194 protein-coding genes, 1 tRNA gene and 2 riboswitches (2 of these 197 running past the window's edge) are annotated in these 230686 nt (G+C 70.3%); of the genes, 115 read left to right on the forward strand and 80 right to left on the reverse strand.

The annotated features are described in order from the left end of the window. Positions 1-152 carry the 3' portion of a TetR/AcrR family transcriptional regulator gene (locus OWR29_RS06020; protein WP_267561495.1) on the forward strand. 421 nt of this gene lie to the left of the window's left edge, so the window shows 152 of its 573 coding nt (coding positions 422-573); the start codon falls outside the window, past its left edge; its stop codon occupies positions 150-152. A gap of 60 nt (positions 153-212) precedes the next feature. Here the strand turns inward: OWR29_RS06020 and OWR29_RS06025 are convergent, their stop codons facing one another. After that, positions 213-797 carry a TetR/AcrR family transcriptional regulator gene (locus tag OWR29_RS06025; RefSeq protein WP_267561496.1) on the reverse strand — a complete coding sequence of 195 codons (585 nt, stop codon included), beginning with the start codon at positions 795-797 and terminating at the stop codon, positions 213-215. An 89-nt stretch (positions 798-886) separates the two neighbouring features. Here OWR29_RS06025 and OWR29_RS06030 point away from each other — a divergent pair, with 89 nt between their 5' ends. The 5 genes from OWR29_RS06030 to OWR29_RS06050 all read left to right on the forward strand — a co-directional run bounded on the left by OWR29_RS06030 (position 887) and on the right by OWR29_RS06050 (position 6298). Then, positions 887-2101: an MFS transporter gene (locus OWR29_RS06030; RefSeq protein ID WP_267561497.1), complete on the forward strand. Its 1215-nt coding sequence runs from the start codon at positions 887-889 to the stop codon at positions 2099-2101. 87 nt (positions 2102-2188) lie between these two features. Beyond that, positions 2189-3787, forward strand: a complete 1599-nt coding sequence (locus tag OWR29_RS06035; RefSeq protein ID WP_267561498.1) for an alpha/beta hydrolase — start codon at positions 2189-2191, stop codon at positions 3785-3787. A 238-nt stretch (positions 3788-4025) separates the two neighbouring features. Then, positions 4026-4613 (forward strand): TMEM165/GDT1 family protein, encoded by a 588-nt coding sequence (locus OWR29_RS06040; protein ID WP_267561499.1) that lies wholly within the window; start codon positions 4026-4028, stop codon positions 4611-4613. A 10-nt stretch (positions 4614-4623) separates the two neighbouring features. Then, positions 4624-5565, forward strand: a complete 942-nt coding sequence (locus OWR29_RS06045) for a cyclase family protein (RefSeq protein WP_267561500.1) — start codon at positions 4624-4626, stop codon at positions 5563-5565. A 37-nt stretch (positions 5566-5602) separates the two neighbouring features. After that, on the forward strand, positions 5603-6298 hold the full coding sequence (locus OWR29_RS06050) for a tetratricopeptide repeat protein (RefSeq protein ID WP_267561501.1): 696 nt from the start codon (positions 5603-5605) through the stop codon (positions 6296-6298). Here OWR29_RS06050 and OWR29_RS06055 read toward each other — a convergent pair. The 3 genes from OWR29_RS06055 to OWR29_RS06065 are packed head-to-tail and all read right to left on the reverse strand — an operon-like array spanning position 6288 to position 9101. Then, positions 6288-7325 carry a lysylphosphatidylglycerol synthase transmembrane domain-containing protein gene (locus tag OWR29_RS06055; protein WP_267561502.1) on the reverse strand — a complete coding sequence of 346 codons (1038 nt, stop codon included), beginning with the start codon at positions 7323-7325 and terminating at the stop codon, positions 6288-6290. The genes OWR29_RS06050 and OWR29_RS06055 overlap by 11 nt on opposite strands. A gap of 40 nt (positions 7326-7365) precedes the next feature. Next, positions 7366-8577, reverse strand: a complete 1212-nt coding sequence (locus tag OWR29_RS06060) for a TolB family protein (RefSeq protein ID WP_267561503.1) — start codon at positions 8575-8577, stop codon at positions 7366-7368. After that, complete coding sequence (locus OWR29_RS06065; protein ID WP_267561504.1) at positions 8574-9101, reverse strand: SigE family RNA polymerase sigma factor; 528 nt, start codon at positions 9099-9101, stop codon at positions 8574-8576. Before OWR29_RS06065 ends, OWR29_RS06060 begins: the two co-directional genes overlap by 4 nt. A 376-nt stretch (positions 9102-9477) precedes the next feature. Between OWR29_RS06065 and OWR29_RS06070 the strand changes: the two genes are divergently transcribed. Then, positions 9478-10764 carry an NAD(P)/FAD-dependent oxidoreductase gene (locus OWR29_RS06070; protein WP_267561505.1) on the forward strand — a complete coding sequence of 429 codons (1287 nt, stop codon included), beginning with the start codon at positions 9478-9480 and terminating at the stop codon, positions 10762-10764. Positions 10765-10833: 69 nt separating this feature from the next. Beyond that, entirely contained in the window at positions 10834-11580 is a 747-nt protein-coding gene (locus tag OWR29_RS06075; protein ID WP_267561506.1) for a LamG-like jellyroll fold domain-containing protein, read from the forward strand. Here the strand turns inward: OWR29_RS06075 and OWR29_RS06080 are convergent. Then, the gene (locus OWR29_RS06080) at positions 11543-12751 is read right to left on the reverse strand and encodes a glycoside hydrolase family 18 protein (RefSeq protein ID WP_267561507.1); all 1209 of its coding nucleotides are present in this window, start codon (positions 12749-12751) and stop codon (positions 11543-11545) included. The genes OWR29_RS06075 and OWR29_RS06080 overlap by 38 nt on opposite strands. Positions 12752-12877: 126 nt before the next feature. Between OWR29_RS06080 and OWR29_RS06085 the strand changes: the two genes are divergently transcribed. The 3 genes from OWR29_RS06085 to OWR29_RS06095 are packed head-to-tail and all read left to right on the forward strand — an operon-like array spanning position 12878 to position 17168. Continuing rightward, a complete protein-coding gene (locus OWR29_RS06085; protein WP_267561508.1) occupies positions 12878-14986 on the forward strand; it encodes an alkaline phosphatase family protein in 2109 nt (702 codons plus the stop codon). A 7-nt stretch (positions 14987-14993) separates the two neighbouring features. After that, positions 14994-16115, forward strand: a complete 1122-nt coding sequence (locus tag OWR29_RS06090; protein ID WP_267561509.1) for a PQQ-binding-like beta-propeller repeat protein — start codon at positions 14994-14996, stop codon at positions 16113-16115. 54 nt (positions 16116-16169) lie between these two features. After that, positions 16170-17168 (forward strand): Dyp-type peroxidase, encoded by a 999-nt coding sequence (locus OWR29_RS06095; protein WP_267561510.1) that lies wholly within the window; start codon positions 16170-16172, stop codon positions 17166-17168. On the opposite strand, the gene OWR29_RS06100 is transcribed toward OWR29_RS06095, so the two are convergent. From OWR29_RS06100 to OWR29_RS06115, 4 genes are all read right to left on the reverse strand, one after another. Further along, entirely contained in the window at positions 17124-17753 is a 630-nt protein-coding gene (locus OWR29_RS06100; protein WP_267561512.1) for an HAD-IA family hydrolase, read from the reverse strand. The genes OWR29_RS06095 and OWR29_RS06100 overlap by 45 nt on opposite strands. Positions 17754-17825: 72 nt before the next feature. Beyond that, a complete protein-coding gene (locus tag OWR29_RS06105; protein WP_267561513.1) occupies positions 17826-18485 on the reverse strand; it encodes a hypothetical protein in 660 nt (219 codons plus the stop codon). A gap of 53 nt (positions 18486-18538) precedes the next feature. Further along, on the reverse strand, positions 18539-19207 hold the full coding sequence (locus OWR29_RS06110; protein ID WP_267561514.1) for a DedA family protein: 669 nt from the start codon (positions 19205-19207) through the stop codon (positions 18539-18541). Positions 19208-19230: 23 nt separating this feature from the next. Beyond that, a complete protein-coding gene (locus tag OWR29_RS06115) occupies positions 19231-19578 on the reverse strand; it encodes a DNA polymerase ligase N-terminal domain-containing protein (protein ID WP_267561516.1) in 348 nt (115 codons plus the stop codon). 66 nt (positions 19579-19644) lie between these two features. On the opposite strand from OWR29_RS06115, the gene OWR29_RS06120 reads away from it, so the two are divergent. Both OWR29_RS06120 and OWR29_RS06125 read left to right on the forward strand, forming a co-directional pair. Then, positions 19645-20835, forward strand: coding sequence for an MFS transporter (locus OWR29_RS06120; RefSeq protein ID WP_267561517.1), 1191 nt, complete (start codon positions 19645-19647; stop codon positions 20833-20835). Positions 20836-20861: 26 nt separating this feature from the next. Continuing rightward, entirely contained in the window at positions 20862-22451 is a 1590-nt protein-coding gene (locus OWR29_RS06125; RefSeq protein WP_267561518.1) for a glycoside hydrolase domain-containing protein, read from the forward strand. Between the two features lie 345 nt (positions 22452-22796). On the opposite strand, the gene OWR29_RS06130 is transcribed toward OWR29_RS06125, so the two are convergent. Next, a complete protein-coding gene (locus OWR29_RS06130) occupies positions 22797-23612 on the reverse strand; it encodes an RNA polymerase sigma factor SigF (RefSeq protein WP_267561519.1) in 816 nt (271 codons plus the stop codon). Positions 23613-23959: 347 nt separating this feature from the next. Between OWR29_RS06130 and OWR29_RS06135 the strand changes: the two genes are divergently transcribed. From OWR29_RS06135 to OWR29_RS06145, 3 genes are read left to right on the forward strand one after another with little or no spacing between them, the layout of a single operon-like run. Beyond that, positions 23960-24373 (forward strand): ATP-binding protein, encoded by a 414-nt coding sequence (locus OWR29_RS06135; RefSeq protein WP_267561520.1) that lies wholly within the window; start codon positions 23960-23962, stop codon positions 24371-24373. A gap of 29 nt (positions 24374-24402) precedes the next feature. Beyond that, entirely contained in the window at positions 24403-24717 is a 315-nt protein-coding gene (locus tag OWR29_RS06140; RefSeq protein WP_267561522.1) for an STAS domain-containing protein, read from the forward strand. Between the two features lie 9 nt (positions 24718-24726). Continuing rightward, complete coding sequence (locus OWR29_RS06145; RefSeq protein WP_267561523.1) at positions 24727-25953, forward strand: SLC13 family permease; 1227 nt, start codon at positions 24727-24729, stop codon at positions 25951-25953. Positions 25954-26096: 143 nt separating this feature from the next. Here the strand turns inward: OWR29_RS06145 and OWR29_RS06150 are convergent, their stop codons facing one another. Further along, complete coding sequence (locus OWR29_RS06150; RefSeq protein WP_267561524.1) at positions 26097-27050, reverse strand: intradiol ring-cleavage dioxygenase; 954 nt, start codon at positions 27048-27050, stop codon at positions 26097-26099. Between the two features lie 176 nt (positions 27051-27226). On the opposite strand from OWR29_RS06150, the gene OWR29_RS06155 reads away from it, so the two are divergent. The 8 genes from OWR29_RS06155 to OWR29_RS06190 all read left to right on the forward strand — a co-directional run bounded on the left by OWR29_RS06155 (position 27227) and on the right by OWR29_RS06190 (position 37198). Then, positions 27227-28369: an ROK family transcriptional regulator gene (locus OWR29_RS06155; RefSeq protein ID WP_267561525.1), complete on the forward strand. Its 1143-nt coding sequence runs from the start codon at positions 27227-27229 to the stop codon at positions 28367-28369. Then, complete coding sequence (locus OWR29_RS06160; RefSeq protein ID WP_267561526.1) at positions 28366-29175, forward strand: ABC transporter permease; 810 nt, start codon at positions 28366-28368, stop codon at positions 29173-29175. Before OWR29_RS06155 ends, OWR29_RS06160 begins: the two co-directional genes overlap by 4 nt. Beyond that, positions 29172-29933: an ABC transporter ATP-binding protein gene (locus OWR29_RS06165; protein ID WP_267561528.1), complete on the forward strand. Its 762-nt coding sequence runs from the start codon at positions 29172-29174 to the stop codon at positions 29931-29933. The genes OWR29_RS06160 and OWR29_RS06165 overlap by 4 nt, the downstream gene beginning before the upstream one ends. Next, positions 29930-30919, forward strand: coding sequence for an aliphatic sulfonate ABC transporter substrate-binding protein (locus OWR29_RS06170; protein ID WP_267561529.1), 990 nt, complete (start codon positions 29930-29932; stop codon positions 30917-30919). Before OWR29_RS06165 ends, OWR29_RS06170 begins: the two co-directional genes overlap by 4 nt. Further along, positions 30916-32382 carry a sulfatase family protein gene (locus OWR29_RS06175; protein WP_267561530.1) on the forward strand — a complete coding sequence of 489 codons (1467 nt, stop codon included), beginning with the start codon at positions 30916-30918 and terminating at the stop codon, positions 32380-32382. Before OWR29_RS06170 ends, OWR29_RS06175 begins: the two co-directional genes overlap by 4 nt. Beyond that, positions 32379-33794, forward strand: a complete 1416-nt coding sequence (locus tag OWR29_RS06180; RefSeq protein ID WP_267561531.1) for a sulfatase family protein — start codon at positions 32379-32381, stop codon at positions 33792-33794. The genes OWR29_RS06175 and OWR29_RS06180 overlap by 4 nt, the downstream gene beginning before the upstream one ends. 44 nt (positions 33795-33838) lie before the next feature. Then, on the forward strand, positions 33839-34699 hold the full coding sequence (locus tag OWR29_RS06185; RefSeq protein WP_267561532.1) for a formylglycine-generating enzyme family protein: 861 nt from the start codon (positions 33839-33841) through the stop codon (positions 34697-34699). 327 nt (positions 34700-35026) lie between these two features. Beyond that, the gene (locus OWR29_RS06190) at positions 35027-37198 is read left to right on the forward strand and encodes a glycoside hydrolase family 43 protein (protein ID WP_267561533.1); all 2172 of its coding nucleotides are present in this window, start codon (positions 35027-35029) and stop codon (positions 37196-37198) included. A 47-nt stretch (positions 37199-37245) separates the two neighbouring features. Here the strand turns inward: OWR29_RS06190 and OWR29_RS06195 are convergent, their stop codons facing one another. Further along, positions 37246-38802, reverse strand: a complete 1557-nt coding sequence (locus OWR29_RS06195) for a cation:proton antiporter (RefSeq protein ID WP_267561534.1) — start codon at positions 38800-38802, stop codon at positions 37246-37248. A 56-nt stretch (positions 38803-38858) separates the two neighbouring features. Further along, positions 38859-38950, forward strand: a riboswitch (ZMP/ZTP riboswitch). Positions 38951-38969: 19 nt separating this feature from the next. On the opposite strand from OWR29_RS06195, the gene OWR29_RS06200 reads away from it, so the two are divergent. From OWR29_RS06200 to OWR29_RS06210, 3 genes are all read left to right on the forward strand, one after another. Next, positions 38970-40394, forward strand: a complete 1425-nt coding sequence (locus OWR29_RS06200) for a glycine hydroxymethyltransferase (protein WP_267561535.1) — start codon at positions 38970-38972, stop codon at positions 40392-40394. Between the two features lie 43 nt (positions 40395-40437). Then, on the forward strand, positions 40438-41529 hold the full coding sequence (locus tag OWR29_RS06205) for an L-dopachrome tautomerase-related protein (RefSeq protein WP_267561536.1): 1092 nt from the start codon (positions 40438-40440) through the stop codon (positions 41527-41529). Between the two features lie 179 nt (positions 41530-41708). Next, a complete protein-coding gene (locus tag OWR29_RS06210; protein ID WP_267561537.1) occupies positions 41709-44432 on the forward strand; it encodes an AAA domain-containing protein in 2724 nt (907 codons plus the stop codon). Here the strand turns inward: OWR29_RS06210 and OWR29_RS06215 are convergent. Next, positions 44423-44920, reverse strand: coding sequence for a metallophosphoesterase family protein (locus OWR29_RS06215; protein ID WP_267561538.1), 498 nt, complete (start codon positions 44918-44920; stop codon positions 44423-44425). The genes OWR29_RS06210 and OWR29_RS06215 overlap by 10 nt on opposite strands. Before the next feature lie 380 nt (positions 44921-45300). Here OWR29_RS06215 and OWR29_RS06220 point away from each other — a divergent pair, with 380 nt between their 5' ends. Then, positions 45301-47532 (forward strand): discoidin domain-containing protein, encoded by a 2232-nt coding sequence (locus OWR29_RS06220; RefSeq protein ID WP_267561539.1) that lies wholly within the window; start codon positions 45301-45303, stop codon positions 47530-47532. Between the two features lie 111 nt (positions 47533-47643). Further along, entirely contained in the window at positions 47644-49227 is a 1584-nt protein-coding gene (locus tag OWR29_RS06225) for a hypothetical protein (RefSeq protein WP_267561540.1), read from the forward strand. On the opposite strand, the gene OWR29_RS06230 is transcribed toward OWR29_RS06225, so the two are convergent. Beyond that, complete coding sequence (locus tag OWR29_RS06230; protein ID WP_267561541.1) at positions 49224-50216, reverse strand: LacI family DNA-binding transcriptional regulator; 993 nt, start codon at positions 50214-50216, stop codon at positions 49224-49226. The genes OWR29_RS06225 and OWR29_RS06230 overlap by 4 nt on opposite strands. A gap of 131 nt (positions 50217-50347) precedes the next feature. On the opposite strand from OWR29_RS06230, the gene OWR29_RS06235 reads away from it, so the two are divergent. From OWR29_RS06235 to OWR29_RS06245, 3 genes are read left to right on the forward strand one after another with little or no spacing between them, the layout of a single operon-like run. Further along, complete coding sequence (locus OWR29_RS06235; protein WP_267561542.1) at positions 50348-51373, forward strand: sugar ABC transporter substrate-binding protein; 1026 nt, start codon at positions 50348-50350, stop codon at positions 51371-51373. Position 51374: 1 nt separating this feature from the next. Next, on the forward strand, positions 51375-52397 hold the full coding sequence (locus OWR29_RS06240; protein WP_267561543.1) for an ABC transporter permease: 1023 nt from the start codon (positions 51375-51377) through the stop codon (positions 52395-52397). Further along, positions 52394-53227 carry an ATP-binding cassette domain-containing protein gene (locus OWR29_RS06245; RefSeq protein ID WP_267561544.1) on the forward strand — a complete coding sequence of 278 codons (834 nt, stop codon included), beginning with the start codon at positions 52394-52396 and terminating at the stop codon, positions 53225-53227. The genes OWR29_RS06240 and OWR29_RS06245 overlap by 4 nt, the downstream gene beginning before the upstream one ends. 7 nt (positions 53228-53234) lie before the next feature. Here OWR29_RS06245 and OWR29_RS06250 read toward each other — a convergent pair whose 3' ends face one another. Beyond that, positions 53235-53450, reverse strand: a complete 216-nt coding sequence (locus OWR29_RS06250) for a hypothetical protein (protein WP_267561545.1) — start codon at positions 53448-53450, stop codon at positions 53235-53237. 257 nt (positions 53451-53707) lie between these two features. Between OWR29_RS06250 and OWR29_RS06255 the strand changes: the two genes are divergently transcribed. Continuing rightward, positions 53708-54031 carry an immunity protein CdiI family protein gene (locus tag OWR29_RS06255; protein ID WP_267561546.1) on the forward strand — a complete coding sequence of 108 codons (324 nt, stop codon included), beginning with the start codon at positions 53708-53710 and terminating at the stop codon, positions 54029-54031. 55 nt (positions 54032-54086) lie between these two features. Here the strand turns inward: OWR29_RS06255 and rhaI are convergent, their stop codons facing one another. The 6 genes from rhaI to OWR29_RS06285 form a co-directional block, all read right to left on the reverse strand. Continuing rightward, entirely contained in the window at positions 54087-55253 is a 1167-nt protein-coding gene (rhaI, locus tag OWR29_RS06260; RefSeq protein WP_267561547.1) for an L-rhamnose isomerase, read from the reverse strand. Further along, positions 55250-55585, reverse strand: coding sequence for an L-rhamnose mutarotase (locus tag OWR29_RS06265; RefSeq protein ID WP_267561548.1), 336 nt, complete (start codon positions 55583-55585; stop codon positions 55250-55252). The genes rhaI and OWR29_RS06265 overlap by 4 nt, the downstream gene beginning before the upstream one ends. A 56-nt stretch (positions 55586-55641) precedes the next feature. Further along, positions 55642-56715: a rhamnose ABC transporter substrate-binding protein gene (gene rhaS / locus OWR29_RS06270; protein WP_267561549.1), complete on the reverse strand. Its 1074-nt coding sequence runs from the start codon at positions 56713-56715 to the stop codon at positions 55642-55644. Positions 56716-56737: 22 nt separating this feature from the next. Then, positions 56738-57778 carry an ABC transporter permease gene (locus OWR29_RS06275; RefSeq protein WP_267561550.1) on the reverse strand — a complete coding sequence of 347 codons (1041 nt, stop codon included), beginning with the start codon at positions 57776-57778 and terminating at the stop codon, positions 56738-56740. Then, the gene (locus OWR29_RS06280; protein WP_267561551.1) at positions 57771-58793 is read right to left on the reverse strand and encodes an ABC transporter permease; all 1023 of its coding nucleotides are present in this window, start codon (positions 58791-58793) and stop codon (positions 57771-57773) included. The genes OWR29_RS06275 and OWR29_RS06280 overlap by 8 nt, the downstream gene beginning before the upstream one ends. Positions 58794-58857: 64 nt before the next feature. After that, a complete protein-coding gene (locus OWR29_RS06285) occupies positions 58858-60369 on the reverse strand; it encodes a sugar ABC transporter ATP-binding protein (protein WP_267561552.1) in 1512 nt (503 codons plus the stop codon). A gap of 178 nt (positions 60370-60547) precedes the next feature. On the opposite strand from OWR29_RS06285, the gene OWR29_RS06290 reads away from it, so the two are divergent. Beyond that, a complete protein-coding gene (locus OWR29_RS06290; protein ID WP_267561553.1) occupies positions 60548-61582 on the forward strand; it encodes a LacI family DNA-binding transcriptional regulator in 1035 nt (344 codons plus the stop codon). Positions 61583-61648: 66 nt separating this feature from the next. Here the strand turns inward: OWR29_RS06290 and OWR29_RS06295 are convergent, their stop codons facing one another. From OWR29_RS06295 to OWR29_RS06310, 4 genes are read right to left on the reverse strand one after another with little or no spacing between them, the layout of a single operon-like run. Beyond that, positions 61649-62059, reverse strand: coding sequence for a roadblock/LC7 domain-containing protein (locus OWR29_RS06295; RefSeq protein ID WP_267561554.1), 411 nt, complete (start codon positions 62057-62059; stop codon positions 61649-61651). A 17-nt stretch (positions 62060-62076) separates the two neighbouring features. Beyond that, positions 62077-62748: a hypothetical protein gene (locus OWR29_RS06300; RefSeq protein ID WP_267561555.1), complete on the reverse strand. Its 672-nt coding sequence runs from the start codon at positions 62746-62748 to the stop codon at positions 62077-62079. A gap of 5 nt (positions 62749-62753) precedes the next feature. Beyond that, a complete protein-coding gene (locus tag OWR29_RS06305; protein ID WP_267561556.1) occupies positions 62754-63200 on the reverse strand; it encodes a hypothetical protein in 447 nt (148 codons plus the stop codon). Further along, positions 63197-63568 (reverse strand): hypothetical protein, encoded by a 372-nt coding sequence (locus OWR29_RS06310; protein WP_250002441.1) that lies wholly within the window; start codon positions 63566-63568, stop codon positions 63197-63199. Before OWR29_RS06310 ends, OWR29_RS06305 begins: the two co-directional genes overlap by 4 nt. Positions 63569-63974: 406 nt before the next feature. On the opposite strand from OWR29_RS06310, the gene OWR29_RS06315 reads away from it, so the two are divergent. Genes OWR29_RS06315 through OWR29_RS06355 form a run of 9 tightly spaced genes read left to right on the forward strand, consistent with a single transcriptional unit; the run spans position 63975 to position 73847 of the window. Next, positions 63975-66005 carry a bifunctional aldolase/short-chain dehydrogenase gene (locus OWR29_RS06315; protein WP_267561557.1) on the forward strand — a complete coding sequence of 677 codons (2031 nt, stop codon included), beginning with the start codon at positions 63975-63977 and terminating at the stop codon, positions 66003-66005. Beyond that, positions 66002-67339 (forward strand): rhamnulokinase, encoded by a 1338-nt coding sequence (locus tag OWR29_RS06320; RefSeq protein ID WP_267561558.1) that lies wholly within the window; start codon positions 66002-66004, stop codon positions 67337-67339. Before OWR29_RS06315 ends, OWR29_RS06320 begins: the two co-directional genes overlap by 4 nt. A gap of 3 nt (positions 67340-67342) precedes the next feature. Next, positions 67343-68080, forward strand: a complete 738-nt coding sequence (locus tag OWR29_RS06325) for a (Fe-S)-binding protein (RefSeq protein ID WP_267561559.1) — start codon at positions 67343-67345, stop codon at positions 68078-68080. After that, positions 68077-69504 carry a LutB/LldF family L-lactate oxidation iron-sulfur protein gene (locus OWR29_RS06330; protein ID WP_267561560.1) on the forward strand — a complete coding sequence of 476 codons (1428 nt, stop codon included), beginning with the start codon at positions 68077-68079 and terminating at the stop codon, positions 69502-69504. Before OWR29_RS06325 ends, OWR29_RS06330 begins: the two co-directional genes overlap by 4 nt. Then, entirely contained in the window at positions 69501-70154 is a 654-nt protein-coding gene (locus tag OWR29_RS06335) for a LutC/YkgG family protein (RefSeq protein ID WP_267561561.1), read from the forward strand. Before OWR29_RS06330 ends, OWR29_RS06335 begins: the two co-directional genes overlap by 4 nt. After that, positions 70151-71566: an L-fucose/L-arabinose isomerase family protein gene (locus OWR29_RS06340; protein WP_267561562.1), complete on the forward strand. Its 1416-nt coding sequence runs from the start codon at positions 70151-70153 to the stop codon at positions 71564-71566. Before OWR29_RS06335 ends, OWR29_RS06340 begins: the two co-directional genes overlap by 4 nt. A gap of 21 nt (positions 71567-71587) precedes the next feature. Continuing rightward, entirely contained in the window at positions 71588-72475 is an 888-nt protein-coding gene (locus OWR29_RS06345) for an NmrA family NAD(P)-binding protein (RefSeq protein ID WP_267561563.1), read from the forward strand. Positions 72476-72484: 9 nt separating this feature from the next. Then, positions 72485-73276, forward strand: coding sequence for an SAM-dependent methyltransferase (locus tag OWR29_RS06350; protein ID WP_267561564.1), 792 nt, complete (start codon positions 72485-72487; stop codon positions 73274-73276). Positions 73277-73286: 10 nt separating this feature from the next. Continuing rightward, a complete protein-coding gene (locus tag OWR29_RS06355) occupies positions 73287-73847 on the forward strand; it encodes a DUF1707 SHOCT-like domain-containing protein (protein WP_267561565.1) in 561 nt (186 codons plus the stop codon). Here the strand turns inward: OWR29_RS06355 and OWR29_RS06360 are convergent. From OWR29_RS06360 to OWR29_RS06370, 3 genes are all read right to left on the reverse strand, one after another. Continuing rightward, positions 73844-74524 (reverse strand): LamG-like jellyroll fold domain-containing protein, encoded by a 681-nt coding sequence (locus tag OWR29_RS06360; RefSeq protein ID WP_267561566.1) that lies wholly within the window; start codon positions 74522-74524, stop codon positions 73844-73846. The two genes, OWR29_RS06355 and OWR29_RS06360, sit on opposite strands and share 4 nt — an antisense overlap. After that, on the reverse strand, positions 74521-75636 hold the full coding sequence (locus OWR29_RS06365; protein WP_267561567.1) for a hypothetical protein: 1116 nt from the start codon (positions 75634-75636) through the stop codon (positions 74521-74523). Before OWR29_RS06365 ends, OWR29_RS06360 begins: the two co-directional genes overlap by 4 nt. Before the next feature lie 113 nt (positions 75637-75749). Further along, the gene (locus tag OWR29_RS06370) at positions 75750-76643 is read right to left on the reverse strand and encodes a LysR family transcriptional regulator (protein ID WP_267561568.1); all 894 of its coding nucleotides are present in this window, start codon (positions 76641-76643) and stop codon (positions 75750-75752) included. A 147-nt stretch (positions 76644-76790) separates the two neighbouring features. On the opposite strand from OWR29_RS06370, the gene OWR29_RS06375 reads away from it, so the two are divergent. Beyond that, positions 76791-77411 (forward strand): NADPH-dependent F420 reductase, encoded by a 621-nt coding sequence (locus OWR29_RS06375; protein WP_267561570.1) that lies wholly within the window; start codon positions 76791-76793, stop codon positions 77409-77411. On the opposite strand, the gene OWR29_RS06380 is transcribed toward OWR29_RS06375, so the two are convergent. From OWR29_RS06380 to ahcY, 6 genes are all read right to left on the reverse strand, one after another. After that, a complete protein-coding gene (locus OWR29_RS06380; protein ID WP_267561571.1) occupies positions 77404-77886 on the reverse strand; it encodes an NUDIX hydrolase in 483 nt (160 codons plus the stop codon). The two genes, OWR29_RS06375 and OWR29_RS06380, sit on opposite strands and share 8 nt — an antisense overlap. Positions 77887-77920: 34 nt before the next feature. Next, the gene (locus OWR29_RS06385; protein WP_267561572.1) at positions 77921-79492 is read right to left on the reverse strand and encodes an ABC transporter permease; all 1572 of its coding nucleotides are present in this window, start codon (positions 79490-79492) and stop codon (positions 77921-77923) included. Next, on the reverse strand, positions 79489-80382 hold the full coding sequence (locus tag OWR29_RS06390; RefSeq protein ID WP_267561573.1) for an ABC transporter ATP-binding protein: 894 nt from the start codon (positions 80380-80382) through the stop codon (positions 79489-79491). The genes OWR29_RS06385 and OWR29_RS06390 overlap by 4 nt, the downstream gene beginning before the upstream one ends. Continuing rightward, positions 80379-80984 (reverse strand): TetR/AcrR family transcriptional regulator, encoded by a 606-nt coding sequence (locus OWR29_RS48000; RefSeq protein ID WP_324291221.1) that lies wholly within the window; start codon positions 80982-80984, stop codon positions 80379-80381. Before OWR29_RS48000 ends, OWR29_RS06390 begins: the two co-directional genes overlap by 4 nt. Before the next feature lie 224 nt (positions 80985-81208). Continuing rightward, positions 81209-82858: a Na+/H+ antiporter gene (locus OWR29_RS06400; RefSeq protein WP_267561574.1), complete on the reverse strand. Its 1650-nt coding sequence runs from the start codon at positions 82856-82858 to the stop codon at positions 81209-81211. Between the two features lie 58 nt (positions 82859-82916). Next, positions 82917-84392 carry an adenosylhomocysteinase gene (ahcY, locus tag OWR29_RS06405; RefSeq protein WP_267561575.1) on the reverse strand — a complete coding sequence of 492 codons (1476 nt, stop codon included), beginning with the start codon at positions 84390-84392 and terminating at the stop codon, positions 82917-82919. A 174-nt stretch (positions 84393-84566) separates the two neighbouring features. Between ahcY and OWR29_RS06410 the strand changes: the two genes are divergently transcribed. Both OWR29_RS06410 and OWR29_RS06415 read left to right on the forward strand, forming a co-directional pair. Then, the gene (locus OWR29_RS06410) at positions 84567-85601 is read left to right on the forward strand and encodes a HAMP domain-containing protein (RefSeq protein ID WP_267561576.1); all 1035 of its coding nucleotides are present in this window, start codon (positions 84567-84569) and stop codon (positions 85599-85601) included. A gap of 88 nt (positions 85602-85689) precedes the next feature. Then, positions 85690-86784 carry a LacI family DNA-binding transcriptional regulator gene (locus OWR29_RS06415; RefSeq protein ID WP_267561577.1) on the forward strand — a complete coding sequence of 365 codons (1095 nt, stop codon included), beginning with the start codon at positions 85690-85692 and terminating at the stop codon, positions 86782-86784. Here OWR29_RS06415 and OWR29_RS06420 read toward each other — a convergent pair. Continuing rightward, a complete protein-coding gene (locus OWR29_RS06420; RefSeq protein WP_267561578.1) occupies positions 86765-87601 on the reverse strand; it encodes a CPBP family intramembrane glutamic endopeptidase in 837 nt (278 codons plus the stop codon). The genes OWR29_RS06415 and OWR29_RS06420 overlap by 20 nt on opposite strands. A 169-nt stretch (positions 87602-87770) precedes the next feature. On the opposite strand from OWR29_RS06420, the gene OWR29_RS06425 reads away from it, so the two are divergent. Both OWR29_RS06425 and OWR29_RS06430 read left to right on the forward strand, forming a co-directional pair. Further along, complete coding sequence (locus OWR29_RS06425; protein WP_267561580.1) at positions 87771-88100, forward strand: YciI family protein; 330 nt, start codon at positions 87771-87773, stop codon at positions 88098-88100. A 3-nt stretch (positions 88101-88103) separates the two neighbouring features. After that, on the forward strand, positions 88104-89264 hold the full coding sequence (locus OWR29_RS06430) for an RNA polymerase sigma factor (protein WP_267561581.1): 1161 nt from the start codon (positions 88104-88106) through the stop codon (positions 89262-89264). A 423-nt stretch (positions 89265-89687) separates the two neighbouring features. Here the strand turns inward: OWR29_RS06430 and OWR29_RS06435 are convergent, their stop codons facing one another. The 5 genes from OWR29_RS06435 to OWR29_RS06455 all read right to left on the reverse strand — a co-directional run bounded on the left by OWR29_RS06435 (position 89688) and on the right by OWR29_RS06455 (position 95619). Further along, positions 89688-90371 (reverse strand): SDR family NAD(P)-dependent oxidoreductase, encoded by a 684-nt coding sequence (locus OWR29_RS06435; RefSeq protein WP_267561582.1) that lies wholly within the window; start codon positions 90369-90371, stop codon positions 89688-89690. Positions 90372-90846: 475 nt separating this feature from the next. Continuing rightward, positions 90847-92067, reverse strand: a complete 1221-nt coding sequence (locus OWR29_RS06440; protein WP_267561583.1) for an EAL and HDOD domain-containing protein — start codon at positions 92065-92067, stop codon at positions 90847-90849. 7 nt (positions 92068-92074) lie between these two features. Then, entirely contained in the window at positions 92075-93289 is a 1215-nt protein-coding gene (locus OWR29_RS06445; protein ID WP_267561584.1) for a CehA/McbA family metallohydrolase, read from the reverse strand. Between the two features lie 84 nt (positions 93290-93373). Beyond that, the gene (locus OWR29_RS06450) at positions 93374-94600 is read right to left on the reverse strand and encodes a CehA/McbA family metallohydrolase (RefSeq protein ID WP_267561585.1); all 1227 of its coding nucleotides are present in this window, start codon (positions 94598-94600) and stop codon (positions 93374-93376) included. Between the two features lie 38 nt (positions 94601-94638). Beyond that, the gene (locus OWR29_RS06455) at positions 94639-95619 is read right to left on the reverse strand and encodes a hypothetical protein (protein WP_267561586.1); all 981 of its coding nucleotides are present in this window, start codon (positions 95617-95619) and stop codon (positions 94639-94641) included. Positions 95620-95731: 112 nt separating this feature from the next. On the opposite strand from OWR29_RS06455, the gene OWR29_RS06460 reads away from it, so the two are divergent. Both OWR29_RS06460 and OWR29_RS06465 read left to right on the forward strand, forming a co-directional pair. Then, positions 95732-97723 carry a glycosyl hydrolase family 28-related protein gene (locus OWR29_RS06460; protein WP_267561587.1) on the forward strand — a complete coding sequence of 664 codons (1992 nt, stop codon included), beginning with the start codon at positions 95732-95734 and terminating at the stop codon, positions 97721-97723. 104 nt (positions 97724-97827) lie between these two features. Continuing rightward, a complete protein-coding gene (locus tag OWR29_RS06465) occupies positions 97828-98715 on the forward strand; it encodes an NAD-dependent epimerase/dehydratase family protein (RefSeq protein WP_267561588.1) in 888 nt (295 codons plus the stop codon). Here OWR29_RS06465 and OWR29_RS06470 read toward each other — a convergent pair. Continuing rightward, entirely contained in the window at positions 98679-98882 is a 204-nt protein-coding gene (locus tag OWR29_RS06470) for a hypothetical protein (protein WP_267561589.1), read from the reverse strand. The two genes, OWR29_RS06465 and OWR29_RS06470, sit on opposite strands and share 37 nt — an antisense overlap. A gap of 55 nt (positions 98883-98937) precedes the next feature. Further along, positions 98938-99588, reverse strand: coding sequence for a sensor histidine kinase (locus OWR29_RS06475; RefSeq protein WP_267561590.1), 651 nt, complete (start codon positions 99586-99588; stop codon positions 98938-98940). 30 nt (positions 99589-99618) lie between these two features. Here OWR29_RS06475 and OWR29_RS06480 point away from each other — a divergent pair, with 30 nt between their 5' ends. Further along, a complete protein-coding gene (locus tag OWR29_RS06480) occupies positions 99619-100257 on the forward strand; it encodes a response regulator (protein ID WP_267561591.1) in 639 nt (212 codons plus the stop codon). A 37-nt stretch (positions 100258-100294) separates the two neighbouring features. On the opposite strand, the gene OWR29_RS06485 is transcribed toward OWR29_RS06480, so the two are convergent. Continuing rightward, on the reverse strand, positions 100295-101539 hold the full coding sequence (locus OWR29_RS06485; RefSeq protein WP_267561592.1) for an Nramp family divalent metal transporter: 1245 nt from the start codon (positions 101537-101539) through the stop codon (positions 100295-100297). Positions 101540-101709: 170 nt separating this feature from the next. Here OWR29_RS06485 and OWR29_RS06490 point away from each other — a divergent pair, with 170 nt between their 5' ends. Continuing rightward, entirely contained in the window at positions 101710-102624 is a 915-nt protein-coding gene (locus tag OWR29_RS06490; RefSeq protein ID WP_267561593.1) for a manganese catalase, read from the forward strand. Positions 102625-103479: 855 nt separating this feature from the next. On the opposite strand, the gene OWR29_RS06495 is transcribed toward OWR29_RS06490, so the two are convergent. After that, positions 103480-103659, reverse strand: coding sequence for a hypothetical protein (locus tag OWR29_RS06495; protein WP_267561594.1), 180 nt, complete (start codon positions 103657-103659; stop codon positions 103480-103482). Between the two features lie 381 nt (positions 103660-104040). Between OWR29_RS06495 and OWR29_RS06500 the strand changes: the two genes are divergently transcribed. The 3 genes from OWR29_RS06500 to OWR29_RS06510 are packed head-to-tail and all read left to right on the forward strand — an operon-like array spanning position 104041 to position 110019. After that, a complete protein-coding gene (locus OWR29_RS06500; protein WP_267561595.1) occupies positions 104041-105654 on the forward strand; it encodes a class I SAM-dependent DNA methyltransferase in 1614 nt (537 codons plus the stop codon). A gap of 10 nt (positions 105655-105664) precedes the next feature. Beyond that, on the forward strand, positions 105665-106834 hold the full coding sequence (locus tag OWR29_RS06505) for a restriction endonuclease subunit S (protein WP_267561596.1): 1170 nt from the start codon (positions 105665-105667) through the stop codon (positions 106832-106834). Further along, positions 106834-110019: a type I restriction endonuclease subunit R gene (locus OWR29_RS06510; protein WP_267561597.1), complete on the forward strand. Its 3186-nt coding sequence runs from the start codon at positions 106834-106836 to the stop codon at positions 110017-110019. Before OWR29_RS06505 ends, OWR29_RS06510 begins: the two co-directional genes overlap by 1 nt. A 1593-nt stretch (positions 110020-111612) precedes the next feature. On the opposite strand, the gene OWR29_RS06515 is transcribed toward OWR29_RS06510, so the two are convergent. Beyond that, the gene (locus tag OWR29_RS06515; RefSeq protein WP_267561598.1) at positions 111613-112887 is read right to left on the reverse strand and encodes an ATP-binding protein; all 1275 of its coding nucleotides are present in this window, start codon (positions 112885-112887) and stop codon (positions 111613-111615) included. 273 nt (positions 112888-113160) lie between these two features. On the opposite strand from OWR29_RS06515, the gene OWR29_RS06520 reads away from it, so the two are divergent. Continuing rightward, positions 113161-113233, forward strand: a tRNA-Arg gene (locus OWR29_RS06520). 78 nt (positions 113234-113311) lie between these two features. Here the strand turns inward: OWR29_RS06520 and OWR29_RS06525 are convergent. Both OWR29_RS06525 and OWR29_RS06530 read right to left on the reverse strand, forming a co-directional pair. Continuing rightward, positions 113312-114277 (reverse strand): restriction endonuclease subunit S domain-containing protein, encoded by a 966-nt coding sequence (locus tag OWR29_RS06525; protein ID WP_267561599.1) that lies wholly within the window; start codon positions 114275-114277, stop codon positions 113312-113314. Positions 114278-114284: 7 nt separating this feature from the next. Then, positions 114285-115889: an HsdM family class I SAM-dependent methyltransferase gene (locus tag OWR29_RS06530; RefSeq protein ID WP_267561600.1), complete on the reverse strand. Its 1605-nt coding sequence runs from the start codon at positions 115887-115889 to the stop codon at positions 114285-114287. Positions 115890-116351: 462 nt separating this feature from the next. Here OWR29_RS06530 and OWR29_RS06535 point away from each other — a divergent pair, with 462 nt between their 5' ends. Genes OWR29_RS06535 through OWR29_RS06595 form a run of 12 tightly spaced genes read left to right on the forward strand, consistent with a single transcriptional unit; the run spans position 116352 to position 144594 of the window. Further along, complete coding sequence (locus OWR29_RS06535; protein WP_267561601.1) at positions 116352-117380, forward strand: potassium transporter TrkA; 1029 nt, start codon at positions 116352-116354, stop codon at positions 117378-117380. A 2-nt stretch (positions 117381-117382) separates the two neighbouring features. Continuing rightward, positions 117383-118741, forward strand: coding sequence for a DUF6002 family protein (locus tag OWR29_RS06540; protein ID WP_267561602.1), 1359 nt, complete (start codon positions 117383-117385; stop codon positions 118739-118741). After that, positions 118741-120528 carry a non-ribosomal peptide synthetase gene (locus OWR29_RS06545; RefSeq protein ID WP_324291222.1) on the forward strand — a complete coding sequence of 596 codons (1788 nt, stop codon included), beginning with the start codon at positions 118741-118743 and terminating at the stop codon, positions 120526-120528. The genes OWR29_RS06540 and OWR29_RS06545 overlap by 1 nt, the downstream gene beginning before the upstream one ends. Further along, positions 120528-122171: a beta-ketoacyl synthase N-terminal-like domain-containing protein gene (locus OWR29_RS06555; RefSeq protein WP_267561901.1), complete on the forward strand. Its 1644-nt coding sequence runs from the start codon at positions 120528-120530 to the stop codon at positions 122169-122171. The genes OWR29_RS06545 and OWR29_RS06555 overlap by 1 nt, the downstream gene beginning before the upstream one ends. Further along, positions 122168-125329 carry a lantibiotic dehydratase gene (locus OWR29_RS06560; protein WP_267561603.1) on the forward strand — a complete coding sequence of 1054 codons (3162 nt, stop codon included), beginning with the start codon at positions 122168-122170 and terminating at the stop codon, positions 125327-125329. The genes OWR29_RS06555 and OWR29_RS06560 overlap by 4 nt, the downstream gene beginning before the upstream one ends. Continuing rightward, complete coding sequence (locus tag OWR29_RS06565) at positions 125326-128721, forward strand: non-ribosomal peptide synthetase (protein ID WP_267561604.1); 3396 nt, start codon at positions 125326-125328, stop codon at positions 128719-128721. The genes OWR29_RS06560 and OWR29_RS06565 overlap by 4 nt, the downstream gene beginning before the upstream one ends. Before the next feature lie 26 nt (positions 128722-128747). Next, complete coding sequence (locus tag OWR29_RS06570) at positions 128748-134105, forward strand: type I polyketide synthase (RefSeq protein ID WP_267561605.1); 5358 nt, start codon at positions 128748-128750, stop codon at positions 134103-134105. A 12-nt stretch (positions 134106-134117) separates the two neighbouring features. Continuing rightward, positions 134118-135044, forward strand: a complete 927-nt coding sequence (locus OWR29_RS06575) for a TauD/TfdA family dioxygenase (protein WP_267561606.1) — start codon at positions 134118-134120, stop codon at positions 135042-135044. 8 nt (positions 135045-135052) lie between these two features. Then, on the forward strand, positions 135053-135229 hold the full coding sequence (locus OWR29_RS06580) for an MbtH family protein (RefSeq protein ID WP_267561607.1): 177 nt from the start codon (positions 135053-135055) through the stop codon (positions 135227-135229). Further along, a complete protein-coding gene (locus OWR29_RS06585) occupies positions 135226-138240 on the forward strand; it encodes a non-ribosomal peptide synthetase (RefSeq protein ID WP_267561608.1) in 3015 nt (1004 codons plus the stop codon). Before OWR29_RS06580 ends, OWR29_RS06585 begins: the two co-directional genes overlap by 4 nt. Continuing rightward, entirely contained in the window at positions 138237-143618 is a 5382-nt protein-coding gene (locus OWR29_RS06590; RefSeq protein ID WP_267561609.1) for a non-ribosomal peptide synthetase/MFS transporter, read from the forward strand. The genes OWR29_RS06585 and OWR29_RS06590 overlap by 4 nt, the downstream gene beginning before the upstream one ends. A 4-nt stretch (positions 143619-143622) precedes the next feature. Further along, the gene (locus tag OWR29_RS06595) at positions 143623-144594 is read left to right on the forward strand and encodes an asparaginase (RefSeq protein WP_438872555.1); all 972 of its coding nucleotides are present in this window, start codon (positions 143623-143625) and stop codon (positions 144592-144594) included. Positions 144595-144676: 82 nt separating this feature from the next. Here OWR29_RS06595 and OWR29_RS06600 read toward each other — a convergent pair whose 3' ends face one another. Continuing rightward, a complete protein-coding gene (locus OWR29_RS06600) occupies positions 144677-145420 on the reverse strand; it encodes a DUF6928 family protein (RefSeq protein WP_267561611.1) in 744 nt (247 codons plus the stop codon). Positions 145421-145453: 33 nt separating this feature from the next. Here OWR29_RS06600 and OWR29_RS06605 point away from each other — a divergent pair, with 33 nt between their 5' ends. Continuing rightward, entirely contained in the window at positions 145454-146161 is a 708-nt protein-coding gene (locus OWR29_RS06605; RefSeq protein WP_267561612.1) for a hypothetical protein, read from the forward strand. Here OWR29_RS06605 and OWR29_RS06610 read toward each other — a convergent pair. The 3 genes from OWR29_RS06610 to OWR29_RS06620 form a co-directional block, all read right to left on the reverse strand. Next, positions 146153-146992, reverse strand: coding sequence for a hypothetical protein (locus OWR29_RS06610; RefSeq protein ID WP_267561613.1), 840 nt, complete (start codon positions 146990-146992; stop codon positions 146153-146155). The two genes, OWR29_RS06605 and OWR29_RS06610, sit on opposite strands and share 9 nt — an antisense overlap. Positions 146993-147057: 65 nt before the next feature. Then, a complete protein-coding gene (locus tag OWR29_RS06615) occupies positions 147058-147774 on the reverse strand; it encodes a hypothetical protein (protein WP_267561614.1) in 717 nt (238 codons plus the stop codon). Beyond that, positions 147771-148292 (reverse strand): SigE family RNA polymerase sigma factor, encoded by a 522-nt coding sequence (locus tag OWR29_RS06620; RefSeq protein WP_267561615.1) that lies wholly within the window; start codon positions 148290-148292, stop codon positions 147771-147773. Before OWR29_RS06620 ends, OWR29_RS06615 begins: the two co-directional genes overlap by 4 nt. Positions 148293-148496: 204 nt before the next feature. Between OWR29_RS06620 and OWR29_RS06625 the strand changes: the two genes are divergently transcribed. Next, on the forward strand, positions 148497-151019 hold the full coding sequence (locus OWR29_RS06625; RefSeq protein ID WP_267561616.1) for an SNIPE associated domain-containing protein: 2523 nt from the start codon (positions 148497-148499) through the stop codon (positions 151017-151019). Here OWR29_RS06625 and OWR29_RS06630 read toward each other — a convergent pair. After that, entirely contained in the window at positions 150996-153983 is a 2988-nt protein-coding gene (locus OWR29_RS06630) for an EAL domain-containing protein (protein ID WP_267561617.1), read from the reverse strand. The two genes, OWR29_RS06625 and OWR29_RS06630, sit on opposite strands and share 24 nt — an antisense overlap. A 209-nt stretch (positions 153984-154192) precedes the next feature. Here OWR29_RS06630 and OWR29_RS06635 point away from each other — a divergent pair, with 209 nt between their 5' ends. Beyond that, complete coding sequence (locus tag OWR29_RS06635) at positions 154193-155791, forward strand: chitinase (RefSeq protein ID WP_267561618.1); 1599 nt, start codon at positions 154193-154195, stop codon at positions 155789-155791. Here OWR29_RS06635 and OWR29_RS06640 read toward each other — a convergent pair whose 3' ends face one another. After that, positions 155792-157648, reverse strand: coding sequence for a hypothetical protein (locus OWR29_RS06640; RefSeq protein ID WP_267561619.1), 1857 nt, complete (start codon positions 157646-157648; stop codon positions 155792-155794). A 44-nt stretch (positions 157649-157692) separates the two neighbouring features. After that, positions 157693-158115 (reverse strand): DUF4352 domain-containing protein, encoded by a 423-nt coding sequence (locus tag OWR29_RS06645; RefSeq protein ID WP_267561620.1) that lies wholly within the window; start codon positions 158113-158115, stop codon positions 157693-157695. A gap of 130 nt (positions 158116-158245) precedes the next feature. Between OWR29_RS06645 and OWR29_RS06650 the strand changes: the two genes are divergently transcribed. Continuing rightward, complete coding sequence (locus tag OWR29_RS06650; RefSeq protein WP_267561621.1) at positions 158246-159259, forward strand: glycosyltransferase family 2 protein; 1014 nt, start codon at positions 158246-158248, stop codon at positions 159257-159259. Here OWR29_RS06650 and OWR29_RS06655 read toward each other — a convergent pair. Genes OWR29_RS06655 through OWR29_RS06665 form a run of 3 tightly spaced genes read right to left on the reverse strand, consistent with a single transcriptional unit; the run spans position 159256 to position 164579 of the window. Beyond that, the gene (locus OWR29_RS06655; protein WP_267561622.1) at positions 159256-160077 is read right to left on the reverse strand and encodes an ABC transporter ATP-binding protein; all 822 of its coding nucleotides are present in this window, start codon (positions 160075-160077) and stop codon (positions 159256-159258) included. The two genes, OWR29_RS06650 and OWR29_RS06655, sit on opposite strands and share 4 nt — an antisense overlap. Continuing rightward, complete coding sequence (locus OWR29_RS06660; protein ID WP_267561623.1) at positions 160067-162838, reverse strand: hypothetical protein; 2772 nt, start codon at positions 162836-162838, stop codon at positions 160067-160069. The genes OWR29_RS06655 and OWR29_RS06660 overlap by 11 nt, the downstream gene beginning before the upstream one ends. A 25-nt stretch (positions 162839-162863) precedes the next feature. After that, the gene (locus tag OWR29_RS06665; RefSeq protein WP_267561624.1) at positions 162864-164579 is read right to left on the reverse strand and encodes an ABC transporter ATP-binding protein; all 1716 of its coding nucleotides are present in this window, start codon (positions 164577-164579) and stop codon (positions 162864-162866) included. A gap of 61 nt (positions 164580-164640) precedes the next feature. Between OWR29_RS06665 and OWR29_RS06670 the strand changes: the two genes are divergently transcribed. Then, the gene (locus OWR29_RS06670; protein ID WP_267561625.1) at positions 164641-165189 is read left to right on the forward strand and encodes a TetR/AcrR family transcriptional regulator; all 549 of its coding nucleotides are present in this window, start codon (positions 164641-164643) and stop codon (positions 165187-165189) included. A 31-nt stretch (positions 165190-165220) separates the two neighbouring features. Then, positions 165221-166243, forward strand: coding sequence for a GGDEF domain-containing protein (locus OWR29_RS06675; protein WP_267561626.1), 1023 nt, complete (start codon positions 165221-165223; stop codon positions 166241-166243). Here OWR29_RS06675 and OWR29_RS06680 read toward each other — a convergent pair. Further along, the gene (locus OWR29_RS06680; RefSeq protein ID WP_267561628.1) at positions 166240-167022 is read right to left on the reverse strand and encodes a polysaccharide lyase family 7 protein; all 783 of its coding nucleotides are present in this window, start codon (positions 167020-167022) and stop codon (positions 166240-166242) included. The genes OWR29_RS06675 and OWR29_RS06680 overlap by 4 nt on opposite strands. A 124-nt stretch (positions 167023-167146) precedes the next feature. On the opposite strand from OWR29_RS06680, the gene OWR29_RS06685 reads away from it, so the two are divergent. From OWR29_RS06685 to OWR29_RS06695, 3 genes are read left to right on the forward strand one after another with little or no spacing between them, the layout of a single operon-like run. After that, complete coding sequence (locus OWR29_RS06685; protein WP_267561629.1) at positions 167147-167584, forward strand: SRPBCC family protein; 438 nt, start codon at positions 167147-167149, stop codon at positions 167582-167584. Positions 167585-167587: 3 nt separating this feature from the next. Further along, positions 167588-167776: a hypothetical protein gene (locus OWR29_RS06690; RefSeq protein ID WP_267561630.1), complete on the forward strand. Its 189-nt coding sequence runs from the start codon at positions 167588-167590 to the stop codon at positions 167774-167776. Beyond that, positions 167725-168405, forward strand: a complete 681-nt coding sequence (locus OWR29_RS06695; protein ID WP_267561631.1) for an alpha/beta hydrolase family protein — start codon at positions 167725-167727, stop codon at positions 168403-168405. Before OWR29_RS06690 ends, OWR29_RS06695 begins: the two co-directional genes overlap by 52 nt. Here the strand turns inward: OWR29_RS06695 and OWR29_RS06700 are convergent. Then, positions 168378-168884, reverse strand: a complete 507-nt coding sequence (locus OWR29_RS06700) for a winged helix-turn-helix transcriptional regulator (protein ID WP_267561632.1) — start codon at positions 168882-168884, stop codon at positions 168378-168380. The two genes, OWR29_RS06695 and OWR29_RS06700, sit on opposite strands and share 28 nt — an antisense overlap. Before the next feature lie 83 nt (positions 168885-168967). Here OWR29_RS06700 and OWR29_RS06705 point away from each other — a divergent pair, with 83 nt between their 5' ends. Further along, entirely contained in the window at positions 168968-169642 is a 675-nt protein-coding gene (locus OWR29_RS06705) for a Type 1 glutamine amidotransferase-like domain-containing protein (protein ID WP_267561633.1), read from the forward strand. On the opposite strand, the gene OWR29_RS06710 is transcribed toward OWR29_RS06705, so the two are convergent. From OWR29_RS06710 to OWR29_RS06720, 3 genes are all read right to left on the reverse strand, one after another. Then, positions 169629-170759: a Gfo/Idh/MocA family protein gene (locus OWR29_RS06710; protein WP_267561634.1), complete on the reverse strand. Its 1131-nt coding sequence runs from the start codon at positions 170757-170759 to the stop codon at positions 169629-169631. The genes OWR29_RS06705 and OWR29_RS06710 overlap by 14 nt on opposite strands. A 1-nt stretch (position 170760) precedes the next feature. Then, on the reverse strand, positions 170761-171357 hold the full coding sequence (locus tag OWR29_RS06715; protein ID WP_267561635.1) for a copper resistance CopC family protein: 597 nt from the start codon (positions 171355-171357) through the stop codon (positions 170761-170763). A 234-nt stretch (positions 171358-171591) separates the two neighbouring features. Next, positions 171592-171969 carry a hypothetical protein gene (locus tag OWR29_RS06720; protein ID WP_267561636.1) on the reverse strand — a complete coding sequence of 126 codons (378 nt, stop codon included), beginning with the start codon at positions 171967-171969 and terminating at the stop codon, positions 171592-171594. A 259-nt stretch (positions 171970-172228) separates the two neighbouring features. On the opposite strand from OWR29_RS06720, the gene OWR29_RS06725 reads away from it, so the two are divergent. From OWR29_RS06725 to OWR29_RS06775, 11 genes are all read left to right on the forward strand, one after another. Next, positions 172229-173758: a DedA family protein gene (locus OWR29_RS06725; RefSeq protein WP_267561902.1), complete on the forward strand. Its 1530-nt coding sequence runs from the start codon at positions 172229-172231 to the stop codon at positions 173756-173758. Positions 173759-173769: 11 nt separating this feature from the next. After that, positions 173770-174996 (forward strand): sensor histidine kinase, encoded by a 1227-nt coding sequence (locus OWR29_RS06730; RefSeq protein WP_267561637.1) that lies wholly within the window; start codon positions 173770-173772, stop codon positions 174994-174996. Continuing rightward, on the forward strand, positions 174984-175628 hold the full coding sequence (locus OWR29_RS06735; RefSeq protein WP_267561638.1) for a response regulator transcription factor: 645 nt from the start codon (positions 174984-174986) through the stop codon (positions 175626-175628). The genes OWR29_RS06730 and OWR29_RS06735 overlap by 13 nt, the downstream gene beginning before the upstream one ends. 120 nt (positions 175629-175748) lie before the next feature. Continuing rightward, complete coding sequence (locus OWR29_RS06740; RefSeq protein WP_267561903.1) at positions 175749-176474, forward strand: ABC transporter ATP-binding protein; 726 nt, start codon at positions 175749-175751, stop codon at positions 176472-176474. 4 nt (positions 176475-176478) lie between these two features. After that, on the forward strand, positions 176479-178647 hold the full coding sequence (locus OWR29_RS06745; RefSeq protein WP_267561639.1) for an FtsX-like permease family protein: 2169 nt from the start codon (positions 176479-176481) through the stop codon (positions 178645-178647). Positions 178648-178701: 54 nt separating this feature from the next. Further along, the gene (locus tag OWR29_RS06750; protein WP_267561640.1) at positions 178702-180081 is read left to right on the forward strand and encodes a M14 family zinc carboxypeptidase; all 1380 of its coding nucleotides are present in this window, start codon (positions 178702-178704) and stop codon (positions 180079-180081) included. Positions 180082-180156: 75 nt separating this feature from the next. Then, on the forward strand, positions 180157-181164 hold the full coding sequence (locus OWR29_RS06755; RefSeq protein WP_267561641.1) for an iron-siderophore ABC transporter substrate-binding protein: 1008 nt from the start codon (positions 180157-180159) through the stop codon (positions 181162-181164). A gap of 6 nt (positions 181165-181170) precedes the next feature. Then, positions 181171-182196 (forward strand): FecCD family ABC transporter permease, encoded by a 1026-nt coding sequence (locus tag OWR29_RS06760; RefSeq protein ID WP_267561642.1) that lies wholly within the window; start codon positions 181171-181173, stop codon positions 182194-182196. After that, complete coding sequence (locus tag OWR29_RS06765) at positions 182193-183224, forward strand: FecCD family ABC transporter permease (protein ID WP_267561643.1); 1032 nt, start codon at positions 182193-182195, stop codon at positions 183222-183224. Before OWR29_RS06760 ends, OWR29_RS06765 begins: the two co-directional genes overlap by 4 nt. Beyond that, positions 183221-184051 (forward strand): ABC transporter ATP-binding protein, encoded by an 831-nt coding sequence (locus tag OWR29_RS06770; protein ID WP_438872560.1) that lies wholly within the window; start codon positions 183221-183223, stop codon positions 184049-184051. The genes OWR29_RS06765 and OWR29_RS06770 overlap by 4 nt, the downstream gene beginning before the upstream one ends. 16 nt (positions 184052-184067) lie before the next feature. Then, positions 184068-184808, forward strand: a complete 741-nt coding sequence (locus OWR29_RS06775; RefSeq protein WP_267561644.1) for a DinB family protein — start codon at positions 184068-184070, stop codon at positions 184806-184808. Here OWR29_RS06775 and OWR29_RS06780 read toward each other — a convergent pair. The 3 genes from OWR29_RS06780 to OWR29_RS06790 are packed head-to-tail and all read right to left on the reverse strand — an operon-like array spanning position 184769 to position 187385. Next, positions 184769-185665 carry a class I SAM-dependent methyltransferase gene (locus OWR29_RS06780; RefSeq protein WP_267561645.1) on the reverse strand — a complete coding sequence of 299 codons (897 nt, stop codon included), beginning with the start codon at positions 185663-185665 and terminating at the stop codon, positions 184769-184771. The two genes, OWR29_RS06775 and OWR29_RS06780, sit on opposite strands and share 40 nt — an antisense overlap. After that, positions 185662-185961 carry an Rdx family protein gene (locus tag OWR29_RS06785; protein WP_267561646.1) on the reverse strand — a complete coding sequence of 100 codons (300 nt, stop codon included), beginning with the start codon at positions 185959-185961 and terminating at the stop codon, positions 185662-185664. Before OWR29_RS06785 ends, OWR29_RS06780 begins: the two co-directional genes overlap by 4 nt. An 11-nt stretch (positions 185962-185972) precedes the next feature. Next, entirely contained in the window at positions 185973-187385 is a 1413-nt protein-coding gene (locus tag OWR29_RS06790; protein ID WP_267561647.1) for an MFS transporter, read from the reverse strand. A gap of 77 nt (positions 187386-187462) precedes the next feature. On the opposite strand from OWR29_RS06790, the gene OWR29_RS06795 reads away from it, so the two are divergent. Then, a complete protein-coding gene (locus tag OWR29_RS06795) occupies positions 187463-188125 on the forward strand; it encodes a TetR/AcrR family transcriptional regulator (RefSeq protein ID WP_324291223.1) in 663 nt (220 codons plus the stop codon). Here the strand turns inward: OWR29_RS06795 and OWR29_RS06800 are convergent. Both OWR29_RS06800 and OWR29_RS06805 read right to left on the reverse strand, forming a co-directional pair. Beyond that, on the reverse strand, positions 188115-190028 hold the full coding sequence (locus tag OWR29_RS06800; protein WP_267561648.1) for a hypothetical protein: 1914 nt from the start codon (positions 190026-190028) through the stop codon (positions 188115-188117). The two genes, OWR29_RS06795 and OWR29_RS06800, sit on opposite strands and share 11 nt — an antisense overlap. 103 nt (positions 190029-190131) lie before the next feature. Next, positions 190132-190584, reverse strand: coding sequence for an Hsp20/alpha crystallin family protein (locus OWR29_RS06805; RefSeq protein WP_267561649.1), 453 nt, complete (start codon positions 190582-190584; stop codon positions 190132-190134). 214 nt (positions 190585-190798) lie between these two features. On the opposite strand from OWR29_RS06805, the gene OWR29_RS06810 reads away from it, so the two are divergent. The 3 genes from OWR29_RS06810 to OWR29_RS06820 are packed head-to-tail and all read left to right on the forward strand — an operon-like array spanning position 190799 to position 194210. Next, on the forward strand, positions 190799-191983 hold the full coding sequence (locus tag OWR29_RS06810; RefSeq protein WP_267561650.1) for an MFS transporter: 1185 nt from the start codon (positions 190799-190801) through the stop codon (positions 191981-191983). Between the two features lie 27 nt (positions 191984-192010). After that, entirely contained in the window at positions 192011-193015 is a 1005-nt protein-coding gene (locus OWR29_RS06815; RefSeq protein WP_267561651.1) for a zinc-dependent alcohol dehydrogenase, read from the forward strand. 4 nt (positions 193016-193019) lie between these two features. Continuing rightward, positions 193020-194210, forward strand: coding sequence for an NAD(P)/FAD-dependent oxidoreductase (locus OWR29_RS06820; protein WP_267561652.1), 1191 nt, complete (start codon positions 193020-193022; stop codon positions 194208-194210). A gap of 28 nt (positions 194211-194238) precedes the next feature. On the opposite strand, the gene OWR29_RS06825 is transcribed toward OWR29_RS06820, so the two are convergent. Continuing rightward, on the reverse strand, positions 194239-195132 hold the full coding sequence (locus OWR29_RS06825) for a LysR family transcriptional regulator (protein WP_267561653.1): 894 nt from the start codon (positions 195130-195132) through the stop codon (positions 194239-194241). A 70-nt stretch (positions 195133-195202) separates the two neighbouring features. On the opposite strand from OWR29_RS06825, the gene OWR29_RS06830 reads away from it, so the two are divergent. Continuing rightward, positions 195203-195565, forward strand: coding sequence for a YybH family protein (locus OWR29_RS06830; protein WP_267561654.1), 363 nt, complete (start codon positions 195203-195205; stop codon positions 195563-195565). Positions 195566-195585: 20 nt separating this feature from the next. Here OWR29_RS06830 and OWR29_RS06835 read toward each other — a convergent pair whose 3' ends face one another. Beyond that, on the reverse strand, positions 195586-195918 hold the full coding sequence (locus tag OWR29_RS06835; RefSeq protein WP_267561655.1) for a transglycosylase family protein: 333 nt from the start codon (positions 195916-195918) through the stop codon (positions 195586-195588). Between the two features lie 5 nt (positions 195919-195923). Then, positions 195924-196081, reverse strand: a riboswitch (cyclic di-AMP (ydaO/yuaA leader). Between the two features lie 127 nt (positions 196082-196208). Here OWR29_RS06835 and OWR29_RS06840 point away from each other — a divergent pair. Continuing rightward, on the forward strand, positions 196209-197447 hold the full coding sequence (locus tag OWR29_RS06840; RefSeq protein ID WP_267561656.1) for a saccharopine dehydrogenase family protein: 1239 nt from the start codon (positions 196209-196211) through the stop codon (positions 197445-197447). On the opposite strand, the gene OWR29_RS06845 is transcribed toward OWR29_RS06840, so the two are convergent. Further along, positions 197428-198075 carry a TetR/AcrR family transcriptional regulator gene (locus tag OWR29_RS06845; protein WP_267561657.1) on the reverse strand — a complete coding sequence of 216 codons (648 nt, stop codon included), beginning with the start codon at positions 198073-198075 and terminating at the stop codon, positions 197428-197430. The genes OWR29_RS06840 and OWR29_RS06845 overlap by 20 nt on opposite strands. Positions 198076-198286: 211 nt before the next feature. Here OWR29_RS06845 and OWR29_RS06850 point away from each other — a divergent pair, with 211 nt between their 5' ends. From OWR29_RS06850 to OWR29_RS06860, 3 genes are all read left to right on the forward strand, one after another. Continuing rightward, entirely contained in the window at positions 198287-198895 is a 609-nt protein-coding gene (locus tag OWR29_RS06850) for a GNAT family N-acetyltransferase (RefSeq protein WP_267561658.1), read from the forward strand. Positions 198896-198913: 18 nt separating this feature from the next. Continuing rightward, complete coding sequence (locus tag OWR29_RS06855) at positions 198914-200011, forward strand: DNA glycosylase AlkZ-like family protein (protein WP_267561659.1); 1098 nt, start codon at positions 198914-198916, stop codon at positions 200009-200011. 352 nt (positions 200012-200363) lie between these two features. Next, positions 200364-200675, forward strand: a complete 312-nt coding sequence (locus OWR29_RS06860; protein ID WP_267561660.1) for a DUF3040 domain-containing protein — start codon at positions 200364-200366, stop codon at positions 200673-200675. Positions 200676-200994: 319 nt separating this feature from the next. On the opposite strand, the gene OWR29_RS06865 is transcribed toward OWR29_RS06860, so the two are convergent. From OWR29_RS06865 to OWR29_RS06885, 5 genes are all read right to left on the reverse strand, one after another. Then, positions 200995-202239, reverse strand: a complete 1245-nt coding sequence (locus OWR29_RS06865; RefSeq protein ID WP_267561661.1) for a bifunctional glycosyltransferase family 2/GtrA family protein — start codon at positions 202237-202239, stop codon at positions 200995-200997. A 134-nt stretch (positions 202240-202373) separates the two neighbouring features. Continuing rightward, positions 202374-204515 (reverse strand): ArnT family glycosyltransferase, encoded by a 2142-nt coding sequence (locus OWR29_RS06870; RefSeq protein WP_267561662.1) that lies wholly within the window; start codon positions 204513-204515, stop codon positions 202374-202376. 52 nt (positions 204516-204567) lie between these two features. Then, positions 204568-205635, reverse strand: coding sequence for a 3-deoxy-7-phosphoheptulonate synthase (locus OWR29_RS06875; protein ID WP_267561663.1), 1068 nt, complete (start codon positions 205633-205635; stop codon positions 204568-204570). Positions 205636-205819: 184 nt separating this feature from the next. Beyond that, a complete protein-coding gene (locus OWR29_RS06880) occupies positions 205820-207358 on the reverse strand; it encodes a sensor histidine kinase (protein WP_267561664.1) in 1539 nt (512 codons plus the stop codon). Continuing rightward, positions 207336-208073, reverse strand: coding sequence for a response regulator transcription factor (locus OWR29_RS06885; RefSeq protein WP_267561665.1), 738 nt, complete (start codon positions 208071-208073; stop codon positions 207336-207338). The genes OWR29_RS06880 and OWR29_RS06885 overlap by 23 nt, the downstream gene beginning before the upstream one ends. Before the next feature lie 130 nt (positions 208074-208203). On the opposite strand from OWR29_RS06885, the gene OWR29_RS06890 reads away from it, so the two are divergent. Continuing rightward, on the forward strand, positions 208204-208419 hold the full coding sequence (locus OWR29_RS06890) for a hypothetical protein (RefSeq protein WP_267561666.1): 216 nt from the start codon (positions 208204-208206) through the stop codon (positions 208417-208419). Here OWR29_RS06890 and OWR29_RS06895 read toward each other — a convergent pair. Further along, positions 208416-210590, reverse strand: coding sequence for a hypothetical protein (locus OWR29_RS06895; RefSeq protein WP_267561667.1), 2175 nt, complete (start codon positions 210588-210590; stop codon positions 208416-208418). The genes OWR29_RS06890 and OWR29_RS06895 overlap by 4 nt on opposite strands. A 129-nt stretch (positions 210591-210719) precedes the next feature. On the opposite strand from OWR29_RS06895, the gene OWR29_RS06900 reads away from it, so the two are divergent. Both OWR29_RS06900 and OWR29_RS06905 read left to right on the forward strand, forming a co-directional pair. Continuing rightward, complete coding sequence (locus OWR29_RS06900; protein ID WP_267561668.1) at positions 210720-211091, forward strand: tetratricopeptide repeat protein; 372 nt, start codon at positions 210720-210722, stop codon at positions 211089-211091. A gap of 10 nt (positions 211092-211101) precedes the next feature. After that, positions 211102-211386 carry a Smr/MutS family protein gene (locus OWR29_RS06905; protein WP_267561669.1) on the forward strand — a complete coding sequence of 95 codons (285 nt, stop codon included), beginning with the start codon at positions 211102-211104 and terminating at the stop codon, positions 211384-211386. On the opposite strand, the gene OWR29_RS06910 is transcribed toward OWR29_RS06905, so the two are convergent. Beyond that, positions 211383-213725: a M28 family peptidase gene (locus OWR29_RS06910; protein ID WP_267561670.1), complete on the reverse strand. Its 2343-nt coding sequence runs from the start codon at positions 213723-213725 to the stop codon at positions 211383-211385. The genes OWR29_RS06905 and OWR29_RS06910 overlap by 4 nt on opposite strands. A 74-nt stretch (positions 213726-213799) precedes the next feature. Here OWR29_RS06910 and OWR29_RS06915 point away from each other — a divergent pair, with 74 nt between their 5' ends. The 8 genes from OWR29_RS06915 (at position 213800) to OWR29_RS06950 (ending at position 221656) form a co-directional block, all read left to right on the forward strand. Next, complete coding sequence (locus OWR29_RS06915) at positions 213800-214135, forward strand: hypothetical protein (RefSeq protein WP_267561671.1); 336 nt, start codon at positions 213800-213802, stop codon at positions 214133-214135. A gap of 85 nt (positions 214136-214220) precedes the next feature. Continuing rightward, positions 214221-215423, forward strand: a complete 1203-nt coding sequence (locus OWR29_RS06920) for a PP2C family protein-serine/threonine phosphatase (RefSeq protein ID WP_267561673.1) — start codon at positions 214221-214223, stop codon at positions 215421-215423. Next, positions 215420-217027: a sensor histidine kinase gene (locus OWR29_RS06925; protein WP_267561674.1), complete on the forward strand. Its 1608-nt coding sequence runs from the start codon at positions 215420-215422 to the stop codon at positions 217025-217027. The genes OWR29_RS06920 and OWR29_RS06925 overlap by 4 nt, the downstream gene beginning before the upstream one ends. After that, the gene (locus OWR29_RS06930; RefSeq protein WP_267561675.1) at positions 217024-217479 is read left to right on the forward strand and encodes a response regulator; all 456 of its coding nucleotides are present in this window, start codon (positions 217024-217026) and stop codon (positions 217477-217479) included. Before OWR29_RS06925 ends, OWR29_RS06930 begins: the two co-directional genes overlap by 4 nt. Then, positions 217472-218281 (forward strand): inositol monophosphatase family protein, encoded by an 810-nt coding sequence (locus OWR29_RS06935; RefSeq protein ID WP_267561676.1) that lies wholly within the window; start codon positions 217472-217474, stop codon positions 218279-218281. The genes OWR29_RS06930 and OWR29_RS06935 overlap by 8 nt, the downstream gene beginning before the upstream one ends. Positions 218282-218286: 5 nt before the next feature. After that, on the forward strand, positions 218287-219048 hold the full coding sequence (locus tag OWR29_RS06940; RefSeq protein ID WP_324291224.1) for an SDR family NAD(P)-dependent oxidoreductase: 762 nt from the start codon (positions 218287-218289) through the stop codon (positions 219046-219048). Positions 219049-219155: 107 nt separating this feature from the next. Next, the gene (locus OWR29_RS06945; protein WP_498371629.1) at positions 219156-220115 is read left to right on the forward strand and encodes a coiled-coil domain-containing protein; all 960 of its coding nucleotides are present in this window, start codon (positions 219156-219158) and stop codon (positions 220113-220115) included. A 41-nt stretch (positions 220116-220156) separates the two neighbouring features. Further along, a complete protein-coding gene (locus OWR29_RS06950; protein WP_267561678.1) occupies positions 220157-221656 on the forward strand; it encodes a fused MFS/spermidine synthase in 1500 nt (499 codons plus the stop codon). Here OWR29_RS06950 and OWR29_RS06955 read toward each other — a convergent pair. Continuing rightward, positions 221623-223320, reverse strand: a complete 1698-nt coding sequence (locus OWR29_RS06955; RefSeq protein WP_267561679.1) for a serine/threonine-protein kinase — start codon at positions 223318-223320, stop codon at positions 221623-221625. The two genes, OWR29_RS06950 and OWR29_RS06955, sit on opposite strands and share 34 nt — an antisense overlap. Before the next feature lie 261 nt (positions 223321-223581). Here OWR29_RS06955 and OWR29_RS06960 point away from each other — a divergent pair, with 261 nt between their 5' ends. After that, positions 223582-224829: an MFS transporter gene (locus OWR29_RS06960; protein WP_267561680.1), complete on the forward strand. Its 1248-nt coding sequence runs from the start codon at positions 223582-223584 to the stop codon at positions 224827-224829. Between the two features lie 131 nt (positions 224830-224960). Here the strand turns inward: OWR29_RS06960 and OWR29_RS06965 are convergent, their stop codons facing one another. Beyond that, entirely contained in the window at positions 224961-225359 is a 399-nt protein-coding gene (locus tag OWR29_RS06965; RefSeq protein WP_267561681.1) for a hypothetical protein, read from the reverse strand. A gap of 106 nt (positions 225360-225465) precedes the next feature. Between OWR29_RS06965 and OWR29_RS06970 the strand changes: the two genes are divergently transcribed. The 4 genes from OWR29_RS06970 to OWR29_RS06985 are packed head-to-tail and all read left to right on the forward strand — an operon-like array spanning position 225466 to position 229214. Then, on the forward strand, positions 225466-227616 hold the full coding sequence (locus OWR29_RS06970) for a RecQ family ATP-dependent DNA helicase (protein ID WP_267561682.1): 2151 nt from the start codon (positions 225466-225468) through the stop codon (positions 227614-227616). Between the two features lie 42 nt (positions 227617-227658). Next, positions 227659-227964, forward strand: a complete 306-nt coding sequence (locus OWR29_RS06975) for a metal-sensitive transcriptional regulator (protein ID WP_184953800.1) — start codon at positions 227659-227661, stop codon at positions 227962-227964. A gap of 28 nt (positions 227965-227992) precedes the next feature. Continuing rightward, positions 227993-228205 carry a heavy-metal-associated domain-containing protein gene (locus tag OWR29_RS06980; protein ID WP_267561683.1) on the forward strand — a complete coding sequence of 71 codons (213 nt, stop codon included), beginning with the start codon at positions 227993-227995 and terminating at the stop codon, positions 228203-228205. After that, positions 228198-229214, forward strand: coding sequence for a DUF8832 domain-containing protein (locus OWR29_RS06985; RefSeq protein WP_267561684.1), 1017 nt, complete (start codon positions 228198-228200; stop codon positions 229212-229214). Before OWR29_RS06980 ends, OWR29_RS06985 begins: the two co-directional genes overlap by 8 nt. On the opposite strand, the gene OWR29_RS06990 is transcribed toward OWR29_RS06985, so the two are convergent. After that, entirely contained in the window at positions 229211-230350 is a 1140-nt protein-coding gene (locus tag OWR29_RS06990; RefSeq protein WP_267561685.1) for a class I SAM-dependent methyltransferase, read from the reverse strand. The two genes, OWR29_RS06985 and OWR29_RS06990, sit on opposite strands and share 4 nt — an antisense overlap. A gap of 133 nt (positions 230351-230483) precedes the next feature. Between OWR29_RS06990 and OWR29_RS06995 the strand changes: the two genes are divergently transcribed. Continuing rightward, on the forward strand, positions 230484-230686 hold the 5' end (the start) of the coding sequence (locus tag OWR29_RS06995; protein ID WP_267561686.1) for a biliverdin-producing heme oxygenase. It continues 457 nt past the right edge of the window; only the first 203 of its 660 coding nucleotides appear in the window; it begins with the start codon at positions 230484-230486; its stop codon lies beyond the right edge, outside the window.

The raw sequence follows: 230686 nt of genomic DNA on the forward strand, positions 1-230686 counted from the left end.
ACGCCGGAACCGTGCGCCCGGAAGTGTCGATCATCGACCTGCTCACGCTCATCAACGCCATCTCGCTGGCCACCGAGGGTGGCGCCGACGCGGCCGCCGAGGCCACCCGCCTGACCGACCTGGCGCTGGAAGGCGTGCGGCCGCGAGGCTGAGACGCGCCGCTCTCGCCGTTCCGCGCCCTTCGGGGCGCCGCGGCGCGGAATCCCCGATGGTCAGAGGGTGGCGGCGGCCAGCAGCATGGTGGCGATCTCGCGGGCGGTCAGGGCCGCCGTCGAGTTCTGGTCCATGCGGCCACCGACCGAGGCGCCGTCGTACAGGACCACCAGCTGGTCGGCCAGGCCGGCCGGGTCTTTGGCGCCGGCGTCGCGGGCCAGCTCGAAGAACAGGCCGCGGGTCCACGCGCGGTTGGCGTTCGAGACCTCTTCGATCGGGCCGCCGCGCGTCGACTCGGCGCTGGCGTTGTAGAAGGGGCAGCCCCGGAAGCCGGGCGTGCCGGTCAGTTCGGCCAGCACCTCGAACACGCCGAGCAGGCGGTCGCGCGGGTCGTCGTAGCGTTCGAGGCCGGCCAGCAGGCGGGTGCGGCGCAGCGCGTGCCGGCCTTCCAGATAGGCCCGGACCAGCTCGTCCTTGCTGCCGAAGGTGCTGTAGAGCGAGGCCTTGGCGACGCCGGCCCGTTCGATGACGCGGTCGATGCCGACGGTGTGGATGCCCTCGGCGTAGAACAGTTCGTCGGCGGCGGCCAGGAGGCGGTCGCGGGCCGAGGGCTTACGGGTGGTTGAGGGTGACGCGGCGGACATGCGGTTGACGATAGCAGACAGACCTGTCTAGTCTCGAGCGTTCAGACAGACCTGTCTGTATTTTCACCGTCCAGAGCGAGGAACGCTCCATGACCACCCTTGCTGACGCTCCGCCGTCCGTTCGCGGCCGGCGGCTGTCCCGCCCGGTCGCCTTCGCCGCCATCGCGGCGATCTTCGTGACGTTCTCGGCCGCCTCGGCCGCCCCCTCCCCGCTCTACGTCGTCTATCAGCACCTCTGGAACTTCTCGGCCACCACGCTGACCGCGGTCTTCGCCGTGTACGTGGTCGGGCTGATCGGTTCGCTGCTGATCCTGGGGGCGCTGTCCGACCACATCGGCCGCCGTCCCGTGCTGGCCGCCGCGATCGCGCTCGAGGCTGTCTCGCTCGTGCTCTTCCTGACCGCCGGTGACGTCGGCATTCTGCTGACCGCGCGGTTGCTGCAGGGCATCGCGACCGGCGCCGCCATGACCACGCTGGGCGCGGCCCTGGTCGACCTGAACCCGCCGCACGCGCCCGGCCGGGCCGGCCTCATCAACGGCCTCGCCCCGGTGGCCGGCCTCGCGATCGGCGCGCTCGGCACCGGCGTTCTGGTGCAGTACGCACCCTCGCCCACCCACTTCGTCTGGGCGCTCTTGCTGGCGGGCATGGTGCTGGCCGGCGTCGTCGTGGCCCGCATCCCCGAGACCTCGGCCCGCCGGCCCGGCGCCGCCGCCTCCCTCGCGCCCAGGCTCGGCGTGCCGGCCCGGCTGCGCGGCGACCTGCTGGCGCTGGTGCCGATCATCGTGGCCAGCTGGGCCATCGGCGGCCTCTACCTTTCGCTCGGCCCGTCGGTCGCGGCGGGCGTCTTCGGCATCAGCAGCCATCTCGTCGGCGGCCTGGTGGTGACGTTGCTCTGCGGCACCGGCGCGCTGAGCTCGTTCCTGCTGCGCAACGTGCCCACCAAGCGGGTGCTCCTGCTCGCGGGCAGCCTGCTCACGATCGGCGCGGCGATCAGCGTCACCGGCCTCGAACTGAGCAGCGCCCTGCTGGCCGCGGTCGGCACGGTGGTCTCGGGTGTCGGCTTCGGCGCCTCGTCGCTGGCCTCGTTCGGCACGCTGGCCGTGCTGGCCGCCCCGCACGAGCGGGGTGAGCTGTTCGCGGTGGCGCTGGTCATCGCGTACGTGGCCTTCAGTGTTCCCGCCGTGGTGGCCGGTTTCGCCGCCACCTCGGCCGGCCTGCACGACACGGCGCTGGTCTATGGCCTGGTCGTGGCCGTGCTCGGCGCGGCCGCCCTGATCGCCCAGCGGACCCGCAAGACCGCCTGAACCTTTCGTGGCGCCTCGGCGTGGGCGGCAGCTATTGGGCCGTCCACGCCCCACCATAGTGGGGCGAATTGGACACGAGAGGCTGGCATGAGACGACTTCTGGCGGCGGCCACCACGATCGCCCTGACGGTGATCGCGGCCCCGGCGAGCGATGCACAGGCGGCCGGGCCGCACACCGAACCGGCGAGCAGGATCGCGCCGACCATCAAGTGGAGCGCCTGCACCGAGCCGGCCCTGCGCCTGCGCAAGGCCGAGTGCGGTCTGCTCGCCGTGCCGCTCGACCACGCCGCCCCGGAGGGCGAGAAGATCCAGATCGCGGTGTCTCGGATCAAGCACACCGTGCCCGAGGCCAAGTACCAGGGCGTCATGCTGGTCAACCCGGGCGGGCCGGGTGGCAAGGGCCGGGCGCTGTCGGTGATGGGCACCCTGGTTCCCGGCGGCGCCGGGGCCGCGTACGACTGGATCGGTTTCGACCCCCGCGGGGTCGGCGCCAGCAAGCCCTCGCTGAGCTGCGACGCCGATTACGCGGGTTACAACCGGCCGCCGTACGTGCCGAAGTCGCCCCAGATCGAGCGCAAGTGGCTGCAGCGAGCCGAGGGATACGCCCAGGCCTGCGGCAAGGCCGGCGGCAAGCTGCTCGAGCACCTGAAGACGCTCGACACCGTACGGGACATGGACTATCTGCGGCAGGCGCTCAACGCCCGGCAGATCAACTACTACGGCTTCTCGTACGGCACCTATCTGGGTCAGGTCTACGCCACCCGGTTCCCCGAGCGGGTGCGGCGCATGGTGCTCGACGGCAACGTGAACCCGGCCCGCGTCTGGTACGACTCGAACCTCGACCAGGACATCGCGTTCGACCGCAACATCAAGCTGTACTTCCGCTGGCTGGCCAAGAACAACCGGGTCTACCACCTGGGCCGCACGGCCCGCGAGGTCGAGCGCGGCTTCTACGCCGAGCAGAAGAAGCTGACCCGCAAGCCGGCCGGCGGCAAGATCGGCCCGTCCGAGCTGACCGACATCTTCCTGCAGGCCGGCTACTACAACTTCGGCTGGGCCGACATCGGCCGCGCCTACAGCGACTGGGTACGCGACCACGACGCGTCCGGGCTGCGGCGGCTGTACGACACCAACAACCCGCCGGGGCCGGACGCCGACAACAACTACGCGGTGTACCTGGGCGTGCAGTGCACCGACGCCGGGTGGCCGCAGAGCTGGGCCAAGTGGACCGCCGACAACTGGGAGGTGCACCGCAAGGCGCCCTTCGAGACCTGGGCCAACGCCTGGTACAACGCGCCCTGCCGCACCTGGCCGGCCCGCAGCGGCATCCCGGTGACCGTCTCCGGCGAGACCGTGCCGCCGGTGCTGCTGATCAGCGAGACGCTGGACGCGGCCACCCCGTTCAGCGGCAGCCTCGAGGTGCGCAAGCGGTTCCCGCGTTCGGTGCTGCTCGAGGGGGTCAACGGCACCACCCACTCGGGCTCGCTGAGCGGCAACCGGTGCGTCGACAACACGGTGGCCGACTACCTGGCCACCGGCAAGCTCCCGAAGCGGCTGCCCGGTGAGCGCTCGGACAAGCGCTGCCGCCCGCTCGAGCCGCCGGTCGCGATCGCGGCGACCAAGGCCAAGCGGGCGCCGGCGCCCGCCGAGCGCCTGGAAGTGCGGAAACTGATCACCGGCCGGTGAAAGAGATCACGGCCCCCGCCCTCGGGCGGGGGCCGTTGGCTATGCTCGTTTCCGCGAAGGGGAGTAGCTCCCAATGTCGCGGTCGACATACTGACCCTTGATTCACTTCTCGGGTCCGGCCGCGCGGCCTTTCCACAAGGCGAGCGAGACCTTCGGCTTGGCTGTTGACGTCTGACGGCCGGGTCGAGGTCGCCCATGCGCACCTTCTGCCCGGTCCTGGTAACCGGGAGAGTTATCTGTGGAAGGCTTCCTCGTCGCGACCGCGGTCAGTTTCGCGGTGATCTTCGTGGCCGAGCTGGGCGACAAATCGCAGCTCATGGCCCTGACGTTCGCGACCCGCTTCAAGACCGTCCCGGTGCTCATCGGCATCACCGTGGCCACCGCGATCGTGCACCTGGTCTCGGTCGGCATCGGCTACGGCCTGGGCGCCACGCTGCCGACCGGCTGGATCAACCTGATCGCGGCGGTGGCCTTCCTCGCCTTCGGCGCCTGGACGCTGCGCGGCGACAAGCTGACCGACGACGAGAAGACCAAGGCCGAGCGCAGCACCGGCTCGGCCATCCTGGCCGTCGGCGGCGCGTTCTTCCTGGCCGAGCTGGGCGACAAGACCATGCTGGCCACGATCACCCTGGCCACCCAGTACGGCTGGTTCGGCACCTGGCTGGGTTCGACGGTAGGCATGGTGGCGGCCGACGCGCTCGCCATCCTCGTCGGCCGCCTGCTGGGCCGGCACCTGCCCGAGAAGGCCATCAAGTACGGCGCGGCCGCGCTCTTCGCTATCTTCGGCATCTGGTTGCTGATCGAGGCGATCATCGAGCTGCGTTAGGGGATTCAAGGTGCAGCAGTACCGGGCGGAGCTGACCGCCGACGTCACCTTCACCACCGGCGGCCGCCTGCAGGCGCAGGGACTGCGGGTCGATGTGCCGCAGGCCGAGGTCACCGAGGCCGATCTGGCCCGGATCCTGGTCGGCTCGCTGGGGCTGCGCGACGTCGAGCGGGTCGAGCTGACCGGCGTACGCACGTTCGCCGAGCCGGTGCCGGCCGGTCCGCCCGGTCCGCCGCGCCTGCGGTTCGTCGAGCTCAGCCACGTCATCTCGGACGGCCTGACGACCTATCCGGGCCTGGCCGCGCCGGTGATCTCGGTGCACCAGAGCTGGGAGCAGACGAGCGCCCACTACGCCGAGGGCACCGCGTTCAGCTTCGACCGCGTCGAGATGCTGGGGCAGACGGGCACCTACCTGGACACGCCCCGGCACCGCTACGAGGGCGGCACCGACCTGGCCGGGATGCCGCTGGAACGGCTGGCCGACCTGCCCGCCGTCGTGGTGCGCACGGCCGGCAGCGGGCGGCGCGCGGTCACCGAGGCCGACCTCGAGCCGCTGACCGTGGCCGGGCACGCCGTGCTGCTGCACACCGGGGGCGACCGCGGCTGGGGCACGCCCGAATACACGGTCGACGCGCCCTACCTGACCGGCGAGGCGGCGGCGCTACTCGTCGAGCGGGGCGCGGCGCTGGTCGGCATCGACTCGGTCAACATCGACGACGCGGTGCCCGGCGGCGAGCGCCCGGCCCACACCGTGCTGCTGGCCGCGGGCATCCCGATCGTCGAGCACCTGACCGGGCTGGAGGACCTGCCGCCGCACGGCGCCCGCTTCACCGCCGCGCCGCCGCGGATCACCGCCGTCGGCACGTTCCCGGTGCGGGCGTACGCCCAGGTCCCGTACTACGAGCCGCATGATCACACGAGGTCGGCGGGCTGGCAGCCTTCGGGCCGATAAGGCTCATCCTCGGCCCGAATCGGCCGAATAGGTCCACGTGACCGCTAACCCCCTGCGGGCCGACCCCGATCAGCAGCTTCACGCCGACGGGCCGGCGGCCCCCGGCCCGCGCGCCTTCAGCGGCCGCACCGAGATCGCCGTGGCCCAGGCGGCCACCCTCTTCGAACAGCTCGAGCTGGAGCAGGCCGTGGCCACGCTCCAGCCCGTGCTGGCCGCCGACCCCGCGGCCCGCGAAGCCTGGATCCTGCTCGCCCGCCTGAAGCTGGCGCTGGACCAGGCCACCGACGGGCTCGACGCGGCCGAGCAGGCCGTCCGGCTCGACCCGGCCGACCCGCGGGCGCTCGCCCTGGCCAGCCGCGCCCTGACCGTGCTGGGCCGGCACGAGGAAGCGGTCACCATGGCATACCGGGCCGTCATCGCCGACCCGCGCAACGCGCTGTGGCACGACCGGGTGGCCTGGGCGCTGCTCTCGGCCGACCGGCAGATCGCCGACGCCGAGCAGGCGGCCCGGACGGCGATCGGGCTCGACCCGACCGAGGCGCACTACTACTACACGCACGGCGTGACGCTGGACGCCCTCGGCCACCTCGACCAGGCCCGGCAGGCGCTGCTGACGTCGCTGCGGATGGAGCCGGAGAACCCGGTCGCCCAGCACCGGCTGGCCGTGCTCAACGGCGAGGCCGAGCGGCCGGCCGAGAGCAAGAAACGCGGCTGGCGGCTGTTCAGGCGCTGACCGTGTGCCGGTACTTGTAGCGGATGGCCAGCCACACCAGCCAGCCCAGGCCGATGATGAAGCCGAAGCTGATCAGGCGGTAGAGCACCACCGCGGCCACCGCGAACCCGCTGGCCAGGCCGCCCGCGACCAGGCCCAGCACCAGCGCCGCGTCGACCACGCCGAGGCCGCCGGGCACGATGGGCACGCTGGCCGCGGCCATCCCGGCGCAGTAGGCGATCACCAGCGCCACCGGATTGATGCCGCCGGCGCCCACCGCGACGCAGCACAGCCACAGGCAGAGCGCGTCGAACAGCCAGTTGAGCAGGGCCAGCACGACCGCCAGCGCGAAATTGGCCGGGTGTACGCGTACCTCGCGCAGTTGACCCACGAAGCCGAGCAGCCGGTCGTGACCGTGCCCGGGCGGGCGCCGGCGCACCCGGTTCACCCCGCCCAGCAGGGCCCGCACCGGGCGGTCCAGCAGCTGCGGGTGCTCGGCCAGTTGCCGTACGCCGAAAGCGACCACCACCGCCCCGACCGCGTAGAAGACCAGTGTGTGCCAGCTGCCGGTGTGGCGGGCGAGCAGGCCGCCGACCGCGCCGATCACCACCAGGGCGCCCGCCGACAGCACCCCGCTCAGCGCGATGCACCAGGACGCCACGGCCGGGGAGACCCCGTACCGGCGCAGTTGCTGGAAGTTGAAGGTGGTCGAGAAGACCGGGCCGCCCGGCAGCGTGGCGCTCAGCGAATGGGCCGCGTACGCCGTGGCCACGTGCTTCTTCATGCTGACCTTGGTGCCGGCCCCGCGCAGCAGGGCGCGCTGCATCCGGGCGTACGTGCCCATCGAGGCCAGTTCGGCCGCGAGCGCGGCGGCCACCCAGTTCCACTGCGGTGCACGCAGCTGGGCCAGCGCCCCGGCCAGCGACGACCATCCCAGCATCAGTTCGACGCCGAGCACGACCACGACGATGACGGCCACGGCGGGTCCCCGCCGCCACCACGGCGGCACTCCGGTCGTGGGCCGGGCGGTCTGCTGCTGCACGGCCATCTGACTGATCGTCGCACTCCGGCGCGGAGCGCGCAGATGATCAGCGGGTGTAGGCGATCAGGTCGAGGTCGCGCATCGCGGCCGGCTCCTTGGCCTGCACCTTCAGCGTGTTGTCGGGGCCGAAGAGTGAGAGCACCCGCTTGCCGTCGTCGTCGGTGCGCACCAGCAGGTTGCCCTCGGCGTCGAAGACCGCGCCGACCACCGTGCCGCCGACCGGCAGATCCTCCAGCTGGCCGGTGGACGTGTCGACGATCGTGTCGGCCGTGTCGGTGCCGGTCGTGCTCTCGCCAGTGGTCTGCAGCGGCACGGTCACCCGGCGGCCGGTGGCGTCGACGCTGGTCGGCTTGCAGGCGGCCAGGCCGTCCGGGTTGTCGCGGGTCTGCGTCGCCCCCAGCACGGGCACGCTGGTGCTGGTGTCGGCGTTGTCGGCGGTCAGCTTGAGCCCGCAGTACGAGGTCGCGTAGACCAGCGTGCTGCCGTCGCCCGACCAGCGGAAGTGCTGCCCGGCGGACAGGCCGGCCGGGAGCGGGGTGACCGTGCCGGTCTCGACGTCGAGGATGCCCGGCGCGGAGTCGAGCTCGGTCGCGTCGATCAGCAGCCGGTCGCCCTCGGGGGACCACACCGGCGCCTGGTCGGCCGCGACCACCCCGGTCAGCACCTGTTCCGGCTCGCCGCCGGACTCGCTGACCAGCAGCGTCCCGTCGGCCACGTAGGCGACCCGGTTGCCGTCGGGCGAGATGCCGACCGAGGACGGCGCGTCGCGCAGCACGACCTCGTGGGCGCCGTCGGTGGGCGACATGCGGACGACGTCGGGCGCGGTGTCGCGTTCGGCGTAGAAGACGTGACCCGTCATGTCGGAGAGCACGCGGGACTGCGGCTTGGCCGGGCGGGGCTTCTTGGTGGGCCGTCCGGCAGTGTCGCGTGTGCGCGCCGGTGGCGTCGCGGTCGGGGGCTTGCGGGTCGGCTTGGCGCCCGCGTGCGCGGGCGGGACCGTCACCGTGGGCGGTTCGCTCGCGGCCGACGACTGCGGGCGCGCGGCCACCGGCACCTCGGCCGGCTTGTGCTGCGGGATCTTCCACAGCCCGCTGGCCAGCACGCCCAGCACGAGCAGGGCGGCGCCGGTGCCGACGGCGGCCTCGCGACGGCCGATCCGGCGCGAGCGGTGCAGGGCCCGCTCGTACATGTCGGTGGGCTCGGCGACGTCGGCCAGGTCGCGCAGCGAGGACCGGAGCTGATCGTGTTCGGGGCTCATCGGCCGGCCTCCGGCACCTCGGTGAGCACCCGCAGGTCGGGCAGCATCGAGCGGAGCCGGTCGAGGGCGCGACCGGTCTGGGTCTTGACCGTGCTGACCGAGACGCCGAGCATCTGGGCCGCCTCGGCCTCGGTGTGGTCCTCGAAGAAGCGCAGGACGATCACGGCCCGCTGCTTCGCGCTGAGGGTCAGCAGGGCGCGCCGCAGCACCAGGCGTTCGACGGCGGCGTCGGCCGGGTCGTCGGCGCCGCGGCGGCGGTCGGGCTCGAAGTCGGGCGGCAGCACCTCGGCCACCTTGGGCCGGCGCCAGATCGACACCTGCGCGTGATACATGACCTTGCGGGCGTACGCCTCCGCGTTCTCGACCCGGTCGAGCCGCGACCACGCCCGGTGGGTGCGGGCCAGAGCCTCTTGCACCAGGTCTTCGGCCAGGTGCTGATCCCCGGTCAGAAGGTACGCCGAGCGCAACAATGCGTGCGTCCGGGTGCGGACGAACTGCGCATAGTCGGCCTCACGGGCGTCCATTCGTAGGTGTCCGTTCGAGGTGTCGAGGGAGACGTGAGCGTACCCAGGCGGCTCAAGCACCGCGCTGCCGGTCACGTCCGCCCCCTCCACCTTCGAACTGGCCGGGCGATGCCACCCCGTGTGGGCACCGACCAGCGGATACACCGTGCAATGCCTCCCCGTGTGGGCACTGTCCGGCGTCCGTTACAGACGCTGGGGGGTCGCTTGCCGGACGACAACCGTTCGGCCGATTTCGAGAATCGGCCGAACGGTCAATCCGTGGGCGTGCCGGATTGTCACCCCGCTCACATCCCGGGTGGAGCGGTTTTCGCCTAGCGTCGGTCGGGCATCGGTTCGCTCGGCGGGCGTGGTGGCGCCCAGGAGGGAAGGATCTCCCATGGCACGCCCTCGCATCGTTGTCGTCGGGGCCGGCTTCGCCGGGTTCACGGCGGCCCGCAGTCTGGCCAAGCTCTCCCGTGGCGGCGCCGAGATCGTCGTGATCAACCCGACCGACTACTTCCTCTATCTGCCGCTGCTGCCCGAGGTGTCGGCCGGCATCCTCGAGCCGCGGCGGGTCACCGTCTCGCTGCAGGCCGCCCTGCCCGGCGTCCGGCTGATCCTGGGCGAGGTCGACGGCTTCGACCTCGACCAGCGCACGGTCTCGTTCACCGACCCCGACGGCCGGGCCGGCTCGATCGGCTACCACCGTCTGGTCATCGCGGCCGGCACCGTCAACAAGCTGCTGCCGGTGCCCGGGGTCACGATGTACGCCCACGGCTACCGCGGCATCCCCGAGGCGCTCTATCTGCGCGACCACATCACCCGCCAGATCGAGCTGGCGGTCAACGCGCCCACCGACGAGGAGCGTCGCGCCCGGTGCACGTTCGTGGTGGCCGGCGCGGGCTACACGGGCACCGAGGTGGCGGCCCAGGGCGTCCTGTTCACCAAGGCGCTCACGGCCGAACGTCCCGAGCTGCGCGACAAGGTGCGCTGGATCCTGCTCGACACAGCCGATCGTGTACTCCCGAGCCTCGACGAGCGCCTGGCCGGCGCGTCCGATGAGGTGTTGCGCTCGCGCGGGGTCGAGGTCCTTCTGCGTACGAGTGTGAAAGAGGCCACCGAGGACGGTGTCCACCTGTCCACGGGCGACTTCGTACCCACCCGCTCGCTCATCTGGTGCGTCGGCGTGCGGCCCGACCCGCTGGTGGCCGACCTGGGCCTCCCGCTGAAGAACGGCCGCCTGGTGGTCGACGAGTTCCTCAACGTGCCCGGCCACCCCGATGTCTACGCCGTCGGTGACGCGGCCGCCGTGCCCGACCTCACGCGCCCGGGCGAGCTCACCGGCATGACCGCGCAGCACGCGACCCGGCAGGGCACGGCGGTGGCCAAGAACATCGCGGCCTCCTACGGCCAGGGCCGCCGCCGTGCCTACAAGCACTACGACCTGGGCTTCGTGGTCGACCTCGGCGGTCTTGACGCGGCGGCCAACCCGGTCGGCGTGCCGCTCCAGGGGCTGCCGGCCAAGGTGGTCACCCGGGGCTACCACCTGCTGTCGATGCCGGGCAACCGGGTGCGGGTGAGCGCCGACTGGCTGCTCGACGCGATCCTGCCGCGCCAAGGGGTGCAGCTGGGTCTGGTGCGGGGCACGGCGGTTCCGCTGGAAAGCACCTCGGTGTCGAGTTGACGCCTGTTCGAGGGATAAGGCGGGGGGCTTCCCGAGGCCGACAAACCGTACACAAGCCATAATTAACGCATGGCATCCAGATGGGCCGCCGGACCGGCCGCGCTGATCTTGGTCGCCCTCCTGACGGGCGCCGGCGTCCCGGCGCGCGCGACCGCCGACACCCCGGCCGTGCTGATGGCCCAGTACGCGTTCAACGAGCGCCCGATACTCGACGGCTCCGGCCGCGGGCACAACCTGCGGGTCATCTCGGGCCACGGCGGCGCCGTGCGGCAGGTCGCCCACGGGCAGGGTTCGGCGCTGCTGTTCCCGTCCCGATGCCTGCTGCGCGTCTGCCCGCACGTGGCCCTGCAGACGCCGTCCACGCCCGACCTCAACCCGGGCACACGGGACATCTCGTTCGGCGCCGACGTCTACTTGAGCCCGACCCAGACCAGCAAGGGCCAGAACGTCATCCAGAAGGGCTTCTCGAAGACCAGCAGCCAGTGGAAGCTGCAGATCGACGGCGTGGCCGGCCGGCCCAGCTGCGTGCTCGTGGGCGACCGGCTGCGCCGGATCCGGATGGTCACCAGCTCGGTGTCGGTGGCCGACGGCCGCTGGCACCGGGTGCGGTGCTCGCGCTCGGGCAGCGTCCTGGCCGTCTTCGTCGACGACCTGCTGCGCGGCCGCATCACCGTGCCGGCCAGTCTCTCGGTCACCAACAACCGCCCGATGAGCATCGGCGGCAAGGGCGCCTTCGCCGACAACGACCAGTTCAACGGGGCCCTGGACAACGTGTGGGTCAGGGTCGGCCAGACAGCCCGTCGGTCACCGCGGTGAGCAGCTCGGCGCCCGGGGTGTCGCCCGACAGCTCCCAGGCGAAGGCGCCGCCGAGGGCCTTGCCGCGGGCGTACGCCATCTTGCCCCTGATCGTCTCGGGAGTGTCGTACGACCACCATTGGGAGCCGCAGCGGGCGTAGGCCGTGCCCGCGATCGTTCCGGTGGGCGGGCACCGCTTGACCAGGGCCTCGTAGTCCTCCAGGCCCTTCTCGTAGCGGCCGGCGGCCGGGCCGGTGGCGTCGCCGCCCGGCTCGGTGGCCGTGACCCCCGTCCAGCCGCGACCGTAGAAGCCGATGCCGAGCAGCACCTTCGACGCCGGCACGCCCAGTTTCAGCAGCTCGTCGATGGTGGTCGAGGTGGTCGCCGTGTCGCGCGGGATGCCGGGGTACGCGGTCAGTGGCGAGTGCGGCGCGGTCTTCTGCAACTTGCGCGTGTCCCCGCCGGCCCCGAAGTAGTCGTACGTCATGGCGCTCAGCCAGTTCGCCGTGCCCGCCGCCGTCCGGTAGTCGGTGGCGGTCAGCTTCGACACGTCGGCCGGCACCGCCGCCGTGATCACCGAGTCGGGGCCGAACCGCTCACGCAACGAGGAGAGAAGGCGAGACAGTGCCTGCGGCCCGCTCTTGTCGCAGCTCAGGCCGCAGGCGTTCGGATACTCCCAGTCGACGTCGATGCCGTCGAAGAGGCCCGCCCAGCGCTGGTCGGTGAGCAACTTGTGGCACGACTCGGCGAAAGCGTCCGGGTCTCGGGCCGCCTCGGTGAACCCGGCCGAGCCGGTCCAGCCGCCGAACGACCACAGCACCCGCAGGCCGGGATGCTTCTGCTTGAGCTTGCGCAACTGCCCGAGGTTGCCGCGCAGGGTCGCGCCGGGACCGTCGGCCACGCCGTCCACGCTGTGCTCGGCCGCGATCGGCTTCTCGTAGTCGGCCCACTTGTCGGCGGTGGTGCACCGGCCCCCGGCGACCTTGCCGAACGCGTACAGCAGATGAGTGAGCCGCCCGGCCGCGCCGCTCTCGTCCAGATCGCGCACCTGGAAGTCGCGGGCGTAGACGCCCCAGCCGGTGAAATAGCCGACCACCTTGGGTGCGGGCGCCGGAGCGGGCTTCTTCTCGGGAGCGCCGCAGGCGGCCAGGCCGAGCAGGATAAGGATGATCAAGACGAATCGGGCGCGCACCGCTCCGAAGCTATCCGGACGGGACAACCCGGCCACAAGTGATCACTCGTCCGGGTGTACCGCCGGAGCGGGGTGATTCCCGGCACGGCCGGTCACCACCGCCGCCGGTTGTGCGATCGTTTCCCGGTGGCCATCAGCCCTCGCGAACCCGCCGACGTCCCGGTCACCCGCAGCTGGCGGGCCGAGTTGCGCGTCCTGCTGAGCTGGCGGCGGATCCTCAACCGGCTCCGGGCCGTGCTGCGCAGCGCGCTCGTGACCTTCGTCGTGCTCACCGTCACGCTCTGGCTGATGCCGGGCGTCGAGAGCAACGACATCGTCGACACGCTGGGCCTGGTGGCGATCGTGGCCGGAGTGGGCGCCGTGCTGCGCCCGCTGCTGCTGGTCGGCATCACCGCGCTCGGCGGCTGGGGCGCCATGCTGCTCGGGGTCATCGCCCAGGTCGTCGTGATCGTGGTGGCGCTCGAGCTCGACCCGGCCAACCGAATCAGCGGCCTGCCGTCGCTGGTGGTGACCGCGGTCCTGGCCGTGGTGTTCGCCGCGATCGTCGACTGGATGGCCGACAGCGGCACCGAGGACACGTTCGTCCGCGAGGCCCGGCGACTCATGCGCGGCGTCCGCCGGCGGCAGTCCCGGCTGGCCGGCGGCCCGCTGCTGACGTTCCGCCGGCCGCGCCCGGGCACCGAACCCGGTCTGCTCATGGTGCAGCTGGACGGCCTGTCCGAGCCGGTGCTGCGCTGGGCCGTGCGGGCCGGCAACCTGCCCACCCTGGGGCACTGGCTGCGCTCGGGCAGCCACACCATGCGTGGCTGGCACACCGGCCTGCCCTCGACCACGCCCGCCTCGCAGGCCGGCATCCTGCACGGCGCGACCCGCCAGATCCCGGCCTTCCGGTGGTTCGAGAAGGACACCGGCAAGCTCATGGTGACCAACCGGCCGCGCGACGCGGCGGTGCTCGAGCCGCGGCTCAGCGACGGCCGGGGCCTGCTGCGCGACGGCGGGGTGAGCATCGGCAACGCGTTCAGCGGCGACGCGGCGGTCAGCCTGCTCACGGTGAGCCACGCGGCGTTGCCCGGGCGGTCGGCCCGCGGCTGGGCGGCGTTCATGGCTTCGCCGTACGGCTTCACCCGCGCCCTCGTCCTCGGTGTGGGCGACGTCTTCACCGAATTGCACCAGGCCCGCCTGCAGCGCCGGCGCAACCTGCAGCCCCGGGTCAGCCGTTCCGGCGCCTTCCTGGCCCTGCGCCCGGCCTCGATGCTGCTGCGCGACGTGAACGTGTCGCTGATCGCCGAGCAGATGGCCCGGGGCGCCCCGGCCATCTACTGCGACCTGGTCGACTACGACGAGGTGGCGCACCACGCCGGCCCGGCCCGGCCCGAGTCGATGCGCCAGCTGGAAAGCCTCGACCGCATGCTCGGCGTGCTCGAACGGCTGGCCCCCGAGGCGGCCCGGCGCTACCACCTGGTGGTGCTCAGCGACCACGGGCAGAGCCAGGGCGCCACGTTCAAGCAGCGCTACGGCGAGACCCTGGACGAGGTGGTCGAGCGCTTCTCGGCGCCCGACCAGGCCGACGCGCCCGCGACGCCGGCCGAGAGCGAGGCCACGCAGGAACCCGACTTCCCCGAGCCGCCGCTGGCCCCGCTGCTGGTCGTGTCGTCCGGCAATCTGGCCCTGGTCTACCTCACCCGCTTCCCCGAACGGCTCGACCGGGCCGCCATCGACCGGGCCTACCCCCGGCTCATCCACGGCCTGGTCGCCCATCCGGGCATCGGCCTGGTCATCGTCAAGACTGACGACGGGCCGGTCGCGCTGGGCGGCTCCGGCCGCCACCGGCTGGCCGACGGCGTCGTCGAGGGCGTCGACCCGCTTCTGCCGTACGGGCCGCGGGCCCGCCACGACCTGCTGCGTCACCAGTCGGCCGAGCACATGGGCGACCTGGTGCTGATCAGCTGCGTCGACCCGGTGACCGAGGAGGTCGCGGCGTTCGAGGAACTGGTCGGCTCACACGGCGGCCTGGGCGGCTGGCAGACCGACGCGATGCTCGTGCACCCGGCCCGCTGGCCGGTCACCGAGGACGAACTCGACGGGCCGGACGCCGTGCACCGCCAGCTGATCGAGTGGCTGGCCATGCTCGGGCTGCGCACCCAGCCGCCGGCGGCCGACACCCAGCCCGCGCTGGAGCACGAGCCGATCGAAGATCAGGACGTCGCGAGACTTTCGAGGACGCACGACGGTTAGGCACTTTGTGCCTCGACTTCTCGTCCCCCTGGTCGTCCTGATCGGCCTGCTCGTCCCGTCGTCCGCCGCGCTCGCGGCCGTCCCGCAGGCCCGCTCGGCCGCGCCCACGTTCAACGGCGGTGTCTACGCGATCGCCCACCGCGGCGCGACCGTCTACGTCGGGGGCGCGTTCACCACGGCCACGGCGGGCGGGCGCACCTATCCGCGCGACCGGATGGCCGCCTTCGACTCGCGCACCGGCAAGCTGCTCGACTGGGCGCCCGGGGCCGACGGCGTGGTGCGCGCCCTGGCCGCCACCCCGGACAGCGTGTACGCGGCGGGCGACTTCCACCGGATCGACGGCGAGCCCCGCGACTCCCTGGCCCGCCTGCACCCCACGAGCGGCGAGCTCCGGTCGTGGCGGCACACGCTGGCCGGCACGGCGTACACGCTGGCCGTCGGCAACGGCCGCCTCTACCTGGGCGGCAGCTTCGCCGATGTGTCCGGCCAGAAGCGCAGCAACCTGGCCGCCTTCTCGCTGGCCACCGGCAAGCTGGACGCCGGGTGGCGCCCGGCCGCCGACGACACCGTGCACGCGCTGGCCGTCACCGGCCCGCGGGTCTATCTGGGCGGCGGCTTCCACACGGTCAACGCGGTCAAGGGCACGCTCCGGCTGGCCGGGGTCAACGGCGTCAGTGGGGAGGTCGTGCCGGTGTTCCGGCCCCGGGTGCCGGCCGAGGTGCGGGCGATCTCGCTCGACCCGCTCGGCGTGCACGTGGCCACGGCCGGAGTGGGCGGGCGGGCCATCGCCTACGGCTGGACCGGGATGATGCGCTGGCAGCGGGTCTTCGACGGGGACGCGTCGGCCATCGTCACCACCGGCGGCATCACCTATGTGGGCGGCCACTTCGACAACGCCTGCCTGACCGAGCGCAACGGCGTCAAGGGCGGCTGCGTGGACGGGGCGCGGGCCCGGTTCAAGCTGGCCGCGGTGACGTCCAAGGGCCAGCTCACCGGCTGGGCCCCGACCGCCAACGGGGTCATTGGCGTACGGGTGCTGAGCGTCAACCACGTGGCCGGCGCGATCGAGGCCGGCGGCGACTTCACGACGATCAACGGCCAGGACCGCCGCCGGTTCGCCGCGTTCTAGTCAGCCCGATCACTAGTCGGCTCTTTTACCTGGGCGGGCCCATAAAATTCGGCCATGACAGCGCCTCGCTCCGTCGCCCCGGCCGTGGCCTCGCAGGCCGTGCTGGCCCCGCTCACCGACGCCGCGATCTTCCTGGTCGCCACCGTCCGCCCCGGCGGCGAGCAGACGGTGCGCGACCTGCTCGAAGACCTGAGCGGGCTGCAGCGCACGGTCGGCTTCCGGCTGCCCGCGGCCCAGCTCTCCTGCGTCACCGGCATCGGCTCCGAGGTGTGGGACAGGCTGTTCGCCGGCCCGCGCCCGGCCGAGCTGCACCGCTTCCGTGCCTGGAAGGGCCCGAAGCACAGCGCGCCGTCGACGCCGGGCGACCTGCTGTTCCACATCCGGGCCGGGCAGATGGACGTCTGCTTCGAGCTGGCCGCCAAGATCGGCGAGCGGCTGCGCGGGGCGGGCGACATCGTGGACGAGACGCACGGCTTCAAGTACTTCGACGAGCGCGACCTGCTCGGCTTCGTCGACGGCACCGAGAACCCGACCGGCGCCAAGGCGATGGACGCGGTCGTGATCGGCGAGGAGGACGAGGTCTTCGCGGGCGGCAGCTACGTGATGGTGCAGAAGTACATTCACGACCTCGAGGCCTGGAACGCCCTCAAGGTCGAGGACCAGGAGGCCGCGATCGGCCGGCGCAAGCTCGACAACGTGGAGATCCCCGACGACGACAAGGCGCCCAACTCGCACGTCAAGCTCAACGTCATCGAGGACGCGGACGGCAACGAGCTCAAGATCCTGCGCGACAACATGCCGTTCGGCTCGGTCAAGGAGGGCGAGTTCGGCACGTACTACATCGCCTACGCGGCCACGCCTGATGTGCCCGAGCTGATGCTGCGTCGCATGTTCCTGGGTGAGCCCTACGGCACGTACGACCGGATCCTCGACTTCTCGACGGCTCTCACCGGGTCGCTGTTCTACGTGCCGACCGCGGACTTCCTCGACGACCTGCCGGAGGCCCCGTCAGCCGATGAGCCGGGTGAGGTCGGCCAGAGTGTCCAGCCGTAGGTCGCCCTCGAGGCCGCGCAGGGCGGCGGTGTGCGCGCCCGCGGCCCGTCCGGCGGCCAGGCCCACCTCGGCGTCCTCGACCACCAGGCAGTCCTTCGGGTCGACGCCGAGCAGCTCGGCCGCGCGCAGGTAACCCTCCGGATCGGGTTTGCCGGCCGCGATGTCGTCGGTGGTCACCAGCACCGGCGCGGTGATGCCGGCCGCGGCCAGGCGAGCCTTGGCCAGGCGGCTGTCGGCGCTGGTGACCACGGCCCAGGGCAAGCCGCGCAGGGTGAGGTGGATGAGCAGTTCGTGGGCGCCCGGCGTCGCGGTGACGTCGGAGAGGTCGTCGTACTGCAGCTCGAGCTGGCGGGCCGAGGCCACGACCATGGCCGCCTCGTCGAGGTGGGGCAGGAGCTTGCGTACGGTGGACGCGCTCGGGCTGCCGTGGGCCATCTCGTAGGCCTGCTGCCCGTCGACGCCGTACTCGGCCGCCCATGACAGCCAGGAGCGCAGGACGGCTCCGTCCGAGTCGACCAGGGTGCCGTCCATGTCGAAGAGCACGGCCCGCACCGTGCTGACGTCGAACTGCTCCGAATCGGGCACGGGAACCTCTGTCTGGTCGTCGGACGCGGCGAAGGACGACCCCGGGTGGGGGCCGTCCTTCGTACGAGTAAATCAGGGAGTGCGCTTGCGAGGTGCGCGTCGGGCCGGGGTGGGCGCCTCGGCCACCGCGGCGGTCTTGCGCGGGGCCCGCGTGCGCGGGGTGGGCGCGGCGGCCGACGACGCGGCGTTCGCGGCCGTCCGCCGGGCGGCGGTGGCCCGGGCGGTGTTCGACGTCGCCGGGGGAGCGGTCTCGACCGGCGCCGGGGAAGAGGTCTCGACCGGCGCCGGCGGCACGACGGCCGGAAGGGCGGGGCTCACGGGAGCCGCTGCCTCGACCGCCTTCGTCTCGGGCGCCTTGCCCTCGGGCGCCTTGCTCTCGGAGGCGGAAGCGCGGTCGCGCTCCTTCTCGCGGCGGATCAGGTCGGCGAGCAGGCTCTTGTCGTACTTCTCCTCGAGCGAGGAGGCCTTGCTCTGCGCCTTCTCGGCCCGGGCGGAGGCCTTGCGGTGCGCCTTCTCCAGCCGGTCTTTGTCGCGGGCCTGGGTCTTGAGCGCGCGCTTGAGCCGCTTGGCCTCGGCCTCGGCGTTGCGCAGCGCCTGCGTCTGCTGCCGGGTCAGGTCGGCGTTGGTGCGCAGCCTGTTCTCCAGCTCGGTGACGGTCGTCTTCGTCCGCTCGGCGGCGGTGTTCGCGGCCGCCGATTGCTCACGGCGGCGGTCGAGCTGCTTGCTGGTCACGGCTTCTCCTTCCGTTAACCCATAGCCGTACCCGCGCTTCATCGATGCAATCGTCAGGACGACGTGTCCTGCACCGCGGCGGGGTCGGCCTTACGGGCGCGACGGCGGCGGATGTGCCGCACGTGCAAAGTCACGTAACCCGCCACGGCGAGCACGACAGCCGTGATGGCCCACCACTTGTAGCGGTGCGCGTGCTCGATGATCTCGACGAGATGGGTGCCGAACAGGTACGCGATGGTCGTCCAGAAGCCTACCCACAGCGCTGCGCCGATGGCGTTGTAGAGCAGGAACGTGCGCCACGGCATAGCGGTTATGCCCGCGATCACACCGTTCAGCTGGCGCAGCCCGTCGATGAACCGGGCCACCACGACGACCCGGCCGCCCCGGCGCGCGAAGAAACCCTCGGCCCGGTTGAGCCTTTCCGGGGTGAGGAACACGTACTTCCCCCACCGCAGCGCCAGCTTGCGGCCGCCGCGCGCCCCGATCCAGTAGCCGATGTTGTCGCCCACCACGGCGGCGACGAACGAAATGGCGGCGACGGCGACGACGTTCATCCGGCCCGCACCGGCGTAGACGGCCGCGGCCACCATGATCGTCTGGCCCGGCGCGGGCACCCCGAAGCTTTCGACGCCGATCACACCCGCGATGGCGTAATAGCCCCAACGGTCGAGGATCGGGGCCACGCCGTGCAGGAATCCGGGAAGGTCGGCTGGAGGTGGCATCGGGTCAACGGTAACCGGGTCCGCTACCGAGGTTGCTCCTTAGTGCGGTGCAGGAGCCAATTGACCCCATCCGTGTGGATCAGCGCGTACCGATGTGACCCGTCCCGCCCGTGCAGGGTGAAGACGATCCGCTTGTCGTTGCGGTCCTCTTCCTGCCACCAGCCGATGTCCGCGATCGACTTGTCCGCGTCGGTGTAGGTGAGGTGGTCGAGGTCGTGGTCGGGCACCGCGACGGCCAGCCGGTTGCGCGCCGGGTCGGTCGGCAGTCCCCTCGGTACGGCCCACGAGCGCAGCACGCCGTCCTCCTCCAGCCGCAGGTCGAAATGCGGCCGCGGCTTGCGGTGGTCATGCAGCACAAAGGCGGGCTCCACCCGGCCGACGCTACCGCCTGGCCGGCGCTGCTTTCTGGCCGGCGCTCCTTCTGTCATTGTGTGCCGGTGTCTACGCGCCCGGCCCTCGCGCTCACCGCCCTCGCCGTCGGCACGTTCGCGCTCGGCATGACCGAATTCGTCATCACCGGCCTGCTGCCGCAGATCGCCACCGATCTGTCCGTCTCGATCCCCACCGCGGGTCTGCTCATTTCCGGGTACGCGTTGAGCGTGGTGATCGGCGGGCCGCTGCTGACCGCCTCGGTCGCCCGCCGGGCCCGCAAGCCGGTGCTGATCGCTCTCATCGGGTTCTTCGTGGCCGGCAACCTGATCTCGGCCCTCGCCCCCGGCTTCGCGGCGATGATGACCGGCCGGGTCGTGGCCGCGCTCTGTCACGGCGCGTTCATCGGCATCGCCACGATCACCGCGGCCGACCTCGTCCGCCCCGAGCGCCGCAGCAGCGCGATCGCCGCGATGCTGAGCGGCATCACCGTCGCCAACGTGGCCGGCGTGCCGCTGGGCACCCTGCTCGGCCAGCAGTTGGGCTGGCGGGCCACGTTCTGGGCGATGGCTCTGCTGGGCGTGGTGGCCGCCCTGTCCACGGCCGCGTTCGTGCCCGCCGCTGGGGCCGGCGACCAGCCCGGCGCCACCTGGAGTGCCTTCCGCCGCCCGGCGGTCTGGCTCGCGCTGGGCATGACCGCGCTCGCGTTCGGAGCCGTCTACGCGCCCTTCACCTATGTGGCTCCGCTGATGACCGAGGTGGCCGGGTTCGGGGCGGGCGCGTTGCCCTGGCTGCTCGTGCTGTTCGGCCTCGGGCTGGTGCTGGGCAACGTGATCGGGGCGCGGGCGGCCGACCGGCATCTCATGTCGACGATCGTCGCGGCGTCCGCGGCCATGCTGATCGTGCTGGTCGCCTTCGCGTGGAGCTCGCACTCGAAGACGCCGGCCGCCGTGACGCTGTTCGCGCTGGGCGTGGCCGCGTACGCCACCGTGCCCGGCCTGACTACCCGGGTGATCGCCGCGGCCGACGGCGACAACCTGGTCGTCTCGGCGGCGGCCGTCTCCGCCTTCAACCTGGGCAACGCGGCCGGCGCCTACCTGGGCGGCCGGGCCATCGCCGCCGGTTGGGGGTACGACTCGACGCCGCTGGTCGGGGCGGCCATGGAGGTCGGCGCGCTGGCGCTGGCGGGAGCCCTGCTCCTGGTGGGTCGGATGTCTACCCGTACGGGTGACAGAGGCCGTTCGGCCGAGGTGTTCTAGCCCGCGGCTTGCTTTGCTCGGCAGTCATGTCTGTCGTGACACCCGCCCGGCGCAAGATCGCCATCGGGACGTTGATCGCCGCCGTGGTGGTCGGAGCGTCCTCGATCGCGCTGCAACGAGCCGATGCCGCCACCTGGTCGACCGTGCAGCCCGGCGCCTTCACCGGCCCTGCCTTCGACGCCTGCACCGCTCCCACCAGCGCGGCCATGAAGGCGTGGCGGGCCGACTCGGAGTACCGGGCGATCGGCATCTACATCGGCGGGGTCAACCGCGGGTGCGCGCAGCCCCAGCTCACCCCGGACTGGGTGAAACAGCAGGTGCAGGCGGGCTGGAAGCTGCTGCCGCTCTACGTCGGACCGCAGGCGACGTGCACGACGATCGGCGGCGGCCGCAAGCTGATCGACAACGCGCACGCCGAGACCCAGGGCCGCCTCACCGCCTCGGACGCCGTCGCCCAGGCCACCCGGCTCGGGCTGGCCCGCGAGAGCGTCCTCATCTACGACATGGAGGCGTACCGCACCGACGACGACGCGTGCCGCAAGGGCGTACTGGCTTTCATGAACGGCTGGACGGCCCGGCTGCACGACAACGGCTACTTCTCGGGCTTCTACTCCAGCGTCTCGTCGGGCATCACCCACCAGGTCGCGAACTACGCGACCCCCGGCTACACCCGGCCCGACTACATCGACTTCGCCCGCTGGGACCTCAACCCCGTGACCACCGACAAGGCCATCCCGGCCACGGCCTGGCCAGGCAAACGCCGCATGAAACAGTGGCGCGGCGGCCACAAAGAGACGCATGGCGGCGTCACGATCAACATCGACAGCGACTACGTCGACTTCGCGCCCCTCCCGAAGACGAAGACGGCCGACATCTCCGGCAACGGCTGGTCCGACGTGCTGGGCCGCTCCCCGAGCGGTGCCCTGACGGCCTTCATGGGCAACGGCTCCCTCGTCGACAACAACCAGCGCCGCACCCTCGCCCCCAACTTCCGCGCGATGAACGCCATCATCCGCATCGGCGATCTCAACCGCGACGGCCGCGAGGACGTGGTGACCCGCCAGACCAACGGCGACCTGTGGTTCTATCCCGGCACAAGCACCGGCCTGGGCGCCCGCAAACGCCTGACCCGCGGCTGGCAGAAGATGCGGGAATTAACGCCGATCGGCGACCTCACCGGCGACGGCCTGCCCGACCTGCTGGCCCTCTCACCGGGCAACAACCTTTTCCTGTACGCCGGTCAGAGCGGCACGAAGCTGTCGGGCCAGAAGCTGGTAGGAACCGGCTGGACCGGCCGCACCGAGCTGGCCAACGCAGGCGACTTCAACCGCGACGGCTTCCCCGACCTGGCCGCCCGCCTCACCACCGACGGCCGCCTCTACCTGTGGCCCGGCCGAAAGGGCGGCTTCACCGGCGCCCGAGTACCCCTCAACACGGCCGCCACCGACCTACGAGACCTGACCGGAGTAGGCGACTTCAACCGCGACGGCTACCCCGACCTAACCGCAGTCCAGAAGTCCACCGGCAACCTGGTTTTCCTGGCCGGCGCCGGCACCACCCTCCGCCCACCCTTCCGCCTAGCCACCGGCTACGCGACCATCACACCGCTGGCGTAGCGGCGTCGCTGTCGCATGATCTTGGCGGAGCGGACCGGTTATGCGCTTCGGCGCGTGAGTTCCTGCGGCGCACGCTGGGACGGCCGCGAGGGCTACATCGGAATGTCGGCCGGCGTTGCCAGTAGCGCGTCGGGTCGCATGCGCTGTGCGCCGCAGAGGGCGGAGGCGGCGGGCGGGAGTTGCCGGGGGCTGTCAACGCTTCGCGCGGCGCGGAGCGTGCCGGGCAGGGAGTCGGCCATTGCGGTGAGGGCCGGCCCGGGCATCGAGCGCAGCAGGCAGGCAGGAGAAACCGCTGGAGACACTCGTGGCCGGCCCGAACCGGGCCGGCCACGAACGACTGGGGTCTTACAGGGTGTCGGCGGAGAGCTGGCCGCGCAGCTTGGTGAGGGCCTTGGTCAGCAGGCGCGAGACGTGCATCTGGCTGATGCCGATCTGGTCGGCGATCTGCGACTGGGTCAGGTTGCCGTAGAAGCGCAGCGTCAGGATCTTCTGCTCGCGCTCGTCGAGGGTCGCCAGGGCGGGGCCTAGGGCGACGCGGGTCTCGGCCAGTTCGTACTCGTAGTCCTCGCCGCCGAGGGTGTCGCCGAGCTCGGTGGTGCCGTCGGCGCTGATCGGGGTCGACAGCGACGTGGCGTTGTAGGCGCGGGCGCCCTCCAGGCCTTCCAGCACGTCTTCCTCGGTGACACCGAGGTGGGTGGCCACGTCGGCGACTGTCGGGGAGCGGCCCAGGCTGTGGGTCAGGGTGGCGTTGGCCTCGGTGATGGCCAGGCGCAGCTCTTGCAGGCGGCGCGGCACCCGGACCGACCAGGTGCGGTCGCGGAAGTGGCGCTTGATCTCGCCGATGATGGTGGGGATCGCGTAGCCCGCGAAGTCGACGCCGCGCTCGGGGTCGAACTTGTCGACGGCCTTGATGAGGCCGACGGTCGCGGTCTGGACGAGGTCGTCGGTGGGCTCGCCGCGGCCGGAGTAGCGGTGGGCGAGGTGGCGGGCCAGCGGCAGCCACGCTTCGATCGCGCGGTCGCGCAGCGAGGCGCGCGACGGGTGACCGGCGGGCATCGCGGCCATCGCGTTCAGCAGTTCGGCGGCGCTGTCGACCGGGGCGCTCGCGGCGGCCGGGACGGCGCTGACTTCAACGCTCGTGGTGGTCTCGGTGACGGTCATGTCGGTGGTCCTCCCTGGCACCTGTCCGGAGAGCCGGCTCCGCTGAAAAAGCGGGGCCCGGGTCGGTCGGGTGTCCCTATCTACTGGTCGACAGCTTTCGATGTGGAAACTGCCGTCCGCGCACACTAGGCCGTTCGGATATGACCAACCTAGCCGACAAGACCAGAGAAGACTAGCCGAAAGTATGAGTTACTTTGCGTGATAGCAAATATACGCAGCGGATCATGGGTGCTGCCTCGGAAGATCGAGAACCCTGGATCCTCCGTTCGAGGGATTAGTCCGTACGGTGTTAGTGGTGACCCGCACGGGCCAGTGTCAAACACATCCGACCGGGAAAGATGAGGACCATGTCTGCTCTGCGCTCCTCGGCTCCCCACCCGGCGGCCGTCGAGCTGCGCTGCTGGACGCTCGACAGCTTCGGTGAGCTGCGCACTTTGCGGGCCGCCCTGCGCGAGGCGATCGAGACGCACACCGACGAGGTCGACGATCTCTTCGACAAGATGGCCGTGGTCGCCACCGAGCTGGCCACCAACGCCCTGCGGCACGGGCTGCCGCCGACCGAGGTGCGGCTGCTCCGCGAGGACGACCATCTGATCCTCGACGTGGCGGATCACGATATGGGCACGCTCCCAGAGCTTGACCAGGGGCGACCGCTGGGCGCCGGCGGGCTGGGACTGCAGCTCACGAAGACTTTCGCGATCGACGTCGGCTGGTACCGCACGAGCTCGACCAAGAATGTCTGGGCCAGCTTCCCGGGCTGAATCCCCGTCGTGCTGGTAGAAATGCCCCCGTGGCGGACTCCTACCAGATCGGCCAGGATCACACGGCCGACCCGGCCGCGACGGTTCTGCGGCCCCACGGCGAGCTGGACATCAACTCCCGTGACGACCTGCACGCGATGATCGTCGACGCGCTCGGCACGGCCGGGCGGATCGTCGTCGACCTCGCCGACGTCACCTTTCTCGACTCCGAGGCGCTCGGCGCGCTGATCGACGGTTACAACGCGACTCTGGCCGTCGGCGTCGGCTTCCGCGTGGTCAACGCGCAGGCCGGGGTGGCCCGCGTGCTGAACGTCTCAGGTGCGCAGGAGCTGTTCGACTCGTAACCTGCCGCGGTGTCCTTGATCCTTTCGGCGGTGCTGCTGGCTGTCGTGCTGGCCTTCGCCGTCGTCCGGCCGCGCGGTCTGCCCGAGGCGGTGGCCGCCGTGCCCGCGGCTGCCGTCGTGATCGGGGCCGGCTTCGTGTCGTGGGACGACGCTGTGGCCGAGGTCCGTGAGCTCGGGCCGACCGTGGGCTTTCTGGCCGCCGTGCTCGTGCTGGCTCATCTCGCGGGTGAGCATGGCGTTTTCCGGTACGCGGGAACTGTCGCGGCTCGTCGAGGCGGAGATCAGCCCACCCGCCTGCTCGGGGCGGTCTTCGTGGCGGCCGCCCTGACCACCGCTTTCCTGAGCCTGGACGCGACCGTCGTGCTGCTGACCCCGGTCGTGCTGGCCGCCGCCGCCCGGGTCGGCGCTCGCTCGCGGCCGCCCGCCTTCGCCGCCGCGCACCTGGCCAACTCAGCGTCGCTGCTGTTGCCCGTCTCGAACCTGACCAACCTGCTCGCCTTCGCGGCCAGCGGGCTCACCTTCCTCGGCTTCACCGGCCTGATGACGCTGCCCTGGATCGCCGTGATCGCCGTCGAGTACCTGGTCTTCCGGGTCTACTTCGCCGGTGACCTGCGGGTCCGGGAGCAGCCACGCCCCGAGCCCGGCAACGGCCCGGCGCCGCGTTACGCGCTGATCGTCCTGGCCGTGACGCTGGTCGGCTTCGCCGTCTCGCACTCGTTCGGCGTCCACCCGGCCTGGGTCGCCGTGGCCGGCGCGATCCTGCTCGCCGTGCCCCGCCGGGTGCCGGTTGGCACGCTGATCCGCGAGGCCAACCCGGCGTTCTGCGCGTTCGTGCTCGCCCTGGGGATCGTCGTGCTCGCCGTGCAGCAGCACGGCCTCGAGAACCTGATCCACGCGATCACCCCCGACCATGCCGACCTGCTCGGCCTGCTGGCGGTCGCCTTCCTGGCCGCCGCGCTGGCCAACCTGCTCAACAACTTGCCGGCGACGCTGGTGATGCTGCCGGTCGTGGAGTCGAGCCCGGCGCTGCTGCTGGCCATGCTGATCGGGGTGAACGTGGGCCCGAACCTGACCTACGTGGGCTCGCTGGCCACGCTGCTGTGGCGACAAGTTCTGCACACGCACGACGCGGCGCCGGATCCGCGCGACTTTCTACGGCTGGGGCTGCTGACCGTGCCGCCGGCGCTGATCGCGGGCGTGCTCGCGCTCTGGCTGAGCTTGAAGATCGCGAGTTAGGGGCGCACCCTCGCCGCCGCGCCGGTATCGGTCCGGGGAACGGCCGAGGTGATCCGGTGGGGGATCGGCGGCGGGGTGCGTCCGACGCAGTCAGTCTTGTCGATGTAACTGTTACAGGCAAGTAAAACCGGTTACGGAACCGTTTACGCGGGCGGGGCGCCGCTCGGGGCGCCGTCAGCGCCGCTCGGAGGTCCGCCCGGGCCACCGGGGCCGCCGCCTCCGGGCGCCTGCTCACCGCTGGGGGTGGTCGTGGTGTCCACTTTGACCGTCAGCGACACGGCGTACCCACTCGAGACGTCGCCGGTCACGCTGCCGAGCTGAAGCGCCGCCGAGTCGTCGCCGAAGACGTTGTCGCTGTCCAGGCTGATCTGGCCGAGGTTGGTCACCGAGGCCTCGTATCCGGTGGTGGCGTACACCTTGTCGCAGGCGTCCTCGGGCAGGGCGACCTGGGAGGTGGCGATGGCCTTGGTGGCGTCGGTGATGTCGGCCTGGCTGGGGTAGACCTCGAAGTGGATGTGCGGCCAGCGCCCGGAGTAGCAGGCCGGGAAGATGCTGGTGAACTTCACCTGGCCCGAGTCGTCGGCGATCTGGACGCCGCGCAGGTAGTTCTCGTTCTGGACGGCCTCGGAGTACATCGAGTACTGCCCGGCGCGGTCGCAGTGCCACACATAGACGGCCGTGCCGGTGAACGGTTTGTTGTCATTGGCCATGTCGAGAACGGTCAGCTCGAGAGTCATGGGTACGCCCTCGGCGGTGCCACTGGCCGTGCCGAAGCTCGACCGGATGTCGCTGCGGACCACGCCGCTCTGCTCTAGGACGTCCGGCCCGTTCGACCCGTCGCCGGGGTAGGGGCCGGCCGTCTCGTCCGGGATCTCGCCGGAGGCGGTCGAGGCGGTCGGCGTCGCCGTGCCGGACGACGAATTGTTGCTGCTGCACGCGGCCAGGCCGATCGCGGCCGCCCCGAGGCCGAACCCCCGCAGAAGGCGGCGGCGGCTCATCAACGTACCCAGATCGAACCCGAGGCCCTGGTCGACGACCTCCTCGTCGGGCCGGGGCAGGCGCCGTCCCTGGTACGTCGGTCTCGGGTCCTTGGACATCGGTTTCTCCCATCGTGCGGCTCGCGGTGTTTCGGTCACAGTAAGTCCGTTTCTTGTGGAATTCCTTTGACCGGGCTGTGACAGGCGCGTTACCCAGGAAGTTTTCCTACCGGTTTAGAAGAGATAATTCTGCCGGACTGTTGACGGAAAAATTCGGCCCCGCCTACGGTGGCCTCGTGTCCGGATCCGGAGGCGTTCATGCGCTGGTCAGACGCGCTCATGAGGAGCGTGTGCTGGCGATTCTGCGTGAACGTGGCGGGCTCAGCCGGGCTCAGATCGCGGCCCGGTCCGGGCTTTCCCGCACCACTCTGTCCGAGATAACGGGCGACCTGCTGGCCCGCGGCGCGATCGTCGTGGTGAACACCGACGCACGTGACCGGGCGGGTAGCGGGCGCCCGGCCGAACTGCTGGCGCTCGACCCGCGGTCGGGCCAGTTCCTCGGCGTCGACCTCGGGCACACCCGGGCGCGCGTGGCGGTCGCCGACGCGACCCACGAGATCATCGCGAGCGGCGTCGACGAATATCCGCCCGGCAGCTCGTGGCCGCGGCGGCTGACTGCCGGTGTCGATCTGGTCGACCGGATCGCCAGCGAGCAAGGCATCAACCTCGCCGCGCTGCAGGGCATCGGCGTGGGGGTCGCCGGGCCCTACCCGGCCGGCGGCTCCCGGCAGGACGTGCTGGCCGCGTTCGCCGAGCGGTTCGCGGCGCCCGTCCTCGTCGACAACAACACCCGGTTCGCCGCCCTGGCCGAGGCGAGCGGCGAGACCGAGGCCGGCGACGTCCTGTACGTGCGGCTGGCCGACGGCATCGGCGGGGGTCTGGTGGTCGGCGGCCGGTTGGTTTCCGGCGCGGGCGGCGCGGCCGGGGAGTTCGGGCACGTCAAGGTCGACCCGTCCGGTGGCATCTGCCGCTGCGGGAAGCGCGGCTGCCTCGAGACGGTGGCCGCGGTGCGTCCCGTGCTGGCCGCGGCCGGCGTCGACGACCTCGGTGAACTGGCCGTCCGGCGGGACGAGCCGAGGGTTCGGGCCGCTACCGACCGGGCCGCCGACGCGCTCGGCCGGGTGCTCGCCGACGCGGCCCTCATCCTCAACCCGGAGCTGATCGTCATCGGCGGCCCGTTGCCGTTCGCCGTACCCGAGATCGTGGCCGGCGCCGCCGCCGTCATCGCGACCGAAATGATCCCGGTCGGCTCGGGGCCGCTGATCCGGGCCGCCCGGTTGGGCGACGACGACGGCGCCCGGGGCGCCATCACCGCCTGCTTCCTGCAGTCGCCGCTGCTCGCCGACTATCCGTCCGCCGTCCCTGGGAGCCGTTCATGACCGTCGTCCAGGTGGGCGCCGAGACGACCACCGGCAGTCCGCCGACCGAGGAGCGCCGTCGTCGCGGCGTACCGAAATGGGGTTGGAACGGTCTTTCCGTCGTTCTCGGCATCGGGATCTGGTGGGGCTTCTCGCTGGCCGGCTACGACATTCCGGCGCCGCCCGAGGTGCTGAAACGCGGCGGCGAGCTGATCGCCGACGGCACCCTGGCCGACGACGTGCTGGCCAGCCTGGGCCGGGTGCTGGCCGGGTTCGTCCTCGGCGTCGCGCTGGCGATCCCGGTCGGCTTCCTGATGGGCTGGTACGGCATCGTGCGCGGCCTGATCGAGCCGTGGGTGCAGTTCTTCCGCACCATCCCGCCGCTCGCGATCATCCCGCTGGCCGTCGTGCTGATGGGCATCGGCGAGACCCCGAAGATCTTCGTCATCTTCCTGGCCTCGTTCCTGGCCTGCGTGATCGCCACCTTCCAGGGCGTCGTCGGGGTCGACAAGACACTGATCAACGCGGCCCGGGTGCTCGGGGCCAAGGACGGCACGATCTTCGCGCGGGTCGTGGTGCCGGCGTCCATGCCGTTCATCCTGGTCGGCATGCGGGTCGGCCTCGGCTCGTCGTGGGCCACATTGGTCGCGGCCGAGCTGATCGCCGCCCAGCAGGGCCTCGGCTACCGCATGCAGAGCGCGCAGCTCTACTACGACCTGCCCACGATCTTCGTGGGGCTGATCAGCATCGGCGTGCTCGGCCTGCTGATGGACCGGGTCCTGTTGTTCGCCGAGCGCCGCCTGACGAACTGGCAGGAGCGCCGATGATTGCCATTGACCGGGTCGGCAAGGCCTTCCCGCTGAAGAACGACCGATTTGTCGCGCTGGACGATGTGTCCCTCAGCGTGGCCGAGAACGAGTTCGTCACCATCGTCGGGCCGAGTGGCTGCGGCAAGACCACGCTGATGAACATCCTGGCCGGCCTGGAAACGCCGGACGCCGGGCAGGCGCTGGTCCGTGGATCCAAGATCACCGGCCCCGGGCCCGACCGCGGCGTGATCTTCCAGCAGTACGCGCTCTTCCCCTGGCTGACGGTCCGCAAGAACGTCGAATTCGGATTGCGTACGGCCGGAGTGCCCAGCCGGGAGCGGCGCGACCGCGCCCAGCACTTCATCGACCTGGTCGGCCTGCACGACTTCGCCGACGCGCTGCCCCGCACGCTCTCCGGCGGCATGAAGCAGCGCTGCGCCATCGCCCGCGCCTACGCGGTCAACCCGTCGATCCTGCTCATGGACGAGCCGTTCGGCGCGGTCGACGCGCTGACCCGGGTCCGCCTGCAGGAACAGCTGCTCCAGACCTGGAGCCAGGAGAAACGCACCGTCGTCTTCATCACCCATGACGTCGACGAGGCGGTCTTCCTGGCCAGCCGGGTCGTCGTCATGGCCGCCCGCCCGGGCCGGATCGTCGAGGTCATCGACGTCGACCTGCCCTATCCCCGCACCGAAGAGCTCCGGCTCAGCCCCGCCTTCACGGCCCTGCGCAACCGCGTCTGGAGCGCCGTCTATCACCAGGAGCCAGTTGCATGAAACGCCTTGTTGCCGCCCTCGCGGCGGCCTCGCTCTTGAGCTTGGCCGCGTGCGGATCATCCGATGACAACGCCTCGTCCGAAGGTGGCACCACGAAGGTCAACTTCGGGTACATCGCCGACTACAACGGCACCAGCCTGCTGGCCGTGGCCGACGACCAGAAGCTGTGGGCCAAGCACGGCCTCGAGGTGAGCACCAAGGTCTTCACCAACGGCCCGCTGCAGATCACCGCCATCAACGCGGGCGACCTCGACTTCGGCTACATCGGGCCGGGCGCGGTGTGGCTGCCCGCCTCGGGCAAGGCCAAGATCGTGGCGCTGAACTCGCTGGGCAACGCCGACCGGGTGATCGCCCAGCCCGGCATCACTGATCTCGCACAGCTCAAGGGCAAGAAGGTCGGCGTACCGGAAGGAACCTCGGGCGACATGATCCTCACCCTGGCCCTGCAGAAGGCGGGGCTGTCGGCGAGCGACGTCCAGCGCGTCCCGATGGACCCGGCCACCATCGTCTCGGCCTTCGCCGCGGGCCAGATCGACGCCGCCGGCATCTGGTACCCGCTGCTCAACAACATCAAGCAGAAGAAGCCGGACCTGGTCGAGCTGGCCAAGAACGAGGACTTCTCGTCCACCGTCTCGTTCCCGACCGCCTTCGTGGCCGGCAACGAGGTGGCCCAGCAGGACGACAAGGTGACCAAGGTCGTGCAGGTGCTGCGCGAGGCCATGGACTACCGGGCGGCCAACGGCGACAAGACCGTCGAGCTCACCGCGGCCCTGCTCAAGCAGCCGGTGGACGCGGTCAAGGCCGACGCCGGCAACAGCAAGATGCTCGACTCGAAGACCCTCGACGGCTACACGGCCGACGGCACGATCGACAAGTGGCTCAAGGGCATGGGCGACTATTTCGTCGGCGCCAAGAAGCTGACCGAGAACCCCGACCCGAAGTCGTACTACCTGGGCGAGACCTTCACCGGGGCAGCTTCGAAGTGAACTTCCTCTTCCTGATGACCGACCAGCACCGGGTCGACACGCTCGGGGCGTACGGAAATCCGCATGTGCGTACGCCGAACCTGGACCGCTTCGCCGCGACCGGCACGCGTTTCGACCGCTGGTACACGCCGACCGCGATCTGTACGCCGGCCCGGGCCAGCCTGCTCACCGGGCAGGCCCCCTTCCGGCACAAGGTGCTGGCCAACCACGAGCGCAACGTCGGCTATCAGGAGGATCTGCCGGACGGCACGTTCACCTTTCCGGTCGCGCTGCGCGAGCAGGGCTACAACGTGGGCCTGATCGGCAAATGGCATGCGGGCACGCTCAAGGCGCCGGCCGACTACGGGTTCGACGGGCCGCACCTGCCGGGCTGGCACAATCCGGTCGAGCACGAGGACTATCAGGCCTATCTGAAAGAGAACGACCTTCCGCCGTACGCGATAACGGACCACATTCGCGGGACGTTGCCCAATGGCGGGCCGGGCAATCTGCTCGCCGCCCGACTGCAGCAACCGGTCGAGGCGACGTTCGAGTACTACATGGCGACGCGAACGATCGAGATGCTGCGCGCCTACGCCTCCGAGGGGAAGCCGTTCTATCTGGCGACCCACTTCTTCGGGCCGCACCTGCCGTACATCGTTCCCGACGAATACTTCGACCTGATCGACCCGGCCGTGGTCGACCTGCCGAAGTCGATCGCCGAGACGTTCGAGGGCAAGCCGCCGGTGCAGCGCAACTACAGCGAGCACTGGACGTTCGACACCATGCCGATCGAGGTCACCCGCAAGCTGATCGCGGTCTACTGGGGGTACGTCACGCTGATCGACGAGCAGGTCGGGCGCATTCTCGACGAACTCGACCGGCTCAACTTGGCCGACGCGACGACGGTTTTCTTCACGTGTGACCACGGCGAGTTCACCGGCTCGCATCGCCTGCACGACAAGGGCCCGGCCATGTATGAGGACATCTACCGTACGCCGGGAATCGTGCGCATCCCGGGGGCTTCGCCGCAGGCCAGGGACGAGTTCGTCAGCCTGCTCGACTGCACGGCGACGATCCTCGACCTGGCCGGCGTGCCCGCTGACCAGGCGGTCGACTCGCGCAGCCTGGCGCCGATCGTGCGCGGCGAGCACCCCTCGTGGCAGCAGGACATCGTGGCCGAATTCCACGGGCACCATTTCCCGTACCCGCAGCGGATGCTTCGCGAGGACCGCTACAAGCTGGTGGTCAACCCGGATTCGACCAACGAGTTGTACGACCTCGAACGCGACCCAGACGAGCTGATCAACATCTACCGGCATCCGGAAATGGCTCCGGTCGTCGGCCGCATGATGCGGCGGCTCTACGCTCTGCTGGTGGAGCGGGACGACCGGTTCTACCACTGGATGACCTCGATGTACGACGTCGGCGTGGTCGACCACGACCCGACGCTCAGCGGGCTCGACGAGGCGTCCTACCGATGAGCGGGCGCCGGCCGAACTTCGTCATGATCCTGACCGACGACCACGCCGCGCACGCCATTTCGGCGTACGGCTCGAAGGTCAACACGACACCGCGGATCGACGAGATCGCGCGGCTCGGCCGGCGTTTCGACAACTGCTTCGCCACCAATTCGCTGTGCTCGCCGTCGCGGGCCAGCATCCTGACCGGCACCTACAGCCACGTCAACGGCGTCACCACGCTGGTCACGCCGATCGACGCCGCACAGCCGAGTTTCGTGAGCGCGTTGCGCGAAGCCGGCTATCGCACCGCCATGGTCGGCAAATGGCACATGGGCGACGGGCCGGGACACGACCCGCAGCATTTCGACTACTGGGACGTGGTGATCGGCCAGGGGGAGTACGTCGACCCGGTCTTCCTGAGCGAATCGGGCCGGCGGGTCGTGACCGGCTACGCCACCGACATCATCACCGACCTGGCCCTCGAATGGATCGCGTCCCTTCCCTCGGACGAGCCCTACTGCGCGCTGATCTATCACAAGGCGCCGCACCGGCCGTGGGTTCCGCCGGCCGGTTCCGAGGAAAACTTCACCGATCCCATTCCGCTCCCGCCGACATTCGACGACGACTATGCGACCCGTACGTCGTCGGCCCGCCGGGCGGCCATGCGGATCGCTGAGCACCTCACGCACGAAGACCTCAAAAGCCCACCCCCGGCCGGACTCTCGTACGACAAAGAAGCGCTGTGGAAATACCAGCGGTTCATGGAGGACTACCTGCGCTGTGTCGCATCCGTCGACGACAACGTCGGGCGGGTCACCGATTTCCTGCGCGCCCGCGGCGACTTCGACGACACCATGCTGATGTACGCCTCCGACCAAGGCTTCTTCCTCGGCGACCACGGGTGGTTCGACAAGCGTTTCATGTACGAGGAATCGCTCCGCATGCCGCTCGTGCTGTCGTACCCCAGGCGGGTCGGGCCCGGAGTCGTTGACGAGATGGTGACCAATGTGGATTGGGCCCAGACGATTCTGGAGGCGGCCGGCGTCCCGGCTCATCCGCGCATGCAGGGCCGCAGCTTCTGGCCGTTGCTGGTCGATTCCGCCTACATCGCGGCCGAGGGCGTCTATTACCGCTACTGGGAGCACGACGACGTCTTTCACAAGGCGCCGGCCCATTACGGCTACCGGACGGCGCGCTACAAGCTGATCTACTTCTACAACGACGGGCTCGGCCTGCCCGGCACCGGCTGGGGAACCTACCCGCCCGAGTGGGAGCTCTACGACCTCGCCGCCGACCCCTCCGAGACCCGCAACGTGTACGAGGACCCGGCGTACGCGGCCGTACGGCACGACCTGACCGTGGCCATGTGGAACGAGCAGGCCCGCCTCGGCGACAAGCCGCACCCGAGCCAGCCCCGGCCGGTGACGTCGTGAGCCACTGCTGCAGCCCGTCCGGCGGGCACTCGTCTCTCCCGTCGGTGCAGATCACGGCGCGCGGCCGTCATCGGGTGCCGCAGGCGTCGGTGCCCGGCCAGACGTTCGCCATGGGTGATGTGTTCAGTGACGGCGTCCGGCCGGACGGCGAGCAGCCGGTTCACCCGGTGCGACTGCCCGCGTACGAAATCGATGCGACCACCGTGACCGTCAGCGACTACCGCGAGTTCGTCGCGGCGACCGGCTACCGAACGGAAGCCGAAACCTACGGCTGGTCGGCGGTGTTCCACCTGGCCGTCGCCGAGGGATCCGAGATCGCGGGCCGCATGGCCGGCACACCGTGGTGGCTGGGCGTCTCCGGAGCCGACTGGGCCCACCCCGCCGGCCCCACCTCGACCGCCGCCGACGACCACCCGGTCGTCCACGTCAGCTGGAACGACGCCCAGGCCTACTGCACCTGGGCCGGCCGCCGCCTGCCGACCGAAGCGGAGTGGGAGTGCGCCGCCCGCGGAGGAAAGCCGTCCCAGCGCTACCCCTGGGGCGACACCCTGCCCGCCGAGTGGCCCTGCAACATCTGGCAAGGCACGTTCCCCACCGTCAACACGGCCGACGACGGCTGGGTCACGACGGCCCCGGCCCGCTCCTACGAACCCAACGACTACGGCCTGTACCAACCAATCGGCAACGTATGGGAGTGGTGCGCCGACTGGTTCTCGCCGAGTTACTACGCAGTGTCCCCACTGGACGATCCTCGGGGCCCCAAAACGGGCGCCGCCCGCGTGATCCGCGGCGGCTCCTACCTGTGCCACGACTCGTACTGCAACCGCTACCGCAACGCCGCCCGCTCCGCCAACACCCCGGACTCCTCCACCGGTAACACGGGCTTCCGGACCGTCGCCCTCTGACCGTTTTCCCTCCCCAACCCGCCTACTCCCGCAATCTGCCTACCACCGCAATCTGCCACCCCCGGCAACCTGCCTACCCCGCCCACCAGGGGGCGGGCCCACGCTACGCGCTGTCAAGCCGACCGGCCGAGTTATCCACAGGCGCGTACGACCGAAAGCCCAGCCCGCACCCCTCGGGCCGGCAAGTTATCCCCAACCCCCACTCGCCCCCGGGAGCCACGGATGGCCCACGCGCGTACCCCACTCTGGGTTTCTGTCCTGACCGTCGTCGCTTTCGCCGCCGCCCCCAGTCCGGCCCAAGCCCGAGCCGCGTCCGCTTCGGCCGCCGTGCCAACTTCGACCCAAGCCGCGCCCGCGCCCGCCATGCTCGCGAACGCCGCGCCCGCGAACGACGCGCCCGGGAACGCCGCGTCCGCGAGCGCCGCGGCGGCGTACACGAATCCGGTCAGTGCCGGCGCCGTCGACACCTTCCCCGATCCGGCGGTCATCAAGGGCAAGGACGGCCGTTGGTGGGCGTACGGAACGACGAACCCGATCTTCAACAGCCGCGGCGAGACCGGTGAGCACATCCTCCCCACTCTGACCTCGCCCGACCTGGTGCACTGGACCTACGCCGGCGACGTCTTCCCTCTCACCGCGAAACCGGCCTGGTGGCCCGCCGGCACCCGGCCGTGGGCGCCGGACATCCGCTACTACAACAACGCCTATCGTCTGACCTACTCGCTGTCGGTCGGTGGCATCGGGCTCGCCACCAGTTCCGGCCCCAACGGCCCGTGGACTGACCGCGGCCAGATCCTGCCGGCGGCCAGCGGCTGTCCGAGCGGCACTATCGACCAGGCCCTGATCACCGACACGGACGGCTCGTACTACCTGTACTGGGGGAGCTACGACACCATCTGCGTGGCCCGGATGAACTCGGACGGCACCGCCATCGCCGGTCCGGTCACGCAAATCGGCCACGGCCGGCGCATGGAGGGCGGCTTCGTCGTTCACCGCGGCGCCTACTACTACCTGTTCTATTCGGACGGCGGCTGCTGCGACGGCGCGTTCAGCGGCTACACGGTCAAGGTGGGCCGCGCGACGTCGCCGCTGGGTCCGTTCACCACGCCGACCGGCGTCGCGCTCACGGATCTGACCAGCAAGGACGGCGACGTGCTGGCCGCCTCCGGGAACGGCTGGGTCGGGCCCGGGCACAACGCCATCGCCACCGACCTGGCCGGGCAGGACTGGCTGGTCTATCACGCGATCCCGCAGAACGATCCCGTCTTTCCGCCGGTCACCGGGGCCAACGGCGCCACGCTCAACCTGAGCAAGCGGCCCCTGATGATCGACCGGCTGGACTGGATCAACGGCTGGCCGGTGGTCCGCGCGGGCGCCGGGCCGTCGCGTGGGGCGGAGAAGGCACCGGTCACCACCTGGACCGTCGGCAGCACCTTTGACGGGAACGCGGCCGGCTTCACGGGCGGTTTCTCCTGGTCGGGTGGGCTGCTCACCACCTCGGCGGCGGCCACCTCGCTCAGCGCCGGATCGGTCACCGGCAACGTCCGGGTCGAGGGGGACGTGCGGGGAACGGCGGCCGGCATCTCGTACGGCTCGGTGACCGCCTGGCTCGACAGCTCCGCACGCCGGCTGGTGGTCGACGGCGCGGTCGTGGGCTCGGTGGCACTGCCGGCCAACTTCAACTACCAGTCGTGGCACACGATCGTGCTGACTCGGCGCGGAACCTCGCTGACCGTCTCGGTTTCGGCCGACCGGCTGCTGCAGGACACGGCCACGGTCTCGCTGACCCTGCCGTCGTCCTTCACGGGCGGGCGGATCGGCGCGGTCTCCCGGTCCGGGGCGGCCGATGTGGACAACCTGGGTGCGGCCCCGCTGTATGTGCCGGTCACCACCCGCGTGGCCGATCCGGTTGTCGGGGCTCTCCTTCCGGCGTACTCGGACGAATTTGATTCCACCGCGCCGAATGCCGGTTGGAGTTGGGTGCGGCCGGATGCGACGGTCACGGTGAGCGGCGGGTCGCTCGTGCGCCCGACGCAGGCCGGCGACCTCGCCCTGGGCGCCAACAACGCCGGGGTCCTGCTGCGCGACGCCCCGGCCGGTCCGTTCGTGGTCGAGACGAAAGTGCAGTTCGACGGCGTACGCGGAAATCAGCAAGCCGGTCTCGTGCTCTACGACACCGATGACCGATTCGTGAAACTGGCCCACTCGGTGCTGCCGCTCAACGGCGTCGCGAACACGTTCCTGCAGCAGACCGAGTTCACCAAGGAGGACGGCGGCCGGTCCGGCCCGTCGTTCGGCGGTCCCGCCCCCGGCACGATGTGGCTGCGCCTGCTGCACCGCGACGGCGTGGCCCGCATGGCCACCAGCCGCGACGGCGTGACCTGGACGTGGGGCGCGGCCTGGACCATGCCGCGCCCCTTCCGCATTGGTGTGGTGGCCATGGGCGGAACGGGCGCCACCGCGCGCTTTGACTACGTCCGCACGTACGCCGCCGGCTGACTCACAGCACGGCGGTGGCCCGCTTCGTGCGGCACGCCGCCGCGTCGTTATGAGGACGCGGTGTGGCGGGCGGCCTGGCGCAGGTCGATGTCCTCGATGAGCTCGCGGGCGATCTCCTCGCTCAGTTCGCGGTCGCGGACGGCCTTGCCCAGCGCCAGGCGCTGCGCCTCGAAGCCGGCGTCGACGTCGGGCTCCGGTTGGGCGGCGGCCTCGGCGACGATCTCGCGGCCCCGCGCGCGTTCGGCGTCGGTGGCGGCCCGCTCGGCGGTCAGGTCGAACTTCAGCTTGCGGGCCAGCCAGCCCACCGTCGTGCCCTGCAGCAGCAGGGTGCCCAGGGTGACGAACAGCGCGATGGCCTGGATGGCAGCCCGGCCCGGGAACTCTTCACCCGACGAGGTGTGCTCGGGGATCGAGGCCGCCGCGGCCAGGGTGAGGATGCCGCGCATGCCGGTCCAGCCGACCAGCAGGCGCTCGTTGCGGGTCGGGGCGGGCAGCGGGTCCTCGCCGCGTCGCTGCCGGCGGCGATCGCGCATGGCCTGCAGCCGGGTGCGGTAGCGGACGTCCTGCTTGGCCCGCTCCTCGGACCGCTTCTCGCGGGCCGTCCACCGGCCGAACAGCACCTCGACCCCGATCAGCCGGATCACGATCGCCGCCACCAGCAGCACCGCGCCGGCGACCAGCGTGCGGCCCAGCCCGGGGTCGTCAGAGTCGGCCAGCTCCTCCAAGACCCATTTCAACTGCAGACCGATGTACGCGAAGACGAACGTCTCCAGCAGGAAGTCGATGACCGGCCAGACTTCGCCCTCCTGCAGCCGGGCCCGGTAGGCGCCCGGGTACTGGTGCTTCGGGTCGAGGGTGAGGTTGACGCTCAGTGAGAAGGCGGCCACGACCACGGCCAGGATGCCCGAGGCGTGCACCTCCTCGGCCGTCAGGAAGGCGGTGAACGGCACCAGCAGCACCAGCGCGGTCTCCAGCGTCGGATTGCCCAGCCGCTTGCGGATCCACAGGGCGATCACCGCGTACGCCGCGCCGATGCCGACCCCGATCGACGCGGTGCGGAAGAACTCGCCGACCCCGCCCTGCCAGGTGGTGTGCTCACCGTTCACGGCGGCCACGGCGATGCTGAACAGGGTGAGCGCGGTCGCGTCGTTGACCAGGCTTTCGCCGGTGAGGATCGAGGTGGCCCGCTTGGGCAGGCCGATCTCCTCGCCGTGCGAGACGGTGGTGATCGTGTCCGGCGGCGCGAGCACCGCGCCCAGCACGAAAGCCACCGTCAGCCCGAGCGTGGGCAGCAGCCACGACGTCAGCAGGCCGAGGGCGCCGGTGGAGAGCACCACCAGCACCACGCCGAGCGTCCAGATGGCCCGCAGGTTGGCCCCGAAGCTCGCGAACGACGCCCCGCGGGTGGCCGAATAGAGCAGCGGCGGGATGACGATGGCCAGGATCAGCTCGCTCTCGAGCTCCAGCCGCGGCACCCCCGGGATGAAGGACGCGCCCGCGGCCAGCACCACGATGATCATGCCGGGCTCGACGCCCCGCTTGCGCGCGAGCGCCGACACCGCGATGCCCAGCCCGATGATGAGCAGGATCTGAACGCCGTTCACTCCGCTTACCCTAGTGATCAACGGTTTCGGCCGGGAGAACAAGACCGGTATGCTCGTCGGCGGGCCGTGACTGGCGCGTCAAGGTGGTCAACCATCGGGGAGCGGCCTCGTCTGATGACGACACCTGCCGTGCGCCTGGGCCTCTTCACCGTGATAGGGAGGTCCTTATGCCCGAGCTGAATCCCGAGTCCGCCGCCTTCCGCTCCGCCCTCGAGGTCGTGCGGTCCGTCGAGCCGCGCATCGCCGACGCGATCGCCAAGGAGCTGACCGACCAGCGCGAGTCGCTGAAGCTGATCGCCAGTGAGAACTACGCCTCGCCGGCCGTGCTGCTGGCCATGGGCAACTGGCTCTCCGACAAGTACGCCGAGGGCACGATCGGCCGCCGCTTCTACGCCGGCTGCCAGAACGTCGACACCGTCGAGTCGGTCGCCGTCGAGCACGCCAAGGCCCTGTTCGGCGCACCGTACGCCTACGTGCAGCCGCACTCCGGCATCGACGCCAACCTGGTCGCGTACTGGGCGATCCTGGCCGACCGGGTCGAGGTGCCCTACCTCAAGAAGTTCGAGAAGCGCCAGATCAACAACCTGAGCGACGCCGAGTGGGCCGAGCTGCGGCAGGCGTTCGGCAACCAGCGCATGCTCGGCATGAGCCTCGACGCGGGTGGCCACCTCACCCACGGCTTCCGGCCCAACATCAGCGGCAAGATGTTCGACCAGCGGTCGTACGGCGTCGACCCGGCCACCGGGCAGATCGACTACGCCGCCCTGCGCGAGACCGCGCGCGAATTCAAGCCCCTGATCATCGTGGGTGGCTACTCGGCGTACCCCCGCAAGGTGAACTTCGCGACGCTGCGCGAGATCGCCGACGAGGTGGGCGCGACCTTCATGGTCGACATGGCGCACTTCGCCGGCCTGGTCGCGGGCAAGGTCTTCACCGGCGACTTCAACCCGATCGAGCACGCGCACATCGTCACCACGACGACCCACAAGAGCCTGCGGGGCCCGCGCGGTGGCGCCGTCTTCGCCCAGCCCGAACTGGCCGACCAGGTCGACCGCGGCTGCCCGATGGTGCTCGGCGGCCCGCTGGGTCACGTCATGGCGGCCAAGGCGATCGCGTTCGCCGAGGCCCGGCGGCCGGAATTCCAGACGTACGCGCAGCAGATCGTGACCAACAGCCAGGCCCTCGCCGAGGGTCTGAGCAAGCGCGGCGTGCAGCTGGTCAGCGGCGGCACCGACAACCACCTGGTGCTGATCGACGTGCACCCGTTCGGTCTGACCGGTCGCCAGGCCGAGCAGGCGCTGCTCGACAGCGGCGTCGTCACCAACCGCAACGCCATCCCGAACGACCCGAACGGCGCCTGGTACACCTCGGGCATCCGGATCGGCACGCCCGCGCTCACGTCGCGGGGCCTCGGCGTGGCCGAGATGGACCAGATCGCCGAGCTCATCCACACCGTGCTCAGCGGAACCACGCCCGACGCCACGTCGAAGGCCAAGTTCCACCTCGACCCGGCCGTGTCGGACAGGGTGCACAAGCAGGCCCACGAGCTGCTGGCCGGCTTCCCGCTCTACCCCAGCGTCGATCTGGGCTGACGACTGTCGTTACGTCGCCTCACCCCGGGGTACGCACCCCGGGGTGAGCGAACAACCGACTGATCAAGCGGCCGGCACCCTGGAAACGGTGCACACCTTCGACGACGGGCCGATGCCCACGGGGGTCAGCGTCTCGCGTACGGGAAGGGTCTTCGTCAATTTCCCCAAGTGGGGCGACGATGTGCGCTTCACGGTGGCCGAGATCCGCGACGGCGAGGTGGTGCCGTATCCGGACATCGACTGGAACTCGCCGCGGGACGACGCCGACCTCGAGGCGTTCGTGTCGGTGCAGAGCATCGTGGTCGACCCGGCCGACCGGCTGTGGATCCTCGACACCGGCAGCCCGATGTTCCAGCCCACCCAGCACGGCGGCCCGAAGCTGGTCTGCGTCGACCTGGCGACAAATCAGGTCGTACGCACCATCGTCTTCGACCAGGACGTCGCGCTCCCCACGACGTACCTGAACGACGTCCGCTTCGACCTGCGCCGCAATGCCGCCTTCATCACCGACTCGTCCGACCAGGGCCCCAACGCCCTCATCGTCGTCGACCTGCACACCGGTGAGGCCTGGCGTCGCCTGCACGAGCACCCCACCACCAAGGCCGTCCAGCCGGCCGACATGCTGCCCATGGTTGAGGGCAAGCCGTTCTTCGAACGCCCCAAGGACGGCCCGCCCGAGCCGGTGAAAATGGGCGCCGACGGCATCGCGATCGCCGCCGACGGTTCGCGCGTCTACTACTGCCCGCTGATCTCCCGCCGCTGGCACAGCGTCTCGGCCGAGGCCCTGTTCGACCGCGGCCTGAGCGACGCCGACGTGTCCGCCACGGTCGTCGACGAGGGCGACAAGGGCGGAGCATCGGACGGCCTCGAAACCGACGACCAGGGCCGCCTCTACATGACCGACTGGGAGCACAACGCCGTCCTGCGCCGCCTCCCCGACGGCACCGTCGAAACCCTGGTCCACGACCCCCGCCTGCTCTGGCCCGACACGATGTCCGTGGCCGACGGCTACCTCTACGTCACGTCCAACCAGCTGCACCGCCAGGCCAAGTACCAGAACGACGAAGACCGTCGCCAATACCCGTACTCCCTGTTCCGGGTGCCCATCGACGCCGGCCCGATCAACCTGCGGTAGGTGTATCCGTCGCGGATCGAACGTGTCGCCGCCGCAAATCGAAAGTCCGGGCGTCGCAAATCGAAAGCCGGCGGCAAGATCGAGGTCGACGCCGTATTGCAGAACAGGCGGAGTCGGGTCATCGCCTGGGACGTGACGCCGCCACGAACCTGCGTGCCGGGGCGGTAGCCTCGGCCGCGATGGTGCCGTCGACTGTTCTTGCTGTGCTGGCTGAGCTTGCGCCGGCCAAGGGCGACCGCGTGCTCGATGTCGGGCGCTTCCTGTGGCTGGAGGATGCGGAGCGGGCGCCTCGGCAGAAGGACGCTGATCGGCTCGCGGCGATCGGGGCGTTGCATCGCGATGAGCGGCCGCTGCGGCGTGGGTGGGGCTTCCTGGTCGGGCGGACCGAGATCGAGGGCAAGCAGCGCAAGATCCGGCTGCCGTTGCTCAGCCAGCCGGTGCAGCTCGAGCGGGGGCTGCTGGGGTATCGGGTGGTGCCGGCCGGGGACGTGGAGATCACGCCGCTGATCGAGGATCGGAAGCTGGCCGCGGCGTTGGAGGCGGCGCCGGGGGTGGCCGGGCCGGGCTGGCTGGAGGCGACCGGCAGCAAGGCCTGGCTGTGGTCGGCGGCCGAAGCTACGGGACTGCCGGTGGACGCGGTGGCCGGCGATCGGAAGGCGCCCAACGACCGGATCGTGCTGGTGCCCGAGGCGGCGCTGTTCGTGGTGCGGGACGTTTTCGGGGCCGGGTTGGCCGACAGTTTGCGCAGCTGGGCGTCGCGGGATCTGGCCGGCACCGCACTGGCCGCGCTCTACGCCAACGAGGACGAAAGCCGGGCGGCCAAACGCGGCGGAGACGAGGGCCGAGCGGCCAAACGCGGCGAAGACGGCAGCGGCGCGGCCGAACGCGGCGGAAGCAAAGGCGGCGGCGACCAAGCGACCGTTTTGTCGCCAATGCCGCTGAGCGAGGCTCAGGCTGAGGTTGTGAGCCGGGTACGGGACGACACGATCACCGTGGTCTCGGGGCCGCCGGGTAACGGCAAGAGCCACACCGTCGTGGCGGCGGCGCTCGAGGTCGTGCATCGGGGTGGGTCGGTGCTGGTGGCGACGCAGTCGCCGCATGCGGCTGAGGTGTTGAGCCGGCTGCTCGAACGGTATCCGGGGCCGGTTCCGGTGCTGTTCGGGGACGCGGCCCGCCGCGAGAGCCTGGCCGCCGAGCTGACCGCGGGGCTCGAGCACGGCGCGTCCGACGACGAACTCAAGGCGGACGCCGAGCAAGTTCGAAAAGCCCATGACGCCGTACGGGATATTCGCGCCGGTCTGACCGCGGCCCTCAGCCTCGAAACCACAGCGGCCGAGCTGCCCGAATGGCAACCGCGCCTGACCGCGCTGGCCGTGGACGTGCCCGGCGCCTTCGACGGCGACGCCGATCTGGCGAAGCTGGAGCACCGGCTCGACGGCGGCGCGCTCGCGAAGTGGTGGGCCCGGCGGCGGCTGCGCGTGCGGAAAGACGTACCGAGGGAAAGGGTGACCGACGCCTTCGCCGCGGCCGCCGCGCAGCGAGCCGCCGCCCAGCTGGCCGCGACCGGCGGCACCAGCCTCGAGCCGCAGTGGCAGGCCCTGCACGACGCCGAGGAAAGGCTGGCCGCGACCGTCGGTGATGCCATGCGCCGGGCCGCCCGCAGCCGCAAACGGTGGGACCGCGCCGCGCGCCGAGGGGCCGCGGACCTGGCTGCCGCGTTGCGGGCCGGGCGCAACCGCCGTCGTGAGCTGCTGGCCGCATTGCCGGCCGAGCCGTTGGTACGCGCTCTCCCGCTCTGGATCGGCACGGTGGCCGACGTCGAGGATCTGCTGCCCGCCGCGCCCGGGATGTTCGACCTGGTGGTGTTGGACGAGGCGTCCCATGTGGACCAGGTGCGGGCCGCGCCGGTGTTGGCTAGGGCGAAGCGAGCGATGGTCGTCGGCGACCCGCGGCAGTTGCGGTTCGTCTCGTTCGTCAGCGATGTCGACGTGGCTGAAGTGCTGCAGCGGCACGGCGCGGACGAGCGGCTCGACGTCCGCCGGGTCAGCGCCTACGACCTCGCGGCCGGCGCCGCCCCGGCCACCTGGCTGGCCGAGCATCACCGCAGCGTGCCGCACCTGATCGGCTTCGCGGCGCGGCGCTTCTACGGCGACCGGCTCGACGTGCTCACCCGCACCCCGGCCACCGAGGGCGCCGACGCGATCGACATCGTGCGCGCGCCCGACGAACTGGCCGCGGTGCTGAAGCTGGTCGAGGAAGAGGCCGCGGCCGGCACGCGCGGCATCGGGGTGATCTCGCCGTTCCGTCCGCAGGCCGACGCGCTCGAGGCGGCACTCGTCGAGGCGTACCCGGTAGAGAAGATCGAGGAATTGGGCCTGCGCACCGGCACGGTGCACGCTTTCCAGGGCAGCGAGGCCGACGTCGTGATCGTCTCGCTGGGCCTGCCGCCGGACGATCCGCCCGCCCGCCGTCGCTTCGTGGCCGACCCCAACCTGTTCAACGTCATGGTCACCCGGGCCCGGCGGCGGCTCGTCGTGGTCACCGCCCTCGGGGACGCCGACGGCTTGGTCGGCGACTTTTTCGCGTACGCGGGAAAGCCGCAACCCATCGCCGACCGCAACCAACCAACTGGTTGGATTGCCGAGCTGGCGGCCGAGCTGAGCCGCCTCGGAGTCGAGACCCGGCCCGCGTACGCCGTCGGCCGCTGGACGATCGACCTGTGCATCGGCCCGCCCGGCAACCCGGTCGGCGTCTTCTGTGGACCCCACCCGGACGGGCCGCCCGCGCATCTCGCCCGGCAACGCGCCTTGGCTCGCAAGGGCTGGCGCCTGCGCGACGCCTTCGCCAGCCGGTGGGCGGATGACCCCCGGCGAGCCGCCCTCGAGCTGGCCAGCTACCTCTGAATCGGGTGCAGTGTCACGTCGGTCAGTTTGCCGCCTTCGATCACCGCGGTCTGGTACGTGGCGAACGGCTGCCGTCGCCGGTCGGTCGGTGAGCCGGGGTTGAGCAACCGCAGCCCGGACGCGGCGGTCGTGTCCCACGGGATGTGTGAGTGCCCGAAGACCAGCAGGTCGACGTCGGGGAAGCGGGCCGCGCAGCGTTCGGTGCGGCCGGTCGACTGCCCGGTCTCGTGGATCACCGCCAGCCGCAGCCCGTCCAGGTCGGCGTACGCGATCTCGGGCAGTCTCGCCCGCAGGCCCGGGCCGTCGTTGTTGCCGTAGCAGGCGATCAGGCGGGCCGAGCGCGCCTCGAAGGCGTTCAGCGCGGCCTCGTCGACCCAGTCCCCGGCGTGCACCACGACGTCGGCGGCGTCGATCGCGGCCCACAACGGCGCCGGCAGGTCGCGGGCGCGCTTGGGCAGATGGGTGTCGCTCGTGAGGACCAGACGCATCGTTCCAGAGTAGGAAACAAAGCTTCGGGAAGCGCTCTCCGGGTCAAGATCGGCCGAATTGGCGGGCATGCCGTTTTTTCCGATCCGCGCCGGAACCGGTTCCGAAGTCTGTGTTATCGAGCCCTGCCTCGACGGCCGAGCTGACCGTCGTACGGCATTGACCTGGGTTTATGACCTTGGAGGGCGGCCGCCGAGCCGGGTCTTTGTGACAACCGCAAGACCGGCTGAGTTCCGGAACCGTGTTCATCTATGGACAGCCGATGAACGCGTTCCTTAGCGTCGGTCGCGGGGGAGCGCTTTCCCTCGTACGGACGAAGGAGAGTTCTGCCTTCCCTAGGGCGCAAGAGTCCCCCTTGCGCATCCCCGCCCAAGGAGAAGCAATGACCATCCCCATCTCCTCCGCACCCGAGCGGAGGCGCTCCCCCTGGCGCCTCGCGGCGATCGGCGGCCTGGTCGCCACCGTCGTCGCGGGCTACGCCGCCGTCACCGCGGTCGGCGCGAGTGCCGCCGAAACCCTGCTCTCACAGGGCAAGCCGGCCACCGCGTCGTCCACCCAGGCGGCCGGCGCCTACCTGGCGTCCGAGGCTGTCGACGGCAACGCCGGCACCCGCTGGTCGTCGGCCGCCAGTGACCCGCAGTGGCTACAGGTCGACCTGGGCAGCTCGCAGCAGATCACCCGCGTCGAGCTCAACTGGGAGACCGCCGCGGCCAAGGCGTTCCAGCTCCAGGTCTCGGACAACGCGAGCACCTGGACCAACATCTATTCGACCACCACGTCGACCGGCGGCAACCAGAACCTGACGGTCAACGGCACCGGCCGGTACGTGCGCATGTACGGCACTCAGCGCACCACCGGCTACGGCTACTCACTCTGGGAGTTCAAGGTCTACGGCGGCACCACCACCACACCCCCGACCACCCCGCCCCCGACGACGCCGCCTCCGACGGGCGACCCGATCCCGGGCGGCGGCAGTCTCGGCGCCAACGTGGTCGTCTTCGACCCGTCGATGTCCAGCGCCAGCATCCAGGCCCGGGCCGATCAGATCTTCGCCCAGCAAGAGAGGGCGCAGTTCGGCACCGGGCGCTACGTGCTCGCGTTCAAGCCGGGCACGTACAACAACCTCAACATCCAGGTCGGCTTCTACACCTCGGTCGTCGGCCTCGGGCAGAACCCGCAGGACGTACGGATCAACGGCGACATCACCGTCGACGCCGGCTGGTTCCAGGGCAACGCGACCCAGAACTTCTGGCGCAGCACCGAGAACGTGTCGGTCTACCCGGTCAACGGCACCAACCGCTGGGCCGTCTCGCAGGCCGCCCCGTTCCGCCGCATGGACATCCACGGCAACCTGAACCTGGCCCCCAACGGGTACGGCTGGGCGTCCGGCGGCTACATCGCGGACTCGCGCATCAGCGGCAGCGAGGGGCAGTACTCGCAGCAGCAGTGGTTCACCCGGGACAGCCAGATCGGCTCGAACACCAACGCGGTGTGGAACCAGACTTTCGTCGGCGTGCAGGGTGCCCCGGCCGCCAGCTACCCGACACCGCCGTACACGGTCATTCCGCAGACCCCGGTGATCCGCGAGAAGCCGTACCTGTACCAGAGCGGCAGCGACTACGCGGTCTTCGTGCCCAACCTGCGCACCAACACCTCGGGCGCGACCTGGGTCAACGGCAACAGCCCGGGTACGTCGATCCCGCTCAGCCAGTTCTACGTGGCCAAGCCGGGTGACACCGCCGCCCGGATCAACCAGGCGCTGGCCCAGGGCCTGAACCTGATCTTCCAGCCCGGCATCTACCACATCAACCAGACGATCAACGTGAACCGGGCCAACACCGTGGTCCTCGGCCTCGGCTACGCCACGATCATCCCGGACAACGGCGTCACCGCGATGCAGGTGGCCGATGTGGACGGCGTGAAGGTGGCCGGCGTGCTGTTCGACGCGGGCACCACCAACTCGCCCAACCTGCTGGTCATGGGTCAGTCGGGCTCGTCGGCCAACCACGCCGCCAACCCCAGCACCGTGCAGGACGTGTTCTTCCGGATCGGTGGCTACATCGCCGGCAAGGCCACCAACAGCCTGCTGGTCAACAGCAACAACGTGATCATCGACCACATCTGGGCCTGGCGGGCCGACCACGGCAACGCCGGCACGTACGGCTGGACGGTCAACACGGCCGACAGCGGCCTGATCGTCAACGGCAACAACGTGACAGCGTACGGGTTGTTCGTCGAGCACTACCAGAAGACTGAAGTCCTCTGGAACGGCAACGGCGGCCGTACGTACTTCCTGCAGAACGAGCAGCCGTACGACCCGCCGTCCAACGCCGCCTGGCGCACCGACGGGGTGCTCGGCTACCCGGCCTACAAGGTGGCCGACAGTGTCCAGACCCACGAGGCGTGGGCGATGGGCAGCTACGCGGTCTTCCTGGACAACCCGGCCATCCACTCGGCCAACGGCTTCCAGGCCCCGACCCACGGCGGCGTGAAGTTCCACAACATCTTCACGATCTCGCTGGCCGCGGGCACGATCGACCACGTGGTCAACAACATCGGCGCGCCGGCTCAGGCCAGCAACGTCGTCCCCTCCACGATCACCAACTTCCCCTGATCGTTCTGACCATGACGGTGCGGTGTCGTCTCCTGGAGAAGGGGACGACACCGTACCGTCGTCTATGGCATGATCGCGGCCTCGCCCCTCTCCTTCGCCGCAGGGAACCCCATGCTCTCTTTCGTCAAGCGGGCCCGCCTCGGCCGCTGGCTCGCTCTCGCCGTGGTCCCGGTCTCGCTGCTGAGCGTCGGCGGCGCCGCCGTGGCCGCCACCCACACCCTCACCGTCACCGTGATCAACCGCAGCGGCGCCAAGGTCAACGCCGGCCTGAAGCTGGTCGACGTGACGACCAGCTCGACCATCCTGGCCCGCTCGGGCACGGCCAAGAAGCTGACCAAGGGCACGTACGCCGTACTGACCTCGGTGACCTCCAACGGCACGATCACGTTGGCCGGCCAGACCGTGAAGGTGTCCGGTTCGACCAGGCTGACGATCGACACCCGCCGGGGCAAGCCGGTCGGGCTCGGTTTGAGCCCCGTCCCCAAGGGCCGGCAGTACACCCTCAACATGCGCATCTGCACCCGGACAAGCGCGAGCGAGGATGTCGAGGCCACCAACTTCGTCGCCTCGAAGCTGTACGTCCTGCCCAACTCCTCGAAGTACGTCGGCTTCGCCGCGATGGGCACCTGGAGCGACCTGTCCGGCACCACCGACAGCTACGCGGTGCTGCACCAGACCACCGGCATTCCGGCCGGGCTGGGCAAGACCTTCAACGCGACCAAGCTGGCCAAGATGCGGATCGTCCAGAAGCGTGGTCCGTCCGGCTCGGTCTACTCCGACCTGGCCGTGCAGCCGCAGACGAGCGGGTGCGGCAACGACCTGTACGCCGGAATGGGCAACACCGACAAGCCGACGATCAGCACCCTGCACGTCACGCCGGGCACGTGGGACTTCCGGGTCAGCTCGTCGGCGATCACGAAGACCAACGAGAACTGGAACATCGGCAGCTACTTCGCGAAGCGCACTGTTGCCGCCGGCAAGTCGTACAACCTGAGCTTCTTCAACTCGGCCTGGGGTCCCAGCTCGCACCTGCCGGCCACGATCCGGGGCTACCTCTCGTTCGGCCTGAACGACATGTTCGCCGACCCGGCCTTCCCCGGCGCCGGCTCGGTCGAGGGCGGCGACAAGGCCTCGGCGGCCCTGTACTTCAACGGCAAGGCGGTCGCCGTGAAGCAGGACAAGGGCTGGGAGCCCGAGATGACGTACATGTACTACACGGTCAAGAAGGCCGGCTGGTACACGCTCACCAACACCGCCACCCGCTACTACCCGGAGATCACCTTCCCGTCCGGGATGCTCTCCACGACCAGCCGGGTGACGTACCGGTTCCAGACCAAGCCGAACGCCAGCGCGCTGCCCGGGGTCTACTCCGTGCACATGTTGCCGGCCGGCCTGAGCATGACCAACAAGGCCAAGCCGGGAACCAAGACCAAGGTCACGATCAAATTGCTTCGTACGGTGGTCGACCCCGACGCCAAGCGGGGCACCGACCCCAAGGTGAGCAAGCTGACCGCCCAGATGTCGCCGGACAGCGGCAAGACGTGGCGCACCGTCCCGGTCTCGAAGGTCGGCGGCACCTGGTACGCGACAGTCACCAACCCGACGACCAGCGCGGTGGCCCTCAAGGTGCGGGCCACGGTCGCCGGCGGCGCCTACACCGAAGCCACCGTCTTCCGCGCCTACGGAATCGGCTAGATCGGTAACTCTCCCGAGCCCCGGGGGATCAGGGTCGTCGGGATCCTGATCTCCCGGGGTGGGCCGTCGTAGCCCTCGATCCGCTCGAAGAGGGCCGCGGCGGCCGTGCGGCCCATGCGGGCTGGATCCTGGGCGACCACGGTGACCGGGGGCTCGAGCAGGTCGGCCAGCGGGAAGTCGTCGAAGCCGACCAGGGCCACCGAGCGCTCGCGGGAAAGGCGCCGCAAAGCCCGTACGACGCCCAGGGTGACCATGCTCTGGGTGGTGAACAGGGCCGTCGGTGGGTGCGGGCCGCGCAGCATCGCGACGGCGGCTCGTTCGGCGTCGGTCGGATCGTGCAGATCGTGCACCGCGGGGCCGGCCCGGCTGCCCAGCGCGCGCAGATAGCCGCGGTGGCGGTCGCGGGTCGTGGACAGGTGCTGGTGGCCGCCGAGGAAGCCGATGCTGCGGTGGCCCTGCGCGATCAGATGGCGTACGGCGCCGGCCGCCCCGGAGACGTTGGTGGAGACGACCGTGTCGCCCGCGGCGCCGGTGGGGGTGCGGTCGACGAAGACGACGGGCAGGCCGGTGTGCGCTCCTAAGTGGCCGGAGTCGGCGCCGGTCGGAGCCAGGATCAGGCCGTCCGTCTGGCGCTCGGCGAACGCTTCGGCCAGCGTCTGTTCCCGTACGGGATCCTGGTCGAGACTCCCGGTGAGCACCTGGATGCCCCGCGCCCGGGCCTGGTCCTCGACCGCCCGGTGCAGCGCGGCCGAGAACGGGTGGGACACGTCGTCGAGCAGCAGGCCGATCGTGCGGGTGCGGCGGTCGTTGCGGCGCAGCATGCTGGCGCCCACGTGCGGGCGGTAGTCGAGCGACTCGACCGCCGCGTGCACGCGTGCGGCCAGGTCGGGGGCCACCGTTGTCTCGCCGTTGACCACCCGGGACACCGTCTTGAGGCTCACTCCGGCGGTGCGGGCGACGTCGTTCATGGTTGGCCGATGCGATGTCATCCATCTACCTCCGTCGATGTTGATCACTGTCGGCAACATCGTGGAAACTCATTGTTGACATGAAGTGAAGGCGGGCGTCTACTGCGAGACAACGTTGTCCCTCGATTTCGCTAAATCGATTGGGAGGGAGCATGCGCAGGAAAATGCTGGCCGCGGGCTGCGCGGTGACATTGGTCCTCGGCACCGCGGCCTGCAACCGTGGAACAGGCGAGGACGTCGTCGGTCTCATCACCAAGACCGACACCAACCCCTTCTTCGTCCAGATGAGAAAGGGCGCCCAGAGCGAGGCCAAGACCCAAGGCGTCGAACTGCAGAGCTTCGCCGGCAAGCAGGACGGCGACAACGAGGCCCAGGTGCAGGCGATCGAGAACCTGATGTCGTTCGGCGCCAAGGGCTTCCTGATCACGCCGAACGACTCGAAGGCGATCGTGCCCTCGATCGACAAGGCCCACGAGCAGGACATGCTCGTGATCGCGCTGGACACGCCGGTCGACCCGCCCAACGCGGCCGACGCCACCTTCGCCACCGACAACTACCAGGCCGGCAAGCTGATCGGGCAGTGGGCCAAGGCCAAGTTCGCCAAGGACGGCAAGCAGGCCAGGATCGCCATGCTCGACCTCAACGCCAACCAGGTCTCCGTCGACGTCAAGCGCGACCAGGGCTTCCTCGACGGTTTCGGTATCGACGTGGGCGACCCGAACAAGATCGGCGACGAGAACGACCCGCAGATCGCCGGCCACGACGTCACCGACGGCGCCGAGGACGGCGGCCGCACCGCGATGGAGAACCTGCTGCAGAAGGACTCCACGATCAACCTGGTCTACACGATCAACGAGCCCGCCGCGGCCGGCGCCTATCTGGCTCTGCAGGCGGCCGGCAAGGAGAAGGACACCGTCATCGTCTCGATCGACGGCGGCTGCCCCGGGGTCGACAACGTGTCCAAGGGGATCATCGGGGCCACCTCGATGCAGTTCCCGCTCAAGATGGCCCAGCTGGGCATCAACGCCATCGCCGCGTACGCCAAGGACGGCACCCGGCCCCAGGCGACACCGGGCAAGGACTTCTACGACACCGGAACCCAACTGATCACCGACGACCCGCAGGCCGGCGTGGAGGCGAAGGACTCCACGTGGGGCAAGCAGAACTGCTGGGGCTGACATGACCGCGACCACCTCCGCTCCCGCCGACTTCGACGTGCGCAAGAACGACTCGCTCGGCCTGCGCGTGCAGCACTTGTTGCACGCCAACCCCGTACTGGGACCGCTGGCCGTTCTGATCGTGGCGATCATCGCGTTCTCGATCGTCAACGCGCGCTTCCTGACCGCCACCAACCTGTCGCTCGTGCTGCAGCAGGTGACGGTGATCGCCACGCTGGCCCTCGGGCAGACCCTGATCATCCTGACCGCCGGCATCGACCTGTCGGCCGGCGCCATCGCGGTGTTCTCGTCGATCCTGATGGCCGAGTTCGCCACCAAGGCCGGAATGCCCGGCCTGATCGCGCTGCTGCTGGGCTTCGCCTGCGGCACCGCGATGGGCGCGATCAACGGCTTCCTGGTGACCCGGATAAAACTGCCACCGTTCATCGTCACGCTCGGCACGCTGACGATCTTCTTCTCGCTCAACTCGGTCGTGAGCAACAGCGAGACCGTCCGCGGCACCGACATGCCCGGCCTGATGACGTGGACCGGCAACTCGATCCCGATCGGCAACTTCCGGCTGACGTACGGGTCGATCATCATGCTGCTGCTGTTCGCGTTCTTCTTCTACGCGCTCGGCCGCACGGCGTGGGGCAAACACGTCTATGCCACCGGTGACGACACCGAATCGGCCCGGCTGGCCGGCATCCAGACCGGGCGGGTGCTGTTCTCGGTCTACACCGTGGCCGGCCTGCTCTACGCGATCGGCGGCTGGATCCTCATCGGCCGGCTCGCCTCGGCCAGCCCCAACGTGGGCGTCGAGTACAACCTCGACTCGATCACCGCCGTCGTGCTCGGCGGCACCAGCCTCTTCGGCGGCCGCGGCAGCGTGATCGGCACCCTGATCGGCGCGCTCATCGTCGGCGTGTTCCGCAACGGGTTGCAACTGGGTGGCGTCGAGGTGGTCTGGCAGGGCTTCGCGATCGGCCTGCTGGTACTGGTCGCGGTCTCCCTCGACCAGTGGATCAGGAAGGTGAAGACATGACCACCGCTGAGGGAAGGCACGCGGCTCCCCAGACCGTCCCCGAGCCCCGCGCCGCCGACCGGACCCCGGTTCTGCAGGCCAAAGGGCTCACCAAGCGGTACGGCCGGGTCGTCGCGATCAACGGCAGCGACCTCGAGCTGTACCCCGGCGAGATCCTGGCGGTCATCGGCGACAACGGCGCCGGCAAGTCGAGCCTGATCAAGGCCCTGTCCGGCGCCCTGGTGCCGGACGAGGGTGAGATCTTCCTCGACGGGCGGCAGGTCCGATTCCGTACGCCCATGGACGCGCGCGCCGCGGGCATCGAAACCGTGTATCAGACCCTCGCGGTCGCCCCCGGCCTCGACATCGCCGACAACCTGTTCCTCGGCCGCGAACAGCGCAAGCCCGGCCCGCTCGGCTCGGTCTTCCGGATGCTCGACAAGTCCCACATGCGCTCGGAAGCCAAGCGGCACATGAGCGAACTGGGCGTGGCCACCCTGCAGAACATCGGCCAGGCCGTCGAGTCCCTGTCCGGCGGTCAGCGGCAGGCGGTGGCGGTGGCCCGGTCGGCCGCGTTCGGCAGCAAGGTGGTGATCCTCGACGAGCCGACCGCGGCCCTCGGCGTCAAGGAGGGCAACCGCGTGCTTCAGCTGATCCGCGACGTCCGCGACCGCGGCCTGCCGGTGATCCTGATCAGCCACAACATGCCGCACGTGTTCGAGATCGCCGACCGCATCCACATCCAGCGGCTGGGCCGGCGAGCCACCGTAGTCACGCCCAAGAGCCATTCGATGAGCGAGGCGGTGGCCATCATGACCGGCGCCGCCGAGCCCCCACCGCACACCGCCTGAGCGGAGCCTACTTCTTCTTCTTACCGGAATCGTCGTTGAACATCTGCGCCAGCATGAGGTCGTCGCGCTCCGCGGCGGCCTCACGGCCGTTCTTCGGCTCCTTGACGGCAACCTTCCAGAACAGGGCCACGATCACAGCCATCCAGGCCCACCAGGGAACGCCCGACTCCGGCCCGAACAGGCCACTAGTCACGTCGTACGCGGTCTGCAGGTACTGGTCCATCCGTGGCCCCCCGTCGCTGAATGTCGGCCCCTTGGATCGGCGGCCCAAGCCGCCTCCTTAGCTTTCGCCGCACTCTTCGATGGATGCGGATTGTTACCGTCGGGGCCGTGAAGACGGCGGCTGAGCGGCCTGTTCCATGACCGGCCGACCTCGCACGCCCGGCAGCGGCGGTTCGGGCCCCGGCGACGACCCGCCGCCACCGTCCGGCCGCGACCGGCCGCCCCCGCCACCTCGGCCCGGCGACGCGGACAGCACCGTTGGACACTGAGCGAAGCGCCATCCGGGTGATGGCGGACTACGAGAGCTTCCCGTTGTGGCGGGGCGGGGTGAACGTCGACCCGGCCGGGTTGCCGCTCAGTGCGGGGCTGGTGGATGGGCTGCTGCAGTGGGCCGACGACTACGACCGGACGTTGAATCGGGACGACCCGGTGGCCTCCGGGTTCGCGGATCCGCAGGCGGAAGCCGCGTTCTCCGCTCGCGGTGAGGAGCTCGCTCGGGGTCTGGCCCGGGAACTCGGGGACGGCTGGAGTGTCGCCTACTTCGACCCGCGGGTCGGGTGGGACGTGGCGATCGGAGCGTGACGGCACGAATCCCCGCGCCCGCTGGTGCCGGGTGCGGGGATTCAGTGGCGTGGGGCTAAGCGCCCCAGCCGGCCTGGGTTCCGCCTACTCGGTCGGCGATGATTTTTTCGTCGTAGCCGCTTCGGCGGTAGGCGGCGACCGGGTCGGGGTCGAGGCCGGCGTCGGTGCGCACTTCGGCCAGCAGGGGGCGGACGTCGGTGTTGTAGGCGTCCATGAAGACGGCGTTGGCCTCGAGGACGTCGCCGGACTGCTGGGCCTTCGTGAGGGCCTCGCGGTCGACCAGCAGGGCCTTGGCCGTGGCCTCCTGGACGTTCATCACCGAGCGGATGATGGCCGGGATCTTGCGCTCGATGTTGTGGCACTGGTCGAGCATGAAGGCGATGCCGTAGGCCGGGTCGAGGGCGCCGCCGCGGACGATCTCGTACATGATGCGGAACAGCTGGAACGGGTCGGCCGCGCCGACCATCAGGTCGTCGTCGGCGTAGAAGCGGCTGTTGAAGTCGAACGCGCCGAGCTTCTTCTGGCGCAGCAGGAACGCCACGATGAACTCGATGTTCGTGCTGGGCGCGTGGTGGCCGGTGTCGATGCAGACCGTGGCCCGCTCGCCCAGCTCGAGGCAATGCGCGTACGACGTGCCCCAGTCCGGCACGTCGGTGGCGTAGAAGGCCGGCTCGAACAGCTTGTACTCGAGCAGGATCCGCTGGTCGCCGGTCAGCCGGTCGTACGCCTCGCGCAGCGCCGCGGCCAGCCTGTCCTGCCGGTCGCGCAGGTCGTCCTGTCCGGGGTAGTTGATGCCGTCGGAGAACCACAGCTTGAGGTCGCGGGAGCCGGTCTGGCCCATGATGTCGATCGCCTCGAGCAGGTGGTCGGTGGCCTTGCGGCGGATCCCGGCGTCGGGGTTGGTGACCGAGCCCAGCTTGTAGTCGTCGTCCTGGAAGACGTTCGTGTTGATCGCGCCGATCTCGACCCCCAGGTCCCTCGCGTACGCGGTGAGGGCCCGGTAGTCGTCGACCTTGTCCCAGGGGATGTGCAGGGCCACTGCCGGGGCCACCCCGGTGAACCGGTGCACCGTGGCGGCGTCGGCGATCTTCTCCTCCGGGTTGCGCGGCACCCCGGGCTGGGTGAAGACCTTGAACCGGGTTCCGGAGTTGGCGTAGGCCCACGACGGGGTCTCGATGCGCTGGGCCGTCAGGGCGCGCTTGACGGCGGCGAGGTCGGTCATGGGGTCTCCTGTGCATCCTCAGAAAGGTGGAACACCTCGGTGAGCAGCGGGAACCCTTCGTCGTTGGGTCCGCCGCGGGCGAAGAACCCCGCCATTTCCGCTTGCCACCTGGTGTTGACGTCCAGCGCCGCCATTGCCGCCTGGGACGCCTCGAGATCGTCCGCTTCGACGTAGCCGATCAGCAGCCCGTCGTCGCGGAGGAAGAGGGAGTAGTTGCGCCAGCCGGTGGCCCGGAGTGCGTCCTGCATCTCGGGCCACACGGCTTGGTGCCGCTCCACGTACTCCGCCATCCGCTCGGGGCGGACCTGGAGCTGGAAGCAATAGCGAGGCATTAATCTGATCTTTTCTGGGGTTTTCCGCCGCGGGTAGGCTCAGCCGATCAGATCGATCAGAAGTTGAACTGGTCGATGTTTTCTTTGGTGAACTCGGTCGGCGGGCCGAGCACGATCTCGCCGTCGGCGCCGATCGTGTACTCGCCGAGCTTGCCGGCCGTGAACTTCTCGCCCTGAGCGCCGGTGATCTTGCCGGACGCCATGTTGGCGCCCGCGAAGGCGGCCAGGTAGCCGATGTCGGCCGGGTTCCACAGCGCGAACTTCTTCACGGTGTCGTCCTTGACGTACTCGCGCATCTGGTTCGGCAGGCCGAGACCGGTCACCGCGACCTTGCCCTTGTAGCTGGAGGACGAGATGTAACGCGCGGCGGCCGCGATGCCCACGGTGGTCGGGGCGACGATCGCCTTGAGGTTCGGGTACGACTGCAGCAGACCTTGGGCCTCTTGGAACGACTTCTGGTCGTCGTCGTTGCCGTAGGCCACCTTGACCAGCTTCAGCTTCGAGTACTCGGGCTTCTTGAGCTCTTCCTTCATCACCTCGATCCAGGAGTTCTGGTTCGTGGCGTTGGGCGTGGCCGAGAGGACGGCGATCTCACCCTCGCCGCCGGCCTGCTCGAGGGCCATCTTGGCCAGCGACTGGCCGATGCCCTCGGTGGTGGCCTGGTTGATGAAGGCGTCGCGGCAGTCCTTGGAGGCGTCCGAGTCGAACGTGATGACCTTGATCTTGGCCGCCCGGGCCTGGTTGAGCGACGGGCAGACCGCGTTGGGGTCGTTGGCCGCCACCACGATGACGTCCTGCTGCTGCTGGATCAGGGTGTTGATGTACGACACCTGCGACGAGGCGGAGGCGTCGTTCGGGCCGACCAGCTTGTACTCGCCCTTGAGCTCTTCGACGGCCACCTTGCCACCGCCGGTCTCGACGTCCGAGTACGGGTTGTTGAGCTGCTTGGGCAGGAAGGCGATCTTCAGGCCCTCCTTGACCGCCGCGTTCGGGTCGGCCGCCGCGGCTGACTGGCCGCCGCCGCTGGTGTTGGACGCGCTGTCCTTCGTCGTGCCACCACAGGCGGTGAGGCCCGCGACGAGAAGCGCGGCCGACGTAACGGAAAGTAGTGTGCGGGGGGAGCGAAGCACGGCGTACTCCAATCTCAGGGTTTTATTGCGCAGAAGTAGCGGAGGCTTGGCGCAGCTTGCGGCGATGCCAATTGCCGCGTACGGCGGAAGTGACGTTGGGAAGCAGCACGGAGAGCACCAGCAGCGAGCCCGTGACGATGTTCAGCGCCTGCCCGGATACGTCCTCCAGACGCAGCGCGTTCTGCAGTGCGGTCAGCAGCACGACACCGCCCAGCACGCCGGGCAGGCTGCCCTTGCCGCCGAAGATCGAGACACCGCCGAGCAGGACGGCGGCCACGACGGCGAGTTCGAGGCCCGCGCCGTTGTCGGCCCGGGCGCTGGAGTAGCGCAGCGTCCACAACACGCCGACCAGCCCGGCCACGGCGCCGCTGGCCACGTACAGCCAGAACTTGGTCCTCGCGACCCGGATGCCGGAGAAGTGCGCGGCCTGGGCGTTGGCGCCGATGGCGTAGAGCGAGCGGCCGAACGGCGTGGCGTGCTGCACGATGCCGAAGATCAAGGCCAGGACGACGATCAGGATGAGCACGTTGGGCACGGCCCCGTCGCCGATGGTTCCGGTCACCCAGCCCGTGTAGTTCCACGGGAAGTCGGCCACCGCGCCGTCGCCGAGCACGACGAACGCCAGGCCGCGGTAGAGCGCCAGCGTGCCGATGGTGACGGCCAGCGAGGGCAGGCCCAGCCCGGTGATCAGGAAGCCGTTGACCACGCCGCAGATCGCCCCGATGACGATGCAGAGCGGGATGATCGACTCGATCGACAGGCCCTGGTTCCACAGCCAGCCCATCATCGAGCTGGTCAGGCCGAGCGTGCTGGCCACCGACAGGTCGATCTCGCCGGTCACGATGATCATCGTCATGGGCAGTGCGATCAGGATGATCGGCAGCAGGTCGAGCACCATGAACGTGAAGTTCCGGCTGGTGCCGAAGTTGTCCACAGTGAACGACGCGATGATCAGCACCAGGACGGTGAGCACCAGGATGATGCTGTCCCAGCTGGTCAGCCGGCTCTTGAGGACGGCGCTGCGGTTGTTCGCGGGACGCTGGTCCAAGTCGATGTCAGACATGCGCGTCCCTCTTCCGCAGCGACCGGGCGATGCGCACCGCGACCAGGCGGTCGGCGCAGATGGCCAGGATGATCAGCGCGCCCACGATGGCCTGCTGCCAGAACTGGTTGATGTCGAGCACGGCCAGGGCGCTGCCGATCACCGTGAGCAGCAGGGCGCCCAGGGCCGCGCCCCAGACCGAACCGCTGCCGCCGAAGACGGCCACGCCGCCGACCACGACCGCCGCCACCACGTTCAGCTCCATGCCGTTGCCGGCCGCGGCGTCGACTGTGCCGAACCGGGCCGCGTAGAGCACCCCGGCCAACCCGGCCAGGGCGCCGCTGAGCACGAACGCAGTGAGCAGGTTGCGGGCCACCTTGATGCCGGCCAGTTCGGCCGCGGGCGGGCTGGAGCCGATCGCGTACAGCTCGCGCCCGATCCGGTAGTTGCGCATCATCACCGACCCGGCGGCGATCACGACCAGCGCGATCAGCACGAGCCAGGGAACGCCCAGGATGCTGTCGTTGGCGAAGGTCAGGAAGTGCCGGGGGAGTTCGTCGGCGTTGACCTGGGAGCCGCCGGCCCACGAGTACGTGATGCCGCGGTAGATGTAGAGCGTGCCCAGGGTGACCACCAGGGCGGGCACCTTGCCGTAGCGCACCAGCACCCCGTTGACCAGGCCGGCCACCGCGCCGATGGCCAGGCCGGCCAGCAGCGCCACGATCATCGGCAGGTCCTGGTTGTTGCTCATCAACGTGGCCACGGCGAACGCGCTGATGCCGAGCACCGAGCCGACGCTCAGATCGATGTTGCGGGTGATCACCACGATCGCCTGGCCGGTCGCCATGACGGCCAGGATCGCGGTGTTGAGCAGGTTGTCGCGGATGCTCTGCCCGGACAGGAACCGTGAGTTGTCGATCGCGGTGTACGCCACCAGCAGCGTCAAGGCGAGCACGATGCCCAGCTCGCGCGTCTTGAGCAGGCCGCCGAGGGAGAACCGCTTGGACGGCGGAGCCTCGAGAGAGGTCGCGGTCATACCGAGCCTCCTTGGGCATGCCCTCCTGGCCCTACGCCTGCTCCGCGCGCTCCGGTGCAGTCGGTCATACCGAAACCTCCTGTCCCATGGCCGCGTACATGACCGACTCCTCTGTGGCCTCGGCGCGGGTGAGCTGGGCGGCGATCCGGCCTTCACGCAGCACCAGGATCCGATCGGCCATGCCCAGCACCTCGGGTAGTTCCGACGAGACCATCACCACCGCGAGACCGTCCGCGGCCAGCGACGACATCAGCCGGTGCACCTCGGCCTTGGTGCCGACATCGATGCCGCGGGTGGGCTCGTCCACGATCAGCAGCTTGGGCCCGGTGGCCAGCCACTTGGCCAGCACCACCTTCTGCTGGTTGCCGCCCGAGAGCGTGCCCACCGCATCGGTGAGCCGGCCCAGCTTGGTCTGCAGCTTGCGGGTCCACGTCTCGGCCGCCTCGCGCTCGGTGCCGCCGAAGAGCAGACCGAGGCGGGCCAGCTTGCGGGCCCGCGGCAGGGTCACGTTGCGCTCGATCGACAGCTCCATGACCAGGCCCTGCTGGCGGCGGTCCTCGGGGACGAGTGCCATGCCGGCCGCCATCGCGGCCCGGGGCGATCCGCCTTTGAGTCGCCGGCCGTGCACCTTGACGGTTCCGCTGTCGTACGGGTCGACCCCGAACACGGCCTGCATGACCTCGGAGCGCCCGGCGCCCACGAGCCCGGCCAAGGCGACGATCTCCCCAGCCCGTACGGAGAAGGAAATGTCTTTGAAGACGCCCTCACGGGACAGGCCGTCGACCTCGAGCACCACCTCGCCCGGCTCGACGTCCTGCTTGGGGAAGAGCGCGCTCAGATCGCGGCCGACCATCCGCCGGATCATGTCGTCGACGCTCAGGTCGGCCACCAGCTCGGTGGCGACGTGCTTGCCGTCCCGCATGATCGTCACCCGCTCGCACAGCGCGGTGATCTCTTCGAACCGGTGCGAGATGAACATGATCGCCGCGCCCTCGTCACGCAGCGACCGCACCACCGCGAACAGCCGCTCGACCTCGACGGCGGAGAGCGCGGCGGTCGGCTCATCCATGATCAGCACCCGGGCCTCGGCCGACAGCGCCTTGGCGATCTCGACCAGCTGCTGGTCGGCGATCGACAGGCCGCGGGCCGGGCGGCTCGGGTCGAGCGGGACGCCGAGGCGGCGGAACAGCCGCTCGGCGTTGGCGGTCATCTCTTTGCGGTCGATCTGCCGGAGCCTGGTCAGCGGCTGGTTGCCGATGGCGATGTTCTCGGCCACCGACAGGTCGGGGAAGAGGGTGGGTTCCTGATAGATGACGGCGATGCCGGCCGCCTTGGCGTCGGCGGGGCCGGCGAAGTCCACGTCGGCGCCGTCGACCCGAAGCGTGCCGGTGTCCGGACGGTGGACGCCGGCCAGCATCTTCACGATGGTGGACTTGCCGGCCCCGTTCTCACCGACGAGCGCGTGCGCCTCGCCCGGGTAGAGGGGGAAGCTGACACCCTGCACGGCCGCGACCGCTCCGAAGGACTTCGTGACGTCGTGAACCTCGAGTCTGGGCCGGGCGTTTGCCTCCGCCACGGGCCACCTCCGTCGAGTAAAGTTGAAATGTTTCAGTGAACGTATGAGCAACGTAGGTGGCCCCGATCACACCTGTCAAGCGTTGGTCAGAAACGTTGCGGAAACACTGCCGTCGCTCCTTCGTCGAGTGCCGTAGGATGCGGCTTCAACGTTTCAACGCTTTTTTGCGGGGGGCCCAGTGCTGAACGGTCGGACGCCGTCCGTCAAGGACGTCGCGGCAGCCGCGGGCGTCTCGCTGGGCACCGTCTCCAACGTGATGAACCGGCCCGAAGTGGTCAGCGCGCGCACCCGGGAGCGGGTCGAGCGGGCCATGTCCGAGCTCGGCTTCGTGCGCAACGAGTCGGCCCGCCAGCTGCGCGCCGGCACCAGCCGCACGCTGGCCTACGTGATGCTCGACGGCACCAACCCGTTCTTCCACGACGTGGCCCAGGGAATCGAGCTGGCCGCCGAGGACGCCGACCTCTCGCTGTTCATCTGCAACAGCAACAGCCGCTCGGCCCGCGAGGAGGTGCACCTCGACCGCCTGCTCCAGCAGCGGGTCCAGGGCATCCTGATCACGCCGGTCGACCCGTCCTCGGCCCACCTCGACGAGCTGACCCGGCGCGGCGTCCCCATGGTGATCGTCGACCGGGTGCGGGGCGCCGACAGCTGCTGCTCGGTCTCGGTCGACGACGTGCTCGGCGGCCGCATCGCGGTGGAACACCTGGCCGAGCAGGGCCACACCCGGGTCGCCGTGGTGGGCGGCCCCGACTCGCTGGGCCAGGTGGGCGAGCGGTTGCAGGGCGCCCGCGAGATCTGGCAGTCGCTGGGCCGCGACCCCGAAGACCTGATCTATCTGCCGACCGAGGCGATGACCGTGGCCGAGGGCCGCTCGGCCGGGGAGCGCCTGGCCGGCCTGCCCGCGCGGCGCCGCCCGACGGCCGCGTTCTGCCTCAACGACCTGCTGGCGCTCGGCCTGCTGCAGCAGGGCATCGGCGCCGGCCTGCGGGTGCCGGACGACCTGGCCATCGTGGGCTTCGACGACATCGAGTTCGCGGCGGCCGCGGCCGTGCCGCTGACCTCGGTCCGCCAGCCCCGGCAAGAGCTGGGCCGGGCCGCGGCGCAGCTGGTGCTCGACGAGGCGTCCAACCCCGACCACCGCCACGAGCAGCTGCAGTTCACCCCGGAACTGGTGGCGCGCGCCTCGACGGTCAGCCGGGCGCGCGGTCGGTAGAACCGGAACTGTCGGCGCGCGCCTCGACGATTAATCGGGCGCGCGCTTGGTGAAGCGTCGGGTGTCTCAGCCGAAGTAGCCGGAGTGCTCCACGGTCTGGATGCGCAGCAGGCCGGCCAGGCGGCTGGTCACCGGGCGGGCCTCCAGGTGCAGGCGGGCGATGTTGAGGCCGCTGTCCCCGATCACGGCCAGCAGCGCCAGCTCGCCCACCGCGTACACGGAGAGATAGCCGCCCTGGTTGCGGATCGTCACCTCTTGGAACGTGCCCTGGTTGAGGGCCGCCCCGCAGGTGCGGCTGATGCCGTGTGCGCCCGCGGCCAGCGCGGCGATGTCGTGCGGCTCGGGACCGGACACCGTGTCGTGCAGGATCAGCAGGCCGTCGACGCCGGCGATGACGCAACCGCGCACCCCGGTGACCTGGTGCCGCAGCGCGGCCAGCTCGGCTCGGACAGCCTGGTACGGATCGGAGGGTTGCAACGCTTTCTCCAGGGGGGTCAGAGGGAGCGGAGGGCGACCAGCACACGGTCGAGGACGTCGTCGTCGGTCACGTACGGGCGGCCCAGCAGGTCGAGCAGGTCGGACGACTCGTCGGGCTCGGACTTCTCGAGGCGGTGCCGCCGGGGCAGGTCGGCGGGTGAGTCGCCGCCCGCCGCCTCGGGAGACGACGGTGCGAAGTCCGGCGAGAACCCGGCCGACCGGAACCCGGCCGGGCCGGTCAGCGAGGCGCTCAGATCGACCGTACCCCCGCCGAGGTCGCGCGGCGTCAGGTCGATGTCGAGCGACGTGGTGGGCAACGCCGGCTGCGGCCGCACGACCTCTTGGGCGTACGACTTGATGAGCGCACCGAACTCGCGCCGGGCCATCGCCAGATTGGCGCCGGCCCGGCGCAGCGTCAGGTGGGCGACGAGCGGCGCCTCCTCGCCCACCAGGCGCACCACGTGGAACGCGTCGGCGCTGGTGAGAAGGATGTCGCCGAGCTCGTCGGACCCTTTTCCGTCGAGCAGCACCAGACCGGCCGACGCCGCGGCGAGCGTGACGGCGGCGGCGGCCTCCTGCTCGGTCGGCGCGGTCTCACCCGCCCACCACAGCACTCGGGGGCCGTCCGGGTCGAGCAGGGACACCGCATGGGCGCCGGGGATGCCCAGCGCCTCCGTCAGCGGTGGCACGGACATCAGCTGAGGCCGGCGTCCAGCTGCTTCATGACCAGGCGGGCCTGCGTGAGGATCATGCCCGTGTTCGCCGTCTTGCGGGCGATGACCACCGCGACGATGTCCTGGTTGGCGCTGCGCAGGAAGACGTGCACGTGCGACTCGCTCTGGGCCAGGAACTCCTGGAAGTAGTGGCGGTCGTCGAGCACGCCGTAGCGGGCCTTGAAGATCTCTTCGATCATCGTCACGTTGCGCCCCTGGAACAGGTCGAACGTGGCCGCCGCGATGAGGTCGAGCACCTCGCCGGGGTGCTCGTCGAGCGTGTCGGCGGCGAGCAGCATGCCGGTGGACATGTCGACCAGACCGGCGCCGATGCATTCCGGCACCTGGGCGCGGAACTGCTTGACAGCGTCACCGATCAGCTGGGTCGTGCTCCGGATGCTGAGTCCGGTCTCGTCGACGGCCGTCATACGTCGAGCTCGCTCTCGATCTTGCGCAGCTGGTGGCGGGCCAGGCCGAGGTTGGCGCGGCTCTTGTTCAGCGCGAGGTACAGGAAGAACGCCTCGTTGCCGCGGCCCTGGAGCAGGCGGATCAGGTGGTACTGCGAGTCCAGCGTGATCAGGATGTCCTCGATGCTGTCGGCCAGGCCGAGCATCTCGAGGGTGCGGACCTTGGCCCGGATCACGTCGGTGTTGCCGGCGGCGGCGATGTTCATGTCCATGTTCAGGCCGCCACCCATGACGCCCAGCGTGAGGCCGCTGGTGTAGTCGACGAGCGCCACGCCGATGGCGCCCTCGATCGTCATGGCTTCCTTCAGCGAAGTCTCGATGTTCGCCACTTAACTCCTCCTTCTCGTCCCGTCATGGAAGGGGCTTAGCCCGGGCTGTCGCCGGGCGGCCGGCCGTCACACACGGTCACGAGGAACGGCTTCGTTCTTGATGTCGGGCCCAACAGTGGCACGTCCAAGATTGCTTGAACACCGATGATCGGGCGGATCACCGCAGGTCAGACCGAAGATCTGCCGGGTTTGCCCGTTGACCCGTCCGGGGTCGTCCGAACGTCGGCGAAGCGGTCGATTCGTCGGATGGACACGGTTCGGCCGCCCGTCCGCTAGCGACGCACGGGCAACGTTTCAATTGACGACCGCGTCTTGACCGTGAGTGCCACAGGCCCGTAATCTGTCGGCAACGTCTGAAACGTTTCACCACGTGAGCCCAGTTCTGTCAGCAGAGCCGAAGGACACCATGACGAACCCCGCAGTGCGTGAGCTTCTGGAGCGCAGCAATCGGCTCGGCGCCGACCCGCGCAACACCAACTACGCCGGGGGTAACACCTCGGCCAAGGGCTCCGAGACCGACCCGGTCACCGGCGAGCCGGCCGACCTGCTGTGGGTCAAGGGCTCGGGCGGCGACCTCGGCACGCTGACCGAGAAGGGTCTCGCGGTGCTCCGCCTCGACCGGCTGCGGGCGCTGACCCGCACCTATCCGGGCGTCGAGCGCGAGGACGAGATGGTCGCCGCCTTCGACTACTGCCTGCACGGCCGCGGCGGCGCCGCCCCGTCCATCGACACCGCCATGCACGGCCTGGTCGAAGCAACGCACGTCGACCACCTGCACCCCGACTCGGGCATCGCGATCGCCACCGCGGCCGACGGCCCGGCGCTGACCAAAGAGATCTTCGGCGACCGGGTGCTGTGGGTGCCGTGGCGCCGGCCCGGCTTCCAGCTCGGCCTCGACATCGCCGCCGTGCAGAAGGCCAACCCGCAGGCCATCGGCGTCATCCTGGGCGGACACGGCATCACCGCGTGGGGCGCGACCAGCGAGGAGTGTTCGCGGAACTCGCTCGAGATCATCCAGAAGGCCGCGCAGTATCTGGCCGAGCACGGCCGCGAGAACCCGTTCGGCGCCAAGATCCACGAGACGCTGCCCGCGGAAGAGCAGAAGAGTCGCGCCGCCGCCCTGTTCCCGGTCCTGCGCGGCCTGGCGTCGACCGACCGCACCCAGGTCGGCCACTTCACCGGCTCCGACGTCGTCCTCGACTTCGTCAACAGCGAACGACTCGGTGAGCTGGCCGAGAAGGGCACCAGCTGCCCCGACCACTTCCTGCGCACCAAGGTCAAGCCGATGGTGCTCGACACCGCCCCCGACGCCCCGCTCGACGAGGTCGTCGCCCGTGCCAAAGAGCTGCACGAGGCCTACCGCGACGACTACCGCGGCTACTACGACCGGCACGCCACCGCCGACAGCCCGGCCATCCGCGGCGCCGATCCGGCCATCGTGCTGGTGCCCGGCGTCGGCATGTTCTCGTTCGGCGCCAACAAGCAGACGGCCCGCGTCGCCGGCGAGTTCTACGTCAACGCCATCAACGTGATGCGCGGCGCCGAGTCGGTGTCGGCCTACGCGCCGATCGACGAGGCCGAGAAGTTCCGCATCGAGTACTGGGCGCTCGAGGAAGCCAAGCTCCAGCGCATGCCGAAGCCGAAGCCCCTCGCAACCCGGATCGCGTACGTGACCGGCGGTGGCTCGGGCATCGGGCGGGCGATCGCCCTGCGGCTCGCCGCCGAGGGCGCCTGTGTCATCGTGGCCGACCGCGACGAGCAAGCCGCCCGGAGCGTCGCCGACGAGATCGGCGGCAGTGATGTGGCGCTCGCGGTCCAGGCCGACGTGACGAGTGCCGCCGCCATCGAGAAGAGCCTGCAGGAGGCCGTCCTGGCCTTCGGCGGCGTCGACCTGGTGGTCAACAACGCCGGCCTCTCCATCTCGAAGCCGCTGCTCGAGACGACCGAGCAGGACTGGGACCTGCAGCACGACGTGATGGCCAAGGGCTCGTTCCTGGTGTCGCGCGAGACGGCCCGCATCCTCGTCGCGCAGGGGCTGGGCGGCGACATCATCTACATCTCCAGCAAGAACTCGATCTTCGCCGGGCCCAACAATGTCGCCTACGGCGCCACCAAGGCCGACCAGGCCCATCAGGTGCGGCTGCTCGCGGCCGAACTGGGCGCTTACGGCGTACGGGTCAACGGCATCAACCCCGACGGCGTGGTCCGCGGTTCGGGCATCTTCGCCGGCGGCTGGGGAGCCAAGCGGGCCGCGGTCTACGGCGTGCCGGAAGAGAAGCTGGGCGAGTACTACGCGCAGCGCACGCTGCTCAAGCGCGAGGTGCTGCCCGAGCACGTGGCCAACGCCGTCTTCGCGCTGACCGGCGGCGACCTGACCCACACGACCGGCCTGCACATCCCGGTCGACGCCGGCGTGGCCGCGGCCTTCCTGCGATGACATCCTTCGCCGCGGTCGACCTCGGCGCGTCCAGTGGGCGCGTCATGGTCGGCCGCTTCTCCGACGGCACGATCGAGCTCACCGAGACGTACCGGTTCGCCAACGAGCCGGTGCGTATCGGCGGCACCCTGCACTGGGACATCCTCGCGCTGTACCGCGGGGTGCTCGAAGGTCTGCGGAAGGCCGGCCCGGTCGAGAGCATCGGCATCGACTCGTGGGCCGTCGACTATGGACTGCTGGACGCCTCGGGCGCTCTGCTGGGCAACCCGGTGCACTATCGCGACGGCCGCACCGACGGCGTGCGCCTCGACATCGGCGACGAGCAGCTGTACGAGATCACCGGCCTGCAGAAGCTGCCGTTCAACACGATCTATCAGCTGGCCGCCGCTCAGGGCACCCCGCAGTTCGAGGTGGCGCAGCAGATGCTGCTCGTCCCGGATCTGCTGGCCTACTGGCTGACCGGTGAGATGGGCGCCGAATACACGAACGCCTCGACGACCGGGCTGCTCGACGTGCGTACGCGGGAATGGTCTTCGCCCTTGATCGCGAAGCTGGGTCTGCGGCCTTCGCTGTTGCCGCCGATCCGCCGGCCGGGCGACGTGATCGGCGAGTACGACGGCACGAAGGTGGTGGCGGTCGGGTCGCACGACACGGCGTCCGCTGTGGTGGGCGTTCCCGCGGCGGGGGAGAACTTCGCGTACATCTCGTGCGGCACCTGGTCCCTGGTCGGTCTGGAACTGCCGGCGCCGGTGCTCAGCGCCGAATCGCGGGCGGCCAACTTCACCAACGAGGGCGGTGTCGACGGCACGATCCGCTACCTGCGCAACGTGATGGGGCTGTGGCCGCTGCAGGAGTGCATGCGCGAGTGGGGCTCGCCCGACATCGGCGAGCTGCTGCGGGCGGCGTCCCGCGAGAAGCCGGTGGTGATCGACCTCGACGACCCGGGCTTCATCCCGCCCGGCGCCATGGCCCAGCGGGTGGCCAAGGCGGCCGGTCTGCCCGCCGACGCGAGCCCGGCCCAGCTGACCCGCTGCATTGTGGACAGTCTGGCCGTGGCTCATCGCAAGGCGGTCGAGCAGGCGCAGCAGTTGTCCGGGCGGCACGTCGACGCGGTGCACATCGTCGGTGGCGGTGCCCGCAATGAACTGCTCTGCCAGCTGACCGCGGACGCTTGCGGGCTGCCCGTGCTGGCCGGTCCGGTCGAGGCCACCGCGCTCGGCAACCTGCTGATCCAGGCCCGCGCGGCCGGAGTCGTCGAGGGTGATCTGACGGCGCTGCGCTCGGTCCTGCGCGACACTCAGCAGGTGGTTCGCTACGAACCCGCGCGGAGGTAGCCGATGCGGATAGCCCTGTTCGCGACCTGCCTGGCCGACACGATGTTCCCGGCCGCGGCCAAGGCGACCGTCCAGCTGCTCGAACGGCTCGGCCACGAGGTCGTCTTCCCGCTCGAGCAGACCTGCTGCGGCCAGATGCACGTCAACACCGGCTATCAAAGTCAAGCCCTTCCCCTCGTACGTCGTTACGTGCGCACCTTCGAGCCGTGCGACGTGGTGGTGGCGCCCTCGGGCAGCTGTGTCGGCTCGATCCGGCACCAGCACGCGATGGTGGCGCGGCAGGCCGGCGACGAGGGGCTGGCCACCGCGGCCGAGGCGGTCGCGGGGCGCACGTACGAGCTCTCCGAGCTGCTGATCGACGTGCTCGGCGTGGAGGATGTCGGCGCGTATTACCCGCACCGCGTCACGTACCACCCGACCTGCCACTCGCTGCGCGTGCTGCGGGTGGGCGACCGGCCGCTGCGGCTGCTGCGGAACGTGCGCGGCCTCGACCTGGTCGAACTGCCCGCGGCCGAGCAGTGCTGCGGCTTCGGCGGCACGTTCGCGGTGAAGAACGCGGACACGTCGAGCGCGATGCTGGCCGACAAGATGCGGCACGTGCTCGAGACCGGGGCCGACGTCTGCACGGCGGGCGACGCCTCGTGCCTCATGCACATCGGCGGCGGGCTCTCGCGTTCGCGGGCCGGCGTGCGGACGGTTCACCTCGCCGAGATCCTGGCTTCCACAGCGGTGGCCGCATGAGCACCTTCCTCGGCATGCCGGCCCACGCGCCTCGCGGGGTGGGGAATCTGCGCGGCGACGAGCCGTTCCCCGCCGCGGCCCGCACGGCGCTGGCCAACCAGCAGCTGCGCCGCAACCTGCAACACGCCACGACGACCATCCGCGGCAAGTCGGGCCGGGTCATCGCCGAGGTGCCCGACTGGCAGGAGCTCCGGTCGGCCGGGTCGGCTCTCAAGACGTACACCATGGCGAATTTGCCCCGCCTGCTGGAACAGCTCGAAGAGAAGGTGACGGCCGCGGGCGGGGTCGTGCACTGGGCGGCCGACGCCGAGGAGGCCAACCGGATCGTCACCGGCCTGATTCGCGAGACCGGCGAACAGCGGGTCATCAAGATCAAGTCGATGGCGACCCAGGAGATCGGGCTCAACGAGGCGCTGGAAGCGGCCGGGATCGAGCCCGTCGAGACCGACCTGGCCGAACTGATCGTGCAACTGGGCCACGACAAGCCGTCGCACATCCTGGTGCCGGCCATCCACCGCAACCGGGCCGAGATCCGCGAGATCTTCCTGCGCGAGATGCCGGGCGTGGACCCGGATCTGACCGACAACCCGCCCGAACTGGCGGCGGCCGCGCGGCGCTATCTGCGCGAGACGTTCCTGTCGACGAAGGTGGCGGTGTCGGGGGCGAACTTCGGGATCGCCGAGACCGGGACGCTGGCCGTGGTCGAGTCGGAGGGCAACGGCCGCATGTGCCTGACCCTGCCGGACACGCTGATCACGGTGATGGGCATCGAGAAGGTGGTGCCCGCGTGGCAAGACCTCGAGGTGTTCCTGCAGTTGCTGCCGCGCGCGTCGACCGGGGAGCGGATGAACCCGTATACCTCGATGTGGACCGGTGTGACGCCGGGGGACGGGCCGCAGAACTTCCACCTGGTGCTGCTCGACAACGGGCGGACGGCCGTTCTGGCCGACGAGGTGGGGCGTTCGGCGCTGCACTGCATCCGGTGCTCGGCCTGCCTCAACGTGTGCCCGGTCTATGAGCGTACGGGTGGGCACGCGTACGGGTCGGTCTATCCGGGGCCGATCGGGGCAGTGCTGTCGCCGCAGCTGACCGGGGTCGAGGACAACGCCTCGCTGCCGTACGCGTCGTCGCTGTGCGGGGCATGCTTCGACGCCTGCCCGGTGAAGATCGACATCCCGTCGATCCTGGTGCACCTGCGGAATCAGGCGCCGCACCCGCGTACGGAAAAGGCGGCGATGGCCGCGGCGGCGTACACGATGGACCGGCCCCGGCTCTATCAACGCGCGCAGCGGGCCTTTAAGTTGGCGAAGCTGGTGGGCCGTCGAGGGAAAGGGTTGCCGCCGCCGCTCAACGGGTGGGCGGCCAGCCGTGACCTGCCGGCGCCGCCGGAGGAGTCGTTCCGCGATTGGTGGCGGGGACGATGAGTAGCCGAGATCTGGTCCTGGGCCGGATCCGCGAGGCATTGTCGGCACCGGACACCCAGCCGTCTTCCGTGCCGGACACCCGAGCCTCCTCCGCGCCGGGGCTCTCGCGTTCCGCGGCCGTGGACATCCCGCGCGACTATCGCCGCGGCCCGGCTCCCGTTGATCTCGACCTGCTGGTCGAGCGGCTGGTCGACTACAAGGCGGTCGTGCATCGCGGGTCGGACATTTCTGTTATAGCGCGGGAAATCATCGGCGACGGCACTCTTGTTGTTCCGCCCGGACTGCCCCCGGAGTGGATGCCGGCCGAACAGACCCGAGTGGACCACGGTCTCTCGGCCGCCGAAATCGCCGCGGCCGACGGCGTGCTCACCGCCGCCGCGGTCGCGATCGCCGAGACCGGCACGATCGTGCTCGACGCCTCGCCCGACCAGGGCCGGCGCATCCTCTCGCTCCTGCCCGACCTGCACATCTGCGTGCTGCGCCCGGAGCAGGTGGTCGCCTCGGTGCCCGAGGCCGTGGCCCGGCTCGACCCCGCACGCCCGCTGACCTGGATCAGCGGCCCGTCCGCGACCAGCGACATCGAGCTCAACCGGGTCGAGGGGGTGCACGGCCCCCGCAACCTGCACGTCATCCTCCAGGAGGCAGCATGATCCTCACTCCGAAACCACGCCGGAAGATCCGCATCGGACTCGTGGCGGGCGGGCTCGGCACGTACTGGCCGCAGTTCCCGCACCTGCTCCCGCAGCTCGAGGAGTCCGCCCGCTACGTCTCCGAGCGCTTCCAGGAGATGGACGCCGAGGTCACCGACGTCGGGTTCATCTCGGACGCGCAGGAGGGGGCGGCCGCCGCCGAGAAGCTGCGCCAGGCCGACTGCGACCTGATCGTGCTGTTCCTGACCACCTATCTGACCTCGTCGATGGTGCTGCCGATCGCCCAGCGCGCGAACAGCCCCGTACTGGTCATCGATCTGCAGCCGACCGAGAAGATGGACCACGCCACCTTCGAGACCGGCGCCTGGCTGGCCTATTGCGGGCAGTGCCCGGTGCCCGAGGTCGGCAACCTGTTCCGGCGGGCCGGCATCCCGTTCCGGTCGGTCACCGGCTGGCTGCGGCAGGAATCGGCGTGGGCGCGCATCTCGCAGTGGATCACCGCGGCCCGCGTACGCGCGGCTTTGCGCACGGCCCGGCACGGACTCATGGGTCACCTCTACCCGGGCATGCTCGACGTCTCGACCGACCTGACGCTGCTGCCCACGACCTTCGGCTCGCACGTCGAAGTGCTCGAGTTCGACGACTTGCGTGAGCGCACGCTGGCCGTCACCGACGACGAGGTGGCCGAGCGGATGGAGCTGGCCCGCAAGATCTTCGTGCTGGACGACTCGGTGAACGAGGACGACTTCGCGTGGGGCGCCCGGGTCTCGGTGGGCCTGGACCGGCTGGCCGACGACTTCGACCTCGACAGCCTGGCCTACTACCACCGCGGGCTGGCCGGCGAGCAGCACGAGCGGCTGGGCGCGGGCATGATCCTGGGCGCGTCGCTGCTGACCGCGCGCGGCATCCCGGCCACCGGCGAATACGAGTTGCGGACCACCGTGGCTCAGCTGGCCACCCAGGTCGCCGGGGCGGGCGGGTCTTTCTGTGAGATTCAGGCGCTGAACTTCACCGACAACGTGGTCGAGATGGGCCACGACGGGCCGGCCCACCTGGCCGTCAGCGCGAAGCAGCCGCTGCTGCGCGGGCTCGGCGTCTATCACGGCAAGCGGGGCTGGGGCGTGAGCGTCGAATTCGACGTGCGACCGGGGCCGGTGACCCTGCTCGGCCTGGGCCAGGACCGCGACGGCTCGCTGTCGTTCATCGCCGGCGAGGGCACCGTGGTCGATGGTCCGTTGCTGGCCATCGGCAACACCACGAGCCGGGTCGACTTCGGCCGCGACCCCGGCGAGTGGGTCGACGACTGGAGCGCTTCGGGCGTCGGCCACCACTGGTCACTCTCGCTCGGGCACCGCGCGGCCGACTACGAGGCGGCGGCCAGTCTGCTCGGTATCGAGTTCCGCCAGGTCTGATCCGGGGTAGTGACGGGTGGCATGACTATTGCCGTGACCACCCCAACCGGAAATGTCGGCTCCCGCGTCGTCCAGGTGCTCGTGCAGGCGGGCGTGCGGCCCCGGGTGCTCGTCCGAGACCCGGCCCGCCTGCCGGCCGAGGTGCTGCCGCTGGTCGAAGTGGCCCAGGGCGACCTGCTCGACCAGGGTTTCTTGACGGACGCGCTCAAGGGCGCCGAGTCCCTGTTCTGGGCCACTCCCGAGGCGTTCGACGTGCCCGACCCGCTGTACGACATGGTGGCGATGGGTGAGAACGCCGCGGCCGCCGTACGCGCGGCCGGGATCGCCCGCGTGCTGCAGATCAGCAGCGTCGGCGCCGAACTGCGGCAGGGCGCCGGGCTGATCGACGGGCTCGCCCGCAACGAGGAGCAGCTGGCCGCGACCGGAACCGACCTGCTCACGCTGCGCTGCGGCTACTACTTCACCAACCTCTTCGGCATGCTCGACAGTCTGCGCGAGGGCGTGCTGACCACCACGGCGCCGCCGTCGCGGCGCATGCCCTGGGTCGATCCGCGCGACATCGGCGAGGTGGCGGCGGCCCGGCTGCTGGCCGGCTGGTCCGGTTCCGCGGTCGAGGCGGTGCACGGGCCGGCCGACCTGAGCTGGGACGAGGCCGCTTCTGTTTTGGGCGCCGCGCTCGGGCGAGAGGTGTCGGCCGTTCAGATCACCGACGAGCAACTGCAGCAGGCCCTGATCGGCGCCGGGGTCAGCGAGGTGGCCGCGGCCGGCATCGCCGCGATGTCGACCGGCATCCCCGACGACTTCGTGCCCGAGCAGCCCCGGGATTTCCGCAGCTCGACACCGACCACGCTGGCCTCGTTCGCCTACGGGTCACTGCGCGGGGCACTGGAGAACTCCACAAAGGACTAGGCTGCGGCGATGGTGGATGAGACCCGGGTGCATTCCGCGCGCCGCTACAACTACTGGCTCGGCGGCAAGGACAACTTCGCCGTCGATCGTGAGTCGGGCGACCAGATCGCCGCGGTGTTCCCCACGATCCGCGTCACCGCACGAGAGAACCGCGGCTTCCTGCGCCGCGCGGTCACCCACCTCACCGCCGAGGCCGGCATCCGCCAGTTCCTCGACATCGGCACCGGCCTGCCCACGGCCGACAACACCCATGAGGTGGCCCAGCGCCTCGCCGGTGAGGCCCGGGTCGTCTACGTCGACAACGACCCGATGGTGCTCGCCCACGCCCGGGCCCTGCTCACCAGCACACCTGAGGGCCGTACGGCGTATCTCGAGGCTGACCTTCGCGAGCCCGAGAAGATCCTGGCCGATCCGGCCGTACGGGACGTGCTGGATTTCGACCGGCCCATCGCGCTCATGCTGATCGCCGTGCTGCACTTCATCGACGACACCGACGAGGCCCGCCGGATCGTGCGCACCCTGCTCGATGCGTTGCCCGCCGGCAGTTATCTCGTGCTCAGCCATGGCACCAGCGACTATGCCGACGCCGAGACGCACGCCCGGTTCGCCGCCATGGCCACCCGCGGCGCCATCGACGCCTGGCCCCGCACCCGCGACGAGGTGCGCTCGTTGGTCGACGGGCTCGACCTGCTCGAGCCGGGCATCGCGCCGGTCAACGAGTGGCGGGCCGAGGGCGAAGCCGGTCCGCGCCCGACCGCGGCCGAGGTCGCGGTCTACGGCTTAGTCGCCCGCAAGCCCTAAGATCGCTGCCGTGACCACACCGATGCGGGTGCCGCCGTCCGAACCCGAGCGGGAGCAGGCGGCCGAGTTGCTGCAGCGGGCGTGCGGCGACGGCCGCCTCACGCTCGAGGAGTTCAGCGTGCGGGTCGGCGCGGTCTGGGCCGCCTCCAGCTCCGACGAGCTGGCCCAGGCCACGGCGGGCCTGGCCCAGACCCCGATCGTGGGCTCGGCCCGCACTGTCGACAAGGTCGTCACCGTCTTCAGCGAGAACAAGCGCCGCGGCCGGTGGCGGCTGCGCGAGCCCCGGCTCAAGCTGTTCACGCTGTTCGGCTCGACCGAGCTCGACCTGCGCGAGGTGCTGACCGATCAGGACGTCATCGAGATCGCCGGCACCTGCACGTTCGGCGAGCTGAAGATCATCGTGCCCGAGGGCGTCGAGGTCGACGTGACCGGCACGGTCGCCTTCTCGTCGCGCAACCTGCACCTGGCCGCGGTGCCTCGCCTGCCCGGCACACCCGAGGTGCGGGTGCACGTGACCACGTGGTTCAGCAACGTCGAGGTCGTCTCCAAGCCGTACGCGCTGCCCCGCTAGCCGATGCCGACCCAGACCTCGTCCAGCATGCCCTGGAACTGGTCGTTGTCCGGGTAGGAACCCTTGCCGCCGATGCTGAACGGCAGACGGTTGCTCACCGACAGGTCGGCCGGCAACGTGGCCCGGCCGCGCGGCACCCCGTCGACCAGGATGGTCAGGCGGCCGCCGTCGCGGCGGCACTCCAGCGTGTGCCAGCGGTCGTCGGCCACCCCGACGCTGCTGATCGCGGCGTGGATCTCGCGCCGGCGGTCGTCCACCAGCACGCAGCTCGGCCGCCCGGCCAGGCCGTCGATCTGCAGCTTGTACTGGCTGCCGCTCGCCGAATAGCCCTTCTGCATGATGTTCTCGCCCTTGGTGGTCTGGTCGGCGGCGAGCCGCACCGAGGCGCCGTACCGCAGCGGCCGCACTCCGGGGTTGAGGTCGGTCGTCGTGGGCGCCCGCAGCGCGATGCGCGGGCACGGTTCGGCCCGACACGGCGGCGGAAAGACCAAGGCCTTCCCCTTGTCCCGGGTGACCAGCTTGAACGCGCCGCCGTGGCGGCTGACCGGGCTCAGGTCGTGCCCGTGCCCGGAGACGTCGGTCAGCGGGGCCGGCCCGTCGAAGTTGTAGCGGACCGTGTCGACCGGCGCCGTCGCGCCCGCGGCCAACAGCGCGGCCGCCAGCAGCGCTCGCATCATCCGAACGAGGCGTAGCGCCGCTGGGTCCGCCCTCCGATCGTGGTGAAGTCGCCGCCGGCCAGCACCGAGCCGCCCTTCACCACGAGAGTGCGGACGCCGGCCACGCCGTTCGCCTGCGGAGCCCAGTCGCTGAGCGAGCCGTCGCGTTCCACCGCGGCCAGCTTCACCCGGCGCACCGATCCGGCGTGGCACTCGCCGTTGTCGGCGTCGTCGCCGTTCGCGCAGGCCCGGTCGAAGTGGCCACCGACGTAAGCGACACCGTCCAGTACGGCGATGGCCTGGGCGTCGCCGTCGAAGACCCGGGTCCAGCGCTGGGCGCCGCTCGTCGTGAACTTCGCCGCTCGTCCGCCCGCGCCGCCCAGCGCCGCGTAGACACCGGAGTCGTCGACCGCGATCGCGTGCACCAGGGCCGGCGCGTCCGGGCGGAAGCCGGCGTCGTCCCGGCCGCTGGTCGCGTTGACCGCCGACAACCGGCGCGGGAAGCTGCCGCCGAGATAAACCCGATTTCCCCGTACGGCCAACGCGTTGACCACCCCGCCGGGCCGCGGGGTCCACGTGTCGTCGAGCTCGTCGTCCTCCAGCGAGAAGGCGGCCAGATTGCCGCGCCGCTCGCCGTCCACCCGGTTGAAGGTGCCGCCCGCGTACAGCCGGCCGTGACCGGTCGCCAGTGTGCGGACACTGCCGGCGATGCCGTGATCGAACGACCCCACCTCGGCGTCGCCCGCGTCGATACTGGCCAGCGAGCTGCGTTCCTCGCCGTTGATCTCGTCGAAGTCGCCGCCCACGTAGACCCGGCCCGGCACGACGGCCAGCGCGCGTACGGTGTCGTCGGCCGACGGCGCCCAGTCGAGCAGTTCACCGGTGCGACCCGAGTAGGCGGCCAGCCGGTTGCGGGTCACCGTGCGACCCTCGATCGTCATGCGCGTGAACGAGCCGCCGACATAGACCGTGTCGCCGCGGTGCGCGATCGCGTAGACCGACCCGTTGAAGGAAGGTCCCGACCGGTCCGCAGCCGAGCCGACAACCGCGAGCGCGGGCTGTGCGGTGACACCCACCGCGAGGGCCACGGCGGCGGCGACGGCCGCGCGGCGGACATGCTGAAGGATTCGCACGCCGTGTCAACGCGCCACGCAAGAGAAGGATGCGGCGCTTCGGGCACAGGCAGTGAGGCCTCAGGCGGTCCTGAAACCGCCCACTACCGCAACCTTTGCACCCCCGACGACGACTAGGGCCGGCCGAGCCGCCCCATCTCGTAGTCCCCGCATTCCGCCGTGATCTCGGCCGTCTCCTGGGCCGCGGCGACGAAGTCCTCGACCACGGGCGAGGCCGGCGAGGCGGCCACCGCGAGGCACACCTGGTCGGGTGCCAGATCGGGGACGGGCACGAAACTGACCTCCGGATGCGCGGCGAACACGGTCGCCGAGCGGGGCAGGAACGAGATCCCCCGCCCGGCCGCGACATGCTCCAGCGTCTCGTCCACCCCGCGCACGACGTACCCGGCGTCGGGGTGCGGGTGCCGGGTGAGCTGCAGGCTCGAGCCGACCGGCCGGAGCAGCGGCTCGCCGGCCAGGTCGGCCTGGGCGATCCGCTCCTTGCCGGCGAACCGGTGGGCGGCGGGGAGCGCCACGACTTGCGGCTCGGTGTACAGCGGGATGACCCGCAGACCGGACTCGTCGACGGGCAGCCGCACGTAGCCGACGTCGATGCGGCCGTCGAGCAGCATCGCGGCCTGCTCGTCGCCTTCGATCCGCTGGACGTCCACGACCACATCCGGGTGCCGCGCCTCGAAGGCCCGCACGGCCGGGGTGACCGGAATGCCGATGCGGAAGCCGACCATCAGCCGCCGGCCGCCGTGCGCGGCCGCGGCGGTCCGCCGGCGAACCGCATCCGCGGAGGCGAGCAACGGGACGGCGTCGGCCAGCAGCTGGCGGCCCGCGTCGGTCAGCGCCACGCTGCGGCGGTCACGGATGAACAGGGCGGTGCCGAGTTCGTGTTCCAGCGCGCGGATCTGCCGGCTGAGCACCGGTTGCGCGATGTGCAGCTCGTCGGCGGCGCGGCCGAAGTGCAGCCGGTCTGCCACGACGACGAAGTAGCGCAGTTTGCGCAGGTCCAGGTCCATCGGCGTCCCCCGGCCAGTGATGCCCCCAAGGTATCACCGCCGCTGAAAGAGGTCTTGGACAGTTATCGGGGTCAATGACAGCCTGAAATTATTCATTCCGAATGGCCATTCATTCAGCGGAGCAAAGCAGAAAGAGAAACGCATCTCATGAGCAGAATCACCATTGTCGGCACCGGAAACATGGCCCGGGCCATCGGCACGCTCGCCGTGGCGGGCGGCAACACCGTCGAGGTCATGGGACGCGATCAGACGAAAGCCGACCAGTTGGCCAAGGCGCTGGGCGGCGGCACGACCACTGGCACGTGGGGCGCCGCCCCGGCCGGGGACATCGTCATTCTGGCCCTGTTGTACGCCGGTGTCGTTCCGGTCGTCGCCGAATTCGGGGAAGCGCTCGCGGGCAAGGTCATCGTCGACATCAGCAACCCGTTCAACGCCACCTTCGACGGGCTGGCCCACGGCGATCAGACGTCCGTCGCGCAGGAGGCCGCCAAGGTCGCGCCGGCCGGCACCGCCGTGGTGAAGGCTTTCAACACCATCTTCCGCAACGTGCTCGAGAACGGCCGGCCCGACGTCTTCCTGGCCGGCGACGACGCGCCGGCCAAGGCGCGCGTGGCAACGTTCGTCGAAAGCCTGGGCCTGCGCCCGCGCGACGTCGGCGGCCTGCGCATGGCGCACTGGCTGGAGGGAATGGGCCTGGTCACGGTGGCCCTGGCGAACAACGGGGTCGGCCACTGGGACTTCGCGCTGGGCGTCAGCGAATTCAACTGAGCTCCGGCTCGGCGAACCAGGCCGGGGCGTCGGCAGCGAGGGCGAGTTCGAGGCAGCGCGCCTGGTGTGGGGGCAGGGCGGGCACCTCGGCCGGGTTGAACCAGGCCACCTCGACCGACTCGTCGTCGTTGACGTGGGCTTCGCCGGCGGTGGGGCGGCACAGCAGGCCGATGCAGAGCCAGTGAATCTGGTCGCCGTTGGGAGCGGTGGAGAGGGGCAGGGCCTCGACGGCCAGCAGGCGTTCGACGGTGACGTGGAGGCCGGTCTCTTCCCAGACCTCGCGGGCGGCGCCGGTGGCCGGTTGTTCGCCGGGCTCGAGGCAGCCGGTGGTGAGGGCCCACTCGTGGGTGTCGGAGCGGCGGACCAGCAGGACGCGGTCGCGGTTGTCGAGCACGACCGCCACCACTCCGGGGAGGGGAAGCGGGTCGTGCCCGATCTTGGACCGCAGGGCGACGACGAAGTCGGGGATCGGCACGCCGCCATCCTTGCCGGGCGGCGCAACCGGTTCGTCAGTCGGGGATGTTGCGCCTTCGGAGGCCGGCGATGCCGACCGCGGTCAGCGCGGCCGCGATGAGCGTCAGGGTCACCAGCGGAGTGGCTGAGGCTTCGCCGCCCGGTAGGTGGGGGACGTGGGTGAAGGGGCTGATGTCGAGGAACCACTGGTCGAGTTGCAGGGTCTGGCCGACCAGCAGGATCAGCAGGCACACGGCCGGTGCGGCCCACGCCACCGCGGAGAGGCGGGGGAGCAGGCCGAACGTGAGCACGGCCAGCGCGGCCAGCACCCAGACGGCCGGGAGCTGCACGAGCGTGCCGGCCAGGATCGCGCCGAAGTCGCCTGCGGGATAGGCCAGGGCGGTGGCCACTCCGGCCGCCGTCAGCACCACGGCCGGGCCCAGCAACGAGAAGAACAGGTGAGTGCCGGCCCAGGTGTAGCGGGAGACGGCCGTGCTCAGCACAGCCTCGGCGTTGCCGGTCTGCTCCTCGTCGCGCAGGCGCAGGGTGGCCTGGACGGCGTAGCAGGCGGCGATCAGGCCGACTATCCCGGCCGTACCGGCGAAGTAGCTGTCGACCAGGGCGTCCGAGCCGCCCAGGCGGGCGAAGATGTCGCTCAGGCCCTGGTTGTCGGAGGCGATGTCGACCACGCTGCCGCCGACCCCGCCGAAGATGAGGCCGAGCAGGGCGAAACCGACCGTCCAGCCGAGCAGCAGGCCGCGGTGCAGGCGCCAGGCCAGGGCGAACGGCGAACCGAAGGACGCCGAGGCCGGACCCAATCGGGCCGGCAGCAGCCCGGCCCCGAAGTCGCGCCGGGTGAGCAGGACGGCTGCCACTGATGCGGCCACCAGGGTGAACAGGATGGTGAGGACCGCCGGCCACCAGTTGTTCACGCCGTACGGGAAAAGGTGTTGAACCCACCCGAGCGGTGACAGCCAGGACAGCCACGAGAGCGAGCCGTCGCCGATGGCCGAGACGTCGCCGCCGACGCGGAGCACAAAGGACACTCCGAGCGCGACGATGGCGATCGAGCGGGCACTGCGGGCGCTGCTGGTGAGCTGGGCGGTGATCGCGCCGACGCCGGCGAACGCGCAGCCGGCCAACGCCATCTCGGCCCCGAACGCCACCGAACCCTCGGCCGGCATGCCCTGACCGAGCATCGCCGCTGTGAGCACAGCCCCGAGCAGCAGGCTGGCGGCGCACGTGGTGATCAGCGCGGCCGCCAGCGGCGCGTGCCGGCCGATCGACGCCGCCCCGATCAGCTCGGTGCGGCCCACCTCTTCGTCGGTGCGGGTGTGCCGTACGACCGTGAGCAGCGCACACAACGCGACCAGCACCGGCAGGAAGCCGGCCCGCCAGGCCACCAGCTCGCCCAGCGACGAGCCGTGCAGCGGTCCGTAGAGCGTCACGAACCCGGCGTTGCTCGCGCTGACCTGCGCGTATTCGACCCGGTCGGCCTCGGTCGGGAACAGCCCCTCGAACGAGGCCACGTAACCGGCCGGCACCAGACCGAGCAGCACCGCCCACAGCGGCAGAATGCTCCGGTCGCGGCGCAGGATCAGCCGGATGAGCTTCCCGGTGCCGGTCACCGGTCGGCCCTCTGATACTGCCGCAGGAACAGCTCCTCCAGCGAGGGCGGCTGGCTGACCAGGCTGCGCACGCCGACCTGCACGAGTTTTTGCAGGGCCGGCTCGAGCGCGTCGGTGTCGACGTCGAAACGGACGCGGTCGTGGTCGAGCTGGAAGTCGTGCACGCCGGTCAGCGTGGCCAGGCCGTCGGGCGGCCCGGCCAGTTGGGCCTGAATTGTCGTACGGGTCAGGTGGCGCATGTCGGTGAGCGTGCCCGTCTCGACCGTGCGCCCGTCGCGGATGATCGTCAGCCGGTCGCACAGCGCCTCGACCTCGGCCAGGATGTGGCTGGACAGCAACACCGTACGGTCGCCGCGCCGCTTCTCTTCCAGGATGACCTGGCGGAACACTTCTTCCATGAGCGGGTCGAGCCCGGAGGTCGGCTCGTCCAGGATCAGCAGCTCCACATCGGAGGCCAGCGCCGCGATCAGCGCCACCTTCTGCCGGTTGCCCTTGGAGTAGGTGCGGCCCTTCTTGCGCGGGTCGAGCTGGAAGCGCTCCAGCAACTCCGCCTTGCGCTGCCCGGAGAGGCCACCGCGGAGCCGCCCGAGCAGGTCGATCACCTCGCCGCCGGTCAGCGTGGGCCACAGCGTGACGTCGCCCGGCACGTACGCGAGCCGCTTGTGCAGGGCGGTCGCCTCGCTCCAGGGGTCGCCGCCGAGCAGGGTGACCCGGCCGCCGTTGTGCCGCATCAGGCCCAGCAGGATGCGGATGGCCGTGGTCTTGCCGGCCCCGTTGGGACCGAGGAACCCGTGTACCTCGCCGGTCGCGACATGCAGGTCGAGCCCGTCCAGGGCGGTGACCTTGCCGAACCGTTTGACGAGCCCCGTCGCGTCGATGGCCTCGGTCATGATGCTTCCTCTCCGGCCGACAGCCGGTCGAGAGCGGCGCGCGCCTGCGCGGCCTGCTCTTCAGTGATGAGGGGTTGGGAGAACAGGTCGAGGGTCGCCTGCAGCATGCGACCCCACGTGGCCGGCTCGGTGACATCGCTACCCAGCGCACGCGACATGAGGTCACGCATCGTGAACAGCGACATCTTCATGACGGCGACCACCGCCACGAACGCCTCGGGATCGGCGACCTTGAGATCGGTGGTGGCGAGCCACTGGTGCCCGTATTCCAGCATGCGGTCGAACATGGCGGCGCCGGTCGGCGAGCCGTCCATGGTGGAGCGGATCAGATAGCGCTGCAGCAGCTGGATGCGGGGAGTGAGCCCGTCGAGGGTGTTGAACTCGGTGAACTGGCCGCCGATCTTGGTCAGCTCGCTCAACGCCCACTCGTCGCAGGCGTCGCGCAGGCCCTCTTTGGAGCCGAAGTGGTGGCGCAGCAGGCCGGAAGAGACGTCGGCCGCTTGCGCGATGTCGCGGATCGTAGCGCCGTCGATGCCACGCTCCGCGAACAGCAAAATCGCGGCGTCACGGATACGAGCTCGGGCGGTCAGATCGCTACTCACGTGTGTAGCTTACTACACGTCTGTGTAGCGGAAAGGGCAAAGCGAGATCAACATCGATGGATTTACGGTTTCAGCGCACCCACTTACGCACGTCGCCCGGTCGGGTTGAGCGTTCTGGGCGCGCCAGCGCCCTGCTCAGCCCGGCCGGGCCCTCGGCGGGAGCGACGGTCTGTACGCCCCACCCAGCTACGACATCCTGCTCTTGACGTTGAAGTTGGCCTTCCTCAACTCCGGTCAGGAAGGAGTCTTTCCTCGTGGTCGAGCTCGCGTTCGAGGATGCGCAGGCCTTCGTCGTTGAGGTTGCCGGCGTCGCGCCAGCGCAGGAGTTCTTCGCGCTGGGCCTCGATGGTCATGCGGCGGACCATGAGAGCGGCCTCGTACTGCGGTGAAGCCGGGACCTCGTCGGAATCGGCCTTCTCCAGCAGATCCAGGCGGCGGCGGTACCTCTCCAGGCGCACCTCGAGCTGCTTGCGCATGTGCTCGATGGCCACGTCCTCGACGTGGTCGTGCTTCTCGGCCTGGATGTCGTCGAGCCGGTCCAGTGCGGCCTGCACCGACGCCGACCGGGCCTCGTTGCGCTCGCGGGCCTCGTCGGTCTTGTTCGCCCGCAGGCCCAGCCAGCGCACCAGCGGCGCGAAGGTCAGGCCCTGGCCGAGCAGGGTCACCAGCACCACCACGAAGGCGCAGAAGTGCAGCAGTTCCCGGTTCGGCACCGACGCGGGCAGCGTGAAGATGGCGGCCAGGCTGATCACGCCGCGGGTGCCGGCCCAGCTCAGCGCCGTCACCTCGCGTCCGCTGAGCGCCTTCTCGGGGTCGCGGGGTGTCCGCGTGCCGCCCTCGGCATCGCCCTCGACCTCGGACTCGCCGCCCAGCCGCATGTGCAGCGAGCGCGGCAGCAGCTGGGTGAGGATCAGCCAGAGCGGGCGCAGGATCAGCGTCACGCCGACCGTGACCGCCACCGCGATGACGATGGTCGAGGTCGAGTAGTTGCTCAGCTCGTCCACCACGGTCGGCAGCTGCTGACCGATGAGCAGGAAGACCAGGCCCTCGAGCAGGAAGTCAACCAGCCGCCAGACCGCGGTGGTCTGCAGCCGGCTGGCCGCGATGCTGTGCCGCGACGACTCGTGCCCGATGATCAGGCCGGCGATCACCACCGCGAGCACACCGGAGACGTGCACCGACTCGGCCAGCACGTAGGCCGCCAGCGGCGTCGCCAGCGACAGGGCGTTCGAGCTCAGCGGGTCTTTCCGGAACGGCCGCAGGAACCGGACGGCGTACGCCACCACGATGCCGGCCACCACGCCGCCGATCGCCATGACGAAGAACTTGAGGGTGGCCGAAGGGAAAGAGAAGCCGTCGCCGTCGGCGGCCGCGATCGCCACCGTGAGGATGGTGAGCGCGGTGGCGTCGTTGAGCAGGCCCTCACCCTGGATCAGGGTGATCAGTTTGCCGGGCAGTCCGGCCCGCCGACCGACGGCCAGCGCGGCCACCGGGTCGGGCGGGGCCACGGCCGCACCCAGCGCGATGCCGGCCGCGAGGGTGGCGCCGCCCACCCACCAGCTGATGCCGAACCCGATGAGCAGTGCCGTGGCCAGCACCAGCAGCACCGAGAGACTGATGACGGTGCGCAGGTGACGCCGGATGTCGAGCAGCGACGAATCCAGCGCCGCGCTGTAGAGCAGGGGCGGGATCACGTACGTCATGATCAGCTCGGGTTCGAGCTCGACGTTCGGCCCGGGCAGGACCGCGTACGTGATGCCGGCGATGGTCAGCAGGGCGGCGGCCGGCAGTCCGGTTTTCTCGGCGATCCACCGCATGGCGATGATCACCGCGACGGCGGCCAGGATGAAGAGCAGCGTTTCTTCGACGTGCACAAAACCATCTTTCCCCGCCCGCCCCGCCGATGCGGGCCGGGCGGGGAAAGAGCGGCTGTCAGTAGCGGTAGTGCTCGGGCTTGTACGGGCCCTCGATGTCGACGCCGAGGTATTCCGCCTGCTTCTTGGTGAGAGTCGTCAGGCGTACGCCGAGGGCGTCGAGGTGCAGCCTGGCCACCTTCTCATCCAAGTGTTTCGGGAGGACGAACACCTGCTTGACGTACTCACCCGGCTTGGTCCACAGCTCGATCTGCGCCATCACCTGGTTGGTGAAGGAGTTCGACATCACGAAGCTGGGGTGGCCGGTGGCGTTGCCCAGGTTCATCAGGCGCCCCTCGGACAGCACGATCACCGAGTGACCGTCGGGGAACCGCCACTCGTGCACCTGCGGCTTGATCTCGATCTTGTCGATGCCGGGCACCTTGGCCAGGCCGGCCATGTCGATCTCGTCGTCGAAGTGACCGACGTTGCCGACGATGGCGTTGTGCTTCATCGAGGCCAGGTGCTCGGCCGTGATGATGTCGGTGCCGCCGGTGGTGGTGATGAAGATGTCGGCTTCGCCGATGACGTCCTCGATACGGACGACCTGCATGCCGTCCATGGCCGCCTGCAGCGCGCAGATCGGGTCGACCTCGGTCACCACGACGCGGGCGCCCTGGCCGCGCAGCGTCTCGGCCGAGCCCTTGCCGACGTCGCCGTAGCCGCAGACCACGGCCAGCTTGCCGCCCAGCATCACGTCGGTGGCCCGGTTGAGGCCGTCGACCAGCGAGTGCCGGATGCCGTACTTGTTGTCGAACTTGCTCTTGGTGACCGCGTCGTTGACGTTGATCGCCGGGAAGAGCAGCGTGCCCTCCTTGGCCAGCTTGTACAGCCGGGCCACACCGGTGGTCGTCTCTTCGGTCACGCCGCGGATCTCGCCCGCGATGCGGGTGAACCGCTGCGGGTCGTCGGCCAGGCTGGCGCGCAGGGTCTCGAGGATGATCCGGTACTCGTGGTTGTCGTCCTCGGTGGCCTGCGGAACCGCGCCGGCCGCCTCGAACTCGACGCCCTTGTGTACGAGCAGGGTGGCGTCACCGCCGTCGTCGAGGATCATGTTCGGGCCCTGGCCGTCGCCGAAGTCGAACAGGCGCATCGTGGCCCACCAGTACTCCTCCAGCGTCTCGCCCTTCCAGGCGAAGACCGGGACACCGGCGGGGGCGTCGACAGTGCCGTTGGGGCCGACGACGACCGCGGCGGCCGCCTCGTCCTGCGTCGAGAAGATGTTGCAGGACACCCAGCGCACCTGGGCGCCGAGCGCGATCAACGTCTCGATCAGGACGGCGGTCTGCACGGTCATGTGCAGCGAACCGGCGATCCGGGCGCCGGCGAGCGGCTTGCTCTCGCCGAACTCGCTGCGCAGCGACATGAGACCGGGCATCTCGTGCTCGGCCAGGCGCAGCTGGTGACGGCCCGCCTCGGCCAGCGAAAGGTCGGCGACCGCGAACTCGACCCCGTTGACAGAGGTCAGACGGCTTTTGGCAAGATCTGTGCTCACGCGAGGGCTCCTCCCTCATCAGGAGGCGCCCTTGAGGTCATGAAACCCGGGCCGAGCGTGGCGGAGACCGGCCGAACCGGTTCCGTCGCAGCGCCTCTCGACGCGGGCAGGTAATACCTTAACCCGAGTGCCCGACTTATTTCCCGCCACCGTCGTGAGGATCAAGCCCCGGCCATGAGGCTCCGCACTCAGCTCACCCTCACCGTGACCGCGCTCGTCGCCCTCGTGGTCGCGCTCGCGGGCCTGGTCATCGTCGTGCGCATCGACCACCGGGACCGCGACGACCTCGACCGGCTGCTGGCCGCCCGGGCCGACCGGGTGAAGGCGGCCGCGACGAAGAACGGCTCGCTGCCGACGGACGGCACGTTCGCGATCCGCCTGATCCGCAACGGCGAGATGCTCAAGCAGGTCGGCTCGTCGGCCGGCTTCCCGCTGCCCGAGGGCGACGGCTACGCGACGGTCAGCTCCGGTGACGACGAGTGGCGGGCGCTGACCCAGACCTTGGTGACCGGGGCTCAGATGCAGATTCTGGTCAGCCTGGACGCCCTGGAGGAGCAGCACGACGATAACGTGCTGGTCGTGGATCTGCTGGTGCTGCTCGCCGCCGTGCTGAGCGCGGCCGGGGTCTGGTTCGCCACCGGCCTCGTCCTGCGCCCCTTCCAGCGTCTGCTGTCGGCGGCGCGCGATCTCGACCCGGCCGACCCGGACCAGCACCTGCCCGAGGTGAAGAGCCCGCGCGAGGTGGCCGAACTGACGACGACGCTCAACGATCTGCTGGCGCGGGCCCGTTCGTACGAGCCACCCGAGCCGGACGGCGTCCGGCTTACGCCGTCGCCGTCGTCCGCGTCCTCGTCCGCGCCGTCGCCGCTCTCGCCTTCGTCGGAGGCCGTCGCGCCATCGGCGGCCGTCGCCGCGCCGACGGTAGAGATCCGGGCCGTCGAGCCGCCGGCGCCCGCTCCCGCTCCGGTCGAGCCGCCCCCGGCTCCCGCCCCCGTCGAGCCGCCGCCTGTTCCCGCTGCCGTCGAGCCGCCGCCGGCTCCCGTTTCGACCGCGGCCGACGAGCTGCGGCCGAGCCTGGCCGGCCTGGGCGCCCAGCTCGACCAGCTGATGGACAATCCCGACATGCCGGCCACCCAGCGCCACCTGCTGCTGGCCCTGATGGCCGACGAGCACCGCCGCATGGTCGCCCTGCTCGACGGTGACGCGTGACCAGTCCCGCGATGGGCTGACCACACATCAAAGCTCTTCCATAGACCCTCAAAAACCCCTCATCCTGGACGGGGAGGTGGGGGTCCGCGTGAAGCATCCGTACCCGATCCGCGAGATCGCCGCCCAGGCCGGTCTGAGCCAGGCCACCGTGGATCGCGTCCTGCACCACCGAGGCGGCGTCCGCGAAAGCACAGTCCGGGACGTTCACCAGGCCATCGCCGCCCTCGACCGCCGGCACGCGAACTCGCCCCTGCCGGCTCGCACCTTCACCGTCGACCTGATCGTCCACGACCGCTCCCGGGCCGGCGCCGCCCTGCGGGCCGAACTGCCCACCTTGCGGCCCGCCGTGATCCGCCCGCGGCTGCGCCCGGCCACCGACCCGCTGACCGAGCTGACCAAGGTGGCGCGTTCTCATTCCGACGGCCTGATTCTCGAGGCGCCCGAGTCACCCGAAGTGATCGAAGCCGTCGGCCGCTTGTCGATTCCGGTCGTCACCCTCAACACCGACCTGCCGACCAGCAAGCGCGTGGCCCACGTCGGGCCGGACCACGCCGAGGCCGGCGCCACCGCCGCCTACCTGCTGGATCAGTGGCTGGCCGCCCGAGCCGGCGACGTCCTCGTCGTCGTCCGGCCGCCTGCCTGTCCCGCCGCCGGCGACGCCGGGCCCGGCCCGGACGCGGCGCTCGAGTGGGCTGCTCGATCCCCGGGCGCGCGGCCGCCCACGCCGGCCGCCGGAAGGGCGCGGCCCTCGCGCGGTCCGACCGGGCCGGCCGAGGCGGCCACCGCCGACCGGGTGGCCGGCTTCCGGACCGAACTGAGCTCCCGTTCCCCGAACCGCCGCCTGCTGGCGACCGACCCGGCCCGCTTGGCCGGCGAACTCGCCGCCAACCCGGCGATCCGGGCCGTCTACACTCCCGAGGCCGGCCACAACTCCGCGGTGATCGCTCAGTTCGCCGCCGGGCAGCGCAACTGCGACGCCTTCGTGGCGCACGGCCTGGACGACGAGAACGCCGCCCTGCTGCGGGCCGGCCACCTGTCCGCCGTCCTGCATCACGACCTGCGCTCCGACTTGCGTGCGGCCTGCCTGACCATTTTGCAGGCGCTCGGTGCGGTGCCCGGCCCGATCCGTTCGGCCTCGTCCAGCGTACGAATAATCACCCCGCTCAATCTGCCGCCGGCGTGAGATCGCGGCGCGCCCGCTCGCGAAGCCAGACGAACACCAGCACCGCCGCGCTCGCCAGGGCCGGGAAGATCAGCGCCACCCCGCCGCCCCCACCCTCGCTGCGATCGACGACCAGCGAGCCGCCGTCGGCCAGCAGCACGTTAACGGTGGTCGCGACCATGTTGTTGGCCACGTGGAACGCCATCGCGGCCTCCAGGCCTCGAGTGACCAGCCCCATCAGGGCCGTGCAAATCGAAAAGAAGACGTAGTAGCCGATGAGCCAGGGATCACCGGCCGCGTGCGAGAGGGCGAACGCGAGGCTCGAGACCACGAGCCCCGCGAGGAAGGCCGGCCGCACCGCGCGGAACCACGACCCCGCCGCCGGAAGCATGGCGCCCCGGAACATGATCTCTTCGCCGGCCGACTGGATCGGGGTCGAGAGAAGCACGACGGCGAGCAACGCCACGGTCGTGCCGCTGACGCCGAACTCCTTCCAGCCCGTCGCGTCGGGCGCCACGGCGGCCACAGCGGCGGTGCCGGCCCCGACGATCACGACCGAGCCGGCGAAGGTGACCGCCAGACGCCGCCGGTCGAAGCGCCGGGGCGAGCTGAAGACGCTGTGCCACGGCACCCGCGCGAACCGCGCGACCAGCACCACGGCCAGCAGCGCCGTCAGGCCGGTGCTGATGTTGGCCGCCAGCAGCTTGAGCGGGGTGAGCGTCGACTCGAGCGGGTCGCCGTCCTCGACCAGACCGGCCAGCAGATAGAGCCCGAGCTGCAGCAGAAGAAGGGTCAGCGGCAGCGCGGCGATGACGATCAGCGACTTCCACCACGCCATCCGGATGTGCGTCCCGAAGGGGCGCGTGTCATCAGGGTTCACCGCTGGATCCCAACCCCGGTTGCCGGAACACAGTCAAGCGCCGAGAAAAGATGCGGCCGGCTGTCCGGACGGGGTGGGCGGCGTTCGTCATGTGGGTGAAGATGCGGAACGAGACAGGGAGACAACGATGAAGTACATGATGTTCGTCTGCACCGACACCGAGCCCGAGACCGACGAGTCGCGCGTGCCCGACATCGAGGTGTGGGTGGCCGAGAACGACGCGGCCGGGCGGCGGCTTGAGGGCAACGTGCTGGCTCCGCCCAGCGCCGCGACCACGGTGCGGGTGCGCGGCGGCGAGGTGTTGCTGACCGACGGGCCGTTCACCGAGACCAAAGAGGTGATCGTCGGCTTCGACATCCTGGAGTGCGCCGACCTCGACGAGGCCATCGCCGTCGCCGCCGCGCATCCGATGGCCCACGGCGGCCGGGTCGAGCTGCGGCCGTACGCGGATCTCTGAGCCATGGACGCGGTCGCCGTCGCCCACCGTGAGCACTGGGGGCGCATCGTCGCCACGCTGATCCGGGTGACCGGCGACTGGACCCTGGCCGAGGACTGCGCACAGGACGCCCTGGCCACCGCGCTCGAACGGTGGCCGCGCGACGGAGTTCCCGGCAATCCGGGCGGCTGGCTGATGACGGTCGCCCGGAACCGGGCCCTCGACGTGCTGCGCCGGGCCGCGGTGGAGGATCGCAAGCTGCGGGAGGTCGCGATGACCGAAGCGCCGCCGGCCCCGGACGATCGGCTCCGGCTGATCTTCACCTGTTGTCATCCGGCGCTGGCGCTGGAGGCTCGGGTCGCGCTCACCCTGCGTACGGTGGCGGGCCTTTCGACGAGTGACATCGCCCGCGCCTTCCTGGTCACCGAGTCGACGATGACGCGCCGGCTCACCCGGGCCAAGTCCAAGATCGCGGCGGCGCGGATCCCGTACCGCGTGCCCGAGGGCGACGCCCTCGGCGAGCGCCTGACCGGCGTACTGGCAGTGCTTTATCTGCTGTTCAACCGCGGGTACGACGGCGAGCCGGTGCTGGCCGACGAGGCGATCCGCCTGACCCGCATGCTGGGCACGCTGATGCCGGCCGAATCCGAGGTGTCGTCCCTGCTGGCGCTTTTCCTGCTGCAGCACTCGCGCCGCCACGCCCGCCGAGACGCGTCCGGCGACCTGGTGCCCCTGGACAAGCAGGACCGCGACTGCTGGGATCGCCCGGCGATCGCCGAGGCAGTGCAAATTCTGCACCGTACGCCCATCGAAGGCCCGTACGCCCTACAGGCCCGCATAGCAGCCTGTCACGCCACCGCCCGCACCCCCAGTGACACCGACTGGCCCTCAATCGCACTCTGGTACGACGAGCTCGCTCGCATACAGCCAACCCCAGTGATAGCCCTGAACCGCGCCGTCGCGCACGGCTACGCCCACGGCCCCGCCCAAGGCCTGAAGTTGCTCGAACAGGCCCAAGAGATCAGAAACGACTACCCCATGGTCATCGCCGCCGAAGCCGACCTGACCGCCCGCGCCGGCGACAACCAACGAGCAGCCACCCTCTTCCGAGAAGCCGCCGCCGCCACGACCGACGGCCCCGAACGCCGAGCCCTCCTGACCCGAGCCGCCGAACTCCAGCCTTAGCCGCCGGGGCCTGACGCCTGGTTGCGGTGGGACGGTTTGGGGGCGGGGGATGGCCCACTACGGGCGGTCAGGCTTGATCCCTGCGTGGACCATCCCCCGCCCCCAAACCTCGGTCAGCTTGCGCTGGGTGGTGGGTCGCTGCGAGACAGGAAGCCGCCTTCAGGTCTCGGCAACCGCGGAAGAAAGGAGTCCAACGCCGTCGCGACGACGCACAACGCCGCCGCGACAACGTCCGACGGCTCGCGGCTAAGCCTTAATCTCGACGACCGTGCCGCCCGCCCCGGACGAAAGCAGATCCAGCGCCGCCGCGACAACGTCCGACGGCTCGCAGTTGAGTCTCAGACCTCGGCGACCCTGCCGCCCGCCCCGGACGAAAGCAGATCCAGCGCCGCCGCGACCACGTCCGACGACCGCGGCTGAGTCTCAGATCTCGATGACCGTGCCGCCCGCCCCGGACGAGAGCAGATCCAGCGCCGCCGCGACAACCTGCGCGGGTGGAATCAGTGGCGCAGCCACAGCCCGCTCGGTGGGTGACATGGCGGCCAGCTCGGCGTGGGCCCGGTCAAGCCCGATCCACCCCGGCACCAGGCAAGTCACCCGCGTGCCGCCGATCCGAGCCGGATCCCCCAGCGCGGTAGTGAAACGGATCAGCCCCGCCTTGGCCGCCCCGTACTCGGGAGACCCGTACGGCGTGGTCTCCGCCCCCGCCGACGAGGCGATGTTCAGGACGGCACCCCCGCCGAGCCGTTCCATCGGCCCCAAAGCGAGCTGCGTCAGATGCATCGGCGCGCGCAGATTGAGATCGAGCGTGTGCGCCCAGGCCGAAGCGGGCGCCACCGGAAACTGCGACCCAGCCGTCCACCCACCCGCGTTGTTGACCAGCAAGTGCGGCCCACCGGTTTCGACAGCCACTGCGATCAGGCGCTCCGCGTCCGCCGGGTCGGTGACGTCACACCGTACGCCCAAGCCTTTGACCTCATCAGCAGTCTCCGACGCGGCGGCCAAGTCAAGATCAGCGGCGACGACATAGGCCCCCGCTGCAGCCAGTCCCACGGCAAGATGCCGCCCCAGCCCCGAACCCGCCCCAGTCACCACAGCGACGTCCACGGTCCCGAAGCTAAGCCACACCCCACCCCGCCGCCACCCAAGCAACCAACCAAAGCCAGTCAGCCACCCGAAGCCCCAGCCGCGAGCCCGCCGCCGACCGTGAGCTCGCCGAGTGTCAGTCCTCCGCCAGCCGCGAGATCGCCGCCAACCGCGACTTCGCCGGTGTGAGTCTGCCGCCGCCGCGAGTCCGCTGGCTGTGAGTCCGCCGCCGGGTGTGAGTTCGCGGGGTGTGAGTCCGTCCGCTGCGAGTCCGTCGGCTGTAAGTCCGCTGGCTCCGAGCCCGTCGGCCGTGAGTCTGCCGGTAGGGGGTTCGCCGGCTGCTAGCCCTATGGCCGCGAGCCCACCGGCCGCCTGAGAACCGACCGCAAGAAAGCCAAGGTTTGGGGGCGGGGGATGGTCCACGCAGGGATCAAGCCTGACCGCCCGTAGTGGGCCATCCCCCGCCCCCAAACCGTCCCACCGCGACCATCAGGACCTAAGCAGCCGCCAGCCGATTAGAAGCGTCGAGGGCACGAGTAGACCACCGCACAGCGTCCATGTACTGCGGCGCCAGGTCGTAAGTCCCCAACTCTCCACGTTCATACGAGTCGACCGCCCGCAACACCTGACCGAGCCTCCCCGCACCTTCGGTAAGGGCCGAAGCCACAGCCGGCGCCAGCGGGAACTGTTCAGCCATCTCGGCCGACGGGATGCCCAACACCTTGGCCACCCCGCTGATCACACCCGACATGAACGCCGCGTCAGGCTGCGCCCCGAACCATTGGGCCACGTTTTCGCACAGCCGGGCCCGGGTCAGGACGCCCAGCATGTGTTCCTCGGTGGCCCCTCCCACGTCGTCGAGCACCATCAGCATCGCCCACTGCCTGATGTGCTTCAGCCCCACCATCACTACTGCCTGCCGCACCGACGACACCCGGTTGGCGTGCCCCGCCGCGACCGAGTTGCTGGCCCTGAGCACTCGCAGGGACAGCGCCGGGTCGCTGGCGATGATGGCCACGATCCGGGGCATGTCGGTTTCGGGGGCGCTGAGCGCAGTCACGAGCTCAAGCCCGCGTAGCCGGGAGGGCGAGAGGCTGGCCACCGTCAGCACCTGGGGCTGGCTCAGCACGTACCCCTGGCGCAGTTCCATGCCGTAGCGGTCGGCCAGCGCGAGCTGTTCCTCGGTTTCGAGCCGCTCGGCCACGAGCTGGATGTTCGGGAATTGGCGGACGGCCGCGACCACCTCGTCGAGGACGCTTGCATCGCCGTCGAGAAGATCCAGTTTGACGTACGAGGCCAGGCCGAACAGCTGCTCGTGGCCGGAGCCCCAGACGAAGTCGTCCAGCGCGATCCGGTAGCCCGCTTCGGCCAGGCGCGTGATCCCGGCGATCACCTCATCGTCCATCTCTACCGTCTCCAGCACCTCCAGCACCACCTGGGCCGGGCCGAAGGGCAGGGGCAGCTCGCCGGCCAGGAATTCGCGGGTGAGGTTGATGAAGCAGAGCCGGTCGCCGGCGACTTCACGGATGCCGAACTCGGTGAACGCGTTGATCATCACGGTGCTCGTGGCGTACGTGTCCTGCCTGCCGGCCGCCACCGCGTCCATGCTGCCGCGGAAGAGCAGTTCGTAGGCGACCACGTCACCGTGCGCATCGAAGATGGGTTGGCGCCCGACGTGCACGAGCTTGGTGCCGTCGCCTGCCTCCGATGGTTTCACGCGCTGCCTATCGGCCGGACGGGTGCCGAGTTGATGACTTGGCCGGTGTTGATCCGCCGGTCAGCCACCACGGGCTCGAGTAGGCCAGGCCGAAGTCGTTGCTGGCGTGCCCTTCCGGGCCGGGTGTCGGGTTGTCCAGGGCCGGGTCGGAGACGCGCAGCACCACCCAGTCGCCGTCGGCGATGTCGAGCGGCACGGTGACTTCGACGACCGGGCCGGGGGTGAAGTGGACCAGGCCGGCCACTTCGGGCGCGTCCGTCCCGGGCCGCAGCACCTGCAGGCAGAGCGGCCGCTCGGACAGCACGGGCCCTGGGTCGAGGTCGATCCGGAAGGTCACGTCGCCCTTGGCGAGGGGCAGGCGGCTTCCCATCCGTACGCCGTTGGCTGTCGCGTCGAGCCGCAGCGCGTCGACCCGGCTGGCGAAGAACCGCCGTTCCCGCATGGCGGCCAGCACTCCGGACCGGGTGTTCCGGGTGACCCAGAGACCCGTGCGTCCCTTGTCCTCGTCGTGTCCCCAGTCCGCGCCGTGTTCGTCGGAGACGCCGGTGAGCCCGGTCCGCCAGCCCGCGTTGAGGCAGGTGACCAGCGGTGAGGCGTGTGTCGGCCAGCCGCCGAAGAGGTAGTCGTCGCCGTTGTTGAACATTTCCAGCGCGACCATGCGGTCGGCGATGCGCGGGTCGTACGCGAAGTCGCCGAACTGTTCGCGCTGGCGGCCCGGGTGGTTGAAGCTGGCGATGCCGGAGGTGCCGGCGAGCCAGTCGTACAGCTTTGTGGTGTCGCCGGCCGCGTTGAGGTCGGTGAACTCGTCGGTGAACCAGATGTTGATGTGGCCCAGGTGCGAGTGCGACCACTCGAAGCCGCGCATCGTCGTGTAGTCGCCGGGCCGGTAGGCGACGTCGGCCAGCTTCCCCAATTGCCGCCATTTGTGCGCGGTCAGCCCGGTCAGCGCCTGGTCGGTGGCGTGGTCGGTCAGCGCGGCGACGTCGACCCCGGCCGACCGCATCGAGCCGAAGGCCAGCTCGGGTTCGCCCATGCCGTCCGACAGCAGCGTGTGGTTGTGCAGGTCGGCGTAGGCGAGGGTGGTGCCCCGGCTGATCTTCGACTGTCGCCGGCGGCCGGCCGCCTGGGCGCGACCGGGTGTCGCGGCCAGCACGGCCAGTCCGCCGGCGGCGGCCAGCAGGGATCGTCGTCGGACACGGTTGTGGTGGTGGGGCACGCTCACTCGAGGAGCATGTCAAGGCCCCGGGCGAACCCGGAGGTGAATCGCGCAAGGGGCGCCCAGGATTGGTCCGTACGAGGTCGCCGGTCAGGCCGTGAGCCACCAGGGGCTGGTGTAGGCCACGCCCCAGTCATTGCACGGGTGGCCGGACGGGCCGGGGGAGGCGTTGGCCTGGGTGGGGTCGGAGACGCGGATGACCACCCAGGCGCCGTCGGCCAGGTCGAGCGGCACGGTGAACTCGGTGGTCGTGCCGGCCACGGCGTCGATCACGTCGACCACCTGCGGGGCCCGCGCTCCCGGGCGCAGCACCTGCAGCTTGAGCGGCTTGCCGGCCCAGTCGGGGCCGCGGTCGAGGTCGACCGCGAAGCGGATGTCACCCCGGGCGGTGGGCAGGCTGCTTCCCATCCGTACGCCGTTGGCCGTGGCGTCGAGGCGGAGTCCACTGACCCGGGTGGCGAAGAAGCGGCGGGCCCGCATCGCCTCGAGCACCCCGTTGCGGGTGTTCTCGGCCACCCACAGACCCGTGCGGCCCTTGCCTTCGGGGAAGCCCCAGTTGGTGCCGTGTTCGTCGGTCACGCCGGTGAGCCCGGTGCGCCAGCCGGCGTTGAGGCACGCGTTGAGCGGCGAGCTCTGCCCGTTCGACCAGCCGTCGAACAGGTAGTCGTCGCCGCGGTTGAACATCTCGAGGCCGACCATCTGCTCGCGCAGGCTCGCGTCGTACGAGAAGTCGTTGAACCGCAAAATCTCGCGGCCGGGGTGGTTGAAGCCGCTGATGCCGCCCGATCCCTCGATGAAGTCGTACAGCTTGCCCATGCTGGACGAGCTGCCCAGGTCGGTGAAGTTGCCGCTGTACCAGACGTTGACGTGCCCGAGCAGCGGGTGCGACCACTCGAAGCCGCGCAGCGCCGTGTAGGCGCCGGGCACGTTGGCGGCGTCGGCCAGCTGCCCGGCCCGCCGCCATTCCGAGGACGACAGCCCTTCGACCGCGAACAGCGTGGTGTGGTCGGTCAGCGCGGCCACGTCCAGGCCGGCCGAGCGCATCGAGGCGAACGCGTTGGCCGGGTCGCCGTCGCCGTCCGACATCAGGGTGTGGTTGTGCAGGTCGGCGTGGACGAGCGCGGTGCCCTGGGTGAGGCGCGAGCTGCGGGAGGCGCCGGTGGCCCGCTGGGGCGTGTTGTCGACGGCGACGCCGGTGGTGGCGGCCTGCGCGGTGCCGGGGGTGGCGGCCAGGACGAGGAGGCCGCCCGAGGCGGCGAGCAGGGATCGGCGGCTGAGGCTGTCGGGGGAGTGGTGGTGGTGCTCGTGGCCGGTCATGGGCCGAGCATCGCAAGAAAGCGACAGCGATGGATGTCTCAGCGGTGAACGGTGGTCTGCCAGAGGCTGTCGTCCGTGGCGAGCAGAACCGTCGTGCCGCGTGCGGCCACGGCGACCGGTTCGGCCGGTGTGCTGCGACGTTCGTCGCCGATCCACAATCTCTCCGCGACGACGACGCTCTGTCCATCGGCGACGGCCAGGTCCCGTACGTCTGACCCGCCCACGAAGGCGCCGGTGACCGTCCATGCGCCGTTGTGCCGCCGCCAGACCTTCCCCAGGCCGGCCGCCACCACGTCGTCGCCGTCCCGGACCGCGCGCTGGAGCTCGGTGAGGTCGGAAGTGTCGACGGCGACCTTCCCGTCCGGCGACCAGCCGCCGGGGCCGGCGATCCAGGCCGCCGCGCCCGTGGCCGCTCCGCCCACGACCAGCCACCGCCCGTCGGCCAGCGGCACGACGTCGCGGGCGACCGTGCCGGCCGTGCCCGACTCGCTCAACGTGAACGTCTTGCCGTCGGGCGAGAACCAGGCGGCGGCGCCGCTCGTGCGGTTGCCCGCGATGGCGAATCCGGCCGGCCCGGCGGCGATGGGGCCGACATCGATGGCTTCGTCCCCGCCGTACGTCTCGAAGGGTGCGGCGTTCTCGGCCATGCGCCCGCCCTCGAAGCGCCAGGTGCTGACCCGCGGATTGCCGTGGGCGCCGCCCGGCGTGGCTCCGACCATGGCAACCCGGCCGCCCGCGCAAGCCACGCTCTTGATCACCTGCCGCGGACCGTAGTAGCTGGACGGTAGCGGCGTGAAGGTGACCGCTGCGCCGTCGCTCCAGGCGGCCGGGCGGGTCGAACCGTCGGCTGCTTTGATGCCGCCGGCCGCCCACCAGTGGCCGTCGCAGTCGGCCACGTCGCTCAGCACCACGGCGCCGTCGGCCGGCAGATCGATCCTGGTCCACGCGAGGTCTTGCGGCCGATTGCTGCAAGCGGCGAGCAGCAGCACGACGAGCGTGAAAGAAACCGATCGCTTCACGGAAATACCAAACAATCTGCCGGAAACTGCTGACTAAAGCTTGTGGACTACGTCACAGCAATCTTATGGTCACAGCCACGTTCCCTCTCCCCGTCCAGAGAAGAGTTCGTCGATGTCCCTGGCTTTCCGAAGGCCCGTCGCCGTGGCCGTCATAGCGTTGAGCGCCGTCGCGGTCGTCCCCGCCGGCGCTGTCCAAGCCGCAACCGTCCCCACTGCCGCGCCCGCGGTCACCCGAGCCGCTCTCGACCCCGCGCTGGTGGCAGGCCGCGGCGCGTCCGTCGCCTTCCTCGAGCAAGAGGCGGAACGGGCCAAGACCAACGGCACGGTGATCGGGCCCGACCGCACCGCCTACACCCTGCCCGCCGAGGCGTCGGGCCGGTCGGCCGTGCGCCTCACCCCGGGCCAGTACGTCGAGTTCACGCTGCCGAAAGCGGCCAACGCGATCACCGTGCGCTACAGCATCCCCGACTCGGCCACCGGCGGCGGCCTGACTGCCCCGCTCGCCGTCAAGGCCGGGAACACCAGCCGCACGATGACGCTGACCTCGCAGTACTCGTGGCTCTACAACCAATATCCGTTCACCAACGACCCCAACGCCGACCTGCTGCACCCGGACTGGTGGATCACCGAGTGCGCCTGCGTGCCCGCCGCCACCACGCCGGCTCCGGTGATCACCAAGCCGTTCCGGCCCAGCCATTTCTACGACGAGCAGCGCCTGTTGCTCGGCCGCACGGTCAAGGCGGGTGAGAAGGTGCGCCTCACCGCGTCGTCGGCGGTGCCCTGGACGGTGGTCGACCTGCTCGACTCGGAGCTCGTCGGACTTCCGTACGTCAATCTGCTGGCCGCCAACGTGCTGGCTTTCGGGGCCGATCCGACCGGCAAGCGCGACTCCGCCCCCGCCTTCGACAAGGCCATCGCCTTCGCCAAGAAGGCCAAGCTCAAGGTTTACGTGCCGCCGGGCGTCTTCCGGGTCGACCGGCACATCATCGTCGACGACGTGACGATCGAGGGCGCCGGCAACTGGTACACGGTCATCAAGGGCCGCACGGTGGCCCTCTCGACGCCGGCCGCCGACGGTTCGACCCACACGAGCGTCGGGTTCTACGGCAAGTACGCGGACGAGGGCGGCAGCCGCAACGTCCACCTCTCCGGCTTCGCCATCCAGGGCGACGTGCGCGAGCGCATCGACATCGACCAGATCAACGGGATCGGCGGCGCGATGAGCGACTCGACGATCAAGAACCTGTACATCCAGCACACCAAGGTCGGGCTCTGGTTCGACGGGCCGATGTCGAACGTACGGGTCGAGAACAACATCATCGTCGACCAGATCGCCGACGCCCTGAACTTCCACACGGGCGTCACCGGCTCGCTGGTGCGCAACAATTTCGTCCGCAACAGCGGCGACGACGGCCTGGCCATGTGGGCCGAGAAGACGACGAACGCCGGCAACACCTTCGACCGCAACACGGTGCAGACGCCGGTGCTGGCCAACGGCATCGCGATCTACGGCGGGAAGGACAACGTCGTCTCGAACAACCTGATCGCCGACCCGATCCGGGAGGGCAGCGCGATCCACGCCGGTTCCCGGTTCGGCGCCGAGCCGTTCGCGGGCACGCTCAAGATCACCAACAACACGACGGTGCGGGCGGGCACGTACGAGCTGAACTGGAACATCGGGCTGGGCGCGATCTGGATTTTCGCGCTCGACCGCAGCATCGAGGCCGACATCCAGGTCACCGGCGACCACTACCTCGACAACACGTACAACGCGATCATGATGGTCTCGGACTGGCCGGTGAAGGACCTGTACTCGATCCCGAACGTCCACTTCAAGGACGTGAAGATCGACGGCACGGGTACGAGTGTGCTCAGCGCACGCGTCGCCGGGGGCGCCAGCTTCGAGAACGTCGACGCCCGCAACGTGGGCGCGGTGCCGGTCAACAACTGCGGCTCGTTCGGCTTCACCCCGGCCGGCTCCGAGTTCACCGTGACCGACCGTGGCGGCAACGACGGCTGGCTCGCGCCGTGGCTGCTGCCCAACACCATCACCTGCGACGACCGCCCGCCGGTGGTCGCTCCGCCGGCGCCGGCTCCCTGGTAGCTCGTCGTCGTTGTGACGGAGTGCCGTCCCGCTCGAACGATTCGGGCGGGACGGCCTGCTCTTGGTAGCCTTTTCGATCGGGAGTCGTCAGTCGGAGGGTTACGTTGAGTCACACGCTGCTGGTCACCGGTGGAGCCGGGTTCGTCGGTTCCGCCCTGATCAAGACCCTGCTGACGGACTATCCGGCGGCGGCGATCGTCTCGCTCGACAACTACTTCACCGGCGTGCCCGAGAACCACGTCAACGACCCCCGGGTCACCTACCTCGACGGGTCGACGGCCGACCTGGCCAAGATCTGGGCCGATCGCGGGCTGCCCAGCCCCGAGATCGTCTTCCACCTCGGTGAGTACTCGCGGATCGTCACCTCGTTCGAGGACCACGACCTGACCTGGGACTACAACCTGCTCGGGACCAAAGAGGTGGTCAAGTTCGCCTCGGCCGCCGGGGCCAAGCTGATCTACGCGGGCTCCAGCTCGAAGTTCGGCAACGACGGGCAGGACGAGAACCTCAACCCGTACGCGTGGACCAAGGCCAAGAACATCGAGTACATCAGGAACTACTCGAACTGGTACGGCCTCGACTACGCGATCACGTACTTCTACAACGTCTACGGCCCCGGCCAGATCACCAGCGGCAAGTACGCGACGGTGATCGGCATCTTCGAGGACAAGTACCTACAGGGTGAGCCGTTGCCGGTGGTCTCGCCCGGCACCCAGACTCGCGACTTCACCCACATCGACGACATCGTGCGCGGCATCGTGCTGGTCGCCCAGAAGGGCAGCGGCGACGGCTATCTGCTCGGGGCCGGGCACGAGTGGCCGATCATCGAGGTGGCGCAGATGTTCGGCGTGCCCTACGAGCTGACCCCGGCCCTGCGCGGCGAGCGCACCCGCGGCCAGGCCGACAACACCAAGGCGGCCGAGCTGGGCTGGCGGCCGGCACACCGGCTGGACGACTATGTCGCCGCGTTCGTGGCGGCCAACCCGCGCTGAGCGTTCTTGTGTGAGGTCGCGCCGAGCCGGCGGAGCAGCGGGAACGCCCAGACGGCGCCCAGCGCGAGGGCCAGTGCGACGGTGCGGGCGTCGGCCCCGCCATGCCAGAAAAGCCCGGCGAGCCACGGCGTGACGACGACCGTACGAAGAAACAACGCGAATCCCATGCCGATCGGTTGCCCGGGCGACTGACACGTTCGGGCCCGCCGTGGCCCGGAAGGGTCACTGGCGATAGCGGGGCAGCCGCACTTCCATCACCAATCCGGCCGGCGTCAGCGGTACCGCCCGCACGGTCCCGCCGCGGGTGCGGATGAGCTGCCGGACGAGCCACAGACCGAGCCCCCGGTCGTCCGGCGGCGGACTCTGCCGGCGCATCGCCGTCATCAGCTCCGGCGTGGGACCGCCCTGGTCGGCCACGGTCAGCCGCAACCGGCGCCCGTGCAGCCCGGCCGACAACCGGATCCGCCCGGGGGAGTAGCGCACCGCGTTGCCGACCAGGTTGATCAGGATCTGCCGGGTGTGCTGCGGATGCACGAGCCAGCGCCGGGCGGCCGAGCTGGCCCCCACGGCGAGCCGATCGCCGGGCGCGGTGGCCGCCACGACCGGCAGCACCTCGTCCAGCGGCGCCGGATCGGCCGGCAGGGTGTTGAGCTCGCGCGCGACCGCGGCCGCCTGGCGCAGCACCGACTCGGCGTGCGAGACGTGTTCGGCGGCCAGCTGGGCCAGCGCCGCCCGGCGCTCCGGGCTGGGCTGGTCCTCCAGAGCCCGTAGCAGCGAGGTCAGGGTGGCCACCGGCGGCCGCAACTCGTGGCAGACGCTGCGCAACGCCAGCAGCGCGGGCTCCGGCTCAGGTCGGCGTGGCCTCAAACGCATGAGTCGGCTTCCCTCGGGAATGCGCGCGCCATGCGTGCAGGCATCCGGATCGCCATCGTCGACGACCATCCCCTCTTCGTGCGTGGACTCGAGCTGCTGCTGCCCGAGGTGAGCAGCGGCCGGGCCACCGTGGTCGCCAGCACCAACGACGCCGCGGCGGCGGCCGGCCTGGTCCGCCGGGTCGTGCCCGACCTGGTCATGGTCGACCTGCACATGCCACCGCCGGGCGGGGTGCGCGCGATCGCCGCCATCCGGCACGAGGCGCCGCGCGTACGGGTGCTGGCGATGTCGGGTGACGACGACCCCGGGCCGGCCGTGCAGGCGTTGCGGGCTGGGGCGGAAGGCTTCCTGCCCAAGAGCAGCGAGCCGGCCGACCTGCTGCAGCCGTTGCTGGCCGCGCTGGACGGCTGGGTCGTGCTGCCGTCGGAGCTGCTGGCTGCCGTGATGGCCCAGGCGCCCGGGCCGCGGCGGATCGGTGTGCCGCTGTCCGAGGAGGAACGTGACCTGCTGCAGCTGATCGCGGCCGGGGTGTCGACGACCGAGATGGCCGGGAAGCTGCACGTCTCGGAGCGGACGGTGAAGCGGCAGACGGCCACGCTGCTGCGCAAGCTGCGCGTCTCGAGCCGGGCCGAGGCGGCCGCGCTCGCCGGCAGTGCCGGGCTGCTCTGACTCACCATGGCCCAGCGCGTTCCCGGCGGCCTCCCGATCAAACGGTGAATGTGCGGATGATCAGGAACATATTGAGCGCGATGATGAGCCCTGCCGCCAGCACGGCGATCGCCGTCGTCACCGGGTGGTTGGTCTGGTCGCCCATGATGTCGCGGCGGCGGGTCAGCCAGATCAACGGGATGAGGGCGAACGGCACCCCGAACGAGAGCACCACCTGCGACCAGACCAGGGCGGCAGTGGGGTCGGCCCCGACCAGCAGAATCACCATGGCCGGGGTCATCGTGACCAGGCGGCGCAGGGTCAACGGGATCGTGCGGCCGATGAACCCCTGCATCACCACCTGACCGGCGTACGTACCGACGCTCGAAGAGGCGAAGCCGGAAGCGAGCAACGCGATCGCGAAGGCCAGCGCGGCGTACTTGTCGAGGGTGACGCCCAGCCCGGCGTGGATGCCTTCCAGCGTGTCGGTGCCCGGGATGCCACTGCCGAAGAACAGCCGGGCCGCGATCGTCAGCATCACCAGGTTGACCAGCCCGGCCAGACCCAGGGCGACCAGCGTGTCGACCCGCTGGCAGCGCAATACCGTACGCCGCTCGGCCGGATCGGCGGCGGCCGGAGCTCGCGACTTGGTCAGCGCCGAATGCAGATAGATGACGTGCGGCATGACCGTGGCGCCCAGAATGCCGGTGGCCAGCAGCAGGCTGTCGGTGCCGGAGAACGTCGGCACCAGCCCGCCCGCGATCCCGGCCACGTCGGTGCCGGCCCGCAACGCGTCGTAGATGAAGCCGAGCAGGATCACCCCGAGCAGCCCGCCGATCACCGCCTCGAACCGCCGCACGCCCCGCCTCTGCAGCCCGAGCAGCGCGAACGCCACCACGCAGGTGATCAGCCCGCCCACCGGCAGCGGAATGCCGAAGATCAGGTACAGCGCCAGCGCGCCCCCGATGATCTCGGCCAGGTCGGTCGCCATGGCCACCAGTTCGGCCTGCACCCACAACACCCGCGACACCCGGCGGGGCAGGTGCTCACGGCACAGCTGCGGCAGGTCGCGGCCGGTGACCACGCCCAGCTTGGCCGAGAGCGACTGGATCAGCATGGCCATCAGGTTGGCGGCCACGATCACCCACACCAGCTGATAGCCGAAGGTGGCCCCACCGGTGAAGTTGGTGGCGAAGTTCCCGGGGTCGGCGTAGGCGATGGCAGCCACAAAGGCCGGCCCGAACCAGGGCGCGACCCGCGCCACCTGTCGCTTGATCGGCAGCGCGACGTCGAGAACCACCATGGCCGCCTCTGTCCCCCGTTCCGGTGACCTGACCGGGCCAGACCGGGACCCGTACGGGCCAGGTTCGACGCCGGGTGGTTCGGCACGAGCGGGCCACCGGCTGACCCGCCAGGGACATGCCTCCGGGTAGGTGGGTTGGCGTACCGCTTCCACCGCTTTTGGAGGACGTCATGTTCAAGCACGTCGATTACTTGCAGTTCCAGGCCAAGCCGGAGAAGCCGGACGCGTTCTTCGCGGCGAAGCTCCAAGAGCTCGTGGGCGGCCAGTTCGGCGAGATGACCGTGATGATGCAGTACCTGTGGCAGGGCTGGTCGTGCCGCGTGCCCGGCAAGTACAAGGACATGATCATGGACATCGCGACCGAGGAGATCGGTCACGTCGAAATGCTCACGACCATGCTGGCCCGCCTGCTCGAGGGCGGCCCTGCCGAAGCCACGGAGAAGGCAGCCGCGGCCAACCCGGTGCTGGCGGCCGTGCTCGGCGGCCAGAACCCGCAGCACTCGATCGTCACCGGCGGCGGCCCCATGCCGACCAACAGCCAGGGCGTGCCGTGGCAGGCCGGCTACATCGTGGCCAGCGGCAACCTGCTGGCCGACTTCCGCTCCAACGTGGCCGCCGAGGCCCAGAGCCGCCTGCAGACCAGCCGCGTCTACAACATGACCGACGACCGCGGCGTCAAGGACATGCTCCAGTTCAACCTGGCCCGCGACACCTACCACCAGCAACAGTGGCTGCTGGGCATCGAGCAGCTGATCGAGGACGGCTTCACCGACAGCCCGATCGAGCAGAGCAACGGCGACGTCGAGAAGGACTTCGCCCGCCGCACGTTCTACAGCTTCGACCCCGAAAGCCAGGCCGCCGAAGGCCGCTGGGCCCGCGGCGAAACCCTCCTGGGCGACAAGATCGAGTACGTCCCCGACGCCCAGCCCCTGACCGACGACAAGCCCCTAGGCCCCGCCCCCGACCCCAAGCTGTTCGTCACCTACGACGGCTCCCAGGGCAAGGGCAAGCCCGGCACCGGAGCCGGCGCCCACGCCCAAGGCATGGCCAACGTGGTGAACAAGATCAAGGGCGCCCTCGACTAGTGATCCCCTACTACTCAAGGCCGGGCGGGCCTCCCGCCCGGCCCAAGTAGTTGCGGCACTTCTTCACCGGAATCGCTGCATGCGCCGGTTGTCAGGCTCGGACCAAGCAGAGCGAGACAACCGCGATTCCATCAGCGCGGCGGTATGCCTCAAACCCGGTGGTGATGACCGCCGCATCGAGCAGATCGCCGCCGAGTTTGTCCGCGCAGCCAGGCGAAGTGACGGACATCGTCATCGCTCACCGACTAGACAGCTTGACCTCGAGCGCCACGATCCGTTGATCGGCGCGCTGGATAGTGAGGTCCACCTCGTGCCGGCTGTCTCAGGTGCGTAGGTCATGAACAGTGGCTTCAGCTGCCTGCGCGTAGATCCGCACGCTGAGCGTTACCAGCGACTCGAACAGGGCGCTCAGCAGGGGACCGAGCCGGCGTACCGGCGCTGAATCGTCGATCAGTACAGGTACGTCTACACCGAGCAGCCGGGCGGCGAGCGCCGGGTCGGCGAGGTGGTGTTTCGGCGCGGCACCGAGTGTGCTAGATGCGACGTGGGCCGCAGGCCCTTGTAGTCCAAGGGATAGAGCATCGGTTTCCTAATGTGGATGGACCCCGATTCCCTACGCGAACTAGCAGAAGCACCCAGCAAGGGCCCCTCTGTTACAGAGCACTCGCTCGAGGTGTGCTCCGCGGGTCGAGCGATCGACGGCCAGCGGTGAGCCGACTTCAGACCCGCCCGGATCGTAGATCCAGGGAGAGGTTCGAACCCGGGGGACCGGACGTTGCAGCATGCGAACCGCTCGATTGTTATCGCGGCTGTTCCGCTACGGGTTCTAGCAAGGTCAGAATCTCGTGACACCGGTCAGGCGGCCTCGCCGCGCGGCTCGAAAACCACTTTGAGGCCCACGTCCGGCGCGGTCGCCAAGCGTTCCGTCACCGCCAAGGTCGAAATGGTTCGGCCGGCCACGAATCGGGCAACCGCGGACTGCATCATGCCCGATGCGTTGCCCGCTGCGCCTGGCTCGAGCAGCGAAGGGCTCATGAAGCTCGCCAACTGAACGGACGAGCTCGAACTCCAGCCGCGCAGCGTTGTAAGCGTCAGCTGCGCCGGGCTCAGCCATCCGCCGTTCCCGCATCGCGGGCCCAACCGCCGCCTTCACTCAAGACCTCGCAGTCCTAATCCACGACCTTTTGGCCTAATCGATGCATCGCACCAACGCACTGCACGCCCGGCCGATTTCCCGTTCGTCCCGCTTACGCCTCGTGTGGAAGATCGTCAACAGCGGTGGTCAAGGCGAACCGCAACCTTACGCTGTGCGGCAAGCCACGGTCCATCGGCCGGATCGTCGTGGCAGCTTGCGGGTCGTGTCGGATCCGTGCGATGCACATGCCAGGATGGAGCCCTTACGCTGAGAACTGAGGGGTGATCGTGCCGCCGAAGAAGAGAAACCAGTCCGAGAGCTTGGAAGCAACACTCTGGGCTGCCGCGGACAAGCTTCGTGGAAGGATGGATTCAGCCGTATACAAGCACGTCGTGCTCGGTCTAATCTTCCTCAAATATGTCTCGGACACCTTCATGGTTCGGCACGCTCAGCTTACCAAGCTGGTCGACGACGAGTCTTCCGACTACTTCATGCCGACGCTCGAGGCGAAGAAGTCAGTACTTGATGACCGCGACGAATATACCGCCGAGGGAGTGTTCTGGGTCCCCGAGGGGCACCGCTGGGAGGATCTACGCACGGCCGCGAAGCAATCCGACATCGGCAAGCGCGTCAACAACGCGATGGATGCGATCGAGCGCGAAAATCCGACGTTGAAGGGCGTCCTCCCGAAGAACTACACGCAGGCCGAGCTGCGCAGCGAGGACCTTGGCGGCCTCATCGACACATTTTCCCGGCAGGATCTCGCGGCGGCCGAGTTCTCCGGCCTGGATGTGCTTGGTCGCGTGTACGAATACTTCCTGGGCCAGTTCGCTTCGAATGAAGGCAAGAAGGCCGGCGAGTTCTACACCCCCCGCCCGGTGGTCGAGCTTCTCGTCGAAATGCTCCAGCCCTACCGAGGACGTGTTCTCGACCCAGCCTGCGGCTCGGGTGGCATGTTTGTGCAGGCCGATAAGTTTGTCGCCGCCCACGGCGGATCGCGCAATGACATCTCCGTATTCGGTCAAGAGTCCAATCCGACCACGTGGAGGCTGGCGAAGATGAACCTCGCGCTGCGCGGCATAGAGGGCAACCTCGGCCCGCAGTGGGGTGACTCATTCCACGCCGACACCCACCCTGACCTCCGGGCAGACTTCGTGATCGCCAACCCTCCGTTTAACGACAGTGACTGGGGCGGCGAACGGCTCCGTAACGACGTGCGCTGGAAGTACGGCTCGCCACCCATCCAGAACGCAAACTACGCGTGGCTGCAGCACTTCCTGCATCACACTACGCCCATCGGTACGGTTGGTACCGTCCTGGCGAACGGTTCGCTGTCGTCGCAGCAGAACGGTGAGGGCGACATCCGTAAGGCGATGATCGAGGACGACGTCGTCGAGTGCATCGTCGCCCTGCCCCCGCAGCTCTTCTACGGAACTCAGATTCCTGTGTGCCTTTGGTTTCTCACCAAGAACAAGGGATCGGTCAGCCGGCACGGCCACACGACCCGCGTTCGCACCAATGAGACGCTCTTCATTGACGCCCGCAAGCTCGGGGCAATGACCACGCGCACGCTTCGTGAATTCACCACCGACGATATTCTGCGCGTCGCAGACGCGTACCACTCTTGGCGCGGGACCGACACGAGTACCGACACGCCCTACGAGGATGTGCCTGGTTTCTGCCGTTCCGTGTCGACGGCCGAGATCGGCCAGAATCACTACACCCTCACCCCCGGCCGGTACGTCGGCTCCGAAGATATCGAAGACGACGGCGAGCCTCTTGGTGAAAAGATCGCTCGCCTCTCTGCCGAGATTCGCGAGGGGTTCGAGCGGCGCGGAGCACTTCAGGACGCGGTACTGATCGCTCTTGACTCATTGGACCCGGAAATTGGCTGAGGTTCGAGACTTGGACACTGCAACGACCACGGGCGGTGCGGAGCTTGCCCGCGGCTTTGCAAGAAGCGTCGCTATCCCATGGCCGCTCGTGCGGTCGTCGACGATGTTCGATCTTAAGTACGGCAAAGCCCTGACCGAATCGTCACGACGACCCGGTCAAATACCGGTCTTCGGTTCCAACGGTGTGACCGGCTGGCATGACACTGCACTCTTTACTGGACCAGGGGTAGTCCTCGGCCGCAAGGGAATGGGGAATCTCGGGGTCAAATGGGTCGACTGCGACTATTGGGTAATCGACACCGCCTACTCAATGAAAGCTCGCCAGGACGTCGACCTGAGATTCGCCTATTATCTAGTTGGGTACGTCGGACTTAACCATCTGAAAGATGGAAGTTCGAACCCTTCGCTTACACGTGAGGCTTTCGGGGCCCAACTCTTCCCTCTCCCCCCATTGGACGAGCAGCGGCGGATCGCTGGTGTGCTAAACGCCTTCGATGACCTCATGGAAGCGAACCGAAGGCTTGCGCGTAACCTCGAAGACCAGATGCACGCGGTGTTCGCGGCCGAGAGCTTCGACACTCCCCCGGTGTTCGGCGGGATCACCCTGGGTGACCTGGCAGCGGTGAATCCGCGTCTCGCGAAACCTACGGGCGAGGCAGCCTACGTTGACATGGCCGCTCTTCCCACGGACTCATCACGAATCACATCTATGGTTCGCCGTGCGCCTACCGGTGGCTCGCGCTTCCAAAACTCGGACACGTTGCTGGCACGCCTGACCCCATGCCTCGAGAACGGCAAGGCGGCATTCGTCGATGTGCTCGACGGTGACGAGGTGGCGATCGGCTCGACAGAGTTCCTCGTGCTCCGTGACCGTGGTGGCGTCGGATGCCACTGGCCGTACATGCTGACTCGCAGCCAACGCTTCCGTGACTACGCGATTGCCAATATGAACGGGTCATCCGGACGTCAGCGGGTCTCAGCCGACACGATCGCAAATTACCCGATGGCGCTACCCAACCCGGACTCACTGGCTCGGTTCCGTCCAGCGGCGGAGACCGCCTTCGCAACGATCCGAGCCCTGAGAGAGGAGATCGACGATCTCACCCGCTCTCGTGACGAACTTCTGCCATTATTGATGTCGGGCAAAGTCAGGGTCTCGGGGAGTTTGGCGGTGGCGTGATGGTTGGGCCGACGGAGGACGACCTCGAGCGCTGGGTCCTCGAGATCCTGGAGGAACTCGGCTGGCCGCAGGTCCATGGTCCCGACATCGCGCCGGGCGAGCTGGCTGCGGAGCGCTCGGACTATCGCGAGGTTGTTCTCCTTGGCCGACTGCGCATGGCGGTTCAGCAGCTCAATCCTGAGCTTCCGCCGGCGGTCGTAGATGACGTTGTGGCGACAGCAACACGTACCGAGTCCCCGGCTGTGGAGTCGGAGAACTGGGCTGCGTACCGCTACCTGACTCAAGGCGTTCCGGTCGAGTACCACGAGGCAGATGGCAGCCTGCGGTCCGACCGGGCGCGGCTGGTCGACTGGGAGAATCCGCGAACTAATGACCTAGTGGCAGTCAACCAGTTCTCAATCGAGGGTCCAAAGAAGACTCGCCGGCCCGACGTCTTGCTATTCGTCAATGGGTTGCCGATGGTGATTTTTGAGCTCAAGCGGATCGGGAAGGCGTACGCGAAGGTCAGCGGCGCGTTCCGGCAGTTGCAGACCTACCGCAGCCAGATCCCGGAGCTGTTCAAGTGGAATCAGGTCGCTGTCGTTTCCGACGGGTACGAGGCGCTCGCGGGGTCATTCTCGGCTCCATGGAACCATTGGGCAGCGTGGAAGACGATTGACGGCACGGTTCGTGACCCAAAGAATCTCGACGGACACCGCATCCCCCAGATCGAGGTGCTCACCCGAGGCATGTTCCGCCCGGAGGTTTTCTTCGACCTCGTACGGCACTTCGTCGCCACCTTCGGGGAGGGCACCGAAACACGCAAGGCGGTGGCGAAGTACCACCAGTACTGGGCAGTGAACAAGGCAGTCGATCAGACGCTAGAGTCGGTCGAGACCGACGGTCGTATCGGCGTCGTGTGGCACACTCAGGGATCTGGCAAGTCGCTGGAGATGGCGTACTACGCGGGCAAGGTGATGACCCATCCTGGGATGGAGAACCCGACACTGGTCGTGCTGACCGACCGCAACGACCTGGACGACCAGCTTTTCGACGAGACGTTCGCTCCTTCCAAACCGGGCTCACCCCTGCCAGAAGCGCCAGTAAAGGCAGAGTCCCGCCAGCATCTGAAGGACCTTCTGACCGGCCGGGAGTCGGGTGGGATCATCTTCACCACACTGCAGAAATTCGGCTTGACCAAAGAGGACCGCGACGCCGGCCGCTCCTTCCCGCTGCTGTCGGAGCGGCACAACATCGTGGTGATGGTCGACGAGGCGCATCGGTCGAACTACGACGTCATCGACGGGTTCGCACGAAATGTGCGCGACGCGCTACCCGAAGCGTCGTTCATCGGATTCACCGGCACGCCGATTGACGAAAAGGACCGCTCGACCGCGGAGATCTTCGGCGAGTACATCGACGTCTACGACATGACGCAGGCCATTGAGGACGGCGTCACTGTCAAGGTGTTCTACGAGCCTCGCCTTGCCCGAGTCGAGTTGCCCGAGGATGCGAAGGCAGAGATCGATGACGAGTTTGACGATGCCACGGTCGGTTCGGAGGAGGAGATCTCCGAGCGTCTGAAGTCGAAGTGGGCCAAGGTCGAAGCTATCGTCGGCTCGGACAAACGCATCAAACAGCTTGCTGCCGACATCGTCGAGCAATGGGACGCCCGTCGGCAGGTGCTGGCGGGCAAGGCGATGATCGTTGCCATGTCGCGGCGCATCGCCGTCGACCTGTACGGGGCGATCATTGCGCTCCGACCCGAGTGGCACTCAGACGACGACAAGGCTGGTGTAGTCAAGGTCGTCATCACCGGGAACGCGACCGACCCGGCATCGTTCCAGCCGCACATTCGCAACCAGCAGGAGCGCCGTGCGATGAAGGTACGCGCATCAAATGTGGACGACCCGCTGGAGCTGGTAATCGTGCGGGACATGTGGCTCACCGGGTTCGACTCTCCGCCAATGCACACCATGTACGTGGACAAGCCGATGCGCTCAGCGGGGCTCATGCAAGCCATCACGCGCGTGAACCGCACGTTCAAGGACAAGCCAGCCGGGCTGATCGTGGATTACATCGGGATCGCCGAGAACCTCAAGGACGCCCTGACCACTTACACTGACCGCGACAAGCAGGACCGCGCTATCGGCGAGGACGTGCGCCTCGCCGCGATCCCGGAGATGCTCACCGAGCACGCGATCGTCTCCGACTTACTGCACGAGATCGACTGGGTCACCATTCTCGGATCCGGGAACGCTAAGGCATTCGTGTATGCAGTTACCGCCACTGTGGATCACCTTCTGGAGTCGGAAGGCGCGGTCGAAGAGACTGGCGATGACGTCCAGTCGGGAGAGTTCGACGCCGATACTCCGGACGGGCCGTCTCTCAAGAAGCGTTTCATGGCACACGCCGGGCGGTTGAAGCGGCTGTTCTCGCTTGTGCCGACTTCAGATGGCGCGACCGCTATTCGTGAAGACGTGGCCTTCTTCGACGCCGTACGCCAGTCAATCGCCAAGATCGAGGCGCTCGATCGCTCCTCCGACGGGGAGGCGGTCCTCGACACGGCGGTGCGTCAGATCATCAGTGAGCATATGGCCGGCTCCGGGGTCATCGACATCTTCGCCCAGGCCGGGCTCGAGAAGCCTGACATCTCCGTAATCGACGACGAGTTTCGCGCTAAATTCGCCGCGTCTGACAACAAGTCATTGCAGCTGGAGGCAGTGCGGCGCCTGATTTCCAACGAAGTCAGGATCGTCGGAAGGCGAAACGTCGTGGCCGGGCGCAAGTTCTCCGAGATGCTGTCGGAGGCGCTCAACCGCTACCAAAACCGCACCATCGACGCCGCCCAGGTCATCGCCGAGATCGTCGAGATCGCCAAGGCGATCCGCGCGCAGCGGCAGCGCGGCGAGGAGACGGGCCTCAGTGACAACGAGCTCGCGTTCTACGACGCTCTGGCCACCAACGAATCGGCGCGTGAGGCTATGAAGGATGAGGTCATGGTCCTCATCGCGCACGAGCTCACCGCGATTGTCCGCAACGACGCCAAGACCGACTGGCAGATCAAGGAGACCGTGCGCGCGAAACTACGGACACGGATCAAGCGGCTCCTCCTCAAGCATGGATATCCCCCGGACAAGGAACCGCTTGCGACCGAGCTGATCATCCAACAGGCCGAACAGATGGCAGCAGCTGAGGCACCCTAACCCGGACCTACAACTCCTCGGCGTCCCTCATTCCGACAAGCCAGTACGAGCAAGTCAGCGTCCTATGAGCTTGGGTATTCCTGGTGGCTAGGCGGCCGTCCGCTGAGACCCGTGCCTATGCAGTCCTAAGTGAGCAAACCGATCCACGAGGCTGAGGACTACCGGAATAGTTGCTGCGTCGAACAACTCCGGTGATATCAGGCATCAACGCGGGTTAGTAGAACCCGTGTCCGGCGCGCGCGCATACGCAGCGGAGCTTCAGCCGTTGGGACCTAAATCTTTGGACCGTTTCGTCGATGCCGGCCTGCGTGAGCGCGGTTCGGGCGACGGTAAACCGACAGTGGCATCACAGGTGTCCACATGAATGTAGGCCGCCGAAGGATCGCAATCTTCGACATCAACGAGCCTTCACGAACGTGCCTCGCCGGCACGGGTCCGTCGGTGCGTACCGGTCGCTGGCTCACGATCGCCGAACTAGGCAGCGGGTCACGTATGCCTATTGGCAGCTACGAGGCGATAAATAGGCGATACCGTAACCGGCCGGTACGACAGAACCTACGTGACTCGAGGGCCGAGGTTAGTTATAGGCTCCAACATAGCGACGTGTCCTACGTCCGACCCCAGCGGCGAATGAGTTGCCCAACCACTTCAGACGCTCGATCGCCGAGCGACCATCGATTTTCCGACGGATTGTGTCAGCTCGCGCAAGCCGAAGTTAGTCCTGCGCCTCGTGTGTGGACATGCGCCAAGAAACATGGAGGTCAGGGACCGAACGGAACGGCGAGGAGCCGTTGGCTTCGCTGCGCGAACTCGTCCACGATCATGAACGCCTCACCGAGCGGATTGAGACGCAGTTCAAGCTGCCAGTACGCCCGCTGTCGGCCGACTAATTGTCCGAAAGCACGTGAAGCTAAGGGTGACGACCAGGACAAGAGAATCCACGCTGAGATTACCCATGCCGTCAGTGCAAGCCCGGGCCTTCGCAATAGAAAGGATTTGGTAGAGGGCTTCGTCGACTCAGTCTCGGCCACCGCCGATTCCCACGACGAGTGGGCTAGGGCATTGCCACGTCGGCGACGTCCGAGCGGCGGCACACCATAAGCGGCATTCTGAGTGTTCTTGCGGCGGTGCGGAATCTTGCCGGCGGAGGGGGTTGGGGCACAGGTCGCAGAGCTTGATCAACGCTCAGTACTCAGCGATGAGCAGCGCATAGCGTAAAGTCAGCCGAGCCGTCCGACTTCGGAGGCCAGGTCGGTGGCCTGGCGGGGTGAAACGCGGGTGGCACAGCGAGAACGTCGGTAGTCATCTGATGGGCGTATTGGTTGAACCGGATGGTTTCCGGAAGGTTGCCGCGGGCCCGATTCACAGGAGCAGGGTGGCGCCGTATCCCGTGCTTGAGGTGGTGGCAGTCGGCTGCCACTTTGACCCCGTCGTAAGGGTCGACGGGAGCCCTGACAGCTGCCCACGAATCGAATCCTGGACTTGTCATCGTTGGAGGACAAGGTATCCATCCGTGGGTTGTTCTGCTCGATCGTTAGACAGACAGCATTTGTACCGTTGGTGCGACGAACGCCTCGGTCTTTGCTGAGGCCGTCAGGGTTGGAGCAAGCCCAGCGGGATGACCGCGATTCCGTCAGGGCGGCGGTATGCCTCAGGCCCGGTGGTGATGACGGCCGCATCGAGTAGGTCGTCGCCGAGTTGTCCGCGCAGCCAGGTGAGGTGACGGACATCGTCATCGCTTACTGACGGGGAGAGCTTGACCTCGAGCGCCACGATCCGTTGATCAGCGCGCTGGATGATGAGGTCCACTTCGTGCCGGCTGTCCCAGGTGCGTAAGTGATGAACGGTGGCTTCGGCTGCCTGCGCGTAGACGCGCACGCTGAGCGTCACCAGCGACTCGAACAGGGCGCCCAGCAGGGGACCGGGCCGGCGTACGGGCGCGTCCGGCGCTGAATCGTCGAGCAGGGCGGGCACGTCTACACCGAGCAGCCGGGCGGCGAGTGCCGGGTCGGCGAGGTGGTGCTTCGGTGCGGCACCGAGTCTGCTGAAGGCGCTGCGGCTGGGCAGCCAGCCGGGCACGGGATCGAGCAGCCACAGTTGCGACAGCACGTCGCGGTACACGGTCGTTGTCGTCTTGGCGGGCTTGTTGGTTTCGCCCGGCGTGGCCGCGTCCAGGATGGCGTTGTAGGAACTGGTACTTGCCGTCGCGGCGGCGTATGCGGCTAGCCACCCACGCAGGGTGTCGGGGCGGCGTACGAGGTGGCCTTGCTCGGGGAAGTCCCGTTCGACGATGCGGTTCAGGTAGCCGTCGAGCTGTGCCCTGCGAGCGCGGGGCGGCAGTTGACGGATAGCGGGGAATCCGGAGCGCACGATCTCCTCGGCGTAGTCGACCAGGCTCAACGCGGTGCCGCCGCCCATGGCCGGCCGCCGTCCGGTAAGCAGCTCCCCAAGGCTGACCGTCGGCTCGGCCACGGCCCGCTCGGCGAGGCTCATCGGTCGCATCCGGAGCTGGACGATGCGCCCGGCTCCGGAATGCGTCGGCGCAGACGTGGGCGTGGCGCTGCCGGTCAACAGGAAGCGAGCGGGTGCGGGATTACGGTCGACGCTGCGCCGCACAAAATCCCAGACTGCCGGTTCGCGCTGCCACTCATCTATGAGGATCGGCGTCGGTGCGCGGTCGAGGCGCTGCGGATCGGCGATGAGCAGCTCCCGCTGTGTCGCGTCGTCCATGGCGAAGACGGTGGCGGCGCGCCGCTGGGCCGTGGCGGTCTTCCCGACGCCCTTCGGCCCCTCAAGGCTGATGGCAGGCAAGCCACCGAGAAGTTCATCAAGCTCTTGATCAACGGCCCGCAACTGATACGGCAACACGCGACTAACCTACCGCAGACACATCTCCAAGGCTACCGTTCACACATTCCTTACGCTCCCGCGGGCACGGATCTGCAAGACTGTAACCCGACGTCAGTGCTGGGCACCCATGAGTGCTGCCGACCACGCCGACCGCGTGTGCGCGGGAATTGCTCGACGCGCTCCGACCAGCAACGCAATGCCTACCGGTCGACCAAGATGGCACCCTTGGGGTCCCGACGGGACGCCCGAGCACTCGTGGATATCCCCAGCTAGGTACGATATGGGCCGCAGGCCCTCGTAGCTCAGGGGATAGAGCATCGGTTTCCTAAACCGTGTGTCGTAGGTTCGATTCCTACCGGGGGCACAAATCCGATCGTTTCGCCCATCTGGAAAACTAGGGGATGGGCCTTTTGGTCCCTGGTTCGGCCGATGAGCTGCTGGATCAGTCCGGTAGGTCGTCCAGTTCCTCTTCGATCTCTTCGGCTACGGCCTCGGCGCTGGACAGGAAGATGTGGTATCTGTCCGACTCGCTCAGGTGGTCGAGGAACTTCTGGCGTAGCTCTTGCATGCCGAGGTAGTAGTCGCGGAAGGGCTTGCTTACCTCGTCCGCCTGCTCGCGGCTCGGTGCTATCGGGATTCGGATCTGGCGGAAGCGGGCGCCTACGTCTTCGCGGTTTGTCTGCATGAAGACGATGCGGTCCCACTGGCGGCGGACTGTTCGCAGGCTCATCGCCCATAGGAGGTAGAAGTTGTCGAACTCCGCGTCCTCGGCGGCGTGGAGGACGAGGACCTCCTTCGTCAGCACCAGGCGCTCCTGGCCGGGCATCAGGACGGCGAAGTCGCCGATGTTCTTGCTGGTCCTGATCGGGGTCAGGATGTCGTAGGCCGCCAGGCCCGACTCTTTGCCGCGCCAGAACTTCTTGGCTACTACCTCGGTGACCCGGTTGGTGGGGTTGATGTTCACCTGGCCGGCGCGCAGATCCGACACCTTGATGTACGGGACGGTGCCGGTGCGCAGGTCGGCGCTGGGGCTGCCGTGGCCGGGGCGCCCGATCACGCGGCCGTCGTCGATGAGCTCGCCCAGCGTGGCCGACTCGAAGCCGGCGAACTGTGGCTCTTGGAGCAAATCGTCGAATCGCTCCTGTGAGCGGTCGTCGAAGTACACCGGAACGGCCAGCAGGCCGGGCTGGAGCGCTTCCTGGGGCACCCACCGTGAGGTCGAGGTCGTCTTGCCCTCGTCCAGCAGGGTGTTCACGTCGGCCAGGACCTGGTCGTCGAGGACGCCGGTGCGAATGCCCGTCTCCGGATTGACCACGAAGAGGTCTTCGCCGTCCTTGTTGATACCCACTGTGGGGGCGAAGGAGACGAAGACTGAGCCGTCTTCGAACCAGCTCGGTCGGTGAACCATGAGACGCCTACTTCTTCTCGAAGATGTACAGGTTGGTCTTGGCCCGGCAGAACCCCTGGAAGGCCTCCATCGGGATGTTGACGACGCCGCGCAGGACGAAGTGGTCTTCCAGCCATTCCGGCAACCAGCTGTAGGTCGCGGAGAAGAAGTACGTCTCGGGCAGGATGATGCCGAGGCGGCCGCCGCTCGCCAGGAGCCGGTATGCGCGTTCCAGGAAGATCAGGCCGATCTCCAGGGCTCGATACTGGCCGTCGCTTCGCCGGGCGATCGTGTACTTGTTCCGCCGCGCGTCGGTGCTGCTGACCTTCAGGCCCTGGCCGAACGGGGGGTTGGTCAGCACCACGGAGAAGCGGCCGTCGGCCAGGGGCTGGACGAGGTGTTCGTAGTCCGACTTCCACCGGTCTTCACGGATCGAGTCGCCGGCGTGGATGTTGGACGAGTCGCCGCTCAGGCTGAGCATGATCGCGCGGGCCAGCTTGACGTTGATGCCGTCTTTGTCGACGCCGTAGATCTGGCGGGTGGCGAAGGTCCGCGCCTTGTCGTCGCTCATGATGCCGCCGGCCTTGGCGTAGTCGACCATCGCCAGGAACGACTCGACCAGGAAGCCGCCGGTGCCGCAGGCCGGGTCGATGACCATGTCGTCCGGGCGGATCTCCATGAGCTTGACCGCCGCCTCGATGACCCGTTGCGGGGTGAAGTACTGCCCCTCGCCGGCCTTGAGGTTGGCCCGGCGGAAGACCTGGAAGGCGGACGAGATCGCCTCGGGGCTCATGGTCACGAGATTCAGCCCGGAGAGCTCGTAGACCACGTCCTGGATGGTGTGGTCGTCGAGGTTGAGGCTGACCTCGTTGGCGTCGGTGAAGACCTGCGGACGCGACTTTGTGAGCTTGAGGAAATCCGCGCGGATCCGGGTCGCTGTCTCTGCCTCACCGCCCTGGGCCAGCTGGAACTCAAGGCGCTCGTGGGGGCTGGACTGCCCGACGGTATCCGACTCGATCTTGAGCAGCAGGAGGTTGCACAGCTCGTTGAGCTGCGCCTCAGACCTGGTGGCCCGGCTGTCGCGAGCCACCACCACGTCGAGCAGGCGCTTGAAGACCGACTTGAGCTGCCCGTTCTGGGGCGCCTGGAGATCGTTGTAGGTGAGCGGCTTCTCGGAGGGAAGCTCCAGCTCTTCGCCCGGCCGGGGGATGCCGCGGTTGTTCTCGTGCTTGAAGTTGCCGTCCGGCAGCTTGTAGACGCGGACGTCCTCGGTGCCGTTGGTCCAGAAGCCGAGCTTCGCGCGGGGCTCGCGGGCGAGGTAGATCTCGAGCTGGGAGATGCCCTCGTGCAGGTCGGGCGCCTTGAACTCGAACAGGACGACGACGTGCCGCCAGTCGTCCATCTGCGCCGGGTCGTCGAAGAGGGCGAGATCGACCGGCCACGAGCTGAACGACTTCCCGCCCTCGCGCGACGCGGCATCATGCGGCGATTTCGGCACTCGCCATTCGGGCTGCCAGCGGATCTGGTCGCGGCTCCAGCCGGCGTCGACCAGCTTCTCGAGGAGCGGTAGACGCACGCGCTGATGCTCGGGGCCGCTCAGTGTGCGGTTGTAGTCGATGTTCTGTGCTGGCACGCAGCCATCCTAGGGTCGGGGTCCGACACAAACCGGGAGCGACCCGGGTTGGCACTGCCGAAATGCCAGCTCATGGCCACGGTCGGCCGCCCCGGGCGCGAAGGTACGGGCCGATTCCGGTGAGCCGGTGGCTGGTGTTTCGCACCTTTTGTCGACGGCGCTGGAATCAAAGCCGCCGATGTTTCCGATCGCGTCTCGAGGGTCCGCCGGCATGAGGCCAGCGCCGCCGCCCATATCCATCGACGCAGCTCAATAACACTGTGGATCGTCACGCTTAGGGGGTTCCGTCGATTGACGGGCGGTGGCACTATGCACTTCGGGTAAACGAGCGATGACCGTCCGAAGTGTGCGGTCGATCTTGTGCCCTGCTCGCGGACGCGGGCGAACGCCTGAACGGGGGGAAGGCGTGAGTTGTTGGACCCTGCCCAAAATAGGTAGAAGATCTGGTCAGGTCGGCGATCGATGACCGGCCAGCAGATCGTGTTAGTCGGTAGTGGACACCTGGCCCGAGCTGTCGGGCACTCGCTGGCCGCGCTCGCAACCGCGAGCCCGTCGGTGGGGGTGACCATCCTCGCGCGGGACGGTGCCGCGGCGGGGGAGCTGGCGCTCGCGTGCGCGGCTCGGGCGGCGGTGAGCGGCAGTCCGATCTCGTTCGCTGCTGGGTCGCTGGCCGAGACGGATGCTGTTCTTGAGCGGCTTCGGCCGGCTGTGCTGCTGTGCTGTGTCTCTGAACAATCACCGTACGAGCGGGTCCTCGCTCCCTCGGCCTGGACCGCGCTGATCGCCGAGGGCGGCTTTGGGATCACGCTGCCGTTTCAGGCGGCGATCGCGGCTGAGCTGGCCCGCGCAGTGAGCCGGAGCAGCCCGCAGACGTTGTTCGTCAACGGTGCCTTCCCGGATGCGGTGAATCCGCTGCTGGCGGCGCTGGGGTTGCCGGTTCTGTGCGGCATCGGGAACGTCTCCACGCTGAACGCCTGCCTGGGCGCTGGGCAGCATAAAAGGTTGAGGGTTCTCGGCCACCACGTTCACCTGGGGCAGGCGGCCGAAGAGGCGCGCGCGTGGGAGGGCGACCAGGAGCTGGCCGACGTCACGGAACGGCTGGCCGGCTATCGCGCGCTGCCGCGGGTCGAGCTCAACGGCATCGCCGGGCATGCCGCCGCGCGGCTGGTTCTCGACCTGGCCGCGGGGCGTGAGGTCCGCACCAGCGTCCCCGGGCCGCTGGGGCTGCCGGGCGGCTACCCGGTCACGATCACCGGCGGGGTCGCCGAACTCGATCTTCCGCCCGGCCTCACCCGGGCCGAGGCGGTCGCGTGGAACCTGCAGGCCGGCGCCGCGGACGGCGTATCCGTCGTCGACGGCCATGTCCGATACACGCCGGACGCAGCCAAAGTCCTGCCCAGCCGTGCGGACGGCTGGGCGGTCACCGAACTCGATCAGGTGCGTCACGAGCTTGCCGAGATCCGGCAGCAGCTCAGAAGGACCAAGGAGTAGCGATGCTGTCCACCTCGCCCGTCATCAACTCCCGCAACCTGATCGTCGACTACTACGACCTGATTCCGCAGGCGGTGGCCCGGGTCGGCGCGACCGCGGGTGGGCCGCCGGGGACGCCCGGGTTCGCGCCGGGCTTCGAATTACCTGAGCTGACGGCCGACGTGTGCGAGTACTTCGCCGCCGCGACGGCCGGCTGGCGGACGCTGGGGGAGTACCGCGACCACCCGATCCAGTTCCTCGACCTCACCGGCAACCCGGGGACCCGTACCACCAAGACCTTCGCCTCACTGCTGATCGTGGCCCGGGCCGTCGAGCACATCCGGCGTACGGGGGAATCGGTCTGCATTTTCACGCCGACCTCGGCCAACAAGGGTGTCGCCCTGCGCGACGCGGTCGGGCGGGCGCTGGCAGCGGGCCTGGTCGAGCCGCATCAGCTGTCGGTGGTCGTGCTGGCCCCGGCGTCGACCGCGCACAAATTCCGGGTCGACCCCCTTTCCGAGTACGCCGATCTGAACCCGTTGCTGCGGTTCTCAGCCGGGCCGGCCGAGGGCGTCAAGGCGCTCGGACGCGCCTTCGTCGACGAGTACGCGGCCGAGGCGCACGCCAAGTACGGCCTGACCCTCTGGTACTCCCTAGACCTCAAGAACTACCTGGTGGCCGACGCCGCGCGGGCCGCGTTCGAGGCGGACGCCTCACCCACTTCGGCCGCCGGGCCGCGGTGGCACGCGCATGCCGTGTCCAGCGCATTCGGGCTGCTTGGCTACAACCTCGGCCGCGACCTGCTGGAGGCGAGCGGACGGGCCGAGGCGGCCGACCGGCCGGGATTCCTGCTGATCCAGCACCTCGGCACCCCGGACATGGTGCTCAACCTGCGCAACGGCAGCTTCGACCGGGCCAACCTGCCCACCTACCGGCCCGACCCGGACGGTGGCTGGGCGCAGCGCGACGACCCGCACTTCCCGCAGGTCACCGACGACCCGGACGAGGTCCTCGACCCGACCTTCTACACCCATCAGCCGGTCACCTCGCCCGCGATGAACGAGCTGATTCGCACGCATGGCGGGGACGGCATCGTGGTGTCCCGGCGGGAGTGCGTGCGGCGCTACCCCGAGCTGCGGGAATGGTTCGCGGGCAGCTCGCGGCCGCTGCCGGCCGACCCGGCCGAGCTGCGGGAGTGGTCGATCGTGATGGCGTCGACGGGGGTGCTCGAGGCGATCGACCGGGGACTGGTGCCGCCGGGCGTCGAGATCGTGCTGCACGGTTCGGGCGGCTACACCGGCGACGACTACGTCACCGCTGACGCGTACACCGAGGTGTCCACGGTGGAAGAGATCGCCGCGACCGTCCTGGGCAGCCGCTGATGGACGGCGACACCATTCCCGAGGCGTTCGCCGCGCAGGTGCGGCGCACGCCCGACCACCCGGCGGTGATCGCCGACGACCACCAACTGACCTACCGCGAGCTGGCGGCCGCCGCCGGCACCGCGGCCGCCAACATCCCAGGTGAGAGCGGTCAGGTCGCGCTGCTGTGCCGGCACGGCGCGAGCACGGTCGTCGCCCTGCTGGCCGTGCTCACCGCGGGCCGTGCGTACGTGCCTCTCGACCCGACCTTCCCGGTGCGGCGGCTGGCCGCCATCCTGGCCGACAGCGACGCGGACGTTCTGCTGACCGACGCCGAGAACGCCGGACTGGCGGCCGAGCTGGCGCGACCGGGCATGAGCATCGTCGAGGTGACGACAACCGGCGGCAACGCCGAGCTCGCCACCACGGCCCGGCCGGACGACCCCGCCTATCTGCTCTACACCTCGGGGTCGACCGGCACCCCCAAGGGCGTGGTGCAGAGCCACCGCAACGTGCTGACCAGCGTCGGCCTCCACATTCGCAACTTCGCCCTCACCCCGGCCGACCGCACCAGCGTGCTCACCTCGTTCGGCTACGACATGGCGGTCACCGACCTGTTCTCCGCCCTGCTCTCGGGCGCCGCCGCCGTCCCGGTCGACATCCGCCGCACCGGGCTGAGCCACCTGGCCCGGACGCTGGCCGACCGCGGCGTCACCGTCTATCACTCGACGCCAACCGTCTACCGCTATCTGTGCGCCGGCCTCGGCCCGGACGGCCGGCTGCCGAGCATCCGAGCCGTGCTGCTCGGCGGCGAAGAGGTGATCCGCCACGACGTCGAGCTGGCGCGGCGGCACTTCGGCCCGGCGGCGCTGTTCGTCAACGGCTACGGCACCACCGAGATCAGCTTCGCCACCCAGTACCACCTGCCGGCCGACGCGCCCGAGACCCCGGCCGTGGTCCCGGTCGGGCATCCGCTGGACGGTGTCGAGATCCTGCTGACCGACGAACCGGTCGGCGAGGTGGTGGTGCGCGCTAACCATGTTGCGCTCGGCTACTGGCGCCGGCCCGAACTCACTGCCGAACGCTTCGGTGTGCACGACGGAGTGCGTACGTACCGGACCGGAGATCTGGCGAAGCGCCTGCCGGACGGGCGACTGGTCTTCCTGGGCCGGGCCGACCGGCTGGTCAAGATCCGCGGTCACCGGGTCGAGCTGGGCGAGGTCGAGGCGGTGCTGGCCGCGTCGCCGGGCGTCGGGCAGGCCGCCGTCGTCCCTCACCGTCGAACATCCGGCGCTGTCGTCGGAGACCTGGAAATTATTGGGTACGTCGTACCGGCATCCGGCACCGCCTGTGATCCCACCGTCCTGCGGGCCGGACTGGCCCTCGAGCTCCCGGAGTTCATGGTGCCCCGGGCCGTGGTGATCACCGACGCGTTGCCGATGGGCGCCACCGGCAAGCTCGACGCCGCCGCGCTCAGGCCGCCGGCCGTCGACGACGCCGAGCCCGACCCGCTCGAGGCGGTGATCGCGGCCGGCTGGTGCGAGGTGCTCGGCCTGCCCCGGGTCGGCCGCGAGACCACCTTCGCCGAGCTGGGCGGCCACTCCCTGCTGATGGCGCTGGTACAGCAGAGCCTGGAGACCCGGCTGAAGCGGCGCATCCCGCTGGTCTGGATGTTCGAGTTCCCCACCGTCGCCGGCCTGGCCAGCTGTCTGCGGGCCGGTGAGCCGTCCGAACCAGACGGTGCTCTGGTCCGCGCGGCCGGTCGCATGCATCGGCGGAACCGGGCTCGCTCGGGGAGGGCGGAGTGATGGACGACGACCGGATAGCCATCGTCGGGCTGGCCTGCCGGGTGCCCGGCGCCGACGGTCCCACCGAGTTCTGGGCCAACCTGATCGGCGGCGTCGACGCGATCCAGCGGTCCGAGCAGACCGACGAGTCCTTCGTGCCCGCGTTCGGGCGGCTGGACGACCTGGCCGGCTTCGACGCGCCCCTGTTCGGCTACACCCCCGACGTCGCCGCGCTGCTCGATCCGCAGCACCGGCTCTTCCTCGAGGTGGCGTGGTCGGCGCTGGAGGACGGCGGGTACGGGCGGACCGATCCGGAGGTGCAGGTCGGTGTGTTCGCGGGCTGCGGGGCCAACCGCTATCTGCGGCATCACCTGCTTGGCAACCCCGCGTTGCGTCCGTCCGGCGGGTTGATGGAGGACTGGGACGACCTGCTGGCCGGGAGCACCTGCGACTATCTGCCCACCCGGGCGGCGTACGCGCTGGGCCTGACCGGACCGGCGGTGGCCGTGCAAACCGCCTGCTCGTCGTCGCTGGTGTCGGTCTGCCAGGCGGCGCAGAGCCTGCTCGACTTCCGGTGCGACCTGGCCCTGGCCGGCGGGGCCGCGGTGGTTTCGACCCGGCAGGCCGGCTATCGCTACCGTCCGGGCGGCACCCTGGCCGCCGATGGGGTCTGCCGCCCGTACGACGGCTCGGCCACCGGCCAGGTTTTCGGCAATGGGGCCGGGGCGGTGCTGCTCAAGCGGCTGGCCGATGCGATCGAGGACGACGACCACATCTACGGCGTCCTGGCCGGGTGGGCCGTGAACAACGACGGCGCCGAGCGGGCCGGCTTCACCGCGCCTGGCGTCACCGGTCAGGCGTCGGTGGTCGCCGAGGCACTGGGCGCAGCCGATTGGCCGGCGGGCACCGTCGGCTTCGTCGAGGGCCACGGCAGCGGTACGGCGATCGGCGACGCCCTCGAGATCGAGGCGCTGACCCGGGCCTTCCGCATGTCGACCGACGAGACCGGGCAGTGCGTCCTGGGCTCGGTGAAGTCCGGGATCGGCAACCTCGACGCCGCGGCCGGGGTGGTCGGCCTGATCAAGACGGTGCTCGCGGTGCGGCACGGGGTGATTCCGGGGACGCTGCACTTCGAGCAACCGCACCCGGACGTCGACCTGGCGGCGACCCCGTTCGTGGTGACCGCCACCGAACAGAAGTGGTCCGGGCCGCGGCGGGCCGGGGTCAGCTCGTTCGGCCAGGGCGGGACGAACGCGCACGTGCTGGTGGAAGAGCCGCCACCTCGCGCGGCCGGGGACGGCGACGAGCCATGGGTGTTGCTGCCGTTGAGCGCGGGCTCGCCGGTCGCGTTGCGGCGGCTGGCCGCACGGCTGGCCGACCACCTCGACACCACCGACTGCTCGCCGGTCGACGCGGCCTACACCCTGGCGGCCGGTCGGCGGCGATTGTCCTACCGGGCCGCGGTGGTGGCTCGCGACCGATACGAGGCGATAGCCGCCTTGCGGTCGGAGCGATTCCAGAGTCCGGAACAGGCGCCGGAAGCGGTGAAAGACGCCGCTGCCGCATGGATGCGCGGCGGCGAGGTGACGCCGGCCGCCGGACGGCGGGTGCCGTTGCCGGCCTATCCGTTCGAGCGCGTACGGCACTGGATCGAGCCGGCATGAGCGGCGCCTCGTGGTTCCTCGACCTGCGCGCCCCGTCCGGTGCGGCGCCGCTGCTGATCTGCCTGCCCCCGGCCGGTGCCGGCCCGAGCAGCTTCCGCGGCTGGCCCCCGGCCCTGCCGCCCGCTCTGGGCGTGACCGTGTTGGCTCTGCCCGGTCGCGAAGCCCGGATCACCGAGCCGCCCCAGTTCACTTCGGACGACGTGGTCGAGGCCATCCGTGCGAAGGTCGACGGGCCCTTCGCGCTGTACGGGCACAGCATGGGCGGCCTGCTGGCGTTTGAGGTGACGCGGGCGCTGCGCTCAAGAAACGACCCGCTGCCGGAGAAGGTCTATCTGGGCGGGACCCGGCCGCCGCTGGCGCCCAAGGGCGTGGCCGCGATCGCCGGTCTGCCCGACGACGCGTTCCTGGCCCGGCTGGCTGCCCTGGGTGGGCTGCCGCAAGGCGTGCTCGACGTGCCTGAGCTGCTGGAACTGGTGCTCCCGGCGTTGCGGTCGGACTTCGACTGGCTGAACGCCCACGTCCACGAGCAGGGGGAGCCGCTACCGGTCCCGCTGGTCTGCCTGGCCGGCGACAGCGACCGGGAGGCCGGGGCAGAGATCATGGGCGGCTGGGCCGAGCACACCACCGCCGGCTGCACCGTCCACACCATCCACGGCGGCCACCTGTTCCTCACCGACGCCGCTGAAGAGGCCGCCTCGGTGGTTGGCGCCGACCTGCTCGGGCCCGCCGACAGCCTCTCGCACGCCAAAGAGAAGCCGGCAAAGGGTCTTCCGCACGCCAAAGAAGAGCCGGCCAAAGAAGTCCCGGCTGAAGAAAAGCCGGCTGAAGAGAAGCCGGCGAAGGGCCCGCACGCCGCAAGGGAGTCGGCGATAGGCCCTCCTCTGGGGGACAGCGGGTGGCGGGTGTGGCCGGAGGCGGTGCTCCGCGCGGCCGGCTTCCCGGCCGACGGGGTGCTGCGGCTGACCGCGCCCGCCCTGGCCGCCGCGGCCGACGCGCACCTCGACGGCGACCTCACCGAGGCCGAGCTGCTGCCGATCCTGACCGCCGCGGTCGCCGAGACCAGCAAGGTGGTCTACGACCTGGCCGGCGATCCGGCCTTCCGCGAGGCGGTCACCTGGCAGAACCTCAACGCCCTGACCGCCCTGGACGCGGTGCGCCGCGGCGGACCGGACGAGCGCAGCCACGACAAGCGCCGCGCCCGCGAGCACACCATCGGCCGCTACTGGCAGCGCTACACGGCCAAGAACGACACCATCGGCTTCTTCGGCCCGATCTGCTGGGCCACGCTGACTGATCAGAACCCGACCACGCTCGTGCCCGGGCCGGCCCTGACGCGACGCCGGATGGTCAGCTTCGAGTGGCGGGCGCTGGCCGCGTTCGGCGACCGGCTCGCCGCGGATCCGGAGATCCGTCGCCTGCTTCCGGCCGGGCTGCATGCCTCGTACACCCTGACCCCTGACCGCCGGGTGATCCGCCCGGCCACGGCTCCGGTCACGCTCGGTGCGGCCGAGGCCGCGGTCGTGTCCCGGCTCGACGGTCGTACCCCGGTCGCCGAGATCGCCGAGAAGCTGGTCGCGCAGGAGCCGGCGTTCCGCACGGTCGATTCCGTCTATCTGCTGCTCGACCGGCTGGTCGAGCGCGGCCTGATCTGGTGGGGCGTCGACCTGCCGATGTCCTCGGCCGCCGAGGACCACCTGCGGAAGGTGATCAACGGAATCGAAGCCGCCGAAGCGGACCTGGGCCGGCTCACCGCGGGCCGGGACGAGGTCGCGGCGGCGGCCGGTGACCCCGATCGGCTGTACGAGTCGTTGCGGGCGCTGCATGCGACTTTCACCGAGCTGACCGGCGCGCCGGCCGTGCACCGGGGCGGCGAGACCTATGCCGGCCGTGCGGTTTGTTACGAGGACACCGTACGAGACCTCGACGTGGCCCTCGGGCCGGCCGTGCTGGATGCGGTGGCCGCTCCGCTCGCTGTGCTGCTGCAGGCGGCTCGCTGGCTGACCGTGGCCATCGCCGACGCGTACGGGGAAGCCTTCGGCCGCCTGTACGAGGAGCTGGCGGCCGACGGACCGGTGAGCTTCACCGACTTCTGGTATCTGGCCCAGGGCCCGTTGTTCGGCTCGGGCGAGAAGCCGATCGACGCGGTGTCGGCCGACTTCGCCGCCCGGTTCGCCGAGCTGACCGGGCTGGGAAGCACTTCACCCGGCACCAAGCTGATCGAACTTTCCGCCGCCGAGCTGGCCACGCGGGTCGAGAAGCTGTTCCCGGCCACGCGACCCGGCTGGTCGGCCGGCCGCATCCACAGCCCCGACCTGCAGATCTGCGCGGGCAGCGCCGACGAGATCGATCGCGGCGAGGCCCTGACGGTGCTGGGCGAGATGCACACGGCGTGGTCCACACTCGACAACTCGGTGTTCGCGTCGGGCCACGACGACCCGGGCCGGCTGGCCGAGCAGCTCGCGGCCGACCTCGGCCCCGGGCGGATCCGGTTGCTGTTCCCGCCGACCATGCCCCGGCACACCGCCCGGGTGACGTTCGCGCTCCAGCACCGTACGGACGTCCAGCTCGCCTTCACGGCCGCCCCCGGCACCACCCCTTCGTGCGTACCGGTCACCGCCCTGCGCATCCGCCCGGACGGTCCGGGCCTGGTGGTGGAGGGCGACGGCCTCGGTCCCTGGCCGGTTCTGGAGGTGTTCAGCGAGTTGTTGTCGATGCACGCGGCCGACGCGTTCAAGCTGGCCAGCACCCGGCCGCACACGCCTCGCACGGTCATCGACCGGCTGGTGGCGGTGCGCGAGACGTGGCGGACGACCGTCGACGAGTCCGGCTTGGCCGCGGCGACCGGCAACCTCGGCCGCTACCTCGCCGTACGGCGTTGGCGGGCCGCTCTCGGCCTGCCGGAGCAGGTCTACGTCAAGGTTTCCACCGAGACCAAGCCGTTCTACGCCGATCTGTCGAGCCCGCTGTTCGCCTCGTCGCTGTGCGCGATGGCCCGGTCGGCCCGGCAGCAGGCCGGCGAAGGCGCGTATCTGGTGGTCAGCGAGGCCCTGCCCGGTCCCGAGCAGGCCTGGGTGCCCGACCGGCAGGGCCGCCGCTACCAGTCCGAACTGCGCATCCAGGTGGTCGATCCGGCCCGCCCGTACGGAGGTCCGAAATGATGCCGTACGCCGAGGGCCCGCACCGCGACGTGCCGGAGCTGACTCTGGCCGAGCTGATCCTGCAAACCGCTGCCCGCCGGGGTTCCGAGGTCGCCGTCCGGCAGTGGGACGAGGTGCTGACATACGCCGACCTGGCCGGCCGGGCCGCGACGCTGGCCGGCACGTTGCGTGAGCTCGGCGCCGGGCCGGAGGTCCGGGTCGGCATCTGCACCGAGCGTCGGCCGGAGATGCTGGTCGCGGTGCTCGGCGTGCTGCTGGCCGGCGGTTGCTACGTGCCGCTGGACAAGGCCCACCCGCCGCACCGGATCCGCGAGGTGGCCCGGGACGCCGGCCTCGTTGCCGTGGTCACCGACCAGCCCCTCGATCTCGACCTCCCGCTGATCGACGTTCCGGTCGCCGTCAGCGCGATCGTGCCCGGATGCCCGGCGCGGCCCGACAACGCCGCGTACGTGCTCTACACCTCGGGCTCGACCGGACGGCCGAAGGGCGTCGTAGTCACCCACCGCAGCGTCGTCGCCCACGTGACCGCGTTCGGTGAGTACACCGGGGCCGGCGAGACCGACCGGGCGTTCGCGTTCGCCCCGCTCGGCTTCGACGCGTCGGTCCAAGACCTGTTCATCCCGCTGGCCGTCGGCGGCGAGATCGACCTCGTGCCCGACGACGACCGGATCGACCCGGCCCGGCTGCAACGCTTCGCCGAGGCGCACCGGGTGACGTGGGGTTGCGTGCCGGCCGCGCTGCTGTCGCTGCTGGACCCGGACCGGCTGCCGCACTGGCGCACGGTCTTCACCGGCATCGAGGCGCCCGACCCGGCGCAGATCCGCCGCTGGGCCGGGCCGCACCGCCGGCTCTCCAACGGGTACGGCCCGACCGAGGCCACGGTGTGCGTCACCAGCTACCGGGTGGACGGCACGGAGGACGGGCCGATGCCGATGGGCCGCCCGTTGCCGAACCACCGGATCCACCTGGTCGGCCCCGACAACGAGCTTGTTCCGCCCGGCACCCCGGGCGAGGTGCTGATCGGCGGCGTCGGCCTGGCCCGCGGCTACCTGGGCCGGCCCGACCTGACCGCCGAGAAGTTCGTGCCCGACCCGTTCTCGGGAAAGCCCGGGGCACGGCTGTATCGCACGGGCGACCGGGCTGTCTGGCTGCCCGAGGGACAGCTGCTGTTCCTCGGCCGCATCGACCGGCAGGTCAAGATTCGCGGCCAGCGCGTGGAGCCCGGCGAGGTGGAAGCGGTGCTGTCCACCCACCCGGCGGTGCGGCAGGCCGCGGTGGTGCCGGTCGCCGGCGAGCTGGCCGCAATCGTGGCGCCCGAGCTTCCGGCCGACCTGGACGACTTCCTGCGCGAACGCCTGCCGGACGCGATGGTGCCCCGGCGTCTGGTCGGCGTCGGCGAGATCCCGCTGACCGCGAACGGCAAACGCGACCTGGTCGGTCTGACTGACCGGATCGAGCCGACCGAGGGTGGAGTCGCCGGCATCTGGCAACGGGTTCTGGGCCGCGCGAGCACCGGCGACTTTTTCGCCGCGGGCGGGACCTCGCTGTCGGCGATGCGGCTCGTCGCCGCGGTGCGCGACGAGGTGGGCAAGGACATTTCCGTACGGGATGTCTTCGAGGCCCGTACGCTCGGCGCCCTCACCGAGCGGGTGGCCGAGGCGGCGCCGCTGGGCGAACCCGAGCTGGTCACCGGCCAGCCGCCGACACTGTCGCCCTCGATGCGCCGATTGTGGTTCCTCGACCAGCTCGCGCCGGACTCGGCCGCCTACAACACCGCCATGGCCGAACGGCTGCACGGCCCCCTCGACCTGGCACGGTTGCGCGCCGCCCTGCAGACCGTCGCCGACCGGCAAGAGGTGCTGCGCTGGCGGATCACCAAGGTGGCCGGCGCTCCGCACGTGGTCTGCGACCCGGTCGGTGATGTGCCGCTGGAGGTCGTCGACCTGTCCGGGTTGCCGACCGGCGACCGCGAGGGGGCGTTGCGGGCCGCATTGCAGCGCACCGCCGCGACCAGGTTCGACATGGCCACCGGCCCGACCTGGCGGGCCGAGGTGTACCGCCTGGCCGACGACGAGCACGTGCTGGCGATGACGTTCCACCACGCGGTCTTCGACGGGTGGTCACAGGCGGTGCTGTACGACCAACTCGCGCAGGCGTACCGGGACGGCGGCACGCCTTCACTCCCCGCCACGTACGCCGACTACGCCGTGTGGCGGGCGACTCGGGACAGGCTGCGCGGCCCGGACGACCTGGCCTGGTGGGCGAAACACCTCACCGGGGCGCCGACGGTGCTGGATCTGCCCGCCGATCGGCCCCGCCCGGTCGTGCAGACGTACCGCGGCGAGATCACCGGGGTGCCGTTCCCGCCGCACCTGGACGCCCGGGTGCGACAACTGGCGGCGGAGCTCGGCGCGACCCCGTCGACCGTGCTGCTGGCCGCCTTCGGCGAGGTGCTGCGCCGCCTTACCGGCCGGGCGGACCACGTGGTCGGCGCGGTGGTGGCCGACCGGCGGCTGGCCTCGGTGGCCGATCTCGTCGGGTTCTTTGTGGACATCGTGCCGGTCCGCCTCACCCCGGACACCGGCCGCAGCTTCGCCGAGCAGGTGACGGAGTGCCGGCGCGAGCTGCTGGACGCGCTGGCCCACCCGAACGCGCCGCTGGAAGAGATCGTGCGGGAGCTGTCGGTGCCGCGCGACCCGGCTCGCTCGCCGCTGGTCCAGGTGCTGTTCAACGTCTTCAACTTCGCCGAGCCGGCGCTGGACCTGCCCGGGCTGACCGCGGAACGGGTGGCGGCCGGGCTGCCCGGCTCGCCGTTCGACCTCACCCTGTACGTGGTCGAGCGGGCCGGCCTGCTGGCGCTGGACGCGGTCTACAACCCCGACCTGTTCGCAAGCGAACGGATCGACCACCTGCTGGCCGGCTACCTGGCCGTGCTGGACTCGCTCACCTCCGCGCCCGAGCGGCCACCGAGCGACGACGAGCCCGCCGCCCTCGCCCGGGTCCGCGCCGGTGCGGTTCGACCCGCGGCCGCCGCGGAGAGAACGGCCGAAGCGAAGGCGCAGACGACCGGGGCGACCGAAGAACTCGTGGCCCGGGTGTGGCGCGAGATCCTGCGCGTCGACCAGGTCGGCGCCACCGACAACTTCTTCGACCTCGGCGGCCACTCGCTCGCCCTGGCCGAGGTGCAGCACCGCCTGGCCGAGGCCACCGGACGCGAGATCCCCCTGGTCGACCTGTTCCGCTACCCCAACGTCCGGGCCCTGGCGGCGTACCTCGACGGCGGCGACACCGGCAACGGCATCAACCAGGCCCTGCGACGGGCGGCCGACCGGCGGGCCCGCGCCCGGGGCCGGCAGCAACGCCGGACGGCCGGCGGCACCGACGACCAATGACCGAAGCGCGAACCGAAGGAGTCACCATGGACCTTCCCGAGGACGGGGTCGAGCCGCTGGCCATTGTCGGGCTGGCCGCCCGGGTCCCCGGTGCGGACGACGCCCGGCAGTTCTGGCGCAACCTGGTCGACGGGGTCGAATCGATCACCTCGTTCACCCGGGCCGAGCAACTAGCCCGGGGGGCCAAGCTCAGCGAGGTGGACGACCCCAGCTGGGTCAACCAGGCCCCGGTGGTCGACGGCTTCGACACGTTCGACGCCGGCCTGTTCGGGCTGACCGCCCGCGAGGCCGAGGTGATGGACCCGCAGCACCGGATGTTCCTGGAGGCCAGTCACGCCGCGCTGCTGGACGCCGGTTACGACCCGGCCCGCTACCCCGGTGCGGTCGGCGTCTACACCGGCACCGGCAGCCAGACGTATCTGCGGGACAACATCCTGCGGAACGCCAAGATCAGTGGGTCGCCGCACAGCGCGGTCTCGATCTCGACCGGCAACTCGCCGAACTACGTGGCGACCACCGTGTCGTACCGGCTGAACCTCACCGGCCCCAGTTTGACCGTCCACACCGCCTGTTCGACCTCGCTGGTCGCCCTGCACCTGGCCTGCGAGGCGCTGCGCAACGCCGAGTGCGACATGGCGCTGGCCGGCGGCGTGAACCTCGAGATGCCGCACAACATCGGCTACATGGGCATGGACGGCTTCACCTCACCCGACGGGCACTGCCGCCCGTTCGACGCGGCCGCCAACGGAACGGTGTGGGGCAGCGGGGCCGGCGTTGTCGTGGTCAAGCGGCTGGCCGACGCGATCGCCGACGGGGACACCGTACGGGCGCTGATTCTGGGCAATGCGATCAACAACGACGGCGCGCAGAAGGCCGGGTTCACCGCGCCCAGCGTCGAGGGCCAGATGGCGGCGGTGGCCCAGGCGGTCGGCTCGGCCGCGGTCGACCCCCGGACCATCACCTACGTCGAGGCGCACGGCACCGGCACCGCCCTGGGCGACCCGATCGAGGTGGCCGCCCTGTCCGCGGTCTACGGCCAGGACACGGCCGATCGGGGCTGGTGCGCGCTCGGCTCGGTCAAGTCGAACATCGGCCACCTCAGCCAGCCGGCCGGCGTCGTCGGGGTGATCAAGACGGTGCTGGCGATGGAACACCGGCTGATCCCACCGACGGTCAACTACGAGCGGGCCAACCCGGCGATCGACTTCGCCACCACCCCCTTTCACGTGGCCTCGACGCTGGCCAAGTGGGAGACCGACGGGGTGCCGCGCCGGGCCGGGGTCAGCTCGTTCGGCATCGGCGGCACGAACGCGCACGTGATTCTGCAAGAGGCCCCCGAACCGACACTGCGCACACCGCGGCCGAGGCGCAGCCGGGTGCTCCGGGTTTCCGCCCGTACGGCGTCCGCCCTAGACAATGCGGTCGAGCAACTGGCCGAGCACCTGACCACCGCCACCGACGACCTCGCCGACGTCGCCTACACCCTGGAGGCCGGACGCCCGGAGTACCCGCACCGGACGGCCGTGGTCGCGACCGACCTGGCCGAGGCGGTCACCGCCCTGCGGGCCAAGCGCCGCCCGACCGGGTTGGCCGGGGAAGCCGTACCCCCGGTGGCGTTCCTGTTCTCGGGCCAGGGCGCCCAGTACGCCGGCATGGGCGCCCGCCTCTACGCCGAGGAACCGGAGTACGCCCGGGTCGTGGACGAGTGCGCGTCCGTGCTTGAACCGCTGCTCGGCCTGGACCTGCGCGACCTGATCCTGGGCCGCGACCCGGAAGCCGAGGCGAAGCTGGCCGAGACCCGCTTCACCCAGCCCGCCCTGTTCGTCGTCGAGTACGCGCTGGCCGCCCTCTGGCAGTCCCACGGGGTCCGCCCGGCGGCGATGATCGGGCACTCGATCGGCGAGTACGTGGCGGCCACGCTGGCCGGCGTCTTCACCCTGAGCGACGCGCTGCGGGTGGTGGCGGCGCGCGGCCGGCTCATGCAGTCGATGCCGGCCGGATCGATGCTCGCGGTCACCTCCGACGAGTCCGAAGTGGCCGGTCACCTGCCGGACGGGGTGACCGTCGCCGTGGTGAACGGTCCCGGCACGTGCGTGGTGGCCGGCCCGCCCGACGCGGTCGCCGCGTTCGCCGAGCAGTGGCCGGAAAAGACCAAATTGCTGCGTACGTCGCACGCGTTCCACTCGCCGATGATGGACCCGATCCTGGACGAGTTCGCCCGGGTGGTGGCGGCCGTGCCGCTCGGCCGGCCCCGCATGAGGTTCCTGTCCGACGTCACCGGCACCTGGATCACCGACGAGCAGGCCACCGACCCGGTCTACTGGGCCGCCCACCTGCGCCGGCCGGTCCGCTTCGGCGACTGCGTGGCGACGCTGCTGGCCGAGGGGCCGTGGTCGCTGGTCGAGTGCGGTCCCGGCCGGCAACTCACCGGGCTGGCCCGGATGCAGGTCGGCCGGGCCGCTCCCGAGCAGCGGGCGCTGATGCCGCTGGCCAGCCTGCCCGGCCCCGGCGAACCGAGCGGCGACTCGGCCGTGCTGCCCGGCTCGCTGGCCACACTGTGGACGCGGGGGACCGCTGTGCGGACGCCGGCTCTCGAAGCGCCGATGCGGGTTCCGCTGCCGGTCTATCCGTTCGAGCGCAAGCGTTACTGGGTCGACCCGGACCCGGAGCAGCCGGCCGCCTTCAATGCGGCGGTCGCGGCGCCCACCGGTCCGCGCGAGCCGGCCGACTGGTTCTCCGTGCCCACCTGGCGCCAGGCCGCGCCGGTTCCCTCGTTGCCGCCGACCGGTAGATATGTGGCTTTTGTCGACGGTCCTCGGGGGGACGCGCTGGCCGCTGAGCTGCGGGCGGTTGGGGCTGAGGTGGTGGAGGTGCGGCCGGGCCCGGACTTCGGCCCAGCGCCATGGGGTTTCCAGCTGCGTCCGGGTGAGGCCGACGACTACACCGCGCTGGTGGAGGCGTTGCCCGAGCCCGGCCGGATCGTGCACGCGTGGGCGCTGGACGGCGATCCCGCCGGCACCGACGTCCATGACGCTTGGGTCGCCCAGGATCGAGGCTTCTTCAGCGTGCTGCACCTGGCTCAGGCGCTGGCCGCGGCCGGGTTGGGGGCCGGCGACGAGGGCGCCGGACCGCTCCGGCTCGACTTGGTTGCGTCAGGCATCGGGGACGTCGCGGGCGGCGACCTTGTCCGTCCGGAACACGCCACCCTGGCCGGCCTGGCCCGGGTGCTCCCGGCCGAACTGCCCGGCCTGGCCGTGCGCCTGATCGACGTCGACCCAGCCGCCGTCCGCGCCGCCGCGCCGGGTGCGGCGGCGCTTATCGCCGAGTTGGGCCGGCCCGGCCCCGACGAAGTCACCCTGCGGGGGCGGCGCCGGTGGACCACCGAATATGAGCCGGTCCGGATCGAGGACGCGGGTGAACGCGTGCTGCGAACGAACGGGCGATACCTGATCACCGGCGGGCTGGGTGGCATCGGCATCACGTTGGCCGAGGAGTTCGCCAGCCGCGTCCGGGCCCGGCTGGTTCTGCTCACCCGCTCCGGCCTGCCCGAGCGCGCGACCTGGGAAAACCACCTGGCAACCCACGGCAGCGACCCGGCCGACCGGGTGGGCCGGGCGATAGCCGCGATCCGCCGGATGGAGGCAGCCGGCGCCGAAGTGCTGGTGGTGGCGGCCGACGTGACCGACCCGGCCGCTCTGCAGGAAGTGAGCGCCCGCATCGAGGCGGAGTTCGGTGGCCTGGACGGCATCGTGCACGCGGCCGGCCTGCCGGGCGGCGGGATGGCCGAGGTCAAAGAGAAGGCCGAGGCCGTGCGGGTGATGGACCCGAAACTAGCCGGCACCCTTGCCCTGGCCCAGGTGTTCGGTGCGCAGCCGATGGACTTCGTTGTGCTCTGCTCGTCGATCACGGCGGTGGCCGGTGGTGTCGGGCAGGTGGACTACTGCGCCGCCAACGCCTTCCTCGACGCGTACGCCCGGGCCGGAACCTGGCGAGCCCCGGTGACCTCGCAGAACTGGGGTGGCTGGGCCGAGGTCGGCATGGCCGCCGAGACCGGGCCGCCCTCGAAGCCCGTGGCGCACCCGGTTCTGACCACTGTGGCCGCCGGTCCGCAGCAGACGGTCGTGCAAGGGTTGGTCGGCGCGGCCACGCACTGGGTGCTCGACGAGCACCGGATCGACGGCGTGCCGGTGATGCCGGGCACCGGCCACCTCGAGTGCGCCCGTGCCGCCGTGGTGGCCGCCGGGCCGCCACCCGGCCCCGGTCAGGCCGTCGAGCTCACCGATGTGGTGTTCCTGGAACCGTTCGCCGTGCCGGCCGGAACCGTGGACCAGTACCGGGTCGAGCTGGCCCTCGGCGACGGAACCTTCGAGATCGCCAGCCGGTCCCGCGACCATGTGCGCGGCTCGGCCGGGTGGACCGCCGTCGGCAGCGCGCCCGTGCTGGACGTGGCCGCGGTGATCGCCCGGTGCCGGCGGGTCGACGACGGCCCGGTCTTCGGCAAGACGGCGAACCGGATGGTCACCTTCGGGCCGCGCTGGGACGTGCTGCGCGAGCACCACGTCGGCGACGGCGAGGAGCTGGCCCGGATCGAGGCGCCCGCCGGCGACGTGGGCGAATGGGGGCTGCACCCGGCGATGCTCGACGTAGCCACCTCGTTCGGCCAGGGCCGGGGCGAGGGCAGCTACCTGCCGCTGTCGTACGGCCGGGTGGTGATCCGGGGTGACCTGCCCGCCACCTTCTACAGCCACCTGCGGCACCGGGACACCACCACCGGTGACCTCGTGGTGGCCGACCTGTCGCTGGTCGACGCGGACGGCCGCGAGATCGTCGCGATCACCGACTTCGTCCTGCGCCGGGTGGACCGTACGGCGGTGACCGGTGGTTTGGACGCACCGCAACCGGCCGCCGAGCGGAAGCGAACCGACCAGATCAGCCCGGCCGACGGCGCCGACGCGTTCCTGCGCAGCCTGGGCGCGGACCTCGGCCCCCAGGTCGCGATCACCACCTACCCGGTCGACGAGATCCGCGAGCGCACCCGGCGGCCGGTCGACACGGCGGACACGGCAGCCGGCCCGGCCGAGCCGGACACCGCCGAGGACGGATTGGAGGCGGTCATCGCCCGGGTGTGGCGGGACAACCTCGGGGTGGACGACGTCGGGCGGGACGACGACTTCTTCGAGCTGGGCGGCAACTCGCTGGTGGCCGTGCAGATCATCGCCTCGATGCGCACCGCGGTCGGCGTCCGGCTGCCGATGCGCAGCCTCTTCGAACGACCCACCGTCGCCGCGCTGGCCACCCTGGTCGAGCAGCTGCGGGCCGAGGCCGAGACCGCGACCGCCGCCGAACCGGCGGCCCCGACCATCCCCCGGCTACCCCGCGGGTGAGAAGGAGGACCGATGAGCGAGCTGCCGTGGACGATCGAGAGTGACGGCACACCCCTGAGCGACGTGATCACGGCCCGGCGTGCGGAGATCCGCGAACGGCTGGTCGAGCACGGCGCGGTGCTGCTGCGTGGCTTCGAGGTCGGCGACGTGGACGGGTTCGACGGAGTCGTGCGGGCGCTGGCGGGCGACCCGCTCACGTACACCGAGCGGTCGTCACCCCGGAGCACCATCAAGGGGCAGGTCTACACCTCGACCGACTACCCGCCGGACGAAGAGATCTTTCTGCACAACGAGAACTCGTACCAGGCGAACTGGCCTTTGACCCTGTTCTTCTACTGCCGGCAGCCGCCGGAGACGCAGGGAGCCACGCCGCTGGCCGACGTCCGCCGGGTCTACCGCGAGATCGACCCGGAGGTGCGGGCCGAGTTCGAGCGGCGGCGCTGGATGCTGGTCCGCAACTTTCACGGCGACTTCGGCACGCCCTGGTCCGAGGTCTTCGGCACCGATGATCGCGACGCGGTGGCCCGTTACTGCGCGGCCAACGGCATCGACGTCGAATGGCGTGGGCGGGACGGGCTGCGTACGCGGGCCATTCGCAACGCCGTCCACTTCCGGCCGGGCCGCGACGAGCCGAGGTGGTTCAACCATGCGACCTTCTTCCACGTGTCGACGCTGCCCAAAGACCTGCAGGAGGGGCTGCTGGCGATGTTCGGCCAGGACGACCTGCCGACCAACACGTATTACGGCGACGGCGAGCCCATCCCGGGCGACGTGCTCGACCACCTGCGCGCCGCGTACCGGGCGGCCACGGTGCGTTTCGACTACCGGCTCGACGACGTCCTGGTGGTGGACAACATGACCGCCGCCCACGGCCGGGAGCCGTTCACCGGGCCGCGCCGGATCGCCGTCGCGATGGCCGAGCCGCACACCGATCTCTAGGAGGCGTCATGGAACCGGATCGTTTCGTGGTGGTCTGCAACGACGAGGAGCAGTACTCGATCTGGCCCGCCGATCGGCCGCTGCCGGCCGGCTGGCAGGACGCCGGGTTCACCGGGGCCAAGGACGAGTGCCTGTCCCACGTCGACCAGGTGTGGACCGACATGCGTCCGAGGTCCCTGCGATGAGCTGGACCTTTCCCGCCTCGTACGCCCAGGAGAGGGTGTGGTCGGCCAACCAGCTCGACGCCGGGTCGCCGGTCTACAACGTCTCCAGCCCGTGGACGTTCCCGCCCGGCCTGTCCGAGGAGCAGGTGGCCGGGATCTTCGCCGAGGTGGTGGCCCGGCACGAGGTGCTGCGCACCCACCTGACCCTCGTCGACGGCGCCCTCATGCAGGTGGTGCATCCGGCCGAGCGACCGGTTCTGCCGGTCGACGACCTGCGCGGGCGGCCCGCGGACGAGCAGGCGGCCCGGGCCGGCGAGCTGGCCCGCACCCCGATCCCGCTGGACCAGCCGCCGCTGTGGCGGGCCCGGCTGCTCCGGCTCGACGACTCGTGGCGGTTGCTGCTGGTGCTGCATCACGCCGTGTTCGACGCGCACTCGGTCGAGGTGTTCCGGGCCGAGATGGGCGAGCTGTCCCGGGCCACGCTGGCCGGCGAGCCGGCCGTGCTGCCCGAGCTGCCCATCCAGTACGCCGACCACGCCGCCTGGCAGCGCGAGCAGCTGGCCGGCCCGGCGCTGGAACAACAGCTCGCCTTCTGGCGCGGCCACCTGGACGGCGCCCCGCCCGTCCTCGACCTGCCGCTCGACCGCCCCCGCCCGCCCGAGCTGGGCTTCGCCGGCGACGAGGTCCACTTCGACCTTCCGTTGCAGGTGCTCGACAACGCCACGGCACTCGGCCGGACCGCCTCGACCACGGTGTTCCCGGTGCTGCTGGCCGCGTTCTCGGCCCTGCTGTCCCGACTGTCCGGCACACCGGACGTCGTCGTCGGCGTCTCCACCGCCGGCCGCGACCTGCCCGAGCTCACGCCGCTGATCGGCATGCTGGTCAACCCGATCGCGGTGCGCTGCGACCTCGGCGGCGACCCGTCCTTCGCCGAGCTGGTGACCAGGGTCAGGGACGCCTCGATGGATGCCATGGACCACGGCGGGACCCCGTTCCAGCTGGTCGTCGAGGCGATCGCGGCGCAGCGGGACCCGGCCGTCCAGCCGATCTTCCAGGCGGCGCTCAACTTCATCCCCGGTACCGGCTTCGACCCCGTGCCGCTCGGCACCACCAAGGATGACCTGGCCTTCGACCTGACCGCCGGCACCAGCCGGGTGCTCTACCGGACGGCGTTGTTCGACCGGTCCACCGCCGAGGCGATCGTCGACCGGTTCGTCCGCCTGCTGTCCGCCGCGGTCGCCGATCCGGAGCTCCGCGTGTCGGAGCTGCCGGTGCTCAGCGAGCCCGAATACGACCGAGTGGTGCGCGAGTGGAACGACACCGCTCACCCTCTTGCCGCACGCACGCTGCCCGAGCTGTTCGAGGAGCAGGTCACGCGGTCTCCCGGGGCGACCGCGCTGACTTTCGCCGGCGGTTCCCTGACGTACGCGGATCTGGACGCCCGCGCCAACCAGCTGGCCCGCTCGCTGATCGCCCGGGGCGCCGCTCCCGAGAAGATCGTGGCGCTGGTCCTGCCACGCTCGCCGGAACTGGTCGTCGCCGTGCTGGCCGTGCTCAAGTCGGGCGCGGCCTACCTGCCGGTCGACCCGGACCATCCGGCCGAGCGGATCGCGTACCTGCTCGCCGACGCGAAACCGATGGTGGTGCTCCGCACGGTGGACGAGGCGGACGGCGATCCTGGTCCGGTCGCCGTGCCGGTGCGGCCCGGAAATCCGGCGTACGTCCTCTACACCTCCGGCTCGACCGGCCGGCCCAAGGGCGTGGTGGTCGAGCACCGCTCGGTCGCCGCCTACCTGGCCTGGGCCCGGCACGCCTACCCCGGCCTGACCGGCACGGCGCTGCTGCACTCGCCGCTCACCTTCGACCTGAGCGTCACCGGGCTGCTGGGCCCGCTGACCGCCGGCGGCACGGTCCACCTGGCCGCGATCGACGAGCCGCCGCCCACCCGCCCCGCGTTCGTCAAGGCCACGCCCAGCCATCTGTCCCTTCTGGATGATCGCGTGTCGCCGACCACCGACCTGGTGCTCGGCGGGGAGGCACTGGCCGCCGAACCTCTGGCCGCCTGGCGAGCCGCACATCCCGAGGCGGCGGTCACCAACGAGTACGGGCCGACCGAAACCACGGTCGGCTGCGTCGCGGCCCGGATCGAGCCCGGTGCGCCGCTGCCGCCCGGCCCGGTGAGCATCGGCCGCCCGATCGGGAACGTCCAGGCGTACGTGCTGGACCAGGCGTTGCGGCCGGTGCCGGTCGGCGTGCCCGGTGAGCTGTACATCGCCGGTGAGCAGGTCGCCCGCGGGTACTTGGGCCGTCCGGCGCTCACCGCCGAACGGTTCGTCCCCTGCCCGTTCGGTGCTCCAGGAACCCGGATGTACGCCACCGGCGACCGGGTGCGATGGCGTACGGACGGAACCTTGGACTATCTCGGCCGCCTCGACGACCAGGTCAAGGTGCGCGGCCACCGGATCGAGCCGGGCGAGATCGAGTCGGCCCTGCTCGCCCTGGACGGCGTCACCCAGGCGGTGGTGATCGTGCGGACCGACGAGCAAGGCGAACCGCAGCTGGTCGCCTACACGGTCGGAGCGGCCGAGCGGAAAGACCTCGAGCGGACCCTCCCGGCGCCGCTCGTGCCCGAGGTCTTCGTCCGGCTCGACGAGTTGCCGCTGACCGCTAACGGCAAGGTCGACCGCGAGCGGCTGCCCGCCCCGGAGGTCACCGAGGCGGCCTACGTCGCCCCGCGGACCGACGCCGAGGCGCTGGTGGCCGAGATCTTCGCCGAGATCCTGCAGGTCGAGAAGGTCGGGGCGGGCGACGACTTCTTCGCCCTGGGCGGCAACTCGTTGCGCGGCATGCGGGCCATGGGCCGGATCCGCTCCGAGCTCGACCTGGACCTGCCGATGCGGTCGCTGTTCAGCTTCCCGGTGGTGGCCGACCTGGCCGCCCGGATCGAGGAGCTGATCACCGCCGAGGTCGACGGGCTGTCCGACGCCGAGGTGGCCGCGTCGCTGAACTCGGAGGAGGGCACCGGAGCATGACCATCCGGACCGATGACCGGGCCGCGTTGATCGCCCAGCGTCTGCGGCGCCGGGCGACCCGGCCGGCCCCGGGCATTCCGCGCCGGCCCGACGGCGCCAGTCCGCCGCTCTCGTACGCGCAGGAGCGGGTCTGGTTCATGGAGCAGATCGCTCCGGGCGAGGCGGCGTACCTCATGGCCGTGCCGCTGCGGGTGCGTGGCCCGCTCGACGCCGACCGGCTGCGCGCGGCGCTGGACGACCTGGTGCGGCGGCACGAGTCGTTGCGGACCCGGTTCCCGGCCGACTCCGACGGGCGTCCGCTGGCGGTGGTGGCCGACGAGGTCGCGGTGCCCTTGCGGATCGTCGAGGCGTCCGACGAGGCGGCCGCCCAAGCCCTGGTCGACGCGGCCGCGGTCGAACCGTTCGACCTGGCCGACGGGCCTTTGCTGCGGGCGCTGCTGATCCGCCTGGCCAGCGACGACCACGTCCTGCTGCTGACCCAGCACCACATCACCTCCGACGGCTGGTCGGTCGACTTGCTGCTGCGCGACCTGATCGCCCTCTATCACGGCCGCGACGGCCTGCCGGACCTGCCGATCCAGTACGGCGACTTCGCGCACTGGGAGTCCGAGGCCCCGGTCGGCCGGCACCTCGATTACTGGACGGGCCGCCTGGCCGGGGTGCCGGTACTGGAGCTGCCGACCGACGGCCCCCGTCCGGCCACCCAGACGTACAACGGTGATTTCGTCGAGTTCCGGATCGGGCGCGAGGTGACCGACGGGCTGTCCGCGCTGGCCCGGCGGTGTGACGGCACGCTGTTCATGGCGCTGCTGGCGGCGTACCAGGTGCTGCTGGCCCGGCACAGCGGCCAGGACGACTTCGCGGTGGGTGTCTCGTCGGCCGGCCGGTCGGCGCCCGAGCTCGAGAACGTCGTCGGCATGTTCATCAACATGCTGCCGATGCGGGCCGAGCTGGCCGGCGACCCGGCGTTCACCGAGCTGCTGACCCGCACCCGGCCAGTCGTGCTGGACGCGTTCGAGCACGCGGATGTTCCGTTCGCCCGGGTGGTGCAAGAGCTGGGCGTGCCCCGCGACGTGAGCCGCTCGGCGGTCTTCCAGGCGATGTTCGTGCTGCAGAACTACGAGATGGGCCGGTTCGAGGCGGCCGCCGGCGGCGCCGAGGTCGCGTTCGACTGGGACCCGATGGAGTTGCGGGCCACCCGGTTCGACATCGAGCTGCACCTGGTCGAGGTCGGGTCGGGGCTGTGGGGCAAGCTCGTCTACAACACCGACCTGTTCCGGCGCGCGACGATCGAGCGGATGGCCGCCCGCTTCGGCACGCTGCTCGGCTCCATCGTGGACGCTCCTGAGCGACCGGTCTCGGCCCTGGAGCTGCTGGCCGACGGCGAACGCGAACTGGTGGTCGACCGCTGGAACGACACGGCTGTCCCGTTCGACGAACTCTCCTCGCTGCACCAGGCCATCGAGGAGCAGGTACGCCGTACGCCCGAAGCGGTCGCCGTCCGTTTCGATGGCCGATCGACCTCGTACGCCGAGCTGAACGCGCGGGCGAACCGGATCGCGCACCGGCTGCGGCGTTCCGGAGTGGGCCCGGAAACCCTGGTCGCGGTGTGTGCCGAGCGGTCGGTCGAGCTGGTCGCGGCGCTGCTGGGAGTGGTCAAGGCGGGCGGCGCCTACGTGCCGCTCGATCCGGAGTACCCGGCCGATCGGCTGGCCTTCATGGTGGCGGACGCGGGTGCACCCGTTGTGCTGGTGCAGGACCGGCTGCGGTCGGCGCTGCCGGAAACCGCCGCCACCGTGCTGGTGCTCGACGACGAGCCGACCTGGCGCGACGAGCCTGCCGACGATCCGGAGGCGGTGGGCAGTTCGGCGAACACCGCGTACGTCATCTACACCTCCGGCTCGACCGGCCGGCCCAAGGGTGTACCGAACACCCATCGCGGCATCGTCAACCGGCTCACCTGGATGCAGCGCACGTACCGGCTGAACTCCGGCGACGCGGTGCTGCAGAAGACGCCGGCCGGGTTCGACGTGTCCGTGTGGGAGTTCTTCTGGCCGTTGCGGGTCGGCGCCCGGCTGGTGCTGGCCGAGCCGGGTGGGCACAAGGACGCCGCGTACCTGCGGAATCTGATCACCGACGAACAAGTGACCACCGCTCACTTCGTACCGTCAATGTTGTCGCCCTTTCTGGCTGAGGAGGGCGCCTCCCCGCTACGCCGGGTGATCTGCAGCGGCGAGGAGTTGCCGCTGGCCGTGGCCGAAGAGTTCATGGCCAGGTTCCCCGAGTGTGTACTGCACAACCTGTACGGCCCGACCGAGGCCGCCATCGACGTGAGCTCGTGGCACTGCCGCCCCGGCGCGGCCACCGTGCCCATCGGCCGTCCGATCGACAACCTTCGTCTGTACGTGTTCGACGAACACCTTCGCCCGGTGCCGCCCGGTGTCCCCGGCGAGCTGTACATCGGCGGCGCCGGCGTGGCCCGCGGCTACCACCGTCGGCCTGCCCTCACCGCCGAGCGCTTCATCCCCGACCCGTTCGGCTCCGGAACCAGGCTTTACAAGACCGGTGACCTGGTGCGCCACCAACCCGAAACCGGTGCCCTGGAGTTCCTGGGCCGGCTCGACCACCAGGTCAAACTGCGCGGGTTGCGGATCGAGCTGGGCGAGATCGAAAGCGCCCTGCGCGACCAGGACGGTGTGGCCGACGCCGTCGTGCTGGTGCGCGAGGACACGCCGGGTGACAAGCGATTGACCGCGTACGTCGTTGGGGCGACCGAGGTGGCCGGGCTCAAGGCGGCGTTGAAGGATCGGCTGCCGGACTACATGGTGCCCGCCGCCTTCGTCGAGCTGAACGCCCTGCCGCTGACCCCGAACGGCAAGCTCGACCGTAAGGCCCTGCCGGCCCCGGTGATCACCCGTGAGGCGACCGCCGAGCTGGTCGAGCCGCGCACGCCCACCGAACACGCTCTCGCGCGCATCTGGTCGGAGGTGCTCGGCGTGCCCGCGGTGGGCATCGACGACGACTTCTTCGACCTCGGCGGGCACTCGATGCTGGCCACCCAGGTGATCGTGCGCATCCGCAAGGCCGAGCTGGGCGGGCGCGCGGTCGGCGTGATGGACCTGTTCCAGCACCGTACGGTCCGCGAGCTGGCCGAGTTCGCCGACGGCTCGGCGGGTGAGGACGGGCCGCGCCGCCTGCTGCACGAGCTCACCCGGCCGATTCCGGCTGCGCAACGAACAGTCACGTACGTCTGTGTGCCGTACGGCGGAGGGAGCGCGATCGTCTATCAGCCGCTGGCCGACGCGCTGCCGGCCGGCGCCGCGCTGTTCTCGCTGGCCATCCCCGGCCACGACGTCGGCCTCGACGAGACCGGCCTGCCCCTGGACGAGCTGACCAGCCGGGTGGTGGCCGAGATCCGGGAACGGATCACCGGCCCGCTCGTGATCTACGGGCACTGCGGCGTGGGCAGCGCCATTGCGGCCGACGTGGCCCGCAAGCTGGAGGCGGGCGGCCGTGAGCTGGTGGCCGTCTACATCGGAGCCATGTTCCCGTTCGCCCGGCCCAAGGGCCCGATCTCGGCCATCCGGGTGCGGCTGGAGGCGTTGCGCAGCAACAAGCACTACGCCAGCTGGCTCAAGGGCATGGGCGTCGACACCGACGAGCTCGACCCGGAGCAAGCCGACCGGATCATCTCGACCATGCGGGCCGACTCGCGCGCCTCCGAGGACTACTTCACCGGCCTGCTCGACCGGCAGGTGCCCAAGCTCGCGGCACCGATCATCTCGGTCGTCGGCTCGGCCGACCCGGTCACCGACTACTACCCCGAGCGGTACGCGGAGTGGCAGTTCCTCAGCGACACGGTCGGCCTAGTCGTGCTGGACGAGGCCGGGCACTTCTTCCTCAAGCATCGCGCCGAAGAGCTGGCCGAGATCGTCACCCGTACGCACCCGGCGCTGGCCGCCGAGGCCGAAGCGTCCGGCGCCGATTCCTCCTGGGCTCTGCGCGACCGGAAGACCCACACCGCCGTCGAGCCGAACACGATCAAGCCGAGCATGGGCCGCTTCCTCGCCGTGTCGGCCGGCCAGCTGATCTCCACCACCGGCTCGGCCCTCACGAGCTTCGCGCTGCCGATCTGGCTCTACACCCGTACGGGATCGGTGGCGAATCTCGGTCTGCTCTTCGCCCTGGCCCTGATCTGCGGTGTGCTCACGCTGCCGGTGGCCGGCGCGCTGGTCGACCGGATCGACCGGCGCAAGACCATGATGATCGCGAGCTGCTGCTCGGGCGCCCTGCAACTGATCCTGGCCGGGCTGCTGTGGGCCGACCGGCTGGTGCTGTGGGAGGTCTATGCCCTGGTCGCGCTGAGTCAGGTGGCCGCGTCGTTCCAGCGGATCGCCCTGCAGTCGGCGGTGCCGCAGCTCGTGCCCAAGCGCTATCTGGGCCACGCCATGGGCATCACCCAGCTCACCAACGGCTTCGCGCTGCTGCTCATGCCGGTGCTGGCGGCCGGGCTGCTGGCCGGGATCGGCCTCGAAGGCATCCTGCTGATCGACGTGACGAGCTACCTGTTCGCGGTGGTGACGCTGCTGTTCATCAAGTTCCCGGACTCGCTCGGCTGGCGGCCCCGCGAGCCGATGGGCGTGGCGATCATGAACGGCCTGCGCTACTCGTGGAATCACCGCTCGTTCCGGCTGATGCTCGGGTACTTCGCGCTCGGCAACATCTTCCTGGCGCCGGCGCTCGTGCTGACCGCGCCTTTGGTGCTGTCGTTCGGCACGGTCGCCCAGGTGGCGCAGGTCGCCGTGGCCGAGGCGCTGGGGGCGATCGCCGGCGGCACGCTGATGGCCATCTGGGGTGGGCCACGGCGGCGCCGGATGATCGGCGTGCTGGTCGGCAACCTCGGCACCGCGGCCGGCTGCGCGCTGGTCGGCGTGCGCCCGTCCATCGTCGTGGTGACCGCCGGCCTGTTCCTGATGACCATGGCGATGGCCACGGCCCAGGACATCTACGCCACGATCGTGCAGGTCAAGGTGCCGCAGCGCTACCACGGCCGGGTCTTCGCCCTGAACCAGACCATCTCGTGGTCGACCCTGCCGATCGGCTTCGCCCTGCTGGCCCCGGTCGGCGTCCGGCTCTTCGAGCCGCTGCTGCAACCCGGCGGCGCGTTGGCCGGGTCGGTGGGCGCGGTGATCGGCGTCGGTCCCGGTCGCGGCACCGGTTTCCTGTACGTCGTCTTCGGCGCGATCCTGGCGGTGATCACGGTGGCCGGGTTCCTGATCCGCCCGCTGCGCCGCCTCGACACCGACGTCCCCGATTCGCTGCCCGACGACCTGATCGGCATGCAGGAACGCTCCCGCCGTCTGGAGGCCACGCCTTAACCTGGTGCTGATGAGCTCGAGCCGTGTTCTTGTCGTGGGCCTGGGCGGCACGATCGCCATGACCACCGCCGCGACCGGCGGCGTCACGCCCGGCCTGTCGGTGCGGCAACTGCTCGACGCCGTGCCCGGGCTGGCCGCCACCGGCATCGAGGTCGAGGCGCTGAGCTTGCGGAACCGGCCCGGCGCCTCGCTCGGCTTCGACGACCTGGCCGAGCTGATGGACGTCATCGAGGCGACCACCGCCTCCGGCATCGTGGTGGTGCAGGGCACGGACACGATCGAAGAGACCGCGTACGCCGTCGACCTGCTCCACCGCGCGCACCCGGTGGTGGTCACCGGGGCCATGCGCAACGCCACCCAGGCCGGCGCCGACGGACCCGCGAACCTGCTGGCCGCGGTGACCGTCGCGGCCAGTCCGGGCGCCCGCGACCTCGGCTGCCTGGTGGTGTTCGCCGACGAGATCCACGCCGCCCGCCGGGTGCGGAAGGCCCACTCCACCAGCCCGGCGGCATTCGTCTCACCGAACGGCGGCCCACTCGGCTACGTGGTGGAGGGGCAGGCGCACGTCCTCAACCGGCTGACCCGCCGACCGGCGTTGCCAAGGCCGACGGGGACACCGTCGGTAGTGGTCCACCCAGCCACGCTCGGCGACGACGGAACAATGCTTGAAGTCCTGACCAAGCGGGTCGACGGCCTGGTCATCGCCGGTTTCGGGGCGGGTCACGTGCCCGAGAAATGGGTGCCCGCGCTGACCGAGGCGGCCGCCCGGATCCCGGTGGTGCTGGCCTCGAGAACCGGTGCGGGGCCGGTGCTGCGGGAGACCTACGGATTCGCCGGCTCGGAACGCGACCTGCTGGAGCGGGGGCTCATCTCGGCCGGTTTCCTCGACCCGTACAAGGCCCGGATTCTGCTGCATCTGTGCCTCGCCGCAGGATTCGACCGCGCGCAGATCGAAGCGGCGTTCACCGGTGAGTGAGCCGGCGTTGGTGGTCATCCGCGGAAACAGCGGCAGCGGAAGACACGGGCGCCGCTGACGCCGTGCCGCCGCTGCGCGGAACTCAGTCCCAGCTGACTTCTTGCAAGGTGCCGTCGGGGCCCATGCGGTACGTCCGGACCGGGCCCATATCGCGCATCAGCTGCTCGCGGGCGGCTTCGCGGGTTTGCTGTTCCTCGCCGGACGGGTCGCCGACGCGGAAGACGTGCATGGGAATCGAGTCGGCGTCGATGTCGGTCGGGGCGGGGTTGCCTTCGATGACGAAGCCGAACAGGTTGCTGAGGGCCACCTCGCCCAACTGCAGGGGATGGAAAGGCAGGGGGTACGGGCCCGGGCCGAAAAGGGGCTCGACCGGATGCTCGCCGTCCCAGAAGGGGCGCTCGAACTCGTACGGCTCGCCGATGTTTTCCATGATTCCGCTGTCGGGCGACAGGCTCAGGGACCGTACGAGTTCGCCGTCCTCCCAGACGGCGAAGCACAGCCAATCGACGACCGAATGCATGCCGTGCATGACGATGCGGCGACCGGCGCCGGCCTCGAGCAGATGATCGGGCAGCTCCGAGGGGCGGTCCCGGATCAGCCGCTGATCGCAGACGATGGCAACGCCGGGCAGCACGGTCACATGGGCGATGTCGTCGGGCGGGTAGGTCTCGAAGAGGCTGCTCTCACCGGCCGGCGTGACGTCGTAGCCGGGAAGGACCCGCCGGACCAGACGCTCCGCCTCGGCCTGATTCGATGCCGTCGCGGCTCGCAAAGCCGACCGGATGTCGCCGTCGGCGAACGCCAATAGTGCCGTCTTCGCGCCCATGAGAAGAGCACGGTACGGCACTACCGTGGAGGGATGCTGACCGATCGGGACCGCGTATTGCTGGCGCCGCACCTCGCGTTGTTGCGGTCGGCCGAGAAAGAGCTGGCGGCGGCCCGGCGCAGCGCCGAGGCGGCGGCGCGGGGGCTGACCGAATCGGCCGGTGGGACGGACTGGCGGGATCGGGTGCTGGGCGGGTTGTTCAGCGCCGACGACGGGCGCACGCAGCAATATCGGAAGGCCAAGGACGCGCGCAAAGCGGCGGAGAAAGCGCTGGCCGAAGCGGAGGCCAAGTACGCGAAGTACGCCGAGCGGGTCGACGGGCTGGTCGAGCCGATGCTGGCCCGCGACGATCCCGGCTTCCAGGCGATCGTCGCTGCGGTGCGGGCGTGCGACAAAGCAGTACGGGCGGGGGAGGAAGCGCGTCGGTCGCTTTCGGGCATCCTCAAGCCCGACGTCGAGAAAAGTAAGGTCTGGCACGAGGCCGAGTTCGCCCGGCGCCGGCAGAAGGAACTGATCGACGAGCTGCGCACCCGGATCCCTGGGTTGCGGCGGACGATCGAGCGGGCGGCCCAGGCGGTCGGGGAAACACCGCCGGCGATTGACGATCTGCCGGCCACCGAACGGCAGCTGCGGGAATGGCAATTGCAGTTGGAGCTCGCCATCCGGGAGGTCACCCGGTGGCGGGCGGGCGCCGACCAGGCGCGAGCGGCCGCGTTGCGCGCCGCGCACGGCTCACTGTGAGCGGGTGACGGCGCGGGCCAGGCCGATGAGGAAGGGCGATTTCTCCGTACGCCAGACGTGCCTTTCCTCGTACGGCCACGCGTAGACCGGGAATCCGTCCCGGCAGAGTTCGGCCAGTTCCGGTTCGACCAGATCGTCGGCGGCGTGGGCGTACAGCTGCGCCATTCGCGGCACGATCACTCCGTAATCCACGATGCGCGACAGGTAGTTCTCGTCGGCCAGCACCTTGTCGATGCCGACCTTCTCGAGCGGGTACGCGTCGGGCAGCACATCCTTGAGCGAAAGGAACAGGTCGGCGCCGCGCAGGCGTGGGTCACCGAGAACCTTGCCCAGCACCGACAGTCGCCCCAGCGCAAGCTTCGGTCGTACGAGAAGGCAGTGGGCATAAAGCACCCGCAGCAAAGCCACATCCATGAAGAATCGCTCGAGTGCGCCCTCGCCCGCGACCAGATCCCGATGCCGCAGATACCCGCCGACGATGCTCGAATTGTGCGCCCGATACCACCCCTCCGGCGACGGCCTCCGCAGAAACGCCAGCCACAGCTCCACGCTGCGATTGCTCGGCGCTCCCGAATCCCCGCCGAACAACAGATCCGCCTCGGCCGCATCCCGCAGCAGCGACCCGTTCACCGCCCGCCACCACGGACTGCCGCCCTCGGCCCGCAGCACCCCGCACCGAATCTGCCACTTCATGAAGGCAACTTCGGCCCGCCGGTACGCCCGAATACCACCTTTGTCATAGAAAGCCCCGGCCAGCGCCAACCGCCGCGCCGGCTCGTCTCGCACCGCCGCCACCATCTGCTCGGCCCGCTCCCGAGCACCCGTAGTCATAGGGCCGGAATGTAACGCGAACGGCCCGCGACCGGGGAGGGTCGCGGGCCGTTCGAGGCGGAAGATCAGCCGACGCCCTGGACGGCGTCCTTGTGGACGTGGACGCCGGCGCCCAGCTCGACGATCTGGGACTCGGTCAGGCCCACGCCCTGCCAGACCTGGACGATCAGCCAGATGCCGGACGGCTGCTTCAGCCACAGCTCCCAGCCGGTGTCGCCGCCGGCCGCGGGCGGGACCTTTCCGTCGGGGGTCTCGCCCTGCAGGCTCTTGAGCAGGACGCCTTCCTGATCGCCGACCTGCACCTTCTTGCCCTCGCGGGACGGGCCGTTCTGGTCCTTCGACTCGAGCATGATGACGATCTTGTCGACGAACGAGTTCTCGTCGTAGACCGGATCGGTCGACGGGTTCACGTCGGGGCCCGGGTTCTTGGCCTTGTCGGGGGCGACCGTCAGGTAGCCCTCGTTGCTGGCCTGGATGTACCAGCCGTCGGGCACCTTGTCGACGGTGAAGCCCTTCGGCTGCTCGCCCTTGTAGGCCACGAGTTGGACGGACGCCACGGTCTGCTCCTGGCCGGCGGTGGGCGGGACGCCCGTGCTGCTGGTGGCGATCGCGATGGCGGCGGCCAGCGCGGCCACGCCGAAGGCGGAACCGGTGCAGGCCTGCACGACGCGGCGGCGGCGCAGGGCGCGGCGGCCGCGGGTGAGGTCGGCCTCGATCTGGTCGGGTGTGGTGGTGGGGATCGGACCGGCGATCTGCTGGAAGTGGTCGCGCAGGTCGTTCATCGGGTGGCTCCCTGGCTCAAAAAGGTGGGGCTGTTCAAGGCGGCTCGGAGACGATCCAGACCCCGCGCTGTCTGGCTCTTGACGTTGCCCTCCGAGCAGCTGAGCGCGTCCGCCGTCGCTGCCACGTCGAGGTCGTAGAAGTAGCGGAACACCACGGCCGCCCGCATCCGGGGCGGAAGCTCCCGCAGGGCCAGCTTGACCGCCTCGCCCGCATCGCCCGCGCCGGACGGCGTGCTGCCGGCGACGTCCGGGAGTTCGGCCATGCTGCGCTCCCGGTGCCGCCAGACCCGCCGCTTCTCGTCGATCAGCGCGTTGACGAGTACGCGTCGCACGTACCCGTCCGGGTTGTCGGCCCGCTGAAAGGCCGGCCAGGCGACGTACAGCTTCGTCAGCGTCGCCTGGACCAGGTCCTCCGCCATGTGGGTGTCACCCGCGGTGAGCAGGGTCGCCGTATGGAGAAGGCGAGGCCGCCGGCTCACCACGAAATCGTGGAACTGCTCGTCTCTGTCTCGTCTCACACCCCGTTGACGAACGGCGCGCCGGCCAGGTTGCATGACGCTCATCATCTTTGACACCAGCAAGGACTCCACCAGAGCCAGCCGCGGGTCGGCGTTTCGGTCGTCGGGGGCAGCGGATCTTCCTTCGTACACGGACTTCTTGGCGCGTACTGCGAACGGTTCGGCGGAAGTGCCGGAGTGTGTACGGCCCTACCGTGCGTGGGCATGGCGGTGCCATTTGATTTGTGGGGCCAGCGGGGCTGGGCTTCGATGGAAGTTACCGGCGAATCGCACTACTCGGCGGCCATCAAGGCCTTGTTCGATACTCGCATCACACGTGACGGCGTAGAGACCACTGCCACCGTGCAACTGCTGCCAGAACCGTTGAACAAGCACGACCGCAATGCGGTCGGGGTGTGGAGCGGCGCGGGGCAGATCGGATATTTGCCCCGTGAAGAGGCGGGTCGCTACTCGCCGGTGCTAATGGACCTCGTGGCTCGAGGGTGGATACCGCAAGTATCTGCGCGGATCTGGGCCGGTCAATGGCCGGATCGAGACGGATTCAGTGCCTCGGTGTGGCTCGAGCTGGCTGAGCCGCACATGCTGGTGCCGGCTAATCGGGAACCACAGGCGCCGCACCAGCTGTTGCCTTTGGGCGCGGCCGTTCAGGTTACCGGTGAGGAAGATCATCTGGCGGACCTGGCGCCATGGCTTCGGCAAGAGGGCGAATGCTGGGTTTATGCGACCTTGCACGAGGTCACCGAACAGTTGGCCCGCACTGCGCGGACGGTAGTGGAAGTTCGCATCGACGGCCGACGGATCGGGCAACTCACCCAGCGGATGAGCGGTGAGCTGGTGGCGGCCGTTCGGCACCTCGACCAGCGCAAGGTGGTCACCGCGGCCCGAGCGATTGTCAAGGGCAACCGGATCAAGACCGAAGTCGTCCTGTACGTGGCACGGGCGCACGAGCTGCCGGACAGCTGGCTCGCTGATTCTCCGGAATCCACTCAGCAGACCCAGCCACCGACGCCCGCGCCGACAGCTCGGGTGACCGGCTCGGCGCCGGTTGCCTCAGTTCCTGCAACCTCAGGCGTGCCCGTGCGGGTCCTGCCGGGGTCTGCGCCGACTGCTGCGACCCATGTTCAAGAGGCACCTGTCGAATCTCGCGGGGTCACCGCTCCGGCAACGGTCAGTGAGCAACAGCACGGCGGCACAAGCAGTTCTGGCGGATACCGGTTCAACGCTCCGCCCAATTGGCCAACGCCACCTCCCGGATGGTCACCGCCGCCGGGGTGGTCACCTGATCCCGCATGGGGGCCGCTGCCCTCGGGATGGCAATTGTGGGTCGAGGATCCTCCGATGAGCCCGCCCGTACCGGCTTTATCGGTGGCGGCTCCGTCCGTGCCGGTTCCACCCGTGCCGGCACCTGTCGGGCCGAGCCGGTCCGGCTCTGTCCAGCAGGACATTCCCCTGTTCGGGGCCAGGGCTAAGGCGCGCGAGCTGGCCGCTGAAGTGACATCTCTTCGCGCCGAGCTCGGTCAGCTCCGTGCCGAGATGGACCGGCTCGGGATGTCCGAGATCCAAGAGTTGGAGTCCTACCGCCAACGGCTCAAAGACGAGGTCGCTGGATTGAAGGCGCAGGCCAAAGCCGAGCAGGCCGAGCTTCAGCGTCGTTTGACCGATCTGCGCGAGCAGGTGGTAGTAACCGAAGAAAAGGCCCTCTTGCAGGAGGCCGGCATCTACAACTATCAGCATCCATTGGGTGACTCCGTCGCCTACCGGGAACCGCTGGCTGCCCTCCAGGAGCAGATCAAGACCATGGCCAAGGCGGAGGGCGGTGCCATCTTGGCCGCCTCCGGCTGGACCGTCAACGGCTCGGCTGCGCAAGGGCGGACCATGCTGCGCGACTACTCCAAGCTGATGCTGCGTGCCTACAACGCGGAGGCGGACAACCTCGTTCGCACCTTGAAGCCCTACAAGCTGCAAGCAGCGGTCGAGCGGTTGGGCAAGGTGGCCGCCACGATCGCCCGTCTTGGTAAGACGATGGACATCAGGGTTTCCGAGGACTATCACCGCCTGCGGGTGCGGGAGCTCGGTCTCACCGCCGACTACCAGGAGAAGCTCGCCGAAGAGAAGGAACGGGACCGGGAGGAGAAGGCTCGCCTCCGCGAGGAACGGCGGCTGCAGCAGGAGATCGAGCGCGAGCGGGCACGGCTGGACAAGGAAAGGCAGCACTACGCCAACGCCGTGGCTGCACTGCAGGCCCAAGGCAGCACGGAGGGGCTGGCCCAGCTGAAGCAGCGCTTGGAGCAGATCGATGCCGCTATTCAGGATGTCGACTATCGAGCAGCCAACGTGCGTGCCGGGTACGTATACGTCATCTCCAACGTCGGCGCTTTCGGCGAGAAGATGATCAAAGTGGGTATGACCCGCAGGCTGGAGCCAATGGACCGAGTACGAGAACTTGGTGATGCTTCGGTGCCGTTCTCGTTCGACGTGCATGCGTTGTTCTTCTCCGACGACGCTGTCGGCATAGAAGCGCAGATGCACGTCCGATTGGCGGACCGCCGGGTCAACCTGATCAACCAGCGGCGGGAATTCTTCTACGCGACCCCGGCCGAGGCACGGCAGCACCTCGCCGAGCTGACCGGCAGCTTGTTGCAGTACGAGGAATTGCCTGAGGCCTTGGAGTACCGCCAGAGTCTCACGCAAGCTCGATCGGCGCTACCAGCCACCGACGCCGGCTAGGACTCGTTCCACCGGGACCGGCTTGCCCAGGTAGAAGCCTTGGCCGAAGGGCACGCCGCAGGCCACGAGGGCGTCGCGCTGGGCGGCGGTCTCGATGCCTTCGGCGATCACCGTGCAGCCGTGCTGCTCGGCGAACTGGACCAGGGCCCGGATGGCGGCCTGGCGGGCCGTCTCGTGCTCGATGCCCAGCAGCGATTCCATGCCGAGCTTGAGGAAGGCCGGGCGCAGCGACTCGATGGCCGACAGCGTCTCGTAGCCGGCGCCCCGGTCGTCGATGGCGATCGGCACGCCGAGCGGGGGAAGCTCGGGGACGGCGCCGACCTCGACGACCAGCGGGCGGCGGGACTCGGCGAGCAGGGGAGCGAGGTGCTGGGGACGGCGTAGCAGGTCGGGGGAGACGTTGATGGACAGCCAGGTGCCGTTGGGCAGCGCCGACGCCGACGTGATGGCCGCCTGCACCAGGGCGGCGTCGAGGGCGATGTGCACGCCGCGCTGGGCGGCCGACGAGAGCGCCTGCCGGGGGTTGCTGCCGTCGGCGAAGCGGGTCAGCGCCTCGTAGCCGGCGACGTGGCCGGTGATCATGTTGTAGACCGGCTGGAAAACGGTGAAGAAGCTGAATTCCTCGAACGAATGCGCCTTCGACGACGACGATGAAGAGGCCCAGTCGCCGGTGGCGGTTCGCTGCAGCCGTACGGTGGTCTGGCCCGCATTCGAGCCGTGCTCATGCCGGTAATGCAACACCTGCGCCCAATCACCCACCGCCGCGGGCTTCGGAGCCGATGCTTTCTGGCGACGCGGGGTCTTGGTCTTGACCGGCCGGATCAGCCAGTCGCGCAGATGGGTGAAAAGGTCGACGACAGTGTTGCCGAGGCCGACGAAGGCGATCATCGCGTACAGGGAAAGGGTCAGGTTCAAGGCCGCGAACACCAGGTTGTTCCACAGGTGGTGCTCGATGTCGACCCACACCGTGTAGACACAGAGCGCGATCAGCGCCAGCGGCAGAATCAGATAGCTGGTCGCGGCCGTCGTCCGGTTGCGCACCTTCGGCGTACGTTTGAACGCGCTCTTCTCCCCGGTCAGGAGTTGCAGCAGTGAGGCGATGCTGCCGGAGAGGTTGACCGGCAACAGAATCAGGTTGAAGCCGTAGATCCTCAGCATGTCCGACCGTTTGTAGCCGAGGTGCTTCAGGTCGGCCGCCATCATGAAGAAGTACGGCACCGAGACGAGCAGCAGAATCGGGTTCAGCAGCCGGCTGTTGAACGGGTAGGCCAGCATGACCACCAGGCACACGGAACTCCAGAAGATGGAGGCCATGTAGTTGACCCGCAGGAAGTACTCGCCGAAGCGGTTCTTGTCCTCGCGCTTCGACTTCGCCCGGAACTGATCCTTCAGCCGGCTCAGAATGAGCAGTCCGCCGTTGGCCCAGCGCTGCCGCTGAATGGTCAGCGAACCGAAGTCGGGCGGGGTCGCGCTGTAGGCGAGCCGTTCCGGGTAGTTGTGCAGCAGCCAGCCGCGCACGCCCAGGTCGATTGTCGACTCGGTGTCCTCGATGACCGTGCGGTCCTGGATGTACCGCTTGATCTCCCAGTCGCCCTCGTACGAGACCTCGCAGATCTCGTCCAGAGCCTTCTTCCGCAGCACCGCGTTGGCGCCCACCCAGAACGTCGCGCCGTAATGCGTCATGCCCTGGTGCACGATGTATTGGATGTCGGTGGTGGCGCCGGAAATGCGCTCGATCCGCGTCGCCGAACCGGGGTAGGAACTGTACGGCGTCTGGGCCACCGCGTGCTGCGCATAGGCGCCCTGCTCGAGCAGGTGGACCAGGCGCAGGGCGTACTCGGGCAGAAGAACGCTGTCCGCGTCGAGGGTCAGCACATAATCAGGATCGGGCACGACCAGGTCGGCTCGGTTGGGGCCGGCCGTCACCAGTGCGGTGCCCAGCGGCGTACTCACCTCTTGATAGGCGCCGCCCATGAGGCCCATGTAGCTGTTCAGGTTCATGGCCTTGTTCGGCTCGTGCGACAGCGACACGTACTTCTTGCGCTCGAAGCTTGTGACCTGCGCGTCGAAGATGCCGATGAGCCGGCGGTGCAATTGGGTCATCCGCGCCACCGAGAGCGTCACCTGCTCGTCGGCGCCCTTGGCGAGTGCGCCCGAGATCTGGCCGAGCTCCACCGCGAGCGGGTGCAGAATGTGCTCGACGAAGAAGATGTCGGTGTGGTCGACGATTTCCTGGCGCGCGCCCAGGTCGTACAGCCAATCGGAGGCGAAGCGGTATTCGGCGGCCAGCCGGCGCATGTCCTCGAGCACCACGAGATAACCGCCGCGCATGCGCACCTGCTCGTCGAAGTGCGCGTAAGCAGTCGACACCCGGCGGAACGGCCCCTGCAATTCGGCCTCGATCTGGCCGGGCAGGGCGCGGGCGGCGAGAAGCATGTCTCGCGCGGCCCGGGTCTTGGGCGCCCGCGGGTCGTCGATCAGCAGCGTGACCCGTAGCCCGGGGTATTCCTGCAGCGCCGCCGAAAGCAATGTCGTGCGGTTCGTCCGCTCGTCCTCCTGGTACGAGGGCACCAGAACCGTCAGGGACGGCGTCTTCCCGCCGATGAATTCGTCGAGCATGATGCGCGGCGCCCGCTGGTGGCCGCGAGCCCGATAGAAATAGCCGATCCGCGTGATCAGATAGGCGATCGCCGAGGCGGCCAGGCCGGTGACGACAAGCATGTAAACGATCGCCTCGATCGCGAGCCGCACGCTCGACGCGTGACCCACGATGAACTGCTCGATGATCGTGTACGTGATGTAGCACGCCCACACCGTGATGGTCACCACGATCGCGAGGCGCCCGCGGGTGATCCGGCCTTCGGAGACCGGCGGCGGCACGATCGGGTGGGGTTCCGTCCGCCTATCGGCTCCCCATTGGCGCTGGGCGTCCCGCTTGCGGTGGTCCGCCGGTGTGCGTGGCATGCGTTTTGGAGCCTTTCGGTACGGATTACGGCCGCACCGCACGGCGGTGCCCGGCGGAATTGTCGTTCCAAGATCCCCATTTGGCGCTCCTAGATCCAGATTGGAACGGCGGGGCCCGCGACCCCCCGGTCGTCCCCCGTTCGCCCGATCGTCAAAGGCGGCCGGAATGGGCCAGCGTGTGGCGCGAGTGAAACAACGAAAGGTTTTTGATGTCGGACCGCGCCACCGCCGTGCGCCCGGAATATGACCCGCTGGCCGATCCGAACTGGCAGGAACCGGAACAGCCCCGCCGCCGGCTGTCGTGGACCCGGCTCCTCCTTCTGATCGTGGTGCTCGGCCTCGTCGGGGCGGGTGGCACGTACGAGGTCAAGCACCTGCTCAACACGGCCGGGCCGACCGCCAAGTCGTGGGCCGTCCCGTACGTCGACGTCACGCTGACCCCGACGTTCCAGTTCCAGGACCCGACGGCCAACCCGGCCAACGACGTGGCGCTCGGCTTCGTCGTCGCCGACCCCAAGAGCCCGTGCGCCCCCAGTTGGGGCGGCGCCTACACGCTGGGAGAGGCGGCGTCCTCGCTCGAACTCGACCGGCGGATCAGCCAGCTGCGCCAGGCCGGCGGCGACATCACGCTCAGCCTCGGCGGGCTCAACAACTCCGAACTCGCCGTGGCCTGCACCGACCAGGCCAAGCTGACCGCCGCATACCGGCAGTTGATCAAGCGGTACGACGTGAAGACGCTCGACCTGGACATCGAGGGCACCGCCACCGCGGACCAGGCGTCCCTCGCCCGTCGGGTGCTGGCGGTGGCGACCGTGCAGCGGGAACGGGAGAAAGCCAACAAACCGCTCACCGTGTGGCTCACCCTGCCCGTCGCGCCGACCGGCCTCACCGACGCCGGTGTGGGCGTGGTCCGCGGCATGCTCGAGGGCGGCGTCAAGCTGCGCGGCGTCAACGTCATGACGATGGACTACAACAACGGCGACGCGAAGCCAGACATGCTGGCCCTGAGCACCAGCGCGCTGAACGGCACCCACAAGCAGCTGACCGACCTGTACCTGCGGCTCGGCCAGAAACTGACGTCGCCGCAGGTGTGGTCGCGGATCGGCGCCACCCCGATGATCGGCCAGAACGACGTCGACAGCGAACGCTTCACCCTCGACGACGCCGAGGGCCTGGCCCGCTTCGCCGTCGACAACGGCCTCGGCCGCGTCTCGATGTGGTCGCTCAACCGCGACGCCGCCTGCCGCGGCACCTTCGCCAACGTGGTCGTCCACTCCAACACCTGCAGCGGCGTCGACCAGGACGCGCTGGCGTTCTCGAAGGTCTTCGCGGGCCTGCCCGGCAAGGCGCCCGGCAGCGACGCTCAGGACTCGGTCGAGATCCCCGACCAGGCGAAGACGGTCGACGACCCTAAGACCAGCCCCTACCCGATCTGGCGCCAGACCGCCCAATACACCGGCGGCTACAAGGTCGTCTGGCGCGGCGTCGTCTACGAGGCGAAGTGGGCCAACTCCGGAACCGACCCCGCCGCCGCCCCACCGTCCGGCACGCAGAGCGCCTGGTCGGTGATCGGCCCGGTCAGCCCGGTCGAGAAGGCCCCCCGCCCGACCCCCGCCGTAGCCGGCGTGACCCGAATCTGGACCCCCGGAGTCGTCTACCGCCGAGGCGCCCAAGTCCTCTTCGACGGCCTCCCCTACGAGGCCAAGTGGACCACCAAGGACGAGTCCCCCTCCACCCAGTTCCCCATCGACGCCGACGACCCCTGGAAGCCCTTGTTCACCGTCCCCGGCGAGCCCACCACGAACTGATCAGCGAGGAACGTAGTCCTTGCCGTTGTAGTGGTAGTCCTGCACGTGGATGGTGCCGCTGGCGCAGTCGGGCTCGCAGTCGTTCAGTTCGCTGCGAACCTTGTACGTGTTGGTGGATTTGTTCAGAACCAGGCGGGCGCTGTAGAACCGTTCCGCATAGCCGCTGTCGAGATCCGGCAGCGTTGCGAAGTCCTGGAACCCGTCGGCCACCGGACGCAGGACGATGACACCGTTGTAGCGGCCGGGGTTGAAGTTCACGAACAGGTTGCCGGTGGCATCGGTGCCGGGCCGGGCCGGCGCACCCTCGTACCACATGCGGTCGTAATGCCGGCGCCAGCGGACCTTGCCCGCCGAGTCGAACGCCAGCAGGTCGGACGTTTCTTCGGAGAGCGCGACGACCAACGCCGACGGTCCCCAGGCGGGGTGGTTGAACGGGATCTGACCGGTGAGACGGCACCCGGGACAGCCCGCCCGGGCGAGGTCGGCGCCGGTCACCTTGGTCGTCGGCGCGGTGATCGCGATGTCGTAGAGGACATCGCTGCCGCCGCCGAAGCTCGCGATGCTGTCCCATATGTCGCGGGCTCCGCTGGCCAGCAGGTTGACGCCTGTCAAGATCGTGCCGACCAGAGTGCCGATCATCGACACGATCGTGCCCGCGGCCCAGACCTGCACGTCGTCGAGCTGCGACTTCATAATGGCGGGCACGCACTTGAACGCGAACTTCACAATCTCACGGCCGGTGTCCGCGGTCATCTCAGTGAGGTCGGAGACGCCTTTCAGGCACTCCTTGAGCCCGTCGACCGGATCGGCCTCGCCGGACATGCCCAGCACCAGGGCGAACCGGTCCAGCGCGCCCTTGGCCGCTGCGGCGAAGGCGTCGCCGGCCGCGTCGGCGACCATCTTGTAGACCTCGGCGCCGAACCAGATCGCCGAGACCAGCCACGCGGTGGTCGACAGTTCGGAGCGCACCCGGCCGGTCGCACCGGCCGGAACACTCAACGCCAGGGTGTCGCCGCCGTCGATGATCCGCGACGCCTTGCCTCGCGGTGTCGACGCGGCCATACCGAACGCTCTGGCCACGGTGTCGGCGTTGAAGCTCGCTGAACCGCCGCCGACGACCTTCCACCCGGCCGGATAAGTGATCTCTTGATAGGTGCGAGTGTTGTTGGCGACCTTCAACACCCGCTTGCCATCCTGCAGGCCGAAGCACCACTTCACGCGGTCCCCCTGGTCGCTGCTGACCCGCAGCCCGCCGGCGCGGGCGGCCTTCTCGTCACCGCAGGACGGTTGGCTCACACCGGAGCGGCCGGTGGCGTAGTTCTTGACGGCCTGGCCGCGGTCTTTGATCCACTTCTGAACGTCGATTCCGCCCAGGAAACCTCCGGAGAAGTGGTCAACCGTCGCGGTCACGGTGGCGGCGCCCGCCTTGTACGTGGTGGGCGTCCACCGCCACGCGCCGGTGGCGTTCTGCCAGACCACGACCGGGCGGAGCGTTCCGTCGGCAATCGTTCGGGGCGCCGGGAACGTGACAGTGGCCGGCTTGGCCAGGCGTCCGGGCAGTTCAACGGTCGCCTTCCGGCCGACAACCGTGATACCCGCCGGCACTGATGGTGGAGGCGGGCCGGAGTCGACGGTCAGCTTCACAGTGGTGCCGGCCTTGGACGCGCCCGCGGGAAGGATCACCGTCACGCCGTCCGTCGTCAGCTTCGTCGGTGCGTCCGGCTGGACCGTTACCTGGATGTTCGGAGCCGGGGCGGCTGCTTCCTTCCTGTCGCGCTTGTCGCGGGTGCACGCCGATGTCAGCGTCAGAAGGAGGACGCCGCTGAGCGTGATCCGAAGCCAGATCGCCTTGTTCATCGCCGCCACCGTCGCATCCGGTGGTGAGCCCCGGCATCCGCTGGTCAGCCGAGCCCGATCGTGTCTCCGGACTCTTGCAGAACGACCGAAGCGAGGGTGCGGTCCTTCGGGAGGTCGTAGACCAGGCGGCTGGTGATCGCGGATTTGGGGGCCAGGTCGTCGAGTAGCGAGGGGCCGTTACCGTCGGCGCGGATCTGGGCTATGGCGTCGGCCAGGTAGGTGGCGCCCTGGGTGTCCTTCGCCTTGGCGAAAGCTATGCCGGGCTTGTGCGCGGCGGTGGTGGTGTTGCGGACGGTGACGGTGATGGTGCAGAAGTGGCCCTGAGGGGTTGCGCCGGGGATGGTGGCGTCGCAGGTGTGGGATGTCACCGCGTACGAGAAAAGGGTGTTGACCGGCTCGGCCGGGGTAGCGCAGCCGGTTGTGGTCAGGGCGGCTGCGGCCAGCATCAGCCAGGGCCAGGGTCTCATGACGGCTTGTTTCGGCAATCGTCGCGCTGAGTCAAAGGAAACGGGTCGCACAAGGTGGCCACACCGTGGTCACAAAGCCCCGCTATCCTTGCTGGCCGTCGGTCCGTCACGCTGAAGGGAAGTACGCCAGGTGGTGACTTTGTCGGTGGTGACGCCGATGTTCAACGAGCGTGAGGCGGTCGACCAGTTCGTCGGACGGCTGCGGCCGGCGCTCGACGGGCTGGGGGATTCGTACGAGGTCATCGCCGTTGACGACGGCAGCAGCGACGCCACCGTGTCCCGGCTGATGCAGCTTCGGGTCGACTGGCCGCAACTGCGCGTAGTGGCCTTGCGGCGCAACGTGGGACATCAGACGGCTCTGCGGGCGGGGCTCAAGGCCGCGCAGGGCGACTATGTCGTGAGCATCGACGCCGACCTGCAGGATCCGCCCGAGGTGATCGGCGAGATGCTGGCCGCCGCGCGCAGCGAGAAGGTCGACGTCGTGTACGGCGTGCGCAGCGACCGCAGCACCGACACGGCGTTCAAGCGCAACACCGCGGGCCTCTACTACTGGATGATGCGCCGGCTGGTGGGGCCGTGGGTCAGCGACCAGGCGGGTGACTTCCGGCTGATGAGCCGGGCGGTTGTCGACGTACTGAATGAGTTGCCCGAGCCGCGGCCGGTGTACCGCCTCGTGGTGCCTTCGCTCGGTTTCTCGAGCGCCGAGGTCGGCTACGTGCGCGAGGAAAGGGTTGCCGGCGAGACGAAGTACCCGCTCAGCCGCATGATCCGGTTGACCTTCGACAGCATCACCGGGTTCTCGGCGTCGCCGTTGAAGATCGCGACCTGGCTCGGCCTGTTCAGCTTCCTGCTGTGCGTCGTACTGATCGTGACCGGGCTGGTGGCCTGGGGCTCGGGCGCGACCGTGCCCGGCTGGACGTCGCTCTACATCGCGGTTCTGCTGCTCGGCGGGGTTCAGCTGATCTGTCTGGGCCTGCTCGGTGAGTACGTGGGTCGTATTTACGCCGCCAGTCAGGGGCGCCCGGCTTACCTGGTGGCCTTCGACACCGCGTCCGCCCAGACGGCCCATCCGCTCTCGGGCGGACCCATCACCGTCGACATCGACGCCGTCGACCTGACCCGCGAGCGCGCCCCGATCGCCTAGGACGGAGCCTGGGGCGCGTGCAGTTCCACGTGACCGTCGACCACGGTGACCACCACCCGGCCGTCGGGGAACAGCGGCAGCGCCTCTTCCGGTAGCTGCAGGCGGCCCAGCCCGTCGAGGTTGGCGGTGTGGTTCTGGCCGGTGCCGTGCTCGCCGGAGAGCACACCGTGCCGCAGGCGCAGCACGGTGTCGGCGAAGTCGATGGCCCGCGCGTCGTGAGTGGCCATGACCACCGCGCTGCCCTCGGCCGCCCGGGCGCGCAGCAGGCGCAGCACCAGGGCCGCGGAGTCGTCGTCGAGTTCGGCAGTCGGCTCGTCGGCGATCAGCAGGGCCGGCGCGCCCACCCCGGCCGCGGCCACCGCCAGGCGTTGCTGTTCGCCGCCCGAGAGCGCGTACGGGCGGGCGGCGGCGCGGGACGTCAGTTCGACCTCGGCCAGGGCGGCGTCGGCGTCGACTCGTACGCCCCGCAGTTGGGCCATCTGGGTGATCTGGCCGCGGGCGTCGAGCTGGGGGAACAGGCTGTGCGAGGGGCGTTGCGCCACCCAGCCGATCTCTTTGCGGCGCAACCGTTGCAGCTCGCGGCGGGACAGCGACGAGACCAGGCGGCCACGATGGCGTAGCTCGCCACCGGCCGGGCGTTCGCGCAGGGCCAGCACGGCCAGCAAAGTGGATTTGCCGCTGCCGGACGGCCCGGTGATGGCCCGGATGCCGCCCTCGGTCACGGTGACGTCGACGCCGCGCAACGCCTGGGTCGGGCCGGTGCGGGCGGCGTACAGCTGAAGCAGTTCGCGCCCCTCCAGCAGCGGATCATTCGTCACGGTAGGCCGCCTCCTCGGAGGACGAACGGTCGCGGGTGACCAGGACGGCGAGCAGCGTGGCGACGACCGCCGCGCCGGCCGTGACCAGCAGGGCGGTGGGCGACAAGGTGAACAGCAACCTCGGCAGCAGCAGCGGTTGGTCGTCGAGCAGGCGCGCCCCCAGCGGCGCCAGCGCGTACACCCCGGCCACGGCGGCGGCGAAGGCGACCAGCGACAGCAGCACGAACTCGACAGTGCGGGCCCGCGCGACCCGGCTCCGGCTCAGACCGATGCGGGCGAGCATGAGATCGGCCGGGCGACGCAGCGCAGCCGTCCGCTGGGCGTAGATACCGAGCGTGAGGATGGCGAGTAACGCCAGGTAGCCGGCGATCGCGAGTTGATAGCCGCGGGCACGCTCCGTGGCCACGTAGTCGGAGGCGTTGCGCAGGGCGGCGGCGGTGTCGGTCCGCTCGAGCTGCACGTCCTCGTTCTCGTACGGCGCGACGACCGCCTGCACCCCGTCGGCGCCGGCCGAGCTCCACACGTAGACCTGCGAGAAGACCTGGTTGGGGTACTGGTTGCGGGGCCGCAGGCGGGGGTCGTCGACGCCGAGCTTGCCCAGCGTCGGGTCGGCCGCGGCGACGTACATGGGCCGGCCGCGCTGACCGGGGAAGGCCCGCACCCGCCCGGCCACCGCGAAGTACACGTCGCCGAAGCCCAGCTGCATGCGGATCGTGTCCTCGCCGTCCGACACCGGATCGGCCACGGTGATCACCCGCGGCCGTCCGGCCTCGTCGATCGGATGCGCGGCCAGGCCGGCCACGGCCGTGCGGGCCGCGGCCAGGTCGGCGCCGCGGCCCCACAGCGCCACCTCGCCGAAGCGGGCCGGGTCGATGACGAGCAGGTCTTTCTGGTCGTCGTCGAGCAGCGTGCGCACGTCGGTGCGCCACACGAGGGTGCTGCCCTCGGGCGTCGGTGGCACGCGCACGCCGGGCACGGGCCCCTCGGGCGGCGCGCGGAACGGCTCTTGCTTCGGTACGAGTGGCGCCTGCTTGTCGAGCTGCCAGGATCCCTCGAGAACGCCGACCCCCTCCGCGCCCGCGGCCACCGCCACCCGGTCGATCGCCGAGTTCTCGGTCGAGTGCACCGCCGACAACGCGAACAGCAGCATGCCCAGGCCGGCGGTCACCACCACGACGGTGAGCCGGCGCTCCGCCCCGCCCGACCCGAGCCGGCGGCGTGCGAGCCACAGCACGGCTCGCCGCGGCGAGCTCGGCAAGTTGGCCCCGGCGCCGGCCAGCCGCGCCGGCAGCCACCCGGCCACCACCCCGACCGCGGCCAGCACGAGCAGCGGCACCAGCAGGTCGACCCCGCCTGCGGGCCCGCCCGCGCCGACCAAGCCACCCGCGGCGATCAGGGCAGCGATCACCACCATGGCGCCCCACGGCAGGGGGCGCCGCATGGTGGCGGGAGGCGCCGGGCGTACGCGCCGGGAAGCCGCCAGCGCGCCGACCAGGGCGACCGCCGCCAGCCCGGCCAGCACGGCCGCACCGCCCAGCCGGGCGGCGGGGGCCAACGATTCCTCGATCGCCCCCGGCGGGCCGAGCCGGGCGACCAGTTGCCAGGCCGCGAGCCAGCCGAGCACCGCCCCGAGCGCGGCCGGCAGCAGATGTTCGAGCAGCCAGAGCCCACCCACCCGGATCGGCGCCAGGCCCACCGCGGCGGCGTGGCGCAACTCCCGCTCGCGGCGACGGGCCGAGAGCAGGGCCACGGCCAGCACCGACGCGAGCCCGACGGCGATGGCCGCCCATTCCACGGGCCGGGTTCGCTGACGGACGGCCTCGGTCGTGGTCTGGGCCGTCGCCACGATGCGGCCGATGCCGGTCGCGAACCGCAGCGCCGTCGGGTCGGCGGAGTCGTTCGGGTCGGGCACCTGGCTGGCGTACCGGCGGCGCAGCAACTCGATGTCGGCGGCCGTACGCCGGGCCTCGGAAAGCGTCGTGTCCGGAGTGAGAGCGGCCTCGACCGACCAGAAGAGCGGGTCGTCGACCGTCTGGGCCAGCCGTTCCACCGTCGGCACATCCCCGACGAGCAGGTAGGCCGGCAGGGTCTCGTACTCCGTGTCGGGCGGCGTGTCCCCGCGGCGCAGTGCCCACTTGCGGCTGCCCGGTTCGTCGGCCGGAAGCCGCCCGCCGGCGTCGACCGCGTAGACGCCGCTGACGGTCGCGGTCGCATTCCGCGGCTTACTTCGGGTGCCTTGGCGCAGCGAAAGCCCGATCCGGTCGCCGGCGCCGACCCCGAGCTCGTCGGCCATCGGCTTCGGCAGCCACAAGCCGTCCTTGACCCCCGGCGCCGCCACCAGCTCGGCCGCCGGATCCTGCACCGCGAACAGCCGCCCGCGTTCGTTCTTGCTTCCCGCGCTGACGGTGAATCCCCAGTACTGCGGCGACGCCACCTCGGCCCCGACCGACTGCCCGGTCAGGTCGGGCTCGCCCAGCCCCGGAACGGCCCGGATGTCCCGCATGACCGGTTCTTGGTCGACGCTGCGCGGCCCGACATCGGCCGACACCCGCACGACGGCCGCGTCGTTCTGCCGCGCCGAAGCCGGAATTTCGTCCCGCCGCAGCTGGAAAGCCGCGTTGTCCGACGCCTCGGCGAAGATCGGCCCGGCCGAGCCGGCCGCCCCCAGCACCAGGAAAGCCGTCACGATCAGCACCGACCAGGCCCGCTGCCGCAGCCCACCGAACACCGCCGACGCGGCCAGCCGGTCACCTAACCCCACGCGGAGAAGCTATAACAACCAGGGGTTACGCCGCGGCCCCGGACGGTACGGCGATGCGCAACGCCTCGACCAGGCCCCGGTAGAGGTCGTCCGAGGCGAGCAGGGACTCGTGGGTGCCGACGGCTCGGACGCGGCCGTGGTCGAGGACGATGATGCGGTCGGCCTCGACCACAGTGGACAGGCGATGGGCGATGGTGACGACCGCGGCGGTCGAGGCCCTTTCCCGTACGGAATTCTGCAGCGCCGCCTCGGTCAGGGCGTCGACCTGGGCCGTGGCCTCGTCCAGCAGCAGCACCGCCGGGGTTCGCACCAGCGCCCGGGCCAGGGCGATCCGCTGGCGTTCGCCGCCCGAGAGCTCGGCCCCCGACAGCTGCGTGTCGAGCCCGTCGGGCAGCGAGGCGACCTTGTCGGTCAGGTGCACGCGATCCAGCACCGACCGCACTTCCTCCTCGGTGGCGTCGGGGTGGCTGAACAGCAGGTTGTCGCGGATGGTGCCCGGGACGACCGGCGCCTCCTGTTCCACGTACGCCAGTTCGGCCCGGATCTCGCTGTGGGTCATGTCGCGGTACGGGCGGCCGTGCAGATAGATCTGGCCCGACTGCGGGTCGAGGAAGCGCAGCAGCAGCGAGAACAGCGACGTCTTGCCGGCGCCCGACGGGCCGACGATCGCGGTGTGACCCCGCGACGGAATGGTCAGCGAGACACCGTCGAGGGCCGGCGGCGCGTCTTCGGCGTAGCGCAGGCTCACGTCCTCGATCGCGAGCACCGGCGCGTCGGCGATCGCGGCCGACGGCCGCGGGTCCGAGGTCTCCGACGACATCGCGTACACCTCGCTGATCCGGCGGGCCGCGGCGATGCCGGACTGCAGGGCGGTCACGTTCTGGGTCAGCTCGCCGATCGGGCCCATCAGCTGGAACGCGTACAGCAGGAAGGCGATCAGGCTGCTGACCTCGAGCAGACCGGCGTCGGCGCGCCAGGCGCCCACCCCCAGCACCGCGATGATGGCCAGTGAGACCCCGCTCCACGAGACCGTCCAGACCCAGGCGGCGCGGCGCGCGGCGCGGATGTTGTACGAGGCCGCGCGCCGGGCGTCGGCCTCGATACGCCCGCCCTGCCGCTCCTCGGCCCGGCTCGCCTTGACCGTGCGCATCGCCCGCAGCGTGCCCTCCAGCTCGCCGCCGAGCTCGCCCACCGCGTCCTGGGCGAGCTTCTGGCTCTTGCTGATCGTGGGCAGCAGCAGCGCCATCACCAGGCCGACGATCGCCACCGCGGCCAGCGTGCACAGCAGCAGCACGACGTCGAGCGTGCCCATCAGCACCAGCGTCGCGACGAAGGCGAGCGACGCGTTGATCAGCCCGACGATGCTGGACGACGCCTGGTGCAGCAGGCCGGGGTCGGCCGTGACCCGGGTGACCAGCTCGCCGGTGGGGCGGCCGGTCAGCTCGGCCAGCCGGGCCCGGAAGTAGCGCTGGATCACCGACAGCCGCGCGTCCAGGACGACCTGCTCGGCCAGCGTGCCCATCAGGATCCACTGCCACAGCCCGATGGCCGCGCCGATCACCACGAGAACCAGCAGCAGGGTGATCGGGCCGGCCAGGGCGTCACCCGTGCCGAGCGTGTCGATGATCCGCTTGGTCGCGAGCGGGGCGGCCAGGTTGGCCGCGTTGGAGATCAGGCCGAGGACGAGCCCGAGCGCGAGGACCGGGAGGTGCGGACGGAGGAGGCGCAGCAGAATCTGCATGGTTCGTAGTGGAACACAGTTGTTCCATGACGGGCAATGCCAATTCCCGTACAGTATGGCCGTGACCTCCGGAGTCAAGAACCGCACGCGGCAGGCGATCATCGATGCCGCGATCGACCTGCTGGCCGGCAACCCGGCCTGCTCGCTGGGCGAGATCGCCGCCGCGGCGCAGGTCGGGCGGACCACGTTGCACCGCTACTTCGGCGAGCGGGCCGATCTTCTCTCGGCCGTCGCCTCCGAGGGCGGCGAGCGTCTGGGGCGGGCGGCGACCCTGGCCGACCTCGACCGGGGCACCGGGGCCGAGGCGCTGCTGCGGCTCTGCCGGGAGTATTTCGACCTCGGCTCCCTGCTGTCGCTGATGTTCAGCGGTCAGGGCGGCGAGTGCTGGGAATCGCAGGACGAGCAGTACCTGATCGGCGTCATCGAGCGCGGCCACGCCGACGGCTCGATCGACCCGGCGCTGCCGTCCGACTGGGTGCTCACCCTGCTCTGGAGCCAGCTCTACGCGGCCTGGGAATACCGCGCCCAGCGCCAGGAGGCGTCCCGCCACCACGTGCTCGACCTGCTCACCCGCACGCTGTCCAACGCGTTGCGCCCGCCACAGTCCTAAAGTCGCGGCCGCGCGGGCCGATCAGGGCGCGGTGAGCTATGTCCGGCGTGTGCGCGACGGCCTGCGGTCCGACGACCGCCGGGCGGTCAGCGGCGCCGTGGCCGGAGCGCTCATCGTTGCCTGCGGGCTCTACGCCTGCATCACTGTGCTGCTGCCGGCGCCGCCCGGGTTCGACATCAGCGCGGTGCTCAACATCGGCATCTGCGCGGTCATCTTCGGCCTGGTCGTGGCGCCGCTGCCCTGGGGCCGCCTGCCCGACATCCTGCGTCTGACGCTGCCGGTTCTGGCGCTCGGGTTCATCGCGGTGCACAACATCGCCACCGGACTCGACCCGTTCCGGTACGGCTTCTTCTACTTCGTCACCTTCATCTGGGCCGGCCTGTGCGAACCCCGCGGCACGAGCCTCAAGCTGCTCCCGTGGATGTTGCCGGCCTACCTGCTGCCGCTGGTCATGGCCGGGGCCTCGGCGTCGGACCTGGCCTCCATCGGTTATGCATTGCCGATCTATCTGATCGCGGGTGAGGTTCTGGCTTGGCGTACGAGTCGACTGCGCCGGGCCCAGCGCAGGCTCGAGCGGCTGGCCCACCACGACCCGCTGACCGACCTGCCCAACCGGACCGTGTTCACCGCCGAACTGCGCCGCCGCTGCGCCGAGCCCGATCCGGTCGCTGTCCTCTTCCTCGACCTGGACGGCTTCAAGCAGATCAACGACCGCCTCGGCCACGCCGCCGGCGACGACGTGCTCAAGCAGGTGGCCGGCGCCCTGCGCGACTCGTCCCGGCCAGGCCGCGAGGACCTGGCTTGCCGCCTGGCCGGCGACGAGTTCGTGGTGCTGCTGCCGGATACTTGCGCCGGCGACGCCCGTACGGTGGCCGACCGCCTGCGTCAGCGGATCTCAGCCGTGCGGGCCACCGACGGCACCCCGGTCGGCGGCAGCATCGGCGTGGCCGTCGGCCAGGGCATGGACCACCGCCGCCTGCTGGCCCAGGCCGACGAGGCGATGTACCAGGCGAAGCAGTCCGGCTCGGGCATCGCCCTTCCCGTCGCCTCTTAGGCGTGGCTCACGGTGAGGTTGTAGAACTTCACCTTGGCGCCGTTGGAGGTGCTCTCGGAGGACGACTGGTTGTACGAGCCGGCCTTGAAGTACTGCTTGTACGGGTTGAACGAGGACGGGATCGTGTAGTTCGTCTTGCTGCCGTTGATCGTGACGCTGGCCTTGTTGCCCTGCACGTTGATGACGTACGTCCACTTCTGGCCGATCGCCACGTTGCCCAGCTTGTGCAGCGTCTGGCCGTCGGTCGGGCTGCGCTGCTGGCCGAGGTAGATGTCGCCGTTGGCCCGGTAGTAGAGCTCGAGCAGCGGCTTGGTCGACGTGCCGCCGGTGCCCAGCTTGACCTGGCCGACCGCCACGTTCTTGGTCACCGAGACGATCCGCAGTTCGGCGCTGAGCGTGTGGTTGCCGGCCAGCGACCAGTTGGCGGCCGAGCCGTTGGCGTTCATCTCGCGCAGCTCGGATCGCGCGTACTTGGAGTTGGGTGTGGTCACACCCTTCTCGGGCGCCCAGAAGGTCATCGAGCCGTCGTTCTTGTCGGTCCAGAAGTAGGCCGGGTTGGAGTAGCCGTTGGCCCCCTTGAGCTGGGCCGGCTGGATGGTCTGGGGCGCGCCGGGGGAGCCGATGGGCAGTTGCAGCGACCAGATCGAGAGGTTGAAGTTGCCGCCCGGCGAGACGTTGGGGTTGAGGGCGGCCGCGTTGGCGTTGGTGATGCCGAGGACGCCGAGCCCGGCCACCACGGCCGTGGACAAGGCGGCGGCGAGCAGCGTGCGCTTCTTCATGGGGGATACCTCTTCTGCCGTCTGAGGGGAATTGGCAAGAGGTTTTACAGTAAAAGACCGACATCGATGTCAGGGCAAGACCGCTTCTTAAACATCCTTAAATAAAGCCGTACGATCCTGGGCCATGCCGACCGACCGGTTCAGCGACACCGTCCACCTCGCCGCCGCGCCGTCCGCCGTCTACGCCCATCTGCTCGATCCGCGGAGCTATGTCGGGCTGTCGCCGCTGGTCGTAGCCGTGCGCGACATCCGCGGCGACTCGTACGTCGCGGTCGAGCGCTTCCGCCTCGGCCCGCTCCACTGGGACAACAACATCCGCGTCACCCTCACCGGCGTCGAGCCCGACCGCAAGCTGACCAGCGCCGTCGTCAGCCCCGGCGGCGTCCGCCTGACCGCGACGATCGACCTGGCGCCGGCCGCCGAGGGCACCACGCTGACCGAGACCATCGAGGTCAGCTCGCCCACCCTGCTGCGCTCGTTCGTCGTCAAGCAGGCAACTTCGGTCCAGCGCGCCCGCCTGGCCGAGCTGACCCGCCGCTTCAGTGCCGGAGTGTACGAATAAAGCATGGAATCTCGAGGAGTGGCCACCGGTGTTCCGTACGTGGTGAAGGCTCCCGTCGGAGGCCCGCGGCCGGACGCGCCGGTCGTCGTCGCCTATCACCTGCTCGACGCGCCCCGCACCGAGGTCGCGCTGGCCGCGCCGTGCCGCTCGACGGTCTCGACGCCTGCCGCGTCTACTTCGGACTGCCCCTGAGCGGTTCGCGTCAACCGGAAGGTGGTCTCGAGCCGCTGCTCCAGGAGGGCGACCCGGTTCTCAACGGGCACGCTCCCGTCGCGTTCGGCGCCCGCGACGAGTTCCCCGCCGCGTTCGCCGAGGTCCGCGAGCACTTCGGCATCGCCGAAAGCGTGCCGCTGGGGGTGCTCGGTGGCTCGATGGGCGGGGCGGCGGCCCAGTTGGTCGCGGCCGAGGTGCCGGGCGTACGGGCGGCCGTGCTGATCAATCCGGTCGTGCGGCTGCACGACGCGATCGACGGCATCGTCGCCGCGATGGGTGCCACCTACGCGTGGTCGCCCGCGTCCGACCAGGTCGCGGACCGTCTCGACTTCGTCGCCCGGGCCGGCGAGTTGGCGGGGGTGTCGCTGCGCTACATCACCGGCGCCGACGACCTGCGGGACGCGATCATCGCGCCCGTCGAACGAATCGTTGCCGAACTCGCGGAACGCGGCGCGACGGCCGACCACCATGTCGTACCGGATATGGCACACGCTCTGGCCGAGGAACCCGGCATCGAGGCGGCGCCGCAGACTCGGCACGCCGCCGAGGTCGACCGCCTGGCCGTGGAGTGGTTCCGGCGCTATTTGATCGCGACCGCGGCCTCGTAGGCGGCCTGCAGTTCGGCGAAGACCGACGGGGTGCCGGGCGGGCGGGCCACGCCGAGGTGTTGCTCGCGTAGTTCGTCCATGAATCTGTCCCACAGCTCGGGGCCGCCGCGTTCGAGCAGTTCGGCGCGGACCGACAGTTCGTGGCTGGCCGGCATGTGCCGGCGGCCCCAGGAGCCGAGCGCCGCCATGACCGGCACCAGCTGGACGCCGGCCTCGGTCAAGCTGTAGCGGATCTTCTGCTTGTGGGTCTCGTCGTCGGTACGCCACAGCAGACCGTGGGCGACCAGGCGGCGCAGGCGGTCGGCCAGGATGTTGGAGGCGATCCGCTCCTCCGAGCCGGCCAGCAGCTCGCGGAAGTAGTGCCGGTTGCCGAACATCACGTCGCGCAGCACGACGAGGGACCAGCGGTCGCCCATCACCTCGACCGCGAGGTTGATCGGGCAGCCCGACCGGTGCACCGGCTCTGTTTCTGTACTCATCGAGACCGATGGTACTTCGCAACCGGTGATGATAGTTTCATCAAGCCGATTTCAGTATGCAACCAGTTCGACGGGATGGTTCCATGAGACTTCTGCTCACCTCCGGCGGCGTCAAGAACAAGAGCATCCACGACGCCCTGCTCGACCTGCTGGACAAGCCGATCGCCGAGTCGAGCGCCCTCTGCATCCCCACCGCGGGCTACGCCAATCCGGGCGGCATCGGCCGGGCCTGGAACTTCATCAGCGGCAACGAGCCGGAGTGCCCCATGGCCGAGCTCGGCTGGAAGTCGGTGGGCGTGCTGGAACTGAGCGCACTGCCCAGCCTGAAGGAAGAGCTCTGGACGTCCGCGGTCCGCGAGACCGACGTCCTGCTGGTCAACGGCGGTGACCCGCTCTATCTGAACTACTGGATGGGAGAGTCTGGGCTGGCCGACCTGCTGCCTTCGCTGAACGACACGGTCTGGGTCGGTCTCAGCGCCGGCAGCATGATCATGACGCCCCGGATCGGCGACGACTTCGTCGGGTGGAGGCCGCCCGCCGGCGGCGACGACAGCACGCTCGGGATCGTCGACTTCTCGATCTTCCCGCACCTCGACCACCCCGACCTGCCCGAGAACACCATGGCCGCCGCCGAGAAGTGGGCCGCCACCCTTCCCAACCCGGCTTATGCGATGGACGACCACACCGCGATCAAGGTGGTGGGCGACGTCGTCGAGGTCGTCTCGGAGGGCCACTGGAAGCTGTTCAACGAGGCCTGACCCACTGTCCGGTGGAGGCCGACTGTTCCATCGCGTCCAAGGCCTCGGCGGCCCGGATGGCGTCGGCCAGCGTGGCCCCGTACGGCTGCCCGTCCGCGACCGACCGCAGGAAGCGCGCGGCCTCGATGACCTTCAGGTCGTCGTAGCCCATGGGGATGCCGGCGCCGGGCTGGAACGCCCCGAAGTCGCCGTCGTGAGGGCCGACGAAGAGAGTGCGCACCGGTTCGTCCTGATAGGACGGGCCGGTGCCGACGCCGAGCTCGCCCATCCGCCGGAAATCCCAGAACAACGCGCCCTTGGTGCCGTGAATTTCGAAGCCGTACGTGTTCTGCTCACCCACGGCGACCCGGCTGCAGTCGAGTGTGACCCGGGCGCCCGAGGCCATCCGGAGCAGGCTGCCGAACCAGTCCTCGTTCTCGACCGGCCCGGGCGCCCCGCTGCCGCGTTCGTGGCCGGCCGTGGCGGCGGTCGGCCGGGGCCTCTGCGGGATGAACACGGCGGTGTCGGCCACCAGCGAGTCGATCTCGCCGAGCAGATACCGCACCAGATCGACGCCGTGCGCGCCCAGGTCGCCGAGCACCCCGTTGCCGCCCCGGGCCCGCTCGAACCGCCAGCTCAGCGCGCCCTCGGGATGGGCCGCGTAGTCGCTCAGGAACCGGAACCGGGCGTGCGTGACCGCGCCGATCTCACCGTCGGCGATCAGCGCACGGGCCTTCTCGACGGCCGGCGCGTTGCGGTAGTTGAAGCCGACGGTGACCTGTCCGTCGCCGACGATGGCGCGCGCGTCGGCCGCGGTGAGCCCGACCGGCTTCTCGATCCAGATGTGCTGCCCGGCCGCCGCGAACGCGCTGCCCATCTCGCGGTGCAGGAAGTTGGGCGCGGTGATGCTGACCGCCCCGACCCGCGGGTCGCCGACGAGGTGCCGCCAGTCGGCCGTCGACTCGTCGAAGCCGTAGCGCTCGGCCGCCTCGGCGGCGCGCCCGGGCACGTCGTCGGCCACCGAGACGAGCCGGACCGGTGGCACGCCGGGGAAGTGGTGCGGCACCCGGGCGTACGCCTGCGCGTGCACCCGCCCCATCCAGCCGAAGCCGACGACGGCGACACCGAGGGCGGCCACGTCAGGTGGTCTTGCGGCGACGGGTGACCAGGAAGATGCCGAGCCCGACGACGGCCAGGGCGGCGACGATCACCGTGATCAGCAGGCCGTTGCCACCCGAGTCCTCGTCGGAGGCCAGTTCGGTGGTGGGGGCGGCGCTGGTGGCCGGCGGAGGCGCGGCGACCAGGGACTCGTCGGCGGCCGGGGCGGTCGGGGCGGCGCTGGTCGGCTCGGTGGTGGGCTCGGCCTTGGTCGACGGGTCGTTCACGGTGAACTTGTACGACCCCTGGACCGTGTGGCCGTCCTTGGAGACCACGCGGTAGGCGACCGTGTAGGCGCCGTTGGCCAGCGCGTCGAAGGTGACAGTGCCGGTGGCCCCCTCGACCTTGGGCTCCGACGTCTGCACCTTGGCCGCGCCGGTGACCGTGATGGTCGTGTAGTCCGGGTTCAGCTTCTGCAGGAACTTCAGCTTGACGCTGGTCGGGGCCTTGGTGACGGTGGCGCCCTTGGCCGGGGTGGCCTGGGCCAGCGCGTTGTGGGCGAACGCCGGGGCGCCGGGCAGCAGGACGGCCAGCATCGCGGCGAGCGCGACGAGCGGGCGGGTCAGGCGTCTGTCCATGGGGGCGGGGGTCCTTCCCTAGCGGGCGTTCGTGGCGACCATCGTAGTTCTCCGGAGTTGGTCGCCCGCGGGCGCGCGGAAGTTCCCACGGAAACAGGCGGCGGTGCCGGGCGCCGGGTAGCGCCCGGCACCGACCGGGGACCTGTGGGGTTGTGACGAGGATTCAATACGTTAAGCGGCTCCTTTCCGAAAGCCTATTCCAGGCATCGATGGAAATATCAGAGAAAGCAATTCTCAGCGGCCGGAGCGGTGGCCGTGGGGGCCGCGGTGGTCGAACCGGTTGTGGCCCGGGCGGCTCCAGTCCCAGCCGCGCTCGACCTCGAGGGCGAACACGCCGCGGTTGAACCCGCGCTGCTGGAAGTCGCAGTCGTAGTCGTCCCACTTGCCGAACCGCTCACCGATACGTCCGGCCAGGTCACAGGCCCGGTACGTGCGGTAGTAGCCGACCACCACGTCGCGGCCGCGGTGCCGGTCGGCCTGGGTGGAGGCGGACTGGGACTTGGCCGCGCTCGGCGCCGAGGTGTCCGCGGCCTGCGCCGGGCCGACCCCGAAGGCAACCCCGGCCAGCAGACCCAGACCGGCCGTCGTGAGGAATCGCGTGGTCTTGTTCATGTCCGTATTCCTTCCCGGAGGCGATTGTTGCTATTTCCGTGTTGCATGATCAGGAAAGCATCCGGCGGCCCCGGAACACGCCATTCAACACGCCGGGTAACCCGGACGATCGATAGCCGAAAAGGGGATGCGCAATAAGACGTTTCGGCAGCGCTAATTCGGGATAAGGAATTTCCGGAGTGTCTGTGCCCCCATGTTCTTAGGGGGATTTCACCGATCCGCCTCGGGTGTTCGCGTTCCTAGGCTGCTCAGCGTGCGGATGGTCGGCGATCTGATCGGGGCACTGCCCGCGGGGCTGGTGCTGATCGTCGTCGCCGCGCTGGTGACCGCGGAGGCGGCGCTGCTCGCCGGGCTGGTGCTGCCCTCGGCGACGGCGCTCGTCGCGCTGGGCCTGCTCGCCAACGAGGGGGTGGTGCGCATCGGGCCGGCCGCGCTGGTCGCGACGGGGGCGGCGGTCCTCGGAGGCACGGGCGGATACGTCGCCGGTCGTCGCCGGGGACCGCGGGCGCGCTGGGTCAAAGAGAGACACTGGCGGCGGGCCGAGCGCATCTTCGACCGGCACGGCGGGCGGGCCGTCTTCTTCGGACAATGGGTGGTCGGCGCGCGGACGCTGGTGCCCCGGCTGGCCGGGATGAACGGCGTGCCCTATCGCAGATTCGCCGCGTGGCACACCCCGGCCGCCGTGGGCTGGACGTTGTGGCTGGTGGTGGGCAGCTATCTGGCCGGCGCCTCGTACGACGTGCTGGCCGCGCGGGCCGGCCGGGCCGGGGGAGCGCTGGCCGTCCTCACCGCGCTGCTGATCGGCCTGGTGCTGGCCGGCCGCTGGCTGGGCGATCACCCGCCGAGCGCGCCGGCCTGGCTGCCCCACCGCCTCGCTCTCGACGCCAGGCCGCTCAACCGCAAAATCAACGGCTTGGTGCGCGGACGGCTGACTCCCGTGCTCACCAGCCTCGGAGCGCTGGTCTTTCTGGCTGCCCTCCTGGTCGCCGTCATCCCGCTGATCGTGCAGCTCAGCGGCCTGGCCGCGACCGACGAAGCCGTCACGGACTGGGCGCGCGGCCAGTGGACCTCCGACGGCTACCGCTTCGCATTAGAACTAGCCACCTCGGTCAGCCCAGAAATCCTGCTCGGTGCGGCGGCCGTCGTCGCCCTGGTACATGCCTGGTGGCAGCGCCGCGATCTGCTCGACAGTCTCGCCCCGCTGGCGCCCGTGGCCGTCCTCATGCTGGTGCTGGCCGTCGTCTCGCCGCCCTCGTGGCAGGGCCCGCCCGAGGCGATCTTCCCGTCCGCCGCCGAGTACGACGGCCCGATGCCGCTGGTCGTGCGCGGCGCCGGGGAGGCGCTGAGCGAGGCCGGTCCGGCGCTGGCGTCCATGGCCGCCGGTCAGACCGCGCTGCTCGCCGCGGTGATCGGTCTGCTCGCCTGGCTGCTGTCGCGCCGCCTCACTTGGCCGCGGTGGGTCGCAGTGGGCACGACGGCCGCGGCCGTTCTCACCGTCTGCGCCGGCTCGTGGGTCTACCTCGGCTGGAGCCGCCTGAGCGAGACGATCGCCGCGCTGATCCTCGGCGTGGCCTGGGCGGTCCTGAACGCCGCCATCTGGGCGACGCGAGGGGCGGCGCGAGAGCCGGGGCGAGGGGCGGCGCGAGAGCCGGGGCGAGGGGCGGCGCGAGAGCCGGCGCGAAAGGAGGGGCGAGGGGCGGCGCGAGAGCCGACGCGAGAGGAAGGGCGGGAGCCGGCCGTGACGACCGGGCCGCCGAGCGAGGCCCGGCGGCTCGATCGCGTGCCTTAAGGTCACGGGTTATGACCCTCGACGGGCTGCGCCGCCGCACCCACGCGGCCGTCGACGCCCTCGAACGGCTCGTCGGCGGGCTCGGCACGGCGGTTCTCGCCCTGGCCCTGGTGTTCTGGCTGTTCATCGTGGCGCTCACGAGCCTGGCCGGCGTCGGCCTGGTGTTCGCGCCCTCGGCCGCCAAGGCCGTGCGCGCCGTGGCCGACCGGGAACGGGCCCGCCTCTCTCGCTGGGGCCCCGAGATCATCGGTCCCGAGCCGCTGCTGTCCGGCCTGCACGCCTGGACCGACAAGGCGCTCTGGCGCGAGGTGGTGTGGCTGGTCGAGCACGCCACGCTCGGCTTCGTGGTCAGCATCTTCGGCCTGACCATCCCGCTCTCGGCGGTGCAGGACCTGACGTACCCGTTCTGGTGGTGGTCGGTGCCGCCCGACTCGGCCCCCGGGCTGGTCTTCTGGCCGGTGCACAACCAGCTCGACGCCCTGGCCGTCGGCCTGTACGGCGTGGCCTGGCTGGTCATCGGCTTCTTCGGCGGCCCCTGGCTGGCCCGGGCCCAGGCCTGGCCCGGCCGCCGTCTGCTCGCCCCGCCGCCCGGCACCGACCTCTCGCTGCGCATCGTCGAGCTCACCGCGACCCGGGCGGCCGCCCTCGACGCGCACGCGGCCGAGCTGCGCCGCATCGAGCGCTCGCTGCACGACGGCGCGCAGAACCGCCTGGTCGCGGTGAGCGTGCTGCTCGGGGCGGCCCGGCGGGCGGTCGCGCGCGACCCGGCCACGGCCGGCGACGTGCTGGAACGGGCTCAGGAGGCGGCCGAGCAGGCCCTGGCCGAGCTGCGCACGGTCGTCCGGGGCATCCTGCCGCCGGTGCTCGACGGCCGCGGGCTGGACGGCGCGCTGGCCGGCCTGGCCCACGACTGCGCCGTGCCGTGCCGCCTCGATGTCGACCTGCCGCACCGCTGTGCCGCCTCGGTCGAGGCCACCGCCTACTTCGTGGTGGCCGAGGCGCTGACCAACATCACCAAGCACAGCGGAGCGACCGCGGCCGGGGTCACCGTCCGCATCCAGGATCAGAAGTTGAAGATCAGCATCGAGGACAACGGCCGCGGCGGCGCCGACGAGGACGGCGGATCCGGGATCACCGGCATCCGGCGGCGCGTGGAGGCGTACGACGGAAACTTGACCTTGACCAGCCCGGCCGGAGGGCCGACGACCCTGCGAGTGGAGCTGCCGTGCGGATCGTGATCGCCGAGGACGACGCGCTGCTGCGGGAGGGCCTGGCGCTGTTGCTGCGGGCCGAGGGGCTGGACGTGGTGGCGACGGCGGAGGATCCGGACGCTTTCCTGGCCGCCGTCGACGAGCACAAGCCGGACGTGGCGATCGTCGACGTGCGCATGCCGCCCACCCACACCGACGAGGGCATCGTGGCCGCCGTCGAGGCCCGCCGGCGGCTGCCCGGCCTCGCCGTGCTCGTGCTTTCGGCGTACGTGGAACAGGCCTTTGCCACCGACTTGCTGGCCGGGGGCGCGGCCGGCCTGGGCTATCTGCTGAAAGAGAGGGTGGGCCGGGTCGAGGAGTTCCTGGAGGCGCTGCACCGGGTGGCCGACGGGGGCACGGCCGTCGACCCCGAGGTGGTCGGCCTGCTGCTGGCCCGCAACCGGCCGGACGACGCGCTGGCCCGGCTGAGCCCGCGCGAGCGCGACGTGCTGGCGCTGATGGCCGAGGGGCTGGGCAACACCGCGATCGCCGAGAAGCTGGTGGTCACCGAGGGCGCGGTGCACAAACACATCCGCAGCATCTTCGCCAAACTCGACCTGGCCCCGGACGACCGGGCCGACCGTCGCGTGACCGCCGTGCTGCGTTACCTGCGGCAATAGCGCCAAGTACAGCAGGCTGTACCTGGAAGACGCCCGCTGGCTTCATCGATCTTCACCGCTGCCGAAAATAGCGTTTCCGGTGTCAGCAATCGACACCGAGAGGCGCTTGAGATGAACGACATGCTCGCGGTCCGGGTGGAGGGCCTCACCCGGACGTACACCACCGACGGGCAGCCGGTCACGGCCCTGGCCGGGGTGGACGCGGCCTTCGCCCGCGGCACGTTCACCGCGGTGATGGGCCCGTCCGGCTCCGGCAAGAGCACCCTGCTGCAGACCGCCGCCGGCCTCGACCGCCCCTCGTCGGGCCGGGTCTGGGTGGGCGACACCGAGCTCTCGAAACTGTCCGAGACGAAGCTGACCGAGTTGCGGCGCGACCGCATCGGCTTCGTCTTCCAGTCCTTCAACCTGATCGGCGCGCTCACCGTCGAGGAGAACATCCTGCTGCCCTCGAAGCTGTCGGGGGAGAAGCCGGACTGGCACTGGCTGGGCAGCGTGATCGAGCGGGTCGGCCTGACCAACCGGCTGACCCACCGCCCGGCCCAGCTCTCCGGCGGGCAGCAGCAGCGGGTGGCCATCGCCCGCGCCTTGGCCGTGCGGCCCGACGTGGTCTTCGCCGACGAGCCGACCGGCGCCCTCGACACCGAGACAGCGGCCGAGGTGCTGGCGCTGCTGCGCTCGATGGTCGACGAGTTCGGCCAGACCGTCGTCATGGTGACCCACGACCCGGTCGCCGCCTCGTACGCCGATCGCGTGCTGGTGCTGGCCGACGGCCGGATCGTGCGCGACCTGCCCCAGGTGGGCGCCGAGAAGATCGCCGAAGTTCTCGCCACGCGGTGGAAGGCCTGACGTCATGATCAAGCTAGCGATGCGCCTGCTGCGGCAGCGCCCCGGAACCTCGATCGCCACCCTGGTCGCCCTGGCCGGCGGCGTGATGATCCTGATGAGCCTGGCCGTCTTCGTGCAGTCCGGCCTGCAGTTCAAGCCCGAGCCCAAGCAGTTCGCGGCGGCCGACGTCGTGGTCGCCCACCGCCACATCACCGTCTCCACAAAGGAGTTCGACGGCGAGACGACGACGAGTGAGGTGCCGCTGCCCGAGGGCACCGTCCCGGCCGGCCTGGCCGACCAGATCCGGGCGCTGCCCGGCGTCACCGATGTCCAGGCCGTCGGCGTTCAGGGCGGCCGGGCGAGCGCCATCGCGATCAAGGCACCGGCCGGGACCCACGCGGCGATCGACAAGCTCGCGACGGAGGCCGGGGTCGAGTCGTACGCGGGGGACGAGCGCGGCTGGGCCGAGTGGTCCACCTCGATCGAGGCCCGGTCGCTGCTGGTCGAGGCGGGCTCGGCCTTCGGCGGGTACGTGGTGCTGCTGATCGTCTTCGTGGTGGCCGGCACGGTCGGTCTGTCGGTCCGGCACCGCCGCCGCGACCTGGCCCTGCTGCGGGCGGTCGCGGCCACCCCTTCCCAGGTACGTCGTCTGGTGGTGGCCGAGGCGGCGGTGGTCGGCCTGGCTTCGGCCGTGATCGGGGTGCCGGCCGGGCTCTGGGCCACCCACTGGACCCACGACCAGATGGTCGCCCGTGGCTTTCTGCCGGCCGACTTTCCGATCGTCAATCCCGCGCTCGGCGCCGTGGTCGCCATCGCGCTGACCATGGGAGTGGCGGTACTGGCGGCCCGGATCGCGGCCCGGCGGGTGGCTCGGATCCGGCCGGCCGAGGCGCTGGGCGAGATCGCGGTCGAGCCGCCCAAGGGCGGTCGCATCCGCCTCGCCTTCGGGCTGCTCACGCTGGCCGGGGCCGGGGTGTCGGTGTTCTTCGCGGCCGGGTTGTCGGGCACGGCGGCGCTGGCCGCCGCGATCGGGATGCTCTACCTCTTCGTGATGGCGATCGCGCTGCTGGCGCCCTGGGTCAACGGGTTCGCGGCCCGGGTGCTGGCGCCGGTGTTGCGTACGGTCTGGGGAGTCTCGGGCGATCTGGCGGTGGCCAACCTGCGGGCCAACGCGAAGGGCATGTCGGCCGTGCTGAGCGCGCTCGTGCTGTCGGTCGGGTTCGGCGGCTCGGTCTGGTTCCTGCAGGACAACTTGCAGCGGCAGACCGTGGCCCAGAGCCGCGACGGCATGCTGGCCGACCGGGTGGTGACCGCTCCTCGAGGGCTGACGGCGGCGTCAGTGGCCAAGGTGCGGCAGATCCCCGGCGTTGAGGCGGCGACGGGTGTCCGGCGTACGTCGGTGGTGGTCCGCATCTTCGACGGCGCCGAGCCGGCCGTGGCCCGGGCCGCCGATCCGGCCCAGCTCGCGTCCACCATGGACCTCAAGGTGCGCGAGGGCAGCCTGGCCGGCCTGACCGACGGCACGATCGCGGTCTCGGCCCTGCAGGCGTCGTCCTCCAGCTGGAAGGTGGGCGACACGGCCGACATGTGGCTGGCCGACGGCACCCCGGTCAAGCCGCGCGTCGTCGCCATCTACGACCGGGGCCTCGGCTTCGGCGACGTCCTCCTGCCGCAGAGCGGCGGTACCTACGACGAGCTGCTGGTTCGCACTCGAGGCAACGCCGACCAGCCGCTCGCCGCCTTCGGCACGGTCACCACGGCCGGCCAGCTCACCGGACAGCTCAGCCGCGACCTGGCCGTCAGCGCCTGGCTCAACAAGCTGCTGATCACCGTGATGGTCGGCTACGCGGCCCTGGCCGCCGGCAACACGATGGTGATGGCGGCGCTGGCCCGCAGCCGCGAGCTCGCCCTGCTGCGGCTGGCCGGGGTGACCCGGCGTCAGGTGCGGCGGATGGTCAACGCCGAGCAGGTGGGCCTGCTGGGCACGGCGCTCACGGTCGGCGCGGCCATCGCGGCGGCCACGCTGATCGCGGTGGTGCACGCGCTGACCGGCACGTTCCTGCCCTACATCCCGCCGCTGGGCTGGGTGATCGTGCTGGGCGGCACGACGGCACTGGCCCTGGTCACCACCATCCTGCCGGTGAGCCGCCTGCTCCGAACTCCGCCGGTGCGCGCGGCGGGCACGAAGGAATAGCGGCTGCGCTGGTGCGCGCGGCGGGCACCAAGGAGTAACGAGGAAGATGGCCGGGTGGACAACCTTCCCGCCTGGCTCCTCGCCGAGATCGAGACCGTGCCGGCCTACCGGGCCTTCGCCGGGGTCGACGACCTGCACGCCGGGCTCCGGCGGATCGCGGACCGTCACCCCGGCGTCGCGTCGTTGCGGCGCTGCGGCAGCTCGCGGCAGGGCAACCCGCTGTGGTGCCTGACCATCGCCTCGGACACCCCGGACGCGCCCGAGGCCCTGGCCTTCGGCCTGCCCCACCCGAACGAGCCGATCGGCGGCCTGACCGCCCTGCACCTGGCCGAACGCCTGTGCGCCGACCCGGACCTGCGGGCGCGGCTGGGGCACACGTGGCGGATCGTCGACTGCGCCGATCCGGACGGGCTGCGGCTCAACGAGGGCTGGCTGGACGGGCCGTTCACCCGGGCCCACTACGCCGAGCACTTCTACCGTCCGGCCGGGCGCGACCAGGTGGAGTGGACTTTCCCGGTCAACCACGAGGACGCGTACTTCGACGAGCCGATCCCCGAGACGCAGGCGCTCATGCGGCTGATCGACGCCCACCGGCCGGCCCTGATCGCCTCGCTGCACAACAGCGAGCTGGGCGGGGCGTACTACTGGCTCAGCCGGGCCGAGCCCGCCCTGCACCCGATCCTGCAGCGGGTGCCCGAGCACCTGGGCATCCCGCTCGACCGGGGCGAGCCCGAGGCGCCCGACCTGGTGCTGCTGGACGACGCCATCTACGAGGCGACGCCGCTGGCCACCGTCTACGAGCGCACGATGGCCCGCAACGAGCCGTGGATCTTCGAGGGCGGCAGCACCACCTGGTACTCCGGTCGGTGGGGCTCGTTCATGCTGGTCAGCGAGCTGCCGTACTGGCTCGACCCGCGCGCCGGGGACACATCGCCGGCCGGGGTGAGCTACGCCGAGGCGCTGGCCGCCAACGCGACCGGGATCACCGATCTGGCCGAGCTTCTCACCCGTACGCTGGCCTCGGTCGAAAGCCACCTGCTGGCCCCGGCCTCGCCGTTCTGGCGGGCCGCCCGCTTCTACGCCGCCATGCTGGACGGCACCGGCCCGGCCCGGCTGGCCCGCAGCAAAGAGGCCGCCTCCGACCGTCCGGCCACCGTCGCCGAGGCCACCTCGCTGGCGCTCAATGTGCACGAATACCGCCTGCGTTATGGCGGCATCCTGCGGCGCGCGCTGCGGGGCGAGGCCGCAGTCGGCAATGTGCGCGGGAAGATCCGGGCCGCTCTGGCCGAGGTGGAGCAGCGGTACGCCGAATGGCTGGCCGAGGACGCGCGAGTGGCCGAATTGGAGCCGATCGAGATCCGCCGGTTGGTCGGCGTGCAATACGCCGCGACCATCGCGGCCGCCGCCCATTTGGCGGGACGTTTGGAAATGTGACCTGAACGGCTCTGACTTGCGGATATGGTGATGGCCGTTAGGTTAGGCTCACCTTTGAATCTTGATGGAGCCTTCATGCGTCTGCCATTTTCCCGCGCTCGCCGGCTGCTTCCGGTAGCCGTTCTCGGCGCCGTCGTCGCCCTGTCGGGGTGCTCGACGAGCGGCACCGACGACGACGCGGCCCCCGATACGGCCTCCTCGGCCGCCTCACAGTTCCCGGTCACGATCACCACCGCGTTCGGCGACGTGACGGTCAGCAAGCAGCCCGAGCGGGTGGTCGCGCTGGGCTGGAGCGACGCCGACGTGGCTCTCTCGCTCGGCGTGCAGCCGGTCGGCGCGGCCGACTGGCTGGCCTTTGGCGGCGACGGTCAGGGCCCGTGGAACGCGGGCAAGTACACGACCAAGCCCGAGATCCTGGGCACGCTCGAGCTCGACATGGAGAAGGTGACCGCCCTGCGGCCCGACCTGATCCTCGACACCCGCTCGAGCGGCGACAAGGCGCGCCATGACCAGCTGGCCGCGCTCGGCGTCCCGGTCATCGACGTCCCCAAGGGCGGCGAGATGTACCTGACGTCGTGGGAGCAGCAGCTCGACATGATCGGCACGGCGCTCGGCAAGCAGGCCGAGGCGGCCAAGCTCAAGAGCGACCTGGACGCCAAGTTCACCACCGCCGCCGCCGCGAACCCGAAGTTCAAGGACGCCACGGTGGCCGCGGTGGCCCGCACCGGCGACGGCTGGGGCGCCTACGTCACCGGCGACGGCCGGGTCGACTTCCTGACCAAGCTCGGCTTCAAGAACGCGCCCGCCATCGAGGCCCTGAAGAAGGACTCGTTCTACATCCCGCTCTCCAACGAGCAGCTCGACCTGGCCGACGCCGACCTCACCGTCGTGTTCCTCATCCAGTCCACGCTCGACCAGGTCAAGAGCGACAAGCTGTTCCAGGCCGTGCCGTCGGTGAAGGCCGGTCACGTGGCCTACATGGACAACAAGGACATCTCCAACGCGTTCTCCAGCGCCTCGGTCGGCGGGCTCTCGTACGCCGTCGACCAGGCGGTGCCGCTGCTGGCCGCTCCTCTCGGCTGACCACCGGTGCCGGACACGGACATCCGGCACCGCAGGGCCGTCGTGCTCACCACCGGACTGGTGGTGATCGCGGCGGCCCTCGCGGGCGCCGCACTGCTGAGTCTCGCCGTCGGCGCCCGCGACGTGCCGTTCGGCACGGTGCTGCACGCGCTCGTCAATCCCGACCCGAACTCCACCAACGACCTGATCGTCACCGAGTCGCGCCTGCCCCGCACGATCGTCGGTCTGCTCGCCGGGGCCGCCTTCGGGCTGGCCGGGGGCGTGATCCAGGGCGTCACCCGCAACCCGCTGGCCGACCCCGGGATCCTGGGCGTCAACGCCGGGGCCGGGCTCTTCATCGTCGTCGCGATCAGCTTCTTCGGCATCACCAGCCTGACCGGGTACGTCTGGTTCGGCTTCCTCGGGGCCGCGGTGACCTCGGTGCTGGTCTACACGATCGGCTCCATAGGCCGCGGCGGCGCGACGCCGGTCAAGCTCGCCCTCGCCGGCGCCGCGGTCACCGCGGCGCTGATCTCTTTCACGACGGCCGTGCTCATCACCGACGTCGACGCCTACGACCAGTTCCGGTTCTGGCAGGTCGGCTCGCTGGCCGGGCGGGGCACCGACATCGCCGTGCAGAGCGTGCCGTTCCTGATCGCCGGGGCGCTGCTGGCCTTCTATTCGGCCCGCGCGCTCAATGCGCTCGCTTTGGGCGACGACGTGGCCACCTCGTTCGGGCAGAACGTGCTCGTGGCCCGGCTCGTCGCGGCCGGCGCGGTCGTGCTGCTGTGCGGCACGGCCACCTCGATGGCCGGGCCGCTGGTCTTCATCGGCCTGGTCGTCCCGCACATCGCGCGGTCGATCACCGGGCCCGACCACCGCTGGCTGCTGCCCTACTCGATGCTGCTGGCGCCGCTGCTGCTGCTCATCGCCGACGTGATCGGCCGGGTCGTGGCCCGTCCGGGCGAGGTGCAGGTCGGCATCGTCACCGCGATCATCGGGGCGCCGATCTTCGTGGCCCTGGCCCGTCGCGAGAAGCTGGCCGAGCTGTGAGCGCGGGAGTGGTCGAGGCGACCCGGCGCCGCGAGACCGGCCGGGCCCGTACGGTCGCCGTCGCGCTGTTCGTCGCGGTGATCGCGATGTACGCGCTCACGCTGTCGTACGGCGAATTTCAGATCTCGTTGCCCGACGTGGTCCGCTCGCTGTTCGGGCTGCCCACCCCGGCCGGGGTGGACTACATCATGCACGACCTGCGCCTGCCCCGGGCCTCCGTCTCGGCGCTGGCCGGGCTCGCGTTCGGCCTCTCCGGGGCGCTCTTCCAGCAGCTGCTGCGCAACCCGCTGGCCAGCCCGGACGTGATCGGCGTGAGTCAGGGCGCGACCACCGCCGGCATCGTGACGGTGCTGCTGCTGGGGCTGGACGGGGGCGTCGCCGCGGCGGCCGGTCTGGCCGGCGCGGTGCTGACCGCCCTGACCATCTATGCGCTCTCGTGGCGCAAGGGCGTCGGCGGCTACCGCTTCATCCTGGTCGGCATCGGCATCGGCACGGTGCTGACCAGCATCACCTCGTACATTCTGACCCGCTCGGACGTCAAGATCGCGGCCGAGGCGATGATCTGGCTGACCGGCAGCGTCAACGGCCGCACGTGGCCCCAGATCGTCCCGCTCGCCGTCGCGCTGGTGATCCTCGTGCCGCTGGCCCTGATCCTGGGTCGCACGCTCACCGGCATGCAGCTCGGCGACGATCTGGCCACTGCTTTCGGCGTACGCGTGCAGTGGAGCCGCTTCCTGCTGCTGATCATCGCGGTGTGCCTGGCCGGCATGGCGACCTCGGCCGCCGGTCCGATCGCCTTCGTCGCATTCATGTCGGGGCCGATCGCGGCCCGGCTGGTCGGCGGCGGCCGTCCCGTGCTCGTGCAGGCCGCCCTCGTCGGCGCCCTGCTCGTGCTCGTCTCCGACTTCATCGGCTCGCACCTGCTGGGCTCCCGCCAGTTCCCGGTCGGCGTCGTCACCGGCGTCATCGGCGCCCCCTACCTGCTGTGGCTGCTGGCCACGGCCAACCGCTCCGGCCGAGGAGGCTGACCGTGCCCTTGGATCTGCAGGCCGAACGGCTGTCGCTGGGATACGGCGAGCGGACCATCGTCCGCGACCTGACCATGCACCTGCCCACCGGCAAGGTCACCATCATCGTCGGGCCCAACGCGTGCGGGAAGTCGACGTTCCTGCGCGGGCTGGCCCGCCTGCTGCCGGCCTCGTCGGGGGAGGTGCTGCTCGACGGCAAGTCGATCCACGCCACGCCCAGCCGCGAGGTCGCGTTGCGGCTCGGCATCCTGCCCCAGGGCCCGATCGCGCCCGACGGCATCACGGTGACCGACCTGGTCAGCCGGGGCCGGCACGTGCACCAGGGCTGGTTCCGGCGGTGGAGCAGCGACGACGACGACGCGGTGACGGCCGCCCTGACCGCGACCGGCACGCTGCCGCTGGCGGCCCGGCCGGTCGACGAGCTCTCGGGCGGGCAGCGGCAGCGGGTGTGGATCGCGATGGCCCTGGCCCAGCGCACCGGCATCCTGCTGCTCGACGAGCCGACCACCTATCTGGACATCAGCCACCAGGTCGAGGTGCTGGATCTGCTGACCGACCTCAACGAGGCCGAGGGCACCACGATCGTGATCGTGCTGCACGAGCTCAACCTGGCCTTCCGCTACGCCGACCACCTGGTGGTGATGAAGGACGGCGCCGTGGTGACGGCCGGTGATCCCAACGACGTGCTCTCGGCGGAGATCATCGAGGACGTCTTCGGGATGCGCTGCCGGCTGGTGAACGACCCCATCTCGGACACGCCGATGATCGTCCCCATCGGCCGCCACCGCGTCGGTTCCCACAACCCGGAAGGTGATCGTCCGGAATAGGGCCTAGCCTGCGGGGATGGCTGACTTCGAGCACGAGGATCTGAGCGGGTCCCGGTTCAGCTTCGTCGACCTGCGCCGCTCCGTCTTCCGGGACACGGACTTCTTCGGGACGGTGATGCGCGGCGTCGAGCTGGTCGACGTGACAGTCGACGGCGAGGTGCAGAACCTGGTGATCAACGGCGTCGACGTGGCGCCGCTGATCGAGGCCGAACTGGACCGGCGGGACCCGGACCGGCCCAGGATGCGGCCCACCGATCCGGCCGGGTTCCGCGAGGCGTGGGACATCGTCGAGCGGTTGTGGGCGGGCACGGTCGAGCGGGCCCGCAAGCTGCCGGAAGACCAGTTGCACGTGTCGGTGGAGGGCGAGTGGTCGTTCATCGAGACGCTGCGGCACCTGGCTTTCGCCTCCGAATCATGGGTGCACCGGGCGATCCTGGGCGACCCGTCGCCGTGGCATCCGCTGTCGCTGCCGTGGGACGGCATGCCGGACACGCCCGGGGTGCCGCGCGACCGTACGGTCCGGCCCACCCTCGACGAGGTCCTGGCGCTCCGGCACGACCGGATGGCCACCGTCCGGGGGGTGATCGACGGGCTCACCGACGAGTCGCTGGCGGCCGATACGACACCGGTCGAGGGTGCGGGCTGGCCACCGCCGCAGGCGTTCCCCGTACGGAAATGCCTGTCGATCGTCCTCAACGAGGAGTGGCAGCACCGGCTCTACGCCGAGCGCGACCTCGACGTGCTTTTCGCGCGCTGAAAGTGCCACAGGATCGCCACCGGCGACGGGGCCGACGCCGCCTGATAGGCCTCGGGCGCCTGGCCGACCAGACTCCACGGCCAGGTGTCCCACTCCTCGATGGGGAAGCGCTCGCCGACGGCACCGTTGTCGCGAGGCTCGGCGCAGGCCCGCACTTCGAGACCGACGGGTAGGGCGGCAGCCAGATAGTCGCTGGCCCGGTGCTGGTACGAGGGGATCAGGGCCGGCTCGTCGTCGTGCGTGCGGACGTGCGGCATCGAACCGAGCAGCACCCGCTCGTGGTGGATGTCGGTGACGATCAGGTGGCCGCCCGGCTTGAGCACCCGGGCCAGTTCGGCGAAGGCCGGCCGCAGATCGGGCAGGTGGGCCAGGGCCAGCGCGCAGACGACCAGGTCGGCGTGCTCGTCCGGCACCGGCAGCCGGCTGAGGTCGCCCTGGTGGAACTCGGCCGTCGGCACGCGTACGCGGGCATGGGCCAGCATGTCGGGCGAACTGTCCACTCCGGTCACTCGGAAGCCGAGCGACGCCAGGTGCTGGGTGTGCCGCCCGGTGCCGCAGGCGGCGTCGAGGGCCACGCCGGGCTCGAGTGCCCCGACGACCTCGCGGACGAACGGTTCCTCGTACGCGAAAAGGCCGTTGCCCGGTTGGTCGTAGGTCTCGGCCCACACCCGGTAGCCGGTGACCGTGTCGACGGCGCGCGCCTCGACCCCGCCGGTGAGGCCCGGGTCGTCGAGCAGCTTGCGGATCTCGGCCACCCGCGCCTCGGCGAAGGCGCGGTCGTGCTCACCCCCGTAGGCCCGCAGCAGGGCAAGCCCTTCGACACCGAGCAGATAGTGCAGCGGCTGCTGATAGATCACGGCTCGCTCACTTCTGTGTGCACGCGGTCGGAGTGGCCGAGCGAGCGGCCGGGCGCGATCCGGTCACGCACCAGCCGCTTCAGCTCGGTCAGCTCCGGGTGGCCGCTCTCTTTCCGCGACCAGATCACCTCGTCGTCGAGCCGGATGTCGAACACCCCACCCGTACCGGGAACCAGAGCCACTTCGCCCAGCTCTTTCTGGAACGTGGTGAGCAGCTCTTGCGCCGTCCACGCGGCCCGCAGCAACCAGCGGCACTGCGTGCAGTACTCGATCTCCAGGCGGGGTGTTCTCGTCACAAGCGCCGAGTCTAGGCGGGCTCGAGCACCGGCTCCTCGTCCTTTTCCGCGGGCTCGGCCGAGCGCAGCGACCAGAGCGCGATCGGGATGCCCACCGCGACCAGCGCCGCCGCCACGACCAGCGAGAACTGGTAGCCCTCGAGGTAGCGGTGCAGCTCGGTGCCGCTGGCGGCGTTGGAGCGGTTGGTCAGGATGGCGCCGAGGATGGTGATGCCGAGCAGCCCGAACACCTCACGTGAGACGTTGAGCATGCCCGAGGCGATGCCGGCCCGGCTCAGCGGCAGCGCGCCGACCACGACGTTGTTCAGCGGCACGAGCAGGCCGCCGCCGACGCCGTAGACCAGGAACCAGGGCAGCAGGTCGAGATACGAAGTTCCTTCGCCGTACGAGGAAATGCCCGCCACCGAGACGGCCATCAGCGCGAGCGCCGCGGCCACCGTGCGCCCGGCCCCGAACCGTGCCTCGAGCCGGGGTGCGAGGGTGGCCATCACCGCCATGACCAGCGCCATCGGCACGAACGCGGCGCCCGCCTCGGTGGGCGAGAAGCCGAGCACGTTCTGCATGTAGATGGCCGTGTAGAAGTAGATGCCGAAGACGCCGAACGCCCACAGCCCCATGGCGAGCAGACCGCCGCTGAACACCCGCATGCGGAAGAAGGCCAGGTCCATCATCGGGTTGGCCGACCGGGCCTCGATGATCACAAAGGCGATGGCGCTCGCCGCCGCGACGGCGAAGCCGGCCAGGATGAGCCCCGACGTCCAGCCTCGCGATTCCCCTTCGATCAGGGCGAACGTCAGCGCGAAGAGCGCGAGCGACGAGGTGGCCAGGCCGGGCAGGTCGAGACCCCGGTTCGTGCCCCGCCGGCCGGCCGGGATGCTCCAGGCGGCCAGCGCGGCGGTGGCCAGGCCGATCGGCGCGTTGATCAGGAAGATCCAGCCCCACGAGGCGTGCTCGCTGAGCCAGCCGCCGGTCAGCGGACCGAAGGCCAGAGCCAGCGCGCCCACGCCGCCCCAGACGCCGACTGCCGTGGCCCGCTCGCGCGGATCGGGGAACAGCGCCGGCAGCAGGGCCAGCGTGGCCGGCGTCAGCAGCGCGGCGCCGATGCCCTGGACGGCCCGGGCGCCGATCAGCATCTCCTGGTTCTGAGCCAGGCCCGCGACCACCGAAGCCACGGTGAACACGGCCAGGCCCGAGAAGAAGGCCAGGCGCATGCCCAGCACGTCGGCGATGCGGCCGCCGGCCAGCAGCAGGCCCGCGAAGACCAGGATGTACGAGCTGGCGATCCACTCCAGGCCCTCGATGCTCAGCCCGAGGTCGCGCTGGATCGAGGGGAGGGCCACGTTGACCACGTTGTTGTCGAGGTAGGTCATGAAGGTGCCCAGCGCCACCGCGACCAGCGCCCACCACCTGCGGTTCTTCTCCATCGCGTCCCCCTGTACGACGTACCTGTACGTTGTAGATGTACGTCGTACATGAGACCTGTACGTTGTATGGTTGTCAAGTGGCGGCAGAGAGACTGAGCAGGGTGACGGTGGCCGAGGCGGCGCTCCGCCTGGGCGACGACGAGGGCCTGGACGCGGTGACGATCCGCCGGCTTGCGACCGAGCTGGGCGTCACGCCGATGGCGCTCTACTGGCACTTCAAGAACAAGGATGAGCTGCTGATCGGCATCCTCGACCACGCCCTGTCGACCGTCCGGGCCGACCGCAGCGTCGGCGACCCGTGGCAGAAGCAGCTGCGCGCGATGATCGAGGCGCTGGTCGACGTCTGCCGCCGGCACCCGGTGCTGCCCGACCTGCTCCACTCGGTCGACAAGAATCAGGTGACCAGCTTCACCCGGGCCACCGAGGACGCGCTGGCCCTGCTGGCCGAGGCCGGCTTCGACGTGCAGGAGGGCTTCTGGATCGGCAGCTACCTGCTGCACGGCGCCATCGGCCTGGTCGACGCGCAGCCCGAACTGCCGGTCAACGTGCCGGCGGCGGAGGGGCGCGAGTGGCGGCGGCAGCGGCGGCTCGAACTTGAGTGCCTGCCCGTCGACCGGTTCCCCATGATGGTGCGGTTCGGGGCCACCTACGCCGGCGAGCCCGAGGTCGAGCGGTACTACGCGTTCGGCATCGAGCTTCTGATCAACGGTGTCGAGGCGTCGGCCCGCCCTACTTCGTGAAGGTGAAGTACTTGTAGCCGCCGTACGTGGTGGTGTTCACCGTGTCGCCCGACTTGCCGTAGAGGTAGGAGGCTCGTACGCGATATTTCAGCCCGATGGTGTGGGTGCCGGCCAGTTCGTTGTAGGCCTGATTGCCGTACAGCTTGGAATAGGCGTTCATCCACGGCCGCCACTGCTTGCCGTCGTGGAACTGGATCTCGAGATAGGCCGAGCGGCCCGGGTACGGCGACATGCTCGTGATGAAGCGCGGATCCACGGTCGAGCGCAGGAAGTGGTACGAAACCGAGCCGATGTTGCCGGTGCCGTAGTGCCGGTCGAGCGCGACCGAAACGCTGACCTTGGTGGCGACCGTCGACCGGGCGGTGCGGGCCGGGGTGAAATTGTCGCCGCGGAAGATCGCCGATATCGTGGTGGTGCGGGTCAGCTTGAACGGCGCGGTCACGACGCCCTGGCTGTTGGCGACGGCCTTGCGCACCAGGCGATTCGGCTGGTCGGTGCCGTACGGGTCGGCCCAGATCTCGACCGTGCGGTTCGACGAGGTGGCGCCGAGCTTGGCGGTGAAGGTCACCGTCGTCCCGGCCGCGAACGTGCTGCCGTTGCGATCGATGCTGAGCGTCGTCGCCTTGACCGTGCCCACCTGGAAAGACTTGGTGACGGTGACCGGCGTGTAGTCGGTGTTGCCGGCGAAAGCGACCGTGTAGGTGACCGTGCCGCTGCGCGTCGGCTGGTCGCTGATCGAGAAACGACCGTTCGCCGGTACGGTCGTCGGCCCCACCCGGCGGCTGCCGGCTGCATCCTTACGGGTGATCACCACGGGCAGCCCGGCCGGAACCGGGTTGCCGAAGACGCCGGTGATCGTGGTAGTCCGGCCCAGGTCCACCTTGGACGGCACGGTCAGCTGCAGCGACGTGGGCAGCTTGGCCGGGTCGCCGAAGATCTGCAGGGTGTACTGGCTGCCGCTGCCGGCCACGCCGAACAGGCGCGGGCCGTCCGGCTGCCCGGCCAGGCCGCCGGGCTGCAGCGTGCCGCCGCCCTGCACGGTGAACTGCTTGGCGGGCGTGGCCGAGCCGGACGCGAACACCGAGACGGCCTTGGTCGCCGTGCCGCCGATGCCGATGGCCACCGTGCCGTCGGCGCGCACGGCCACGGCGTTGCCGTCGGCGCCGGCGCTGTAGCTCTGGATCGTGCTGAGGTCGGCCGGCTTCACCGCGCGGGTCAGGCTCTGCGGGCCGGCCGCGAGCAGGCGGCTGCCGTCGGCGGTGAAGATCAGGTCCCGCGTACGACCAAGGTCCTTGGCCACGGAGGCGGCGGGCTTCGCGGTCGAGACGTCGAAGACGGTGACGTTTGTTCCGCCGGCGGCGACGAGCGAGCTGCCGCTGCCGGTGAGGATCGGCGCCTCGTCGAACGTGGTGGCGATGACGTCCGGGATCGGCTCGGGTTCCTCCTCGCCGCCGCGCGGCAGCTTGCCGATGGCGCCGTCCTCGTCGCCGAACCACAGCGCGTTGCCGGCCTCGGCGAGCGTGGCCGGGTGCACGTCGGCGTCGGTCCGGTAGGTCTCGATCTTCTTGCCGGATTCGTTGAAGGCGACGATCGCCTTCTGGTCGGGCACCGCGGCGTAGACGTCACCGTCCTTGGCCAGCAGCAACCCGCTCACGCCGGCGAGGTCTTTCTCGGTCGACTTGACCACGCCGGCGTAGTCGGTCGTGATCACCTGGCCGGCGGCCGGGTCGCTGATGTAGACCCGCTGGTTCGCGCCGTCCACCACGATGTCGCCGAACGAGGTGATGGGCAGGGCGACCTTGAGGTCGATCGCGGCGGCCGGGCCGGGGGCGCTCAGGGCGAACGCGGTCGAGCCCGCGACGAGGGCGGCCGACAACGCTGCTCGCGTGATCCGATGAGACACGTCGGGCATCGTACGGGCGCGGGCGGCGGGCATTGATCGGCCGAACGGATCGACGCCCGCCACCCTTTGATCGCCTCTTACGTCGTGGCCTCTTAGTAGCCGCTTACTTTGTGGTCTCGCCTTCGAGCACTCGCTCGTCGCGCGACTCGGCGGTGGTGATGGCGATGCGCCGCGGCTTGGCCGCCTCGGCCACCGGGATGGTCAGCGTCAGCACGCCGTCCTGCCAGGTGGCGCTGATGCGGTCGAGGTCGAGGCCGTCGCCCAGGGTCAGCCGCCGCTCGAACGAGCCGGTCGCCCGCTCGCGGCGCAGCCACTGCACCTCGGCGTCGGTGCGCGGCGAACGCTCGGCGCGGATGGTCAGCACGCGCCCGTCGACGCCCACGTCGACCGAGCCGGGGTCGACGCCGGCCAGGTCGCAGTGCAGAACGAAGTGGTCGCCCGAGCGGTAGAGGTCCATCGGCATCGCGATCGGGGCGGTGCCGCCGTTGCCGGACGCCCCCAGCATCTGGCCGGCCAGACGGTCGAACTCACGGAACGGATCGAAAGTCAGCACCACGGGATCCACCTCCTGCAGACAGCCCGCCGGCCTTTCCGGCGGTGCGCGTGGCGCTCGGCTCAGATCAAATGCGCCGAGGTCGTGCGGCTCGTCCCGAGGTGGCTCATCACCGCGGTGAGCAGCAGCGACAAGTAATTTTTTAGCACTGTCCCCCAAGGAGTGCCAAGCCCTTCCGGCGAAATTTTTGTCGGAGGCCGCCGGTAGGTTCGAGGCCATGAGTCGTACGCGTGCATGGGTCGCCCTGGCGGCGCTGTCGCTCGGCGCGTTCCTCTACGTGACGGTCGAGACGCTGCCGATCGGCCTGCTGGCCGCCATGGCCACCGACCTGGGGGTCAGCGAGTCCTCGGTCGGTCTGCTGGTCACGGCGTACGGGTTCGTCGTCGTGGTCGTGACGGTGCCGCTCACCCGGCTCACCTCGTCCTGGCCGCGCCGCCGCCTGCTGGTCGTGCTGCTGGCCCTCTTCGCCGTCGCCACGGCCCTGTCCGCGCTGGCCATGAACTATCCGTCGCTGCTGGCCGCCCGGGTCGCGATCGCGGTGAGCCAGTCGGTCTTCTGGGCGGTCGTCACGCCCGCCGCGGCCGGCCTGTTCCCGGCGCATCTGCGGGGTCGCGCGATCTCGATGGTGTTCGCCGGCAGCTCGACCGCGCCGCTGGTCGGCGTCCCCCTCGGCACCTGGCTGGGCCAGCAGGCCGGGTGGCGGCTGCCCTTCCTGGCCCTGGGCGTGCTGGGCCTGGCCGTGCTGGTCGTGGTGCTGATCCTGCTGCCCGAGACGCCGCGCGGCACCGGCGCGGCCGACCGCGGCACAGCGCCCGACGCCGGCCGCTACCGCATGCTGGTCGTCGCGAGCGCGGTTACCGTGTCCGGCGCGTTCGTCGCGTTCACCTACATCGACCCGTTCCTCACCCGGGTCAGCGGCTTCGACCATTCCGCGCTGGGCCCGATCCTGTTGCTGCGGGGCGTGGCCGGCCTGCTCGGCGTCGTGGTGGCCGGCCTGGTGGTCACCCGGTGGGGCTGGCCGAGCTGGCTGGCCGCCACGGTCATCCAGGCGGTGGCCCTGGGCGCCCTGTTCGCCTTCGGCAGCCATCAGGTGGCCGCGGCCGTCGCCACCGCGCTGGCCGGCTTCGCGCTCTCCGGCGCCGCCTCGATCCTGGGGGCCCGGGTGCTCGAGGTCGCCCCCGGCACTACCGACATGGCCGGCGCCGGCACGTCCACCTCGTTCAACGTCGGCATCACGGCCGGTGCCCTGCTGGGCAGCGTCCTGCTGAGCAACGTCGGCCCCCGCGCCCCGGTCCTGGCCGGCGCCACCCTGAGCGTCCTGGCCCTGCTGGTGGTGCTGGCCGAGCCCCGCTTCGCCACCAGCCGCAGCCCCTTGCCGGAAAGAGCGGGCGCCGATGTCTGACGCCCGGCCGCGCGGCAGACTGATGGCATGCGCGCATTCGTGATCACCGGGCCCGGCCGGTCCGAGGTCGTCGACGTCGAACCGCCGGTGGCCGGCCCGGGCGAGGTGGTCGTCGACGTCGAGCGGGCCGGCGTCTGCGGCACTGACATGGAATTCCTCAGCGGCGAGATGGCCTACCTGGCCACCGGCGACGCCGCCTATCCGGTGCGCATCGGGCACGAGTGGAGCGGCACGGTGTCGGCGATCGGGGCCGAGGTCGATCCGTCGTGGCTCGGCCGCCGGGTCACCGGCGACACCATGCTCGGCTGCGGCAAGTGCGCTCGCTGCACCAACGGGCGGCAACATCTGTGCGCCGACCGGTACGAGATCGGCATCCGCCGGGGCTGGCCGGGCGCCCTGGCCGAACAGCTGCCGGTGCCCGCGAAGGCCTTGTTCGCGCTGCCCGACGAGGTCGACGCCACGCTGGGCGCGCTGGTCGAGCCGGGCGGCAACGCGCTGCGCGCGGTCCGGGCGGCTCAACCCGCGCCGGGCAAGACCGTGCTCGTCCTCGGGCCGGGGACGATCGGCCTGCTGGTCGCGATGTTCGCCCGGGCCGGCGGGGCGGAGGTGCACCTGCTGGGTGCGACCGCCGAATCGCTGACGTTCGCCCGCTCGCTCGGCTTCGACCACACGTGGACCAGCGACGAGCTGCCCTCCGTGCCCTACGACTCGATCGTCGACGCCACCAACGCGCCCGCGCTGCCGGCCTTCGCCCTCGAACGGGTCGAGCCCGGCGGGCGGGTCGTCTGCATCGGCATCGCACCCGAACCGTCCCTGGTGGACACTCGTCAGGCCGTGCTGAAAGACGTTACGCTCACCGGCATTCTGAGCGCTTCCGGCGGGCTGGGCGAGACCGTCGAGGCGTACCGGTCCGGGGCGGTCGACCCGAGGCTGCTGGTCGCCGAGACGGTGGGGCTGGACCAGGCGGCCGAGGTGCTGGCCGGTCGGCGCCGCGGATCGGCACCGAAAATACACATCGATCCCCGAGGGTGAAGCGATGAGCTACGTGGTGGTGGGCGGCGGGCTGGCGGCGGCCAAGGCGGTCGAGGCGCTGCGGGACGAGGGCTACGACGGTCCGGTCACCCTGATCGGGGCCGAGGTCGACCGGCCGTACGAACGTCCGCCGCTTTCGAAGGGCCTGCTGCTCGGCGCCGACGAGCCCGAGAGCGTCTTCGTGCACTCGCTCGCCTGGTACGACGAACACCGCGTCGACCTGCGGCTGGGCGCCACCGTGACCGCCGTCGACCGGGCGGCCAAGGTCGTGCGGCTGGCCGGCGGCGACGAGGTGGCCTACGAGCGTCTGCTGCTGGCGACCGGCTCGACGCCCCGGCCGCTGCCGGTGCCCGGCGGGGAAAGAGCGCTTCTGCTGCGTACGCTGGCCGACTCGCACCGCATCTCCGAGGCCGTCACCGCGACCACGCGCCTCGTGGTGGTCGGCGCCGGCTGGATAGGTCTCGAGGTCGCGGCGGCCATGCGCAGCCGGGGCGCGCAGGTGACCGTGATCGGGGCGACCGCCCTGCCGCTGCAGAAGGTGCTCGGCGACGAGATGGCCTCCGTCTTCGCCGACCTGCACCGGGCCAACGGCACCGACCTGCGGATGGGCACCCACGTCACCGAGGTCACCCCGACCGAGGTCGTGCTGGCCGACGGCACCCGCCTGCCGGCCGACGTGGTGGTGGCCGGCGTGGGCGTCACCCCGAACGTCGCCTTGGCCGCCGAGGCCGGCCTGGCCGTCGACAACGGCGTGCTGGTGTCGTCCAGCCTGGCCACCAGCGACCCCGACATCTTTGCCGCGGGTGACATCGCCCACCTCGAGCACGCCTTCCTCGGCCGCCGGATCCGGGTCGAGCACTGGGACGTCGCCATCCACACCGGCCAGGCCGCGGCCCGGGCGATGCTGGGGCGCGAGGTGGCGTACGACCGCCTGCCCTACTTCTTCACCGACCAGTACGACCTGGGCATGGAATACACGGGCGCCGCGCCCCTCGACGCCGAGGTGCTGGTCCGCGGCGACGTGGCGGCCCGCGAGTTCATCGCGTTCTGGCTGGTCGACGGCCGGGTGGCAGCCGGCATGAACGTCAACATCTGGGACGTGGCCGACCAGATCGGCGACCTCATCCGCTCCCGCGCGGTCGTCGACCGCAAGCGGCTGACCGACCCCTCGGTCCCGTTGACAGACCTCAGCTAGCGCTGCCCTCGGTCGCTTTGACGGGGCCTCAGCCCGCGGTGTCTTCGGTCGCGGTGAAGCAGCGGTTCAGGTGGGGCAGCAGGGCGGCCACGGCGGGGCTGACGCGTGGGCGCCAGACCAGGGCGAGTAGCGCGGGAATCCGTACGCCCTCAATGGGAATGGCCTTGAGCTGCGGAAAAGCGGCGGCCATGGACTCGCTGAGCACGGCCAGGCCCAGGCCCCGAGCCGCCAGCTCGACGACGGCGCCCGGCGCCGAGGCGACCAGCACCACGTCGGGGAACAGGCGCTCGGCGAGGCAGGAGTCGTCGAGAACCGTGCGGATGCCGGTGCCGGACGGCAGCGTGACCAGCGGATGGGAGGTCAACTCCCGTAGCGACATCCGATCGAACCGCGCGGCCTCCGATCCGGGCGGAGCCAGCGCGACCAAGCCTTCGCTCACGATGACCTCGGATGCCAGATTCTCCGGTGGCCCGCCGGCCACGCCGACCAGCGCCACGTCCACGGCGCTCACCCGGACGCCGGCCACCAGACGGTCGGAGTTGTCCTCGACGAGATCCAGTTCGATCGCCGGGTGCTCGCGATGGAAGGCGGCCAGGGCGGCGAACAGCGGCTTCACCTCGCAGCCGGTCACCATCCCGACGGTGAGCTGCCCCCGCACCAGGCCGCGCACCTCGTCGACCGCCAGTTTCAGGTCGGCCACGGCGTCGAGCGCCGCTTTCGCGTACGGCAGGGCGGCGCTGCCCGCCTCAGTGAGCCGGGCCGTCCGCGCCGAACGGTCGAACAGCGTCGTGCCGAGCTCGTGTTCCAGCGTCTTGACCTGCGCGCTCACGCCCGACTGGCTGATCCGGACGCGCTCGGCGGCCCGGGTGAAGTTGGCTTCCTCGGCGACGGTGACGAAGTATTCGAGCTGCCGCAGTTCCATAACCGCGGATTCTAGTTCCGATAAGAACTATGCGTTGGACTTGTGGATGGCGCCGGAGAAGCATGAACTCATGGCAGAACGAGAGAAGGCACAACGGCCCGAAGACCTGACTCGCCTGTTCGTCGAGCGCGCGAACGCCAAAGACGCCGAGGGCCTGGCCCTGCTCTACGAGGAAGACGCGGTCATGGCCTATCCGCCCGGTCAACAGACGGTCGGCCGCGCGGCGATCCGGCGGCTCTGGGCCGAGGCGTTGCCCCACATGCCGGCCTTCACTCCGGAAGAGCCTCTGCCCACGCTGATCAGCGGCGACCTGGCCCTGACGGCGACCCCGCCGAATGACGGCGCCGGCGCCCGGGCCCAGGTCGTCCGCCGTCAGCCCGACGGCACCTGGCTGCGTGTTCTCGACCAGCCCGAGTTCATCTCCAAGGGCTAGTCGCGTCTTGTTTCGAAGGGCTAGCCGTGTCGGCCGCAGGTGGGCCAGGCGCCCAGCCCCTGCCCGTCCAGCACGCGTTCCGCGATCTGGATCTGCTCGGCCTTGGTGGCCTGGTCGGCGGTGGCGGCGAAGCGTGACCCGCCGTAGGCCCGCCAGGTGCTGCGGCTGAACTGCAGGCCGCCGTAGTAGCCGTTGCCGGTGTTGATGCTCCAGTTGCCGCTCGACTCGCAATGCGCGATGGCGTCCCAGTTGACGTCGGCCGGCGCGGCCTCGGCCACGGCCGGGGCTCCGAGCAGCGTGGCGGCGGCTGCCGCGACGAGGGAAAGGCAGGTCGAATTCTGATTTTGTGGCATGACAGAAGTCCTCCACGCCTGCGAGGTCAGCTGTCGGGTTCGGGCTGAGGCGCCCGGCCGCACGATCTCTTCCGGAGACCGTGACGGCTTCACCCCGAGGCGCGCGGACGCGCCGAGGAACGTGGGTCCCCCGCTCCATGCCGTGAGTGGGTCGTACCGCGGGCGGCGGCAGGACTCGGCGTTCCGCCCGAGGTATCCGCAGGGTGCGGACGAAAGTGGGTAAGGAAGCAAACGGATCGAGACTAAACCGGCCGAGCGCCTTCGCGGGCGCTGATGCAGAATCCACCTTTATGAGCGATCGCGTGCGGGATTACGACATCGTCGTCTACGGCGCCTCCGGGTTCGTCGGCATCTTGACCGCCCGTTACCTGGCCGAACACGCCCCGGCGGGCACCCGCGTGGCGCTGGCCGGCCGGTCGGAACCGAGGCTGGCCGCCGTCCGCGACAAGCTCGGCGTCGACTGGCCGGTCGTCGTGGCCGACGCGGCCGACACCGACGCCCTCGCTCGCCTGGCCGCCTCGACCCGAGTCGTGATCAGCACCGTGGGGCCCTACCTGAAGTACGGCACCCCGCTCACCAGCGCCTGCGCCGAGGCGGGAACCGACTACGTCGACCTGACCGGCGAGGTCGTCTTCGCCCGGCAGAGCATCGACGCCAACCACGAGCGGGCCCGCGCGACCGGCGCCCGCATCGTGCACTCCTGCGGCTTCGACTCCATCCCGTCCGACATCGGCGTGCACGTGCTGGCCCGGCAGGTGGCGGCGGACGGCGCGGGAGAGCTCACCGACACCACGATGGTCGTGACCAGCATGCGGGGCGGGGTCAGCGGCGGCACGATCGACACGTTGCGCCACCAGATGGACGTGATGAAGGGTGATCGCCGGCTGCGGCGGGTGGCCGCCAGCCCGTACTCGCTGAGCCCCGACCGCGACGCCGAGCCCGCCCTCGGCCGGCAGAGCGACACGGCCACGGTCAGCGGCGCCGAGGTCCACCCCTCGCTGCGCGGCACTTTGGCGCCGTTCTTCATGGCCTCCTACAACACGCGTGTGGTGCGCCGCAGTAACGCTCTGCGCGCCCACCAGTACGGTCGCAAGTTCCGCTACCGCGAGACGATGAGCGTCGGCACGTCGCCGCTGTCCCCGGTGATCGCGAACGGCGTCAAACTGGGCTTCGGGGCGCTTGTGGCCGGGCTGATGCTGCCGCCGACCAGGTTCGTGCTCGACCGTGTGCTGCCCAAGCCCGGCACCGGCCCCAGCGAAAAGGCGCAGCGTGAAGGCCACTTCACCGTCGACTTCTTCACCACGACGACCACCGGCGCCCGCTACACGGCCCGCTTCCGAGCCCAGGGCGACCCGGGCTACGCGGCCACCGCGGTGATGCTCGGCGAGTCGGCGCTGACACTCGTGCACAACCGAGAGGCGCTGCCGCCGTCCGAGGGCGGCGTGCTGACCCCGGCCACCGCCCTCGGCGACGCACTGGTCGACCGCCTGCGCGCCGCCGGCATGGAAATCACCGCCCGCCGGCTTTGATTGCGGTTTCGGCCATGGCCAGGGCGATGCCGGTCAGGTGCTCGGCCAGGTCGTCGGGGTCGCCGGCCATGTCGTGCGAGATCCAGTCGATGATCACTTCGCTGAGGCCCGCCACCAGGGCGAGCAGCGTACGGTCGTACCCAATTTGATCTTTGGGGGTTCCCACCGCACGCTGCAGCACGGCCGCGACGAACTGCGCGTCCTCGCGCAGCACACCGCGGCGGCGGGTCTCCATGCGGGGAGCGTTCACATAGATCACGCGGGCGCTCTCCGGATTGCTGCGGAGCAGCGAGATCAAGGTGTGCAGAGCCGGCCGGAACAGCTCGGCGAGGTTGCCCGGTTTGTCGGGAACCGACGCTGCGACACCGCGCAGCAGCCACTCGTTCTGCTCGCGGTTGACTTTGAGCAGCAGGTCGGCCCGATCGGCGAAGTGCTCGTAAAAGTACCTTTTGGACACCCGGGCGGCGGTGCAGACGTCAGCCACCGTGACGTCCTCGTAGTCGCGCGTGCCGAAGAGGTGCACCGCCGACGCCACGATCCGGGCCCGCCGCTCGCTGGCCCGTTCCTCGCGTGACCGCCCGGCGTAGGTCTCGCCCCGCCGGGTCGCCGTCGTGGTTGGTTCCTCCACGGCAACTACGTTACGACTACCGGGATCATCCCACGCGCCAACCCTCCACATTGGTCGGAGACCCACAGCTCAGGCCCAAGATCCGGACATCATCCCGCGCTCCGGCCGTCATCGGTAGCGGGTATCCGACGTTTCGGGCATGACCAATCACTCACGGGCTTCATATCCTGCGCTACTGGCCGGAACCGGTCCTTACAGGCAGGATTCAATCATGGCCGTCAGCCGTCTTCCCTTCCCGCTCACACTGACGGGGGACGGCATCATCCTGCGCGAATGGCGCTCCGAAGACCTCGACGACCTGGTGCGCATGCTCGACGAGCCCGAAATCGCCCGGTGGTCGCCGATGCCCTCCCCGTTCGACGTCGAGGCCGGCATCGCGTACCTGAAACGCTGCTATCAGAATCGGGTCACCGGTCAGCGCATCCAGCTCGCGATCACCACCGACGGCGGCCGGCCCGTCGGTGAGGTGCTGCTCTTCGGGGTCGACCTCGGCCTGAGAGAAGCCGAACTGGGCTATCTGGTCGACGTCCACGAGCGCCGGCGCGGGCTCGCGTCGGGGGCGTTGTCAGTTCTTTCCCGGTACGCCCAAGACAGCCTCCACCTCGGTCGGCTTCTGCTGAGGATTGATCCGCGCAACGCGAGCAGCACCGCCGTGGCCCGGCGCTGCGGCTACCGGCTCACCGGCGAGGCGCCGATCCTGCAGGAGGGTCCGCACGGATCAAGCCGGCTGGACACGTGGGAGCTGGTGGAGGGCCAGTCCGACGGCCGCCGCGATCGGCAGAAAAATGTCGCAGCCCGGCGGTACGGTCGTCGCACCTAAGTTCCTCGAGGGGGTGCCGTGGTCAACGTCGACCGTGCCCAGGCAATGGCCTATCGGGTGGCCGCGCTGGGTCTCGCCGAGCGCAGCTCCGCCCGCCCGGCCGACCTGCCGGTTCTCGATCTGGGCGTGCAGGAATACACGCCCGGCTCGGCCCAGGTCGCGCTCACCGCGCGCACCAGCGCCGACCCTGCCGACGACCGTCTGATCACCGTCTGGGCCGCCCGCGGCGCCCCGCACCTGCATCGCCGGGCCGATCTCGCCGCCCTGGTCAAACAGTTGTGGCCGATCAGCGACGCCGACGCCGCGGCGCGCATCAAGAGCGGCCAGATCCCCGAGGGCATGAAGCTCGGCGTCGAGGCCTTCCGGGTCACCGCCGAGGCCTTTCGCGAGGTCGTGCACGAGCCGATGCCCCGCGGCGAGGTCAGCACCCAGGTAAGCAAGCGGGTGCCCCGCGCCCTCACCTACGACTGCCGCAGCTGCCAGGCCCGGCACATCGCCGGCAACGTGTGGCAGCATTCCGGCCTGCCCGGCGGCGTCGAGGTCCAGTCCCGCGGCCGCGACGCCATGCTGGGCCCGATTCCCGACGCGCCGCCCCTCCCGACCGAGAACGAGGGCATCGACGAGCTGATCCTCACTTACCTGCGCTTCCTGGGCCCCGCCGGCCCGCTCGAGGTGGGCAAATACCTGGGCAGTTCCACAGCCGAGATGAAATCCGTCTGGCCCACCGACCGCCTGACCGAGGTCACCGTCGAGGGCCGCAAAGCCTGGCTCCCCACCGATGCCGTCAAGGCGCTGAAGTCCGCGTCCCCCACCCCCGGCGCCCGTTTCGTCCCACCGATGGACCAACTACTCCAGGCTCGCGACCGCGACGTCCTGGTGCCCGACCGCGCTCACCAGAAAGAGATCTGGCGCACCCTCGGCAACCCCGGCGCCCTCCTGCTGGACGGCGAAATCACCGGCGTCTGGCGAGCCAAAATGTCCGCCCGCAAACGGGTCGACCTCACCATCACCACATTCGGCGCCATCCCCGCCTCGCGCCGCAAACAGATCGAAAAGGAAGCCGCCGAGGTCGCCCGAGCCCGCGAAGTCCCCGAAGCCACCCTCACCTTCGACTAGCCACCCACCACCGCGAACCGGCTGCTTCTGCAACTCCCGCGCCCGCGAAGTCTCGCCGCGCGAGCGGAAACGTTGGCTGGTCTCGAGGGTGTGCTTCTTCCGGGTCGTTTGGCCTTGGCGGCGATCTCTGGTTCGGGATGTCGTGGGAGTGCAACCGGGCGAAGGCGATGACGCGTCCACTGGATGGGATCGGAAGTGCCTGGTTGGGGTCGTGCGGATGCGGGTCGTCCCGGGTTGTGGGCGTCCCGGAATTCTGGTGGTATCCGGAAGGCAACGTGTGAGTAACAATGGCATTGATCGGAGTGCGTGCCGTCCGACTGAGTGTGGCCGCGGCCCGACCGGAGGTGGCGACATGTTGAGCAGGGAAGACAGCCGACGCCTGGCGCAGCTCGAGCGTCAGCTCCGTCGTGACGACCCGGAGTTCTGCGCCCGCATGACCAGCGGCCGGCTCGAGCCGCCGCGTCCCAGACGTCCTTCCCTCTCGCTGATACTCACGGCCGTCGTCATCTGGATCGCCGCCCTGATCCTCGGCGTCCTCGGCTGGTGGATCGCCGCCGCCGCTTCCGCTTTCTTCGCCACCGTGGTCATCGCGGCCGCCGTCCTCCGCCGCCCACCCGGTCGCCCCCGCCGCATAACCCCCGACCAACTCCCACCAGACCTCTAGCCCCGTCACCGAGGCTCGACGCCGCTACGCACGGTCGTCGGCGCGAGACGAGCTGCACTGCTTGCGCGCCGCCGGCTCCGGGTGGGGCGAGGCGATACGTGCCGTCTTGTGCACGGCCAGACATGCGTTTGAGGCGGGATGTGTCGTCTTGCGCTGGGCGGGTCGCATTCGCAGTGGGCCTTGCGCTTGCCGTCGACCGAGCAGCGGCGCTGAGGATGCGGCCGGTGGTGGACGCGACCTCGGCAGCGCACGGGTTCTGATCGGGCGGGCTGGGAGATGCCGCCGAGTGGACGGCGCCTGCGTCGGTAGACGCGTCTGGTCAGGTGGTGGCTTCGGCGGGGTCGGGGGTTCGGGAGCGGAAGACCCAGATGCGTAGCAGGAGGAAGCGGACGGCGGTGGCCAGCAGGTTTGCTGCGATCAGGACGGCCAGTTCCACCGGCTTGGCGGGAGCCGAGTGCAAAGCGCCCAGGAGGGCCAGGGCTCCGCTGGTCAGGGCCAGGCCTATGCCGAAGACGATCAAGCCCTGGGTCTGGTGGCGCCAGGCGCCGTCGTTTCCCCGTACGTTGAAAGTCAGGCGGCGGTTGGCGGCGGTGTTCGCAATCGCAGTGAGCAGCAGGGCCGCGAAGTTTGCCCACTGGGGACCGACGCCCAGGCGGAACAGGGCGTAGAGGGCCAGGTAGGCCAGGGTGCTGGCCACGCCCACGGCGGCGAAGCGGATCAGCTGGCCGGTCAGGCCCGCGGGTACGCCGGCCACCGGAAGGGGGTCGCGGCCCAGCTGGTCGCGGAGGGCGGCCAGCGGCAGCTTGCCGGAGCCGAAGGCGCGCAGCAGGCGCACGATGCCCTTCAGGTCGGCCACGGCCGTGGCGACGATGTCGACTCGGCTGTCGGGGTCGTCCACCCAGTCGACCGGGACCTCGTGGATGCGCAGGCCGGCCCGTTCGGCCAGCACCAGCATCTCGGTGTCGAAGAACCAGCCGGTGTCCTCGACCATCGGCAGCAGGCGGGCGGCCACGTCCGACCGGATGGCCTTGAAGCCGCACTGGGCGTCGGAGAACCGTGCGGCCAGGGTGCCGCGCAGGATCAGGTTGTAGCTGCGGGAGATGAACTCGCGCTTGGCGCCGCGGACGACCCGGGAGCCGCGGGCCAGGCGGGAGCCGATCGCCAGGTCCGAGTGGCCGCTGATCAGCGGCGCCACCAGCGGGAGCAGCGCGCCCAGGTCGGTCGACAGGTCGACGTCCATGTAGGCCAGCACCGCCGCGTCCGACTGGGTCCAGACGTACTTGAGGGCGCGGCCCCGGCCCTTCTCGGCCAGCCGCACCGATGCGACCTCGGGCAGGTCGTACGCGAGCCGGCCGGCCACCTCGGGGGTCGAGTCGGTGCTCGCGTTGTCGGCGATCGTGATGCGGAAGCGGTAGGGAAACGAGGCTTCCAGGTACGCATGCAGGCGCCGCACACACGGCTCGAGGTCGATCTCTTCGTTGTAGACCGGGACGACCACGTCGAGCACCGGCGAATCGAATCGGGTCGGGGCCGCGGCGTGCGCCGGCTGCGTCGAAAGGCTCATGCCCCAACGATGATCGCGCGGCTTAAGCGCGCTTTGTGGCCGCACTGTGTCTCGCCTGTGAACCCATGGCCTGCACAAAAGGGATCGGCCGGCTCCCTCGGGAGCCGGCCGATCGTGGGGGTGGTGAGTGGTGGTCAGGCGGTGGTGCCGGTCTGCTGGGTCAGGTCGTAGACCGTGGTGTTGCCGACCGTCTGGGCGGTGAAGTTCTCGGAGACCCAGGTGGCGATCTCGGAGCTGGCGCTGCTGCCGCCCGAGCTGCCGCGGCCGCCGCCGAAGCCGCCTCCGCCGATGAAGTAGTGGATCTTGCCTTCGGCCACGTACTGCTGGAACTGGGTGAGGGTGGGGGACGGGTCGCTGCCGTTGAAGCCGCCGACTGCCATCACCGGGTCGCCGGTCGCCAGTTGATAGCCGGACGCGTTCTGGGAGCCGACCGCGGCGGCCACCCAGGTGTACTGGTCGGCGTCGGCCTCGAGCAGGGCCTTCATCTCGTCGCTGACCGTCGCGGCGTCGAGCAGGCCGCCCATGCCACCGCCCCGCATCCCGCCGCCGTTGCCGCGGCCGCCGAAACCGCCGCCGTTTTGTCCAGTCCCGCCGGTGCCGGTTCCGCCGTTGGTGCCGCCGGGGAAGCCCCCGCCCGGGAAGCCCTGAGCACCGCCTCCTTGAGTGCCGCCACCCTGCGTACCGCCGGGGAAGTTGCCCTGACCACCACCGCCCGGGAAACCCTGACCGCCGCCCGGGAAGCCACCCCGACCACCGCGGCCGGGCCCTCCGCCACCGAAGCCGCCACCCGACACGGCCGGCCCCGCCGAAGGAATGGACCCCGAATGACCCTCCGACGCCGTCTGCACCGCGTACGCAGCCGGACCGGCCAGCACCGCGGCCAGCGAAACCCCCGCCGCCAGCGCAGCAACCCGAGCCGGCAGGCGAAGGGCGCCCAGCAGCGCGACCGCCCCCACGATCCCGCCGATCAGCACCACCCACCGCAGCCACGGCAGGAAGTCGGCACTGCGCGCCAGCAGGTGGTACGACCACCAGGCCGTGACCCCGACCGCCACCGCCAGCACGACTCGGCCTAGCAAGCGACTGCGCCAGAGCAGCATCGCTCCCATGCCGACCACCGCGCCGACCGCCGGCGCCAGCGCCACCGTGTAGTACGCGTGGAAGATGCCCTGCATGAAGCTGAACACCAGCCCGGTGATCAGCAGCCAGCCGCCCCACAGGATCAGCCCGGCTCGCTCCCGGTCCGTACGCGCTCGCCGTGCCGTGACGGCCAGGCTGCCCACCAGCACGATCAGCGCCGCCGGCAGCAGCCACGAGATCTGCCCGCCCTGCGAGCTGTCGAACATGCGGGTCAGCCCGGTCGAGCCCCACATGCCTCCGCCGCCGCCGAAGCCACCGCCTCCGCCGCCGACGCTGCCGGTCTCGTCGCCGTTGAGCCGGCCGAGCCCGTTGTAGCCCAGCGTCAGCTCGAGAATGCTGTTGTTCTGCGAGCCGCCGATGTACGGCCGCATCGACGCCGGCACCAGTTCGACGATCGCGATGTACCACCCGGCCGAGACGACCAGCGCCACCCCGGAGAGCAGCAGCTGCCCGATGCGCTTGCCCAGCTTGGGCGGGCCGGCCACCAGGTAGGCCAGCGCGAACGCCGGCACCACGAGCAGCGCCTGCAGCATCTTGGCCAGAAAGCCGAAGCCGACGAAGACGCCGGCCAGCATGATCCACTTGGTCGAGCCGTTCTCGATGGCCCGTACGGTCGCGTAGGCGCCCGCCACCATCAGCAGCACGAGCAGCGCGTCCGGGTTGTTGAACCGGAACATCAGCACTGCGATCGGGGTGAGGGCGAGCACCGCCCCCGCGATCAGCCCGGCCACCGGGCCGTACCAGCGCTTCACCGTGGCGAAGAGCAGGCCCACGCTGGCCACGCCCATGAGCGCCTGCGGCACCAGGATGCTCCAGGAGTTGACCCCGAAGATCCGGGCCGACAGCGCCATCACCCACAGGGCGGCCGGCGTCTTGTCGACCGTGATTGAGTTGGCCGCGTCCGACGAGCCGAAGAAGAACGCCTTCCAGCTTTCCGAGCCGGCCTGCACGGCGGCCGAGTAGAAGGCGTTGGCCCAGCCGTTCTTGTTCAGTCCCCAGATGTAGAGCACACCCGTGATCAGCAGCAACGCCAGCAGGGCCGGGCGCACCCAGACCGGGTCGGCGGCGCGGCGGGCCGGCGGGGGCGGCGGCAGATCGGGCGCCACCGGGGGAGGGACGGGCAACGTCGTGGTCATGGAACCCAGATTCGGCGCTGCCCCTGTCCCGCCGTTATGCCGACCCTGTGGCCTAGCTGTGAGTCCGGCGCTTGGCCGAGGCCGTGGCCAGCCGCTCCAGCACGGCCACGGTCGGGTCCCAGCCCATGCAGGCGTCGGTCACCGATTGCCCGTACGTGAGTTCGCCCCCCAAGTTCTGTCGGCCTGGCACGAGGAAGCTCTCGAGCATGACACCGCTGATGCCGCGCTGCCCGGCCTCCATCTGCGTGGCGACGTCGTCGGCCACCAGGGGCTGGCGCAGGTGGTCCTTGCCGCTGTTGCCGTGCGAGCAGTCGATCACCAGTCGCTCCGGCAGTTCGGCCTTGCGCAGCAGCTCGAGCGCGCCGGCCACGTCTTGCGCGCTGTAGTTGGGCTTGCCGCCGCCCCCGCGCAGCACCAGGTGGGTGTCCGGGTTGCCGGTGGTGTGCAGGATGGCCGGGGTGCCGGAGTAGTCGATGCCGGGGAAGACGTGCGGCACCTCGGCCGCCTGGATGGCGTCGATGGCGGTGGCGATGCTGCCGTCGGGCCGGTTTTTCATGCCGATCGGCATCGAGAGGCCGGAGGCCAGCTGCCGGTGGACCTGCGATTCGACCGTACGGGCCCCGATCGCACCCCAGGCCACGGTGTCCGCGATGTACTGCGGGGTGATGGGGTCGAGGAATTCGACGGCGGTCGGCAGGCCGCGGCCGACGATCTCGAGCAGCAGCTTGCGGGCGATGCGCAGGCCGGTGCCGACGTCGCCGGTGCCGTCCAGGGCGGGGTCGTTGATCAGACCCTTCCAGCCGACGGTGGAGCGCGGCTTCTCGAAGTAGACCCGCATGACGATCAGCAGGTCGTCGGCGAAGCGCGCGGCCGCTGTCGACAGCAGCGACGCGTACTCGCCGGCGGCGGCCGGGTCGTGCACCGAGCACGGGCCGACCACGACGAGCAGCCGCGGATCTCGGTGATTGAGGACGTCCTCGACCTGGCGGCGGCCGTCGAGCACGGTGTCGTGCAACTCGCTGGTCAGCGGCAGCTCGTGGTGCAGCAGGGCCGGGCTCATCAGCGGCACGACCTTCTCGATGCGCTGGTCACGAACGCGCTGGACCTCGGGGGCAGTCACGGTGGGTCTCCACTCCTGACGCCGGCGCCCACGGTGAGAGCCGGCGGCAAACAAAAAGGCAGCGACGTCGTGTCGCTGCCCGGGCCGGCTCTGGCGGGGTGTCTCAGGTCATGGCTGAGGCACCGGCGGGAGCCGGCCCACTAAACCACGAATACCAGCGAGACATGTGGGCCAGCATAGCGCCTCAGTTCGGCGGTGGAGCGATCTGGGCGAACTGCTCAGCTGATGGGACGGCGTGCCCCAGTGGCAGCACGACCGTGAAGACCGTCCGGCCGGGGCGGCTTTCGACCGACACGCCGCCGCCGTGCGCGGTGACCACGGCGTGCACGATCGACAGGCCGAGTCCGGTGCTGCCGGCCGCCCGCGACCGGGAGCTGTCGCCGCGGGCGAAGCGCTCGAAGATGTGCGGCTGCAGCTCGGCCGGGATGCCCGGACCGGCGTCCTCGACCCGCAGCACGGCCGCGCCGCCTTCCGACGTGACCCCGACCGTGACCGTGGTGCCCTCGGGTGTGTGGGTGCGCGCGTTGGCCAGCAGGTTGGCCAGCACCTGGTGCAGCCGGGCGCCGTCGCCGATCACCACCACCGGCTCCTCGGGCAGATCGAGCTGCCAGTTGTGGCGCGGGCCGGCCGCGTGGGCGTCGCTGACCGTGTCGACGACCAGCATGCTGAGGTCGACCGGGTCGTGCCCGAGCGGGCGGCCGGCGTCCAGGCGGGCCAGCAGCAGCAGGTCTTCGACGAGCCCGGTCATCCGCTGAGCCTCGGACTCGACGCGGCCGAGCACGTGGGCGATCTCGTCGGAGACGGGGGCCCGGCTGCGGCGGCTCAGTTCGGCGTACCCGCGAATGGCGGCCAGCGGGGTGCGCAGCTCGTGGCTGGCGTCGGCCACGAACTGGCGTACCTGCATCTCGCTGGCATGCCGGGCCTCGAGCGCGTTGCCGACGTGGTCGAGCATCTGGTTGAGCGCGGCGCCGACCTGGCCCACCTCGGTACGGGGGTCGGTGTCGCGCTCGGGCACGCGCTGGGCCAGTTGCACCTCGCCGCGATCGAGCCGCAGCTCGGAGACTTTGGTCGCGGTCGCGGCCACTCTGTCCAGCGGGGCCAGCGTACGGCGGACGATGAGCGCCCCGGCCCATCCGGCGATCCCTATCGCGATGAGCACGGCGCCGCCCGTGACCAGCGCGACGCGGAGCAGCGTGAAGTTCGTGTTCTTGAGCGAGAGCGCCACGACCCTCGTCTCGCCGCTGTCGGTGGTCAGCGCGACGACGCGGAACGAGCCGTAGCCGTCGAGGGTGATGTCGCTCTTGGTGCCGTCGGCCGGGACGGCGGTGAGCTCGGCCTGGGCGGCGTCGCTGAGGGGCTCGTACGCGAGCACGGCGTAGCCGTCGTCCTCGGCGGTCACGATGAGGCCGCCGCTGACGGCCGTCGGGACCGTGTAGGTGATGCCGATCGAGCCCGGTTCCGCCCCGCCGAACGGGCGATCCCGGTTGAACGACGGCGGCGGGCCGCCACTGCCCCGGCTGTGGAACGGGTTGCTGGTCTGGTCGAGCTTGGCGTCGAGCTGCGTGTAGAGCGTGTTGCGCAGGAAGAAGTAGGCCGTGCCGCCGACCGCGAGCCCGAGGACCGTGAGCAGGACGATGATGATGGCCACGATCCGGGTGCGCAGCGGCCAGCCGGCCGGGCTGCGCCAGCGGGCCGGGTGCTCAGTCGGCGGGCTTGAGGACATAGCCGGCTCCGCGCATCGTGTGGATCATCGGTGAGCGGCCCGCGTCGATCTTCTTCCGCAGGTACGAGATGTAGAGCTCGACCACGTTGGCCTGACCACCGAAGTCGTAGTTCCAGACCCGGTCGAGGATCTGGCTCTTGCTCAGCACCCGGCGCGGGTTGCGCATCAGATAGCGCAGCAGCTCGAACTCGGTGGCCGTGAGCGTGACCAGGTCGCCGCCGCGGCGCACCTCGTGGCTGTCCTCGTCGAGGGTGAGGTCGCCGACGATCAGCTGCGAGTCGGTGCGCATGGGGGAGTGGCCCATCCGGCGCATCAGGCCGCGCAGCCGGGCCACGACTTCTTCCAGGCTGAACGGCTTGGTCACGTAGTCGTCGCCGCCGGCTGTCAGCCCGGTGACCCGGTCTTCCACCGAGTCTTTGGCGGTGAGGAACAGCACCGGCACCTCGGGGGTCTCGCCCCGCAGCCGGCGCAGCACCTCAAGCCCGTCGATGTCGGGCAGCATCATGTCGAGGACGACGGCGTCGGGGCGGAAGTCGCGGGCGGTGCGCACGGCGGTCTGCCCGTCGCCCGCGCTCTTGACGTCCCAGCCCTCGTAGCGCAGGGCCATCGAAAGGAGCTCGGCCAGCGTCGGCTCGTCGTCGACCACGAGGACCCGGACGGGACCCCCGTCGGGCCGGCGCAGGTCGGTGCTGGAATCTGAGTTCGCCATCGTCATGCCCCTACTGTCGTGGGCCACGCTATGCGCTTGCTTTCCCGTTCCTGTGTACCAGCTGTGATTCCGGCTCACAGAAAACGCAGAAAAGGAGCACAGCCGACTGACACCGTACGCCGTGATCGTGGTGGTCATGACGACGACGAAGCACCTGACGACGAGCTGGCAGCGGCGCACCCGGATCGCGGCCCTGGGCGCCGCGCTGGCCGTGGCGGCGACCTTCGGCCCGGGCACGCTGGGGACCACCCGCCTCGGCGCGAGCGAGGTGGCCGGCTACGCGACAGTGACCGCGGCCGACACCATCACCGCCACCCCGGTGCTGGCCGGAGTCGCCTCGGCCGGGAGCTAGCTGGTAACCACGAGGGCCGCGTCCCGCAGTTCCGCCGCGCCCTGCTTGAGGCGTTCGGTGTAGTACGGGCGGTTCCAGTTCGACCAGCGCACCTGCCCGACCGCCTGGTCGGTGCCCGACGCCGTGAACGACACGGTCACGCCGGGGCTGACCTGCGTGGTGAGCTTGCCGTTCTTCGGTACGCCGACCCGCCGCGCCGAGGGGTCGGCGAACCCCAGCAGGGCCCATGGGACCCGTACGGTCAGGTCGTCGCCGTCGATCTGCCAGAGCGCACGACTGTCGGCCTGGTCGTCGGCGGGATCCCAGGACCCGTGCCGCAGCCGGCCGGCGTTCTGCAGCTCGACCGGCAGCTTGGCTCCCGTTCCGGGAACCGTGAGCGCGCGGTTGACGACCAGCTCGAAGGGCTTCCAGCCGTTCGGCGCGGGACCACGGTCGGCCGCCGGCACGGTGAAGTCCAGCCGCATCGGGTCGAGCTGATTGCGGACGTACGCCTGACCGCTCTGCCCGACGAGGTTGAGCGCGAGGACAGCGTCCGGCCGGCGGTCACTGCTGCCCGGCATCGGCGCGCCGCTCACACCGGGCAGGACGTCGAACGAGACCATCATCGAGCCCGGCTTGGAGTCGCCCAGCTTCGCGGTCAGGCGCAGATACTCCTCGTCGACCCGGGCCGTGACCTCGCGGGCCGGCCACCCGTCGGAGTCGAGCAGGCGCTGCTCGCCGGCATCGGGCGCGCCGTCGGCGTCCATCGCGAGCAGCCCGAAATGCTGCTCGTTGGTGAGCGGGTCGTGCCAGAGCTGCCGCCGCGCCGGGTCCTGCTGCCCGGCCGTGTTCCAGGTGTAGCGGTACCACTCGTCGGCCCAGCTGTAGACGAACCCGCCGCCCAGCTTCTGGTCCTTCATCATCCGCAGCAGCTCGGCGTTGATCCGCATCGCGTCCTGCTCGCTGTGGTCGCCCTGCGAGCGGCCCAGCGGCGCGTTGTGGGCGGAGCCGATCGACGACGGCACGCCGAACTCGGTGATCAGGGTCGGCATCGTGGCGTGATGCCGGCGCAGATCGGCCAGGTATCCCGCGTACGGGTCGGAATGCCCCTCGTAGTCGTAGTTGATCAGGGCCGGCTCGTGCCGCAGGAAGTCCGGGTAGAACGGGTACGCGTGGTAGCTGGCGAACGTCCCGGCCGGCCAGTCCGCCGTGGGCAGCACGTGGTTGGCGTCGATCGGGAGCAGATCCTCCTGCGGCAGGGGCTCCTGCGGGTGGCGCAGCGGATCCGTGGTCGGCCAGTTCACAAAGGCGATCGGCTGGCTCACGCCGTGCTTGGCCACGTATCCGGCCAGGTCGTTCATGCGGGCGGCGAGCCAGCGCTCGGTCGGCGTCGACTTGGGCGTGTTCCGGAAGTAGCGGCCGGTGAACCGGGGCGCCGAGGCGTTACGCCGGTCCGAGGCGGCGGCCGCGCCCGGGTCGATCTCGCGGCCGATGATCCAGCCGGCCAGCCACGGGGTGACGTCGGTCGTCCAGGCCCCGCCGACCTGCCCGAACGTGGCCTGCCGGGTGAGGTCGCCGCTCACCGCCTTCGCGGCCGCCTGCAGTTCCCGGCGGAAGGCGTCGGTGAACGGCTTGTCGAACAGGTTGCGCTTCTTCACGTACGTCTCGTCGGGCAGCCGCACGCCCTGAACGAAATAGAGCGGGCGCTCCGGATTGGCCTGGTTCCAGGCGGCCAGCTGCTCGTAGAACGCGGGCGGGTGGATCTCGTAGATCCGCACCACGCGCAGCCCCAGCCAGCTCATGGCCGCGAACCAGGCCCGGTACTGCGCGGCCGAGATGGCCCCCTCGCCGGGCAGGTGGCCCGGCGTGGTGTCGCCGAGGTCGACGCCGGGCAGGAAGGTGCGGTCACCCCCGGCCGTGTGCAGCTGGAAGTCCTGCCCGTCGGTGCTGGCCACCATCTTCAGCCCGTCGGCCGTGCGCGGCGCCGGCGCCCACGAGGTGCCCAGGGGCGGTGACGGGATCTCCCGCATGCCCGCGATCAGGAACGCGGGCGAGGTCAGCGCGGGCGCCGCCGTGCCGCCGGCCAGCAACAGGCACAGGCCGAGCACGAAGACGCCGATCACGGTCGCCCTGAATCGCCCGGACCGCGGACGGGCCGGCGCGGTCACCAGATGGCTCGGAAAGTCCCCCACGCAGGCATTGTCTGACGACTGAGTTGCCGTATGAGCCGTTTTGTCGGGAAGCTTGGATCATCGGAACACTCGCCGTTGGCGCGTTGTTGTGCCAGCGTTAGAGAGGCCGCCGAGATGAGGAGCACGCACGTGGATCTTCTCGAGGAGTACCGCCGAGCCACCTTCTTCTTCGAGTCCGGGGATCCTCTCGGTGCGTCCCGCCTGCTCGAGCCGATAGTCGAGGCCGAGCCGCACAACACGGCCGTGCGCCAGCTGCTGGCCCGCGCCTACTTCAACTCGGCCCAGCTCACCAAGGCCGAGGAGCAGTTGCGCAGCCTGATCGAGCACGACCCGTCCGACCACTACGCCCACCACGTGCTGGGCCGCACGCTCGAGCGGGGCGGCCGGTTCCGCGAGGCCCTGCCGCACCTGCGCCTGGCCGCCGCGATGAACCAGCAGTCCGACTATCAGGAAGCCCTGCACCGGGCCGAGCAATGGCTCGGCAAGGCCGAGAGCGCATAAGGTCAGAAACGTGAAGCTGAAGCTCGACCTGCACGACATCTTCAACAAGGGCACCGAGATCGACCGTGCGCTGCGCGGGATCATCGACGAGGCCGTGCAGAAGAAGGCCAGCACGGTCGAGATCATCCCGGGCAAGGGCAGCGGCGCGCTCAAGAAGAAGGTGCTGCGCTTCCTCGACCAGAAAGAGATCAAGCAGCTCTATCACCGGGTCGAGAAGGACGGCGACAACTGGGGCCGGCTCTTCGTGCACTTCAAGCACAACGAGTCGACCGGCCGCCGCGGCCGCGGGCGCTAGAACTCGTAGGTCTTGGCCACCGCCAGCATCTCGCTGGTGTGCGAGCCCACGATGCCGACGCCGCTCGGCCGGGGCTGGAAGCCGGGCACTTCGCTCAGCCCGTCGCTGGCGTCCATGGCCCGGAACTTCACCGGGCCGGCGGCCTGCAGGGTCAGCTCGACCTCGATGCCGTCGGCCGGCGGGGCGTGAAAGGCGAAGCCGAAGTTCGGCGAGTGCACCGGCACCGGCCGGCCCTCGACCGTGGCCGACCCGACCTTCACGTCGCCCGGCACGTGCAGGGTGACCAGGCGGGCCGCGCGCTGAGGCCGCAGGCGCAGCGTCATCGTGCGGGTGTCGCCCGAGCGGGTGTCCGACTCGACCGTGAGCTGCGGCGCGGGCAGGTCGGCGGCTGGCGCCTCGCCGGTGCGCACCTCTTCGGGGCCGAAGGCCGGCATCGTGTCGTCGATCCGGTGCCGGTCGCCCGAGACGAACTGACCGGTCCACTGCTGGACGGCGGACTCGTCGCTGATCCAGCGGGCGGTGCCGTCGCCGGCGTCCATCGCGTACATGAGCTGGGTCAGGGCGGGCCGGTCGTTGGTGAAGCGGTCGGTCGCGAGGCCGGCGGCCGCCAGCACCAGCACGGCCACCAGGGCGGCCAGGGTGGGCAGAGCGCCCCGCCGGCGGCTGCGCAGCGCCTCGACGCCGCGCTGACCGCCCGCCACCGGGTGGATCAGGTCGATCACCGGGAGCAGGGCCAGCCCGAGCAGCACGGTGAGGAAGGCGCCGGCCGCGCCCAGGCCCATGCCCAGCGCCGGGAAGAGCATGACGACCGTCGGCAGCAGGATGACCGTCGCCACCGCGCCGCCGAGCGTCACCGCGAGCACCGGCAGCCAGCCCCGGGTGACCACCGCGACCAGGCCGGCCAGCGCACCGGCCAGAGCGGGCAGGGCGGCCAGATAGGAACCGCCGGGCACGACCGCAGCGAGCACCACGCCCAGCACGGCCAGCCAGCCCAGCCCCGCGATGGCCAGGGCGGCCGGGCCGAGGCGGCGGCGGAGCAGCGCGAACCAGCCGATCACGACGGCCGCGGTCAGGACGACGACGGCTGCCCGATAGAAGCCGGGCCGGTACGGGTCGATCGGCATCGCGGCGTACTCGGGCCGGATCAGGGTGATCAGGAACCACAGCGCCTGGGCCAGCACCGGGGCGAGCACGATCGGCACGAGGGTCAGCACGCCCGCCTTGAGCAGCCGCCGCCCGCCGGTCAACCGCCGCCGACGGGCGACCCAGGCCAGCGCGGCGACGGCGAGCAGGGCCAGGACGGCGATCGGCCAGACCAGCGAGCCGGGGTAGCGCACGAGGAAGCCGGGCGCGGGGAAGTAGGTCGCGTCCTCACCGCCGGTCACCTTCAGCTCGGCGATGTCACGTCCGCCCAGCTCACGGACGACGGCGAGGGTGTTGTCGCCGTGGTGCTGCAGGCTGCCGCGGTCCATCGCCGAGGGCAGGTCGGTCGGCCCGTGATAGACCGCCGCGCCGTCGATGTAGGCCGCGTTCAGCCCGGCGAAGCCCGACTTGCGGAACGGGGTGAAGTCGGTGTCGTTGGACATGATCCGGTAGATCTCGACCGCGAACGACGTGCCCACCGGCTTGACCGCGTGGCTGTACGCCGCGACCAGCTTGCTGTTGCCGGCCGAGGTCTCGAACATGATCGCCGGGCCGCTGCTGCCGCGCGCCTCGAGGTTGAGCACCACGCCGCCGTCGCGGGCCAGCGGGTGCTGGTCGACGAAGGCCTTGGCCCCGCACAGGCAGGCCTCTTCGCCGTCGGTGAGCACCAGAACCACGTCGTTGCGCAGGCGAGGAGAGGCGAGCAGGGCGCGGGCCGTCTCGAGGACGGCCGAGGTGCCGGCCGCGTCGTCGTTGCCGCCCGGGCCGACCTGCACCGAGTCGTAGTGGGCGACCAGGAAGATGCGGCCGGTGGAGCCGGTGCCGGGGATCGTGGCGATCACGTTGCGCACCCGGGCCAGGCTGGCCCCGCCCGCGCTGGCCGAGAGACCGGCGCCCTCGATCGACACCGTGTCCTGCACCTCGGGGGTCAGGCCGAGGCCGCGCAGGGTGGTGAGGAGGTGCTCGCGCACCTCGTCGTTCGCGGGGCTGCCGACCGGGTGGGGGCGGGTGGCGATCGCCTGGACCTGGCCGAAGGCGCGCTCGGCGCTGAACTCGGTGGCCGGGGCCGAGGCGGGGCGCGCGGACGGCGGCCGGATGGCCCACAGGCCGGCCAGCCCGGCCAGGATCAGCACGACGACGGCGAGGGCGGCGGCCGGAGCCCGGCGGGCCGGGTCGGTGATCGCGGGAGCGCGCATGGGTGTATCTAAGCGGCTGGGTACGACACCGGGTAGTGGGAAGATCGTTTACGGCGTGCAATAGCGTTGTCGGGGTGAGCACGCCCATCGACCCGGCCGCAGTGATGGCGGCGTTCATCGACGCCGTCGAGCCGTACGACCCTCGCCCCGAGGACCCGCCGGTCGCGTTGATCGGTGTGCGCACCGCCCTCGGCGAGGCCACCTACGCGGTCGGCGACCACGTGATCCGCGCCATGATCAAGGCTCTCGCGGCCTACCGCGACCCGGAGGACAGGGGCACCTGCGTCGAGTGCGGCAGCCGCCACCTCGACGAGAATCTGCACTGCCGGGAGTGCGGACGGCTGCACGGCATCCTCGGCGAGGTCATCGCCCAGCACGCCCGCCGGGTGGCCGCCGAGGACGTCCCGTGAGACCGTGCCGGTGTTGTGCGCCGCTCCCCGGTGGGGAACTATCAGCGGGTCAGCGCCGGGCGGAGGACATGTGGGGGGACACGGCATGACTGAGCGCTCGGTCGCGCCGCGGGCCCGTCCCGTTGATCCGGTCTATCAGGAAAGGCTGCGCGTCCTGCTGGTCGAGGACGACGAGGGCGACGCCTTCCTGGTCCGCGAGCTGCTGCACGAGGCCGACGCCCCGTTCGACCTGCGGGTGGCGACCAGCCTGCGCGAGGCCCGGGGCCAGCTCGCCGGCATCCACTGCGTCCTGCTCGACCTCGGCCTGCCCGACGCCGAGGGCATCGACGGGCTGCGCAAACTCCTCGCGGTGGCGGGCAGCGCGGCCGTCTGCGTGCTCACCGGCCGCTCCGACGAACACCTGGGTGTCGCCTCGGTCGCCGAGGGCGCGCAGGACTACTTGGTCAAGGGCCAGGTCGACGGCGTCCTGCTGACCCGTTCGCTGCGCTACGCGGTCGAGCGCAAGCGCGCCGACGAGAACGCGCAGCGGCTGCGCGAGGTCGAGCTGCGCCAGGCCGAGTCGGCCCGCCTCGAACGAGGCCTGCTGCCGCAGCCGCTGATGTCCACCGAACGGGTGGCAGTGCACACGTTCTACCGCTCGGGCCGGGCCATGGGCCTGCTCGGCGGCGACTTCTTCGACGTCGTCCAGGTGGGGGCGGACAAGCTGCACGTGATCGTGGGCGATGTCTGCGGGCACGGGGTGGACGAGGCCGCGCTGGGCGTCGAGCTCCGGGTCGCCTGGCGGGCGCTGGTGCTGGCCGGCGTGCCCGACGAGCAGATCCTGGGCTCGCTCGAGCAGGTGCTGATGAGCGAGCGCCGGGCCCGCGAGGTCTTCGCGACAGTGGCCTCGGTGGTGCTCGACCTGGCGGGCAACAAGGCCGTCTTCCGGCTGGCCGGTCATCCGCCTCCGGTGCTGCTGCAGGGCGGCCAGGTCACCCCGGTCGAGGCCCGCCGCGGCATCGTCCTGGGGGTGCGCCCCAAGCCCACCCCGGCCACCGAGGTCCCGTTCTCCGGAGATGACTGGTCCCTGCTGATGTACACCGACGGCCTGATCGAGGGCCACACCGGCCACGGCAACGAACGGCTCGACGTGAGCGGGCTGTGCGGCCTGCTCGACGAGACGGCGGCCCGCTCGGTGCCGCTGGCCGCGCTGCCGGCCTGGCTGGTCGGCCGGGCCGAGCAGGCCAACGGCGGCCCGCTGGCCGACGACGTGGCGATGCTGCTCATCTCGCGGGGGCACGGCCGATGAGTCTGTTCTCCGTGCGCACCTGGACCCTGCGGCGGCGCATCGTCGCCCTCTGCATCGCGGTCGGCGTGCTGCTCAGCGCGCTCGGCGTGTTCGCCGCGATCACCGCCGCCCAGAACAACCGCCAGCTCGACGACGTGCTCAACCGGGCCAGCCCCATGCGGGCGGCCGGTGAATCGCTCAACACCGCCTACGTCGACCAGGAGACGGGCATCCGCGGCTTCGCCATCACCGGCAACGAGGCCAACCTGCAGCCGTTCAACCAGGGTCTGGCCGACGAGCAGCGGCTGGTCAGCCGCATCGAGGGGCTGCTGCACCCGGAAGACACCGCCATCCGCGACGAGCTGACCGAGGTGCGGCAGCGGGCCGACGTCTGGCACCGCGAGGTCGCCGAGCCGGTGATCGCGCTGATCAAGGCCGAGGGCACCCAGGCCGGCCAGGACAGGCTCAAGTCGACCTCGACCGAGCGGTTCGACGCCCTGCGGGTCGCCATCGCCGACATGCAGGACGACATCCAGGTGCTGCGGACGAAGTCGGCCGACGCCGCCAAGCAGAGCAGCCGCACGATGGTGGCCATCCAGATCACCGCCGCGGCGATCATCATCCTGGCCGGCTCGGCCCTGTTGCTGCTGCTCGACCGCATGGTCAGCCGCCCGGTGACCGAGCTGGCCGAGCAGGTGCGCGAGGTGGCCGACGGCGACTACGACCGGCACATCGCCAGCTCCGGCTCGCCCGAGCTGGCCGGCCTGGCCACCGACGTCGACGGCATGCGGCAGAAGATCGCGGCCGAGCTGAGCGAGGTGCGCGAGGCCCGCAGCCAGATCGAGTGGGTCAACGACCAGCTCAAGGTGCAGGCCGAAGAGCTCACCCGGTCCAACCGCGACCTCGAGCAGTTCGCCTACGTGGCCTCGCACGACCTGCAGGAGCCGCTGCGCAAGGTGGCCAGCTTCTGCCAGCTGCTGCAACGCCGGTACGCCGGGCAGCTCGACGAACGCGCCGACCAGTACATCGCATTCGCCGTGGACGGCGCCCAGCGCATGCAGCGCCTGATCAACGACCTGCTGGCCTTCTCGCGGATCGGCCGGCTGACGGCCGGCTTCACCGAGGTCGACCTCGACCACGTGCTGACCGAGGTGCGCTCGCAGCTCGAGGTGCGGGCCGGCGAGGACGCCGAGATCAGCTGGGGCGAGCTGCCCACCGTCGAGGGCGAGGAGCCGCTGCTCACCACGCTCTTCGTCAACCTGATCGGCAACTCTCTCAAGTTCCGCCGGCCCGAGGTGCCCCCGGTGATCCGGGTCAGCGCCGAGCGCGACGGCGGCGAGTGGCGGATCAACGTACGCGACAACGGCATCGGCATCGAGGCCGAGTTCGCCGACAAGGTCTTCGTGATCTTCCAGCGCCTGCACGCCCGGGACGCCTACGAGGGCACCGGGATCGGCCTGGCCATCGTCAAGAAGATCGTCGAATATCATGGCGGTCGGATCTGGCTGGACCTCGAGGTCGAGGACGGCACGTCGGTCTGGTTCACCCTCCCGGTGCTGCCGGGCACTCCGGACGAGGAATCCGCGGCGCCGGAACAAGAGGCGAGAGAAGAGGTCACGGCATGACGTCTGCGATACGGGCCGACGGCACCCCGATCGAGGTGCTGCTGGTCGAGGACGACCCGGGCGACGTGATGATGACCCAGGAGGCGTTCGAGGAGCACAAGGTCCGCAACCGGCTCAACGTCGTCTCCGACGGCGCCGAGGCGCTGGCCTACCTGCGGCGCGAGGGTGAGTACGCGAATTCCGTGCGCCCCGACCTCATCCTGCTCGACCTCAACCTGCCCAAGCGGGACGGCCGTGAGGTGCTGGAAGAGGTCAAGAAGGACGACGAGCTGGGCCGCATCCCGGTCGTCGTGCTCACCACGTCGGCCGCCGACGAGGACATCCTGCGCAGTTACCAGCTGCACGCCAACGCGTACGTGACCAAGCCGGTCGACTTCGAGCGGTTCATCGCGGTCATCCGGCAGATCGACGAGTTCTTCGTCAGCGTCGTGAAGTTGCCGCCGCGTGCTTGACCAGGTCGGCGAGCTCATCCGCGAGGTCGCGGCGACGGTCGTCCTGCCGCGCTTCCGTCACCTCTCGTCCAGCGAGATCCAGCAGAAGGCGCCCGGTGACCTGGTCACCATCGCCGACAAAGAGTCCGAGCGGGCGCTGACCAAGGGGCTGACGGCGTTGCTGCCCGGCTCGCAGGTGGTCGGCGAGGAGTCGGTGGCGGCCGACCCGGGGCTGCTCGGGCGGCTCGGCGACAGCGGCGCGGTCTGGATCGTCGACCCGGTCGACGGCACCAACAACTTCGCGGCCGGCAAGACGCCGTTCGCGGTGATGGTGGCGTTGCTGCGCGACGGTGAGCCCGCCGCCTCGTGGATTCTCGACGTGGTCGGCGACAACCTGACGGTGGCTGAGGCCGGCTCGGGCGCCTACCGGGACGGCGTACGGGTCAAGACCCGCACCGACGACCCGGGCGCGGCCGCCCTGCGTGGCGTCGTGGCCAGCCACTACCTGCCCGAGCGTCTGCGGTCGGTGGCCGCGGCCAACGCGCGCGCGTTCGGCGAGGTGACCAAGGGACACCACTGCGCGGGCTACGAATACCCGGCCGTTGCCCTCGACGAGCAGCAGTTCGCGCTGTTCTGGCGGATCCTGCCGTGGGACCACGTGCCGGGCACGCTGATCATCCGCGAGGCCGGCGGCACGGCGTTGCACCTCGACGGGACGCCCTACAGCCCGCAGGACAGCGAGCGGGGGCTGCTGGTCGCCGCGAACGACGACATCTGGCGCACCGCCCGGGACACTCTCTTCCCGGACACGACCATCCTGTAGGGCCTGTGACCTCGTACCTGGAAAGCGTTTTCGGTCTTCAGGGCCGGACGGCGATGGTGACCGGTGGCAGTTCGGGCATCGGCCGGGCCATGGCCGTCGCGCTGGGACGGGCCGGCGCACGCATCGTGCTGGTGGCCCGCCGTCCCGAGCCGATGGCCGAGGTGATCGACGAGCTGCGCGGTTTCGGCGCCGAGGGGCAGGCGATTTCGGCCGATCTGGCCGATCGGGCCGGCGTCGCACGGGTCGTCGCCGCCGTCGAGGCGCCGGACATTCTGGTCAACTCGGCCGCGGTGAATCGACGTCCACCCCTGGGCGAGCTCACCGAGGACGACTGGGACGTGACGCTGGCGGCCAACCTGACCGCCCCGTTCCTGCTCGGTCAGGCCTTCGGCCCGCGGATGGCCGACCGGGGCTGGGGGCGGATCATCAACGTGGTCTCGCAACAAGCCTTCCGCGCGTACGGCAACAGTGGCGCGTACGGTGCGTCGAAGGCCGGCCTGGTCGGCCTGACCCGGTCGCAGGCCGAGGCGTGGTCGGCTCACGGCGTCAACTGCAACGCGATCGCGCCCGGCGTCGTCCACACCCCACTCACCGAGCCGGTGTTCGCGGATCCGGCGATCGTCGCGAAGCACGCGGCCCGCACGATGATCGGCAGAAACGGCGTACCCGCCGATTTCGGGGCGTGTGCCGTGTTCCTGGCCAGCGATGCAGCTGTCGCCGTCACGGGCCAGACACTCTTCGTCGACGGCGGTTACTCGGCCAGTTGATCGATCTGCCGCTGGAGTACGTATCACGGTAGAGTCTGCCCGCGCTTAACCTGGGGAGGTAATCCGTGGCGGCGGTATTCAAGCGCCGGCTCAGCATCGTGCTCGCGATGGTCATGGCATTTCTGCTGGTGGCCCCCGTGGCCGCGCAGGCCGACCCCGACGAGGGCGACGACAAGACGCTGCGCAACGCGCTCGAGTCCGCGGCCAAGGGCCAGGCGACGGCGATCCAGAAGCTGAAGGCGTCGAAGAAGCGGGCCGTGCAGCTGCAGGCCACGGTGAAGCAGGCCCAGTCCGGCGCCAAGGCGATGGAGAAGCAGGTCAACGAGATCGCCACCCGGTCGTACCGGCTGGGCCGGCCCGGCACGATGTCGATGCTGCTCGACTCCAGCTCGCCCGACATCTTCCTCGAGCGCGTGGAACGCCTCGACATGATGGCCCAGCTCGACTCGCAGACCCTTATCCGCTACCGCGAGACGCTCGACAAGGCCGAGGCGGCCAAGGCGGCGATCGACAAAGAGGTGCGCGAGCAATCCAAGCAGGTCGCCGCGCTCACCAAGAAGAAGAAAGAGGCCGAGCTCGCGCTGGCCAGTGTCGGCGGCGGCTCGGTCGCGGGCGGCTTCGTCTCGGGCAACTCGCCGCTGGCCAAGCCGGCCCCGCGCAACTCCGACGGCTCCTGGCCCGACGAGAAGTGCACGATCAAAGACCCGACCAGTTCGGGCTGCCTGACGCCGCGCACGCTGAACGCCTACAAAGAGGCCAAGTCGGACGGTTTCACCCGCTACACGGTCTGCTGGAGCCAGCGGAACTCCGGCGAGCACCCCAAGGGCCGGGCCTGCGACATGTCGTCCAACGCGACGACGTACAAGAACTCGCCGGCCACGGGCGGGGACAGGGCGTACGGCGACCGGCTGGCCAACTACTTCGTGAAGAACGCCGACCGGCTCGGCGTCATGTACGTGATCTGGTTTCGGCAGATCTGGTTCCCGGGCGACGGCTGGCGAAGTTACAGCGGAAGCGGCGGGGCGTCGGCCGAGCACACCAACCACGTGCACGTGTCGATGCTCTAGTCCCAGGCGACTGCCAGGTTCGGGCGGCTAGCATCCGGCGGATGGGAAACCCGCCGCCGCGCGCTCTGCCGTCCGGCCTCGCCACCGCTCTGGTCTTCGGCTCGAGCGGGGCGGTGCTCGTCCTCGAGATCCTGGCGCTGCGCCTCGTCGGGCCCTACGTCGGCGTGACGCTGCAGGTGAGCAGCTCGGTCATCGGCATCTCGCTGGCCGCCATCGCGTACGGCACGTGGCTGGGCGGCCGGCTCGCCGACCGGTTCGATCCGCGCCTGCTGATGGCCCCGGCCTTCCTGCTCGGCGCCATCGGCACGGCGCTGACGCTGCCGCTGGTGCGTTTCGGCGGTGAGGTGCTGCGGGGCGGCGCCGCGCCGGCCGTGCTGCTGCTGGCCGCCCTGGCCGTCTTCCTGCCCGCGTTCATCCTGTCGACGATCACCCCGCTGGTGGTGAAGCTGCAGCTCAGCGATCTCAACCGGACGGGGTCGGTGGTCGGGCGGCTGTCCAGCGTCGGCACGCTGGGGGCGATCACGGCCACGCTGGCCACCGGGTTCATCTTCGTGGCGGCGGTGCCGTCGAGCTGGATCATCATCACGCTGGCGGTGCTGCTCGCGGCCTCGGGCCTCGCGCTGGCCTGGTGGCTGCGGCGCACCGGGGCGGTGCTGCCGGGCAAGCCGCGGACGCGGGCCGTTCTGGCCTCGGTCGGGCTGGTCGGGGCCGGGCTGGGCGTGGCCTCGCCCACCCCGTGCGACGTCGAGACGGCGTACCACTGCGCGCAGGTGCGCACCGATCCGGCCGAGCCGGGCGGCCGCGAGCTGATCCTCAACTCGGCCCGGCACTCCTACGTCGACCTCGACGACCCGCGGAACCTCGAGTTCGCGTACATCCAGTGGATCGGTGCGGTGGCCGACGTGCTGCCGATGGGCCCGGTCGACGCGCTGCACCTGGGCGGCGGCGGCTTCACCATGCCCGACTACCTGCGGGCCACCCGCCCCGGCAGCGATCAGCTGGTCATCGAGCTGGACGGCGGGCTCGTCGATCTCGACCGTTCCAAGCTGGGGCTTCGCACCGACGAGAACCTTCGCGTACGGGTCGGGGACGCTCGTGTCGGCGTCGCCGATCAGGCCGACGAGTCGTACGACTTCGTCGTGGGCGACGCCTTCGGCCACCTCACCGTGCCCTGGCACCTGGCCACGGAAGAGATGGCGACCGACATCGCCCGGGTCCTCAGGCCCGGCGGCGTCTACGTCCAGAACGTGATCGACTACCCGCCCGACCGGTTCATCCGGGCCGAGCTGGCGACCGTGGCGGCGGCGTTCCCGCACGTGGCGGTGATCAGCAGCAAAGAGGCGCTGGCGGGCGAGGTGGGGGCCAACTTCGTCATCATGGCCTCGAAGTCGCCGCTGCCCGAGGCCGACGTGGCCCGTCGCGTGGCCAAGGTCGCCGACCCCGCGATCGTCCTGACCGGCGAGCCGCTGGCCGAGTTCGTCGACAACGCGCGCGTCCTGACCGACGACTACGCCCCGGTCGACCAGCTCCTGGCCGGGTAGCTTCCACGTCGTACCGGGGCGGCGTCGGAGCGCGGGGACCGGGCGCGGTCGCGCCGGCTGGCCGCGACGTTGGCCATCACCTCGGCCCGGCACTCGACGCCGTCCACCGAGAACGTCAGCGGCAACGGGTTGTAGTCGCGGTACTCCCCACGCAACGTGAAGGACTTGAGTTTGCCGTGACCCTTCGCGGTCACCCGGCGGCCCTTCTGCGTCACCGCCTTCGATCCGCCGGTGAGTTTCTGACTGCCCGGGTACGAAAACTGGACCTTCCACGACCCGGCGGCCGAGGTGGCGACGGTCAACTGGGCCTCGTAGCTGCGTCCCGAATCCTGGCGGAGCTGATAGCGGACCGAACACTGGCCCTCGTCGCCCGGGCCGGCCGCCACGACGCCGTTCCCGGCGGCCTGCGCCTCCGGCACCTCCGAGGTCTCGCGGCCCGCCGACCAGGCGACCCCGGCCGTCGCCACCACGATCAGGGTCACCATCGCGGCCTGAGCCCGGTGCCGCGCGCTCGGAAAGCCCACCGTCGCCGTTCTTGGCCGGCGGCGCACGCGGCCGCCCTGGAAGAGGCCGCCACCCAGGGGCCGTGCCCCGCGCAGCTGCAGGGCTGCTCCGATCTTCAGGGCGACCCGCAGCCGCAGCACCCGGGCCGCCGGGCGGGGCCCCGGCACACCGCCGGGCAGGCCCAGATAGGCCAGCAGCGAGCGGCCCAGCCCCGGACGGCGTCGCGGCACGACCGCGGGCGGGCCGGCCGCGCCGCGTACGGCCTGCGGCGCGTCGGCTGCCCGCTCGACCAGCGGCGGGATGATCGGCTGGACGCCGACGGTGACGGCCAGGTCGTGGGCCACCTCGGCCGCGCCGGGACGGTCGGCCGGATCCTTGGCCAGGCAGCGCAGGGCCAGCTCGGCAACGGACGGCGGCAGGCCGGGGATGGCGGGCAGGGGATCGGGGTCGGCGTACAGGTGGGCGCGCAGCGCCTCGGCGGTGTTGTCGGCCGGCCACGGATGGCGGCCGCACAGCGTGCGATACAGCAGCAGCCCCAGCGCGTATACGTCGGTCGCCGTCGAGACCTGCGCCCCGCCGAGGCGTTCCGGGGCCAGATAGGCCGGGGTGCCGAGCAGGCTGCCGTCGGGCGCGGCGTCCCGCTGGCCGACGATCGCCGAGATGCCGAAGTCGACGACCTTGGCCCCACCGCCGGTGAGCATCACGTTGGCCGGGGTGACGTCGCGGTGCACCACCCCGCGGGCGTGCGCCGTGGCCAGGGCCGACGCCACCTCGACGGCCACGGTGACCGCGTCGCGCCACGGCAGCGGGCCCTGGCGCACGATGCGGGCCGACACCGACTCGCCGTCGTTCAGCTCCATCACGACGTACGGGACGGTCAGCCGCTCGTCGAGCGGTGACTCGCCGAAGTCGAACACGCCGGTGATGTGCGGGTGGCAGAGCCGGGCCGCCGCCAGGGCCTCCTGGCGCAGCCGATCACGGAACATCTGGTCGTCGGCCAGCCGGGGTGAGAGCACCTTGACCGCGACGGCCCGCCCGAGCCGCTCGTCGTAGCCGCGCCACACCTCGGACATGCCACCGGCGCCCAGCTTCTCGACGAGCCGGTACCGCCCGGCGATACGAAGCGAGGCAAACTGACCGTTTCGCTCCGTCCGCCCCATGTGCCGATTGTGACCCGAGGGACGGGCTGCTCGATGCCGGTCCGGCGAAACCCGTTCCGCTCGTGCCCGATTGCCGGGTTCGGCTAGGGTCAGCCTCGTCCTGATCCCGCCGGACGGAGGGTTCGCATGCAGCACACCTCGGTGACCGTTCTCGCCTCGACGCGAGGGCGTGTCTCGGCCCGTTAGAAAGCCGGCGGGCCCACGCTTCTCCTCGCCTCGGGGCGGTCGACGCAGACCGTTTCCTTCGCTCGAGGAGTTCTTTTGCGTGCCCCTTTCGCCGCGCCCCTGGGTGCGGATTTCTGGAAGCTCTGGACGTCGTCCGCCGTCTCCAACCTGGGTGACGGCATTCTCATGGTGGCGGGCCCCCTGCTCGTCGCCTCGATCACCGGAAGCCCGGCCGCGGTGGCCGCCGCGGTCTTCGCCCAGCAGCTGCCGTGGCTGCTGTTCGCGCTGATCAGCGGGGCCTGGGCCGACCGCCTGGACCGGCGCCGGCTGGTCGTCGCGGTCAACGCCGGGCGGGCCACCGCGATGGCCGGGCTGGCCGCCGCCGTCGCCTTCGACGTGGTCACGGTGCCGCTCGTCCTCGCCGTGTTCTTCGTGCTCGGCACCGGCGAGACCCTGGCCGACACGGCGTCGGCGGCCTTCGTCCCGGCGATCGTGCCCGAGCCGCTGCGGCCGAAGGCCAATTCCCTGCTGTACGCCAACTTCAACCTGCTGAACCAGTTCGCCGCCAAGCCCCTCGGCGGCTGGCTGTTCGTCCTGGCCGCCGCGGTGCCGTTCGCCGTCAACGCCTTGACGTTCGCCTTCTCAGCCGCCCTCATCGCCACCATCCGAGCCCTCCGACCGGCACCGTCGGCCGGCGATGACGGGGTGCGCCGGCCCGGTCTGCGGGTGGAGATCGGCGAAGGCGTGCGGTGGCTGCTGAGACACCGCCTGCTGCGCACGCTCGCGTTCACCATGGCCGTCGGCAACGTGGTCTTCTGCGCCGCGTTCGCGGTGTTCGTGCTGTACGCGATGCGCCGCCTGGGCCTCGGCGACGTCGGCTACGGCGTGCTGCTCGTGGCCTTCGCGGCCGGCGGCTTCCTCGGAACGCTGGTCGCCCCGACCCTGATCCGGCAGGTCATAGCGAGCTTCCTGCTGCGGACCGGCCTGCTGATCGAGGTCTCCCTGCACGCGACGCTGGCCCTGTCCCGTGAGCCGTGGGCCGTGGCGGCGATGATCGTCGTCTTCGGCATCCACACCACGGTCTGGGGCGTGGTGGTGACGACGATCCGCCAGCGCGACGTCCCACCCGCCATGTTCGGCCGGGTCACCAGCGTCTACTCGTTCCTGGAACTGGGCGGGGCCGCGCTGGGCTCCCTGCTCGGGGGTGCGCTGGCCACCGCGTACGGGCTGATCGCCCCGTACTGGATCGCCACCGTGGCCATGGCGCTGGTGGCCGCGGCCGCCTGGCGCCCCCTCAAGGCCGCCACACTCCGCACAACGCCCGAAGCGGCCCTCGGCTCCTGACCGGCTTCACCGTGGCGTGGGCGGCACCCGGCGATCCGGTGCCGCCCGCGCCGCCATATCCAGCGCGTCCGGCGCCGATCATGTCGTGCCGCCCGCGCCGCCACATTCAGCGCGTCCGGCACCCGCCGGCCTTACTGAGCGCCGCCGGTGAAGCGGCCCTCGCCCTCGCGGTTGGGCCGGAAGCGCAGGCCTGACCAGCGGTTGTCGATCGCCACCTGGCCGCACGGGCGCATGTCGAAGTCGGCCACGATCGGCCACAGCGAATCGCGGTTGATGTCGGTCGCGTTGCCCTTCGGATACGCCACCCAGAACACCGCCGGCTTGGACAGGTCGGCCCGATGCTCTTCGAGTTGCTTGCGGGCGGACGCCGCATCGTCGGCGAACAGCACCGCCGTGCTCGCCGTGGCCAGCAGGTCGGCCTCGCGAACGCCGTCGGGCATCGGCGTCAGCAGCGGCAGATGCGCCGGGTCGGACAGCCAGACCGTGGTGTTCGGCTTGATGAGCAGCTTCTCGGCGATCGTCTTCGACATGCCCTGATTCTGCGCCGGTCCGGCCCGGTTTTCTGCTGCCTGTGGACAACGGCTCCGCCTGTGGATAACTCCGGGTTCTGTCGGACCGGCCTGATAGACATGCCCCGTGACCGAGACGACCCCAGCAGTCAGCCCAGCCGACCGTGCCGCCGTCCGTGAGCGGGCCGAGGCGGTGCTGCGCCGGCTCGCCGGTGAGCATGCGGTGCTCCGTGAGGATCAGTGGCGCGCCATCGAGGCGCTCACCGTCGACCGCCGCCGCGTGCTCTGCGTCCAGCGCACCGGCTGGGGCAAGTCCGCCGTCTATTTCGTGGCCACGGCCCTCCTGCGGCAGGGTGGCAGCGGCGCCCCCGCCGGGCCGACGGTCATCGTGTCACCCCTGCTGGCCCTCATGCGCAACCAGGTCGAGGCGGCCGCCCGGGCCGGCATCACGGCCCGCACCATCAACTCGGCCAACCTCGACGAGTGGTCGCTGATCGAGGCCGAGATCCGCGCCGGCGAGGTCGACGTCCTGCTGATCAGCCCCGAGCGGCTCAACAACCCCGACTTTCGTGACAACGTGCTCCCCGGCCTGGCCGCCGAGACGGGCCTGCTGGTGGTCGACGAGGCGCACTGCGTCTCCGACTGGGGTCACGATTTCCGCCCCGACTATCGGCGGCTCCGCACGTTCCTGGCCGGCCTGCCCGGCCACACGCCCGTGCTCGCCACCACGGCCACCGCCAACGCCCGGGTCACCGCCGACGTGGCCGACCAGCTGGGCGACGCGCTGGTGCTGCGCGGCTCGCTCGAGCGCGACTCCCTGCGTCTCGCCGTGCTCGACCTGCCCAATCCGGCCCACCGGCTGGCCTGGCTGGCCGACCACCTCGATCGGCTGCCCGGCTCCGGCATCATCTACACGCTCACCGTCGCCGGGGCCACCGAGACGGCCGAGTTCCTGCGCTCGCGCGGGTTCCCCGTGGCGTCGTACACGGGCCAGGTCGAGGACGCCGAGCGCCGCGCGGCCGAGCAAGACCTGCTCGACAACAAGATCAAGGCGCTGGTGGCGACGTCCGCGCTCGGCATGGGCTTCGACAAGCCCGACCTCGGCTTCGTCGTGCACCTGGGCGCGCCGCCCTCGCCGATCGCCTACTACCAGCAGGTCGGCCGGGCCGGCCGGGCCGTCGAGCACGCCGAGGTGGTGCTGCTGCCCGGCGCCGAAGACGCGGCGATCTGGCGCTACTTCGCCACGCTGGCCTTCCCACCGGAAGATCAGGTGCGCGCCGTGCTGGCCAACCTGTCCGGCGACCGCCCGATGTCCACCCAGGCCCTCGAGCCGCTGGTCGACCTGCGCCGCAACCGGCTCGAAATGATGCTCAAGGTGCTCGATGTGGACGGTGCCGTCCGGCGGTCGCGCGGCGGCTGGCTGTCCACCGGCGAACCGTGGACGTACGACACCGCCCGCCTGCGCCGGGTCGCCGAGGCGCGCTCGGCCGAGCAGAAAACCATGATCGAGTACGCGTCGACGGATGCCTGCCGCATGGAATATCTCCGCCGCTGCCTCGACGATCCCGAGGCTCAGCCGTGCGGCCGCTGCGACAACTGCGCCGCCCCGCTGTTCGACGCCGAGGTGTCGGCCGGCTCGCTGGCCGCGGCCGACGCGTTCCTGGGTCACCCCGGCATCGTGATCGCGCCCAAGAAGATGTGGCCGACCGGCCTGGCCGCCGTCGGCATCGGGCTCAAGGGCAAGATCCCGGCCGGCGAGCAGATCGAACCCGGCCGGGCCGTCGGCCGGCTCTCCGACCTGGGCTGGGGCAGCCGCCTGCGCGGCCTGCTGGGCCCGGAGTCACCCGACGCCCCGATCCCCGACGAGCTGGCCGCGGCCGTGGTCGAGATCCTTAAGGACTGGGCTCACGGCGACGACGCCTGGGCTCAGCGGCCCGCCGCCGTGGTCGCCGTCGCGTCGAGCCACCACCCCGAGCTGATCAGCAGCTTGGCCGCCCACATCAGCAAGGTCGGCCGCCTGCCCTTCCTGGGCGCGGTCGCGGTGGCCCACGCCGACGGCTCCGACGCGCGCGGGAACAGCGCCCAGCGCGTCCGGGCGCTGCACGACGCCTTCACCGTCCCCTCCGAGGTGGCGGCCGAGCTGGGCGCCCTGTCCGCCCCGGTGCTGCTGGTCGACGACCTGGTCGACTCCGGCTGGACCATGACGCTGGCCGGTCGCGCCCTGCGCCGTGCGGGCGCCGAGGGGGTGCTGCCGCTGGCGCTGGCCGTGGCCGGGTGACCAGAAGCGAGGGTAGATACGGGGAGGGGGTATGCTCGGGTCATGTCCGATGAGTCGACGCCGCAGCACGGTCCGCATGGGTACTCGGGCGACAAGGCCGCTCTGCTCGGGCGCCTGCGCCGCATCGAGGGGCAGATCCGGGGCCTCCAGCGCATGGTCGACGAGGACACGTACTGCATCGATGTCCTGACCCAGATCTCGGCCGCCAAGAGCGCGCTCCAGGCGGTGGCGGTGGGCCTGCTCGAGGATCACCTGGCCCACTGCGTCGTCGACGCGGCCCGGGCCGGCGACCCGACGGCCAAGGTCAAAGAGGCGTCCGACGCGATCGCCCGGCTCGTCCGCTCCTGATCTCCCCGCGTTCTCGAAAGGCTTTGCCATGGCTGTGACCAGCACCTACACCGTTACCGGCATGACCTGCGGGCACTGCGTGCAGGCGGTGACGGGCGAACTGTCCGCCCTGCCGGGCGTCGGTGACGTGCAGGTCGATCTCGCCTCCGGCGCGGTCACCGTGACCAGCGAGGCCCCGCTCACCGACGACGCCGTGCGCGCCGCGGTCGACGAGGCCGGCTACGAGCTCGCGAATGCCTGACGCCCCACCCCGCATGGTCGACGAGCCGCCCGTCGAGGTGGCCGAGACGCCGGTGGGGGACAAGGCCGGGTTCCGGCTGGCCGCCTTCGGCGCGGTGCTGATCGTTGTGCTGTTCGCCGGGTACGGGCTGGGGCGGCTCAACAACTCGACGACCTCGGCCTCGGCCCCGCCCACGGCCGGGGCGCAGACCGGCGGGGCAATGCCGGGCATGGCCATGCCGAGCGCCACCGTGGACGAGAACCAGCCGCACGCGCACAACGCCGACGGCGCCTCTGTGCAGGCGGGCGCGGCCATGCCCATGGGGTCGAGCGTGGGCGGGCTGTCGCTCAGCTCGGGCGGGCTCACCCTGGTGCCCGCGACGACGAGTTTCCCGGCCGGCCGGGCCCAGCGCCTCAGCTTCCGGATCGCCGGGGCCGGCGGAGCGCCCGTCACCACGTACGCGGTCGTACATGACAAGCCTCTGCACCTGATCGTCGTGCGGCGCGATCTGACCGGGTTCCAGCACCTGCACCCCACCATGGCGGCCGACGGCACCTGGGGGATCGACCTCACGCTGGCCCAGCCGGGCATCTACCGCATGATCGCCGACTTCACCGCGATCGTCGGCGGGCAACAGCTCGCGACCACGCTGGGCAGCGACCTCACCGTGCCTGGGGACTACGCGCCGCAGGCCCTGCCCGCTCCCGTGAACACCGACAAGCCAGACGGCTTCACGGTCTCGTACGAGGGAACACCCGACACCAAGGCGACGCAGCCACTCCTCATGACGGTGACCGGGGCCGACGGCAAGACGGCCCGGCTCGACCCCTACCTCGGCGCTTTCGGACACCTGGTGGTCATGCGAGAGGGCGACCTCGCCTACGTGCACGTTCACCCCGAGGCCACGCTGGTCGACGGCAAGGTGAAGTTCTGGCTGACCGCCCCGAGCAGCGGCCGCTACCGGATGTTCTTCGACTACCAGGTGGACGGCCAGGTGCACACCGCGGAATGGACCCTCGAAATCGACTAGGGCAGCATCTTTTCGAGGGCCGGGGTCACGCCCCACTCGGTGGTCAGGGCCTCGTATTCGGCCCGCTGGGCCTCGGTCGGCGGGGTCGAGGTGCGGCGGGCCCGCAGCAGCAGGTTGCGCGGCGTGTGGGCCGAGTCGATGAACTCGACGACCTCGACCTTGTAGCCGTTCAGGCGCAGCAGCGCGGCCCGCAACGAGTCGGTCAGCACGTCGGCGAACCGCTCCCGCATGATCGCGTGGCGGGTCAGCTCGCCGAACGGGGCCGGCGCGGGACGGCCCTTGAGCTGGGCCGCGATGTCGTGGTGACAGCACGGGGCGGCCAGCGTCCACTGCGCGTTCCACTCCACGGCCCGGGCCAGCGCCTGATCGGTGGCGGTGTCGCAGGCGTGCAGCGCGAGCACCAGATCGGGCTCGAACGGCAGGCTCACCTCTTCGATCGTGCCGGCCACGAAGGTCACGTCGTCGGCGCAGCCGAGCGAGGCGGCCACGGCGGTGTTGCGTACGCGCTGGTCCTCGCGCACATCGACCCCCACCACCTGGACCGGCACGCCGCGCCCGGCCAGGTAGCGATAGGCCGCGAACGTCAGATACGCGTTGCCGCAGCCCAGGTCGACCACCCGCAGCGGGGACGGCAGCGTCTCGGGCAGCGTGGCCTCCAGGGCGCGCAGGAAGGCGTCGATCTGCCGCCGCTTGGCCGCGTTGCCGCCGATCACCTGGAACAGCGGGTCGCCCGGGTCGAGCAGCCACTGCTTCTGCCGGTCGTGGCCCTCGGGCGCCGCGACCGCCCCCGACGCCGCGGCCCGGTGGACCTGAGCGTCACCCTTCTTGGTCACCCGCAGTTGCAGCGTGACCGAGGCCGTCTCGACGTGCCAGTTGCCGAACGGCTCGGCCAGCAGCTCGTCGATCGCGGCGCCCGCCTCGGCGCCCGGTTCGACGTTGCGAGTGAACGGCCGCGAGCCGTCGTCCGTCACGATCTGCAGTCGCGGACCACCCTTGAGTGTTACCGGCCGGATCTCGGCCCGGGTCACCGAAGGAGTGAATCCGCGGCGGCGGCCGGCCGCGACGGCACGGGTCAATCCGGGCGCGAGCAGCAGATCCCGGACTTCGGCGAGGGCATCGGCGAGCTGTTGTGGCATCCCTCCATTCTGCCGCGCGTCTTTCGGAAACCAGCGCGGCGTAAGATCCCGCCGCACACGCGCCGTGAGGTGCCGTGGGGGCCGAGTTGATCTATGGATAGGCTGATGAGCCGGGATGTGAGGTGCCTTGCCGATGTCGCTGATGGCCGATCCGCCGGGGACCGACCGGCTCTCCGTTCGTGTGCGCCGCAACACAGTCGGGTCGCATGACGCGGCCCAGCGCAGCGGCTTCCTCGACGCCTTGGCGGCCGGCCAGTTGCCCTGGGAGGCCTACGCCGACCTGACCGCGCAGCACTGGTTCATCTACGAGGCGCTCGAGTCGGCCGCCACCACGAT

It is taken from the genome of Paractinoplanes pyxinae, from assembly GCF_026626335.1.
In the GTDB taxonomy this organism is placed as follows: Bacteria; Actinomycetota; Actinomycetes; order Mycobacteriales; family Micromonosporaceae; genus Actinoplanes; species Actinoplanes pyxinae.

What these genes read in the sequence shown, in the direction of transcription:
- OWR29_RS06075 (WP_267561506.1), top strand. Translation starts at nt 10,834, where the DNA reads ATGGCATCCAGATGGGCCGCCGGACCGGCCGCGCTGATCTTGGTCGCC.
- OWR29_RS06755 (WP_267561641.1), top strand. Translation starts at nt 180,157, where the DNA reads ATGCGTCTGCCATTTTCCCGCGCTCGCCGGCTGCTTCCGGTAGCCGTT.
- OWR29_RS06170 (WP_267561529.1), top strand. Translation starts at nt 29,930, where the DNA reads ATGAAACGCCTTGTTGCCGCCCTCGCGGCGGCCTCGCTCTTGAGCTTG.
- OWR29_RS06315 (WP_267561557.1), top strand. Translation starts at nt 63,975, where the DNA reads ATGACGAACCCCGCAGTGCGTGAGCTTCTGGAGCGCAGCAATCGGCTC.
- OWR29_RS06860 (WP_267561660.1), top strand. Translation starts at nt 200,364, where the DNA reads ATGTTGAGCAGGGAAGACAGCCGACGCCTGGCGCAGCTCGAGCGTCAG.
- OWR29_RS06580 (WP_267561607.1), top strand. Translation starts at nt 135,053, where the DNA reads ATGGAACCGGATCGTTTCGTGGTGGTCTGCAACGACGAGGAGCAGTAC.
- OWR29_RS06220 (WP_267561539.1), top strand. Translation starts at nt 45,301, where the DNA reads ATGACCATCCCCATCTCCTCCGCACCCGAGCGGAGGCGCTCCCCCTGG.
- OWR29_RS06540 (WP_267561602.1), top strand. Translation starts at nt 117,383, where the DNA reads ATGCTGTCCACCTCGCCCGTCATCAACTCCCGCAACCTGATCGTCGAC.
- OWR29_RS06065 (WP_267561504.1), bottom strand. Translation starts at nt 9,101, where the DNA reads ATGGACGCCCGTGAGGCCGACTATGCGCAGTTCGTCCGCACCCGGACG.
- OWR29_RS06825 (WP_267561653.1), bottom strand. Translation starts at nt 195,132, where the DNA reads ATGGAACTGCGGCAGCTCGAATACTTCGTCACCGTCGCCGAGGAAGCC.
- OWR29_RS06630 (WP_267561617.1), bottom strand. Translation starts at nt 153,983, where the DNA reads ATGCCACGCACACCGGCGGACCACCGCAAGCGGGACGCCCAGCGCCAA.
- OWR29_RS06815 (WP_267561651.1), top strand. Translation starts at nt 192,011, where the DNA reads ATGCGCGCATTCGTGATCACCGGGCCCGGCCGGTCCGAGGTCGTCGAC.
- OWR29_RS06705 (WP_267561633.1), top strand. Translation starts at nt 168,968, where the DNA reads ATGAGACTTCTGCTCACCTCCGGCGGCGTCAAGAACAAGAGCATCCAC.
- OWR29_RS06980 (WP_267561683.1), top strand. Translation starts at nt 227,993, where the DNA reads ATGGCTGTGACCAGCACCTACACCGTTACCGGCATGACCTGCGGGCAC.
- OWR29_RS06135 (WP_267561520.1), top strand. Translation starts at nt 23,960, where the DNA reads ATGTCTGCTCTGCGCTCCTCGGCTCCCCACCCGGCGGCCGTCGAGCTG.
- OWR29_RS06880 (WP_267561664.1), bottom strand. Translation starts at nt 207,358, where the DNA reads ATGTCCTCAAGCCCGCCGACTGAGCACCCGGCCCGCTGGCGCAGCCCG.
- OWR29_RS06535 (WP_267561601.1), top strand. Translation starts at nt 116,352, where the DNA reads ATGACCGGCCAGCAGATCGTGTTAGTCGGTAGTGGACACCTGGCCCGA.
- OWR29_RS06200 (WP_267561535.1), top strand. Translation starts at nt 38,970, where the DNA reads ATGCCCGAGCTGAATCCCGAGTCCGCCGCCTTCCGCTCCGCCCTCGAG.
- OWR29_RS06470 (WP_267561589.1), bottom strand. Translation starts at nt 98,882, where the DNA reads ATGGGATTCGCGTTGTTTCTTCGTACGGTCGTCGTCACGCCGTGGCTC.
- OWR29_RS06975 (WP_184953800.1), top strand. Translation starts at nt 227,659, where the DNA reads ATGTCCGATGAGTCGACGCCGCAGCACGGTCCGCATGGGTACTCGGGC.
- OWR29_RS06025 (WP_267561496.1), bottom strand. Translation starts at nt 797, where the DNA reads ATGTCCGCCGCGTCACCCTCAACCACCCGTAAGCCCTCGGCCCGCGAC.
- OWR29_RS06240 (WP_267561543.1), top strand. Translation starts at nt 51,375, where the DNA reads ATGACCGCGACCACCTCCGCTCCCGCCGACTTCGACGTGCGCAAGAAC.
- OWR29_RS06700 (WP_267561632.1), bottom strand. Translation starts at nt 168,884, where the DNA reads ATGAGTACAGAAACAGAGCCGGTGCACCGGTCGGGCTGCCCGATCAAC.
- OWR29_RS06625 (WP_267561616.1), top strand. Translation starts at nt 148,497, where the DNA reads ATGGCGGTGCCATTTGATTTGTGGGGCCAGCGGGGCTGGGCTTCGATG.
- OWR29_RS06235 (WP_267561542.1), top strand. Translation starts at nt 50,348, where the DNA reads ATGCGCAGGAAAATGCTGGCCGCGGGCTGCGCGGTGACATTGGTCCTC.
- OWR29_RS06635 (WP_267561618.1), top strand. Translation starts at nt 154,193, where the DNA reads ATGTCGGACCGCGCCACCGCCGTGCGCCCGGAATATGACCCGCTGGCC.
- OWR29_RS06425 (WP_267561580.1), top strand. Translation starts at nt 87,771, where the DNA reads ATGAAGTACATGATGTTCGTCTGCACCGACACCGAGCCCGAGACCGAC.
- OWR29_RS06410 (WP_267561576.1), top strand. Translation starts at nt 84,567, where the DNA reads ATGAGGCTCCGCACTCAGCTCACCCTCACCGTGACCGCGCTCGTCGCC.
- OWR29_RS06610 (WP_267561613.1), bottom strand. Translation starts at nt 146,992, where the DNA reads ATGACTACGGGTGCTCGGGAGCGGGCCGAGCAGATGGTGGCGGCGGTG.
- OWR29_RS06680 (WP_267561628.1), bottom strand. Translation starts at nt 167,022, where the DNA reads ATGAAGAAGCGCACGCTGCTCGCCGCCGCCTTGTCCACGGCCGTGGTG.
- OWR29_RS06510 (WP_267561597.1), top strand. Translation starts at nt 106,834, where the DNA reads ATGGTTGGGCCGACGGAGGACGACCTCGAGCGCTGGGTCCTCGAGATC.
- OWR29_RS06820 (WP_267561652.1), top strand. Translation starts at nt 193,020, where the DNA reads ATGAGCTACGTGGTGGTGGGCGGCGGGCTGGCGGCGGCCAAGGCGGTC.
- OWR29_RS06560 (WP_267561603.1), top strand. Translation starts at nt 122,168, where the DNA reads ATGAGCGGCGCCTCGTGGTTCCTCGACCTGCGCGCCCCGTCCGGTGCG.
- OWR29_RS06690 (WP_267561630.1), top strand. Translation starts at nt 167,588, where the DNA reads ATGGAATCTCGAGGAGTGGCCACCGGTGTTCCGTACGTGGTGAAGGCT.
- OWR29_RS06350 (WP_267561564.1), top strand. Translation starts at nt 72,485, where the DNA reads ATGGTGGATGAGACCCGGGTGCATTCCGCGCGCCGCTACAACTACTGG.
- OWR29_RS06605 (WP_267561612.1), top strand. Translation starts at nt 145,454, where the DNA reads ATGCTGACCGATCGGGACCGCGTATTGCTGGCGCCGCACCTCGCGTTG.
- OWR29_RS06720 (WP_267561636.1), bottom strand. Translation starts at nt 171,969, where the DNA reads ATGAACAAGACCACGCGATTCCTCACGACGGCCGGTCTGGGTCTGCTG.
- OWR29_RS06840 (WP_267561656.1), top strand. Translation starts at nt 196,209, where the DNA reads ATGAGCGATCGCGTGCGGGATTACGACATCGTCGTCTACGGCGCCTCC.
- OWR29_RS06730 (WP_267561637.1), top strand. Translation starts at nt 173,770, where the DNA reads ATGACCCTCGACGGGCTGCGCCGCCGCACCCACGCGGCCGTCGACGCC.
- OWR29_RS06910 (WP_267561670.1), bottom strand. Translation starts at nt 213,725, where the DNA reads ATGCGCGCTCCCGCGATCACCGACCCGGCCCGCCGGGCTCCGGCCGCC.
- OWR29_RS06985 (WP_267561684.1), top strand. Translation starts at nt 228,198, where the DNA reads ATGCCTGACGCCCCACCCCGCATGGTCGACGAGCCGCCCGTCGAGGTG.
- OWR29_RS06340 (WP_267561562.1), top strand. Translation starts at nt 70,151, where the DNA reads ATGATCCTCACTCCGAAACCACGCCGGAAGATCCGCATCGGACTCGTG.
- OWR29_RS06775 (WP_267561644.1), top strand. Translation starts at nt 184,068, where the DNA reads ATGGCTGACTTCGAGCACGAGGATCTGAGCGGGTCCCGGTTCAGCTTC.
- OWR29_RS06345 (WP_267561563.1), top strand. Translation starts at nt 71,588, where the DNA reads ATGACTATTGCCGTGACCACCCCAACCGGAAATGTCGGCTCCCGCGTC.
- OWR29_RS06150 (WP_267561524.1), bottom strand. Translation starts at nt 27,050, where the DNA reads ATGTCCAAGGACCCGAGACCGACGTACCAGGGACGGCGCCTGCCCCGG.
- OWR29_RS06330 (WP_267561560.1), top strand. Translation starts at nt 68,077, where the DNA reads ATGAGCACCTTCCTCGGCATGCCGGCCCACGCGCCTCGCGGGGTGGGG.
- OWR29_RS06955 (WP_267561679.1), bottom strand. Translation starts at nt 223,320, where the DNA reads ATGGGGCGGACGGAGCGAAACGGTCAGTTTGCCTCGCTTCGTATCGCC.
- OWR29_RS06475 (WP_267561590.1), bottom strand. Translation starts at nt 99,588, where the DNA reads ATGCGTTTGAGGCCACGCCGACCTGAGCCGGAGCCCGCGCTGCTGGCG.
- OWR29_RS06460 (WP_267561587.1), top strand. Translation starts at nt 95,732, where the DNA reads ATGTCCCTGGCTTTCCGAAGGCCCGTCGCCGTGGCCGTCATAGCGTTG.
- OWR29_RS06810 (WP_267561650.1), top strand. Translation starts at nt 190,799, where the DNA reads ATGAGTCGTACGCGTGCATGGGTCGCCCTGGCGGCGCTGTCGCTCGGC.
- OWR29_RS06160 (WP_267561526.1), top strand. Translation starts at nt 28,366, where the DNA reads ATGACCGTCGTCCAGGTGGGCGCCGAGACGACCACCGGCAGTCCGCCG.
- OWR29_RS06125 (WP_267561518.1), top strand. Translation starts at nt 20,862, where the DNA reads ATGTCTGTCGTGACACCCGCCCGGCGCAAGATCGCCATCGGGACGTTG.
- OWR29_RS06830 (WP_267561654.1), top strand. Translation starts at nt 195,203, where the DNA reads ATGGCAGAACGAGAGAAGGCACAACGGCCCGAAGACCTGACTCGCCTG.
- OWR29_RS06925 (WP_267561674.1), top strand. Translation starts at nt 215,420, where the DNA reads ATGAGTCTGTTCTCCGTGCGCACCTGGACCCTGCGGCGGCGCATCGTC.
- OWR29_RS06590 (WP_267561609.1), top strand. Translation starts at nt 138,237, where the DNA reads ATGACCATCCGGACCGATGACCGGGCCGCGTTGATCGCCCAGCGTCTG.
- OWR29_RS06430 (WP_267561581.1), top strand. Translation starts at nt 88,104, where the DNA reads ATGGACGCGGTCGCCGTCGCCCACCGTGAGCACTGGGGGCGCATCGTC.
- OWR29_RS06945 (WP_498371629.1), top strand. Translation starts at nt 219,156, where the DNA reads ATGGTCATGGCATTTCTGCTGGTGGCCCCCGTGGCCGCGCAGGCCGAC.
- OWR29_RS06420 (WP_267561578.1), bottom strand. Translation starts at nt 87,601, where the DNA reads ATGGCGTGGTGGAAGTCGCTGATCGTCATCGCCGCGCTGCCGCTGACC.
- OWR29_RS06685 (WP_267561629.1), top strand. Translation starts at nt 167,147, where the DNA reads ATGCCGACCGACCGGTTCAGCGACACCGTCCACCTCGCCGCCGCGCCG.
- OWR29_RS06245 (WP_267561544.1), top strand. Translation starts at nt 52,394, where the DNA reads ATGACCACCGCTGAGGGAAGGCACGCGGCTCCCCAGACCGTCCCCGAG.
- OWR29_RS06215 (WP_267561538.1), bottom strand. Translation starts at nt 44,920, where the DNA reads ATGCGTCTGGTCCTCACGAGCGACACCCATCTGCCCAAGCGCGCCCGC.
- OWR29_RS06920 (WP_267561673.1), top strand. Translation starts at nt 214,221, where the DNA reads ATGACTGAGCGCTCGGTCGCGCCGCGGGCCCGTCCCGTTGATCCGGTC.
- OWR29_RS06095 (WP_267561510.1), top strand. Translation starts at nt 16,170, where the DNA reads ATGACAGCGCCTCGCTCCGTCGCCCCGGCCGTGGCCTCGCAGGCCGTG.
- OWR29_RS06165 (WP_267561528.1), top strand. Translation starts at nt 29,172, where the DNA reads ATGATTGCCATTGACCGGGTCGGCAAGGCCTTCCCGCTGAAGAACGAC.
- OWR29_RS06030 (WP_267561497.1), top strand. Translation starts at nt 887, where the DNA reads ATGACCACCCTTGCTGACGCTCCGCCGTCCGTTCGCGGCCGGCGGCTG.
- OWR29_RS06745 (WP_267561639.1), top strand. Translation starts at nt 176,479, where the DNA reads ATGATCAAGCTAGCGATGCGCCTGCTGCGGCAGCGCCCCGGAACCTCG.
- OWR29_RS06320 (WP_267561558.1), top strand. Translation starts at nt 66,002, where the DNA reads ATGACATCCTTCGCCGCGGTCGACCTCGGCGCGTCCAGTGGGCGCGTC.
- rhaI (WP_267561547.1), bottom strand. Translation starts at nt 55,253, where the DNA reads ATGACCGACCTCGCCGCCGTCAAGCGCGCCCTGACGGCCCAGCGCATC.
- OWR29_RS06035 (WP_267561498.1), top strand. Translation starts at nt 2,189, where the DNA reads ATGAGACGACTTCTGGCGGCGGCCACCACGATCGCCCTGACGGTGATC.
- OWR29_RS06740 (WP_267561903.1), top strand. Translation starts at nt 175,749, where the DNA reads ATGCTCGCGGTCCGGGTGGAGGGCCTCACCCGGACGTACACCACCGAC.
- OWR29_RS06390 (WP_267561573.1), bottom strand. Translation starts at nt 80,382, where the DNA reads ATGACCGAGGCCATCGACGCGACGGGGCTCGTCAAACGGTTCGGCAAG.
- OWR29_RS06865 (WP_267561661.1), bottom strand. Translation starts at nt 202,239, where the DNA reads ATGAGCCTTTCGACGCAGCCGGCGCACGCCGCGGCCCCGACCCGATTC.
- OWR29_RS06930 (WP_267561675.1), top strand. Translation starts at nt 217,024, where the DNA reads ATGACGTCTGCGATACGGGCCGACGGCACCCCGATCGAGGTGCTGCTG.
- OWR29_RS06645 (WP_267561620.1), bottom strand. Translation starts at nt 158,115, where the DNA reads ATGAGACCCTGGCCCTGGCTGATGCTGGCCGCAGCCGCCCTGACCACA.
- OWR29_RS06325 (WP_267561559.1), top strand. Translation starts at nt 67,343, where the DNA reads ATGCGGATAGCCCTGTTCGCGACCTGCCTGGCCGACACGATGTTCCCG.
- OWR29_RS06715 (WP_267561635.1), bottom strand. Translation starts at nt 171,357, where the DNA reads ATGGACAGACGCCTGACCCGCCCGCTCGTCGCGCTCGCCGCGATGCTG.
- OWR29_RS06640 (WP_267561619.1), bottom strand. Translation starts at nt 157,648, where the DNA reads ATGAACAAGGCGATCTGGCTTCGGATCACGCTCAGCGGCGTCCTCCTT.
- OWR29_RS06950 (WP_267561678.1), top strand. Translation starts at nt 220,157, where the DNA reads ATGGGAAACCCGCCGCCGCGCGCTCTGCCGTCCGGCCTCGCCACCGCT.
- OWR29_RS06575 (WP_267561606.1), top strand. Translation starts at nt 134,118, where the DNA reads ATGAGCGAGCTGCCGTGGACGATCGAGAGTGACGGCACACCCCTGAGC.
- OWR29_RS06280 (WP_267561551.1), bottom strand. Translation starts at nt 58,793, where the DNA reads ATGACCGCGACCTCTCTCGAGGCTCCGCCGTCCAAGCGGTTCTCCCTC.
- OWR29_RS06885 (WP_267561665.1), bottom strand. Translation starts at nt 208,073, where the DNA reads ATGACGATGGCGAACTCAGATTCCAGCACCGACCTGCGCCGGCCCGAC.
- OWR29_RS06725 (WP_267561902.1), top strand. Translation starts at nt 172,229, where the DNA reads ATGGTCGGCGATCTGATCGGGGCACTGCCCGCGGGGCTGGTGCTGATC.
- OWR29_RS06360 (WP_267561566.1), bottom strand. Translation starts at nt 74,524, where the DNA reads ATGATGCGAGCGCTGCTGGCGGCCGCGCTGTTGGCCGCGGGCGCGACG.
- OWR29_RS06835 (WP_267561655.1), bottom strand. Translation starts at nt 195,918, where the DNA reads ATGCCACAAAATCAGAATTCGACCTGCCTTTCCCTCGTCGCGGCAGCC.
- OWR29_RS06230 (WP_267561541.1), bottom strand. Translation starts at nt 50,216, where the DNA reads ATGACATCGCATCGGCCAACCATGAACGACGTCGCCCGCACCGCCGGA.
- OWR29_RS06055 (WP_267561502.1), bottom strand. Translation starts at nt 7,325, where the DNA reads ATGGCCGTGCAGCAGCAGACCGCCCGGCCCACGACCGGAGTGCCGCCG.
- OWR29_RS06250 (WP_267561545.1), bottom strand. Translation starts at nt 53,450, where the DNA reads ATGGACCAGTACCTGCAGACCGCGTACGACGTGACTAGTGGCCTGTTC.
- OWR29_RS06890 (WP_267561666.1), top strand. Translation starts at nt 208,204, where the DNA reads ATGACGACGACGAAGCACCTGACGACGAGCTGGCAGCGGCGCACCCGG.
- OWR29_RS06555 (WP_267561901.1), top strand. Translation starts at nt 120,528, where the DNA reads ATGGACGACGACCGGATAGCCATCGTCGGGCTGGCCTGCCGGGTGCCC.
- OWR29_RS06265 (WP_267561548.1), bottom strand. Translation starts at nt 55,585, where the DNA reads ATGCCTCGCTATTGCTTCCAGCTCCAGGTCCGCCCCGAGCGGATGGCG.
- OWR29_RS06525 (WP_267561599.1), bottom strand. Translation starts at nt 114,277, where the DNA reads ATGGTTCACCGACCGAGCTGGTTCGAAGACGGCTCAGTCTTCGTCTCC.
- OWR29_RS06375 (WP_267561570.1), top strand. Translation starts at nt 76,791, where the DNA reads ATGAGCAGAATCACCATTGTCGGCACCGGAAACATGGCCCGGGCCATC.
- OWR29_RS06335 (WP_267561561.1), top strand. Translation starts at nt 69,501, where the DNA reads ATGAGTAGCCGAGATCTGGTCCTGGGCCGGATCCGCGAGGCATTGTCG.
- OWR29_RS06060 (WP_267561503.1), bottom strand. Translation starts at nt 8,577, where the DNA reads ATGAGCCCCGAACACGATCAGCTCCGGTCCTCGCTGCGCGACCTGGCC.
- OWR29_RS06450 (WP_267561585.1), bottom strand. Translation starts at nt 94,600, where the DNA reads ATGACCGGCCACGAGCACCACCACCACTCCCCCGACAGCCTCAGCCGC.
- OWR29_RS06305 (WP_267561556.1), bottom strand. Translation starts at nt 63,200, where the DNA reads ATGACGGCCGTCGACGAGACCGGACTCAGCATCCGGAGCACGACCCAG.
- OWR29_RS06565 (WP_267561604.1), top strand. Translation starts at nt 125,326, where the DNA reads ATGATGCCGTACGCCGAGGGCCCGCACCGCGACGTGCCGGAGCTGACT.
- OWR29_RS06545 (WP_324291222.1), top strand. Translation starts at nt 118,741, where the DNA reads ATGGACGGCGACACCATTCCCGAGGCGTTCGCCGCGCAGGTGCGGCGC.
- OWR29_RS06990 (WP_267561685.1), bottom strand. Translation starts at nt 230,350, where the DNA reads ATGCCACAACAGCTCGCCGATGCCCTCGCCGAAGTCCGGGATCTGCTG.
- OWR29_RS06495 (WP_267561594.1), bottom strand. Translation starts at nt 103,659, where the DNA reads ATGAGCCCTTCGCTGCTCGAGCCAGGCGCAGCGGGCAACGCATCGGGC.
- OWR29_RS06490 (WP_267561593.1), top strand. Translation starts at nt 101,710, where the DNA reads ATGTTCAAGCACGTCGATTACTTGCAGTTCCAGGCCAAGCCGGAGAAG.
- OWR29_RS06850 (WP_267561658.1), top strand. Translation starts at nt 198,287, where the DNA reads ATGGCCGTCAGCCGTCTTCCCTTCCCGCTCACACTGACGGGGGACGGC.
- OWR29_RS06585 (WP_267561608.1), top strand. Translation starts at nt 135,226, where the DNA reads ATGAGCTGGACCTTTCCCGCCTCGTACGCCCAGGAGAGGGTGTGGTCG.
- OWR29_RS06130 (WP_267561519.1), bottom strand. Translation starts at nt 23,612, where the DNA reads ATGACCGTCACCGAGACCACCACGAGCGTTGAAGTCAGCGCCGTCCCG.
- OWR29_RS06110 (WP_267561514.1), bottom strand. Translation starts at nt 19,207, where the DNA reads ATGCCACCTCCAGCCGACCTTCCCGGATTCCTGCACGGCGTGGCCCCG.
- OWR29_RS06480 (WP_267561591.1), top strand. Translation starts at nt 99,619, where the DNA reads ATGCGTGCAGGCATCCGGATCGCCATCGTCGACGACCATCCCCTCTTC.
- OWR29_RS06070 (WP_267561505.1), top strand. Translation starts at nt 9,478, where the DNA reads ATGGCACGCCCTCGCATCGTTGTCGTCGGGGCCGGCTTCGCCGGGTTC.
- OWR29_RS06965 (WP_267561681.1), bottom strand. Translation starts at nt 225,359, where the DNA reads ATGTCGAAGACGATCGCCGAGAAGCTGCTCATCAAGCCGAACACCACG.
- OWR29_RS06275 (WP_267561550.1), bottom strand. Translation starts at nt 57,778, where the DNA reads ATGTCTGACATCGACTTGGACCAGCGTCCCGCGAACAACCGCAGCGCC.
- OWR29_RS06600 (WP_267561611.1), bottom strand. Translation starts at nt 145,420, where the DNA reads ATGGGCGCGAAGACGGCACTATTGGCGTTCGCCGACGGCGACATCCGG.
- OWR29_RS06570 (WP_267561605.1), top strand. Translation starts at nt 128,748, where the DNA reads ATGGACCTTCCCGAGGACGGGGTCGAGCCGCTGGCCATTGTCGGGCTG.
- OWR29_RS06180 (WP_267561531.1), top strand. Translation starts at nt 32,379, where the DNA reads ATGAGCGGGCGCCGGCCGAACTTCGTCATGATCCTGACCGACGACCAC.
- OWR29_RS06210 (WP_267561537.1), top strand. Translation starts at nt 41,709, where the DNA reads ATGGTGCCGTCGACTGTTCTTGCTGTGCTGGCTGAGCTTGCGCCGGCC.
- OWR29_RS06485 (WP_267561592.1), bottom strand. Translation starts at nt 101,539, where the DNA reads ATGGTGGTTCTCGACGTCGCGCTGCCGATCAAGCGACAGGTGGCGCGG.
- OWR29_RS06870 (WP_267561662.1), bottom strand. Translation starts at nt 204,515, where the DNA reads ATGACCACGACGTTGCCCGTCCCTCCCCCGGTGGCGCCCGATCTGCCG.
- OWR29_RS06370 (WP_267561568.1), bottom strand. Translation starts at nt 76,643, where the DNA reads ATGGACCTGGACCTGCGCAAACTGCGCTACTTCGTCGTCGTGGCAGAC.
- OWR29_RS06665 (WP_267561624.1), bottom strand. Translation starts at nt 164,579, where the DNA reads ATGCAGATTCTGCTGCGCCTCCTCCGTCCGCACCTCCCGGTCCTCGCG.
- OWR29_RS06790 (WP_267561647.1), bottom strand. Translation starts at nt 187,385, where the DNA reads ATGGAGAAGAACCGCAGGTGGTGGGCGCTGGTCGCGGTGGCGCTGGGC.
- OWR29_RS06615 (WP_267561614.1), bottom strand. Translation starts at nt 147,774, where the DNA reads ATGAACGACCTGCGCGACCACTTCCAGCAGATCGCCGGTCCGATCCCC.
- OWR29_RS06225 (WP_267561540.1), top strand. Translation starts at nt 47,644, where the DNA reads ATGCTCTCTTTCGTCAAGCGGGCCCGCCTCGGCCGCTGGCTCGCTCTC.